Origin of the sequence: Arenivirga flava (genome assembly GCF_030161575.1) — a bacterium.
GTDB lineage: Bacteria > Actinomycetota > Actinomycetes > Actinomycetales > Microbacteriaceae > Arenivirga > Arenivirga flava.
On record NZ_BSUL01000001.1, the window covers coordinates 844,790 to 1,074,666 of the forward strand.

Below are 229,877 nucleotides of genomic sequence, written 5' to 3' on the forward strand. Positions count from 1 at the left end.
CGGCGAAGAGCAGCGAGTCGTCCGGCCCCGTCACCGTGGTCGGCCGGCCGATGGCGTCGAGGACGATGAAGCGCAGCATCCCCGCGCGGGCCTTCTTGTCGCGGCGCATGACCGCGAGCAGCCCCTGCCAGCGCCCGGTCGGGTAGCTCGTCGGCAGCGACAGCGACTCCAGGATCCGGCGGTGCCGGTCGACCGCGGCGTCATCGAGCCGGCCCATCAGCCGGGCGAGCTCGGCGGCGAACACCATGCCGATCGCGACGGCCGCGCCGTGACGCCACTGGTAGCGCTCCGCGTGCTCGATGGCGTGGCCGAGGGTGTGGCCGTAGTTGAGGATCTCGCGGAGCCCGCCCTCCCTGAAGTCCTCGCTCACGACCCGCGCCTTGAGGGCGATCGCCAGCTCGATCGCTCGACGGAACTCCGGTGCCGTGGGATCGGTGGCCTTCTCCACGTCCGCTTCGACGAGGTCGAGGATCTCGGTCTCGGCGATGAAGCCGGCCTTGATCACCTCCGCGTAGCCCGCGAGCAGCTCGTTGCGGGGCAGCGTGTCGAGGAAGGCGAGATCGACCAGCACGGCCTTCGGTGCGTAGAAGGCGCCGACGAGGTTCTTGCCCTCGGCGGTGTTGATGCCGGTCTTGCCCCCGACAGCCGCATCGACCATGCCGAGCACCGTGGTGGGGATCTGGAGCAGCGCCACGCCGCGAAGCCAGGTCGCGGCCACGAATCCGGCGAGGTCGGTCGTGGCGCCGCCGCCGAGGCCGATGACCGCGTCGGTCCTCGTGAAATCGGTCTGACCCATGACGCCCCAGCAGAACGCGGCGACCTCGACGCGTTTGGCGGCCTCCGCATCCGGCACCTCCGCCAGCAGCACCTCGTAGTGCTCGCCCAGCCGCTCGCGCAGCGCCTCGGCGCGCGCGCCGAGCGACGGCGCGTGCACGACGAGCACCTTCGCGACGCCGCTGCCGAGGACGGCGGGGATGCGGTCGAGGATGTCGCGGCCGACGGTGATGTCGTAGCCGTCGGCACCCGTGACGGGGATGGTGGTGACGTCGCTCACGCGAGGTGCTCCCTTGCTCGGACGCGGTCGGCGAGCTCCGCCGCGATGTGGTCGATGGGCCGGCGTGAGGTGTCGACGGTGTGGGTCGCCAGGGCCTCGTAGGTCGGCAGGCGCTGCTCGAGCAGCTCGATCCAGGCCTCGATGCCGCGCTCGGCGAGCAGCGGTCGTCTCCCGTCGCCGATGCGGCTCTCGACCGCCTCGGGGCTCGTGGTGAGCAGCACCACGTCGTGGCCGGCGAGCGCCTTCGCGACAGCGGGGGTCATGGGCGCGCCCCCGCCGAGCGAGACGACGGCCGGTTCCTCGAGCGCGGCGACGACGACCGCCGCCTCCAGCGCTCGGAAGTGCGGCTCGCCGTGCTCGACGAAGATCTCGGCCACCGGTCCGTGCTCGGCGACGATGACCTTGTCGGAGTCGATGAACGGCACCCCGAGCCGCTTCGCGACCCGCTTGCCGATGCGGGTTTTGCCCGCGGCCATCGGCCCGATGAAGACGACGAGCGCGCCCGCCATCAGTCCGTGTCGCTCGGCGTGTACGGCACCGACTCGGTGCCGGTCGCGAGCGAGGCGGGGATCGCGGCGAGGTACGCCTCGAGGTTGCGCCGCGTCTCGGCGACGGAGTCGCCGCCGAACTTCTCGAGCACGGCGTTCGCGAGCACGAGGGCGACCATGGCCTCGGCGACCACGCCGGAGGCGGGCACCGCGCAGACGTCGGAGCGCTGGTGGTGCGCCTTGGCCTGCTCGCCCGTGGCGACGTCGACGGTCGGCAGGGCTCGGGGCACGGTGGCGATCGGCTTCATGCCCGCACGCACGCGCAGCACGGTGCCGGTCGACATGCCGCCCTCGGTGCCGCCGGCGCGATCGGAGGCGCGCACGATCGTGCCGTCCTGCAGATGCAGCGGGTCGTGCGCCTGCGATCCGGGGCGGCGCGTGGTCTCGAAGCCATCGCCGATCTCGACGCCCTTGATGGCCTGGATGCCCATGATCGCCGCGGCGAGCTGCGCGTCGAGCCGGCGGTCCCAGTGCACGTGCGAGCCGAGGCCCGGGGGCAGACCGTAGACGAGCACCTCGACGACGCCGCCGAGGGTGTCGCCCTCCTTCTTGGCCCGGTCGATCCGCTCGACCATCGCCGCGCTCGTGGCGGCGTCGAAGCAGCGCACCGGGTCGGCGTCGAGCCGGTCCACGTCCTCGGGGCGCGGCAGCGCCGCATCCTCCGGGGAGCGGATGGTCTCGATCGCGAGGGTGTGGCTCACCAGGCGGATGCCGAGCTCGCCGAGGAAGGCGCGCGCCACCGCCCCGAGCCCCACCCGGGCGGCGGTCTCGCGGGCGCTCGCGCGCTCCAGGATCGGACGCGCCTCGTCGAAGCCGTACTTCTGCATGCCGACGAGATCCGCGTGACCCGGGCGCGGCCGGGTGAGCGGGGCGCCGCGACCGCGGGAGACCTCGGTGAGGTCGACGGGCTCGGCGCTCATCACCTCGGTCCACTTGGGCCACTCGGTGTTGCCGATGCGCAGCGCGATGGGGCCGCCGAGCGTGGAACCGTGGCGCACGCCGCCGGAGAAGTGCAGTTCGTCCTGCTCGAACTTCATCCGCGAGCCGCGACCGTGGCCGAGCTTGCGACGGGCCAGGTCCTCGCGGACCTGGTCGAGCGAGACGGGGACGCCCGCGGGCAGTCCCTCGAGGATGGCGATGAGTTCGGGGCCGTGCGACTCACCGGCGGTCAACCAACGGAGCATGGTGTTCGATCCTAGTCGAGCGGAGCGGACTGCCTCCGCGGGGCGTGAGGGGGTCAGGCCAGACCGACCGCAGCGCGCATCGCCGCGACGACCTCGGCCTCGCGATCCAGCCGCACCGCGGGGTCGCCGCCCACGAAGATGCGCGCCTGCTTGAGCGCCTGCTGCATGAGCATCTCGAGCCCGGGGATCACCCGACCGCCCGCGTCGAGCCACTGCGCGGCTCGCGCGGTGGGCCAGGGTGGTACGCGACGTCGAACAGCACCGCGTCGCGCTGCTGGTCCGGCGTGTAGCGCAGAGCGGTCTCGACGCCGTTGGGCAGCGTGCTGACCACCGCGTCGGGGGTCCGCGTCGGAGCCTCGTCGAGCCCGCGCAGCCGCATCGCGATGCCGAGCCGCTCCCCCATCGCGACGGCATCGGCCGCCCGGGCAGGGTTGCGCACCGCGATCTCGATGTCGCGTGCACCGAGCACGCCGGCGGCGGCGACCGCGGAGAGCGCGGTGGCACCCGCGCCCAGCACATCGACGGTCAGCAGCGAGCGCACATCGTGGTGCCGGAAGGCCTCCGTGATGCCGGCCACGTCGGTGTTCCATCCCCGTACGGTGCCGCCGTCGAGCCGCACCGTGTTCGCCGCGCCGGTCAGACCGACGAGGTCGGAGCGCGTGTCGAGCAGCGGCAGCACCTCCTGCTTCAGCGGCATCGTCAGCGAGAGGCCCCGCCAATCGCCGTCGAGGCCCTCGAGGAACCCGGGCAGCCCGCCCGTGCCGACCTCGGCGACGCCGTAGCTCCAGTCGAGGCCGAGCACGTCGTAGGCGGCGCTGTGCAGGGCCGGTGAGAGGGAGTGGCGGATGGGCGAGCCCAGCACCGCGAGGCGGGTCGCGGTCATCCGCACGCCTCGAAACCCGTCTCGGCGCACCAGTCGCGCAACTGCTGCACGGCGGCCTCGTGATCGGCGAGGTTCGAGGTGAACACCGTCTCGCCGGTCTCGAGGTTCACCGTGACGAAGTAGGTCCAGTCGCCGGCCGGCGGGTTCAGCACGGCGTCGATCGCCGTGTCTCCGGGCGCGGAGATCGGGCCGAGCGGGAGCCCCTCGATCTGATAGGTGTTCCACGGATTCCGGTCCTCGAGCTGCACCTCCGAGGACCACACGCTGCCCTCGTCGCCGGCGACGCCGAACTGGGCCGTCGAGTCCATCTGCAGCGGCATGCCCTGGGCGAGGCGGTTCTCGATAACGCGCGCGACGCGTCCGAAGTCCTCGGGCAGCCGGGCCTCGCGCTCGATGATCGAGGCGATGGTCAGCACGCGGTGGCGGTCCTCGGCGGCGACGCCGCGCTCGTCGAGGGCGGAGATCATCCGGTTCACCATCGCCGAGATCATGGTCGACGGCTCGGTGCCCGGGTCGAAGCTGTAGGTCGCCGGGAAGAGGTAGCCGTCGAGGCTCGTCAGGTCCGCCGGCAGGGCGTAGTCGGCCGGCACGGCGGCGGCCTGGATGTCGGCGAGCGGCACCCCGGTGTCCGCGGCGAGCTGCTCGAAGATCTGCTCCGCGGTGAGGCCCTCGCGGATGAGGACGCTGGCCGTCACCCGGTTGGCCTGATCGCTGAGCACATCGAGCGCGGCCTGCGCGCTCATCTCCCCTGCAGCGCGTAGCTGCCCGGGTAGAAGGTCGGCTGGGGGTCCTGCGCGAGCAGCAGGTCGTAGAACGCGTCGTAGCTCGCGACGATCCCCTGCTCGACCAGGTTGTTGGCGATGTCGCTGCCGAGCTCGCCCTCCGCGACGACGAAGTCGATCTCCTCGCCGTTGCCCGTGCCGGTGTAGTCCTCGGTGGTCGTCAGCCCGAGCTGCTCCATGATGCGATCGCCGTACTGGTTCATCGCCACGACGCCCGCGCCGACGAGCAACGCGAGCACGAGGGCGATCGAGCCGAGCACCCACGGCCAGCGGCGCCGGCGCCGACCGGGTCCGCTCTCATGGCCGCCGGGACGCTCGGGACGGCGCGGCGGGAGGCCGCTGGTCTCCTGCTCGCGCAGCTGGCGTCGCGTCAGCGGTGCGCCCTCGGCTCCTGGTCCGGACATCGACATCTCAGGCTCCTTCAGCCGGATCGAGCACGAGCCCGGGAGCGGCGCCGGAGGCGCGCTCCGCGTCGAGCGCGTGCTGCAGGATCACGACGGCCGCGGCCTGATCGATCACCGAACGGGACTGCTTGCTGCTGCGCCCGGAGGCGCGCAGCGCGGACTGGGCGCTCACCGTCGAGAGGCGTTCGTCGACGAGCCGCACGGGCACCCGGCCCGCGGCGAGCAGGGCTGCGAAGTCCTTCGCATCCTGCGTCGAGGGTGTCTCGGCGCCGGAGAGCGACAGCGGCAGGCCGACCACGAGCTCGAGCGCGTCGCGCTCGGCCGCCTCGGCGAGGATCTCCTGGACGTCGGCGACGCCTGCCGCGGCACCGCGGGCACGGCTCACGGTGCGCACCGGCGTCGCGAGCATCCCGTGCGGGTCGCTGCTGGCCAGGCCGATGCGGGCCCTGCCGACGTCGATCCCGAGACGCACGCCCGTCCGCATCCGCTCAGGCCTTCAGCGCTGCGAGCACGGCCTCGACCGCGGCGGGGATCGCGGAGGCGTCCGCGCCGCCGCCCTGGGCGAGGTCGTCCTTGCCGCCACCGCCGCCGCCGAGCGCTCCAGAGGCGATCTTGACCAGGGCGCCGGCCTTGGCCCCGACCTCGCGGGCGGCGGGGCTCGTGGCGACGACGACCGCGGGCTTGCCGTTCGCGGTGCCGAGCAGGGCCACGACCGTCGACGCGGTGCCGAGGCGCTCGCGCACGCTCGTCGCGAGGGTGCGCACGGCGTCGGCCGCGCCCACCTCGCCGAGGTCGGCGACGACGACGCGGTAGCGTCCGAGGTCGACGGCACTCTCGACGAGCGCCGGCACCCGGGACTGCAGCGCCTGCATCTCGAACTCCGCGATGCGCTTCTCGGCGGCCTTGAGGTTGGCCGAGAGCTCCTGGATGCGGGTGGTCAGCTGCTCCCGCGGCGCCTTCAGGTTGCTGCTGAGCTCGGCGACGATCGCACGCTCGGCGGCGAGATCGCGGAACGCCTCCGTGCCGACCAGCGCCTCGACGCGGCGGTTGCTCGAGCCGACCGAGCTCTCGCTCACCAGGTCGATGAGCCCGACCTGGCTCGAGCGCGCCACGTGCGTGCCGGCGCAGAGCTCGCGCGACCACGGACCGCCGATGTCGACCATGCGCACGCTGTTGCCGTACTTCTCGCCGAAGAGCGCCATCGCCCCGATCGACTTGGCCTCGTCCAGCGCCATCACGCGCGTGACGACCTCGAAGTCGTCGCGGATCGCGTTGTTGGCGACCTCCTCGATCTCGCTGCGGGTCTCGGGCGAGAGCGCCTGGTTCCAGTTGAAGTCGAGGCGCAGGTAGCCGCTCTTGTTGTACGAGCCGGCCTGGTGCGCCTCCGAGCCGAGCACCTGGCGCAGCGCCGCGTGCACGAGGTGCGTCGCCGAATGCGCCTGGGTCGCGCCGCGGCGCCACACGGGGTCCACGATGCTCGTGGCGGCGTCGCCCACGCCGACTTCACCCGTCGTGACGGTGACGCGGTGGCTGGTGAGCCCCTTCACGGGCCGCTGCACATCGACGATCTCCAGCTCGAAGCCGGCGCCGACGATGCTGCCCGCATCCGCTTCCTGACCGCCGGACTCCGCGTAGAGCGCGGTCTCCGAGAGGAACACCTCGGCCTCCTGGCCCGCGGTCGCGCGGTCGACGCTCACGCCGTCGACGATGAGGCCGACGACCGTCCCGGGCGCCTGCAGCTCGTCGTAGCCGAGGAACACGGTCTCGCCCTTGGCGCGGAACTCCCCGTAGACCGAGAGGTCGGCCAGCGCCTTCCTGTTCGCCTTGGCGTCGGCCTTCGCGCGGGCGCGCTGCTCGCTCATCAGGCGGTCGAAGGCGGCGCGGTCGACCGTGAGCCCGGCCTCCTCGGCGACCTCGAGGGTGAGGTCCACGGGGAAGCCGTAGGTGTCGTGCAGCAGGAAGGCGGTGTCGCCGGCGAGCTGGCCGCGGCCCTGGGCCTTCGTCGCCTCGAGGGCGGTGTCGAGGATCTCGGTGCCGCCGGAGAGGGTGCGCAGGAACGCCTCCTCCTCACCGTAGGCCAGGCGGGAGATGCGCGCGAAGTCGGCCTCGACCTCGGGGTACGACTCCTTCATCGCGTCGCGCGAGGCCGGGAACAGCGCCTCGAAGGTGGGGCCCTGTACGCCGAGCAGCCGCATCGCGCGGATGGAACGGCGCAGCAGGCGGCGCAGGATGTACCCGCGACCCTCGTTGGACGGCGCGACGCCGTCGCTCAGCAGCATCAGCGAGCTGCGGATGTGGTCGGCCACCACGCGCATCCGCACGTCATCCTCGTGGACCGCGCCGTACTCGCGTCCCGAGAGCCGCGCCGCGGCGTCGAGCACCGGGCGCACCTCGTCGATCTCGTACATGTTCTCGACGCCCTGCTTGAGGAAGGCGACGCGCTCGAGACCCATGCCGGTGTCGATGTTCTGCTTGGGCAGCGGGCCCACGATGTCGAAGTCGATCTTCGAGCGCACGTTGGTGATCTGGTACTGCATGAACACGAGGTTCCAGATCTCGACGTAGCGGTCGTCGTCCGTCGCCGGTCCCCCGTCGACGCCGTAGGCGGGCCCGCGGTCGAAGAAGATCTCCGAGCAGGGACCGGCCGGCCCGGGCTGGCCGGTGGACCAGTAGTTGGTGTCCTTGCCGAGGCCCTGGATGCGCTCGTCGGGCAGACCGGCCACGCGCCGCCAGATCTCGCGCGCCTCGTCGTCGTCCTCGTAGACGGTCACCCACAGGTCCTCGGGGCTGAAGCCGAGGCCGCCCTCCTCCTCCGAGCGGGTGAGCAGCGTCCACGCGTGCGTGATCGCGCCCTCCTTGAAGTAGTCGCCGAAGGAGAAGTTGCCGTTCATCTGGAAGAACGTGCCGTGACGGGGGTCTTGCCGACCTCCTCGATATCGTTGGTGCGGATGCACTTCTGCACGCTCGTGGCGCGCGGGTACGGCGCGGGCACCACGCCGGAGAGGTACGGGATGAACGGCACCATGCCGGCCACGGTGAAGAGGAGGGAGGGGTCGTCGCTCACGAGCGAGGCGGAGGGGACGACGGTGTGGCCGTTCTCCCCGAAGTAGGTGAGCCAGCGGCGGCGGATCTCTGCGGTCTTCATGGTGTCCAGGGTCGTTCTCGGAGGAGGACGGCACCGGACCCTGGCGGGTCCGTGCTGTCCGGGAGGGGGTTGCGGGCTACTTGGCGAGGTCGCCGAGGGCGTCCTCGGCGTCGGCGACGGCGGCGCGGATCTCGGCCTCGCGGGCCTTGTAGCCGTCGACGACGGCTTCGCCGAACTCGCGGGCCCGGCCGTCGACCTCGGCGAAGAAGCGAGCGCCCTGCTCGGTCTTGCTCAGCTGGTGGGCGGCGATGAAGCCGACGCCCGCGCCGATCGCGATCAGCAGGAGGTTCTTCATGGTCGAGGTCCCTTCAGACGACGAATGAGGCGGAGTCATCAGCCTATCGGGTACGACGAAGGGGGCCCGGCGGACCGGGCCCCCTTCGAGGCGTGCGACGCGATTACCGCGCGGCGTAGTACTCGACGACCAGCTGGACCTCGCAGGTCACGGGGATCTCGGCGCGCTTCGGCTCGCGCACGAGGCGGGCCTGCAGCTTGTCGAGCTCGACCTCGAGGTAGCCCGGGGTCTTCGGCAGGACCTCGGCGTGACCGCCGGCGGCCGCGACCTGGAACTGCTCGGTGCCCTCGGAACGGGCCTTGACGTGGATGAGCTGACCCGGCTTCACGCGGAACGACGGGCGGTCCACGATCTTGCCGTCGACCAGGATGTGGCGGTGCACCACGAACTGGCGGGCCTGGGCGGTGGTGCGGGCGAAGCCGGCACGCAGGACGAGGGCGTCGAGACGGGTCTCGAGGATCTCGACCAGGTTCTCACCGGTCAGGCCGGCGCTGCGGCGGGCCTCGGCGAACGCGATGCGCAGCTGCGCCTCGCGGATGCCGTACTGGGCGCGCAGACGCTGCTTCTCGCGCAGACGCACGGCGTAGTCGCTGTCGGCGCGGCGCTTGGTGCGGCCGTGCTGGCCGGGGCCGTACGGACGCTTCTCGAGGATGGCGGCCGCCTTCGGCGTCAGGGCGATGCCCAGGGCGCGCGAGAGGCGGGTCTTGCTACGGGTCCGGGAGTTCTGGGCCACGTGTTCCTGCTTTCGATTGAGTGAGACATCTGTCTTCGCGGGATCCGGGCGCGCCTGTCGGTCGCCCCGATCGGGGATGAAGAGGGATGCTGTCGATGGCGGCCCGGCTACAGGGCCCGCTCGCTCCGGCACCCGTCCGCGCAGCCGCACGCGTCAGGGAGGAGTCCGACCGAGCAATGCTAGCAGTCGCCCCGCCCCCGCGCCAGCACGCGACGCGCCGGATCAGCCGCGCCCGCGGATGATCTCGAGCAGCCGCTTCCAGCGCACGGCGATGTCGCGCTCGTGGCCGTTCTCGGTCGGGCGGTAGTAGCTCGCACCCTGGAGCTCGTCCGGCAGGTACTGCTGGGTGGCCACGCCGTGCTCGGCGTCGTGGGCGTAGACGTAGCCCTTGCCGTGGCCCAGCCGCTTGGCACCCGGGTAGTGAGCGTCGCGCAGGTGCTTCGGCACGCGGCCGAAGTTCCCGGCCTGCACGTCGGCGACGGCGGCGTTGATGCCATTGTAGGCGGCGTTCGACTTTGGCGCGGTCGCGAGGTACACCGTCGCCTCGGCGAGGGGGATGCGACCCTCGGGCATGCCGATCAGCTGCACCGCCTGCGCGGCGGCGACCGCCACCTGCAGCGCCTGCGGATCGGCCATGCCGATGTCCTCGCTCGCGCTGATGATGAGGCGGCGGCCGATGAAGCGCACGTCCTCGCCCGCCTCGAGCATGCGCGCGAGGTAGTGCAGCGCGGCGTCGGCGTCGCTGCCGCGCACGCTCTTGATGAAGGCGCTGATCACGTCGTAGTGCTCGTCGCCCTGGCGGTCGTAACGCAGCAGGGCCCGGTCAACGGCTGCGGCGACGATCTCCTGCGTGATCGTCGGAGGCTCCGGGTCGCCCCCGTCGAGATCGAGGGCGTCGGGGTCGACCTCCTCCGCGGCGGCGGCCGTCGCCGAGAGCGCGGAGGCCTCGAGGGCGGTGAGAGCGCGCCGCGCGTCGCCGGAGGCGAGCCGGATGATGGCGGCGCGCGCATCCGCTTCCAGCACGACCCTGCCGCGCAGCCCGCGATCGTCACCGACCGCCCGGTCGAGCAGCACGCCGAGGTCGTCGTCGCTCAGCTGCTCGAGCGTGAGCAGCAGCGATCGGCTGAGCAGCGGAGAGATGACCGAGAACGAGGGGTTCTCGGTGGTGGCGGCGACCAGGATCACCCAGCCGTTCTCGACGCCGGGCAGCAGCGCATCCTGCTGCGCCTTGGTGAAGCGGTGGATCTCGTCGAGGAACAGCACGGTCGAGACCCCGTAGAGGTCGCGCTGGGAGAGCGCCTCCTCCATGACCTGCCGCACGTCCTTCACTCCGGCGTTGACCGCGGAGAGCTCGACGAACTTGCGGCCGGAGCTGTGCGCGATCGTCTGCGCGAGCGTCGTCTTGCCGGTGCCCGGCGGGCCCCACAGGATCACGGAGACCGAGCCGGTCTCCCCCGTGCGGTCGTTCGCGAGGCTCACGAGGGGTGAGCCGGGACGCAGCAGGTGCTGCTGACCGGCGACCTCGTCGAGGCTGCGGGGGCGCATCCGCACCGCGAGGGGGTGCTGCCGGAGCGGAGACCGGGCTGGGCGGGCATGACGGCAACACTAGAGGTCGCCGCCGACACGACCCTCCGGCGGGGATCGAGCCGGAGGCGCCTTCGACCGCTCCCCTATGATGCTGCCCGGCGACCGGGAGCCCCGGCAGGGCCGCGACACCGAGGAGAGCAGTGGCTGCGAGCAGGAACCAGGACCGCGAGGCGCGCGACCGGCTGCGGCGGTACGCCGCCCGCCAGGAGGTGCACCGCCGCCAGGGTCGTCGCCGGCTGCGCGACAACGTCTGGGCCGTCGCCGGCGTGATCGTCGTGGCGGGCCTGGCGACCGCCACCCAGATCAGCTACTTCTCGGTCGGTCCCGGCGTACCGGAGCCGACGCCGAGCGCCTCCGCGAGCCCGGAGGCCGCGGCGGAGGCCGGGCAGAACGTCGGCGATGTGCCCTCCGCCGATCTCGCCGAGGACCGCACGTGGACCGGCTCGATCGCCCTCAGCGGTATCGACCTCGGCATCGAGTTCGACGGCGCCGCCGCGCCGCAGGGCGTCTCGTCGTTCGTCACGCTCGCGCAGAGCGGCTTCTACGACGGCCTCACCTGCCACCGCCTCACCACGGGAGAGAGCTTCAAGGTGCTGCAGTGCGGGGACCCCAACGGCGACGGCACGGGCGGCCCCGACTACAGCTACGGGCCCATCGAGAACGCGCCGAGCGACGACGTCTACCCGGCCGGCACCATCGCGATGGCCCGCGTCGGCGGTGACGCCTACAGCATGGGCAGCCAGTTCTTCATCGTCTACGGCGACACGACCATCCCCTCCGACGCCGCGGGCGGCTACACCGTGCTCGGCACGGTGACCTCCGGGCTCGATCAGGTCGCCTCGCAGATCGCCGCGGCCGGCACGGCCGATGGCGGCGAGGACGGCGCCCCCGCGGCCGAAGCCGTGATCGAAGGCGTCACCGTCGAGTAGCGGATGCAGGTCGCCGGGGTCGAAATGCCGTACCGCCTGCCCGTAGGCTGGAGCGCGGTTCGGGCGCGGTGCCCGAGCGGATGAACAAGGTGAGTGCGTTGGCAGAGAACGAGCAGAAGCCCTGGGGCCGCGTCGACGAGACGGGCGCCGTGTACGTGCGCGACGCCGAGGGCGCCGAGCGCCTCGTCGGCGAGTACCCGGACGGCACGCCCGAGGAGGCCCTGGCCTACTACGAGCGCAAGTACGCCGACCTCGCCGGGCAGGTCACGCTGCTCGAGCAGCGCGCCAAGGGCGGCGCCGCCGCCGGTGACGTCGCCAAGACGGTCGAGCGCCTGCTGCCCACGCTGGCGGACGCCAGCGCCGTCGGCGACCTCGGCTCCCTCGCCACCCGCCTGGAGGCGTTGCGCGGCACGGTCGGCGAGCTCACCGAGCAGCAGACCGCCGCCGCGAAGGAGGCCGTGCAGGCCGCGATCCTCGAGCGCACCGCGATCGTCGAGTCCGCGGAGGCCCTCGCCGCGCAGGACCCGGCCCGGGTGCAGTGGAAGCAGACCTCCGCGAAGCTCGACGAGCTCTTCGCGCTGTGGCAGCGCCACCAGCAGGACGGCCCGCGCCTGCCCAAGGGCGAGGCCAACGAGCTCTGGAAGCGCTTCCGCACCGCGCGCTCGACCGTGGAGCAGCACCGCCGCGCGTTCTTCGCCGAGCTCGACGGTGCGCACAAGGAGGCGCGCACGCGCAAGCAGGCGCTCGTCGCGCGCGCGCAGGAGCTCACCGGCCGCGGCGCCGACGGCATCCCGGCCTACCGCCAGCTCCTCGACGAGTGGAAGGCCGCCGGCCGCGCCGGCAAGAAGGTCGACGACCAGCTCTGGGCGCAGTTCAAGGAAGCCGGCGACATCCTCTACGCGGCCAAGAACGAGATCATCGCGGTCGAGAACGAGGAGTTCAGCGCGAACCTCGAGCAGAAGGAGGCCCTCCTCGCGGAGGCCGCCCCGCTGCTGCAGGAGACGGATCCGAAGAAGGCGAAGTCGGCCCTCCTCGCGGTGCAGCGCAAGTGGGATGCGATCGGCAAGGTCCCGCGCGACAGGGTGCGCTCGGTCGAGGACCGCATCCGCGCCATCGAGAGCCACGTCAAGGGCCTCGAGGAGGAGCACTGGAAGCGCAGCAACCCCGAGCGCAAGGCGCGCAGCGAGGGCTTCGCCGGGCAGCTGCACGACGCCATCGCACGTCTCGAGCGCGAGCTCGAGGACGCGAAGTCCCGTGGCGATCAGCGGCGGATCCGCGAGGCGGAGGCGGCGTTGGCGACCCAGCGGGGCTGGCTCGGCGCCATCCGCGACTGAGTCCCGCCCGCCGTCTCTCCACAGGCGGCGGGAGCCCACAGAACCGTGCGAGGACCGCTGCCGGAGCTCGGCACGGCGCACGCTGAGGGCATGACTCCCCTCCTCGGCTCCGTGCTCGACGCCTCGGAGCTGCCGCTGGCGGAGCTCCAGGCGGCGCGACTCGACGGCCAGCTGATCCCCTGCGCGGGACGGTATCTCACGATCGACGCGCCGGATGCGGCGGAGGTCCGTGCGGCCGTCGTGCACGGCGGGCGCAGCGACCGGGTGATCGTCGAGCTCCGCAGCGCAGCCTGGGTGCACGGCGTCGTGCTGCGCCCGCCGGCCGCGCCGCAGCTGTGCGTCTCGGTCTCCGCACGCACGCATCGGGGGCCGAGCGCGGGTCTGCGGGAGGTGCGCTTCGAGCAGGGTGATCTGACGAAGCTCGGCGGGGTCCTGGTGACGAGTCCGCTGCGCACCGCGCTCGATCTCGTCCGCACCGCGGATGACGGTGAGCACGACGAGGATCGCGACGCCGTGCGCGAGCTGCTGCGCCTCGCCGGCACGACGCCTGGTCGGGCTCTGGAGCTGCTCGACGCACGCCGCAAGCTGCCCGGCAAGGCCCACGCGCTCCGCCGCCTCGCCGCCCTCGACGTGGTCGGGACGCTCAGCCCGCGCTGACCCGGTACACGTCGTAGACGGCGTCGATGCGCCGCACCGCATTGAGCAGCCGATCGAGGTGGGTCGTGTCGCCCATCTCGAACACGAAGCGACTGATCGCGAGCCGGTCGGTCGACGTGGAGACGTTGGCCGAGAGGATGTTCACGTGGTGCTCGCTGAGCACGCGCGTCACATCCGAGAGCAGGCCGGAACGGTCCAGCGCTTCGATCTGCAGCTGCACCAGGAAGACGCTCTTCGACGACGGCGCCCACTCGACGTCGATCATCCGCTCGGGCTGATCGAGCAGCGCGGTCACGTTGTTGCACGCGCGCTGATGCACAGACACGCCCTGCCCGCGGGTGATGAAGCCGACGATCTCGTCGCCCGGCACCGGCGTGCAGCACTTCGCGAGCTTGACGAGGATGTCCGGCGCGCCGCGCACCAGCACGCCCGAGTCGCTGTTGCGCAGCGGCCGCGAGCGTCCCTTGGTCGGCAGGGTGAAGTCCGCCTCGTCCGACTCGGCGGCGGTCTCCGCGGTGGCGAGGGCGACGAGCTTCTCGATGACCGACTGGGTCGAGATGTGCCCCTCGCCGACGGCGGCGTACAGCGCGGAGGCGTCCTCGTAGCGCATGTTCGCGGCCAGCTCGGTGAGCGGCTCCTGCCCCATGAGCTTCTGCAGCGGCAGGTTCTGCTTGCGCATGGCGCGGGCGATCGCGTCCTTGCCGTGCTCGATCGCCTCGTCGCGGCGCTCCTTGGTGAACCACTGGCGGATCTTGTTGCGCGCGCGGGCGCTCTTGACAAAGCCGAGCCAGTCCTGGCTCGGACCCGCCTCCGGGTTCTTCGAGGTGAAGATCTCCACGACCTCGCCGGAGTTGAGCTCGCTCTCCAGCGGCACCAGCCGCCCGTTGACCTTCGCGCCCATGGTGCGGTGGCCGATCTCGGTGTGCACGGCGTACGCGAAGTCCACCGGGGTCGCTCCGGCGGGCAGGCCGACGACTTTGCCCTTCGGGGTGAAGACGTAGACCTCCTTCGCACCGATCTCGAAGCGCAGCGAGTCGAGGAACTCCCCGGGTCGGCCGTCTCCGACTGCCAGTCGCTGAGATGCGCGAGCCAGGCCATGTCGGTGTCGCCGCTCGCGGGCTGATCGCCGCGGCCGGTGGCCACGTTCTCCTTGTACTTCCAGTGCGCGGCGACGCCGTACTCGGCGCGCTGATGCATCTCCGTAGTGCGGATCTGGATCTCGACGGGGCGGCCCTGCGGACCGATGACGGACGTGTGCAGCGACTGGTAGAGGTTGAACTTCGGCGTTGCGATGTAGTCCTTGAAGCGGCCCGGGATCGGGTTCCACCGCGCGTGGATCGAACCCAGCACGGCGTAGCAGTCGCGCACCGTGGCGACGACCACGCGGATGCCGACCAGGTCGTGGATCTCGTCGAACTCCCGCCCGCGCACGATCATCTTCTGGTAGATCGAGTAGTACTGCTTGGGCCGCCCCACGACCTTGCCGCGGATGCGAGCCGAGCGGAGGTCGTCGGTCACGTCGGCGATGACGCGCTGCACGTACTGCTCGCGCTCGGGAGTGCGGTTGCGCACGAGGCTCTCGATCTCGACGTACAGCTTCGGGTAGAGCACCGCGAACGAGAGGTCCTCGAGCTCGAGCTTGATCGCCTGGATGCCGAGCCGGTTAGCCAGGGGCGCATAGATCTCGAGGGTCTCGCGCGCCTTCTTGGCGGACTTCTCCGGCGGGACGAATCCCCAGGTGCGGGCGTTGTGCAGCCGGTCGGCGAGCTTGATGACGAGCACGCGGATGTCCTTCGACATCGCGACGATCATCTTGCGCACGGTCTCCGCCTGCGCGCTGTCGCCGTACTTGACCTTGTCGAGCTTGGTGACGCCGTCGACGAGCATCGCGATCTCCTCGCCGAAGTCGGCGCGGAGCTGCTCGAGGGTGTAGTCGGTGTCCTCGACGGTGTCGTGCAGCAGCGATGCCGCGACCGTCATCGGACCGAGACCGAGCTCGGCGAGGATCTGCGCGACGGCGATCGGATGCGTGATGTACGGCTCGCCGCTCTTGCGCAGCTGGCCGCGGTGCGCCTTCTCGGCGGCGACGTAAGCCCGCTCGATGATCGCGAGCTCGGCGCGCGGGTGGTTCGTGCGCACCGTCCGCAGCAGCGCTTCGACCGCCCCCGCGGGCTGCGCCCGGGAGAACAGACGCGGCAGCCGCGCGCGCAACGTGGAGAGGCTCGAGGTCTGCAGATCGGTCACGGTCTCGCCTCCCGGCCTGAGGCGTCGGATGCGCCCCGTCTCCGAGACGCTAGCACCAGCCGGGTCCGCTCCCTCCCGCGTTCGCTCGGGGCGCGACCAGATGCTCATGCTGCGGCGATCCGATCAGGCTGCGGCAGCGCGCGACTCGAGGATGCGGGCGGTCTGCTTGACCACGTCCTCGTCCTTCTCGCGCAGCAGGGTGTACGTGGGCGCCGCGATGAAGATCGTCGAGTAGGTGCCGACCAGCGTGCCCACGAACAGCGACAGCGCGATGTCGATCAGCGTCTCCGCGCCGAGCACGAAGGCGCCGACGACGAGGATCGCCGCCACCGGGAGCGCACCGACCACGGCCGTGTTGATGGAGCGCACCAGGGTCTGGTTCACCGCGAGGTTCACCGACTCGGCGAACGTCCTGTTGCGCTGGTCGCCGTCGTCCTCGGTCGTGTTCTCCCTGATCTTGTCGAAGACGACGACGGTGTCGTACAGCGAGTAGCCGAGGATCGTGAGGAAGCCGATGACGGCCGCCGGGGTGATCTCGAAGCCCAGCACGCCGTACACGCCCACCGTGAGGATGAGGTCGTGCACGAGCGATGCCATCGCCGCGATCGACATCTTCCACGTGCGGAAGTAGATGGCCATGAACACCGTCGCGACGACGAGGAAGATGCCGAGGCCGCGCAGCGCGCTGAGCGTGATGTCCTGGCCCCAGCTCGCGCCGATGAACGAGGAGCTGACGCTGTCGCGCGGCACGTCGTAGGCCTCGGCGAGGGCGCCGCTCACCTGGGCGCTGACGTCGTCGGTCAGCTGCTCGGTCTGCACGCGCACCGCGCTGTCACCGAGCACGGCGACGCGGGGGCCGGCCTCGGGCGCGACCGAGAGCACCGCATCGGTCGCCACCGACTGGTCGATGCCGCCCTCGCCGGCGGTCACCTGCTCCACCGTGAACTGGCTGCCGCCGGTGAAGTCGATGCCGAGCACGAAGCCGCCGCGCAGCCACGGCACGGTGGCTGCGACGAGGATCGCGATCGCCGCGATCAGGTACCACAGCTTGCGCCGGGCGATCACCGGCACGCTGCGCTCGCCGGTGTAGAGCTTGTTGCCCCATTCGGTCAGGCCGGCCATCAGGACTCCTTCTCCCCGTCGCCGGCCTGCTCGGCCGCGCGACGCTCCGCGATGGTCTGGCGACGCTGCGCCTCGCCGGCGCTGCGGCTCTTCTTGCCCGCGGCCACCACGGGCGCCCGGAACTGCGCACGGCCGCGGTAGACGGCCCCCAGCGCCTTCGGGTCGAGACCGCTGAGGCGGTGCCCTCCCCGAAGAAGCGGGTGCGTGCGAGCAGCTGCATCACCGGGTGGGTGAACAGGCAGACGACGAGCACGTCGATGAGGGTCGTGAGGCCGAGCGTGAAGGCGAAGCCCTGCACGTTGCCGACCGCGACGACGAACAGCACCACGGCGGCGATCACGTTGATCGCATCGGAGGCGAGGATCGTGCGCAGCGCGCGCTTCCAGCCGGCCTCGACCGAGGACTCCAGGCCGCGTCCGTCGCGCAGCTCGTCGCGCACGCGTTCGAAGTAGACGATGAACGAGTCGGCGATGGTGCCGATCGAGATGATGAGGCCGGCGACGCCCGCGAGGGAGAGGCGGAAGCCCTGGCTCCAGCTGAGGATGTTCACCAGCAGGTAGGTCACGATCGAGGCGACGATGAGCGAGGCGACGGTGACGAGGCCGAGCGAGCGGTACTGGAACAGCGAGTAGCCGATCACCAGGATCGCGCCGACGAGACCGGCGATCAGGCCGCTGCGCAGCTGGTCCGAGCCGAGCGTCGCGGTGATCGTCTCCTGGCTCTGCACCTCGAAGCTCACCGGCAGCGCGCCGTACTTGAGCTGGTCGGCGAGGGCCTGCGCGGTCTCCTGCGTGAAGGAGCCGGAGATCTGCGGACGGCCGTCGGAGATGATCGCGTTGGTCGTGGGCGCGGAGATGACGGCGCCGTCGAGCACGATCGCGAACTGGTTCTGCGGGGTGCCCTGCTGGAAGGCGAAGAGCCGCTGGGTGACCGCGGCGAAGGCGTCGGTGCCGGCGCCGTTGAACTGGATGTTGACGGCCCACTGGCCGGTGCTCACGCCCTGCTGGTTCGAGACCATGCCGGCGCTGGCATCGCTGATCTGGTCGCCGGAGACCTCGACGGGGCCGAGGATGTAGCGCTGGGTGCCGTCGTCGGAGCAGGCGATGAGCGGCTCGTCGGCCGGCGCCGTGTTGAGCGAGTGCGCGTCGAGCGTGGCGCAGTCGGTGTTCGAGAAGCGGTCGAAGAGCGACTCGGTGATCCAGTTGAGGTCGCTGGCGTCGGTGGGCTCGACGCTCGGCGTCGTCGCCAGCGAGGGGTCGGGCTCATACGACGGGGACGCCGAGGCGCCCTCATCCGGCTCGCCGTCGCCGTCCTCGTCGGTCATCGAGCTGACCGGGGCGGCCTCCGTGTAGAGCACGGGGCGGAACGACAGCTGCGCGGACGCCTGCAGGCGCTCCATGGTCGCCGCATCGGGCTCGCCGGGGATCGAGACGACGACGTTGCGGCCACCCTGGGTCGTCACCTCGGACTCGTTGGTGCCGGAGGCGTCGACGCGGTCGCGGATGATGGAGACGGCCTGGTCGAGCTGCTCGCCCGAGATGCCCTCCCCGTCCTCGAGCTGCGGCGCGAGGATGATCTGCGTGCCGCCCTGGAGGTCGAGCGCGAGCTCGGGGTCCAGGTGCCCCGCTCGGTGGCGACGCCGTAGACGTTGAGGCCGACGAGACCGATGATGATGACGCCAAGCCACGCGAGCGAACGCCACGCCTTCTTGACCGAGGAGGTTCTAGCCACCTGCGAAACCCAGCTTTCTTCGAACGTCGCGGGGCGCAGGCCCCGCGGACGGGGTGCTTGCTACTCGGCGTCCTTGCGCTTGGTCTCCGCGTCGGGCTTCGCGTCGAGCTCGACCACGGGCTCGGCGGCGGCCGGCTGCTCCTCGACGATCGCGGCGTCCTCCTCGACGACCTCGTCCTCGGCGACCGTCGGCTCGACCACGCGGGCGAGCGTCTGACGGTAGACCTTGAGCTCGACGCCCGGCGCGACCTCGACGATCGCGGTGTGCGTCTCGTCGTCGACCGAGACGAGCGTGCCGAACACGCCGAAGCTCGTCATGATCTCGGCACCCGGCACCATCTTCTCCTGCAGCGACTCCGCCTCCCGCTTGCGCTTCCGGCTGCTGAAGAACATGAAGACGACGAGGATGGCGGCGAAGCCGAGGAGGATGAGTTCCATGAGGAGGGGTGAGGCCTTTCGAGAGCGCGGGCGAACCCGAGCAGTCTAGTGGTGGTGGGGTGCGGCGCCGCGACAACCGGGCTCGGCCCGCGGGCTCTACGGAGTATAGGTCACGGGCCGAACAGGGTCTCCTCGCTGCGGCGGGCGACGCCGAAGTGCGCGTAGGCGGCGTTGGTCGCCACCCGGCCGCGCGGTGTGCGCCCGAGCATGCCGATGCGCACCAGGAACGGCTCGACGACCGACTCGATCGTCTCCGCCTCCTCACCCACCGAGACGGCGAGCGTGCTGAGCCCGACCGGGCCGCCCTCGAAGCGGTGCAGGATGGTCTCGAGCACCGCGCGGTCCAGACGGTCGAGCCCGATCGGGTCGACGTCGTAGAGCTCCAGCGCGGCGCGCACGGCAGGCAGGTCGGCATCGGTGCCGTGCACGAGGGCGTAGTCGCGCACACGGCGCAGCAGGCGGTTCGCGATGCGGGGGTGCCACGGCTGCGGCTCGCGATCTCGGCGAGGGCGGAGGGAGCGACCTCGAGCCCGAGCAGCCGTGCTGCCCGCTCCAGGACGCGTTCGAGCTCGGCGCGCTCGTAGAACTCGAGATGGGCGGTGAACCCGAAGCGGTCCCGCAGCGGGTTCGGCAGCAGTCCCGATCGGGTCGTCGCGCCGACCAGCGTGAACGGCGCGAGGTCGAGCGGGATGCTGGTCGCGCCGGCGCCCTTGCCCACCATGATGTCGATGCGGAAGTCCTCCATCGCGAGGTACAGCATCTCCTCGGCGCTGCGCGCCATGCGGTGGATCTCGTCGATGAAGAGCACCTCGCCCGGCAGCAGGCTCGACAGCAGCGCGGCGAGATCGCCGGCGTGCTGGATGGCGGGTCCGCTCGACAGCCGCAGCGGCCGGCCGCCCTCCTCCGCGACGATCATGGCGAGCGTGGTCTTGCCCAGACCGGGAGGACCCGCGAAGAGGATGTGGTCCGGCGTGCGGTGCTGCAGCGTCGCCGCGCTGAGGAGCAGCTGCAGCTGACCGCGCACCTTCTGCTGCCCGACGAACTCCCCCAGGCTCTTGGGGCGCAGCGCGCCTTCGAAGGCGAGCTCGGCGTCGTTCTCGGGACGCGGGCTGATCGTCCCGTCGCTCATCGTCCGGCTCCGGCCGGGCCCAGCTGCGCCAGCGCGAGGCGCAGCAGGGCCGGCACCGTGGCGGTCTCCTCGGGAGCGCCCGCGGCGAGCAGCTCGTCCACCGTCTGCACCGCGATCTTCTCCGACCAGCCGAGGCCGATCAGGGCGTTGCGCACGCTGTCGCCGACCGCGGGGGCCGACACGGTCGCACGCGGGGCGGCGGGGGCGCGACGCGCAGCTTGCCGGCGAGCGACACGGTGATGAGCTTGGCGGTCTTGGGGCCGATGCCGCTCACCTTGCGGAACGCCGCATCGTCCTCGTCGGCGATCGCCTGCGCGATCTGCCCGGGGGTCAGGTGCCCGAGCACCCCGAGCGCAGACTTCGGTCCGACGCCGGTGACGCCGATGAGCAGCTCGAAGACCTGCAGCCCCTCCTCGTCCTCGAAGCCGAACAGGGCGAGGTCGTCCTCGCGCACGATGAGCTTGGTGCGCAGCGACGCCTCGTGCCCCGGCGCGAGCAGCAGGGCGTGCTGAGGCGTGACCGCGACCGAGTAGCCGATGCCGCCGACCTCCAGCACGACCGTGGAACCGCTCGAGGACAGCACGGTGCCGCGCAGGGAGGAGATCATGGGGCCAGCCTACGAGCGCCCGCCGACTTCTCCGCGGCCCGCCACGCGCGCTGCGCGGGAGTGCCGCCCTCCGCGGAGACGACCGACGCTCCCCCGCCGCCCCACGCGTTGCACAGCGCGATCGCGAGGGCGTCCGCCGCATCGGCCGGCCTGGGCGCCTCCGTCAGCCCGAGGATGCGGGCGACCATGGAGGCGACCTGCGCCTTGTCCGCCGAGCCGTACCCGGTGACCGCCGCCTTAACCTCGGACGGGGTGTGCAGCGCGACGGCGAGGCCGCGGCGCGCGGACTCGTGCATGGCGACCCCGCTGATCTGCGCCACGCCCATCACGGAGCGCACGTTGTGCTGGGCGAACACCCGCTCGAGGGCGACGCGGTCGGGCCGGTGCTCGTCGAGCAGCGCGGCGATGCCCTCGCCGATGGCGAGCAGCCGCCGCTCGATGGCGAGGTCCGGCGGGGTGCGCAGGACGTCGACGTGGACGAGCCGGCCGCGCCGTCGCGCATCCACGTCGACGATGCCGACGCCGCACCGGGTGAGCCCGGGGTCGATCCCGAGCACCCGGAGCGACACGGAGGTCTAGTCCTCGTCCTGGTCGAGCTCCGCCTGCACGTCGGCGGGGATCGAGAAGTTCGAGTACACGTTCTGCACGTCGTCCGAGTCCTCGAGCGCGTCGATCAGGCGGAACACCTTGCGGGCCGTCTCGGCATCGATGTCGATGTTGAGCCCCGGCACGAACTCGGCCTCGGCCGAGTCGTAGTCGATGCCGGCCTCCTGCAGCGCCGTGCGCGCCGCGACGAGGTCGGTGGGCTCGGTGACGACCTCGAAGCCGGCCCCGCGGTCGGTGACCTCCTCGGCGCCGGCCTCGAGCACGGCGAGCATGATGTCGTCCTCGCTCACCGCATCCGTCTTCTCGATGGAGATGACACCCTTGCGCGAGAAGTTGTAGGCCACGCTGCCGGGATCGGCCATGGTGCCGCCGTTGCGGGTCATGGCCGTGCGCACCTCCGCGGCGGCGCGGTTCTTGTTGTCGGTGAGGCACTCGATCAGCAGGGCGACGCCGTTCGGCCCGTAGCCCTCGTACATGATCGTCGTGTAGTCGATGACCTCGCCCGTGAGGCCCGCGCCGCGCTTGATGGCGCGGTCGATGTTGTCGTTCGGCACCGAGGTCTTCTTGGCCTTCTGCACGGCGTCCACGAGCGTGGGGTTGCCGGAGAGGTCGGCACCGCCGATCTTGGCGGCGACCTCGATGTTCTTGATGAGCTTGGCGAAGGACTTCGCACGGCGCTGGTCGATGACCGCCTTCTTGTGCTTGGTCGTCGCCCACTTGGAGTGACCGGACATGGCAGCCATCTTATCGGCGTCTCAGTACGACGGCCGTCGGCGCGCGGCCGTGCGCGCGGGTGCCATGCTGGACGGATGAAGGTGCTCTCGATCCAGTCGGCCGTCGCGTACGGCCACGTCGGCAACTCCGCCGCGGTGTTCCCGCTGCAGCGCATCGGCGTGGAGGTGCTGCCCGTCTACACGGTCAACTTCTCGAACCACACGGGCTACGGCGCGTGGCGCGGGCCGCTGATCAGCCCGGACGACGTGCGCGACGTGATCACAGGCATCGAGGAGCGCGGCGTGCTCGGCGACATCGATGTCGTGCTCTCCGGCTACCAGGGCGGCGAGGGCATCGCCGACGTCATCCTCGACGCCGTCGCGCGGGTGAAGGCGGCCAACCCCTCGGCGATCTACGCGTGCGACCCGGTGATGGGCAACGCGAGGTCGGGCTGCTTCGTCGCCCCGGCGATCCCCGCACTGCTGCGCGAGCGGGTCGTGCCCGCCGCCGACCTCATCACGCCGAACCAGTTCGAGCTGGGCGAGCTCACCGGCACGCGCCCGGACACGATCGAGTCGACCCTCGAGGCGGTCGCCCTGATCCGCGCGAAGGGGCCGAGCAGCGTGCTCGTCACGAGCGTCGAGCGGCCCGACCGCGACGAGGACACCATCGAGATGCTCGCCGTCACCGCGGAGGGCTCGTGGATCGTGCAGACGCCGCGGCTGCCCTTCAAGGCCAACGGCTCCGGCGACGTCACGGCCGCGCTCTTCACCGCGCACTACCGCCGCACGGGCGACGCGGCCGAGGCCCTCGCCCGCGCCACCTCGAGCGTGTACGACCTGCTCGAGCGCACCCACCGATCGGGCGAGCGCGAACTGCAGCTCGTCGAGTCGCAGGACGCCTACGCGAACCCGCGGATGCAGTTCCCCGTCACCGCGCTGTAGGCACCGCCGGAACGAGCGGATGCGGGCCGCGGCCCGCATCCGCTCGTCGCGTCGCACCGGCGGACGTCTAGGAGGGCCAGGCGTCCGCGAGGGACTGCCGCACCTCGCCGAGCAGCTGCGGCAGCGCCTTGGTCTTCGCGATGATCGGCAGGAAGTTCGAGTCCAACGACCACCGAGGGACGATGTGCTGGTGCAGGTGGTCGGGGATGCCGGCGCCCGCCAGGCGGCCCTGGTTCATGCCGATGTTGAAGCCGTCGACCCGCATGACCTCCGTGATGACCCGCATCGCCGTCTGGGTGAGCGTGCCGATCTCGAGGATCTCCTGCGACGTCGCGAGGTCGTAGGTGCCGATATGGCGGTACGGGCACACGAGCAGATGACCCGTGTTGTACGGGTAGAGGTTCATGAGCACGAAGGCGTGCTCGCCGCGCGCCACGATGAGCCCCTCGTCGTCGTTCATGCCCGGCTGGGCGCAGAACGGGCAGTGCGCCCGCTCGGGCTCCTGGCCCGACTCGATGTAGACCATCCGGTGCGGGGTCCACAGCCGCTGCATCCCGTCGGGGACGCCCCCGAAGTCGTCGGACGACTCGACGGGTCCGCCCTCGACGGGATCGCGGCGCGTCATCAGACCTGCGCCCGGGACTCGATGGCCTCGAGGATGCGCGTCACGGCCTCGTCGACCGGCACGCCGTTGTCCTGACGACCGTCGCGGAAGCGGAAGCTCACCGCCCCGGCCGCCTGGTCCTCCCCGCCCGCGATGAGCTGGAACGGCACCTTCGCCTTGGTGTGGTTGCGGATCTTCTTCTGCATCCGGTCGTCCGAGTCGTCGAGCTCGGCGCGCACGCCGTGGCGCCGCAGGCGGTCGACGATCTCGCCGAGGTACGGCGCGAAGTCGCCGGCGACCGGGATGCCCACGACCTGCACGGGCGCGAGCCAGGCCGGGAAGGCGCCGGCATGGTGCTCGAGCAGGATCGCGAAGAATCGCTCGATCGAGCCGAACAGCGCGCGATGGATCATGATCGGCCGCTGCTTGCTGCCGTCCGGGGCCGTGTACTCGAGCTCGAAGCGCTCGGGCAGGTTCGGATCGACCTGCACGGTCGACAGCTGCCAGGTTCGGCCGATCGCGTCACGGGTCTTGAGGTCGATCTTCGGGCCGTAGAAGGCGGCCTCGCCGGGCACCTCGGTGAGCTTGAGCCCGGTGGCCAGGGCGACGTTGCGCAGGGCGCCCGTCGCGTGCTCCCAGTACTCCTCGCTGCCGATCCACTTGTCCTTCTCGTCGTCGCGCATCGACAGCTCGAGCTCGAAGTCCGTGAGGCCGAAGTCGCGCAGCATCGAGACGATGAACTCGAGCACCTTCGTCACCTCCCCTCGAGCTGGTCGGGGGTGACGAAGAGGTGCGCGTCGTCCTGGGTGAAGCCGCGCACGCGGGTGAGGCCGTGCAGGGCGCCCGAGAGCTCGTTGCGGTAGACGGTGCCGTTCTCGCTCATCCGCAGGGGCAGGTCGCGATAGCTGCGCTGCCGCTCCTTGTAGATGAGGATGTGCATCGGGCAGTTCATGGGTTTGAGGTAGTAGTCGGCGCCCTGCTTGACGACGTTGCCCTCGTCGTCGGTCTCCTCGTCCATGCGGATGGGCGGCCAGATGCCGTCGGCGTAGGTCTGCAGGTGCCCGGAGATCGAGAAGAGGTCGGCCTTCGCCAGGTGCGGCGTGTAGACCACGTTGTAGCCCTCGGCGAGATGACGCGCCCGCGCGTGCGCCTCCATCTCGTGGCGGATGATGCCGCCCTTCGGGTGCCAGACCGAGAGGCCCGAGCCGATCTCCTCGGGGAAGGAGAAGAGATCCAGCTCCTTGCCGAGCTTGCGGTGGTCGCGCTTGGCGGCCTCCTCGAGGCGCTCCTGGTAGGCGCGCAGCTCGTCCTTGGTGGGCCAGGCGGTGCCGTAGACGCGCTGCAGCTGCGGGTTCTTCTCGCTGCCGCGCCAGTAGGCGGCGGCCACGCGCATGAGCGCGAAGCCGTTGCCGATGAGGCGGGTGCTGGGCAGGTGAGGGCCGCGGCAGAGATCCTTCCAGACCGCCTCGCCGGTGCGCGGGTCGAGGTTGTCGTAGATCGTCAGCTCGCCACCGCCGACCTCGACGCTCTCGCCGTCCTTCCCGGAGGCCGCCCCGCCCTTGAGCCCGATGAGCTCCAGCTTGTAGGGCTCGTCGGCGAGCTCCGCGCGCGCCTCGTCCTCCGTGACGACGCGGCGGCTGAAGCGCTGGCCCTGGCGGACGATGCGCTCGGCCTGCTTCGCGATGGCCTTGAGGTCCTCGGGGGTGAAGGGGGTCTCGACGTCGAAGTCGTAGTAGAAGCCGTCGGTGACGGGCGGGCCGATGCCCAGCTTCGCCTCCGGGTTGATCGTCTGCACGGCCTGCGCGACGACGTGGGCCGCGGAGTGGCGCAGGATCGAGAGCCCGTCGGGCGAGCCGATGGTCACGGGCTCGGCGAGCTCGCCGGCAGCGACGGCGGCGTGCAGGTCGCGCAGCTCGCCGTCGATGCGCACCGCGACGACCGACTTGTCCGAGAAGAGCGCGTCGCCCGTGGTGGTCTCCGTCGCCTCGACCGGGGTGAGCTCGGATGCGGGGCTGGCGGACGGCTCTGACACGGGGATTCGGCTCCTTGCGATGCGGGTTCCGGCCCGAGCGGACCGGCTTCCCACTGTAGTCCTGGAGTCCGCCTCCGCCGACGTCGGCGCGGGCCGGGCTCGGGTCCCCGAGCAGGAAGCCGCCCGCAACGACAGAACCCCCGCCGAAGCGGGGGTTCTCGATGGTGGGCGATACTGGGATCGAACCAGTGACCTCTTCCGTGTCAGGGAAGCGCGCTACCGCTGCGCCAATCGCCCATTCGACGTGCACCGAAACCGGTGTGCACCGATGGAGGTGGAGACGGGATTCGAACCCGCGTATACGGCTTTGCAGGCCGCTGCCTCGCCTCTCGGCCACTCCACCGCGTGGGTCCTTACCGTAAGCTGGCCCCTCCTGGGAGGGGCCGACTCGAGCGGATGACGAGATTCGAACTCGCGACCCTCACCTTGGCAAGGTGATGCGCTACCACTGCGCCACATCCGCGTTTCGCATCGCTGCGAACAAGAGAGACTCTATACGGATGTCTCAGCGCCGTGCAAATCGAGGTCGGCCCGGGCGTGGCGCGGAGGCGTCGGACAGGAGGACCGGGGGGCGACCCGCCCGCATGGTCAACGGAGCCCGTGGAGTTGTGGCAGGATGGTCTCATCACGGGCGATTGGCGCAGTTGGTAGCGCGCTTCGTTCACACCGAAGAGGTCATCAGTTCGAGTCTGGTATCGCCCACGTGAGAAACCCCGCTCCGGCGGGGGTTTCGTCGTTGAGGCGCTCGAATCGCAGTGGCGCCCCTCAGCCGGCGGTGTCGCGGAACCGGAAGCAGCAACGGGCAGCCACCCCGAGCGCCACGGCCCACCCCGCCATGACGATGCCTCCGGGCACGGGATCGAGCAGCCCGACCCCGGGGTAGGCCGTGAGCAGCTGCATCCCGGCGAGGTCCGGCAGGAATCGCAGGGCGGGGACGACCCCGAGCAGCGAGATGGAGAGGCCCAGTACCACCGGCACGAGCACGACGAGCGTCACGATGAGACTCCTGGCGATGATCGTGACCGAGGCGGCGATCAGGCCGATCAGCGCGTAGTTCACCGCCACGCCGAGCAGGTTCCAGCCCATCGCCGGCGTGAACTCGTCGATGCGTAGCGCGTGCTCCCCGAGGATCGAGTGCTTCAGGACGACTGCGGCCCCGGTGGAGACGAGGCCCACGAGCAGCGCGACGGCCGTGATTGCGAGGAGCTTCGCGGCGAGCACCCCGTCGCGTCTCGGCGTCGCGGCCAGCGTGGTGCGCAGCTGACCGTCGAGGTAGTCGGTGCCGGTGACGAGTGCGGCGACGAGGATGATGAGCGGCTGCCCGAAGCCGGCGGTCTCGAAGCCGTGCGATGCGACGGGGAACGAGCGTCCCGCGACACCGCCCCCATCGAAGGCCATCCCGGAGGCGACCGCGAGCAGGGGCGGGAGGAGGAGCGCTGCGACGATGGCGCCCGCGATGCTGCGGAGCGTGATCGCCTTCGTCCACTCGGCACGGAGCGTGCGCATGCTCACAGGTCCCGCCGCACGAAGGAGACCGCCGCGGCACCGAGCAGGAGGAGCGTCCAACCCGCCTGCACGAGACCGCCGGCGAGCGGGTCGAGGTGGGTGCCGGCCGCCGGGTCCGAGTACAGCGCGGCTCCCGCGGCGACCGGGAGCCACGCCGCCCCGCTCCAGAGTCCCGCCAGGAGATCGCCCACGCCGATCACGAGCGGCACGATGAGGATGAGCGGCAGGATCGCGGAGCGGGCGAGCACGCCGACCGCGAACGCGATGAGCGCGGTGAGCACCCACGCCAGCACCACCCCGCCGAGGTTCGCCCAGATGGCGGGCCGCAGCGCCCATGGGTCGACCCCCGTCGTGCCCGACGCGTGCGTGATCACCAGCGTGCCCCACATGGTGAGCACGCCGATCGCCCCGACCGAGGCCGCGAGGAGCAGCGCCTTGGCCGTGAAGACGCGCCATCGGCGCGGAGTGGCGAGCAGCGTCGTGCGTGCGGAGCTGCCGGCCGCCGCCGTACTCGCTGCCGGCGTGGAGCGCCGCCAGCACGATCACGAGCACGTAGCCCAGACCGGCCATCTCGAATCCCTGGAACTCGAGCGGGACGGGCTCGGAGGAGAACAGGCGCGGGTCGTCCGAGTCGAGCGCGACCGACGATGCGGCGTTGCTCCACGCCATCGGCCAGGTGCCGAGGATCGCCAGCAGCGCGAGGACCCACGTGGGACGAGCCGTGAAGAGCTTCGTCGACTCCGCTCTGCAGAGCGACGTCGCCGATCGGAGCCGGCACGTCACGGGGCCGTCCCGTCGCAGCCGGAGGCGCGGTACGCAGCCTGCCCATCCGTCAGTGCGAAGAACGCCTCCTCCAGCGTCGCGTGATCTCCGGTGACCGCCTCGGCGGTGCCCGACGCGAGGACTCCGGCCCGGGCGATCACGACCACGTCATCCGCGATGCCCTCCATCTCGCCCATCAGGTGGCTGGAGACCAGCACCGTCTTCCCCGCGTCCGCGAGCGAGCGCAGGAGACGTCTCGTCCAGCGGATGCCATCAGGGTCGAGGCCGTTCGTCGGCTCGTCCAGCACGAGCACGTCCGGGTCGCCGAGCAGCGCGGCGGCGATGCCGAGGCGCTGCCCCATGCCGAGTGAGAACCGGCCGATCCGCGTCCTCGCCGCCTCGCGCAGACCGGTGAGCTCGAGCACCTCGTCGACGCGCCGTGCCGCGATGGCGTTCGACTGCGCCACCCAGGTGAGATGCGCCCTGGCCGTGCGGCCCCTGTTCGCGCCCGGTCCGTCGAGCATCGCTCCCACCTCCAGCAGCGGGCGATCCAGCGATCGGTACGGGCGACCCCCGATCAGGGCCGTGCCGCTCGTCGCGCGGTCGAGCCCCAGCAGGATGCGCAGGGTGGAGCTCTTGCCCGCTCCGTTCGGTCCCAGGAGACCGGTGACCCGACCGGGATGGGCGGTGAAGGTGACGTCGTGCACCACGGCTCGCGAGCCGTGGCGTTTGACCAGGTGACTGACTTCGATCATGCCGTCGAGCCAACCGGGCCGCCTGCCGGCTGTCAGTCTGCGGGCGTCGACGATCGTCCGCCCCGGCTCAGTGCGCCGAGGGCGTCACCAGGCCGCTCTCGTAGGCGATCACGACGAGACCCGCCCGGTCCCGCGCCTGCAGCTTGGCCATGACGCGGCTCACGTAGGTGCGCGCCGTGGTCGCCGTGACGAACAGCGCTGCCGCGATCTCGGCGTTCGACCTGCCTCGTCCGATGAGCACCAGCGTCTCGCGCTCCCGCGCGGTGAGGTGCGCCAGCAGCTCGTGCTCGTGGCGGCCGGCGAACCGGCCGATGAGGCGCTTCGTCACCTCGGGTGCGAGCAGCGCGTTCCCCTCGTGCACCACCCGGATCGCGCGCAGCACCTCGGCCGGCGGACTGTTCTTCAGCACGAAGCCGGAGGCACCCGAGGCGAGGGCCCCGTAGACGTACTCGTCGAGGTCGAAGGTGGTGAGCACGATCACGCGCATCGCACCGCCCCGCGCCGTCAGCGCGCGCGTCGCGGCGATGCCGTCCATGCTCGGCATCCGGACGTCCATGAGGACGACATCGGGGTGCAACTCCCCCGCCAGCTCGATCGCCCCCCGCCCATCCTCGGCCTCCCCCACGACCTCCATCCCGGCCTCGCTGTCGACGAGCAGACGGAGGGAGGAGCGGATCGACGGTTCGTCGTCGGCGAGCAGCACCGCGATGTCGCTCATCGGCGTCCACCGCTGGCCGGCCCGGCGGAGCGCGGCAGCACGACCGACACCGTGAAGCCGGAGGGTGCGGAGGCGAACGACGCGGAGCCGCCGAGGAGCTCGGCCCGCTCGCGCAGCCCGATCAGCCCGTGCCCCGCCCGGATCGCGCCGGACACGCCGCGGCCGTCGTCGAGCACTCGGACGGCCACCGCGTCGGGCGTGGTGACGACCTGCACGCCGATGGACGACGCCGCCGCGTGGCGCAGCGCGTTCGTCACCGACTCCTGAACGGTGCGCAGCACCGTCGTCCCGACCCCTGCGGGCAGGTCGTCGAGGGCGGCGGGGTCGGCGTCGAGCTGCACCGCGACCCCCGTCCGCTCGGCCGCGCGGACGACGCTCGCGAGCGCCGCGGAGAGCGGGCTGGAGGCATCGGAGTCGGCGCGCACCCGCGCGATGAGATCCCGCAGCTCCGAGAGCGAGGATCGCGCGTCCTCCTCGATCCCCCGCAGCGTCTCGCGCAGCTGCTCCTCCCGGACCGTGGGGACGTGCGCAGCGACACCCGCGCGGACGCCGATCGCCCCCAGGGAGTGCGACAGCACGTCGTGCACGTCGCGGGCCAGGTGCAGACGCTCCTGCGCCCTCGATTGCTCCGCCGCCGCCGCCTCGGCCTCGCGTGAGCGGACTCCGAGCGCCCAGGCACCGGCGAGCACGACGGTGCTGAGCAGGACGGTGCGGAAGCGTTCCTCTGCACCATCGGCGCCGAGCAGCAGGGCGACCACCGCGACGACGAGCGCACCGAGGAGCAGCCACCAGGGGAAGCGCTGCCGCCCGCGGGCCTCCGCGAGGCGGAAGACCGCGAAACCCGTCAGCACGAACGGGTCGGCGGTGAGACCGGCCAGCCATGCCGCGGCGGTCGCAGCACCGCTCAGCGGGACGGCCGACGCCGACCACCGCGGGCTGGCGGCGGCCGCGGCCACGGCGATCGCACCGAGGGCGACCTGCGCCCAGCGGGCAATCGCCTCCTCCGAGGCCACGCTCAGCCAGAGGCCGATCAGGACCGCCGCCGCGAGCATCCACCGGACCGCTCGTCGGCGCAGGAGATCGCGGCGGACCCTGCCCGCAGGCGGCGCGGCGCGGTCGCGCGGCGCGTGCTCGGCGTCGATCCCCATGCTCCGATCGTAGGAGCAGGTCGGTCGGGCCGACGCGGCGGCCGACCTCCGGAGACGCCGGAGGGGCGCCGCCAGCTGGCGACGCCCCTCCGGCCGATGACGGATCGGGTCACACCTTCTCGGTGAAGACGTACCCCTCCTCGCCGTGCACGACCGTGTCGATGCCGGCGATCTCGTCCTCGTTCTTCACGCGGAAGCCGATCGTCTTCTCGATGGCGAGGCCGATGACGAACGCCCCGACGAACGAGTAGATCAGCACCGAGAAGGCCGCGATGGCCTGAACGAGCAGCTGCGTGGCGTCGCCGCCCATGAACAGGCCGGTGCCGTTGGCGAAGAAGCCGAGGTAGAGCGTTCCGATCAGACCGCCGATGAGGTGGATGCCCACCACGTCGAGCGAGTCGTCGAAGCCGAGCTTGAACTTGAGGTCGATCGCGAGAGCGCAGACCGCGCCGGCGATGAGGCCGAGCACGATGGCCCAGATGGGGTCGATCGAGGCGCAGGCCGGGGTGATCGCGACGAGACCCGTCACGGCGCCCGATGCGGCACCGACCGAGGTGGCCTTGCCGTCCTTGATCTTCTCGACCACGAGCCAGGCGAGCAGTGCGGCGGCCGGGGCGGCGATCGTGTTGATGAAGGCCAGCGCGGCGACACCGTCGGCGGCGAGCTCGGAGCCCGCGTTGAAGCCGAACCAGCCGAACCAGAGCAGACCGGCGCCGAGCAGCACGAACGGCGGGTTGTGCGGCACGTGCGCGCCCTTGGCGAAGCCCACGCGCTTGCCGAGGACCAGGGCCAGGGCCAGGGCGGCCGCACCCGCGTTGATGTGCACCGCGGTGCCGCCGGCGAAGTCGATCGCGCCGACGCCGAAGGTCTCCTGCATGCCGTGCGTGATCCAGCCGCCGTAGGCGAAGGAGCCGTCCTCGGCCAGGCCGAAGTTGAAGACCCAGCTGGCGACGGGGAAGTAGACGAGCGTGGACCAGACCGCGGCGAAGACCATCCAGGCACCGAACTTCGCGCGGTCGGCGATGGCTCCCGAGACGAGCGCGACGGTGAGGATCGCGAAGGTCGCCTGGAAGGCGGCGAAGGCGAGCGGCGGGTAGGCGGCGCCCTCGGGGACCTCGAGGAGGCTGTTCAGGTTGATCGCCGCCGTGTCGATGCCGAACAGGGGGCTCGTCCCCTCGGCGCTGTTGAAGGTCACGGCGTAGCCGTAGACGACCCAGAGCACGCCGATCAGGCCGATGGCGCCGAAGCTCATCATCATCATGCTGATCACGCTCTTCGCCTTGACCAGGCCGCCGTAGAAGAAGGCGAGGCCGGGAGTCATGAGCAGGACGAATGCAGCGGCGAACAGGAGGAAGGCAGTATTGCCCTGGTCCATTTCGAAACCTCTCTACGGGTGCAAGGGATCCCCGCGAGCACTCGGATCATGTTCGCGGTGACCCGAGTCTGGCGAGAGCAGGTTTCGACCGGAGTCACCCGGTGTTTCGGGAATGTAACGCCGATTCGCCCTTTGTAAACAGTGCGTTTCGGCAGTCTCCGCGGCTACCTGGAGGCTGCCGCGGAGGTCAGGGCGATCAGCCGCGAGATCGCACGGAGGTACTTCTTGCGGTAGCCGCCCGTGAGCATGCCGCCGGCGAACACCTCGTCGAGGGGCGCGCCCGTGGCGAGCACCGGCACCTGCGCGTCGTAGAGGCGGTCCACCAGCGCGACGAAGCGCAGTGCCTGCGCCTGGTCGTGCAGCGGCACCACGTCGCGCAGCACCACGCCGTCGAGCCCCGCGACGAGCGCGGAGTACTTCGAGGGGTGCACGCGGGCGAGATGCCGCACGACCGCCTCGAAGCCGTCGTCCGCGACCTGCGCGCCGAGGCTGCGCATCCGCTCGCCCAGCTCCGCCTCGGCGGTGACGACGGCACTGCCCTCGGCGTCGCGGCGGCGGTAGTCCAGGCCGTCGATGCGCAGGATCTCGAAGCGGTCGGCGAGCGCCTGGATCTCGCGCAGGAAGTCGGCCGCGGCGAAGCGCCCCTCCCCCAGGGCGTTCGGCGGCGTGTTCGACGTCGCGGCCACCCGGGTGCCGCCGGCGACGAGCTCGCCGAGCAGCCGGGACATGATCATGGTGTCGCCCGGGTCGTCGAGCTCGAACTCGTCGATGCACAGCAGCGCCGAGCCGCGCAGCGCCTCGACCGCACCCTGGTAGCCCAGTGCCCCCACGAGGGCCGTGTACTCGATGAAGGTGCCGAAGCGCTTGGGCCCGCGGTGCGCGTGCCAGAGGGCGGCGAGCAGGTGGGTCTTGCCGACGCCGAAGCCGCCGTCGAGGTAGAGGCCCGGCTTCACGGGCGCGGCCTTCCGCTTGCGGAAGAACCCGCCGCCGCCGCCCCCGGCCCCCGCGAGGAAGCGCTCGACGGCGTCGACGGCCTGCTGCTGCGTCGGATGCTCCGGGTCCGGCCGGTAGCCCTCCAGCGTCGCGTGAGCGAACTGCGGCGGCGGCACGAGGTGGCCCACCATCTCGGACGGCTCGACCGCCGGGTCGCGCAGCACCAGGCTCGGCGCGCTCAGGTCTCGGGTCTCGTGGGTCATCGTGCTCGCATCCGCAGTGATCGGCAGGTCGTCCGCGGGCGTCATCCCACCACCGCGTCAGCTGGCGGGGCGTAGATTCGGGAGTCGGCCCGGCGCGCACCACTCTAGGCGCGCCCTGCAGCGATCGGAGACCGCATGACCGTCGAGCACGACGACGACCCCCGCTTCTCGGACTACGCCCATCCGGAACGCCTCGTCGGCGCGCAGTGGCTGCAGGCCAACCTCGGTCGCGAGGGGCTGGTCGTGGTCGAGTCCGACGAGGACGTGCTGCTGTACGAGACGGGGCACATCCCCGGCGCCGTGAAGGTCGACTGGCACACCGAGCTCAACGACCCGGTGCAGCGCGACTACGTCGACGGGGCGGGCTTCGCGGACCTGCTGAGCCGCAAGGGCATCGCCCGTGACGACACGGTCGTCATCTACGGCGACAAGAACAACTGGTGGGCGGCCTACGCGCTCTGGGTCTTCACTCTCTTCGGCCACGACGACGTGCGCCTGCTCGACGGGGGCCGCGACCTCTGGGTCGCGTCCGGGCGGCCGCTCACCACCGAGCGCACCGAGCGCCCTGCGACCGACTACCCCGTCGTCGAGCGTCACGACGACGAGATCCGGGCCTACCGCGACGACGTGCTCGCCCACCTCGGCAGCCCGCTCGTCGACGTGCGCTCGCCCGAGGAGTACCGCGGCGAGCGGACCACCGCGCCCGCCTACCCGGAGGAGGGCGCCCTGCGCGCCGGCCACATCCCGACCGCGCGCAACGTCCCCTGGGCGCGTGCCGCCGCCGAGGACGGCACCTTCCGCTCCCGGGCCGAGCTCGACGCGATCTACCGCCAGGAGGCGGGTATCGGCGAAGCGGATGCGGTGATCGCCTACTGCCGCATCGGCGAGCGGTCGAGCCACACCTGGTTCGTGCTGCGCCACCTGCTCGGCCAACGCGACGTGCGCAACTATGACGGCTCGTGGACGGAGTGGGGCAGCGCGGTGCGGGTTCCGATCGCCACCGGCGCGGAGCCGGGAGAGGCTGCGGCGCGATGACCGAGCCGCTGCCCTCCCAGCTCGCGGAGATCCGCGACGACTTCCTCGCGCTCGAGCAGCCGGACCGGCTGCAGCTGCTGCTCGAGTTCTCGAACGAGCTGCCCGCGCTGCCGGATCGCTACGCGGAGCACCCCGACCTGCTCGAGCGCGTCGAGGAGTGCCAGTCGCCGGTGTTCCTCTTCGTCGAGGTCGACGACGACACCGTGCACGTCCACGCGACCGCGCCGCGCGAGGCGCCGACCACGCGCGGCTTCGCCTCCATCATCGTGCAGGGGCTGGACGGGCTCAGCGCGGACCAGGTGCTCGCGGTGCCTGCCGACTTCCCGAGCACCATCGGGCTCACCGCCGCCGTGAGCCCGCTGCGGATCCGCGGCATGACGGCGATGCTGGCGCGCGCCAAGCGTCAGGTCGTGGAACGCCGGACGGCGCGGGCGTGAGCAGCGCGCTGCGCCGGCTGCTGCCGGCCGGCCCGGATCTCGATCTGACGGCGGCGGATGCGGATGCGCACCTGCTCGAGGCCTACTCCCCCGCTCCCGGCCTGCGCCTCAACCTCGTCGCCGGCATCGGCGGCGCGGCGAGCGACGGCTCCGGACTCTCCGACGGCCTGAGCGACCCGGTGGACCGCCGCATCCTGGGCCTGCTGCGAACCCTCGCCGACGTCGTGCTGGTCGGAGCACGGTCGGTGCGCAGCGAGGGGTACCGCATGCCGCGCACGGCCGCTCTGGCGGTGCTCACCGCATCCGGCGATCTGGACGGCCACCGGCTGACCCGGGCGGAGCCCGGCAGGCTGCTCGTGCTGACCACCGCGACGGGCGCCGACTCCGCGCGTCGGCAGCTGCCCGACGCCGAGGTGGTCGTGCTGCCGGGCGAGGATGGGCGGGTGCCGTTGGAGCGCGCCCTCGCCGCCCTGCGCGAGCGCGGGTTCGCGCATGTGCTGTGCGAGGGTGGACCGGCCCTCGCCGGTGCGCTGCTCGAGCGCGACCTCGTCGACGAGCTCTGCCTCACCACGAGCCCGATGGCGGGCGGCGCGGCGCTGCCCGTGCTCGGCACGAGCGCGCCGCCGCGGTCGATGCGCCTGAACGGGCTGCTCAGCGACGAGCGCTCTGCGCTGTACGCGCGATGGCGTCGCGCTCGCTGAGCCACCGCCGCACCGCGCCCTCCCAGCGCTCGCGGTCGTAGTTCCACAGCTTCACGTGGCGGGCCGTGTCGAAGGCCTCGAGGCGCACGATGTCCGGGCGCGCGTCCGCGAGCGCCCGTGACGCGGTCGCGGGCACGAAGCCGTCGTCGTCGCTGTGCAGGATGAGGGTCGGCAGCACCAGCTCGAGGTGCCGGGTCACGAGGTCCATCGCCCGCAGGTCGATCGGCGCGCTCTGGCCGGTCACGAGGCGGCCCCAACGGCTGCTGATGGCCGAGAGGGCGCCGAGTCGCATCGCCCGCGGCACCCGCAACGTGGCCGCCTGGAACTCGAGCGTGGTGTACCAGTCGACGACCGGCGACTCGAGCACGATGCCGCGCAGCAGCTCCTGCCGCTGCGGCGCCATCCGCATCGCGGCCTGCAGCACCGAGGCGCCGCCCATGGACCAGCCCATGAGCACGATCTCCGTCGCGCCGCGCTCGACCGCGAACTCGACCGCGGCCTCGACGTCGCGCCATTCCGTGTCGCCCAGCCCGTAGCGCCCGTCCGGGCTGGGCGGGGCCTCCGGGTCGTTGCGGTAGGAGATGATCAGGCTGCTGTACCCGGCCTCCCGGAACACGGGCACGGCGCGGATCGTCTCGCCCCTGGCGGCCGCACGGCCGTGCACCTGCACCACCCAGCGCCCGGTCCCCTCCTCCGCCGGCACGAGCCACGCCGGGGCCGGCCCGCCCTCGGTGTCGACCACGACCTCCTCGACGGGCACGCCGAGCTCGCGGGGGTGCCGGTGGACCCAGCCGCTGATGCGGCCGCGGAGACCGGGCACGAGCACCCCGCTCTCGACGGAGAGCAGCTCGCGCACGACCCGCTCGCCGCTGCGCTCGAGGATGTCGCCCATGCGCGCGTAACCGCGATCGTCGTCGAACCACAGCCCGTACCGGCCCGGAACGACCGTGTCGGCCGTGGCCGAGATCGTGATCGTGTCGGGCTCGCCGCCCGCGGGGTCGCGGTCGACGGCGAGGATGCGGATGTCGGCGTCGCGTCGACGCGGCGGTGTGACGATGCGCCGGGCCACCATCGCGGTGAACCCCGCCGCACCGATCAGCGCGACCGCCGCGGTGCCGACGGCGACGGAGGCTGCGATGAGACCGGCCCGGCCGGACGTCCTCCCCGATGCGGTCCTGGGCGGCTGCGGCACGGCACTCCTCCTCCACTCGGAGCGCGATGCCATGCCGGTCGCGGCTCGGCGCGCCTCCGACTCGACGGTACCAACATCGCCGTAGTCTGCAGCCGTGCCCGACACCCGCGACGCCGAGCCCGTCCCCGAACCGTTCGCAGCCGCCGTGGCCGCGATCCGCGGCGTGGAACTGCGCGCGGCGCTCACCGTCACCGAGATCCCGGCGCCGACCGGCCTGGCGCCGTACGCCTACGCGCTCGCGGCCGACGTGCACGGCACTCCGCACGGGGCGGACTCGGCGCTCGGCACGGGGCGCTTCGTGCTGCTCTACGACCCGGCCGAGCCGGAGCCGTGGGGCGGACCGTTCCGGGTCGTCTGCTTCGCGCAGGCACCGCTCGAGACCGAGATCGGGGTGGACCCCTTCCTCGCCGACGTCGCCTGGTCGTGGCTCGTCGACGCCCTCGACGCGCTCGGTGCCCGCTACGCCGCCGCCTCCGGCACCGCGACCAAGGTGATCTCGACCGGATATGGTGAACTCGCCAGCCAGGGCGACGGCGCGCAGCTCGAGCTGCGGGCCTCGTGGAGCCCGCTCGACGCGGAGGCCTCGAGCCATGTCGAGGGCTGGGGCGAACTGCTGTGCATGCTCTCGGGCATGCCCCCGAATGGAGAAGGGGTGAGCCTCTTGTCGGCCCACCGGATCACGCGTGACTGAATCTATTGCGAACGGCGCAGCGAGCGCCGCTGAGGCGGAGCGAGCCCCGCTGCCCGTCATCGAGACCGTCCAGGGCTTCCGCGACGCCGTCGCGGCCATCCGCCTTGGCCACGGGCCCGTCGCCGTCGACGCCGAGCGCGCCTCCGGCTTCCGGTACTCGCAGCGCGCTTACCTCATCCAGGTCTTCCGGCGCGGCGCCGGCACGTTCCTCTTCGACCCGCCGGCGATCGGCGACCTCTCCGAGCTGGGTGACGCCATCCGCGACGAGGAGTGGGTGCTGCACGCGGCCAGCCAGGATCTCGCCTGCCTGCGCGAGGTCGGGCTCGACCCCACCCGCGTCTTCGACACCGAGCTCGCGGCACGCCTGCTCGGCCTGCCGCGGGTCGGTCTGGGCACGGTCGTCGAGGAGCTGCTGGGCATCCACCTCGCCAAGGAGCACTCCGCGGCCGACTGGTCCACGCGGCCGCTGCCGCAGGCGTGGCTCGTCTACGCTGCGCTCGACGTCGAGCTGCTGCCCGACCTGCGCGACGCCGTGCAGGGCCTGCTGGAGCGCGACGACAAGGTCGGCATCGCGCAGCAGGAGTTCGCCGCGCTCGTCGCCCGCGAGGAGAAGCCGCCCCGCGCGGAGCCGTGGCGACGTCTCTCCGGTCTGCACACGGTGCGCGGCGCTCGCGGTCTCGCCGTCGCCCGCGAGCTGTGGCAGGCGCGCGACGCCTACGCGCGCGAGGTCGACACCTCCCCCGGACGGCTGGTACCGGATGCGGCGCTCGTCGCGGCGGCGCGGTCGATGCCGGCCAGCAAACGCGACCTCGGCGCCCTCAAGGAGTTCAACGGGCGCGCCAGCCGCAGCCAGCTCGACCGCTGGTGGGAGGCGATCGAGCGCGGGCGCGCAACCCAGGACCTGCCCGTGCTGCGTCAGCAGAGCGACGCGCTGCCGCCGCCCCGCGCCTGGGCGGAGCGCAACCCCGAGGCGGACCGGCGGCTGAAGCTCGCCCGCGCGGAGCTGGTCGCCGTCGCGGAGCAGCGCGCACTGCCCATCGAGAACCTGCTCACGCCGGAGCTGCTCCGGCGGCTCGCCTGGAACCCGCCGGCTCCCGTCACCGAGCACGCGGTGGACGCCGCGCTCGCCGACGCGGGTGCTCGGGACTGGCAGCGGGAGGCCGTCGTGCCCGCCATCGTGCAGTCCTTCCTCCAAGCGGAGCAGCCTGGTGTTGTAGAGGACCCGCAAAAGCCCGCCACCGCGTCCGACGCCTGATCGTAGGTTCCGCCCTACCGCTTTCCGGCGGGCGCGGCGGCCTCCCTAGGATCGGGCGAACCGACTCGAACCGGGAGGCAAAGTGGCCACGAGTACTGACGTCGTCTTCGTCGATGGGGTGCGGACCCCGTTCGGCAGGGCCGGGGAGAAGGGGATGTACTGGCGCACCCGCGCCGACGACCTCGTCGTGAAGAGCATGGTGGGGCTGCTCGATCGCAATCCCTCGCTGCCGAAGGACCGCATCGACGACGTGGCGATCGCCGCGACGACACAGACCGGCGACCAGGGCCTGACGCTCGGTCGCACCACCGCGCTGCTGGCGGGGCTCCCCCGCAGCGTGCCCGGCTTCGCGATCGACCGGATGTGCGCCGGCGCGATGACCGCGGTCACCACGATGGCCGGTTCGATCGGCATCGGCGCCTACGACGTCGCCATCGCCGGCGGGGTGGAGCACATGGGCCGGCACCCGATGGGCTTCGACGCGGACCCGAACCCTCGCTTCGTGGCGGAGCGCCTGGTGAGCGAGGACGCGCTCAACATGGGCAGGACGGCGGAGCGCATCCACGACCGCTTCCCGCAGCTCACCAAGGAGCGCGCCGATCGCTACGCGATGCGCAGCCAGCACAAGCTCGCGGCGGCCTACGAGGCCGGCCGCATCCAGCCGGACCTCGTGCCGGTCGCCGTCCGTTCCGAGGTGGGCTGGGGGCTCGCGACCCGCGACGAGGCGCCTCGCCCCGAGACGACGATGGAGGGACTGGCCGCACTCAAGACGCCCTTCCGCCCGCACGGCCGGGTGACCGCCGGCAACTCCTCGGGCCTCAACGACGGCGCGACCGTGTCGCTGCTCGCCTCGAAGAGCGCCGCGAAGGAGCTCGGCCTCGGCGCCAAGATGAACCTCGTGAGCTTCGCCTTCGCGGGCGTGGAGCCGGAGATCATGGGGATCGGCCCGGTGCCGTCCACCGAGAAGGCGCTGCGCAAGGCCGGGCTGTCGATCGACGACATCGGCCTCTTCGAGCTCAACGAGGCCTTCGCGATCCAGGTGCTCTCCTTCACCGACCACTTCGGCATCGACGACGAGGACCCGCGCGTGAACCCCTGGGGCGGAGCGATCGCCGTCGGCCATCCGCTCGCCTCGTCCGGCGTGCGCCTCATGATCCAGCTCGCCCGGCAGTTCGAGGAGCGCCCGGACGTGCGCTACGGCCTCACCGCGATGTGCGTGGGACTCGGGCAGGGCGGCACCGTGATCTGGGAGAACCCGAACTACGACCGGAAGGCGGCGAAGCGATGAGCGCGATCGACCAGTACGCGGGCATCGACTTCTCGGGCCTCGAGGCGCTGAGCGAGGACGAGGTCGTGACGCACTCCTTCGTACGCGACGTGCCGCTGCCGAGCGGCGGACTGCTCGCGCTCGTGACCCTCGACAACGGACGCGACCACACCCGTCCCAGCACCTTCGGCCCGAAGGGGCTGCTCGAGTTCGCGGCGACGATGGATGCGCTGCGGGAGCGCGCGGGCCGCGGCGAGATCCGCGGCGTCGCCGTCACGGGCAAGCCGTTCATCCTCGCCGCCGGTGCCGACCTGTCGAAGGTCGGACAGATCCCGAGCCGCGAGCACGCCAGGAAGATGGCGCAGCTCGGCCACCTCGCTCTCGGCAAGCAGGCCGAGCTCGGCGTGCCGAGCTTCGTCTTCATCAACGGCCTCGCGCTGGGCGGCGGCGTGGAGATCGGTCTCAACGCCGACTACCGCACCGTCGACGCGTCGGCGGCCGCGATCGCCCTGCCCGAGGTGTTCCTGGGGATCATCCCGGGCTGGGGCGGGGCCACGCTGCTGCCGCGCCTGATCGGCATCGAGAACGCGCTCAAGGTCGTCATCGAGAACCCGCTCAAGCAGAACCGCACGCTGAAGCCGAAGGACGCGTTCGAGCTCGGCATCGTGGATGCGCTGTTCGAGCCGGCGAACTTCCTCGAGGACTCCATCCGCTGGGCGGACGGCGTGATCAGCGGCGCGACGCAGGTGAAGCGCCCGAACGCCCCGGGCAAGCTGGAGCGGCTGGCGAAGTGGGACATCGCCATCGGCATCGCCCGCAAGACGCTCGAGTCCCGCATCGGCACGGTCGCGACGTCGCCCTACGCCGCGCTCGAACTGCTCGCCGCGGCGAAGAGCGGCTCCGTCGCCGACGGCTTCGCCCGCGAGGACGAGGCGCTGGCCGATCTCATCGCGGGCGACCAGTTCCGGGCGAGCATCTACGCGTTCAACCTCGTGCAGAAGCGCGCGAAGAAGCCGGTCGGCGCGCCGCCGAAGGAGCTCGCCCGGCCCGTGACGAAGGTCGGCGTCGTCGGCGCCGGGCTCATGGCCTCGCAGTTCGCGCTGCTCTTCGTGCGCCGCCTGCAGGTGCCCGTCGTGATCACCGACCTCGACCAGGCGCGTGTCGACAAGGGTCTCGCCTTCATCCGCGACGAGCTCGACGGACTGCGCGAGAAGGGCCGCATCTCGCAGGACGAGGCGAACCGGCTGCGCGCACTCGTGAGCGGCACGACCGATCTCGCGGACTTCGCCGACTGCGACTGGGTGATCGAGGCCGTGTTCGAGGAGCTGGGGGTGAAGCAGCAGGTCTTCGCCGAGGTGGAGCGGCACGTCGGCCCCGAGACCGTGCTCGCCACGAACACCTCGTCGCTCTCCGTCGACCGCATCGCCGAGCGTCTCGAGCACCCCGAGCGGGTCGTCGGCTTCCACTTCTTCAACCCCGTGGCCGTCATGCCGCTGCTCGAGGTCGTGAACGCGACGCGCACGGACGAGACGACCCTGGCCACGGCGATGGCGACGGCCGCGAAGCTCAAGAAGAACGCCGTGATCACGGCGGATGCGCCCGGCTTCGTCGTCAATCGCATCCTCGCGAAGCTGCTCGGCGAGGCGATGCACGCCGTCGACACGGGCACGCCGTTCGAGACCGTGGACCGCGCCATCCGTCCCCTCGGACTGCCGATGACCGCCTTCGAGCTGCTCGAGCTCGTCGGACTGAAGGTCGGGGCCCATGTGCTCGACACGCACCATGCTGCGTTCCCGGACCGCTTCTTCGAGAGCGCCAACCTGCACCGGCTCGCCGACCACGGGCGCATCTTCGAGCGGGATGCGAAGGGCAAGGTCAAGGGCGTCGACAAGCGGGCGGCGGGGATCGTCGCCGGCGGCACCGCACCCATGTCGGAGGAGGAGATCCTGCGCCGGGTCGAGGACGGCCTGGCCGACGAGATCAAGCGGATGCTGGACGACGAGGTCGTCTCCGCGCCCGAGGACATCGATCTCTGCCTCGTGCTCGGCGCGGGCTGGCCGTTCCAGATGGGGGCGCGACGCCGTACCTGGACCGCGTCGGAGCGTCCGAGCGGGTGTTCGGGAGCACCTTCCACTCGCCGCCGATCCGCGGCACCCGCTGAACGCGGACGTCGGGCCCGGCATCCTCTCGGATGCCGGGCCCGACGCCGTTCACCAGACCGCGATGCTCGCGCCGACCGCGGCCGCCATGTCGACCCGGCATCGACGGAGAGGCCGACCGCCGCCCCGGCGGAACGGAGCCCGCGCTCCGGCGGCGCACCGACCGGCCAGGGTCGAGCCGCGCGCGACGCCCCGTGCGACCGCACGCCGGTCGGTACCGCGCATCCGTCAGTCACGACGGCCGGCGCAGTGAGGGGCTGAGCGCCTCGGGCACCAGCGCTCCCGGCACCGGACGCCACCCCGCCGCCGACGGAGCGAGCGGTCCTCGGCTCAGGCGTTCTCGCCCGACTCCTCGAACGCGGGCAGGGAGCGCAGGGTCGCCAACGTGCGCTCGCGTCCGCGTTCCACGTGGACGAGCGCCAGCGCGACAGCGAGGTCGACGGCCCCCGCGGCGATGGCCTCGGCCATCGCCGCATGCTCCCGGTGGCGGACCTCCGGCTCCGATCGCGCGTTGGCGAGATTCAACCGGCTGCTGCGGTCGTGCAGCGGCCCCATCGTCGTCAGGTACAGCTCGTTGCCGGCGATGGCCTCCACGGCTCCGTGGAAGCGGGAGCTCTCCCGGTGGAACGCGTCCAGCGCACCCTCCGCGAGGGCGGCGCCTGCCGCGGCGACGACATCGAGCAGGGGCTTCGCCGCATCGCCGTCGCGCACGGAAGCGGCGGCTCGGCCCGCGATGAACGGCTCCAACGCGGAGCGGAGGTCGTACAGCTCGTCGACATCACGACGGCGGACGGCCGTGACGACCGCGCTGCGATGAGGGCGCAGGACCACGAGACCCGACAGCTCCAGCCAGGGCAGCGCCTCGCGGACCGGCACCCGCGAGACCCCCAGCTCGTCGGCGAGCTCCCGTTCGCGCAGCGTCGTCCCCGGAGCGAGACGACCGTCGAGGATGCGCGCGCGCAGCTCCTCCCGGACCCGCCGGGAGAGCACCGCCGTCGCCTCAGCCACGATCGGTCCGGTCTACCCGCATGACAGCGATCGTAGCGAGCGCTCCGACCGCGCGGGAATTCACGCGGACGAAACATGCGGCGCAGTAGCTTCGGTATACCAATTGCGATACACCGCCGTCGAGAGAGAGCGCGAATCCATGACCACCACGAATGCAGCGCCCACGGGGGCGCAGACCCTCGGTCAGCAGATCGAGCGCGCCTATGCGCGCATCGGCGTCACCGGCGCCCACCTCGGCATCGTCGCGATGGTGCTGTTCGGTGTGTTCTTCGACGCCATCGAGCAGAACGCCGTCGGCATCGCCGGCCCGGTGCTCGCGGAGGACTGGGGCCTGGCGGGCACGCAGATCGGTCTGCTGAACACCGCGACGTTCACGGCGGTCGCGCTCGGCCGCATCCTCGCCGGTGCTGTCATGGACCGCCTCGGTCGCCGCAAGCTCCTGGGGCTCAACCTGCTGATCTTCGCGCTCGGCTCCCTGCTGTGCGCCTTCGCGCCGAACTACGGCGTGCTCGTGCTCGCGCGCTTCATCGTGGGACTCGGCCTCGGCGGTGAAATCGCCACGGCCGTGATCATGCTGTCGGAGTTCTTCTCCGCCAAACACCGTGGCACGGCCGTCGGGCTCATCAACGTCGCCGCCGCCGGGCTCGGCAACATGCTCGCGCCGCTGTTCGGCGTCATCGTCTTCGCCGTCTTCACCGGGGACGACCGCTGGCGCTGGCTCTTCGGGCTGCTCGTGCTGCCCGCCCTGGCGGTGGTGGTATACCGCCGCAGTCTTCCGGAGACGCCGAGGTTCCTCGCCGCCACCGGCCGCATCGCCGAGGCGAACACCGTCATCAACCGCCTCGCCGCGGGGCGGCTGCGCGGGCCGCTCGCCCACGAGGAGACCTATCTGACCGCGGATGCGACCCGCGAGGCGGCGAGGCCGCAGGCACGTTGGACCGAGCTCTTCGCACGACGCTTCCGCCGCACGACGATCGCGCTGGGCGTGGCGGTCTGCATGTCCTACGCCGCTCAGATCTCCATGCTCACCCTCATCCCGATCATCCTCACCGATCGAGGGCTGTCCATCACGAGCGCGCTCTGGTACACCCTCGTGATGCAGTCCGGCTCGTTGCTCGGTGCGCTCGCTGCGGCGCTGATCGCGCGGCGCCTCGCCCGCCGGCTGACCCTCACGGTGGCTGCCCTGATCGGCCTCGGTGCTGCACTCGGCTTCGGGTTCCTCGGCACCGGCATCGCGCTGGTGCTGCTCTTCGGAGCGCTGTTCAACTTCGCGGTGATCGTGCTGAACACCACCATCTGGCTGTTCGCGCCGGAGCAGTACCCGACCCGCATCCGCGGACTCGGCACCTCCGTGATCCTCGCGCTGGGCTCGCTCTCGGGCGGCCTCTTCCCGCTGGTCTCCGGCGCGGTGCTCGACACGGCCGGCGTGGGCGGCATGTTCGCGCTGCTGGCGTGCCTGTTCGCCGTGTGCGCGATCGCCGTGCGGTTCCCCGCCGAGACGGTCGGTCGGCCCATGGCGGAGGACGCATGAACGCCGTACCCCGCGTGCTCCTGGTGAACCCGAACAGCTCTCCTGCCACCACGGCGAGGTTGCGCGCGCTCGCCGAGGCGGCGCATCCCGAGCTGCGCTTCACGGCGATCGCCGATGCGGAGGCACCGAGGATCCTCACCGGTCCCGAGGCGCTGGACGCGGCGGCGGCGCGCATGGCACGGCTCGACCTCGACCAGCCCGAGTTCGACGACGTGGCCGCGGTGATCGTCTGCGCCTTCGGCGACCCGGGCGCGGACGCGCTGCGTGAGCGGATGCGCGTTCCCGTCGTCGGCATCGGCGCGGCGTCCGTGCGCGCCGCCTCCGGCCTCGGGCCGTGGGCGATCGCGACCACCACCCCCGCGCTGGCGCAGCGATTGTCGCAGCTCGCGCAGGATCACGGCGGTGCCGGCTTCCTCGGCTCGGTCTTCACGACGAGTGCCGCGGAGCACCTGGCGGGCGACGAGGCGCGCACGGTGCTCGAGCTGCGCGCCGCGGTCGCGGAGGCCGCCGCTCGGGGCGCCGTGGCGGTCGTCATCGGCGGAGGGCCCCTCGCCGACGCCGCCGCCGCGTTGCATGCCGAGTCGGCTGACGTCGCGATCGTGCAGCCGCTGCTGGCCGCGCTCGACGAGGTCGCCGCCGCGCTGCTCGCCGCGCCGGCGCACTGAACGACGAAGGGTCCGGATCTCCGAGGAGATCCGGACCCTCCGCGCTGCCGCGATCAGCTCAGAGGAGCGAGCGCAGCACGTACTGCAGGATGCCGCCGTTGCGGTAGTAGTCCGCCTCGCCGGGGGTGTCGATGCGGACGACCGCGTCGAACTCGACCGTCTGCTTGCCCGCGGGCGAGTGCTCGCTCGGCTCGGCGACGACGCGCACGGTCTTGGGGGTCGCGCCCTCGTTGAGCTGCTCGATGCCGGTGATCGACACGACCTCGGTGCCGTCCAGGCCCAGCGACTCCACCGTCTCGCCCGCCGGGAACTGCAGCGGCACGACGCCCATGCCGATCAGGTTGGAACGGTGGATGCGCTCGAAGCTCTCGGTGATGACGGCGCGGACGCCGAGCAGGGAGGTGCCCTTCGCGGCCCAGTCGCGGCTGGAGCCCGAGCCGTACTCCTTGCCGCCGAAGATGACGAGCGGCGTGCCCTGCTCCTGGTAGTGCTGCGAGGCGTCGTAGATGAACGACTGCGCACCGTCCGCCGTGGTGAAGTCGCGGGTGTAGCCGCCCTCCACGCCGTCGAGGAGCAGGTTCTTGAGGCGGATGTTCGCGAACGTGCCGCGGATCATGACCTCGTGGTTGCCGCGCCGCGATCCGTAGGAGTTGAAGTCCTTGCGCTCGACGCCGTGCTCGGTGAGGTACCGACCGGCCGGGCTGTCGGCCTTGATCGATCCGGCCGGCGAGATGTGGTCGGTCGTGACCGAGTCCCCGAGCTTCGCCAGGACGCGCGCTCCCGCGATGTCGGTGACGGGCGACGGCTCGAGCGCCATGCCCTCGAAGTACGGGGGCTTGCGCACGTAGGTCGACTCCGCGTCCCACTCGAAGGTCGAGCCGGTCGGGGTCGGCAGGTTGCGCCAGCGGTCGTCGCCCTCGAAGACCGACGCGTACTGGGTGTCGAACATGTCCGCGTCGATCGACTCGTCGATCGTCTTCTGCACCTCGGCCGCATCCGGCCAGATGTCCTTGAGGTACACCGGCTGTCCGTCGTCGCCCGTGCCCAGCGCATCCGCCTCGAAGTCGAAGTTCATCGAGCCCGCGAGCGCGTAGGCGATGACGAGCGGCGGCGACGCCAGGTAGTTCATCTTCACGTCGGGGTTGATGCGCCCCTCGAAGTTGCGGTTGCCGGAGAGCACCGCGGTCACGGCGAGGTCGCTGTCGTTGACCGCCTGCGAGATCTCGTCGAGCAGCGGGCCCGAGTTGCCGATGCAGGTCGTGCAGCCGTAGCCGACGGTGTGGAAGCCGAGCGCCTCGAGGTCGTCCGTCAGTCCGGCCTTCGCGTAGTAGTCGGTGACGACCTTCGAGCCGGGCGCGAGCGTCGTCTTGACCCACGGCTTCGACGTCAGGCCCTTCTGCACGGCGTTGCGCGCGAGCAGGCCGGCGGCCAGCATGACGCTCGGGTTCGACGTGTTGGTGCACGAGGTGATCGCCGCGATCGCGACGGCGCCGTGGTCGATCGTGAACTCGCGGCCGTCGGCGAGGGCGACCTCGGTCGGCTTGGAGACCGTCGGGGCGTGGCTGACGTGCCGGTGCTGCCGATGCGCCGTCTCCTCGTCCGCCGTATCCTCATCCTGTGGGGTGAAGCCCACGGGGTCGGAGGCAGGGAAGGTGTCCTCCACCGCGGCGTCGACCAGCGAGTGCTCCTGGCCGGCGTAGTTGCCGAGGTCGCGGCCGAACTGCTCCTTCGCCTCGCCGAGGATGATGCGGTCCTGCGGGCGCTTCGGGCCGGCGATCGAGGGCACGACGGTGGCGAGATCGAGCTCGAGGTACTCGCTGAAGACCGGCTCGACGCTCGGATCGTGCCACATGCCCTGCAGCCTGGCGTAGGCCTCGACGAGCGCGAGCTGCTGCTCGTCGCGCCCGGTGAGGCGCAGGTAGTCGATCGTCACGTCGTCGACGGGGAACATGGCGGCCGTGGACCCGAACTCCGGGCTCATGTTGCCGATCGTGGCGCGGTTCGCGAGCGGCACCTGTCCGACGCCCTCGCCGTAGAACTCGACGAACTTGCCGACCACGCCGTGCTGGCGCAGCATCTGCGTGATCGTGAGCACGACGTCGGTCGCGGTGACGCCGGTCGGGATCGCGCCGTTCAGCTTGAAGCCGACGACCTTGGGGATGAGCATGGAGACGGGCTGGCCGAGCATCGCCGCCTCGGCCTCGATGCCGCCGACGCCCCAGCCGAGCACGCCCAGGCCGTTGACCATCGTCGTGTGCGAGTCGGTGCCGACGCAGGTGTCCGGGTAGGCCCGCAGGACCTGCTCGCCGTCGCCGGCGTCGAAGGTCCGCGCGTAGGTGACCTTGGCGAGGTGCTCGATGTTCACCTGGTGCACGATGCCGGTGCCCGGCGGGACGACCTTGAAGTCGTCGAACGCGGTCTGGCCCCAGCGCAGGAACTGGTAGCGCTCGCCGTTGCGCTCGTACTCGAGCTCGACGTTGCGCTCGAGGGCGTTCTCGCTGCCGAAGAGGTCGGCGATCACGGAGTGGTCGATGACCATCTCGGCCGGCGAGAGCGGGTTGATGCGCTTCGGGTCGCCGCCGAGCTCGGCCACGGCCTCGCGCATGGTCGCGAGGTCGACGATGCACGGCACGCCGGTGAAGTCCTGCATGACCACGCGCGCGGGGGTGAACTGGATCTCGGTGTCCGGATCGGCCTGCGGCACCCAGGCGCCGAGCGCCTCGATTTGCGCCTTCGTGACGTTCGCGCCGTCCTCGGTGCGCAGCAGGTTCTCCAGCAGCACCTTGAGGCTGTACGGGAGCTTCTCGTACCCGGGGACCCGGTCGATCCGGTAGACCTCGTAGTCGGTGCCACCGACCGCCAGGGTGTCCTTCGCTCCGAAACTGTTCACCGTCGACACGTCGCCGTCTCCCTCGCTCAGCGAGCGGATCCGACCCGCCCTGTGCTTCATCCTCGCCCGGTCCCCGGCTCGGCGGCTAGCAAGGCGAGCCTTACCGGGAGGAGGGCGAAAGTATCTCGATATCGAGATACTCAGGATAGCGGATGCGCGGGTCGGCGCCGTTCAGACGCGCTCACGGTAGGCCGCGCGCACCACGAGCCAGGTCACCACGAGCAGCGGGGCGAACAGCGGCAGGCCCATCGCCAGCTTCACCGTGCCGAGCAGCGCGAGCTGCTCGCTGAAGTAGAGGGGCAGCTGCACGGCCAGGCGCGCCGCGAAGAGGGCCGCCCACATGACGGTGAGCCACTGCATGGCACGGAACCGCGCACGATCACGGCGCCACGCGACGCCGTCGTTCATGAGGAACCCCGCGGCGAGCCCGATGAGCGGCCAGGTGAGCAGCACGGAGAGCAGCATGCCGCCGCCGTAGGCCGCATTGATCACGATGCCGGGCAGGAAGTAGTCCTCGTCGCGGCCGCTGAGCATCGCGAGCGCCGCCGAGGCGACCACGGCCACGAGGCCGCCCACCGCCGGGGTGACGGTCGTCCTGGCGAGCGCCCGCGCCCCGATGAGCACGAGGGCGATGGCGATGGGCGCGACCGCCGCCGGCACGATGTCCTGCGTGATCGCGTAGACGACGACGAAGAGCAGACCGGGCAGCGTGGCCTCGACGATCCCGCGGACGCCGCCGATGGCGCTCAGGAGGCCGGCCGCGGTGACGCTGCCGTCCTCGGCGCCGGCGAGCCGCCCCAGGGCGGTTCCGCGAGCGGCGTCGCCGAGCTTCGCCGCGACCTCGGGCTGCTCCTCCCGCGGCGCGTCATCCGCCCCGGGCCGCTGCGTCACGTCAGTCGCCCGCCGCGCCGGCGGCGCCCTGCGGCACCTGCAGCGGGATCAGGTCGCGCGGCGGCATCGGCGATGCGCCGCGCACCACCACGATGCTGCGGAAGAGGTCCTCGACCTGCTCCGCCGCGTCCGGGTCCACGGCCCCCTTGCCGGCGATCACGCCGCGGAGGAACCAGCGCGGTCCGTCGACGCCGATGAACCGGGCGATGCGGGTATCTCCGCCCTGCTGGCCCTGCGCGGGGACCTCGGCGCGCAGCTCCGGCCCGAACGGGCCGTCCTGCTCCTCGATGCGTCCGCCCTGCCGCCGGATCTGCTCGGCGATCTGCGCGCGGATCTCGTGCCAGAGGCCGCTCGAGCGCGGGGCGGCGAACGGCTGCACCTGCAGGGTCGACTCGGCGTAGTCGAGCGCGACGGCCACGACGCGCTTGGTCGCCTCCTCGACCTCGAGACGCAGCTGCAGCCCCTCGCGGGGCAGCACCTTCACGCCCCCCAGGTCGACGTACGGGCGCACGGCGTTCGCCTCCCGCTCGTCGAGCGGACCGAGCTCGGCGCGGTCCTCCGGCGCCGACTTCTCGGTGAGCAGCTCCTCGAGCTCCTCGTCGATCCCGGTGTTCTCGTTCGACTCGGCCATCACTGTCCTTCCGGTCGGTTGCCGTACCCGCTCGAGCCGAAGCCGCCCTCGCCGCGGGCGGAGCCCGGCAGCGAGGCGACCGGCACGAAACTCGCGCGAGTGACGGGCATGACGATGAGCTGGGCGATGCGGTCGCCGGCGGCGATCGTGTACGCCTCGCGCGCATCCGTGTTCAGGAGCGTGACCTTGATCTCGCCGCGGTAGCCGGCGTCGACCGTGCCGGGGCTGTTCACCACGGTGATGCCGTGCTTGGCCGCCAGCCCGCTGCGCGGCACGACGAAGGCCGCGAAGCCGTCCGGCAGTGCGATCGACACGCCGGTGCCGACGAGCGCCCGCTCCCCCGGCTCCAGCACGAGCGATTCGGCGGAGACCAGATCGGCGCCCGCGTCGCCGGGGTGGGCGTAGTGCGGGGCGGTGTCGGCCACGATGAGCACGTCGACGTTCGGGATCACCCGACGAGGCTAGTGCCTCCGCCGGCCCGTCCCGCACGCCCGGCGGAAGTCTGGTCGAATGGACCCATGTCCATCTACCGTGAGCGGCTCTGGCCCACCCCCTGGATCTTCGTGGCCTCCGCCCTCGTCATCCCCGCGAGCCTGCTCGTCTTCCTGCCCATCGACACCACCGCCGGCGTGATCGTCGCGATCGTGCTCTACCTCGGCGTCGTCGGCCTGCTGCTCGGCGCCTCGCTGCCCGTTGAGGTGACCGACGGCCACCTGCGCGTCGGCTCGGCGCGGCTGCCCGTCGAGTTCGTCGGCGAGGCCGAGGCGTTCCGCGGCGCCGAGGCGTCGCTCGAGCGGGGTCAGCGAGCGGATGCGCGCGCCTGGATGGGCATCCGCGGATGGATCGGTCCCATCGTCAAGGTGCAGAACACCGACGCCGAGGACCCCGTCCCCTACTGGATCGTCTCCACCCGGCGTCCTGAGGCGCTGATCGAGGCGCTGCGCAGCGCCCGCGCCGCCGCGAATCCGCCCGCGTGACGCGGAACGGCCGAGGCGGCCGGGCTGGTGCCCGGCCGCCTCGGCCGTGGAAGCGGTGCTGCGCTCAGGCGCAGTCGCGGCAGATGCCGCCGAGCTTCTCCTCGTGGTCCAGCTGGGAGCGGTGCTTCACCAGGAAGCAGCTGACGCAGGTGAACTCGTCCGCCTGCGGCGGCAGGACGACCACATCGAGGTCGAGGTCGGAGAGGTCCGCCCCCGGCAGTTCGAAGCCACCGGGGTTGTCGGCGTCGTCGACGTCGATCGAGCCAGACGACTTGTCCGGGACCCGCTCCTTCAGCGCCTCGATCGACTCGGAGGTGTCGTCGTCGTTCTTGCGAGGGGCGTCGTAATCGGTGGCCATTCCCGTCCTATCTGGGTGTGCGATGCGGATTCAGCGCGCACAGTCTGCACCACTCCCCAGGGGAGCGCAAACCGCCTGCGCACGCCCTCCGAGCAACTTCCGCCGCGCCCGCGCTATTCCCCGGATCCGGCCGTGCGGCATGGCATCCTGACGGTCAACTGCGGTCCTCGGAAAGGCTTGGCCATGCGTGAATTGAGAGTCGTCGGCGTCGAGAACGGATTCATCGTGGTCGCCGATGACGACGGCCAGCGCGGCCGCGTGCCGCTCGAGCAGGTCATGCAGGCCGGCGCCCGCAGCCCCGTGCGCGAGCCCGGCTCCGATCGCCGCCTCTCGCCTCGCGAGATCCAGGGTCACATCCGCTCCGGCCTGGCGGCCGAGACGGTCTCCAGCATGACCGGCGTGCCGCTCGACTACATCCGCAAGTTCGAGGGCCCGGTGCTCGCCGAGCGCGAGTTCATCGTCGACTCCGCGCTCGCGGTGCCCGTGCACACCGCGAACGAGACATCGCCGATCGACGGCGAGAACAGCTTCGGCGCCATCATCGGCAAGCGGCTCGTCGGCATCGGCGCGGGCGAGGGCGCGTGGTCGAGCTGGAAGGAGCAGCAGGGCGACTGGATCGTCGCGGTGCGCTACCAGCAGGGCGACGCCGAGCACGAGGCGCGCTGGCGCTTCGACCCCCGCAAGCGCGCACTGGCCCCGATCGGCTCCGAGGCGGAGCGGCTCTCCCAGCAGGACCCGACCGCTCCGGCCCTCCTGCCCCGTCTGCGCGCGGTCACCGACGACGAGCACCGGCAGGAGGCTTCCCGCTTCGACAGCGGCGCCTTCGAGCCCGCGGCCGTCGCAGCGCCGCGGTCCGTCGAGGAACCCGGCGCCGCATCCGGTCGCCCCGCGAACCCCGCCCTGGACGCGGCGATCAGCCGCAACGAGCAGCCGGTCGCCGAGCCGAGCCACACCGCCGATCTGCTCGAGGCGCTGCGCCGGCGACGCGGTGAGCGCGAGGCCGCCGGCAGCGCCGCGCAGGCCGAGGCCGCCGAGCGCGCACGCCAGGCGCATCCCGCCACCGGCAGCATCCCGGTGCAGCCGGCCCTGAGCTCCGAGGCCCGGACCTCCGAGGCCCAGGGCTTCGAGACCCCCAGCGGCCGTCGCAGCGCCGCGAGCCCGGCCAGCGCCACCGCGGCGCCGAACTCGCCCGCACCCTCCGAGCAGCCGGAGGCCCCGGTCGCGGCCGCAAGCGCCGCGCGTCGATGCCCAGCTGGGACGAGATCGTCTTCGGCGCGCGTCCGGACGACGACTCCGCATCCTGACCGCGCGTACCCTGGTCGTCATGCACGCCGCGGTACCCCTCAGCCTCGAACTCCTCCGCCAGGAGGCCCGGGACGAGCTGGAGGTGGTCGTCCACGAGCTCTGCCTGCAGGGGCGGGACCCGTGGGAGTTCATGCAGACGCTGCCGAGCGTGGACGAGCAGGTGGTCGCCAACCTGTACGAGGAGGCGCTCGGCGATCCGGACGCGCTCGCCCGGTTGCGGCGCGACCCGCGCGCCACGGAGCACCGGCTCCTGGCGCAGATCGCTCTCGAGCACCCGCCGCTCGGACCGGCCGTCAGCGCGATCGCGCGGGCCCGCGAGGTCGGTTCCCGCTGAGCACGGCCGCCGTCCGAGGCTGAGCGGAGGCGGTCAGCGGCGGGCGAACGCCCCGAACCGCAGGAGCGGCACTCTGGTCTCCTCCGGCGTCCATGAGCCGTGCTGCCCGATCATGGCCCTGCCCTGCGCGGTGCTCGTACGGCCGTCGTAGTAGGCGACGAGGCCCCGGGCGGCGACCAGCACGTCGCCGATGCGGGGCAGGACGGCCGCATCGACCTCGCCGAACCAGCCGGCATCCAACGCCTCCTCCCGCGTCACGATCCAGGCCCGCTTGCCCTCCCGGCGGCGCCACGCCTCCACCAGCGCATCGCGGTCGGCGCCCGGCTCGAGGTGCAGCTGCAGGCAGCGCGGGTCCCCGGCGACGTGCCGCACCCCGGCGACGAGGTCATCGTGCGCGTCGATGAGCATGTGCGACGAGGCCGGCACGTCGAGCACGCCGTGGTCGGCCGTCACCAGCAGTCCCTCGTCCGGACCGAGGCCGGCGGCGAAGCGTCGCACCGCGGCGTCCAGGGTCTCCAGCTGGTCCGTCCAGCGCCCGGACTCCCATCCGCTCGCGTGCGCCGTCATGTCGAGCTCGGGCACGTACAGGTACACGACGCCGGGCCGCCCCTCATCGAGGATGCGACGGGTGGCGGCGAAGCGCTCGTCGAGCGACTTGGCCGCGTGGTAGTCGGCGCCGCGGAGCACCGCCGCCGTGAATCCGCTGCTCGCGTACTTCGGCGGTCCGACGATGCTCGCCCGCAGCCCGTCCGCGGCGACCCGCTCGAAGACGGTGGGCAGGCGCTGCCAGGTCGCGGGATCCAACCGCGCGTCCCATCCGCTCAGCTGGTTGACGACCCGGTCGTGCGACCCGTCGAGCACGGTGTAGCCGACGAGCCCGTGCCGCCCCGGAGCGGCGCCGGTGCACAGGCTCGCGAGCGCGGCCGCGGTCGTGGTCGGGAAACCGGAGTGGATGACGTCGCGCTTGCTCATCGCCCCGGCGAGCGTGCGCGCGTGTCCCGAGCGGATGCGCAGCGCTGCGGCGCCGAGCCCGTCGACCAGCAGCACCACGGCCTGACGCGCGGAAGGGAGCTCGAGAGCGTTCGGCTCCCCCGCGATCGCCGCACGACACGCCGGCAGCACGTCGGCCAGGGTGAGAGCCGCGTCGGGGGCCGTCGGTAGCATGGTGGGCATCCCATGAACCCTACCCAGAACCGCCCTGCCGGCCCTGTCGGCGACGAGGAGCGCATCCTCGACGTCGACGTCTCCGACGAGATGCAGGGCTCCTTCCTCGAGTACGCCTACTCCGTCATCTACTCGCGCGCGCTGCCCGACGCGCGCGACGGGCTCAAGCCGGTGCAGCGTCGCATCCTCTACCAGATGACCGAGATGGGACTGCGGCCCGATCGCGGGCACGTCAAGAGCGCCCGCGTCGTCGGCGAGGTCATGGGCAAGCTGCATCCGCACGGCGACACGGCGATCTACGACGCGCTCGTGCGCCTGGCGCAGAGCTTCGTCCAGCGCGTGCCGCTCGTCGACGGGCACGGCAACTTCGGTTCGCTCGACGACGGCCCGGCCGCCTCGCGGTACACCGAGGCGAGGCTCGCGGCCCCCGCGCTGGCGCTCACGGACGGGCTCGACGAGGACGTCGTCGACTTCGTGCCCAACTACGACAACCAGCTGCAGCAGCCTTCGGTGCTGCCGGCCGGGTATCCGAACCTGCTGGTCAACGGCACGACGGGCATCGCGGTGGGCATGGCCACCAACATGGCGCCGCACAACCTCGTCGAGGTCGTGGCCGCGGCCGTGCACCTGCTCGAGCACCCCGACGCCACGGTCGAGGAGCTCATGCGCTTCGTGCCCGCTCCGGATCTGCCCTCGGGCGGCACCATCGTGGGCCTCGACGGCATCAAGGATGCGTACACGACCGGGCGCGGCAGCTTCAAGACCCGCGCGCGCGTGTCCATCGGGCCGATCACGGCCCGCAAGACCGGCATCACCGTCACCGAGCTGCCGTACCTCGTCGGCCCGGAGAAGCTGATCGAGAAGATCAAGGACGGCGTGCAGTCGAAGAAGCTCTCGGGCATCTCGGACGTCAACGACCTGACCGACCGCAGGAACGGCCTCAAGCTCGTCATCGGCATCAAGACCGGGTTCAGCCCGGAGGCGGTGCTCGAGCAGCTCTACCGGTACACGCCGCTCGAGGACGGTTTCAGCATCAACAGCGTGGCGCTGGTCGACGGGCAGCCCCGCACGCTCGGGCTCAAGGAGCTGCTGCGCGTCTACCTCGACCACCGGCTCCAGGTCGTCACCCGGCGCAGCGAGTACCGCCTGGCCAGGCGCCGCGAGCGCCTCCACCTCGTCGAGGGCCTCCTCGTCGCGATCCTGGACATCGACGAGGTCATCCAGGTCATCCGCACCAGCGACGACGCCGAGGCCGCGCGCACCCGGCTCGAGGACGTGTTCGACCTGAGCCGGCTGCAGAGCGAGTACATCCTCGAGCTGCGGTTGCGGCGGCTCACCAAGTTCAGCCGCGTCGAGCTCGAGGCCGAGCGCGATCAGCTGCTCGCCGACATCGCGCAGCTCGAGGCGCTGCTCGCCTCACCCGCGCTGCTGCGTCGCTCGGTCGGCGATGAGCTCGAGAGCATGGCGGAGCGCTTCGGCACGCCGCGGCGCACCCTGCTCACCGAGGCACGACCGCAGCCGGCGGGCGCCTCCCGCCGGGCCGCCGCCGCGTCCCTGGAGATCGCCGACGCGCCGTGCCGCGTCCTGCTGAGCACGACCGGCCGGCTGCTGCGCGTCGATCTCGGCGACGAGCCCGGCGTGCCGACGCCGGCCAGGCGGAGCAAGCACGACGCCATCCGGTCCGAGATCGCCGGCACGACCCGCGGCGAGCTGGGCGCGGTCACGGACCGCGGCCGCCTCATCCGCTTCTCCCCCGTCGACCTGCCCGCGGCCCCCGTGCACTCGGTGCAGCTGGCCGCGGGCGTCAAGGTCGGCGACTACCTCACGCTCGAGAAGAACGAGCGCGTGATCGCCCTCGTCGACTTCCTCGCGGACGCGCCGATCGCCGCCGGCACGGCGCAGGGCATCGTGAAGCGAGTCGCCCCCGGCGCCTGGCCGAACCGGCCGGACTTCGAGCTCATCGCGCTGAAGAGCGGCGACGCGGTGGTCGGCGTCGGCCAGGGCCCCGACACCGACGAGCTGGTCTTCCTGACCTCCGACGCCCAGCTGCTGCACTTCCCCGCTGGGTCCGTGCGACCGCAGGGCGTGGCCGCGGGCGGCATGGCCGGCGTGAAGCTCGGCGCGAACGCACGGGTGCTCTTCTTCGGCACGGTCGATCCCGCCGCCTCGCCCGTCGTCGTCACGGTCAGCGCGAACGATGGAGCCCTGCCCGGCACCGATCCGGGCCGAGCCAAGGTGAGCGACTTCACCGAGTTCCCCGGCAAGGGCCGCGCGACCGGCGGCGTGCGCTCGCACGCGTTCCTGCGCGGCGAGGCGGGGCTCTCCCTCGCCTGGGTGGGCATCGCGGCCCGAGCGGTGGGCGCCGACGGCTCGCAGCGGATCCTGCCCGTCGGCGGATCGCGGCGCGACGCCTCCGGCACGCCGCTGCAGGGGGTCGTGCACTCGATCGGCACGGGCATCGGCGCGAACGCCCCGGTTGCCGACGGTTCGCCGGTCGACTGACGAACGCGGCGCTCCGGCCCGGCCGCAGTTCGCCGACTCTCGCGCGTCATCCGACGCCGCAACCGGGCGGAGGAGGAGGGGGTCAGGCGCTGGTGCCGCGTGGCTCAGACATCGATGCGCTCCCGGTCGAGGCCCTCGCCGGCGGTGATGAACTCCTTGCGCGGTGCCACGTCGTTGCCCATGAGCAGTTCGAAGACCCGGGCGGCGTTCTCGGCGTCACCGATGTTCACCCGGCGCAGCGTGCGGTGACGACGATCCATCGTCGTCTCCGCGAGCTGGTCCGCGTCCATCTCACCGAGGCCCTTGTAACGCTGGATCGGATCCTGGTAGCGCCGCTTCGAGCGGTCGAGCTGCTTGAGCACGCCCTGCAGCTCGGCCTCGGAGTAGGTGTAGACCGTCTCGTTCGGTTTGGAACCCGGATTTATGATGACGACCCGGTGCAGCGGCGGCACGGCCGCGAAGATGCGACCGGCCTCGACCATCGGACGCATGTAGCGGAAGAAGAGGGTGAGCAGCAGCGTGCGGATGTGCGCCCCGTCGACGTCGGCATCGCTCATCATGATGACCTTGCCGTAACGCGCCTGATCGACCTCGAAGCTGCGTCCCGACCCGGCACCGATCACCTGGATGATCGAGGCGCACTCGGTGTTCGAGAGCATGTCGCTGACGGACGCCTTCTGCACGTTGAGGATCTTGCCTCGGATCGGCAGCAGCGCCTGGTACTCGCTGTCGCGCGCGAGCTTGGCGGTGCCCAGCGCGCTGTCGCCCTCCACGATGAACAGCTCGCTGCCCTCGGTCTCCTTCGACCTGCAGTCGACGAGCTTTGCGGGCAGGCTGGAGTTCTCGAGCGCGTTCTTGCGCCGCTGCGTCTCCTTGTGCGCCCGGGCGGAGATGCGGGACTTCATCTCGGCGACGACCTTCTCGAGCACGAGCGCGCTCTGCGCCTTGTCGTCGCGCTTCGCACTGGTGAAGCGCTCCGCGAACTGCTTCGCCACCGTGTTGGCGACGATCGCGCGCACCGCGGGGGTGCCGAGCACCTCCTTGGTCTGGCCCTCGAACTGCGGCTCGGGCAGGCGCACGGTCAGCACGGCGGTCAGCCCCGCGAGCGCATCCTCTTTCTCCACCTTGTCGTTGCCGGCCTTGAGCTTGCGCGCGTTCTTCTCGACCTCGGCGCGCACGAACTTGAGCAGTCCCGCTTCGAAGCCGTTCTGGTGGGTGCCGCCCTTCGGGGTGGCGATGATGTTGACGAAGCTGCGGAACACGGTCTCGTAACCCTGGCCCCAGCGCAGTGCGAGGTCGACCTCGCACTCGCGCTCGACCTCGGTCGACACCATGTGCCCGTTCTCCTGCAGCACCGGCACCGTCTCCTTGTACGCACCGGTGCCCTGCATCCGCCAGGTGTCGGTGATCGCCGCATCGGGTGCGAGGAAGTCGACGAATTCGCTGATGCCCCCGTCGAAGCGGAACGACTCGCGGGCGTGCTCCTCACCGCGACGGTCGTCGATCTCGATGCCGAGGCCCGGCACGAGGAACGCCGTCTGGCGTGCACGGGCGATGAGGTCGTCGAAGCCGAAGGCCGCGCCCTTGGTGAAGATCTGCCGATCCGCCCAGTAGCGGATGCGCGTACCGGTCCTGGCCTTGGCCACCTTGCCCACGACCCGCAGCTCGCTGCCGGAGACGAAGGGCGTGAACGGCGCGTCGGGGTCGGTTCGCCGGCATCGGCGAAGATGCCGGGCTCACCGCGGTGGAAGCTCATCGCGTACGTCTTGCCGTCGCGGTCGACCTCGACGTCGAGCCGTTCGGAGAGGGCGTTGACCACCGATGCGCCGACGCCGTGCAGACCACCCGAGGCGGCGTAGGAGCCGGAGCCGAACTTGCCACCGGCGTGCAGCTTGGTGAAGACCACCTCGACGCCGGTCAGGCCGGTCTTCGGCTCGACGTCGACCGGGATGCCGCGGGCCCGGTCGCGCACCTCGACGCTGGAGTCGGGGTGCAGCACGACCTCGATGGAGTCGCCGTGCCCGGCGAGCGCCTCGTCGACCGAGTTGTCGATGATCTCCCAGAGGCAGTGCATGAGGCCGCGCGAGTCGGTCGAGCCGATGTACATGCCCGGACGCTTCCGCACCGCCTCGAGGCCCTCGAGCACCGAGAGATGGCGTGCGGAGTAGTCGGAGCTGGCCACGGGTGTCGTTCCTCCAGGGGTTCGGCGGTGCTGCCAGCCTACTGATCGCCACCGACACGGCCCGGCTCCGACACCCGAGCGCCCGCGGGCCTTTCTGCCCCCAGCGAAACGTCACGCAAACGACGCATCCCCGGGCCGGCGGCATGCTGTACTGGTCGCCAACGAGTTCCCGAACTCCCGAGTCGCGCGAAGGAGACCCTCCCATGTCCCAGATCACCACTGAGAACAGCGCCATCGACGAGGTCGTGGGCGGCTACCAGCTCTCCGCACTGGACCGCTGCGACAGCTGCGGCGCGCAGGCCTACGTGCGCGCCACCCTGGCGAGCGGGGAATTGCTCTTCTGCGCCCACCACGCCAAGGAGGTCCGCGCCAAGATCGAGCCGATCGCGCTCGAATGGCTGGACGAGTCCGCGCGCCTCCTCGAGGACGCCTGACCCGAACGCTCTCCGAGGGCCCGGACGCTGCGGCGGCCGGGCCCTCGGTCGTTCAGCTGGGGCGTCCTGCGCTCGATGGACGACTCATCCCGCCCCACGGACGAGCGACGAGCGCAGGGCCTCCTCGAGCGAGGTGTGCTGGAACGCGTATCCACCGGCGAGCAGCCGCTCGGGATGCACCCACCGGCTCTTGAGGATCAGCTCCGGCTCGGTGCGCAGCGCCCACATCGCCGGCTCGAGCATCCATCGGTGGGCCGGAAGGCCGAACGGTGCGCCGACGCTGCGCCGCAGGGCCGCCATCAGGGCGCGATTGTCGCTCGCCTCCGGCGCCGCGACGTTGACGACGCCGTCGAGCGATGCGTCGCGCATGCAGTGGCGCACGATCCCGACCATGTCGTCGACGTGCACCCAGCTGAAGCGCTGGCGCGCCCCGCCGGTGCGCCTGCGGTCGGCCGTGCCGTGCCGGCGCTCCCCCGAGGTCGTGATGCCGTCGAGCCGCCCGCCACCGGGCCACGGGCCGTGGAACTGCGGCCCGCCGAGGCCGAGGCGCGCGAGCCGGGCGAGCAGTCGCGTGGCCGGCCCGTCGCCGCCGAGCACGATGGACATCCGCAGGGCGACCTTGCGGGTGCGCGGCGTGTCGGCGGCCGCGAACGCCGCCTCCCAGTGCCGGGCCACGTCCACCGAGAAGCCGGAACCGAGCTCGCCGTCGACCTCGGTCATCGCGCGGTCGTGCGCATCGCGGTAGATCGTGCCCGTGCTCGCGTTGAGCCACACGGCGGGCGGCGCATCGACCGAGGCGATGGCCTCGCCGAGCTCCCGGGTGGTCTCGAGACGGGACCGCAGCACCTCGCGCCGGTTCGCCTCCGTGCAGCGGCAGTTCACGCTCTTCCCGGCGAGGTTGACCACGACGGCTGCGCCGTCCACGAGCGAGCGGATGCGGTCCGTCTCGCCCCAGCGCGCATCCGGTCCGCTGCGACCGATCCGGACGACCCGATGGCCGTCGGCCTCGAGCGCGGAGCCGAGATGGCGCCCGATGAATCCGCTCGCACCGGCGAGCACGGCCACGGGTCGTCCATCCCCCTGCATGCGGACGAGCCTAGCGCGGCGGGCTCAGGCGTCCGGACCGAGCCCGGTGCCCTGGAGCAGCGTGCGGCGCGTCTCGAGCGCGAGCAGGTCGACGCGCTCGTGCTCGGCCGTGCGGGAGTAGTGCAGTCCGGCCCGCTCGGCAGCCAGGCCGGCGAGGTGATCGGCGAGCAGCGGGTTCACCGCGAGCACCGGTCCGTGCAGGTAGGTGCCGATCACGTTGCCCTGATGCACGCCCTCGGCGCGCCCGATGCGGTTGCCGGAGCCGAGCACGATGGTGCCGAGCGGTGGCACGCCGGCACCGAGGTGCACGGTCGCGCCCTGGTTCTCCACGCCGACCAGGCGTCCGAGCGGGCTGTCGACCACGTAGCTCTTGCCGACGTGACGCTTCGCGCCCAGCTCGACGCGCAGGTCGACGAGACCGGCGCCCGGGAGCACGCCGCCGTCCTCGAGGCGCAGCTCCGAACCGAGCATCTGGTAGCCGCCGTTGACCGCGAGGAAGGGCACGCCGTCGGCGGCCCACGCCCGCAGGGTCGGGGCGATGCGTGCGAGGTCGGTGGCGATCGCGCGCTGAGCCGAGACCGGTCCGTGACCCAGCGTGACCAGGTCGGGAGCGTCGCTGGGCAGCTCCTCGCCGAGATCGTAGGTCACGACCTCGGCATCGATGCCGGCCCACCCGAGGCGGGTGCGCAGCACGAAGCCGTTGCCGGTGTCGCCGTTCACGTTGAGGTGCTGGGCGAAGAGCTCGAGGATCGTCAGGCTCATGCGGAGCCGGCCTCCAGATCGCGGTAGCCCAGGTGGCGGCGCGCAGCCATCATCTGGTCGTGGTCGAGGAAGAAGGTGCGCGTGCCGCTGGTCGGCCGAGGCGTCGCCAGCACGTGGTCGAGGGCCTTGCCGATGTCGGGCTCGACGAGCCCGACGGGGATGCCGAGGTAGCCGAGGCGCAGCGCCATGAACGAGGCCTTCGGTCCCGCCACGGCCTCCACGCGCTCGAGCTTCGAGAAGTCCGCCGAGTAGAGCCACGACGGGTCGTAGCTCGACTCGTCGTACGCGATCAGCACCGACTCGGGGGCCGCCTCGAGGAAGTCCATGTTGAGCTGCAGGCTCGCCAGGTTCTTGTTCATGAGGATCTCGATGTCCCCGTTCGCGTGCGGGATGACCTCGCCGCGGCCGTAGACCGGCGCGACCTCGTCGATGCCGCGCTTCGCCGCATCCGCTCGGAATCCGTCGCCGAGCGCCGCTCGGGCGAGCTCGATCGCCGCGGCCGCGTCGACCGCGTAGTGCAGTCCTCGAGAGGGCAGCCGGACGGATGCCTCGTCCGCACCGATGCGCAGGGTGGCCTCGGCGCCGCGCTGCGCGAGCACCTCCACACCGACCTCCGGGCGGGACCCGAGCGCCCTGCCGGAGCCCTCGGCGGCGAAGTCGCGGGCCGCGACCAGGCCGTGGGGCGCCGCGGCGTAGGCGACCTCGGAGGCGCCGAACCAGCTGATCGACAGGTCGTCGCGCCCGGCGGCCTCCTCGCCGAACCCGCGCACGAAGGCGTCGTCGGCGTTGAGCACCAACGGTCCCCCGACCTCCGCGATGATCGCGCGGAACATGTCGGCGACCCGGTCGGGCTCGTGGAAGCGGTAGATCTGATCGACGACGAGGTTGAGGATCAGCGATCCCTTCGGCTGCAGTTCCCGCGCGAGCACCGCGCCGTAGCCCTCGTCGACCTCGAGCACCGCGATGTCGGCGTCGACACGGCCGCCGAGCGAGGCGGCGCCGATCAGCGAGGACGCGATGCCCTGGGGCATGTTGGCACCCGAGTTGTTGGTGAACACCCGCAGACCGTGGGCGCGCAGCACGCTCGTGAGCATGTTGGTCGTCGTGGACTTGCCGTTCGAGCCCATGACGAAGAGCACGCCGTAGGGCAGCGATCCGGCCAGGCGGCGGTTGATGTCCGGGGTGATGCGCCGGGCGACGAAGCCCGGGAACGCCGAACCGCCGCCGCGCAGCCGGCTCGCGATCCGGGCGAGCTTGGCGACGGCGACGGTCAGCGCGGTGCGCGGATCACTCAAGGTAGTCGCGCAGCGACTGCGAGCGGGACGGGTGGCGCAGCTTCGCCATCGTCTTCGACTCGATCTGACGGATGCGCTCCCGGGTCACCCCGAACGTGTCGCCGATCTGGTCGAGGGTCTTCGGCATGCCGTCGCCGAGACCGAAGCGCATGCGGATCACGCCCGCCTCGCGCTCGCTCAACGAGTCGAGCAACGACTCCAACTGCTTCTGCAGCATCGTGAAGCCGACCGCGTCAGCCGGGACCACGGCCTCGGTGTCCTCGATGAGGTCGCCGAACTCGCTGTCGCCGTCCTCGCCGAGCGGGGTGTGCAGCGAGATGGGCTCGCGCCCGTACTTCTGCACCTCGATGACCTTCTCCGGGGTCATGTCGAGCTCGCGGCTCAGCTCCTCGGGCGTGGGCTCGCGGCCAAGGTCCTGCAGCATCTGGCGCTGCACGCGCGCCAGCTTGTTGATGACCTCGACCATGTGCACCGGGATGCGGATGGTACGGGCCTGATCGGCCATCGCGCGCGTGATCGCCTGGCGGATCCACCACGTCGCGTAGGTCGAGAACTTGAAGCCCTTGGTGTAGTCGAACTTCTCGACGGCGCGGATGAGGCCCAGGTTGCCTTCCTGGATCAGGTCCAGGAACTGCATGCCGCGGCCCGTGTAGCGCTTGGCGAGCGAGACCACGAGGCGCAGATTCGCACCCAGCAGGTGGCTCTTGGCGCGCTGACCGTCCTTCGCGACCCAGGAGAGCTCGCGCCCGAGGGTCGAGCGGATCTCGTCCTTGCCCATCGAGGAGAGCTTCTCCTCGGCGAAGAGGCCGGCCTCGATGCGCATCGCCAGCTCGACCTCCTCCGCGGCGTTGAGCAGCGCGACCTTGCCGATCTGCTTGAGGTAGTCCTTGACCGGGTCGGCCGTGGCGCCCGTGATGGCGGTCGAGTAGACCGGCACGTCGTCGTCCTCGTCATCGGCCTTGAGCACCAGGGCGCCCTTGGGCAGCACGATGTCCTTGACGGGCTCCTCGGAGTCCTTCTCGGCGCCCTCGTCGGCGACCTCGGGGGTCTCCGCAGCGTCGTCGGCCTCGACCTCGACGACGGGCTCCTCGCCGTCGTCGTCCTCCTCCTCGGCCTCGGGCGCGCTCGCCTTCGAGCGGGTGGACTTGCGGGGGCCTTCTCGGCGGACGCGCCCTTCACGGTCGTCGCCTTCGCCGCGGGTGCCTTCTTCGCCGGCGCCTTCGCGGCGGTCGTCTTCTTCGCAGCAGCCGCCTTCTTCGCAGCGGTCTGGCGCGCGGGGGCCTTGGCGGGCTCCGCGGCCTCGGTGGTCTCGTCCACCGTCGTCGTCGTGGTCCGGGCTGCCATGCGAACACCTCTTCCGTTCGTCGTCACGCCCGGAGGCCGACTCGGGTCGGCGCCGTTTCCGGGCAGTATGAGGACCCATGTCAAGTCCCCCTGCGAGCACCGATCCCGCCTGAGCGGTTCGGATGAGGAGGGCCCGAACGGGTCCTTCCTCTCATTGTCGCACAGTCCCCTCCTCCCGACGAATCCGCGAGCGCGTGTTCGCCCAGCGCGAGCACCGCCCCGATCAGCCCTCGGAGCGTCGTCGCCACGCCCGCGCGACGGCCCGCCAGAGCGGAGCGACCTCGATGCCCTCGCTCTCGCGCATCCGCTGCCGCGTGCGGCGCCGGGCCCGCAGCAGCATCACGACGCCGAAGCCGACGACGACGTACTGCACGAGGAAGGCGAGGCGGAACGAGTCCCAGGCGAACAGATCGGATGCGCCGCCGGCGGCGACGCGGGCGCGGTCGACGAGGTCGAGGACGAGGCCGATGGAGTACATCATCACGAAGCTCGCGAGGAAGCCGCCCACGTTGACCACACCGTTGGCGGAGCCGAGGCTGCGCAGCGGGTTGAAGGTGCGCGCGAAGTCGAAGCCGATGAACGAGCCCGGCCCGCCGACCCCGATGACCACGATGAGGACGACGAGCATCCACAGCGGCGGCTCCTCCGGCCAGGCGAGCGTCGCCGCCCACGCGAGTGCGAGCGCGACGACGATCCCCAGCACGAGGTTCGACCTGCGCATCGGGTAGCGCGCCGTCAGGATGCCGAGCAGCGGACCGCTGAGCACCCCGGAGACGACGAGCAGCGTGAGCATCGCCGCCGCCTCGCCGCGCGTGTAGCCGAGGCCGATCAGGAACGGGGTGCCCCAGAGGAGGGCGAAAACGGTGCCGGAGGACTGCGTCACGAAGTGCGACCAGAAGCCGAGCCGCGTGCCGGGACGGCGCATGGCCTCGACGACCGAGCGTCCCGCCTCGCGCAGCGTGGTCGCGCGGTCGATCTCCGGCGCATCCGGCGCCGCGTTGGCCACCACGAGCAGCACGACGAGGAGCGCGACGAGCGACAGCGCCCCAGCCACGGCGAAGGACCAGGTCCAACCGACGCCGTGCAGCGCCCAGGCGAACGGCAGGGCCGACAGCAGCTGGCCGAGCTGGCCGACGTTGCCGGTCCACTGCGAGAGCTGGGGCAGCACCCGTCCGGAAAACCAGTTGGTGAGCAGGCGGATGACGGAGATGAAGATCATCGCGTCGCCGACGCCGACGAGCACCCGGCCGATGACGGCCACCGGGAACTCGGTCGCCAGGCCGATGGTGATCTGCCCCGTGCCCAGCAGCGCGGACCCGGTCACGATCAGCGCCTTCGGGCCGACCCGGTCGAGCAGCACGCCGACGGGAACCTGCATGCCGGCGTACACCACGATCTGCAGGACGGCGAGCGTCGAGAGCGCGGATGCGGAGACCGCGAAGCGCTCGGTCGCATCGACGCCGGCCACGCCGAGCGATGAGCGCTGGAGCACGGCCAGGACGTAGGCCGCGACGGCGGCACCCCAGACGGACCAGGAGCGAGCGGAGTTCATGGAGCGGGATGCGCGGGGTTCACGCGAGCGGGGGCTCGCCGTCGTCGTCGCGCCGGCTCGCCAGGAAGCGCTCGAGCTCGGCGGCGATCTCGTCGGCGCTCGGCAGGGCCCCGTCCTCGTCGGTGAGCGGCGAGCGCAGCGGCGAGGCGTTCTGCATGTAGTCGTCGTGCCGCTCCTCGAGCGTGCCGACGAGCCGCGAGAGCTCGCTGTTGTCCTCCACCTGATCGTCGACCTTGGCGAGGTACTCGCGGTCCTCGTCGCGCAGCAGGTCCGTCGGGAAGACGAGCCCTGTCGCCGCGCTGACGGATTCGAGCGCCGCGACCGCCGCTCCGGGGTTCTCCGTCTCTGCGAGGTAGTGCGGTACGAGCAGCACGAGGCCCGCGGTGGGGTGCTGCAGCTCCTGCAGCCGGTACTCGACCAGCTGCAGCGCGTTGCCGGGCACCTGGCTGCGCGGACGCCAGACCGACAGCGCATCGGCGAGCTCGCGCCGGTTGCCGCTGACGGTGATGCCGATCGGCCGCGTGTGCGGCACCGGCATGGGGATGGCGTGCACCCAGGTGGTCGTCGACACGCGGTAGCGGTCCACGATGCCGACGATGGCGGCCGCGAAGCGCTCCCACTGGAAGTCCGGCTCGAAACCGGTCAGCAGCAGGAAGGGGTGCCCGAGCTCGTCGACCACCAGGTCGAGCGCGAGCCTGGCCGGCGCGTAATCGGTGAGGCGGTCGCCGTCGAACGTGAAGATCGGCCGGCGCGCCCGGTAGTCGAGCAGCGCGTCGTTGTCGAAGACGAGGACCTCGCTGTGCTCGAGGTGCTCGAGGAGGTGCTCGGAGATCTGACCGACGACGGAGCCGGCGTCGGTGAAGCCGGTCAGACCGGCGACGAGCGGCAGCCCTTCCGGCACTCCGTCGAGACCGTCGGCGAGGTCGTACAGACCTGAGGGATCGAGCATGCCGTCCAGCCTAGGGCGACGCGCTCGGCCTCGCGGCGCGGGTGCGAGCGCCGACAGCGAACAGGCGCGCGGCGCCCCGCCGGCCGCTCGATAGGGTTGCCGCATGAGCCTTCCCAGCCTCGAGATCAGCACGCAGCCCGCCATCGACATCCCCGGGCAGGTGCTCGTCCTCGGCGTGCGTTCGACCGCCGACGGCCCTGAGCTGCTGATCGAGGATGCGGCGCTGCAGGCCGCGCTCGGCGCGATCGGCGCGACCGGCTCCGCCGACCAGCTGCTGCGCCTGCCGGGCTCCGACGCCGCCGACTCGATCGCGCTCATCGGACTGGGCGCCGCGACGGATGCGGATGCGCTCCGCTACGCCGCCGGCAGCGCCCTGCGCCAGCTGCGGGGCGTCGACCGCGTCGTGCTCGCGCTGCCCGCAGACGACGCGGCGTCGCTGGCCGCGGTCGCGGAGGGCGCCGGCCTCGGCGCGTACCGCTTCGCCGGCTACAAGAGCGCGGGGAACGGCGAGGACCGCGGACCCGCATCCGCCGTCGTCATCCCGACCGCGGTGGAGGACGCCGCCGCGATCCTCGAGCGCGCCCGGGTGGTCGCCGAGGCCGTGCACCGCGTGCGGGACCTCGTGAACACCCCGGCCAACGACCTCTACCCGGGCAACCTCGCGGAGCGCGCCGCCGAGCTGGCGGCAGTCGCTGGGGTCGATGCCGCGATCCTCGACGAGGACGCGCTGGCCGCCGGAGGTTTTGGAGGCCTGCTCGGCGTCGGCAGCGGGTCGCCTCGCGGCCCGCGCATGGTGCGGCTCGACTGGAACCCCGCCGGTGCCGAGCGGCACCTCGCGCTCGTCGGCAAGGGCATCACCTTCGACACCGGGGGCTCTCGCTCAAGCCGGCCGCGTCGATGGTCGGCATGAAGTACGACATGACCGGTGCCGCCTCGGTGCTCGCCTCGGTCCTCGCGGTGGCGGCGCTGGAGCTGCCCGTGCGCGTGACCGGCTGGCTGTGCCTCGCCGAGAACATGCCCTCGGGCACGGCGACCCGCCCGGGGGACGTGCTCACGATCAAGGGCGGCACGACCGTGGAGGTGCTGAACACCGACGCCGAGGGGCGCCTCGTGCTGGCCGACGGACTCGTCGCCGCGGCGGAGGACGGGCCGGACGCGATCGTCGACATCGCGACCCTGACGGGGGCTGCGCGCGTGGCCCTCGGCGACCGCATCGTCGGCACCATGGGCGACCGCGATCTGGTCGCCCGGGTGCTCGAGACCGCCGAGTCGGTTGGCGAGGAGTTCTGGGCCATGCCGCTGCCGCCGTACCTGCGCCGCAAGCTCGACTCGGACATCGCTGACATCGCCAACGCCAAGATGGGCGACCCCGCGGGCGGCATGCTCTTGGCGGGGCTCTTCCTGCAGGAGTTCGTCGGCACCCGCCCGGACGGCACCCCGATCCCCTGGGCCCACCTCGACATCGCCGGCCCCGCGAACAACGGCGTGGGCGCCTACGGCTTCACCCCGAAGGGCTCCAGCGGCGTGGGGGTCCGCACCCTCATCAGCCTGGCGGAGCGCCTCAGCCGCGGGGTGTAGGGTCGGACCCGGCGCGACCTGCGCCTTCTCCGGTGCGCCGAACACCACCCGGCTCACCGACATCTCAACCTGTAGCACGAGGGAGTTGCTGGGTGTCGGAACAGAACTTTGACATCGTCGTTCTCGGCGGGGGAGCGGCGGCTACGCTGCCGCGCTGCGGGGCGTCCAGCTCGGCCTCTCCGTCGCGCTGATCGAGAAGGACAAGGTGGGCGGCACCTGCCTCCACCGCGGATGCATCCCGACGAAGGCGCTGCTGCACGCGGCCGAAATCGCGGACGGCGTCAAGGACAGCGAGAAGTACGGCGTCAAGGCCTCGTTCGACAGCATCGACATCGCCGGTGTGACCGCGTACCGCGAGGAGGTCGTCTCCTCGAAGTTCAAGGGCCTCCAGGGTCTGCTGAAGGCGCGCAAGATCACCACGATCGCCGGCGAGGGCAAGCTGGTCGGCCCGAACACGGTGCAGGTCGGCGACGACCGCATCACCGGCAAGCACGTCGTGGTGGCCACCGGGTCCTACTCGCGCAGCCTGCCCGGCCTCGAGATCGGGGGCCGTGTGATCACCTCCGAGGGCGCCCTCGCGCTCGACTTCGTGCCCAAGAAGGTGGCCGTGCTCGGCGGCGGCGTGATCGGCGTCGAGTTCGCCAGCGTCTGGAAGTCGTTCGGCGCGGACGTCACGATCATCGAAGGGCTCCCGCACCTCGTCCCCAACGAGGAGGAGTCGATCTCGAAGGCCCTCGAGCGGGCGTTCCGCAAGCGCGGCATCGACTACAAGCTCGGCGTGCGCTTCTCCGGCGTGACCCAGGACGACGACGGCGTCGTCGTCACCCTCGAGAACGGCGAGACCGTCGAGGCGGAGCTGCTGCTCGTCGCCGTCGGCCGCGGGCCCTCGACCGCCGGCCTCGGCTTCGAGGAGCAGGGCGTCACCGTGGACCGCGGCTTCGTCATCACCAACGAGCGCCTCCAGACGAGCGTCCCGTCGATCTACGCCGTCGGCGACATCGTGCCCGGCCTGCAGCTCGCGCACCGCGGCTTCCAGCAGGGCATCTTCGTGGCCGAGGAGATCGCGGGCCTGAAGCCCGTCGTGATCGAGGACGTCAACATCCCCAAGGTCACCTACTCCGAGCCCGAGGTCGCCTCGGTCGGCTACACCGAGGCGAAGGCGAAGGAGCAGTTCGGCGCCGACAAGGTCTCGAGCTACGAGTACAATCTCGCCGGCAACGGCAAGAGCCACATCATCGGCACGAGCGGATCGATCAAGGTCGTCCGCGTGCAGGATGGCCCGGTCGTCGGCGTGCACATGATCGGCGCCCGCGTCGGCGAGCTGATCGGCGAGGCTCAGCTCGCCGTGAACTGGGAGGCGTACCCCGAGGACGTCGCCCCCCTCATCCACGCGCACCCGACCCAGAACGAGGCGCTCGGCGAGGCCTTCCTCGCGCTCGCAGGCAAGCCCCTGCACGCCCTCTGAGCCACCACGACCCGCAACGACTGCAGAAATAAGGAGCAACGCTGATGAGCGAATCCGTCAACCTCCCGGCGCTCGGAGAGAGCGTCACCGAGGGAACGGTGACCCGCTGGCTGAAGAACGTGGGCGACCGCGTCGAGGTGGACGAGCCCCTGCTCGAGGTGTCGACCGACAAGGTCGACACCGAGATCCCCTCCCCGTCGCCGGCGTCATCGAGGAGATCCTCGTCCAGGAGGACGAGACCGTCGAGGTCGGCACCGCCCTGGTGCGCATCGGCGACGGCTCCTCGGCTCCGGCCGACGACGTCCCCGCCGAGGAGGCACCCGCGGAGGAGGCTCCTGCCGAGGAGGCACCCGCGGAGGAGGCTCCTGCCGAGGAGGCGCCCGCGGAGGAGGCTCCCGCCGAAGAGGCCCCCGCCGAGCAGCCGGCCGCCGAGGAGGCCCCGGCCGAGCAGTCCGCTGCGGAGCCTGAGAAGGCTCCGGCTCCGGCCGAGCAGGCCCCCGCCGAGCCCGCGAAGGCACCTGCCGCCGCTCCGGCCGCAGAGGCTCCTGCCGCGGACGCTTCCGCCGCCGGTTACGTCACCCCGCTCGTGCGCAAGCTCGCGAACGAGCAGGGCGTCGACCTGTCGACCGTCACCGGTTCCGGCGTGGGCGGACGCATCCGCAAGGAGGACGTGCTCGCCGCCGCCAAGTCGTCGGGCTCCGCTGCAGAGGCCCCCGCCGCCAAGGCGTCGACGAAGCTCCCCGTCTCGGACCTGCGCGGCACCACGGTCAAGATGACCCGTCTGCGCAAGGTCGTCGCCGAGCGCGCGGTCGCCTCGCTGCAGCAGACGGCACAACTGACCTCGGTCGTCGAGGTCGACGTCACGAAGCTCGCGACGCTGCGCGACAAGGTCAAGGGCGAGTTCCTCGAGAAGACCGGCAACAAGCTCTCGTTCCTGCCGTTCTTCACCCTGGCCGCCGCCGAGGCGCTCAAGGCCTACCCGATCATCAACTCGACGGTGGACGGCGACAGCATCGTCTACCCGGCGAGCGAGAACATCTCGATCGCGGTCGACACCGAGCGCGGCCTGCTCACGCCCGTCGTGCGCGACGCCGGCGAGCTCGACCTCGCGGGCTTCGCCGCCCAGATCGCCGATCTGGCCCAGCGCACCCGCGACAACCAGCTCAAGCCCGACGAGCTCTCCGGCGGCACCTTCACGGTGACCAACACCGGATCGCGCGGCGCGCTCTTCGACACCCCGGTGGTCTTCCTGCCGCAGTCGGCGATCCTCGGCACGGGCATCGTGACCAAGCGCCCCGGTGTGGTGAAGGTGGACGGCCAGGAGGCCATCGCCATCCGCTCGTACGTCTACCTCGCGCTCTCGTACGACCACCGCACGATCGACGGCGCGGACGCCTCCCGGTTCCTCGTCGCGATCAAGAACCGCCTCGAGGAGGCGGAGTTCACCGCGGATCTCGGCATCTGATCCGAGGCGGGAGACGCTCCTAGAGCAGATCGCGCAGACGCCAGCCGGCCTCGCTCCTCACGATGAGGAGCGAGGCCGCTGTCGTCTGCGGCGCCGCATCGGGGAAGGCAGCGGCCACGAGCACCGCTCCCCCGAGCTCCTGCACGATCCGGAGGTCGGCGGGCGCACCGAGCAGCTCCGCCGCGACGCCGTCCCGTTGCGTCGCGTCGACGCGGGCGCGGTCCTCGGCCAGCAGGGCCGAACCGGCCTGCAGCACGCCGTCGAGGCACGTGTGCTCGGCACGCCTCAGGCAGTCGTCGCGCGAGGCGAGCAGCGCGGAGGCCGCGGCCAACGCGTCGTCGCCCGTGATCGCGGCGTCGAGGGCGTCCGGCCCGGCCGCGCCGCGCGGCGCATCTCCATCCCGCACGCCCGCGGCGTCCCGAGCGGCGGCATCGGACGGCTCCGGACGCGGGTCGTGGCTCGACGTCGTCTCGGGCGGCGTGGCCGCAGCGGAATTCTCGCGCTGACCGTCGGCGCGCTGCAGCACGACGCCGCCGAGCGCGAGCAGGGTGACGACGGCGATGGCGCCGAGCACGCGGAACCGGGGACGGACCGAGGCGATCGAGCGTCGCAAGCGCCGTACGGGCGCCCACCGCTGCACCGCACCGACCTCCGCGTCGACGAGACGTTCGAGCCACTCCGGCAGCTGCGCGGCGGCGAGCCAGCCGACGGGTCCCGCTCCGCTCGGCTCGACGTCGCGCTCCCCCGGCGGGGGCGCGTCGAGCCGGGCCGGCATCGCGGCGCTCGGCCGCTCCGCGACACGGCGGCCCGCTCCGGGGAACCGCACCGCCGCGGCGGGCGCCGCCCCGAAGAGCACCTCGAGCAGCTCGAAGGAGCGTCGCTGCGGTTCGTCACCGACGGCGGCCGCGAACTCCTCGATGCGCCGCCGCAGACCGGCACCCGCACCGTCGAGGTGCTCTGCGACGATCGCCGCGAGGGCGGTCAGCGCCTGCGCGTCGCGAGCCACCTCCTGCGAGCCGCTGCGCACCGCCTCGGAGGCCGGCCCGTCGGCGAACCGACTGAGAGCTCCGAGGCCGCCGAGCACGGGGGCGCCGTCCACCGCGAGGTGCACGGCGCCGGGGACGAGCGCGCCGTGCGCGACACCGGCGGCGTGCATCCGCTCGACGGTCTCGGCGATCGGGGCCAGCAGCGTGACGGCTTCGCCCGCCGCGATCGTGCCGCGGCGCGCCAGCAGCGCCCCGAGCGTGAACGGCGACCAGCGCTCGAGCACGACGACCGGTTCGCCGTCGTCGCCCGTGGCGAGATCGAGCACCCTCGGCAGGTGCGGCGCGTCGATGCGCTCGATCGCATCCAGCTCGAGCAGCACCCGTCCCAGGGGGACGTGGGGCAGGAACCGCTTGAGAGCCACCGGGTCGCCTTCGCCCGCGGCGAGCAGCACCTCCGCCCGGTCGCCCCGCCCCAGACCGCGCAGCACGCGGTACCCGCCCGATGTCGTCTCATGCAGCATGCGGGCATCCTGCGCCAGCGCCCCCGACCGCCGTCGCGGGACGTCCGGATCGGTGGGTTCATCGACACCCCCACGGCGTGGGAGGGGCGGTTCCGGTGCCCTATCCTTGGCACTATGGCACGCAACAGCAGCACCCCCTCGACGCCGAAGGAACCCGGCCGCTTCAAGCAGATGTGGCAGGTCTTCCAGATGACCCGGCGGCACGACGCCACCGCGCTGCCGATCATGCTCGCGGGCTTCATCGTGCCCGTGCTGCTGGGCGTGCTGCTCGCCTTCGTGACCTCGGCCGGCAACATCCTCGGCTTCATCCTCTGGATCCTCGTCGGTCTGATGACCGGTCTGCTCGTCTTCCTGCTGCTGCTGGGCCGGCTCGCCGAGCGCGCGGCCTTCCAGCAGATCGAAGGCCAGCCCGGTGCCGTCGGCGCCGTGCTCAAGAACGCTCTGCGTCGCGGATGGCGTGCGAGCGAGATGCCCGTCGCCGTGAACGGCAAGACCCAGGACGCGCTCTACCGCGCGGTCGGCAAGGGCGGTGTCGTGCTGATCAGCGAAGGCTCGGAGGGACGCACGAAGCGGATGTTCGACGACGAGCGCCGCAAGGTCGCCCGCATCCTGCCGAACGTGCCGATCGCCCGCGTGCACGTCGGCCCCGAGGACGACGCCGTGCCGCTGCACAGGCTCGCCCGCACCATCGCCAAGCGCAAGAAGGCGCTGAACAAGGCCGAGATCCTCGCCGTGGGCAACCGGTTGAGCTCGCTCGGGCAGAACGGCCTGCCGATCCCGAAGGGCGTCGACCCGATGCGCGTGCGCGCGCAGCGACCGCGTTGACCCGTCGACGCTGAGACGATGAGGGCCGGTGGCGATCGCCACCGGCCCTCGTCGCGAGGGGGTCAGCGGCGCACGAGCACCGTGCCCGCGATGCGGTCGTGCAGGCCGCGCTGGTCCTGATCGAGCACGAGCGCCGGCACGACGAGCAGGATGAGCGCCGTGCGCACGAGCGGCCGCCACCACCCGATCCAGCCGCCGCGCAGCGGCACGACCCGCACGCCGACGATGTGCTGACCGAGGCTGCCGGCGAGCACGAGGATCACGAGCACGCGGTGCACGACGAAGACCGCGGCGATGATCGTCTGGTGCAGCATGATCCGCCCCGCGTCGTCCGGCGCCGGATTCGGGAACAGCACGCCGGCGATCAGCACGGCCGCCCACCAGTCGATGACCAGGGCGATGAGGCGTCGACCGAAGCGCGCCACCGAGCGCGGACCCTGCTCCGGGAGGCCGAGCCGCTGCCCCGGGAATTCGCTGCGGGCAGGCTCGTGCGCTGCGGAGGAGGGGGCATCCTGCAAGGATAGTCGGCAGGGGTGCTCGTAACATGCCGGAAACATGAGTGACACCCCGGTGAAACCCCCGTCAATAGCCTCGTAGCGGCGCTGCGCCCGGCAGCCCGCACGCGACCCCATTTGGAGAGCCATCACATGTTCAGTGATTCTTCCGAGGTTCTGAAGTTCATCAAGGACACGGACGTCAAGTTCCTCGACATCCGCTTCACCGATCTGCCCGGTGTCCAGCAGCACTTCAACATCCCGGCCGCCACCGTCGACGAGGAGTTCTTCACCGTCGGCCAGCTCTTCGATGGATCGTCGATCCGCGGCTTCGCGAACATCCACGAGTCGGACATGCAGCTCATCCCCGACGTGACGACGGCCTACCTGGACCCGTTCCGCGTCGAGCGCACGCTGATCATGGTCTTCGACATCTACAACCCCCGCAACGGCGAGATCTACGCGAAGGACCCGCGCCAGGTCGCCAAGAAGGCCGAGAAGTACCTCGCCTCGACCGGCATCGCCGACACTGCGTTCTTCGCCCCCGAGGCTGAGTTCTACATCTTCGACGACGTGCGCTACTCCGTCACCCAGAACTCGAGCTTCTACTTCGTGGACTCGGAGGAGGGCGCCTGGAACACCGGGCGCGTCGAGGAGGGCGGCAACCTCGCCAACAAGACCCCCTACAAGGGCGGCTACTTCCCCGTCTCCCCCGTGGACAAGCAGGCCGACCTGCGCGACGACATCAGCCTCAAGCTGATCGATGCCGGTCTCATCCTCGAGCGCGCCCACCACGAGGTCGGCACCGGTGGCCAGGCGGAGATCAACTACCGCTTCGACACCATGGTCCACGCCGCGGACGACATCCTGAAGTTCAAGTACATCGTCAAGAACACCGCCGAGCAGTGGGGCAAGACGGCGACCTTCATGCCGAAGCCGCTCATGGGCGACAACGGCTCGGGCATGCACACCCACCAGTCGCTCTGGAGCAACGGCGAGCCGCTGTTCTACGACGAGCAGGGCTACGGCGGCCTCAGCGACATCGCGCGCTGGTACATCGGCGGCATCCTGAAGCACGCCCCCGCGGTGCTCGCCTTCACGAACCCGACCATCAACTCGTACCGCCGCCTCATCCCCGGCTTCGAGGCCCCGGTCAACCTGGTCTACTCGGCGGGCAACCGCTCGGCTTCGATCCGCATCCCGATCACGGGCACCAACCCGAAGGCCAAGCGCATCGAGTTCCGCGCGCCCGACGCCTCCGGCAACCCGTACCTCGCCTTCGCGGCGCAGCTGATGGCGGGCCTCGACGGCATCAAGAACAAGATCGAGCCGATGGCCCCGGTCGACAAGGACCTCTACGAGCTGCCGCCCGAGGAGGCCAAGAACATCCCGCAGGTGCCGGCGTCGCTCGGCGAGGCCCTCGACGCGCTCGAGGCGGACCACGAGTTCCTGCTCGAGGGCAACGTGTTCACCAGGGAGCTCATCGAGACCTGGATCGACTACAAGCGCGAGAAGGAGATCCTGCCGATGGCGCAGCGTCCCCACCCGTTCGAGTACGAGCTCTACTTCTCGGTCTGACCTCCGGTCGCACCACGAGCAGGGGCCGCATCCGTCACGGATGCGGCCCCTGCCGCGTTCCCGGGCGGTGCGAGCGGATGCGGTCGGACGGGCACGAGCGGATGCGAGCTCCGGCCGCATCGCTCGGAGCCCGGCGCCGTCAGCGGGCGGTCGGACGGGGCTGCTCGTCGAGCCCGTAGAAGAGACGGTCGAACACGGCGCGGGCGCGGCGCGTGACGGCGAGGTAGAGCTCCTCGAGGTCGGAGGCGGAGCCGGGGGCGAACTCGAGCAGGCGGGCGATGCCCTCGAGCGCACGACGATCGGTCGGCAGTACGTCGGCCGTCTTCGCGGTCCACAGCGTCATCGCCGAGCGCACCCGCGACGCCAGCAGCCACGCGGCCCGCATCCGCGCCGCGTCCTCCCCGTCGAGCAGGCCGGCCTCGACCGCCGCATCGAGCGCGTCGAGGGTCGAGGTGGTGCGCAGCGCCGGCACCGCGCCGGCATGCTGCAGCTGCAGCAGCTGCACGAGCCACTCGACGTCGCTCAGCGAGCCGCGACCGAGCTTGAGGTGCCGTGACGGATCCGCTCCGCGGGGCAGCCGCTCGGATTCCACGCGGGCCTTGATGCGCTTGATCTCTCGTTCCGCCTCCGCGGGGAGCTCCTGCGGGTAGCGCAGCGACTCGGCGAGGCGCTCGAAGTCCTCGATGAGCCCGGCGTCGCCCGCGACGCCGCTCGCACGCAGCAGCGCCTGCGCCTCCCAGGTCTGCGACCAGCGCGCGTAGTAGCCGCGGTAGGACTCGAGCGAGCGCACGATCGACCCGTTGCGGCCCTCGGGACGCAGCTCCGCGTCGAGGTCCAACGGCAGGCGCACGTCCTCGGTGAGCCGGTTCAGGTCAGCCACGATCCGCTCGGCACGGCGCTGCGCGGTCTGCGCATCCAGCTCCCCGGAGGCGCGGTAGACGTACATGACGTCCGCATCCGAGCCGAAGCCCAGCTCCTCGCCGCCGTAGCGCCCCATCGCGATCACCGCGAACTCCAGGGGCAGCTCGTCGCCGCGCCGCGCCAGAGCGAGCGCGCCGCGGATGGTCGCCGAGGTGACGTCCGCGAGGCCCCGGCCGAGCTCCTCGATGGTGATGAGGCCGAGGATGCCGCCGAGCGCGAGGCGCAGCACCTCCCGGCGCCGGAGCGCCCGGATCGCCGAGGCCGCGGCGTCGATCGAACCGTGCCGGGCGACGACGGCGGCGACCTCCTCCTGCAGGCCCTTGGCCGCGCGCGGGCGCAGCTCGTCGCCGTCCTCGAGCCAGGCGGCCGCTTCGGGGATGCGCTCGACGAGGTTCACGACGTACCGGGAGCCGGCGAGCACGCGCGTGAGGCGTGCCGCGGCCGCGGTGGAGTCGCGCAGCATGCGCAGGTACCAGTGGGCGTCGCCCAGGTCGTCGCTGAGGCGCCGGAACGCGAGCAGGCCCTGGTCGGGGTCCGCTCCCTCCGAGAACCACTGCAGCATGATCGGCAGCAGGGCCCGCTGGATGCTGGCGCGACGCGAGACCCCGGCGGTCATCGCGGCGATGTGCGCGAGCGCGCCGCGCGGGTCGGCGAAGCCGATCGCGGCGAGCCGCGCCTCGGCCTGATCGCTCGACAGCCGAGCGCCGTCCTCCGGCAGGGCTGCCACGGCGGCGAGCAGCGGCCGGTAGAAGAGCTTCTCGTGCAGACCGCGCACGGCGAGGCGCACCGCCTCCCAGTGCTGCAGGAGCCCCTCGGCACCCGTCGCCAGCCCGGACGAGCGCGCGAGCACGCGCAGCGCCTCCGGGTCGCGGGGCATGAGGTGCGTCCGCCGCAGGTCGCGCAGCTGGATGCGGTGCTCGAGCAACCGCAGCTCGCGGTAGTCGCGCTCGAACTCCTCCGCCTCGACCCGGCCGATGTAGCCGCCGGCCTCCAGCGCCCGCAGCGCCGGGATCGTCCCGCGCCGGCGCACGGACTCGTCGGTGCGGCCGTGCACGAGCTGCAGCAGCTGGATCGTGAACTCGACGTCGCGCAGCCCCCGGGCCCGAGCTTCAGCTGCACGTCGACCTCGTCGGCGGGGATGTGCGCGGTGACCCGCTCGCGCATCCGCTGCACCGACTCGACGAAGCCCTCGCGCGCCGCGCTCGCCCAGACCTTCGGTGCGATCGCGGCGAGGTAGTCGGCGCCGAGCTCGGCGTCGCCGGCCATCGGGCGCGCCTTGAGCAGGGCCTGGAACTCCCAGCTGCTCGCCCAGCGGTCGTAGTACGCCACGTGGGATTCGAGCGACCGCACGAGCGCGCCGGACTTGCCCTCCGGGCGCAGGTTCGCATCGACCTCCCAGAGCGGCGGTTCGATCGACAGCTCCTGGATGCCGCGCATCGTCTCCATCGCGAGGCGCGTCGCGAGCTCGACGCCGCGTGCGGAGGACACGCGCTGCTCGTCGAGGCTGCCGCCGACGAAGATGACGTCGACATCGCTGATGACGTTGAGCTCGCGCGCCCCCGCCTTGCCCATGCCGATGATGGCGAGCTGGGTGAGCGGCAGCTCCTCCGCGAGGGCGCCGGTCGCGAGGGTGCGCCGCGCCACGGCCAGCGAGGCCTCGAGCGCGGCTGCGGCCAGATCGGCCAGCGCCGCCGCGACGAGGTCGAGCACGGCGGCGCCGTCCGGCTGCTCCAGGTCCCAGGCGGCCAACCGCACGAGCTCGGCGCGGTAGCGCACCCGCAGCGCGACGCGACCGTCCTCGCCGGCGAGCTCCGCCTCGGGGACCGGGGCGTCCGCATCCGCTCCGACCGCGTCCAGCAGGCGGCGTCGCAGCGCCGCGGCCGACGGCGGGACGGCGAGCGGATGCTCCAGCACCGCCAGGTGCTCCGGCCGGCGGTCGAGGAAGTCGGCGAGGCCCGCCGAGGCACCGAGCAGGCGCAGCACGCGCGAGGGCGCCGCCCGCAGCGCGGAGCGCAGCTGCTCCGGGTGCCGCTCGTCCAGGCGCGCGAGCTGGCGCAGCGCCAGGTCCGGGTCCGCGGTGCCGGCGAAGCGCGGCAGCAGGTCGTCCGAGCCGATCGCCGGATCGAGCTCGGCCAGGGCGGTCGACGCTCGGCCGAGCTCGGCGAACCCGAGCCGTGCGAGCTCGCTGAGCGTCGTACGGGTCCGGGTCATGGGATCGTGATGCGCGGCGGCGTCAGAGGATGCCGAGGTTGCTGCGCAGCTCGAACGGCGTCACCTGGGCGCGGTACTCGCGCCACTCCTGCCGCTTGTTGAGCAGCACGTATTCGAAGACGTGCTCCCCCAGCGTCTCGGCGACGAGCTCCGAGCGCTCCATGAGCTGCAGCGCGTGGTCGAGGCTGGCCGGCAGCGGCGTGTAGCCGAGCGCCCGGCGCTCCGCATCCGTCATCGACCAGACGTCGCCATCGGCCTCGGCCGGCAGCTCGTAGCCCTCCTCGATGCCCTTGAGACCCGCCGCGAGCAGCAGCGAGAAGGCGAGGTACGGGTTCGCGGCCGAGTCGATCGCGCGGTACTCGATGCGGGCGCTGGTGCCCTTGCCGGGCTTGTAGAGCGGCACGCGCACGAGCGCGGAGCGGTTGTTGTGGCCCCAGCTGACGTAGGCGGGCGCCTCGTCGCCGCTCCAGATGCGCTTGTAGGAGTTGACGAACTGGTTCGTCACCGCGGTGATCTCGGGGGCGTGCTTGAGGAGCCCCGCGACGAACTGCTTGCCGATGGTGGAGAGCTGGTACTCGGCGCCGGCCTCGTAGAAGGCGTTGGTGTCGCCCTCGAAGAGCGACAGGTGGGTGTGCATGCCCGATCCGGGGTGACCGGAGAGCGGCTTCGGCATGAAGGTCGCGTAGACGCCCTGCTCGATCGCCACCTCCTTGATGACCGTGCGGAAGGTCATGATGTTGTCCGCGGTCGTCAGCGCGTCGGCGTAGCGCAGGTCGATCTCGTTCTGGCCGGGACCCGCCTCGTGGTGGCTGAACTCCACCGAGATGCCGAGGTCCTCGAGCATGCGCACGCTGCGACGGCGGAAGTCGTGGGCGGTGCCGCCGGGCACGTTGTCGAAGTAGCCGGCGTTGTCCACCGGCGTCGGGCCCTCGGCGCCGAACTTCGACGACTCGAGCAGGTAGAACTCGACCTCGGGGTGCGTGTAGAAGGTGAAGCCCGCATCGGCGGCCTTCGCGAGCGTGCGCTTGAGCACGTTGCGGGGGTCGGCGACGGAGGGCTGGCCGTCCGGCGTGGTGATGTCGCAGAACATGCGGGCGGTGGGGTCGATCTCGCCGCGCCACGGCAGGATCTGGAACGTGGTCGGGTCCGGATGCGCGAGCACGTCGGCCTCGGAGGTGCGGGTCAGGCCCTCGATGGCGGAGCCGTCGAAGCCGAGCCCCTCGGCGAAGGCCCCCTCGACCTCGGCCGGGGCGAGCGCCACCGACTTGAGCGTGCCGATGACATCGGTGAACCACAGTCGGACGAACTTGACGCCGCGCTCCTCGATCGTCCGGAGCACGAAGTCACGCTGCTTGTCCATTGAACTCCATCCCGCGAGTGCGCCTGGGGTCGACGAAAGAGCACGTCGAGGCCAGCACTAGGCTAGTGGCTATGCCGCGTCTCCGCTTGGCCCTGGGCCAGACCAATCCCATCGTCGGCGACCTGGAGGGCAACGCGGCGCGCATCGTCGACGTCGCCCGGCGCGCGCACGATGCGGGCGCCGACCTGCTCGCCGTCGGCGAGATGGCGCTCAGCGGCTACCCCATCGAGGACCTCGCGGCTCGACCCAGCTTCCTGCGCGAGAGCGCCGAGGCCGTGGACGCGCTCGCCGCACGGCTGCACGAGGAGGGGCTCGGCGAGCTCGTCGTCGTGGTCGGCCACCCCGACGGCCCGTTCGAGCCGCGCCTGACCTCGTCGAACGCATCCCCCTCCGCGATCGCCCAGAACCGCGCGAGCGTCATCCACCGCGGCCGCGTGCTCGCCAAGTACTCGAAGCACCACCTGCCCAACTACTCGGTGTTCGACGAGTACCGCATCTTCATCCCCGGCGACGAGCTCATGGTGCTGCGGTTGCGCGGCGCGGACGTGGCGCTCATCATCTGCGAGGACCTGTGGCGCGACGGCGGCCCGGTCGCCCGCGTGCTCGAGTCGGACGCATCCGTGCTGCTGGTCATCAACGCCTCGCCCTACGAGCGCGACAAGGACGAGGTGCGCGTGCCCCTCGTCACGCGCCGAGCGCTCGAGAGCGACACGACCGTGGCCTACGTCAACATCGTCGGCGGCCAGGACGACCTCGTCTTCGACGGCGACAGCGTCGTGGTCGACGGCAAGGGCGAGATCCTCGCCCGCGCGCCGCAGTACGACGAGCACCTGCTGCTCGTCGACCTCGACCCGCCCGCGACCGCCGACCACCCGGTGCCCGACTACGTGCGCCGCGTGGTGATCGACCTCGGCGAGGCGCCCGAGCGCGAGCCGCTGCCCGCCGACATCGCCGAGCTGCCGGACGACCGCGCGCAGCTCTGGGGCGCCCTCGTGACCGGGCTGCGCGACTACGTCGAGAAGAACGGCTTCCGCTCGGTCGCCCTCGGGCTCTCCGGCGGGATCGACTCGGCGGTCTGCGCCGCCATCGCCGCCGACGCGATCGGCGCGGACCGCGTCTACGGCGTGTCCATGCCGAGCCGATGGTCGAGCGACCACTCGCGCAGCGACGCCGACGACCTGGCCGAGCGGATCGGGGTGCACTACCGCACCGAGGCCATCGCCGACCTCGTGCAGCCCGTCGAGGACCAGCTGCAGCTGACCGGCCTGGCCGCCGAGAACCTGCAGGCGCGCATCCGCGGCATCATCCTCATGGGCCTGTCGAACCTCGACGGGCACCTCGTGCTCACCACCGGCAACAAGACCGAGGTCGCGGTCGGCTACTCGACCATCTACGGCGACAGCGTCGGCGGCTACGCCCCGATCAAGGACGTGCCGAAGACCCTGGTCTGGGAGCTCGCGCGCTGGCGCAACGAGCACGCCGCCGCCCGCGGCGAGACGCCCCCGATCCCGGAGAACTCGATCAGCAAGCCCCCGTCGGCGGAGCTGCGTGAGGGCCAGACCGACCAGGACAGCCTGCCGGACTACGCGGTGCTCGACGAGATCGTCGAGGCCTACGTCACGCGCAAGCTCGGCCGCGAGGACCTGATCGCCGCGGGCTTCGACGCCGAGGTCGTGCACGACGTCGTCAAGCTCATCGACCGCTCGGAGTGGAAGCGCCGGCAGAGCGCGATCGGGCCGAAGGTGTCGGGCATGGCCTTCGGCCGCGACCGCCGCCTGCCGATCACGTACAAGGACTGATCGCCGAGCCGTCCTAGGATCGAGGGATGAGCGAGGCAGTCCCCCAGCAGGTCAAGCGCGTGCGCACCCGGTTCTTCGGCACCGCGAAGCAGCAGGGCACGCGGATCACCGCGCTCACCAGCTACGACGCGCTCACCGCGCAGATCTTCGACGAGGCGGGCATCGACTTCCTGCTCGTCGGCGACTCCGCCGGCAACGTCGTCTTCGGGCACGGCACCACCGTGCCGGTCACCCTCGACGAGCTGCTGCCCCTGTCGCGTGCGGTCGCCGGCGCCGTGCGGCGGGCGATGGTGGTCGCCGACCTGCCGTTCGGCAGCTACGAGGTCTCCCCCGAGCAGGCGGTCGGCAGCGCCGTGCGCCTCATGAAGGAGGGTGCCGCCCACGCCGTGAAGCTGGAGGGCGGCGTGCGCAGCGCGGCCTCCATCCGGCGCATCGTCGACGCGGGCGTGCCCGTGATGGGCCATGTCGGCTACACGCCGCAGAGCGAGCACGCGCTCGGCGGGCACGTCGTGCAGGGCCGGGGCGCGGCCGCGGAGCAGCTGCTCGCCGACGCGCTGGCCGTGCAGGAGGCCGGGGCGTTCGCCGTCGTGCTCGAGATGGTGCCCGCGGGCATCGCCCGCGAGGTGAGCGAGTCGCTCGCGATCCCCACCATCGGCATCGGCGCGGGCGCCGGCACCGACGGGCAGATCCTCGTCTGGCAGGACTTCGCCGGGCTCACCACGGGACGGGTGCCCCGCTTCGTCAAGGCCTACGCCGATCTGCGCGGGACGCTCACCGAGGCAGCGACCGCATACGCCGACGACGTGCGGACGGGCGCCTTCCCGGCGGAGGAGCACAGCTTCGGCGACCCCGCGCGCGACTGAGCGGAGACGGGGCGCGGCCGCGCGCATCCGCCGACGGCACGGGCCGTCCCGCTGCGATCAGTCGTCCTCGCGAGCATCCTCCTCGGCCCACTTGGCCGAGTTCGCGTGCAGGGTATCGAGCGCCTTCGACGCCGACTCGCGGTCGGGGAACGGTCCGACGCGGTCGCTGCCCAGTGACTTCGGGCCCTCCTCGACCTCGCCGGTGGTCATGTTGTACCAGTACTCGGACATAGGATCGAGGGTATGCCCCGCGACGCTGACGGACACCTCACCGCCGGCCGCATCTCCCCGACACGCAGCGTGCCCCCAGCGATCGCACGCCCCGAGTACGTCGGCAAGAGCGGCCCCGAGCGCTTCACCGGATCGGACGTGTACGCGCCGGAGGCCGTCGAGCGGATCCGCGCCGCGGGCCGCATCGCAGCCCAGGCCATCGCCGCGGTCGGCGAGGCCGTGCGGCCCGGCGTCACCACCGAGGAGCTCGACCGCATCGGCCACGAGTTCGTCGTCGCGCACGGCGCCTACCCGTCGACGCTCGGCTACAAGGGCTTCCCGAAGTCGATCTGCAGCTCGGTCAACGAGGTCGTCTGCCACGGCATCCCCGACGACACGGTGCTGCAGGACGGCGACATCGTGAACATCGACATCACCGCCTACAAGGACGGCGTGCACGGCGACAGCAACCGCACCTTCCTGGTGGGCTCGCCACGTCAGGAGGTCGTCGACCTCGTCGAGCGCACCGAGCTCGCCCTGCAGCGCGGCATCAAGGCCGTCGCCCCGGGCCGCCAGGTCAACGTCATCGGGCGCGCCATCGAGTCCTACGCCAAGCGCTTCGGCTACGGCGTGGTGCGCGACTTCACGGGCCACGGGGTGGGCGAGGCGTTCCACTCGGGCCTGATCATCCCCCACTACGACTCCGCCCCGGCGTACGACGACGTGATGGAGGTCGGTATGGTGTTCACGATCGAGCCGATGCTCACGCTGGGCGGCCACGCCTGGGACCTCTGGCCCGACGACTGGACCGTCACGACGCGCGACAAGAGCATCACCGCCCAGTTCGAGCACACCCTCGTGGTGACCGAGCGCGGCGCCGACGTGCTCACGCTCCCCTGACTCCGCACCACCCCGCAGCAACGCAGCAAGGAAGGCTTCATCAATGGCGACGACCGCACTCGGCGTGGACATCGGCGGCACCGGCATCAAGGCCGGCATCGTCGACCTCGAGACCGGCAAGCTGATCAGCGACCGCGAGAAGCTGCCCACGCCCGAGGGCGGTGAGCCCGAGGCGATCGTGGAGGTCGTCGCGCAGCTCGTCGAGCGCCTCGGCGGCGCCGACGCGCAGTCGGGCCTCGGCGTCTGCTTCCCCGCCGTCGTGCAGCACGGCATCACCCGCTCGGCGGCGAACGTGTCGAAGCGCTGGATCGACCTCGAGGCCGAGAAGCTCTTCGAGGAGGCGCTCGGACGCGACATCCACTTCGTCAACGACGCCGACGCCGCGGGTTACGCCGAGGTGCGCTACGGCGCCGCGAAGGACCGCGACGGTCTCGTGCTCATGACGACGCTCGGCACCGGCATCGGCGTGGCGATGATCTACAACGGCGTGCTCATCCCCAACAACGAGCTGGGCCACCTCGAGATCGACGGCGTCGACTGGGAGACCAAGGCCGCCGTGTCGGCCAAGGAGCGCGAGGACCTCTCCTGGAAGCACTGGGCCAAGCGCCTGCAGAAGTACTACGAGCGCCTCGAGGCGCTCATCGTGCCCGACCTCTTCATCGTCGGTGGCGGCGTCTCGAAGTCTCCGGAGAAGTTCCTGCCGCTGCTCGACCTGCGCACGCCGATCATCCCGGCCGCGCTCGGCAACAACGCCGGCATCTCGGGCGCCGCGGCGCTGGCCTCGCCCCTGCCCACGCAGGACATCTGAGCACAGGCATCCCGGACGGCGGCGACCCCTCGGGGCGCCGCCGTTCCGCGTTCACGGCGCAGCGCATCCGCTCGCGATCGGACCGACGAGCGGATGGATGAATGGGCCGGCCGATACGCCGGGTTCTGTCCCTCCGCACCGTGGTGCGGGCTTCGGACGGCCATCTCTCTCGGGGATGCATTGCTGCAGCCCTCCAGCGGTCTACCCGGGGACTCGGCGAGCCGCTTCATCGTCCCCTGTCTGACCTTGCTCCGGGCCAGGTTTACCCAGCGGGGCCGGTCACCCGACCCCCTGGTGGTCTCTTACACCACCGTTTCACCCTTACCGCCGGGACGGATCCCGACGGCGGTCTGCTCTCTGTTGCACTGTTCTCGCGGATTGCTCCGGGTGGGTGTTACCCACGACCCTGCTCTGCGGAGCCCGGACGTTCCTCGGCAGCCGCAGGGGCTGACGCGACCGTCTGGCCGACCCATTCGCCGATCAGTCTACCGGCAGCTCAGAGGCCCGACTCGTCGGTGCGCACGAGGATCGCCTGGCTCTCGGGGCACAGCAGCACCGCGTCGGGCGCCGCCGTGCGGATGCCCGCCAGATCGGACTCGGTGAGTGCGACGCCGGCCGCGGACGAGACCCGCGCGCGCAGCAGCGAGGCGCCGTAGCCGTAGCGGGCGCGCTGCTTCTCGTAGAGGGCCACGAGCTCCTCGGGCAGGCTCGCGGCGAGTCGCTCGCGCTCGCCCTCGACCTGCTCCTGCTCCGCGCGCAGCTCGGCGAGGGCCGCGTCGCGCGACTGCTCGGCGAGCCCGATGCGGCCCTGCAGGCTGGCGTGCTCGACCTGCGCGGCGTCGAGCTCGGCGCGCAGCCCCTCGGCCGCCTCCATGAGCTCGAGCTCGATGTCCTCGAGGTCGCTGCGGCGCTTGGCGAGGCTGACGAGCTCGGCCTCGAGCGCCTGCACGTCCTTGACGGAGGTGCTGGTCTGCAGCCGGTCGCGGTCGCGCTTCGCACGAGCCTCGACGACCTCGACGTCGGATTCGAGGCGGCGGATCTCGGTCTGGTTGTCCTCCCACGCGCCGGTCGCCGCGGACAGGCGCGAGCGCAGCGCCACGCCCTGGCCGGCGAGGGCGGTGATCTCGGCGTGCTCGGGCAGGGCGGTGGCCCTGTGCTCGATCTGGCGGACGCGGGTGTCGAGGCCCTGCAGGTCGAGCAGACGGGCCTGGTCCTGGGGGCTGGCGGTGAGGGCCACGGGGTCTCCAGTCGTTCGGGTGGTCGGCGGGCGCTACGGCAGCAGCGTGAAGTCCCAGGGGTCGGTGCGGAGCCGGCTCACCGTCACGGTGACGCCGGGCAGGTCGGTGCGCAGCTCCTCGGCCGCGGCCTCGAGCCAGAGCGACTCGCTGGCCCAGTGCGAGACGTCGATGAGCGCCGGGCCGGAGGCGATGCCCGCCAGCTCGCGCGCGTCGGACGCGGGGTGGTGGCGCAGATCGCTCGTGATGTAGGCGTCGGCCTCGCGCACGGCCGCCTCGCCGAGCAGCGAGTCGCCCGCTCCCCGCAGAGCGCGACGCGCTCGACGAGGCGCTCGGAGTCGCCCGCCACCCGGATGCCGCCGGCCGTCGCCGGCAGTACCTGCTGCAGCCGCTCGGCGAGCGCGCGGAGCGTGATGGGCTGAGCGAGGCGCCCGGTGCGTCCCAGGCCACGGCCCGGCGCTGGCGAGGGCACGATCGGCTCGGCGTCGACGAGCCCGAGGCGCTCCGCGAGCACGCCGGAGGTGCCCGTCTCGACGATGTCGGCGTTCGTGTGCGCGGCCAGCAGCGCGCATCCTCCGCGGATCAGGCGGGCGATGACGGCGCCCTTGGCGCCCGTCTCGGCAACGCTCGTCACGCCGCGCAGCAGCAGCGGGTGATGCACGAGCAGCAGCTCGGCGCCGTTCGCGACGGCCTCCTCGGCGACCGCGACGGTGGCGTCGACGGCGAGGTGGATGCGGGTCAGCTCGGCGGAGGGATCGCCGACCAGCAGTCCCGGCGCGTCCCAGGGCTCGGCGGTGCCCTGCGGCCAGCGTCGCTCGGCGGCCGAGAGGGCGTCGGCGACGGTGGTGGGCATCCGCTCAGTGTACCGAGGCGGCGTCTCAGGCATCGACCGCGGCGGCCTGCTGACGGCGGATGCGGGGACCCGCCGTGGCGAGGGACCAGGCGAGGCCGAGCAGGAGCGCGACGATGACGCCTCCGTCGGCGAACGCGTCGAGCACCGGCAGTCCGAGGGATCCCAGAGGCTGGGCCAGGTACCCCTGCCACGAGAGCGCACCGAGCTCGGAGCTGCGCAGGCCGTAACCGAGCGCCGTCAGCACCACGAGCGCCGCGAGATTGCCCCAGACGAACGCCGGGTAGCGCCCTCCGCTGCGCAGCAGGTCCTCCGTGTCGAGCGCGCGACCGCGCAGGAGCAGGTCGCCGGCGAAGATCCCCGCCCAGGCCGCGACCGGCACGGCGACGGTGCCGACGAGCTCGTCGATCGAGGTGCGCAGGTCGGGCACGGCCAGGATGAGTGCGACCGCCGAGATCGCGAGCAGCAGACCGACGATCACGACGGCCGACTGGCGCTGCACGTCCAGCCCGAGCGCCTGCACCGAGAACGCCGCCGAGTACAGCACGAGCACGACGCCCGCGAGCAGGCTGCCGACCAGTGCCAGCACGAGCGGCACCGCGTACCAGGACGGCAGCAGCTCGGCGAGAGCGGCGGCCGGGTTGCCGGCGAGGCCCCCGGCCAGCGCGGGGTCGGAGGCGGCGAGCAGCGCCCCGTAGCCGAGCAGTCCGACCGTGGGCAGCACGCTCGCGAGCCCGGTCGCCGCCACCGAGCCGGTGCCGGAGCCGCCCGGTCGCTGGTAACGGGCCACGTCGCCGCCGCTGAACGCCCAAGCGAGGCCGGTGAACGAGAGCACCAGGGCGGTGCCCGACACCACGGCGGCACCGGAGCCCTGCGGCTGCGCCAGTGCGGCCTGCAGGTCGACGAGAGGCCAGGTGAGCGCGACCATGCCGCCGAGCAGCAGCACCGAGAGCGTCGAGAGCACGAGATGCACGCCGTGCAGCAGACCGTAGCCGGCGAACGCGATGACCAGCGCGATCAGGAAGGCGAAGGCCACGGCGAGGATGGAGACCTGCTCGGCGCCCAGCGGACCCGCGAGTCCCTCGCCGACCAGCACGGAACTCGTGCCGAGACCCATGACCCAGAGCAGCACAGCGCCCCAGAGCAGACGGCTGATCAGCGCGAGCGCGGCCGGCAGCGCGTTGCCGAGCACACCGAAGACGGCCCGGGAGGCCACGATCGTCGGCTGGCCGGTGCGGATCGCGGCGAGCGTGCCGAGCGAGAGCGGCACGAGGCCGAGGAGGGAACCCGCGACGGCCGCGAGCAGCGCTTGCGGCAGGTCGAGGCCGCCGAGCAGCAGCAGCGCGCCCACCCCGAGTCCGAGCACGGAGGACTGCGGCGCGAACCAGAGCCAGAACAGGCGGATGGCGCGACCGGCGCGCTGATCCTGCGGCGTCGGCTGCATGCCGCTGGCTTCGAGGCCGAGCAGCGGCAGCGGGCGAGCGGGCTCGGGCTGCAGGAGCTCGTCGATGTCCTGGGCGGCCTGCACGGAGGAGATCGGTGCGGTGTCGAGGGCCGCCCCGGCGGAATCCATTGGGCGCGGCAGCGGCTCGCGGTCGTCGACCGCCTCCGCCTGGTCCTCGGGCTCGGGGTCGGCGGCGGCGGCGTCGATGTGCACGATGCCGATGGGCACCCGCATCGGGGCGACGGGATCGACGCGCTCCAGCTCGGCCGCGGGCTCGGACGCGAGCGGCTCGGAGGGCTCGATCTCACCCTCGACCGGCTCGGAGGGCACGATCTCGCCCTCGACCGTGATGGGCGACGGCCCGTCCTGCCAATCGAGCCGCTCGTGCAGGACGAGCGCCGGGGTGTCGTCGGGCGATGCGTCGGGCTCCACCGTCGGAGACTCGGGTCCAGCGGACGCTTCCTCGCCGGGCGGTTCCTCACCGGGCTGCGCGTCGGCCTCGGCCGGCGGCAGCACCGGCAGCGTGATCGCCGCCGTGGTCGGCGGAACGAGCCCGGCGAAACCGCCGCGCACGCGCTCGACCTCGTCGAAGGCCTCCGTCGTCCCCTCGGCGAGCACGTCCCGTTCCCAGGCGTTGAACTGCGCGGTGTCCTGCTCGCGCAGCCGCAGCTGCTCCTCGAAGCGCTCGATCGCGGCGAGCGTGCCGCCCTCGGCCGGAGATCCGACGGCGGCGGCGAGCTCGTCGTCGCGCAGCGAGCGGCGCGCCGGTGGCGGCACGAAGCTGCCGGTCGGGGTGAGCTCGACGTACGGAGCCGGGTCTTCGGCGTCGCCGACGATCTCGGCGTCCTCGGGCGCGGGATCGCTCGGCGTCGACGGGCCCGCCGCGGGCAGACCAGGGCTCGTGGCCCACGGTCGGTCAGGGTCGGCGGGGACCGCCTCGGCCTGCGGCTCGTCCCACGGGTACACCGGCACACCGGTCGTCGGCTCCGCCCACGGCGAGGCTCCGACGGAAGGGGCCTCCGGGCGCTCGGCGGCCGTCCGCTCGGCAGCGAGACGGGCGGTGAGGTCGCCGAGCTGCTCGCTCAGGCGCTCGGCTCCGGGCTCCGCGGCATCGCGAGGGGCGCTCTCGTCGTCCAGCGCGGCATCGCCCTCGCGCACGGCGTCGTCGGACGGGCCGGAGGCACGGCCGAACCAGCGGAATCCCCCGGCGGGCGGCGTGTAGTTGGAGCGCCGCGGCCCGACGGGCGCGTCGTCGCTCTGCTGCTCGTCTTCCCCGTGCGCCATGGACCTCACGATAGCCACGAGGCCCCGCGACACGGGGATGCAGCGCCGAGGGCGCGCGAACCGGCCGCTGCGCGCATCCGCTCGACGCCGCGCGACTGGCGCTGGTCGCGCCGCGACGGGCTCTGCGATGAGATCGAGCGGATGCGCCCCGCCATCAGCCGAGCAGCTCGCGCACGCGCGGGATGACCGTGCTGCCGTAGTGCTCGATGGTCTCGAGGTGGTGGGCGTGCTGCAGCGGGCCGGAGCTGTACTTCAGGTCGAACCGGCTGAGGCCGAGGGCGCCGACGGTCGACGCGATCTTGCGGGCCACCGTCTCGGGCGAGCCGACGTAGAGCGAGCCGTGCTCGACCTCCTGCTCGAACTGCTCGCGGGTCGTCTCGCCCCAGCCGCGCTCGCGCCCGATGCGCCCGTGCATGGCGCGGTAGCCCTCCCAGTACCGGTCGCGCGCGATGGCGTCGGTCTCGGCGATCAGGCCGGGCGAGTGCACGCCGACGGGCAGCGCGGGCTGCTCGAGCTGCTGCAGGGCACGGTGGTAGAGGTCGACGTAGGGGCGGAAGCGCTCCGGTGCGCCGCCGATGATCGCGAGCATGAGCGGCAGGCCGTAGCGCGCGGCGCGCACCACGGATTCTGGGCTGCCCCCGACGCCGATCCAGGCCGGCACCGCGCCGGCCTCGGTGGTCGGGTAGACGCGCTGCGCCTGCAGCGCCGGCCGCGTCGCACCGCTCCAGGTGATCGAGCCCTCCGACCGCAGCGCGTGGAAGAGGTCGAGCTTGTCCTCGAAGAGCTGCTCGTACTGCTGCAGCTCGAAGCCGAACAGCGGGAACGACTCGGTGAACGAGCCGCGGCCGAGGATGACCTCGGCGCGCCCCTGCGACACCGCGTCGAGCGTGGCGAAGCGCTGGTAGAGCCTGACGGGGTCGTCGCTGCTGAGCACGGTCACGGCGGTGCCGAGGCGGATGCGCGAGGTGCGGCCCGCGATGGCTGCGAGCACGATCTCGGGCGAGGAGACGGCGAAGTCGTCGCGATGGTGCTCCCCCACGCCGATGAAGTCGACGCCGAGCCGGTCGGCGAGCACGGCCTCGGCGACGACGTCGCGGATGACCTGCGGGTACGGAACGGAGCGCCCCTCGGCGTCGACGGTGACGTCGCCGAACGTGTCGAGGCCGAGCTCGACGGAACTGGTGCCGGCGATGCCTGCGGGCGTGGTGGCCATGGCGGTCCTCCTGTTTTCATGCGAACGTATCGACATCCGCAACCGGTCGGATCGAAGCGCTATTCCCGCGTCACGGCTGGTAGCGCTGCACGGACCACGGCGACGCCGCATCCGCTCGCTCGAAGCGGAGCCGATCGTGCAGCCGGGAGCTGCGCCCCTGCCAGAACTCGATGCTGCGCGGCACGACCCGCACGGCACCCCACGCCGACGGGCGCGGCACCGCGCCATCGGCGAAGCGCTCCTCGAGAGCCGCCACCCGACGCTCCAACTCCGCCCGCGACGCGATGGGACGGGACTGCTCGCTCGCCCAGGCCGAGATTTGCGAACCCCGGGGGCGATCAACCCAGTACGTGTCGGACTCCTCCGCGGTGATCGGATGCGCATCGCCGAGCACGATGACCTGGCGCCGCAACGCGTACCAGGGGAAGAGCAGGGACACCGCCGGTCGCGCCTGCAACTCGGTGCCCTTGCGCGAACTCAGGGTCGTCACGAACTCGAACCCGGAGGGCTCGGCCGCGCGCAGCAGCACGGTCCGCGACGAGGGCGCGCCGTCGGCGGCGACGGTACTCAGCACCATCGCATTCGGTTCGAACACCTCGGCCGACTCCGCATCGCGGAGCCACTCGAGGAACTGCTCGACGGGATCACGCGACAGGTCGGCCTCGTCGAGGCCGACCTGTCCGTAATCGCTGTGCCGCCGGAGCGACTCGCTCATGGGCTCGCTCAGCTCGCGGACTCGTAGGCCTCGCGGATGCGCTTGGGCAGCGGGCCCTTGGCCGGGACGTCCATCCCGCGGGTCTTCGCCCATTCGCGGATCTGCTGGTTCAGGGTCGGGAGACCCGAGTTCGCGGAACCCGAGGACTTGCGCGGCCCGCTGGCGCGACCGGTGCGACGCCCCTTCTCGATGTACGGCGCGAGCACCCCGCGCAGCTTCTCGATGTTCTCGGCGCCCAGATCGATCTCGTAGTTCACGCCTTCGAGGGCGAACGAGACGGTTCCGCCCTCGCCCTCCTCGATCGCGGAGTTGTCGAGATCATCGACCAGTTCGACGACGACTTTCTTGGCCATGGTGCAGCTCTTCTCTGTCGAGGGGTTTCGGCTTCGGATAACAGTACTCCAGAAGCGCCTGAGAGAAGCTCCCGCGCGCGGAATCCGCCATACCCGAGGCGTTCTCAACGCCAACTCGACGTGGCAGCGCCCGACGCCGGTCAACTCCTCGAGTTGCGAACGAGTTGTGCGACCGCTACCCGAAGGTCGTGCACCGGGTGGGAGCCGCTCCGTCGGCCCGGACCCTCCCCGCCGCGTAGGCTCGGAGGATGCCGCCCGTCGACCGCAACCGCATCGCCGCGCTCGTGCGCGAGCTGCTCGAGGCGATCGGCGAGCAGCCCGAGCGTCCGGGCCTGCGCGAGACGCCCACCCGTGTCGCGGACGCCTACGCGGAGTTCTTCGCGGGCCTCGACGCCGACCCCGCGGAGCCGCTCGCGCGCACCATCTCGGTGAGCGAGGGGCCCGCGCCCGACACGCTGCCGTCGGGTGCGGTGCTCCTGCGCGACGTCGCCTTCCGGTCCATCTGCGAGCACCACCTCCTGCCCTTCGAGGGTCGCGCCCACCTCGCCTACCTGCCGACGGGCAAGGTGGTCGGCCTGGGCGCGCTCGCGCGGGTGCTCGACGTGCTCGCCGCCCGCCCCCAGGTGCAGGAGCGCCTCGGCGAGCAGGTCGCCGAGACCATCGCCGACGCGCTCGATGCGCGCGGCTCGCTGGTGGTGCTCTCGGCGCGGCACCAGTGCGTCACCGCGCGCGGCGAGCGTCGGCCCCACGCCAGCACCGTCACCGTCGCGGCCCGCGGCGAGCTGGCCGATCCCGCCGCTCGGGCGGAGTTGCTGGCGCTCATCGCGGGGGCTCCCGCATGACCCTGCTCATGGGCATCGTCAACACGACGAGCGACTCGTTCAGCGACGGCGGGCGGTTCCTCGAGCCCGACGCCGCCATCGCGCACGCCCAGCGCCTGCTCGCCGACGGCGCCGACCTGATCGACGTCGGCGGGGAGTCGACGCGACCCGGGGCTCAGCGGGTCGATGCGGAGCTCGAGGCGGCGCGCGTGCTGCCGGTCGTGTCGGCACTGGCCGCGGGGGCGCCGTCGTGAGCATCGACACGATGCGTGCCGCCACCGCCACCGCAGCGGTCGCGGCCGGCGCGCACCTCGTCAACGACGTCTCCGGCGGCCTCGCCGACCCCGCCATGCTCGACGCGGTCGCCGCGACCGATGCGGACTTCGTGATCGGCCACTGGCGAGGGCACTCCGCGGACATGTACGCCGATGCGCGGTACGACCACCTCGGCCGCGAGGTGGCCGAGGAGCTGCTCGTGCGGGTCGATGCCGCGATCGCCGCGGGCATCGTGCGCGAGCGCATCGTGCTCGACCCCGGCATCGGCTTCGGCAAGCGCGCCGAGCAGAACTGGGCGGCGCTGCACGATCTGCCGCGCCTGGTCGCCTCCGGGCACCGGGTGCTCGTCGGCACGAGCCGCAAGGGCTTCCTCGCCGAGTCGCTCGGCGGCGAGGCCGACGAGGCGCGCCGCGACCTCGCCACGGCGGTGACCAGCGTGCTCGTCGGGCAGGCGGGCGCCTGGGCCGTGCGGGTGCACGACGTGCGGGCGAGCCGTGACGCGCTGCGCGTCGCCGCAGCGTGGACGGATGGAGGGAACGGATGAGAGGGCTCGACGAGATCGCCGTCACCGGCATCCGCGCGATCGGCTACCACGGCGTCTACCCGGAGGAGCGCCGCGACGGCCAGGAGTTCGTCGCCGATGTGCTCCTGCGCCTCGACACCCGCGCGGCCGCGGCGAGCGACGACGTGGCCGACACCGTCCATTACGGGGAGCTCGCCGAGCGCGTCGCGGCGATCTTGTCCGGCGAGCCGGTCGACCTGCTGGAACGGCTTGCCGCACGCGTCGCCGACGCCGTGCTCGAGCATCCGCTCGTCCAGTCGGTGCGGGTCGTGCTGCACAAGCCGGCGGCGCCCATCCCGGTGCCGTTCGACGACGTCACGGTGACCATCGAGCGGATGCGATGAGCCGCCCCGTGCCGCCCGCTGCGGCCGTCGTCGCGATCGGCGCGAATCTCGGCGACACCGCCAGGGCGATCGACGACGCCGTGCGCGCGCTCGCCGCGCTGCCGCTGACGGACCGCGTCCGCGCATCCGATGCCGTGGAGACGGTCGCCGTGCGCCTGGACGGGCCCGATCCCGAGGCGCCGCGCTACCGCAACGCCGTCGCAGTCCTGCAGACGCGGCTGGCGCCGAGCGTGCTGCTGGCGGAGCTGCATCGCATCGAGGCGGAGCACGGCCGCGTGCGTCGCGAACGCTGGGGCGACCGCACGCTCGACCTCGACCTCATCGCCTACGGTCGGGTGCGCAGCGCCGGCCCCGCGCTGCTGCTGCCGCATCCGCGCGCGCACGAGCGGCGGTTCGTGCTCGAGCCCTGGCAGCAGGTCGATCCCGACGCGGAGCTGCCGGGCGCCGGAGCGATCGCGAGCCTGCTCGCCGGGCTCGACGGATGAGGCTGCTCATCGCCGGCAGCCGGGACTGGGTCTCCGTCCGCCCGCTGCGGGAGCTGCTGTTCGAGGTGAACGACGCCCAGGGGCCCTTCGGCGACGTCACCCTCGTGCACGGCGGCGCGACCGGTGCCGAGGCGCTGGTGCGCGGCATCGGCGAGGAGCTGGGACTGCGCGAGGAGCGCCACGAGCCCGAGTGGGACGTGCACGACGAGCACTGCGCGCTGCGCGGCTGTTCCCCCGGCCGGGGCTCCTGCAAGCGCGCGCCGCTACGGCGCAGCCGGCGGATGGTCGGCCTGGGCGCGGATCTCTGCCTGGGCTTCCTGCGCGGCGATGCCCCGGAGGCGAGGACCACCCTGCGGCTCGCCGCCGATGCGGGCATCCCGATCGTCGCGCTCGTGGAGGGCATGCGGCAGGACGCCTTCGCGGCGGAGCTCGGCGGTCGTGTCGACGCGGACGGCCGGATCGTCGTCGGCGCGGGCACCGGGCCGCGGACCTGAACCCGCGGACGGCGATGCCGTCCGCTCGTGCGCGGCGACGGGCCATCCGCTCAGTCGATCGCGGCGATGCCCGACCGCAACGCGTGAAGGACGAGCTGCACGCGGTCGCGCGAGCCGGTCTTCGCCATGAGGTTGCCCACGTGGGTCTTCACCGTCGGCATCGAGAGCCAGAGGTGATCGCAGATCTCACGGTTGCTCATCCCCGACGCGATCAAGCGGATCACCTCCGACTCACGCCGCGTCAGAGCGCTCCGAGCATCGTCCCCGTCCGGGCGGGGCACGGTCGCCGGACGCTGCGCCGCCGCTCGGCGGTAGGTGGCGAACAGCTCGCGGGTGGGCCCCGGCGAGATCACGGCGTCACCGCGGTGGACCGTGCGGATCGCTGCGATGAGATCCGCCGGCGGGGTGTTCTTGAGCAGGAAGCCCGACGCTCCCCGCTCGATGGCACCGAGCACGTACTCGTTCGCAGCGAATGTCGTGAGCATCACGATGCGTGTCATCGCACCGGCGGCCACGAGCGACCGCACCGTCTCGAGCCCGTCGAGCACCGGCATCTGGATGTCGCAGAGCAGGACGTCCGGTGGCTGGCCGGCGTGCCGTCGGACGGCCTCGGCGCCGTCGCCCGCCTGCCACAGCACCCGCAGGTCGGGCTGCGCGTCGAGGATCATGGCGAGGCCGTCGGCGAAGAGCGGCTCGTCGTCGACGACGGCGACGGAGATCACGGCAGCCGCCAGGGGATCCGCGCGGTGACGCGCCAGGCGCCGTCCCGTCCGTGCGGGCCGACCTCGATCGTGCCGCCGAGCGCTCCGACGCGTTCCGCCATCCCGCTGAGTCCGCGCCCACGACCAGTCTCCGACCGGCGCGCAGCAGCCCCAGCGGGCACCTCATTCGCGATCGTCAGCTCAACGTGGTGCTCCGAGACCGTCAGCCGCACCTCCACCGACGCGCCCGGCGCGTGCTTCGAGGCGTTCGTGAGCGCCTCCTGCACGATCCGGTAGGCACTGCGTCCGACGTGGTCGGGCACGACCGAGAGATCGCCGTCGACGTGCCAGCGGATGCGATAGGCGGTCTCGCAGTGGTCGTCGACGAGACCGCCGAGGTCGGTCAGCGACGGAGCTGCGGGTGCGTCGGTCGGCGCAGCGTCGCGGAGCACGTCGATGAGCTCGCGCACCTCGTCGACCGCGTCCCGGCTCAGGCGCGCGATCTCGCCGAGCGCGGTGTCCGCTCCGCTCGGATCCGAGCGGAGCGCGTACCGCGCTGCCTCGGCTCGGATCGCGATGACGTTCATCGAGTGGCCGAGGATGTCGTGCATCTCGCGGGCGATCGCCGCCCGCTCCTCCACTGCCGCGAGGCGCGCCTCGGCCTGCTGCCGGGCATGGAGCATCTCCACACGCTCGACCCCGGCCCGATGACGCAGCAGCGCCTGGTGCCGGACCGTCGCGATCAGCGCGACGACGGCGAGCAGCGAGACCGCGGCGACGACGGTCAGCGAGCGGGTCCACCAGTCGACGCCGGACGAGCGGGTGGCGGCGAGCACACCGCACACCGAGCCCGCGACGGTGCCCGCCGTGAAGATCCACCGCTCCGGCGACCGCAGCTCGGACTGCGCGGTGTAGACGACGACGATGCACATCGCCAACGCGAACGGGCCCGGCGACGGGACGGCCACGAGGTGCAGGAGCAGCAGCAGGGTGATGGCGAGCAGCGCGACCCTCGGGCAGGAGCGTCGAACGGCGGCGGCGGCGCAGCAGCCCACCACGACCAGCGCGTAGGGCAGCTGCGCTGCGCTCGTGAACGACAGGGTGGGATGCCCGATCGCGCCGAGCGCCAGCAGCGCGAGGGCGAGCGCGACGTCGGCGACCCGGCCGGACCGGCGCCGCACCGTGCCGAGGTCGGGCGCGCGCGGTTCCATGATCTTCGACGCTAACAAGGCGCCGCGGCTGAGGGATCATGCCACGGCATGAGGTCGGACTCGATACCGGGGCATCCTCGCCTCGCCGTCGCGACCGTCCACGGTGGAGGGATGGACGGCATCGCGATCAGGACGAACGGTTTGACCAAAGCTTTCTCGGGGCGCACCGTCGTCGATAAGCTCGACCTGGTCGTGCCGCAGGGCCAGGTCTACGGTTTCCTCGGGCCGAACGGCTCGGGCAAGTCCACGACGATGAAGATGCTGCTGGGTCTGACGCAGCCCACGGCCGGTGACATCGTGCTGCTGGGTGAGCGGCTGACCCGTGTCACGCGTCCGAGGCTGCTGCCCTCGATCGGGTCGATGATCGAGGCGCCACCGGGCTACGGGCACCTGACCGGTCGGGAGAACCTGCGCATCGTGCAGCACATGCTCGACCTGCGCACCGCGCAGATCGACCACGCGCTGGCCATCGTGCGCCTCACCGAGCACCAGCACCGCCTCGTGCGGAACTACTCGCTCGGCATGAAGCAGCGGCTCGGCATCGCCATGGCGCTCGCCCGAGATCCGGCCCTCCTGATCCTCGACGAACCGACCAACGGCCTGGATCCGGCCGGGATCGAGGAGATGCGCACGCTGCTGCTCCGGCTCGCGCAGCAGGGCATCACCGTCATGGTCTCGAGCCATCTGCTCGACGAGATCGACCGGATGGCGTCGGTGCTGGGCATCCTCTCCACGGGGAGGATGATCTTCCAGGGCTCGCGAGACGACCTGTTCGCCCGATCCGCCCCGGACCTCGTGATCGAGACGCCCGATCCGGTCGCCGCGCTCGCAGCGGTGGCGGATGCGACGCCGACCGGGCCGGCGGACGAGGCCGTCGGCATCCGGCTGAGCGGGATCGGCAAGGACCAGACCGCCGCGGTGGTGCAGCGGCTCGTCCACGCCGAGGTGCCCGTCCATCAGGTGCGCCGCGTGCGCCGTTCGCTGGAGGAGGTCTTCATGGACCTGACCGGACGCGGGGGCCTGCTGTGATCCGCGACGTCCGGCTCGAGTTCCGCAAGATGCGCAGGCTGCGCACCCTGCCGATCCTCGCGGTGCTGGTCGTCGCCACCGCGGCGCTGTCGAGCGTCTCGCTGTTCGCGGGCAGCGCTCGTGCGTCGTTCGATGACGAGGATGCGCTGCCGTGGGCGGCGCTCATGCTGTCCTACACGCTGATGGCCGCGATGACCTCGCCGATCGTGATCGCAGTGCTCGCCAGCAGGCAGACCGACATCGAGCACTCCGGCGCCGGCTGGAATCTCGCCGGTTCCGTCGGCCGCTCCCCCGGTCAGCTCTGCCGCGCGAAGTTCGTCGCGCTCGGCCTCGTCCTGGCGCCGGCGGTGGTCCTGCAGACCCTGCTGGTCATCGGGCTGGGGGCCCTCGCGGGCATCGACGTCCCCATCCGAGTGGACGCGTGGGCCGGGTACACGGCGCTGCTGATCCTCGTGGATCTGGCGTTCCTGGGGGTGCATCTCTGGGTCTCCACGGTGGTGGAGAACCAGCTGGTCGGGGTCGGCATCGGTGTGCTGGGGGCGTTCCTCGCCGTGTTCAGCCTCCTGGTGCCCGGAACGATCAGCAGGTTCGTGCCCTGGGGGTACTACGCCGTGATCGCGCACGCCTCCCAGGAGAGCGGCGTCCTGTCCTTCGTGCACCCTCCCGTCGCGTGGGTGGTGGGGTTCCTGCTGCTGGCCGCCGTGCTCCTCACCATCGCGACCCGCCGACTCGACCGTCTGGAACGGTGAACCGCCATGCTGCGCTCCGAGCTGCTCAAACTGAAGAGATCGTCCATCTGGCTCATCGCGGTGGTCATGCCGCTGCTGGCCGTCATCACGGGAACGATCAACTTCGCATCGAACCCCGACCAGCTCGACGCGGGCTGGGCCTCGTTCACCTCGCAGGTCACCCTCTTCTACGGCCTGGTGTTCTCATCCGTCAGCATCGGGCTGCTGGCCGCCGTCGTCTGGCGTCCGGAGCATCGGGGCACGAACTGGAACCTCTTGGCGACCCACGCTCGCACTCCGGTGCGGCTGGTGCTGGCGAAGACCGCTGCGATCGCGCTCGCCGTGGCCGTGATGCAGGCCGTCCTCGTCACCGCCACGCTCATCGCCGGGGTCGTCGTCCTCGGGCTGCAGGATGCCGCGCCATGGCGGTTCGCCCTGGTCGGGGCGCTGGCCGTCGTGGCGGCCCTCCCGCTCATCGCAGCGCAGTCACTGCTCTCGATGCTGCTGCGGTCGTTCACTGCCCCGGTGGCGATCTGCCTCGTCGGGTGCGTCGCAGGCGTGGCGAGCGTCACGTCCGAGGCGCTGCGTCCGCTCGGCACCGTGCTGCCGCAGGCGCTGAACACCCGCGCGCTGAACCTCGGCGGCACGTCGCTCGCTGGCTCGGGCGACCTCTCCGCTGCCGACGCGCTGCCGATCGTGGTCGCAGCGATCGGCGTCGCGCTCGTCATCGTGGGGGCCTCGGTCGCCGCGATCCGCTGGATCAAGCTCCGGTGACCCGAGCACGTCGGGTCGGGGCGAGGACGCACGCTCGCGGGGAGACGAACCGGCTGCGGTGGGCCCTGAGGGACTCGAACCCCCGGCATCCACGGTGTAAACGTGGCGCTCTAACCAACTGAGCTAAGAGCCCGTGCCCCTCCGAGGGTAGCGGGTGGAGGGCTCACGCGGAGACCGGCAGCACGCCCTTCAGCGCCTCGCGGTAGGCCGCGAGCGGCCGCGCCTCGCCCGGCGCCGTGATGAAGCTGGCGCGGATGATGCCGTCGACGTCGATCACGAACGTGGCGCGCGTGGCGAAGCCCTTGTGCTCGAGGAAGACCCCGTACTCCTTCGCCACGTCGCCGTGCGGCCAGAAGTCGGCCAGCAGGGTGAAGGCGTAGCCCTCGTCGTCGGCGAAGGCGCGCAACGTCGCCTTGGAGTCGACGGAGATGCCGAGCAGCTCGATCCCGCCGTCCTGGAACAGCGCGAGATTGTCGCGCAGCTCGCAGAGCTCGCTCGTGCACGTGCTCGAGAACGCGAGCGGGAAGAAGACGAGCACGACCGGCTTGACGCCGCGGAAGTCGCTCAGCCTGACGTGCTCGCCGAACTGGTTGGGCAGGTCGAAGTCGGGAGCGAGGGTGTCGTTCTCCAGAGCCATGGTGCGGGTCCGTCCTTCCGCCTGTCCCCCGCAGGCCGGTTGGGCCCCGGGTCAGGCACGATCGGCCATGGTACGCCCGTGCGCGCGGGGCGCCAAGCGCGCCGCGTGGAGCGCTCGCTCATCCGACTGGTCCTAGAGTGGGGGACTCCCTCAGCGTCCCGTCGCGATCCGGCGCGGACACCGCTGGGTCGGTATGCCCCTACGAACAAGAAGAGGTCAAGGGTGACGGTCAACGATCAGGATCCGTACTCGGCAGGCTATGTGGACATGGACCCGGAGGAGACCGCCGAGTGGCGCGAATCCCTCGACGGGCTCGTCGAGACGCACGGCCGCGGCCGCGCCCGCGAGATCCTCCTGAGCCTGCTCGGCCGCTCGCGCGAGCTGCACCTGGGCGTGCCGATGGTGCCGACGACGGACTACGTCAACACCATCGCCCCCGAGAACGAGGCAGCCTTCCCCGGCGACGAGGACATCGAGCGCCGCTACCGGCGCTGGATCCGCTGGAACGCCGCGGTCACCGTGCACCGCGCGCAGCGCCCCGGCATCGGCGTCGGCGGCCATATCTCGACCTACGCGTCGAGCGCCGCCCTCTACGAGGTGGGCCACAACCACTTCTTCCGCGGCGCGGACCACGCCGGCGGCGGCGACCAGATCTTCTACCAGGGCCACGCCTCCCCGGCATGTACGCCCGTGCGTTCCTCGAGGGTCGCCTCACGACCGAGCAGCTCGACGGGTTCCGGCAGGAGAAGTCGCACCACACGGGCGGCGTCTCGTCCTACCCGCACCCCCGCCTCATGCCCGAGTTCTGGCAGTTCCCGACGGTGTCGATGGGCCTCGGCCCGATCAACGCGATCTACCAGGCGTCGCTCAACAAGTACCTCAGCAACCGTGGCATCAAGGACGCCTCCGACCAGCAAGTCTGGGCCTTCCTCGGCGACGGCGAGATGGACGAGGTCGAGAGCCGCGGTCAGCTGCAGGTGGCGGCGAACGAGGGCCTCGACAACCTCAACTTCGTCATCAACTGCAACCTGCAGCGCCTCGACGGACCGGTGCGCGGCAACGGCAAGATCATCCAGGAGCTCGAGAGCTTCTTCCGCGGCGCCGGCTGGAACGTCATCAAGGTCGTCTGGGGCCGCGAGTGGGACGACCTCCTCGCCCGCGACACCGACGGCGCCCTGCGCACCCTCATGAACACGGTGCCGGACGGCGACTTCCAGACCTACAAGGCCGAGAACGGCGCCTACGTGCGCGAGAACTTCTTCGGTCGCGACCCGCGCGCCCTCGAGCTCGTCAAGGACTACAGCGACGAGCAGGTCTGGAACCTCAAGCGCGGCGGCCACGACTACCGCAAGGTCTACGCCGCGTTCAAGGCGGCGACCGAGCACAAGGGCCAGCCGACGGTCATCCTCGCCCACACCATCAAGGGCTACGGCCTGGGTCCGGCCTTCGAGGGCCGCAACGCGACCCACCAGATGAAGAAGATGACGCTGGACAACCTCAAGACGTTCCGCGACTCGATGGACATCCCGATCACGGACGCCCAGCTCGAGGAGAACCCCTACCTGCCCCCGTACTACAACCCGGGCGAGCAGGACGAGGCGATCCAGTACCTGCACGAGCGCCGCCGCGAGCTCGGCGGCTACGTGCCGGAGCGCCGTTCCAAGTACACGCAGCTGAGCCTGCCGGAGGACGACGCCTACAAGAGCGCCAAGAAGGGCTCGGGCACGCAGGAGATCGCCACCACGATGGCGTTCGCCCGCATCCTCAAGGACCTGTTCCGTTCGAAGGACTTCGGCCACCGCATCGTGCCGATCATCCCCGACGAGGCCCGCACGTTCGGCATGGACTCGTACTTCCCGACGGCGAAGATCTACAACCCCAAGGGCCAGACCTACACCTCCGTCGACCGCGAGCTGCTCCTGGCGTACAAGGAGAGCCCGCAGGGCCAGATCGTGCACGTCGGCATCAACGAGGCGGGCGCCTTCGCGGCGTTCACCGCGATCGGCACCAGCTACGCCACCCAGGCGGAGCCGCTCATCCCGGTCTACGTCTTCTACTCGATGTTCGGCTTCCAGCGCACCGGCGACGCCATCTGGGCCGCCGGCGACCAGATGGCCCGCGGCTTCATCATCGGCGCGACCGCCGGTCGCACCACGCTGACGGGCGAGGGCCTGCAGCACGCCGACGGCCACTCGCTGCTGCTCGCCGCCACCAACCCGGCGGTGCTGAGCTACGACCCGGCCTACGGCTACGAGATCGCCCACATCGTGCGCTCCGGCCTCGAGCGGATGTACGGCGGCGACCACGCGGACCCGAACGTCATGTACTACCTCACGGTCTACAACGAGCCGATCGTGCAGCCCACGGAGCCCGAGGGCCTGGACGTGGAGGGCCTCGTCAAGGGCATCTACCCGCTGCGCCCCGGCCACGAGGGCGGCCTCAAGGCGCAGGTGCTCGCCTCCGGCGTCTCGGTGCCCTGGGCTCTCGAGGCCCAGCGCGTGCTGGCCGAGGACTGGGGCGTGTCGGCCGATGTCTGGTCGGTCACCTCGTGGAGCGAGCTGCGCCGCGACGGCCTGCGCGCCGAGGAGCACAACTTCCTCAACCCCGAGGCGGAGCCGCAGGTGCCGTTCCTCACGCAGCGTCTGCAGGGCGCCGAGGGCCCGGTCGTGGCCGTCAGCGACTTCATGCACGCGGTGCAGGACCAGATCCGGCAGTTCGTGCCCGGCGACTTCGCGACGCTCGGCGCCGACGGCTTCGGCTTCTCGGACACGCGCTCGGCCGCGCGGCGCTTCTTCAAGATCGACACCGAGTCGATCGTGGTGCGCACGCTGCAGTCGCTCGTGGAGCAGGGCAAGCTGGAGCGCTCCGTGCTGCAGCAGGCCATCGACAAGTACCGCCTGCACGACGTCAACGCGGGCGACACCGGCAACGCCGGCGGCGAGAGCTAGGCCGTCCGCGTGGCGGCTCCGGACAAGGAGCGCACGCTCGCCTGGCTGCGCACGCTGTCGGGCGAGCTCTCCACCCGCACGCTGCAGCGGCTCGACGAGACGCTGCCCTGGTACGGCGAGATGCCGCCGGGGCGGCGCTCGGCCGTCGGGCTCGTCGCCCAGGCGGGCATCGCGTCCTTCACCCGCTGGTTCGAGGACCCGTCGTCGACGCCCTGGATCGCCTCCGACGTCTTCGGGGCGGCACCGCGCGAGCTGCTGCGCTCGGTGAGCCTGCAGCAGACGCTGCAGCTCATCCGCGTCGTCGTCGAGGTCGTCGAGGAGCGGGTCAAGGATCGCGACGAGGCGCTGCGCGAGGCGATCCTGCTCTACTCGCGCGAGATCGCGTTCGCGGCCGCCGACGTCTACGCCCGCGCCGCCGAGGCGCGCGGACTCTGGGACGCGCGCCTCGAAGCGCTCGTCGTCGACTCGATCCTCTCCGGCGAGTACGACGACGAGCTGCCCAGCCGCATCGCGGCGCTGGGCTGGCACGGCCACGGCGAGGTGTCGGTGCTCGTCGGCACGTCCCCCGCGATGCTCGACGTCGACCTGCTGCGTCGAGCGGCGCGGCACCAGCGGGCGGACGTGCTCATCGGGGTGCAGGGCAGTCGACTCGTCGTGGTGATCGGCCGGGCCGAGGACCCCGACGTCGAGCCCGCAGAGGGCGAGACGACGGGCGTCGAGCCCGTGACGTTCCTCGACATCGCACGCGCGCTCGAACCGGCGTTCGGCGACGGCCATCTCGTGCTCGGCCACGCCGTGCCGAGCATCGTCGACGCCGCCAAGAGCGCCAAGGCCGCGCTCGCCGGCTTCGCGGTCGCGAGGTCGTGGAAGAAGGTCGGCCGGCCCGCGCTCGCCGACGACCTGCTGCCGGAGCGCGCGCTCGCCGGCGACCCGCTGGCCAGGGCGACCCTGATCGGGCGCATCTACCGGCCGCTGCAGGACCACTCGACAGAGCTGCTGGGCACGCTGCGCAGCTACCTGGAGAGCGGGCGCAGCCTGGAGGCGACGGCGCGGGAGCTCTTCGTGCATCCGAACACGGTGCGCTACCGGCTCAAGCGCATCACCGAGGTGATCGGATGGGATGCCACCGGCTCGCGCGAGGCCCTGATCCTGCAGGCGGCCCTCATCCTGGGCGCCATCGCGGAACCGGACGAGCGCAAGCGGCGCTGAGCGGTGGGGCCGCTGTGGGTTCCCGCCAACGATCCGCCGGAATCTTCGTGGCGGATGTCCCGGCCTGCGGCCGTCGAGACGGCAGGATAGGACGGTGATCATCATCGTCTGCCCCGGCCAGGGCTCCCAGACCCCGGATTCCTCGAGCCGTGGCTCGCGGACGCCGCCCTCCGCGACCGCCTCGGCGAGCTCTCGGAGGCCGCCGGCGTCGACCTCGTCACGCACGGCACGGTGTCGGATGCGGACGCCATCCGCGACACCGCCGTCGCGCAGCCGCTCATCGTCGCCGCCGGCATCCTCAGCCTCGGTGCGCTGCTCGGCGACGGCCTGCGCGAGCGGGTCGGCGGCATCGCGGGCCACTCGGTCGGCGAGATCACCGCGGCCTTCGGCGCCGGCGTTCTCGGCGACCGCGACGCCATGACGCTGGTCGGCGAGCGCGGTCGGGCCATGGCCGCCGCGGCCGCGCAGGTCGAGACCGGCATGAGCGCCGTGCTCGGCGCCGACGAGGTCGAGCTCGAGGCGCGGCTCGCCGAGCTCGAGCTCGAGCCCGCCAACTACAACGGCGGCGGCCAGATCGTGGTCGCGGGCGAGCTCGGCGGCCTCCAGTCGCTGGCCGAGCTGCCGCCGACGAAGGCGCGCGTCGTTCCGCTGCAGGTCGCCGGCGCATTCCACACCCGCTTCATGGCACCCGCCGTGGACCACCTCCGCTCGGTCGCCGACGGCCTCGCCGTGAACGACCCGACCCTGCCGTTGTGGACCAACAAGGACGGCTCGCGCGTCGACTCCGGCGCGGCGTTCATCGATCTGCTGGTCGGCCAGGTCTCCTCGCCCGTGCGCTGGGACCTCGACATGGCTGCGTTCGCCGAGGCCGGCGTCACCGGCATCATCGAGCTGAGCCCCGCGGGCGCCCTCACCGGCCTCGCCAAGCGCGGCCTCAAGGGCGTGCCCGCCGTCGCCGTCAAGACCCCGGACGACCTCGACGCCGCCCGACAGCTGCTGCAGGCCTGAGGGCCGGTACGAGAGGAACTGCAACCGCATGAGCAAGCCCGCCCTGCGCCAGGCCAACGGCCCGGCCCACACCCGCATCCTCGGCCTCGGCGCCGCGCGCGGTGAGAACGTCGTCACCAACTTCGACATCATCGAGCCGATCGACAGCTCGGACGAGTGGATCCGCCAGCGCACCGGCGTCGTCGAGCGCCGCCGCGCCGGTGCCGGCGTGCAGGCCGTCGACCTCGCCGAGGCCGCCGCGCGCGAGGCCCTCGCGGCCGCGGGCATCGACGCCTCGCAGCTCGGCGCCGTGCTCGTGTCGACCATCAGCAACGTGGTGCCCACCCCGTCGTTGGCGGCGCTGCTCGCCGACCGGATCGGCGCGACGCCGGCGCCGGCGTACGACATCTCGGCCGCATGCGCCGGGTACGCCTACGGCATCGCTCAGGCCGACGCCCTCATCCGCTCCGGTCTCGCCGAGTACGTGCTCGTGGTGGGCGCCGAGAAGATGAGCGACTACGCCAAGCCGACGGACCGCACGATCTCGTTCCTGCTCGCGGACGGCGCCGGCGCGGCGATCGTCGGCCCCGCCGACGAGCCGGGCATCGCGCCGACCATCTGGGGGTCGGACGGCTCCAAGTGGGGCACGATCCGGATGACCTCGACGTTCGCGGAGTACCGCGACGGCGCGGGCGAGGTCGAATGGCCGACCCTCGAGCAGGACGGCCAGACGGTCTTCCGCTGGGCCGTGTGGGAGATGGCGAAGGTGGCCAAGCAGGCGGTCGAGGCCGCCGGGATCACCCCCGACCAGCTCGACGCGTTCATCCCCCACCAGGCGAACATGCGCATCATCGACGAGTTCGCGAAGCAGCTCGGCCTGCCCGAGAGCGTCGTCATCGCCCGCGACATCGCGACGACGGGCAACACCTCGGCGGCCTCCGTGCCGCTCGCGACCCACCGCCTGCTGCAGGAGAACCCGCAGCTCAGCGGCGGCCTGGCGCTGCAGATCGGCTTCGGCGCCGGACTCGTCTACGGCGCGCAGGTCGTGCGCCTGCCCTGATCAGAGCCCCGTCGGCCCTAGACTGGCCGACGGTCACACGACACCCCCAAGGAGAACAACAATGGCACTGTCCACCGAAGAAGTCCTGGCCGGCCTGGCGGAGCTCATCAACGATGAGACCGGCATCGCGACCGACACCGTCGAGCTGGACAAGTCGTTCACCGACGACCTCGACATCGACTCCATCTCGATGATGACCATCGTGGTCAACGCCGAGGAGAAGTTCGACGTGAAGATCCCGGACGAAGAGGTCAAGAACCTCGTGACCGTCGGCGACGCGGTCACCTTCATCGTCAACGCTCAGTCCTGAGTGTGCGAGCGGATCGGTCCCCGGCGGGCCGATCCGCTCGACGACCGTGCCCGTCTCCCCTGTGACCAACCGAGGAACGTCAAGATGACCAAGATCGTCGTGACCGGGCTGGGAGCCTTCTCCCCGCTCGGCACCAACGCCACCGACTCCTGGAACGCCGTGCTCGACGGCGAGTCCGGCGCCCGCTCGCTCAAGTACGAATGGGTCGAGAAGTACCAGATCCCGGTGACCTTCGCCGCGACCGTGCCCGCCCCGACCAGCGATTTCCTGGAGCGCCAGGAGATCAAGCGCCTCGACCCGTCGAGCCAGTTCGCGCTCATCGCCGCTCGCGAGGCCTTCGCCGACGCCGGCAGCCCCGAGGTCGTCCCCGAGCGCCTCGGCGTCGACTGGGCGACCGGCATCGGCGGCGTGTGGACGCTGCTCGACGCCTGGGACACCCTGCGCGAGAAGGGCCCGCGCCGCGTGCTGCCCATGACCGTGCCGATGCTCATGCCGAACGGCCCCGCCGCGGCGATCGAGATGAGCCTCGGCGCCCGCGCCTTCGCGCGCACCGTCGTCTCGGCCTGCGCCTCCAGCACCGAGTCGATCGCGAACGCCTACGAGCACCTCACGAGCGGCCTCGCCGACATCGTGATCGCCGGAGGCTCCGAGGCTGCGGTGCACCCGCTGCCGATGGCCTCTTTCGCGGCCATGCAGGCGCTCTCGAAGCGCAACGACGACCCGGCCGCCGCCTCGCGCCCCTACGACTCGGGCCGCGACGGCTTCGTGCTCGGCGAGGGCGCCGCGGCGATCGTGCTCGAGACCGAGGAGCACGCGAAGGCCCGCGGCGCGAAGATCTACGCCTACCTCGTCGGCGGTGCCGTGACGAGCGACTCGTACCACATCACCGCGCCCGACCCCGAGGGGTCGGCCGCGGCGCGCGCCATGAAGGCGGCCGTCGAGAACGCCGGCTTCGCGCTGAGCGACGTGGCCCATGTCAACGCGCACGCGACCAGCACGCCCGTGGGCGACGTGGCCGAGGTCAAGGCGCTGCGCCGCATCTTCGGCGACCACCTGGACTCGATCCCCGTCACCGCCACCAAGTCGGCCACGGGCCACCTGCTCGGTGGCGCTGGCGCGATCGAGGCCATCTTCACGGTGAAGGCGCTGCAGGAGCGCGTGATCCCGCCGACGATCAACCTCGACGCGCAGGACCCGGAGGTCACCCTCGACGTGGTGACGGAGCCGCGGAAGCTGCCGGAGGGCGACCTGCTCGCCATCAGCAACTCGTTCGGCTTCGGAGGCCACAACGCCGTCGTGGCCTTCCAGTCCGCCTGATCGGATCAGCATGACGAAGGGCCCCGCGCACTGCGCGGGGCCCTTCGTCATGCTGCGGTCGGGCGCATCAACCGACCTTGTGCAGCCAGATGACCGGGTTGTCGTCGCTCGCGTGCCGGAACGGCTCGAGCTCGTCGTCCCAGGCCTGGCCGAGCACGAGCCGCAGCTCGCGGTGCAGCTCGAAGGCGTCCGATCCGGCGCTCACCATGGCGGCGCGGATGCGGTCCTCGGGCACGACGAGGTTGCCGTGCGCATCCGCCTGCGCGTGGAAGACGCCGAGCTCGGGCGTGTGCATCCAGCGGGCACCGTCGATGCCGGGCGCCGGGTCCTGGGTGACCTCGTAGCGCAGGTCCTCCCAGCCGCGCAGGGCGGAGGCGAGTCGGGCGCCCGCATCCGCGGAGCCCTCCCAGTAGTACTCGGTGCGCTGAGCGCCCGCGAGGGCGGGCTGGTCGGCCCAGCCGAAGTTGACGGCGCGGTCGAGCGCGCTCCCGGCCGCCCACTCGACGTGGGGGCAGAGCGCGCGCGGTGCGGAGTGCACGAACAGCACCCCGCGAGCGTGTGTTGCAGCCACGGTTCCTCCGATCATCAGGTGCGACTTCCCCATCGACCTGCATCGGATGCACGGACTGCGTTCTTCGATTGTGCGGGCTGAGCCCACCGGCATTATGACCCGGCTCGCCTGGGAGGACAAGGCGAACCTCGCCCCGCCGACTCAGATGCCGAGGATCGATCGGAACACCTCGTGCGGGATGTCCTCCCTGGTGAGGGCGCTGCCCTGCGACCGGGAGCGGCTGGCGCGCTGGCGTTCGGCGAGGCGCTTCTTCGCGGAGACGCTGCCCTCGAAGCCCTTGCCGAGGGCGCTCTTGCGGATCGGGGGCAGGTCGGCCCGTCCGATGACCTTGCCCTCGACGACGGCTTGCAGCGGGATCGGGTACAGCTGCCGCGGCAGGCCGTGCTTGAGCTCGGTGATGAGCTGCTTGCTGCGCTCGAAGGCGGCGCTGCGATGGGCGATGAACGCGAAGGCGTCGACCGGGGACGTGTCCACCAGGATCTCGACCTTGACGAGATCGCTGGGACGGTAGCCCTCCAGCTCGAAGTCGACCGTCGCGTACCCGGCGGTGAGCGCCTTCAGCTCGGAGAAGAACTCCACGGTGGTCTCGGCCAGCGGCATCGCGGAGACGAGGCGGGCGCGCTGCTCGTCGATCGCCAGATCGAGGAAGTCGCCGCGGCGGCGCTGGCAGAGCTCCATGAGCACACCGAGATGCTGCTGCGGAGCTTGGATCGTCGCGGTGACGTAGAGCTCCTCGAGCTCGAGCAGGCGGTGACGGGGCGGCATGAGCACGGGGTTGTCGACGATGACCGGGGTGCCGTTCTGCAGACGCACCCGGTACGGCACGGTCGGCGCGGTGGCGACGACCTCGACCTCGTACTCCCGTCGGAGCCGTTCCTGCACGACCTCCATGTGGAGCAGCCCCAGGAAGCCGCATCGGAAGCCGGCACCGAGCGCCGCGGAGACCTCGGCCTCGAACCGCAGCGCAGCGTCGTTCAGGGTGAGGCGTTCGAGCGCGCTGCGCAGCGTCGCGACGTCGCTCTCCCCGGTCGGGTAGATCCCGGAGAAGACCATCGGCTCGGACGGCCGGAGCTGCGCCGCCTCCCCGTGGGGTCCGCCTCCGGATCGACGAGGATCTCGCCCGGACGGACGAGGGTCGCGTCCTTCATGGCCGCGCTCACCCAGCCGACCTCGCCGGCGAGCAAGGCTCCGGTGACCTGCGCGGCGGGCGCGAAGACCCCGACCTCCGCGGGCACCAGGGAGGTGCCCGACGAGTGCGCGAGCATCCGCTGCCCGGCCAGCAGCGTGCCGTCGACCACCCGGACGTGCAGGACGACGCCGGCGAAGGGGTCGTAGTGCGAGTCGAAGACGATGGCGCGCAACGGCGCGGTGGCATCGCCGCTCGGCGGCGGCAGCTGGGCGATGATCTGCTCGATGAGCTCCGCCACGCCCTCGCCGGTGCGGGCGGAGACGAGCACCGCCGCCGCCGCGTCCACGCCGGGCAGCGCGTCGAGTCCGTCAAGGGCCGCGGCCACATCGGCCAGCGGGCTGTCGATCTTGTTGACGACCGGGAGCACCGCCAGACCGAGCTCGTTCGCCAGGCGGAGATTGGCCACGGTCTGGGCCTGCACCCCCTGGGTCGCGTCGACGAGCAGCAGCACGCCGTCCGCCGCGGCGAGGCTCCGCGTGACCTCGCCGGTGAAGTCGACGTGTCCGGGCGTGTCGATGAGATGCAGCTGGTGGACCTCGCCATCGGGGCCCTCGGCGAACATCCGCACGGTCTGCAGCTTGATGGTGATGCCGCGTTCGCGTTCGAGATCCATGCTGTCCAGCACCTGCTCGCGCATCCGTCGGGCCTCGACGGTGCCGGTGGCCTCGATGAGCCGGTCGGCGAGGGTCGACTTGCCGTGATCGACGTGGGCGATGATGGCGAAGTTGCGGATGCGGTGGGCGGGCAGGGACGACCGGAGGCGGTTCACGAGGGCTCGTTTCGATGACGGGCACCACTCGACGACGCCCGAGGCGTCGGAGTCGGTGCATCAGTTGTCTGGGATGGCCGCTGGGCGGGCCGGACCGGGCCGAAGCCCTCGAAACGATCGCCGCGGGTACTCTACCGCGCGGCACCGTGGCCGCCGCCGCGGGCGTCGGGCAGAATGACAGCACCGTCCGCCGCGATCGAGGAGCGCCCGCCGCATGCACGTCCGCAACGGCCTGCTCGCCGTGCTGCTGCTCGGTCCCGCCTACACGCAGCAGCTCGCCCGCGAGTACGCGCGGCGCAGCGGCGCGCCGATCAACTCGGGTCAGGTGTCCGGCACCCTCGAGCGGCTCGCCAGGGACGGCATGGTCGAGCCGGCGGGCACGGATGGCGCCGGGCGGCGGCGCCACGGCCTCAGCCTCGACGGGCGCAGCGCGGTGGAGGCCTGGGCCGAGTCCGGCGTCGACGAGGACTCCGGCGCCGTCCTGCCGCTGCTCGCCTCCGTGGACGGCGCGTTGGCCGTCGGCTACGCATCCGCTCGACTCGCCCTGCTGCGCACGGCGGTGGATGCGCCGACGGAGACCGGCTGGCCGGAGGCGCTGCAGCGCGAGCGCAGCCGGGCGCTCGCCGCGGCCGAGGCCCACTGGCTCGCGTCGGCGACGGCGGAGCTCGCCGACGACGAGACGCGCTACGAGCTGCCGCTCGCCGAGGAACCGCGGCGCGGGCGCCCGCAGCGCAGCGCCTGAGTCACTTCGCCTGCCCGTAGTCCTCGACGATCGCGGCGGTGACCGGCACGTCGAGCGGCTCGCCGGGGAAGAGCAGCCGGCCGGCCTCCAGCGCGCCCTCGCGCACGATCAGGGCGGCGTCCTCGGCCTGCTCCTCGGGCACATGCACGATGACCTCGTCGTGCAGGAAGTAGACCAGGTGCGCCTGCTCGCCGAAGGGACCCGGCGCGCGACCCGCCGCGGCGGCCTCCGGCAGCTGCCGGAGCCCGCGCCGCACCGCGGCCATCCAGGCCAGCGCCCACTCCGCCGCGGTGCCCTGCACCACGAAGTTGCGGGTGAAGCGGCCCCACGAGCGCGCCTCGGTGCGCGCGCGGCGCACCTCCGCATCCGCCGCATCGGGTTCCGCGGCCCGCGCCTGCAGCGCCCGCCATTCGAGCGACGGCGACGGCGAGCTGCGGCCGAGCAGCGTCGAGACGACGCGTCCCTGCTCCCCCTCGCGTGCCGCGTGCTCGACGAGCGCGAGCGCCCTCGGGAAGGCGCGAGCGAGCTGCGGCAGCAGCCGGGCGCTCTCCCCCGTCGTCCCGCCGTACATGGCGCCGAGCATGCCGAGCTTGGCGTGCTCGCGGGTGGCGACCACGCCGCGGTCGACCATGCCGCGGTAGAGGTCGCGGCCGCGCCCCGCCTCGCGCATCGCTCGGTCGCCGGCGAGGGCCGCGAGGATGCGCGGCTCGAGCTGGGCGGCGTCGGCGACCACGAGGCGCCATCCGGGATCGGCACGCGCGGCGCTGCGCAGCTGCGCGGGCAGCTGCAGCGCGCCGCCGCCGTTGGTGGCCCAGCGGCCGGTGACCACGCCGCCGGGTACGTAGTCCGGCCGGAACCGTCCGCCGCGCACCCAGGCGTCGAGCCAGTTCCATCCGTTCGCGGTCATGAGACGGGCACGCTTCTTGTACTCGAGCAGCGGAGCGATGGCCGGATGATCGATCTCCTGCAGCTCCCACTGGTTGGTGGAGCCGACCATCACGCCGATGCTGCGCAGCTGGGCGACGAGCACCGTCGGCGAGTCGGGGTTGAGCGCCCGCAGGCCGGTGATCGCGCGCAGCTCGTCGAGGATGCGCTCGAGCCCCCGCGGCCTGCGGCCCGGCGCGGGACGCGGCCCGAGCATCGACTCCAGCACGGCCTCGTGCCGCTCGCGATCCCAGGGCAGACCGGCGCGGCGCAGCTCCACGGCGATGAGCGCGCCCGCCGACTCCACCGCGAGCAGCGCGCCCAGGGCTCCGGGCGCCGTCGACGCGGCGATGGCAGCGCGCTGGCGGGCGTACTCGTCGAGGGCGTCGGCGGGCAGCTCGCCGAGCGCGTCCGCGCCCAGGTCGAACAGCGCCTCCCCCGCGTCGGGTGCGGCGGGAGGCAGGGGTTCACGATCCCATCCGTCCGGCGGCGACCCTGCGAGGGATGTCCCCGCGGTGCGGGCCGAGCGGCGCAGGATGGCGCGGCTGAGCCGCAGGTCGTGGCAGCGGGCCAGGCGCACACCGGCGGCGACGACGGCGGGGTACCGCAGGGCGGTGTCGTCCCACACCCAGCGCGGGCGCTCGGCGACCTCGATCGCCCGCATCCGCTCGGCCAGGCCTTCGGGAGCGACGGTCTCCGGCTCGGCGGACGGCGCGCCGTGCTCATCGAGACGGGTCAGCCGCGGCGCGGCGGCGGGACCGTCGAGGAGCACGTGCATGCCCCCAGTCTGCCGTCAGCCGCCGACCAAGGGCCGCGGGACGCGGGACGCTCAGGCGAGCAGGGTGAGCATGCCGACCACGGCCAGCAGCGCCGTGACGCCGGCGGCGGTCGCCGCGATGACGGCGAGGCGCCGGTCCTGCCGCATGCGGCGGGCGATCGCGCGCTCGAGCGCCTCGGGCTCGAGGCTCGCCTGCGCGGCGCTCTCGCTGTCGAATACCCCCACCACCGCGCCGACCTGGTCGGTCGCGATGTACCGGGTGCCGCGATGATCGACGAATCCCGCGTAGCTGCCGTCGCGCGTGCCGACGGACACCGTCGGATCGACCGTGCGCCAGAGGATCGGGGCCGCCCGCTCGGGCGCCGCTGCGATGCCGGTCATGGTGCCGCCTCCGATCCCGGGTGGAGCACGACCCCCGCCCCGGGGGCCATGGCGCCACCGTAGCGCTCCACGGCCCCCGAGTCGAGATGCTCGACGGGATCGCCTCAGGCGACCGTCACAGCGCGACGCGCTGCGTCGGGCAGCGCGGCGAACAGGCGGTCGAACACCGCGCCACGGTCGAACTGCAGCGCGTGCTCGCGGGCGCGCCGACGGCGGCCCTCCCGCTCCTCCGGCGCCAGCGCGACGGCCTCGTCGATGGCCACGGCGATGGCGTCGGGCGCGTCCACGGGCACGATGATGGCGGTGTCGCCGACCGCCTCGCCGACGCCGCCGGTGACGGTCGTGATCACGGGGCCGCCCCCGGCGAGCATCGACTCCGCGAGCGCGATGCCGAAGGTCTCCACGAACTCCGGCCGCGGCTTGGTCGGCAGCGCGTACGCGGCGCTGCCGGCCATCAGGTACGGCTTCTCGCCGTCGCCCACGTCGTCGAGGAAGCGGATGCGGTCGGCCGCCGGCGAGGCCGCCGCCTGCTCGCGCAGCTCCTGCGCCTCCGGGCCCCGCCCCGCGATCACGAGCGTGTGCGTGCTGGCCGCCGCGCTGCGCGCGAAGCCGTCGATGAGGTCGTCGACGCCCTTCGCCCGGGCGAGCCGCGAGAGGAAGAGCACGTAGCCGTCGCGCTCGAGTCCGCGGGCGGCGAGCGCGGCGTCGATGCGGGACTCGTCAAGGTCCACGTACACGCTCGTGTCGATCGCCGGGTAGGAGATCGCGACCTTCTCCCGCAGTCGCGGGGCGAAGTCCGTGCCGCGCTGCAGGTCGAGGCGCTCCGCCTCCTCGACGATCAGGTCGCGCGTGTACTCCGACACCGCCACGGCGTGATCCTGCGAGAGGTAGGCGCCGAGCAGGTGCGCCGCGGCCCCGAACTCCCCCGTTCGACGCAGGAGCGCACCACGTTCGTCACGTCGGAGCCGACGGCCTCCGCGATCGTGGTGACCTCCACCGGCAGGCCGGTCATGCGGGCGGCGGCCAGCGCATCGGTCACCGCGATCATGTGCGGGCTCAGGTAGAGCGACAGGCACACCGTCGGCACGCCGTCGGTGAAGAGCTCGACGAGCCTGCCCGTGATGCCGGCCACGTAGCGCCCGTCGGGCACCTTGTAGTCGCCGACCGGCTCGGGGCGCTCGACATGGATGCCCTCGCTGTACGGCAGCACGTCGTCGAGCGGCTTGAGCGGCAGTCCTGCCTGCTGCAGGCGCTCGATGGGCCAGGTGACGATGCGCACCTCGTCGAAGCCCCGCAGCAGCGCCGTCTCGGCGAGGTTGCGGGCCTCGACGGAGTGGCCGCAGATCACGGGATCCGCGCGCACGACGATGACGAGGCGGCGGTCGGGGACGTGGTTCACGGTGGTTCCTCTCACGGGGCGGCGGGTCAGTCGGTGGCGGAGGGTCGGGAGGGAGGCGAATGCTCGGCGCCCCATCCGCTCGCTTCCGGACCGAGCTCGAGGTGGAGGTGTCCACCCCCGTGGAGCTCGGCGGCGTGCAACCAGCTGCGGTCGAGACGACGGCCGTTGAAGCTCGCCGACCGCACGTACTGCGCAGGCCCGCCGGCGAACGGTTCGACGAACCCCGTCGTCTCGATGCGCAGCACGGCCTCGCCGAGCCGGACGGTCGTCTCGGCCACCGCCGGCGCGTTGACCAGGAACAGGGCCTGCCCGGCCACCGGGAAGAGACCGAGCGTCGCCCAGACGTACCAGGAGCTGAGGCCGCCGGAGTCGTCGTTGCCCGGAAGTCCGCCCCGGCCGGTGCCGAACTGCTGATGGACGATGTCGTGCACGATCTCGGCGGTGCGGTCCGGGCGGCCCACGTAGTGGTAGGCCCACGGCGCCTCCATGTCGGGTTCGTTGTTGAGCCCCTCGAAGCGGCCGAGCGCGAAGCCGTCGCGGATCTCCTCGGCGGCGGGGCGCACGCCGGGCTGCACGACCGGCTCCGCGCCGACGCCGAAGAAGCGGTCGAGCAGCGCCGTGAACGCCTCCGGCCCGCCGGCGAGCTCGATGCGCCCGGCCATGTCGTGCTGCAGGCGGAACGAGTAGTTCCACTTCGTGCCCTCGTAATAGGTCGAGTCGAGCAGCAGCCCGGTCTGCTCGTCATAGGCGCCCCGCCACTGCTCCGCGAGCGGCGCGAAGTCCTCGAGCAGCTGGCGGTCGCCGACCACGGCGGCGACCTTCGCCGTGCACCAGTAGCCGAAGGCCAGGTCGAGGGTGTGGGTGATCGGATGCACGGCGCCGTACTGCAGGAACTCCTCGCCGTAGGTGCGGCGCAGGTCGTTGTGCAGGTGCACGAGCGCCCACTCCCAGTCGATGCCCGGCAGGCCCAGCTGGCAGAGGTCGGCGAGGAAGGTGTGCGCGAGGGCGCTCGCCTGCCGGGAGAAGGCGTCGCTGCCGCGGGTCATCCGGTAGCCGATCGGGAAGTTGCCCTCCTGCTCGCAGATCGTGAGCAGCGCGTTGGCGAGCTCCACCGCCTTGTCCGGGCGCAGGGCCGTGATGAGCGGCAGCTGCGTGCGGTAGATGTCCCACATCGTGCTGAGGTCGTAGACGAAGGGACCGTCCGTCGGCCAGAACGGGCTCTCGTCGAGCGCGAGGCACGGCTTGATGAACGAGTGGTACAGCGCCGTGGCGAAGACCTGGCGGCGCTCCTCGGACGGCGTGACGATGTCGATCGACGCGAGCAGGTCGCGCCACGCGGCGCCGGTGCGCTCGCTGCGCTCCTCGAAGCCGTGCCGGCCGCCGTCCGTGTCGCGCTCGAGGTTGCGGCGCGCCTGCTCGACGCCGCGCAGCGAGAAGCCGAAGCGGATCTCGACGGTCTGCCCGGCGCTCGCCGGTCCCGCCCACATGATGCCGAACGGGCGCAGGGTGGTGGGCCGGATCGACCCGAAGTCGAGGCGGGTGCCGCCCGGCATCAGCCGTCGGTCGTACCAGAGCATCTGCCGCCACTGCTCGGCGTCGGTCTCGATGTGCACCGCGAGGGGTGCGCCCTCGACGACGATCTCCCCCTGCGCGACGCCCGGCGAGAGCGCCTCGAGGTGCGCGCGCAGCGGCACGGTCGACGAGTACGGGATCGCCAGCCCACCGAGCGAGAGGTCGATGACGACGCGGGCGTTCGGATGGTTGGGGAACGTGTAGCGGTGCACGGCGCTCTTCGGGCCGACGGTGATCTCGGCGCGGATGCCCGAGTCGAGCGTCGCCGCGTAGCGCCCCGGCTCGGCCTCCTCGTCGAGCAGGTCCCAGGTGCGGCCGAGGGCGTCGAGCGGCTCGACCATGGGCGTCACACGGAAGTAGTTGTAGTACTTGCGGATCGCGCCGGTGCCGGACTGCTGGAAGTGCGTGAAGCCGGAGGCGAGCTGACGGTCGTAGAGCTCGGGCGGTCGCCCGTCGGTGCTGATCGTGTGCCGACCGTAGCCGGTGGGGTACGCGCCGGAGTAGGCGCAGGCCGACACCATGCCCAGGGGGTACGTCGCACCGGGATGGGTGTTGCCGATCTGCGGCTTCGGCCACCACCACGTCGCCGCGAGCCCGGTCTGCGGCGGCAGCTCGGTGGGCTCGGTGCCGATGAAGGGGTCGACGGCGCTCATCTGCATCGGGATGCCCTCTCCCGCGGAGCAGGGGTGCGGCCGCGTGCTCCGACGCTAGGGAGCGCGTGTCTCGGGCGCGTTACGGCCGGGTGACGGTCAGACGACGGCACGGAGCCGGGTGGTGGGGCGGGCGGGACTTGAACCCGCGGATCGTCGTGTTATGAGCACGCTGCCTTGACCAGCTTGGCTACCGCCCCGAGCGGATGCGCGCCCCCGTGGGACCGCATCCGCCGGTCCGAGCGTACCGTGCGCTCAGTCCTCGGCGGTCGCGACGGGTTCGATGTCGGTGACCGGGTCCTCGACGCGCAGCCCGCGGTACAGCGCCTCGAAGGTGCTGAGGGTGCGGTCGATGTCGTGCGGCTGGATGAAGGCGAGGCTGTTGCGCTTCAGCGCCGTGAGCTTGCGCTCGCTGGCGGTCAGCACCTCGGTGAGGCGCGCGGCGAGCGCCGGCACGTCGCCGGGCTCGAAGAGGTAGCCGTTCTGGCCGTCGTGCACGAGGTGCGGCAGCGCCATCGCGTCGGCGGCGACGATCGGCAGTCCCGAGGCCATCGCCTCCATGGTCGCGATCGACTGCAGCTCGGCGGTCGACGGCATGGCGAACACCGTGGCGCGGGTGTACGCCTGCTTGAGCTCGTCGTCGGTCACGTAGCCCGTGAACACCGTGCGGTCGTCGATGCCCAGCTGCTTCGCCATGCGCTTGAGGTTCTCGAGCTGGTCGCCGCCGCCGACGATCTCGAGCCGGGCGTCGAGGGCCGGGTCCAGCTCCGCCACCGCGCTCAGCAGCTGGTCGATGTTCTTCTCACCGGTGACGCGCCCCACGAAGAGGATGCGATTGCCGGTGCGCTGCTCGAGATCGGGCGTGTAGTCGGAGGCTCGGATGCCGCAGCTCACGGCGTGCACGTCGGTGACGTCGGTCGCCGCCTCGAGGAACTCGGCGGCGCGGCGGGTGGGCGTGGTGATCGATTCGACGTGCTGGTAGGTCTTGGCGGCGTCGGCCCACGCCATCCGGACCGCGGTCGCCCGCAGGAACTGCGGCAGCAGCGTGTGCTCGAGCATGTTCTCGGGCATGAAGTGGTTGGTCGCCACGATGCGGATGCCGCGCTGCGCCGCCTGGCGGGCGAGCCCGCGGCCGATGACGATGTGCGACTGGATGTGCACCACGTCGGGCCGGAAGTCGTCGAGCACCTTCGCGGCGTTCTGCTGGCTGCGCCAGGGCAGCGCGAAGCGCAGCCAGTCGTGCGGGTACCAGCGCCACGAGTAGATGCGGTGCACCGTCATGGCGGCGCCGGCGTGCTCCTCGACGAAGACGCCCGGCCCGGGTCGGTTCGCGGGCGCCATGACGCGCACGTCGTGGCCGCGCCGGACGAGGCCGGCGGCCAGCTCCGCGGTGAAGCGGGCTGCGCCGTTCACGTCGGGGGCGAAGGTGTCCGCCGCGATCAGGATCTTGAGGGGGCGCTCGTTGTCAGGGCTCACCGGATGGGTCGTCCTCGTCGTCGTGTCGGCCGCACCGCGGTGCGTCGGGGGTTCTGCAGGTTCACGGCTCGCGCGCCTCCGCGCTCGCGACCTGCGGGTGGTGCTTGGCGAGCTGGAAGACGCCGTAGATGGCGATGGCGCCGGCTGCGGCGAACAGCACGCCGGCGATGGGCGGCGCCTGGCTGGCCTCGCCGAGCACGACGATGCCGATCACCACGGCCACGATGGGGTCGATCACCGTGAGGCCCGCGATGACGAGGTCGGGCGGGCCGGACGAGTAGGCGGTCTGCACGAAGTAGCCGCCCAGGGCCGCCGCGAGCAGCAGGCCGACGATGCAGAGCACGGTGAGCCATTCGAAGTCGCCCTGGGTGATCCGCCCGATGACCACCTTGGCGAGCGTGGCCACGAAGCCGTAGAGCACGCCCGCGGCGAGGATGTAGAACAGCGCGGCAACCCGGTGCCGCAGCGCGACCCAGGCGCCGCCGAGCAGCAGGCCGACGACCGCGAGCACGATGAGGATCGTGACGAGGTGCTCGTCCGTGACGCGGGGGTCGACGGCGGTGAGGGCGGCGACCGTGACGAACAGGGCCACGCCGCCGACGCAGAAGGCGATGGCGCGGATCGCCCCGCCGCCGAGCCGCACCTTCGAGATGCGGGCGTTGAGCACGGCGGTGATGACGAGCGCGACGGCGCCCAGCGGCTGCACCACCGTGAGCGGCGCGAGGTTCAGGCTCGTGAGCTGCAGCACGATGGCGAGACCGAGCAGCAGGGTGCCGATGACCCAGGAGGGGCGGGTGAACAGCGCGAGCAGGTGGCGCAGGTCGAGGCCGCTCTTCGAGGAGCGCCCGGAGGTCTGCTCGACCTTGCCGACGCCGCGCGACTGGTACTGGGTGCCGAAGGACAGGAAGACCGCGCCGAGCAGGGCGATCGGGATGCCGATCGCCTGCGTCGGATCGATCCGGATCTGCTCGGTGAGATCGCTCAGCTCGTTGAGCTGACTGAGGTCCATGGGCACCCGACGACTGTACCGGCCCGTGCGGCGGCTAGCCTGGAGGCATGGCCGTCCTCCCCATCCGAATCACCGGCGAACCGGTGCTGCACGCCCCCGCCGACCCCGTGACCGTCTTCGACGCCGAGCTGGAGCAGCTCGTCGCCGACATGTACGAGACCATGGACGCCGCCCCCGGGGTGGGCCTGGCCGGACCGCAGGTGGGCGTGGGGCTGCGGCTGTTCGTCTTCGGATGGACGGACGCCGAGGGGCGCGAATGGCGCGGCGAGGCGATCAACCCGGAGCTCTGGCTCTCCCCGCCCCCGTCGGCTGGGCCGACGAGGACGACGACGCCGAGGGCTGCCTGTCGGTGCCCGGCGAGCGCTTCGAGCTGCTGCGCTCGCAGCGGGCGGTCCTGCGCGCCGTCGATCTGCAGCAGCAGCCGTTCGAGATCGAGGCCGAGGGCTGGCTCGCCCGCATCTTCCAGCACGAGTACGACCACCTCGACGGCGTGCTCTACGTCGACCGCCTCGAGACCGGCCTGCGCAAGACGGCCGAGAAGGCGATCAAGAAGGCGCGCTGGGGCGTGCCCGGCCACAGCTGGATGCCCGGCGAGGACGACCTCGACGCCTGAGCGACGAGCGGATGCGGATGAGCGAGCAGCAGCCCCCGGACGACCCGGGTGGTCCCCTGCCCGGATCGGACGACCCCTCGCCCCGTCGCCAGCCCTCGCTGCAGCGCCCGAAGAGCACCGTGTGGCTGGTCATGACGCTGCTCTTCGGAGCGCTCTGCCTGCCGTTCCTCATCGGCCTCGGGCTGGGCGGCGAGCCGCAGCGCACCGGCGCGCTGATCGTGGCCGCGGTGATGGTCGCAGCCGTGCTCATCCACCGCAGGGTCGCTCCGGGTCCCGTGCGCATCCGGCTGCTGCTGACCACGACGCTGCTCGTGCCGGTGGCCTTCGCCGTCATCGTGGTGGCGGTCGCCGCCGAGCTCTGAGCGGCGCGGTGCCGCCCGGCCGCCCCGCCGCCAGCCTGCCCAGCCCCGCCCCGAGCGCCGCGCCCAGACCGTTCGCGAGCAGGTCGCGCGGATCGGGCACGCGCGTCGGCAGGAACTGCTGCGCGAACTCGATCGTGCAGGTCAGGACCAGTCCGACCAGCACGGCCAGCCACCAGCGGCGACGGCCGAGCAGGAGCGCGAACAGCAGCCCGATGGGCGCGAACAGGGCGATGTTCGCGGCGAACTCCACCGTCGGCACCTTGAGCCAGGCCAGCAGCGGGATGCCCGCCAGCGCGTCCACGATCCGGGCGACCAGCGCCTGGCCGTCGCCGTCGAGCGGCTGCGGTCCGAGCGTGATCCAGCCGACGAGCGCCAGGTAGGCGGCCGTGAGCGCGGCGAGCGGCGGCCGGTGACGGGTCATCCCAGCAGTCTGCCCGTCCGCGCATCCGCTCGGGCTGCACGGCACCGGAACGACGGATGCCCGCCCCGAGCGATCGGGGCGGGCATCCGGACTGCTGAGGATCAGGCCTCGGCCGGGGCCTCCTCGGAGGCCTCGTCGTCGGCGATCACCGGGGCGAGCGAGAGCTTGCCGCGTTCGTCGATCTTCGTGATCTCGACCTGGACCTTCTGGCCCACCGAGAGCACGTCGTCGACGTTCTCGACGCGCTTGCCGCCGGCGAGCTTGCGCACCTCGGAGATGTGCAGCAGGCCGTCCTTGCCGGGGCTGAGCGAGACGAAGGCACCGAAGGCGGCGATCTTGACGACCGTGCCCAGGAAGCGCTCGCCGACCTCGGGGTTCAGCGGGTTCGCGATGGCGTTGACCGCCGCGCGGGCCGCCTCGGCCGAGGGGCCGTCGACCGCGCCGATGAACACGGTGCCGTCGTCCTCGATGGAGATGTCGGCGCCGGTGTCGTCCTGGATCTGGTTGATCGTCTTGCCCTTCGGGCCGATCAGCTCGCCGATCTTGTCGACCGGGATCTGCACGCTGATGACGCGCGGCGCGGTGGGCGCCATCTCGTCGGGCGCGTCGATCGCCTGGTTCAGCACGTCGAGGATGGCGGTGCGCGCCTCCTTGGCCTGCTTCAGCGCGCCGTCGAGCACCGACGACGGGATGCCGTCGAGCTTGGTGTCGAGCTGGATCGCGGTGACGAACTCGCTGGTGCCGGCGACCTTGAAGTCCATGTCGCCGAGCGCGTCCTCGGCGCCCAGGATGTCGGTGAGCGCCGCGTAGCGGGTCTCGCCGTCGATCACGTCGGAGACGAGGCCCATGGCGATGCCGGCGACCGGGGCGCGCAGCGGCACACCGGCGTTGAGCAGCGACAGGGTCGAGGCGCAGACCGAGCCCATCGAGGTCGAGCCGTTCGAGCTCAGCGCCTCGGAGACCTGGCGGATCGCGTAGGGGAAGTCCTCGCGGCTCGGCAGGACGGGCACGAGGGCGCGCTCGGCCAGGAAGCCGTGGCCGATCTCGCGACGCTTCGGGCTGCCCACGCGGCCGGTCTCACCGGTCGAGTAGGGCGGGAAGTTGTAGTGGTGCAGGTACCGCTTCTTCGTGACGGGCGACAGCGAGTCGATCTGCTGCTCCATCTTGAGCATGTTCAGCGTGGTGACGCCCATGATCTGGGTCTCGCCGCGCTGGAACACCGCGGAGCCGTGCACGCGCGGGATGACCTGCACCTCGGCGTCGAGCGGGCGGATGTCCGCCAGGCCGCGACCGTCCATGCGGACGCCCTCGGTGAGGATGCGACCGCGGACGACCTTCTTGGTGGCCGACTTGTACGCCGCGCCGACCTGGGCGTTGGCCGCCTCGGGCAGCTCGCCCGCCTCGACCTTGGCCGCGATGGCCGCCTTGACGCGCGTCTTGAGCGCGTCGTCCGCGTCCTGGCGGGTCTGCTTGTCGGCGATCTGGTAGACGTCGACGAGCTCGGCGTGGGCCAGCTCGGAGACGGCCGCGAGCACCTCGTCGGTGTAGGGCAGGAACACCGGGTAGTCCGCGATCTCCTTGGCCGCCTGCGACGCGAGCGAGGCCTGCGCCTCGACGAGCTGCTTGATGAACGGCTTGGCGGCCTCCAGGCCCTCGGCCACGACGGCCTCGTTCGGCTTGGTGGCGCCGCCCTGGATGAGCTCCCAGGCGCCCTCGGTGGCCTCGGCCTCGACCATCATGATGGCGACGTCCTCGGAGCCGTCGGCGTTCTTGACGACGCGACCGGCGACGGTCAGGTCGAACACGGCGTCGGCGAGCTGCGAGTGCTTGGGGAAGACGACCCACTGGTCGCCGATGAGCGCGAGGCGCACGCCGGCGATCGGGCCGCTGAAGGGCAGGCCCGAGATCTGGGTCGAGGCGCTCGCGGCGTTGATCGCGAGGGCGTCGTAGAACTCGTCCGGAGCGATGCTCAGGACGGTGATGACGATCTGGACCTCGTTGCGCAGGCCGTCGACGAACGACGGGCGCAGGGGGCGGTCGATCAGGCGGCAGACGAGGATCGCCTCGGTCGAGGGGCGGCCCTCGCGGCGGAAGAACGAGCCGGGGATCTTGCCCGCGGCGTACGAGCGCTCCTCGACGTCGACGGTCAGGGGGAAGAAGTCGAAGTGGTCCTTCGGCTGCTTGCTGGCGCTCGTGGCGCTGAGGAGCATCGTCTCCTCGTCGAGGTACGCGGCGACCGCGCCCTGGGCCTGCTGCGCGAGTCGGCCCGTCTCGAAGCGGACGGTGCGCTTGCCGAACTTGCCGTTGTCGAGGACGGCTTCGGCGAACTTGATCTCGGGACCTTCCAAGGTCTCTCTCCTTCGCTGCCGGGCGCGTTGGAGCGCACGGCGTCGTGAACGGAGCAGGAGCGGGCAGGAAGGGACGCGGCACGAGGTCGCACCGGGTGTCTGCTCTGGCCAACAGTGAAAGCGCACCGTGCGAGACGGTAGACCACCACCGGTGACCAGCTTCGAGCCGGCCTGCTCCATGGAACGGTGTGAACTTGTCGGCGGCGGAGACCGCAGCCGTCGGCCAGCCTAGCAGTCGGCGGCTCCCGAGCCGCTGGGGGCCCCGGGCGGCGCGTCGAAGCGACTTGACACCTGTCGGTCGAGCCCGGATCGTAGAGGAAACACGATCCGGATGGTGAGCCATGACCCCGACCGCCCTCCGCGCGCTGCCCAGCCGGGCCGCCCTCTCCGACAGCGTCTCGGCGGCGCTCCGCGCCCGCATCGTGGACGGCAGCTACGGCCCCGGCGAGCCGGTGCGCATCGACGTCGTCGCCCGCGAGCTCGAGGTGTCGCAGACCCCGGTGCGCGAGGCGCTGGCGCGATTGGAGGCCACCGGCCTCGTCGTGCGCGAAGCGCTGCGCGGCTACCGCGTCGCTCCGCTGCAGAGCGACGAGCAGATCGACGACCTGATCGAGACCCGTCTGGCGATCGAACCGCTCGCCGCCGCGCGCACCGCCGCCGTCGCCGACCCGGCGGTGCTCGATCGGCTCGCCGAGACCATCCGCCAGCTCGACGATGTGCCCACCGACCGGGGCCGCGAGGCCACGGCCGCCTACTGGCAGTGGGACGAGCGCTTCCACGAGCTGCTCGCGGAGGGCTCCGGCAACGACTACCTGCTCGCCGCCTATCGCGCGCTGGGCGGGCACGTGCAGCGCTTCCGGCTGATGGGCGACTCCGGCGTGACGGATGCGGCGGATGCGGCGCGCGAGCACGCGGCGATCCTCGAGGCGGTCGTCTCCGGTGACGCCGAGCGCGCCGGGGCGGCGATGCGCGCGCACATCGAGGCCGTGCGCGACCGCTCGCACCGTGAGCGCGACGCCCGCAGCTGAGCCGCCTGGACGCGGGGCCGGTGGAGGCGGCCGCCCGCGGCGCGGCGCGGTAGCGTGCGCAGCGTGGACGGCATCCAGACCTTCGACGGGCGCATCGCGGGGCTCGGCACCGACTCGGGCACCCGCATCGTGCTCGGGCTGTGGCAGCGCAGCCCGCTCGGCCCATTCGCGGACGCGATGATCGAGCGGGCGGACGGCGAGCGCATCCTCGTCGCACCCGCACCCGAGATCGCCGAGCTCATCGCCGGGCTGTACGGCTTCGACCGCGTGCTCGTCGAGCCGCTGCGCGCGCGGGGCCGGGAGCGCACGCTGCAGGTGCGCTCCCCTCGCTGCGGCTGGACGTCGAGGTCGGGCGGGTGAGCCCGCTGGGCGTGCTGCTGCGCGGCGTGCCGCGGCCGGTGGCGCGGTCCTGGCGGTTCGCGGCGGCCGTGCATCCGCTCGCCCGTCTGCTCGTGCCCGGCGCGGGCACGGCGGGGTCGGCCGGAGGCGGTGCCCGCGAGTACTACGGGGTGTCGGATGCGCGCCGGATCGCGAGCGCCTCGGGCGCGTTCGAGGACCAGCCGCTCGGAGGGCTCGCGCGACTCGAACCGCCCGTGCGCTTCGGCTTCGCGCAGACCCCGGCCGCTCCGACGATGGTCGACGTGGTGACGACGGTGCGGCGCTCAGCCGACGTGCGGGACTGACCCAGGCGGCGCGGCGGCAGCGTGGAGGCGCCGTCGCGCTGCGATGCAGGCCGGACCCCGACGCCGTTCTTACCGTGGAGGCATCGCCGCTCCCCGCGGCGATCCGCGACGAAAGGACACGGACGATGACCTACGACATCACCGGCAAGGCGGTCGCCTTCCTCGCCACCGACGGCTTCGAGGACAGCGAGCTGCTCGCGCCCTGGCAGGCGGTGCTCGACGCCGGCGGCGCGCCGACGCTGGTCACGCCCGAGGCCAAGACCATCGAGGGCGAGAACGGCCACGTGCAGGAGGCCGACCTCGCGGTGACCGAGGCGGACGCCTCGGGTTTCGACGCGCTGGTGCTGCCCGGCGGCGTCGGCAACGCCGACCTGCTGCGACTCGACGAGCACGCCGTGGCCTTCGCGAAGCGCTTCTTCGAGGCCGGCAAGCCGGTCGGGGTCATCTGCCACGGCGCGTGGATCCTCACCGAGGCCGATCTGGTGCGCGGTCGCACGATGACGAGCTTCCCGTCGCTGCGCACCGACCTGCGCAACGCCGGCGCCGAGTGGGTCGACGAGGAGGTCGTCGTCGACCAGGGGCTCGTCTCCAGCCGCAACCCAGACGATCTGCCGGCCTTCAACGACAAGCTCATCGAGGAGATCGCCGAGGGCGTGCACGCGGGCCAGCACGCCTGAGACGCCGACGACGGAGGGCCCGGGGCGTCGCTCCGGGCCCTCCGTCACGCCGTCAGCCGTGCGAGGTGCCGCCGGCCAGCCCGCCCGGGCCGAGCAGCTCGCCGGCGTCGAGCGCGAACGGGTCCCAGGCCGGGCGGGTGCCGGCGTTGCGCTCCACGATGGCGGCGAACTCGGCGCCCGCGCGGTCGAGGCGATGCTGCAGACCGGTCGCGCCGCCCGCGGCCCAGTCCTCGCTCGCCGCGTACACGCCCGTCGGCGCCGTCTCGGCCTTCAGGTACGAGAACAGCGGCCGCAGCGCGTGCTCGAGCACGAGCGAGTGCCGTGCCGAGCCGCCGGTCGCGCCCATGAGCACCGGCAGTCGGGCGAAGCGCTCCGGCTCGATCACGTCCACGAAGCTCTTGAAGAGGCCGCTGAAGCTGGCGCTGAACGTCGGCGTCACGGCGATGAGGCCGTCGGCCCCGGTGACGTCGGCGATCGCGCGGTCGAGCGCGGGCGCCGGGAAGCCGGTGAGCAGGTTGTCCGTGATCTCCCGCGCGAGGTCGCGCAGCTCGATCGCGGTGACCTCGACCTCATGGCCGCGGTCGCGCAGCGCGCTCGCGGCGGCCTCGCCGAGCCGGTCGGCGAGCAACCGGCTGGAGCTGGGCTGGCTCAGGCCGCCGGAGAGGACGGTGAGGCGGATGGCGGCCATCAGCGCGCCTGCCGGCTGAAGCTCGCGCCTTGCGGCGCCTTCGGCTGCGCGGCGGCGTGACGCTCCGCATCCGCTTCGGCGATGCCGCGGGCGCGCTCGCGCGCCTCGGTGCGCCGCCCCGCGGTGGCCACCAGGGCCTCGTGCGTCGGCGCGTCGGGCACGTGCGCCGGGCGGTTCTTCGCGAACTCGGCGCGCAGCACCGGCACGACCTCCTCGCCAAGCAGGTCGAGCTGCTCGAGCACGGTCTTCAGGGGCAGGCCGGCGTGATCCATGAGGAACAGCTGGCGCTGGTAGTCGCCCACGTAGTCGCGGAAGCCGAGGGTCTTGTCGATGACCTCCTGCGGGCTGCCGACGGTGAGCGGGGTCTGGCTCGTGAAGTCCTCGAGGCTGGGGCCGTGACCGTAGACCGGGGCGTTGTCGAAGTAGGGGCGGAAGGCCCGCACCGCGTCCTGCGAGTTCTTGGCCATGAACACCTGGCCGCCGAGGCCGACGATCGCCTGGTCGGCGGCGCCGTGGCCGTAGTGCTCGAAGCGCTGGCGGTAGAGTCGCACCATCTGCGCGGTGTGGCTGGCGGGCCAGAAGATGTGGTTGGCGAAGAAGCCGTCGCCGTAGAACGCGGCCTGCTCGGCGATCTGCGGGCTGCGGATGCTGCCGTGCCAGACGAAGGGCGAGGCGCCGTCGAGCGGGCGCGGCGTGGACTGGAAGCCCTGCAGCGGCGTGCGGAAGCGGCCCTCCCAGTCGACGAACTCCTCGTCCCAGAGCCGGCGCAGCAGGGCGTAGTTCTCGAGCGCGAGCGGGATGCCCTCGCGGATGTCCTTGCCGAACCAGGGGTACACCGGACCGGTGTTGCCGCGGCCGAGGGTGAGGTCGACGCGGCCGTCGGCCACGTGCTGCAGCATCGCGTAGTCCTCGGCGATCTTCACCGGATCGTTGGTGGTGATGAGCGTCGTGGCGGTGCTGAGCTGCAGCCGCTGCGTCTTGGCGGCGATCCAGCCGAGCATCGTCGTCGGCGAGGAGGGCACGAAGGGCGGGTTGTGGTGCTCGCCGAGCGCGAAGACGTCGAGCCCGACCTCCTCGGCCTTCTGCGCGATCGCGAGGATGGCCTTGATGCGCTCGCCCTCGGTGGGAGCGGTGCCGGTGGTGGGGTCGACGGTGACGTCGCCGACGGAGAAGATGCCGAACTGCATGGGGTCCTCGCTCACTCGCCTGTTCATGCGTTTGCATGTACAGAGTAGGGCAACGGGAGCCCCTGGCCGAGTATTCCCGATCAGGCGGCGACCGGCGCGCTCAGGTTGTAGTGGCGCAGCCGGGCACCCGACGTGTCGACCTCGACAACCGTCAGGCTCGCCGCCGCGACCGGCGAGAGGTTCGCCGTGCGCAGCCCCACGAGGTGGTCGAGCGCCGCTCGGATCACGCCGCCGTGGGTCACCACGAGCACCGGACCGGGCAGCGCCGCGGCGTCGTCGAGCGCCGCGGCGACGCGCCCCGCGACCCGTTCTGGGCGCTCGCCGCCGGGCGGTACCAGCGTGCCGGCGCGCCACGCCGGGTAGTCGGCTCCGATCTCATCGGGCAGCCGCCCCTCCCACTCGCCCAGGCCGGCTTCGAGGAGGCGCTCGTCGGGGTCGGCGCGCAGGCCCCGCAGCGTGCCGGATCGGAGGAGGTCCGCGGTCTCGAGGGCCCGCGCGGCGGGCGAGACGAGCAGCGACGACGGCGACCAGCCCTCCACGAGCGTGCGCAGTCGCAGCGTCTCCTCCCGTCCCCGCTCGTCGAGGGCGATGTCCGTGCGGCCCTGCAGGCGGCGCTCGGCGGTCCAGGCGGTGCTGCCGTGCCGGACCAGGAGCAGGGCGGTCATGCCGACTCCCCCATCCGCTCGCCGTGGTCGTCGAAGAGCGCGTCGGGGCGTTCCGGCAGCTGCAGCACCGCATCGGTGCCGACCGGCCGGCGCGCATCGCCGACCACTGCGAACCGGCGGTCGCCGAGGCGCACCGTCGTGACCCAGCGTCCGGCGGCGGGGGTGCACTCCAGCACCTGGACGGTGATGCCCCGCCCGGTGGGGCTCAGCGTCGGCCGGTCGGGACGGTACATGGCCGATGCGCGGGCGCCGTCGGCGAGCTGCGGCACGGCGGCGAGCCGGACGCCCTCGCGTTCGAGGCACCCGCCGAGCACGCGGCCCTCGACGAGCACGGCAGCCGGGCTGCCGAGGAATTCGGCGACGAAGGCCGTCGCCGGGCGTTCGAGCAGATCGTCCGGCGTGCCGAACTGCTCGAGCCGGCCGTCCTTGAGCACGGCGATGTGCGTGGCCATCGCGAGCGCCTCGGTCTGATCGTGCGTGACGTAGACGCTCGTCGCTCCGCTCGCCCGGTGCACGGCGACCAGCTCGGCACGGGTGTCCACGCGCAGGCGCGCGTCGAGGTTCGACAGCGGCTCGTCGAAGAGCAGCACGCCCGGCCGCGGCGCGATGGTGCGGGCGATGGCGACGCGCTGCTGCTGCCCGCCGCTGAGCTCGCCCGGGTACCGGTCGGCGAGATGGTCGACGCCGAGCATGCCGAGCACCTCGTCGGCGCGGACGCGACGGTCACCGGCGCCCCACTTCGCCACGGTGAGCGGCCACTCGACGTTGCCGCGCACGGTCATGTGCGGCCAGAGCGCGTAGCTCTGGAACACCATGCCGATGCCGCGGCGCTCGGCCGGCACGAGGGCGCCCGTGGCGCCGTCGGCGATCACGCGGTCGCCGAAGCGGATGCGGCCGCCGGTCGGATCCTCGAGCCCCGCGATCATGCGCAACGTGGTCGTCTTGCCGCAGCCGGACGGGCCGAGCAGCACCAGGAAGGCGCCGGCGGGCAGGTCGATGCTGAGATCGTCGACGGCGGCGGGTCCGCTGCCGAAGCGCTTGGCGAGCCCGTGGAGGGCGATGGGGGCTGCGGTCATGATTCCGTCCAGGGTCGGCGCGCGCCCTGCAGGCGTCGCGCGAGCAGCGTCGCCGCGACCGACACGGCCGCGATGACGAGGGTGATGGCGTTGGCGTGCTGGGTGAAACCCTCGCTCGTGTACCGGAAGGTCTGCACCGCGAGCAGCGGCGTCGCCGGGGTGACCAGGAGCACGACGAGCGACAGGTCGCGCACCATGGTGACGAAGACGAGCATCGCGCCGCCGGTGACCCCGCGGGCCGACAGCGGCAGCAGGATGCGGCCGATCCGGCGGCCCGTGCCCGCCCCGGCGACAAGCGCTGCCTCCTCCAGCTCGTTCGAGACCTGGCCGAGGGCGCTGCGCGAGGTCTGGAAGGCGAACGGCAGGCTGGCCGCGGTGCCGGCGACGACGAGGATGGCGAACGTGCCGTAGAGCGACGGGAGCGGCCCGATCGGCGCGCCGAACTGAGCGATGAACGCCGCGCCCAGCGCGATGCCGGGGATGAGGAACGGCACGTAGGCGAGGAAGCCGATGCCCGCGCCCACGACGTTCGAGCGCACCCGGCGGACGACGTACGCGGCGACGAGTCCGAGCGCGCCGGCGCAGAGCGCGACGGATGCGCCGAGCGCGATGGTGCCCATGCCGGCCTGCAGGAGCACCGGGTCGCTCAGCACCCCGCGGAAGCCCTGCGCGATCGATGGATCGGAGGCGCCGATCCAGAAGTGCAGCGTGAATCCGCCGTCCAGATCGTTGGTGCGCCGCAGCAGCGTGCTGACCGCCAGGACGAGGCCGGGGATGATGGTGGTGGCCGTGACGAGCGCCAGGCTCGCCGCCAGCAGCGGCCAGCGCCATGGCCCGGTGCGCACGGTGCGGGCGCGGCTCGCCTTGCCGGTGATGACCGCGAAGGAGCGCCCGCGGGTGGCCCGGTTGCCGAGGTACAGCACGACGGCGGCGACGAGCACGAGCAGGATCGCGAGCACGTAGCCGCGCTCCGTGTCGCCCGTCGAGATCGCCCCGTAGAGCCGGGTGCTGAGGGTCTGGAAGCGCACGGGCAGACCGAGCAGCGCCGGCACCGCGAAGTTGCTGATGCCCTCGGCGAAGGCGAGCAGGAAGCCGGACAGCAGCGCGGGGGCGACCGCCGGGAGCGCGATGCGTGCGGCGACCCGCGCCCGCGAGGCGCCGGTGAGCTCGGCGGCCGCGATGAGGTCGCCGCCGATGCCCGCGAGCGCCGCCGCGACGACCACGAAGCTCAGCGAGTAGTAGTGCGCCACGAGCGTGAGGGTGACCGGCAGCGCACCCCAGGAGAGGGCGTCCGGCACCGCGACGCCCAGGGAGGCGAGCAGGCCCGGGTTGCCACCGAGGCGGTCGTTGCGGAACACGCTCTCCCAGGCCAGCGCGATCGCGAAGCTCGGCAGAGCGAAGGGGATCGTCGCGAGGACGCCGATGATCCTCCGCCCCGGAACGTCGCTCATCACGACCACCCAGGCGAGGAAGCCGCCGAGCAGGGTCGAGATCAGCCCGGTGCCGATCGCGACGAGTAGCGAATTGCCGAGCGGCTGCCAGAACAGGTTCTGGCTGAGCGAGCTCGCCAGCACGTCGGCCCAGGAGCCGCCACCGTCCTCGCGGACGGTGGCGGCGACCAGGCCGGCGAGCGGAGCGGCGACCAGCACCACGAGCACCGCCGCGACGAGCAGGGCGATCCACGTGATCGGCCTCGCGAAGATCGTGGAGAGGCGCCGCACGGCGATCACTGGATCGTCAGCAGGAAGTCGGCGACGTCGCCGCGCGCCTCGGCGGTGCGCTGCGGGTCGATGATCCACGCGCCGAGCTCGTCGAGGGAGACCGCGTCGGCGGGCGCTGCGATGTCGTCACGGGTCGGGTAGTCGCCCGCGACGTAGAACGGCTCGAACGCCGACCCTCCGGTCTCCGAGTCGTCGCCCATCATGAAGTCGATGAGCAGACGCGCGGCGGCGGGGTTCGCGGGCTCCGCCGTGAGGCCGAGCATGGCCGGGAACACGATGCCGGGGCTCGGCACGACGTCCGCGGCCACCTGCAGCGCCCATCCCTCGTCCTCGTTGTCGCGGCGGTCCGAGTAGGAGGTGAAGCCGACGGGCGGGTCCTCCTGGCCGGTGGCGCCCACGGCGGCATTGACGTTGTCGGTGTCGTCGGTGAGGATCGCGTCGTTCGCGTACAGGTCCTTCAGGAACTGCAGGCCCGCGTCCGGCACGCCGTCCTCGAGCTCGATGGCCTCGCCGAAGTGCGCCTCGTACGCCTCGGCCATCGCGTCGGCCTGCAGGGACAGCTCGGTGGCCAGGTCGAGGTAGTCGCCGCGCACGTTCGGGTCGACGAGCACGACCTCGCCGGCCCAGGCGGGCTCGGTGAGCTCCCAGAGGTTCTCGACCGGCGCGCCGTCGGGGTGGGCCTGCTCGTTGTACATGAGCACCTTCGTGGAGAGCCGGTTGGAGACCAGCGGCGTCCGGTACTCCTCGGCCAGCGAGCCGGTGACGCGCTCGGGCACGTACGGCAGCAGCACGCCCTCGTCGACGAGCTCGGTGATCACGACGGGCGCGTCGGAGACGTAGGCGACGTCGGCGGTGGCACTGCCGGCGGCGTGCTCGCTGGCGAGACGCTGGATCTGCTCGGTCGACGAGATGTCGGTCGCGACGACGTCGATGCCGGGGTACTCGGCCTCGAACGCCTCCTCCACCGTGGCGATACGGCTCGTGAAGGCGTAGACCGAGACCTCGCCCTCCTCGATGGCGAGCTCGATGAGCTCCTCGTGGCTCAGCGAGGCGAAGTCGATCGCCTCCTCGGACTCGGCCGGTGCTGCGCACGAGGCGAGCACGAGGGCCAGGGGCGCCGCGGCGACGGCGGCCCAGCGGATGCGGTGCTGCATGGTGTCCTGCTCTCTCTTCGAGTGATGTCGGGTACTGCAGGGTCGGATGGATGCGGTCAGGCCTCGAAGCGCTCGAGGAGCACGCCGAGCCGGTCGAGGGCGCCGAGCGCGCGCTCGGGCGCGCGGCGGGCGATCGTGAGCACGAGGGCGTTGCTGATCGCCATCGGCACGGTGAGCGAGAGGAAGGCGTCGCCGGCGCCCCGGGGCGCCGCGACGATGCGGTCGGGGCGCGGGGTCATCGCGAGCAGCGTGTCGGTCACGACGACGCTGTGCGCGCCCGCGGCCTCGGTGACGCGCAGCAGCGGCGCGAGCCCGCCGGGCATGCGCCGGAAGGCGAAGGCGATGAGCACGTCACCGTCGCCGACGGCCGCGGCGCGCTCGGCGAGGTCCCGGCGCGAGCCGGTGATGGGGTTGCCGACGATGCCGTAGCGCTGCAGGCGGCGGCCGAGCTGCTCGACGAGCACCGTCGCGTTGCCCTGGCCGAAGAGGTGCACCCGACGCGCCGCGAGCACACGCTCGGCGAGGTCGTCGAGGTCGGCCTGCGCGACGTGGCGGGGCAGCTCGGCGAGGGCGGCCAGCTCGCCCTGCACCAGCTCGTCGAGCACGTCGCCCTCGCCGATGAGACGCCCGCGCACGCGCTGGGATGGGCCGTCGCCGGCGAGGTAGTCCTGACGCAGCGCGTCGCGCAGCTCGGGGTAGCCGTCGAAGCCGAGCCGCTGGGCCAGCCGGGTCGCCGCGGACTGGTGCAGACCGAGCGGCTCGGTGAGCTCCTGCGCGCGCCAGAACGCCGCCTCGGCGGGCTGCATCTGCAGCACCGCGACGAGGCGGCGGTCGGTGTCGGTGAGCCTGTGGCCGGCGGCCTGGGCGATCTCGCTGATGAGCACGCGGCGACGCTATGAGCAATTCCGCTTGCGATGGGTGCAAGCGGTGCACGTTCACGTGCCGTTCATCGCCGGGGAACCGTAACGTCGTCGAACGGGGCTCGGGCCGCCCGTTCGGAGTGCGGACGAGCGGCCCGAGCGGCACCGACGAGACGGGTCAGCGCAGGACGGCGACCGATCGCGACGGCAGCGCGAGGGAACCTCCGTCGAGGCGGGTGCCGCCGAACTCGGCTAGCACCTCCCCCTCCGCCGGCAGCTGCGCGGCCGCATCGCCGAGGTTGATCGCGATCCGCACCGCGCCGCGGTGCAGCACGAGGGTGCGCGCCGACTCGTCGAGCTCGACGCGCGTGCGCCCGAGGCGGGGGTCCGTGACGTCCGGCAGGTCCCGCCGCAGGCGGGCGAGGGTGCGGTACCACTCCAGCATCCGCGCTCCGCGCTCCCCCTCCGTCTCGCTCCAGTCGAGCTTGGCGCCCGTGAACGACGCGGGGTCCTGCGGGTCCGCGATCTCGGACTCGTCCCAGCCCATCCGCTCGAACTCCTCGATGCGCCCCTTGCGAGTCGCCTCGCCGAGCTCCTCGTCGGGGTGCGACGTGAAGAACGGCCACGGCGTCGAAGCTGCGAACTCCTCGCCCATGAAGAGCATGGGCGTGAAGGGGCCGAGCAGCGTGAGCGCCGCGGCGATCGCGAGCGAGCCGTCGTCCAGGCTGGCCGTGAGGCGGTCGCCCGCGGCGCGGTTGCCGATCTGGTCGTGGTTCTGGTTCGCCACGACCAGGCGCCAGCCCGGCGTCGTGCTGCGGTCGATCGGCGCGCCGTGGTGGCGTCCCCGGAAGGTGGAGAGGGTGCCGTCGTGGAAGAAGCCGCGCTCGAGCACCTTGCCGAGCGCGCTCAGCGGCTCGAAATCGGCGTAGTAGCCCTGCGTCTCGCCGGTGAGCGCCACGTGCACGGCGTGGTGGAAGTCGTCGCTCCACTGCCCGTCCATGCCCAGGCCGCCGCGGTCGCGCGGCGTGATCATGCGCGGGTCGTTGAGATCCGACTCGGCGATCAGGCTCAGCGGCCGGCCGAGCTGCGCCTCGAGCACCGCCACTTCGTCGGCGATCTCGGCGAGGATGTGCACCGCACGGTGGTCGACCAGCGCGTGCACCGCATCGAGGCGCAGGCCGTCGACGTGGAAGTCGCGCAGCCACATGCGGATGTTGTCGAGCACGAGACGGCGCACCTCGTCGCTGCCGTCGCCGTCGAGGTTGAGCGAGTCGCCCCAGGTGTTCGAGCTCAGCGAGTGCAGGTAGGGCCCGTACTTCGGCATGTGGTTGCCGCTCGGGCCCAGGTGGTTGTAGACGACGTCCTGGATGACGCCGAGACCGGCCGCGTGGCAGGCGTCCACGAAGCGGCGGTAGGCCGCCGGCCCGCCGTAGCCCTCGTGCACCGTGAACCACAGCACGCCGTCGTAGCCCCAGTTGTGGGTGCCGTTGAAGCCGTTGACGGGCAGCAGCTCCACGAAGTCGACGCCGATCGAGCGCAGGTGCGGCAGCTTCGCGATGGCGGCATCGAGCGTGCCCTCGGGCGTGAACGTGCCGAGGTGCAGCTCGTAGACGACGCCGCCGGCGAGCGGACGGCCGTGCCAGTCGCCGTCGCGCCACTCGTGCGGCTCGCGGTCGAGCGCACTGAGCTCGTGCACGCCGCCGGGCTGACGCCGCGAGCGCGGGTCGGTGAACGGCCCCTCGCCGTCGAGCACGTAGCCGTAGGGCTCATCGCTCGGCGGCTCCTCGCTGCGCCACCAGCCGTCGGCGACGGCGGTCATCGCCAGCCGGCGGTCGCCGAGCTGCAGCTCGACCTCCCGCGCGTTCGGCGCCCAGACGGCGTAGGGGGTCTCGGTGAGACGGGGCTCGATCATGCATCCGCTCCTTCGGCGATGGTCAGCAGGGCCGCGGGGTAGCGCGCGAGCAGCTCGGCGACGGGTACGACGCCGCCGCTGAACTCGGTACCGGTGATCGCGTCGATCAGGCGCGTGCCGGGCAGCTCGACGACGGTGCCGCCCCAGCCCCCGGCCTGCTCGAGCGTGGCGGGCAGGCGGGTTGCGAGTGCGATCGCGCCGCCGCGGTCGAAGGCGACGAGGTGCTCCGCCCGCTCGCCGACGGCGCTCAGCGCCCGGTAGCGGTCGAAGCGCTCGGGGTGCTCGCGGCGCAGGCGCAGTGCGCGGCTGGTCACGAGCAGCTTGGCGGCGCCCTCGGCGTCGACCTCCGGCAGCCATCCGTCCTCGAGCCGGGTGAGCAGCTCGCGCCGCGTCGCGAAATCGACCGGCCTGCGGTTGTCCGGGTCGACGAGCGAGGTCTCCCACAGCTCGGCGCCCTGGTAGACGTCCGGGAAGCCCGGGCCGGCCAGCTGCAGCAGCTTGGCCGACAGCCCGTTCGCGCGGCCGGCGGGCTCGAGCGCGGCGACGGTGCGCTCGATCACGGCGCGCACGCGCTCGTCGTCGAAGGCGGCGTCGACGGCGGCGTGCATCCGCTGCTCGAAGGCCTCGTCGGGGGCGGTCCAGGTCGTGGAGGCCCCGGCCTCGCGCGAGGCCTTCTCGGCGTAGGCGTGCAGCCGCTCGCGGCTCGCCGGCCACGCCCCGACAACGGCCTGCCAGAGCAGGTTCTCGAAGGCGCCGTCGCCGATCGGGGCGAGGCGGTGCAGCTCGCCCACCGCGCTCGCCCAGAGCTCGGTGCGCTCCGCCAGCGCCGTGATGCGAGCGCGCACATCCTCGCCGCGCTTTGTGTCGTGGGTCGAGAGCGTGGTCATCGAGTGCGGCATGCTCGCCTGACGCTCGGCCTGCGCCGCGTGGAAGCGGTCCAGGCCGAAGGCGAACTCGCTCGGGTCGGCGCCCACCTCGTTGAGGCTGGTGAGGCGGTTGAAGCGGTAGAACGCGGTGTCCTCCACCCCCTTCGCCATGACCATGCCGCTCGTCTGCTGGAAGCGGCGGGCGGCCGGATGCGCGGGGTCGGCGAGCACTGCGGCGACCGAGGCGATCGGCTCGGCCAGGTCGGGCCGGAACAGCCGCGCGCTCGCGACGGCCTCATCGAGGTGGTGCTGGCCGTAGGGCAGGTAGGAACGGTAGACGGGGAAGCAGGCGAGCAGCTCCGCGAGCGCGTCGTCCGCCTGCGGCACCTCGGGGATCAGCCGCGCCAGGCGCAGCACCTCGCTGCGCAGGATGCCGTCCGCGATCATCCGCTTCGTGCCGTGGATCAGGCGCGGCCAGGTCTCACCGGGGGCTCCGGCGAGGTCCGCGTCGATCACGTCGAGGGCGTGCTCGGCCTGCGGGGCCACGAGCACCCGGTCGACGACGGCGAGGGCGTCGTAGCCGCTCGTGCCCTCGGTGGCCCAATGCGGCGGCAGCACCTCGCCGGGCTCGAGGATCTTCTCCACCCAGACCGGCGCGCCGCCGGTCAGGCGGGCGAGGTCGTCGAGGTAGCCGCCCGGATCGGCGAGACCGTCCGGGTGGTCGACGCGCAGGCCGTCGGCGAGCCCGTCGTCGAACCATCGCTTGATCTCGGTGTGGCTCTCGTCGAACACCGCCGGGTCCTCGACGCGCACGCCGGCGAGCGTGTTCACGGCGAAGAAGCGCCGGTAGTTCAGGTCGGCGTCCGCTCGCTGCCAGTGCACCAGCTCGTAGTGCTGGCGGTCGTGGACCTCGCGGCCGGTGCCCTCGCCGGTGCCCGGCGCGATCGGGAGGCGGTGGTCGTAGTAAACCAGCTCGTCGCCCTCGACGGTCAGCGCGTCGAGGTCGTCGGTCGAGCCGAGGACGGGGATGCGGATGCGCCCGCCGCCGGCGGCCCAGTCGACGTCGAAGGCGGCGGCGTACGGCGACGACCGGCCCTCGCGCAGCAGGCTCCACCACCAGGGGTTCTGCTGCGCCGTGGCGACGCCCTGGTGGTTGGGGACGATGTCGACGAGCACGCCGAGGCCGATGGCGTGGGCGGCCTCGGCCAGCCGGGTGAACGCCTCGGGACCGCCGCGGGACGCGTCGATGCGCGTCGGGTCGGTTACGTCGTAGCCGTGCCCCGACCCCTCCTCCGCCTGCAGGATCGGCGAGAGGTACACCCATCCGACACCGAGGTCGCGCAGGTAGGGCAGCAGCTCGCGTGCCGCATCGAGATCGAAGTCCGCCGTGATCTGCAGGCGGTAGGTCGAGCTGGGACGCTCCTCGATCACCGCTGCTCCTCGCCCTCGGCCTCGACGCCGGCGAGATCGATCGCGCCGGTCGGCACGGCCTCCACCGTGTAGGCGCCGTCCGGCACGGGCTCGTCGGTGTCGCTCAGCGAGACGCCGACCCACTTCGAGCGCAGCAGGGTGAAGGAGAGGTCGCGCACCAGCAGCGTGCTGACCGGGGCCGAGACGCGCTGCTCCGTGTCGGTCGACACCTCGAGCGTCCACTCCTCGCCGGGCGCGGGTGCCACGGTGAACTCCACCACGTTGCGGGCCGCGTTGAGCAGGATGGCGAACGAGTCGCAGCCGGTGTTGCCGACGTGGATCTGGATGGCGCGCACCTCGGGGTTCGCCCAGTCGCCGTCCTCGAACGGCTGGCCGTCCGCGCGGAGCAGCTGCACCGTCGCATCCGAATCCCGGTCCGGCGCCTGGCGGAACCAGTCGGGGCGCAGCGCGGGCTCCGCCTGCCGCAGCGCGATGAGGCGGGTGGTGAACGCGAGCAGGTCCTCGTCGACGTTGTCCCAGTCGAACCAGGAGATCTCGTTGTCCTGGCAGTAGGCGTTGTTGTTGCCCTGCTGCGTGCGGCCCAGCTCGTCGCCGCCGAGGATCATCGGGATGCCCGCCGAGAGCAGCAGCGTGCCGAGCATGTTGCGTCGCTGGCGCTCGCGCAGCTCGAGCACCTCGGCGTCGTCGGTCTCGCCCTCGACGCCGTAGTTGTTGCTCGTGTTGTGGCTCTCGCCGTCGCGGTTGTCCTCGCCGTTCGCGTCGTTGTGCTTCTCGGCGTAGGCCGTGAGGTCGTGCAGCGTGAAGCCGTCGTGCGCGGTGATGAAGTTGACGCTCGAGAGCGGCGAGCGGCGCGAGGCCTCGTAGACGTCGGGGCTGCCGAGGACGCGGTCGGTTACGGTGCCCAGCACGGTGCCCTCGCCGTTCCAGAACTCGCGCACGTCGTCGCGGAAGCGCCCGTTCCACTCCGACCACTCGGGCGGGAAGCCGCCCACCTGGTAACCGGCCACGTCCCACGGCTCCGCGATGAGCTTCACCTTCGACAGCACGGCGTCCTGGTGCACCAGCGTCAGGAAGGCGCTGTGCTTGTCGGGGTCGCCGTCCTGGCGGGTCAGGGTGGTCGCGAGGTCGAAGCGGAAGCCGTCGACGTGCATCTCGGTCACCCAGTAGCGCAGCGAGTCCATGATGAGGCGCAGCGCCGCGGGGTGGCCGACGTTGACACTGTTGCCGGTGCCGGTCGTGTCGAAGTAGTGGCCGCGATCGCCGTCGACCAGGCGGTAGTAGGCCGCGTTGTCGATGCCCTTGAAGGAGAGCGTCGGGCCGAGGTGGTTGCCCTCGGCGGTGTGGTTGTAGACGACGTCGAGGATGACCTCGAGGCCCGCCTCGTGCAGGGCCTTGACCATGGCCTTGAACTCGTCGACCTGGCCGCCCTCGTCGCCGGCGGCGGCGTAGTCGCCCTGCGGTGCGAAGAAGCCGATGGAGTTGTAGCCCCAGTAGTTGCGCAGGTCCTTCTCCTCGAGGTGGCTGTCCTGCACGAACTGGTGCACGGGGAGCAGCTCGACGGCGGTGACGCCGAGGTCCTTGAGGTGCTTGATCGCCTCGGGGTGCGCGAGGCCCGCGTAGGTGCCGCGCAGCTCCTCGGGGATGCGCGGGTGCCGCTTGGTGAAGCCCTTCACGTGCACCTCGTAGACGACGGTCTCGCTGGCCGGGGTGCGCGGGGCGTGGTCGTCGCCCCAGTCGAAAGAGGTGGGGTCGGTCACGACGGAGAGCGGCACCATGCCGGCGCTGTCCTCCTCGTTCATCGTCTCGGGCTCCTCGTGGAGGTGGCCGAAGACCGCGGGGCCCCAGGTGTACTCGCCGCTGATCGCGGTGGCGTGCGGGTCGAGCAGCACCTTGTTCGCGTTGTGGCGGAGTCCCTCCTCGGGCCTCCACGGCCCGTGCACGCGGAAGCCGTACTTGGTACCGGGCGTCAGCTGCGGCACCAGATCGTGGAAGACATAGCCGGTGCGGTAGCGCAGCGGGATCCGCTCCTCCCCCGCATCCGTGAAGACGCTGACCTCGACGGCCTCGGCGGTCTCGGTGTAGACCGCGACGTTGGCGGTTCCATCGCGGAGTGAGACTCCGAGCGGGTAGGGACGGGACGGCACGCTCATGCAGGGTTCCTCTCGGGCGGTGGCTCGATCCTGCCGCAGCGCCCTCCTCCGCTCGCGAATCGGTGGGCGCGCGTCCAGCTGGAGGTCCGGGAACGCGGAACGGGCCGCCTCCCCGAGGGGAGACGGCCCGTCCGTCAAGAAGTGCTGGTCGGTATCAGCGGCGCAGACCGAGGCGCTCGATGAGCGAACGGTAGCGGTTGATGTCGACGTCGGCGAGGTAGCCGAGCATGCGGCGGCGCTGACCCACGAGGAGCAGCAGGCCACGACGCGAGTGGTGGTCGTGCTTGTGCCCCTTGAGGTGCTCGGTGAGGTCGCGGATGCGCTGGGTCATCAGGGCGACCTGGACCTCGGGCGAACCGGTGTCTCCGGGCTGGGTAGCGTACTCGTCGATGATCGCCTTCTTGACGCTTGCTTCCAGTGCCATAGATGGGACCCCTTCCTCACTCGTTGCGCGGCGCCCATCGCCTGATGCGTGAGCTCTCTTCATCCGCGGCCGATCGAACGGCAACCTTGCAAGGGTAGCACCGATTCCGCGCGCGATCCGTCGCACCGTGCCACGCTGAGGCCATGGAGCGCACCGTCGACTACGCCGCCTTCGATGAGACCACCGACAGGGCCGCCGTGCGGGCCTTCCGGCGCGCGCAGGGCGGCGGTGTCGAGCTGCCGGCGATCGTCGGTGTGGTGCTCCTGGTCGCGGTGATCGCGTTCGTCACCGTCGTGGGCACCGTGGTGATCGGCGCGAACGCCGCCCTCGGCGGCGCCGGTCCGCTCGGCGGTCTGGGATTCGCCCTGCCCTTCGCCGCGGTGCTGGTCCTCGCCGTGGTCGCGGTGACGCGTCGCGGTGCCGCCGGCGGCACCAGCTGGGCCGACCGCTACCGCCTGGACCGCTTCGCGCGGGCGAACGGCTTCGTCTACGCGCACCGCTCCCCGCGCCGCGGTACCCGGGCATGATCTTCCAGACCGGTGTCAGCGGCAGAGCGTCGACCACCTCCGATCCGCCGACGGCCGCTTCGTCGACCTCGGCAACTACCGGTACACGACCGGCAGCGGCAAGAACCAGCGCACGCGCACCTGGGGCTTCCTGGCGGTCAGCCTGGATCGCGCGCTGCCGCACATGGTGCTCGACGCGAGGGCCAACGACCAGCTGCTCGGATCGAGCCTGCCGGTGAGCCTCGGCCGGCGGCAGCGCCTCTCGCTCGAGGGCGACTTCGACCGCCACTTCACGCTCTACTGCCCCGAGGAGTACGAGCGCGATGCGCTGTACGTCTTCACCCCGGACCTCATGGCCCTGCTCATCGACGAGGCAGGGGCGTTCGACGTCGAGATCGTCGACCGCTGGCTCTTCGTGTACTCCCCGACCCCGCTGCCGATGGGCCGCGCGGCGGTGGTGCAGCGGATGCTGCGCATCGTCGACACGGTCGGCGCGAAGGCGATCTCGCAGACGGACCGCTACCGCGACGAGCGGGTCGGCGACTTCGGCGCGAACGCCGTGGCACCGCAGGGCCGCCGGCTCCGTCGGGGCGTGCCGATGGCGGTCATCGGCATCGCGGCGGCCGTGATCGGATGGCAGGTGCTGGCGGCGGTCCTCTCGCGCTGAGGTGCGGGCGGTGCGACGTGATGCGGCGAGCCGCCCCAGATCGGCGCGATGCGGTCGCCTCCAGGCCGTCGAAGCGGTCGAACTCCACCGACCTGCGTCGGAGGAGCGAAGCATGGGTGCAGAGGGGTGTGATCCCTGGGTCCGGAGGGTCAGGCGCGCAATGCGTCGGCGACGAGCTCGAGGGTGCGCGCCCGCGCTCCCGCCGCGTCCATCGGCTCGGCCTCGCGGGCGCCCGCGACCGGCGACAGCATGACCTCGTCCACCCCGAAGCGGGCGGCGAGGGTGCGCAGCTGCTCGGCCGCCGCATCCGCCTCACCGATCACCCAGCGCTCGCGCATGCTCGCGATGAGGCTCTCGTGGTGCGGCTGCAGCGCGACGGCCTGCGCCTCCTCGACGGTCGGCATCGCGGTCATCGGCTCGCCGGAGCGCAGCCGGGCCATCTGCAGCAGCTGCGGCAGCGCGAGCGCGCGGGCCTCGGCATCCGTGTCGGCCACCACGGTGTTCACGGTGAGGAACGTGCGCGGGGCGTCGATCGCGCCGGGCCGGAACTCGCCGCGGTAGATGGCGAGCGCCTGCTCGGTGCCCTCGCCCGAGAAGTGGTGGGCGAACACGTACGGCAGGCCGAGCTTCGCCGCGAGGCGGGCCGAGTAATCGCTCGAGCCGAGCAGCCAGACGGTGGGCACGCTGCGGGCCCTGGGGGTGGCCCGGACGGTGTAGGTGCGGCCGCTCGTGAGCGAGAGCTCGGCGCCGTCGGCGCTGGCGAGCAGCGCGATGTCCTCGACGTAGCGCGGGAACTGCTCCACGTCGCTGCCACCGCCCGAGCTGCGCAGCAGCGCGGTGATGACCGGGTCGCTGCCGGGCGCACGGCCGAGGCCGAGATCGATGCGGCCCGGGGCGATGGCCTCGAGGGCGGCGAACTGCTCGGCGACGACGAGCGGGGCGTGATTCGGCAGCATCACGCCACCGGAGCCCAGCCGGATCCGCGAGGTGCGTGCGGCGGCCGCGGCGATGAGCACCGGCGGGGTGGTCGAGCCCACCGACAGCATGTTGTGGTGCTCGGCGTACCAGAAGCGCTCGTAGCCGAGCCGCTCGGCGGCGTCCACGAGCGCGAGGCTGGAGGCCACGGCCTGGGCGGAATCCTGCCCGGTGCGCACCGGCACCAGGTCGAGCACGGAGAGGGCGAGCTGCTGCTGAGTCATCGACAGGCCCAACCGAGCGGATGCGCGCCGCATTCCGCGCGCACGTCGCCGGCCGCGGAATGAGCGACGGCCCGCCGCTCCGGGAGGAGCGACGGGCCGTCGAGGAGCCTGCGTCAGGCGCCGAGCAGGTCGATCACGAAGATCAAGGTGCGGCCGGAGAGGCGGTGGCCGCTGCCGGCGGGGCCGTAGGCGAGCTCCGGCGGGCAGACGAGCTTGCGGCGTCCGCCGACCTTCATGCCGGGGATGCCCTGCTGCCAGCCCGCGATGAGGCTCGTGAGCGGGAACTCGATCGACTGGCCGCGGCCCCACGACGAGTCGAACTCCTCGCCGGTCTCGTAGTCGACGCCGAGGTAGTGCACCTCGACCTTGGCGCCGGGCTGCGCCTCGGCGCCGTCGCCGACGATGAGGTCGGTGATCTCGAGCGAGGTGGGCGCGGGGCCCTCGGGGGCGTCGAGCTCGGGCTTGGTGCGGGGGTCTCAGTCATGGCTCCATCCAACCGCTCGCGCCGACGGGCGTCAAAGCGGCGGCCGGCAGCCGGGGCCGGTTCCCAGTGGATGCGCTTACACGGCGCGTAGGATGCGCCGGTGAGCGCCCGCTACGGCGGCGGGCCCGCAGAGCAGCCGGTCCCGGTCCGGCCGTCCCGAGGAGGCAGCATGGCGCCGCCGAACGCCCCCACCGTCTACGACGTCGCCGAGCGGGCGGGCGTGTCGATCGCCACGGTCTCCCGCGTGCTGCGCACCCCGGAGGCGGTCAAGCAGAGCACCCGCGAGCGCGTGCTCGCGGTCGTGCAGGAGCTCGGCTACGTGCCCAGCGCCAGCGCGCGCGGCCTCGCAGGCCGACGCACCGGCGCACTCGGCCTGTTCATCCCGGGCCACGAGGCGATCGACGATCCCGTCGAGGCGCACGCGACGGGGACGGGCGTGCGCATCATCGACGACCGCACCGGCTCCGCCAGCCGGCACCGCGGGTTCCGCGCCGACTACTTCGACGAGCTGCTGCGCGGCGCCGAGCTGGAGGCCTGGCGCAGCGGCCACGCGCTCATGATCGGCGCGGGTCGCGGCGACGGCTCGATCGACGACCTGGCCGGACGGGTCGACGGGCTCGCCATCGTCGCGAGCACCGTCAGCGACGAGGCGGTCGAGCGCCTCGCGGCGCGACTGCCGGTCGTGCTGCTGGCCGGCGGCCGCAACGAGCTGCCCGTCGACCACCTCGCCGTCGACAACCGCGCCGGCATGCGCGCAGTCGCCGAGCACGCGCTGCGCGTCCGCGGTCCTGGCGCGGTGCTCGTGCTCGCGGGACCGATCGACTCCCCCGACGCCGAGGAGCGGCGCCAGGGCGTGCGCGACGCGCTCGCCGCGCACGGCGCCCGCCTCGACGCGCAGCATGACGACGGGCTCTTCACCCGGGATCGCGGGCGCGAGCGCACCGCGGAGGCACTGGCCGGCGGTCCGCTCGGCGCCGTCATCGCCGCCAACGACCAGCTGGCGCTCGGTGCGCTCGACGCGCTGCTCGATGCGGGTGCGGCCGTGCCCGAGCAGTGCGTCGTGACGGGCTTCGACGGCATCGAGGAGGCACGGCTCGCGCGCCCGCCGCTGACCACGGTGGCGCAGCCCATGGAGGCGCTGGGCCGCACCGCGATCCGCACCCTGCTGGCCCGCATCGCCGAGCCGCAGCGCGCGCGTTCGGACGAGCGGATGCCAGTGACGGTGGTGCTGCGGGAGTCCTGCCCGCCCGCCTGAGCGGGCGGCCGCATCCGCTCGCGCGTTCCTGGAGATCTGCCGGAAGCGGATGCGCGCACCCAATGTAAGCGCATACAGTCAGAGTGCGATCGGCGCACCCGAGCCGATCCGTCCGACACGACGAAGTGAGGACCGCACCCCGTGGCACCATCACGCATCCTCCGCAGGGCGGCCCTCGCCGCCGTCGCAGCGCTCGCGCTGAGCTCCTGCGCCATCCAGCTGCAGAGCCGCCCCGACCCGACCGTCGGCGACGACACCATGCTCATCGGCGCCGACACCGGCGCGCCGTTCTTCGAGGAGAACTTCAACCCCTACCTGGGCACCAAGCGCATCGGCGTCAACTACCTGTTCGAGCCGCTGCTGCTCGTCGACCCCATCAGCGGGCAGGAGCACGACTGGCTGGCGGAGTCGACCGAGGTGCCCGACCCCTCGACGATCGTCTTCGACCTGCGCGACGGCGTCACCTGGTCGGACGGCGAGCCGTTCACGGAGGACGACGTGGCCTTCACCTTCGACCTGCTGCAGCAGGTGCCCGCCTTCGACGGCACCGGTATCTGGAGCTACATCGACTCCTACGAGACCGGCGACGGCACCGTCACGGTGCACCTCAAGGAGCCCGACGTGCCGGCCCGCGTCATCATCGGCGGCGTCGTCATCGTGCCCGAGCACCAGTGGGCCGACGTGGAGAACCCCGACTCGTTCCGCAACACCGACCCCATCGGCACCGGCCCGTACACGCTCGGCAACTTCACCCCGCAGCAGTACTCGATGGACAAGAACCACGACTACTGGCAGGCCGACGAGGTCGCGGCGGAGCACCTCATCCTGCCGGCCGCGAACAGCGATCTCGACGTCGTGACCAAGGGCTACGACTGGGCCTTCAAGTACATGAGCAACGTGGAGGGCACCTGGCTCGCCGCCAGCGACACCAACAGCTACTTCTTCCCGCCGGGCGGCACGATCGCGCTCTTCCCGAACCACACCCGCGAGCCGTTCGACGACGTTCGCGTGCGTCAGGCGCTTTCGCTGGCCCTCGATCGGCGATCCATCGCCGACCTCGCGGCCGAGGGCTACATGGACCCGGCGAGCATGAGCGGACTGCTGCTGCCGAACCAGGAGGAGGACCTCGACCCGAGCCTGCCCGACCAGGGCTTCGTCGAGCAGGACCGGGACCGCGCCCTGGAGCTCCTCGCCGAAGCCGGATGGACGTTGCAGGGCGACCGCCTGGTCGACGAGTCCGGCCAGCAGCTCGCCTTCACCATCACCACCGCCAACGGCTACGCCGACTGGCTGCGCGCCGTGCAGGAAGTGGAGCGCCAGTTCGAGGCGATCGGCATCGACGTCTCGGTCGACCAGCCGCAGCCCGCCGGGCACACGCTCGCGCAGCGCAACGGCGACTTCGACCTCATCGTGTCGAGCTTCGGCGGCACGGGCACCGTGTACCAGGACTTCAACAACAACCTCTCCGGCGAGTTCTTCGTGCCCGAGGGCGAGGAGACCGGCAACAACTTCGGCCGTTACCGCAACGACGAGGTCGACGCGATCCTGCGCGAGTACCGCGTCACCACCGACGAGACGCGGCTGCGCGAGCTCGCCTGGGAGCTCGAGAACGTCTTCTACGACGACGTGCCGGTGATCGGCATGTACTACGGCGGCAGCTGGGGGCTCTTCAGCGACCGCAAGTTCACCGGCTGGCCGAGCGAGGAGGACCGCTACTCGCCGATCACCTACATGCCGTCGGCGCTGCTGGTGCTCACGAGCCTCGAGCGGGTCCGGCAGGAGGGCGACGACTGATGCTCTGCGCGCTGCGCAAGCTCGGGCTGTTCGCCCTCACCCTCTGGGCCGCCGTCACGATCAACTTCTTCCTGCCCCGCCTCATGCCCGGCGATCCCGCCGACGCCGCGCTCGCCAGGCTCGCCCAGAACGGTCCGGTGACGGATGCGACGCGCGCCGCCATCGAGGCCCAGCTCGGCCTGCCGACCGGCAACCTCTGGGACCAGTACGTCAGCTACCTGCAGCAGGTCGTGACGCTCGACTTCGGCGTCTCGTTCACCTATTACCCGCAGTCGGTGTCGGAGCTGGTGGCGGATGCGCTGCCGTACACCCTGATCCTCGTCGGCCTGGTCACGGTGATCGCCTTCATCGGCGGCACCCTGCTCGGCGTGCTCGCGGCCTGGAAGCGGGGCACCTGGCTCGACGCGCTGCCGACGATCGGCGGCAGCTTCGCGAGCGCGTTCCCGTACTTCTGGACGGCACTGCTGCTGCTGTTCTTCCTCGGCTACGTGCTGCGCTGGTTCCCCTCCTCCGGCGCCTACAGCGTGACCAGCGATCCGGGCCTGAACTGGCAGTTCATCGGCGACGCCGCATACCACGCGGCCCTGCCCGCGGTCACCATCCTCGTCACCTCGCTCGGCGGCTGGATCCTCGGCATGCGCAACACGATGATCTCCACGCTCGGCGACGACTACGTGACGTTCGCCGAGGCGAACGGCCTCCGCAAGCGCACGGTCGCGCTCCGCTACGCGGCGCGCAACGCGATCCTGCCGAACCTCACCTCCTTCGGGCTCGCGCTCGGCGGCGTGGTCGGCGGATCCCTGCTCGTCGAGCAGGTGTTCGGCTACCCCGGTGTCGGCTACCTGCTCTTCAACGCGGTGATCAACCAGGATTACCCGCTCATGCAGGCCATGTTCCTGATGATCACGGTCTCCGTGCTCGTCGCCAACTTCCTCGTCGACATCCTGTACGGCGTGCTGGACCCGAGGACCCGCCGATGACCACCACCCATTCCATCCGCACCGCCGACCGCGACGGCTCCGGCGGAGCCGGCCCCTGCGGGTCGTGCTCCGCTTCGCGGGCACGATCCTGTCGAACGGCAAGGCGCGCATCGGCGCGGCCATCCTGGGCCTGTTCCTGCTGATCGGCATCTTCGCGCCGCTACTGTCGCCGTACGACCCGAACGCGAACGACTTCGCCGGCGGCGAGGGCGCGAGCGCCGCGCACTGGCTCGGCACCACCGCGGCGGGCGAGGACGTGCTCAGCCAGCTGCTGCACGGCGCGCAGGTGAGCCTGCTCGTCGGGCTCGTCGCTGGCGGGCTCTCCACGGTGGTCGCCGTGCTCATCGGCCTGAGCTGGGGCTACCTGCGCGGCTTCACGGCCGAGGCGATCAACTTCGTGGTCAACCTCTTCCTGGTCATCCCCGGCCTGCCGCTCATGATCGTGCTCGCGGCCTACCTGCAGGGCGGTGGGCTCATCATGATCATCGCCGTCGTGGTCATCACCGGATGGGCGTGGGGCGCGCGCGTGCTGCGCAGCCAGACGCAGTCGCTGCGGTCGCGGGACTTCGTCACCGCCGCCGTGTTCAGCGGCGAGCGGCCGAGCCGCATCGTGTTCCGCGAGATCCTGCCGAACATGCTCTCGCTCATCGTGGGCAGCTTCTTCGGCGCCGCCACCGCGGCGATCCTCGCCGAGAGCGGCCTGTCGTACCTGGGCCTCGGCGACACGTCGACGATCAGCTGGGGCACGATGCTCTTCTGGGCGCAGAACTCGAACGCGCTGCTCACCGGGCAGTGGGCGCTGCTGTTCGCCCCCGGCCTCTGCATCGCCCTGCTCGCCACCAGCCTGACGCTCATCAACTTCGGTGTGGACGGCATCAGCAATCCGCGCCTGCGCGAGGGGAAGGACGCCCGATGAACGACGCCAAGCACTCCGACGACCCGCTGCTCAGGGTCGAGGCGCTCTCGGTCGGCTACCTCTCCCCGACCGCGCGCCCGTGCACGCCGTCGAGGACGTGAGCTTCACGCTGCGCCGGGGCGAGTTCGTGGGCCTGGTCGGCGAGTCCGGCTCGGGCAAGTCGACGCTGGGCTTCGCGATCACGCGCCTGTCGAAGCCGCCGGCGGCGATCACCGCGGGGCGCATCCTCTTCGACGGCACCGACGTGGCCTCCATCGAGGATGAGCCGCTGCGCCGGCAGCGCCAGGGCGGCTTCGCCATGGTGCTGCAGTCCGGCATGAACGCGCTCAACCCGGTGCGGCGCATCCGCGACCACTTCGGCGACATCTTCGCGGCGCACGGCCACGTGCCCGCGGACCGGCGGGACGAGCGGATGCGCGAGCTGGTCGGCAAGGTCAAGCTCGATCCCAGCGTGCTCGACCGGTACCCCGGCGAGCTCTCCGGCGGCATGCGGCAGCGCGTCTCGATCGCGCTCGCGCTCTCCCTCGAGCCCCAGCTCATGGTCTTCGACGAGCCGACCACGGCGCTCGACGTGCTCGTGCAGCACGCGGTGATGGAGACCATCCGCGAGCTGCAGCGCGACGTCGGCTTCACGGCCATCCTCATCAGCCACGACCTCGGCACCGTGCTGGAGTCCGCCGAACGGGTGCTGGTCATGCACGAGGGCCGCATCGTCGAGGACGGCCCGAGCCGGCGCGTGCTCGAGGCGCCGGAGGACGAGTACACCCGCATGCTGCTCTCGCACTACGCCGATCCGCGCGCCGAGGTCGTGTCGCTGCCAGGCATGGAGGAGGCTGCGGTGCGCCGCGCGCGGGGCACCACCCGCGCGCAGGACGCGGTGGCCGAGCCCACGGTCGGCACCCGGCAGCGCCGGGCCGAGCGTGCCGTGGTGGCCGAGGGGCTCACCATGACGTACCCGCCGCGGCGGCGCGGGGAAGAGCCGATCCGGGCCGTGCAGGACGTCTCGTTCACGCTCGAGCCCGGCGGCTCGCTCGCCCTGGTCGGCGCGAGCGGCAGCGGCAAGAGCACGATCGCGAAGATGCTCACCGGCGTCGAGCGGCCGACCAGCGGCACCGTGCGCTTCGGCGACCTCGACATCGGCCGGCTCAAGCGGCGCGAGCTGCGCACGCTGCACCGCGATGTGCAGATGGTGTTCCAGGACCCGTACGCCGCGCTGAACCCGCTGCACACCGTCGAGTACACGCTGACCCGACCCGTCGAGAACTTCACGGGGCTCACCGGCTCGGCGGTGCGGCGGCGCGTGCTCGAGCTGCTCGAGACCGTCGGGCTGAACCCTGTCGAGCAGTTCGCGGCCAAGCTGCCGCACCAGCTCTCGGGTGGCCAGCGCCAGCGCGTGGTGATCGCCCGCGCGCTCGCCAGCGATCCGCAGGTGATCATCGCCGACGAACCGGTCTCGATGCTCGACGTCTCGCTGCGCGCCGGCGTGCTGGCGCTGCTCGAGGACCTGCGCGAGCGCTGGGGCGTCTCGCTGCTCTACATCACGCACGACCTGCTGAGCGCCCGGCTCATCACCGACCGCATCCTGGTGCTCAATCAGGGCCGGGTCGTCGAGCGCGGCGCGACGGACGAGGTGCTGCGCGCTCCCGGCGACGAGTACACGGTGCGGCTGCTCGATGCCGTACCCGACCCGCGGCGGGCGGGGATGGTGTGAGCGCGTTCGCACCGCATCCGGTCTACGGGGACTTCGCGCTCGACCCGGGCCTCGACACCGTCGGCGTCGAACTGCCCGTCGGCACGCTCAGCGCCTTCCTGATCGAACCGCGGAGACCGGGGCGGGCGACCGCGCTGCTCGTGCCGGGGTACACGGGGTCGAAGGAGGACTTCCGGCTGCTGCTGCCCGAGCTCGCCGCCGCCGGCGTGCGCGCCCTCGCGATCACCCGTCGCGGGCAGGCGGACTCGGCCGCGCCGGACGACCCCGACGCGTACGCGCTCGACGAGGAGGCGGGCGACGTCGCCCAGGTCGCCGCGCTGCTGGCCGCCGCGAGCGACGACGCGGCCGTGCACCTGCTCGGCCACAGCCTCGGCGGCGTGATCGCCGCGCGGGCCGCCGCCCTCGCTCCGGAGCGCTTCGCGAGCCTCACCCTGCTCTGCTCCGGCCCGCACGGCTGGGCGTACCGCAAGCTGCGCGAGCGCGTGCTCGCCGGGACCGAGGGCAACCTCGCGGTCTGGCAGTCGGCGAACCCGCGCTGGCACGGCGTGCCCGAGGAGGCGATGGATGCGGATGCGCGCTTCGTGCGCCGGCGCATGCTCGACACGAGCGCGCGCAGCATCGTCGGCGGCGCGGTGATCCTGGAGGACGAGCACGACCTCACCGAGGAGGTCGGGGGCACGGGCCTACCGGTGCTCGTCGCGCACGGCGAGCACGACGACGCCTGGCCGACCCCCTGGCAGCGGGCCATGGCCGAGCAGCTGGGTGCCCGCTACGCCGTCATCGGCGACGCGTTCCACTCGCCCGGCATCGAGGCGCCGGCCGCCACCGCGGCGCTGCTCGCGGACTTCTGGACCGCCGCTCAGGCGTAGAGCGAGGGCCGATAGCGCACGAGGCCGTCGAGCAGGGCGGCCTCGTCTCGCCGCGCGGCCTCGACCCCGCGGTCCAGTGCGATGCGGTTGCGCGCGTAGGCGAGGCGCGTCGCATCGAGTTGGAAGCGCCGCATGAGGTCGCCGCGCCCGCGGGACCGCGCCCAGCGCAGGGCCTGCTGGCGACCCGGCCAGGAACCGAGCATGTCCACCTCGAAGGGCAGGAACCATCCGGCGCGCGCGTACTCGACCAGGCGCGCCCTCACCAGCGCCGCCTCCCGACGCCGCAGCCAGACGACGAGCACGATCGCGCCGACGAACAGCGGCAGCTGCACCACCGCGTAGTAGCCGATGAACGGGAGCAGCCCGCCGCCGAAGACGAAGCTGGCGCCGTTCCAGAGCGCGTGCAGGAGGATGGCCGGCACGAGTCCGACGGCGAACGCGACGAGGCCGCCGAACGCGCCGCTGCGGCGCGCGGCGATGCCGAGCGCCAGGCCGATGCACGCGGTGAACATGACGTGCGCGAACGGCGACATCACGGCGCGGACGAAGAAGATGAAGCCGACCGAGAAGGGATCGCCGCCCGAGAGCACGACCTCGTTGCCGAAGTAGAGGATGTTCTCGACGAAGGCGAAGCCGACCGCGACCATCGAGGAGAGGACGATGCCGTCGACCGGCCCGTCGAAGTGCCGGCCGCGCAGCGCCCAGAACAGGATCAGCACGCCCAGGCCCTTGCCGAACTCCTCGACGATCGGAGCCTGCACGACCGCGCCGAGGAACTCGCTGGTGCCGAAGCCGGTGAGGTAGCCGGCGATCTCGACCACGAGGCCGACGAGCAGCGCGATCGCCACCGAGAGGCCGGCGCCCCAGAGGAACGCGAACCAGAGCGCGCCGCGCGGCTCCGGCTCCCACCGATCGATCCAGCGGATGCCCCAGAGCACCGCACCGAGCGGCAGCAGCGCCAGCACCGCGCCGGTCGCGAAGGCGCCGACGCCGAGCCCGGTGACGAGGTAGCCCAGCACGCCGAGCAGCACCAAGGCGAGCAGCACGATGCCGATGGCGCCGAGGACGATCACCGCGGTGCTGGTGCGGCGTGCCGGCCGGGCGAGCTGCGCGGGAGCGGCGTACTGCGCCGGATGGGGGTTCGCTCCGGGCTGCCCGTGCGGGCTCGAGGGGTGGCTCACGGCATCACCCTATCCAGCGGGGCGAGCGCTGAGCCGACGCCCATCCGCTCTCCACACGGCGCCCAGCGGTCGTTCCTAGCGTCGACGGCATCGACGGAAGGAGCGGCCCATGCCGCAGGGACGCGGGGCGGACAGCCTCAAGGATCCGGAGCTGTACGAGGAGCTGCGCGAGCAGGGGAACTCGAAGGAGAAGGCGGCGCGCATCTCGAACGCGGCCGCGAAGCGGGGCCGGTCCGCGGTCGGTCGCAAGGGCGGCGAGTCCGGCGACTACGAGGACTGGACCGTCGCCGACCTGCGCGCCCGGGCGAAGGAGCTGGGCCTGACCGGCTACTCGGGCAAGCGGAAGAGCGAGCTGATCAGCGCGCTCCGGAACCACTAGGCGCGGAGCCGTCCGGCCGGATCACGGGGATCGCGGCGGTGACGACCTCGAGGCCGGAGAGCCGTTCCGGCGAGAGCACGCGGCGGACCTGCTCGGCCGACATCAGCCCCTCCTCCACGACGAGCCGGGCGACCGTCGCGCGCTCCGCCAGGGCGCGCTTGGCGAGCTTCGCCGAGGCCGCGTAGCCGATGTAGGGCGTGAGCGCCGTGACGACGCCCACGGAGCTGCCGACCTGGTCCTCGAGGTGCTCGACGTTCGCCGTGATGCCGTCGACGCAGTTGACCCGCAGGGTGCGGCACGCCTCCGTCATCCAGACCAGGCTCTGCATGATCGAGTGCACGATCACGGGCTCGAAGGCGTTGAGCTGCAGCTGGCCCGCCTCCGCGGCCATCGTGACCGTCACATCCGCCCCCGCCACCGAGAAGGCCACCTGGTTGACGACCTCGGGGATCACCGGATTGACCTTGCCCGGCATGATGCTCGATCCGGCCTGCCGCGGCGGCAGGTTGATCTCGCTGAGCCCGGCCTGCGGACCGGAGGAGAGCAGCCGCAGATCGTTGCAGATCTTCGAGAGCTTGATCGCGCTGCGCTTGAGCGCGCCCGAGACGGTCATGAAGACGCCGGCATCGCTGGTCGCCTCGATGAGGTCGGGGGCGGTCTGCAGGCGGAAGCCCGGCACGCTCTCCCCCACGATGGCGCTGAGCTCGGCGAGCACCGCGTCGCCGTAGTTCGGGTCGGCGGTGATGCCGGTGCCGATGGCGGTCGCGCCGAGGTTGATCTCGCCGAGCAGCGGCAGCGTCTCGCGCAAGCGCTGCAGGTCCTCGCCGAGGGTGTGCGCGAAGCCTCGGAACTCCTGCCCCAGCGTCATCGGCACCGCGTCCTGCAGCTGCGTGCGGCCGACCTTGAGCACGTTGTGGAACTCCTGGCCCTTGCGGCCGAAGGCCACGCGCAGGTCCTCGAGCTCGGCCAGCAGCCGGTTCAGCGTGAGCGCCATCGCCATCTTCACGGCGGTCGGGTACGTGTCGTTGGTCGATTGGCTGCGGTTGACGTCGTCGATCGGATGCAGGTGCGCGTAGTCGCCCGGCGCACGGCCGTCGAGGCCCAGCCCGACGTTCGCGATCACCTCGTTGGTGTTCATGTTCGTGCTCGTGCCCGCGCCGCCCTGGATCACGCCGACCACGAAGGCCTCGTGGTGCGCTCCGTCGAGCACCGCGGCGCACGCGCGGTCGATGAGCTCGGCCCTCTCGGGTTCGAGCACCCCGATGCGGGCGTTGGCCCGCGCCGCGGCCTGCTTGACCATGACGAGGGCCCGCACCAGGTCGGGGTAGACCGAGATCGGCCGCTTGCTGATCGGGAAGTTCTCGAGCGCCCGGGCGGTGTGGATGCCCCAGAGCGCATCGGCCGGCACCTCCAGGCTGCCCAGGGAATCGGTCTCGGTGCGGGTGGCCTGCTCCATCGTCCCAGTCTGGCCCGCACGCTCGGCTGAGGCCACCCGTACGCGGGGACGGTGCCGGATCGATGCCACCGCGGCATCCTGCGGGCGTTCGGGATGCCAGCACCGCGCATCCAGCCGCCGTTCATACGGTCAATGCCATGAGCACTCCCCGAGACGAGAACGACCAGCAGATCCTCGCCGACACCGGCGCCTCCGACGACCAGCGCGACTCGCTCGTCTCCGGCAACACCGACGCGTCGGATGAGCGGGACATCGTGGCTCCGGCACCCGGCAACGAGGACCCGGACGCCGAGCGCTCGCTCGCCGATGAGGCGCCGCTGGACGAGTCCGAGTTCCCCGAGCCGACGCTCGAGGAGGACGACGAGCCGAACGCGGCGCCGCTCGAGGAGGACCTGAGCGACCTGCTGCCCGAGCAGGGTCACGGCCCGGATGACGACGAGTCGGCGCTCGTCGAGTACGGCGAGGAGGAGGACGGCGAGCTCGCTCCGACCGACGCGGAATCGCGTCTCGACGACGAGGTCGTCCGCGTCACTGGCGACGACCCGGACGAGGACGCCGACCCCGCGGCCTTCGACCCGATCGACGCGGACCGCTGATCCGACCCGCTGCGTTCACCGACGCGCCACGCCCGGTACACCCCCGCACGCGGGGCGTGTGCTGGGCTTGACGCGGATCCAGGATGGAGCAACTCCGCTCCACCCCCGCAGCGATGGAGACCAGCATGAACCTCCGGCAGGCCGAGCACCCCCGGCCGAACCACTTCCTGCTCCACATCAGCGACACCCACCTGCTCGACGCCGACGCCGGGCTCTACGGCTCCGAGGTCGACAGCGCCGACACCCTGCGCCGGCTCGTCGCAGACGTCGACCGCTCCGAAGCTCGGCCCGATGCCGTCGTCATCACGGGCGACGTGGCCGACAAGGGCGAGGCCGGCGCCTACGTGAAGGTGCGCGAACTGCTCGAACCCGCCGCGGCACGCTGGGGCGCCGAGATCGTCTGGGTCATGGGCAACCACGACGAGCGCGGAGCATTCCGCGAGCACCTGCTCGGGCAGTTCTCCAGCGATCGGCCGGTCGACCGGGTGCACGACCTCGGCGGCCTCCGGCTCATCGTGCTCGACACGACGGTGCCTGGGCACCACCACGGCGAGGTGTCCGACGCGCAGCTCGACTGGCTGGCCGAGGAGCTCGCCACCGAGGCCCCGCACGGCACCATCCTGGCGCTGCACCACCCGCCCGTGCCCACGGTGCAGGACCTCGCCGTGCTCGTCGAGCTGCGCGATCAGCACAAGCTCGCCGAGGTGCTCGAGGGCAGCGACGTGCGCTCCATCCTGGGCGGCCACCTCCACTACTCGTCGACGGCGACCTTCGCCGGCATCCCCGTATCGGTCGCGAGCGCGACCTGCTACACCCAGGACCTCGCCGAGGCGGGCCGCGGTACCCGCGGGCGCGATGGCGCGCAGTCCTACAACCTCGTGCACGTCTACGAGCGCACGGTGCTGCACACGGTCGTGCCGATGGGCGAGTACGCCACGGTGGGACGCCCCGCGGATGCGGCCGAGACGGCCCGCCGCCTCGAGGCCGCGGGCGTCGTCATCGCGGACGCCCCCGAGCTGCCGGTGCCCGTGGAGGAGCCGCTGACGATGCCCATCCCCATGCTGCGGGCGGATCGCACGGCTTGAGACGGGCTTAGGCCTCGGGCCGCTCCCAGGGCGCAGCGATCGGGTAGTAGCGCTCCAGGAAGGCCGTCACCCGGCGCATCCGCTCCCCCGCCGAGACCTCCGGGAAGCTGCCGTCGTTGAGGCAGAAGAAGTCCCGATCGCGATCGCGGAGCATCCGCTCCATGCGGCGCAGCCCCGGCGCGCGGTGGTGTCGACGTAGAGCATCGTCGAGTGCTCGTTGGTCACAGCCCGGCCCGTCATCAGCGCGTAGTAGTGGTACAGCGAGTTGGTCACCGAGATGTTGTCGGCGGCGCGGAACGGGCTGCCCGCGGTGGCGCGGAACTCGGCCGGGAACTCCTGCTCGAGCTCGGCGATGACGCTGCGGCGCAGCGGCGCGGCCGTGTGCTCGAGGTGCCGGGTGGTGATCGCGCCGAAGCGCTCGCGCAGGAGGCGGCGGTTGACCCGGGCGGCGTTGTCGTGTCCGCTGCGCGACGGGTTCGTGTCGCCGAGGCCGATGCGGGTCGTCGCCTCGAAGAACTTCGAGATGCCCCCGGGCGAGAAGAAGTCGTCGGGACTGACCGGGCGGCCGAAGAACATGTCGTCGTTCGAGTAGAGGAAGTGCTCGCTGAGACCCTCGATGCGGTGCAGCTGCGCCTCGACGGCATGCGAGTTGTGCGTGGGCAGGTCCTCCTGCCGCTCGAAGAACTCCTCGCTGCGCACGAGGGTGACCTTCGGGTGCTCGGCCAGCCAGGCCGGGCGCGGCGAATCCGTGGCGATGAAGATGCGTCGCACCCAGGGCGCGAAGAGGTGCACGCTGCGCAGGGCGTAGCGCAGCTCGTCGATCTGCCGGAAGCGGGCCTCGTGGTCGTCGCCCTCGCCGATCACGTGACCCTGCATCCGCTCGGCACGTCGCTTCTGGAACTCGGGATCGTTTCCGTCGACCCACGAGAAGACCATGTCGATGGGGAACGACACGTCGCTCACGTGCGGCGCGAACATGTTCTGCAGCGTCGGCCAGACCACGCCGTGCAGCTCGATGCGCTCGTCGATCGCCTCGGTGCGCGGCAGCCGCCTGCGCATGAGCGCGTTCTCGAGCGGAGCCACGATCTCCTCGGCGCCGAAGTCCCACAGCTCGATCTGCACGCCGTTGGCGGCACCGTAGCGCAGCTGTCCGCTGGGGTCGATGCGCGGGCGCCACAGCCGCCACACGCGCGCCTTGCCGCGGGCGAAGCGACCGGCGGAGACGAGGGCGGCCGGCTCGTCGCGGTCGAGCGGCTTCGCGTAGAACGGCTCGTCGGGAGCGGATGCGGTGAACACCCGGTTGATGCGCTTGCGGTCCGCCCGGTCCAGCGCGATCACCAGGCGCCCCCGATCGCCGCGCACGAGCAGGTGCTCCAGGCCGCTGCGCTCGAGCGTCTTGCGGATGGAGAGCAGGTCGCGCACGTGCGCCTGCTCCGGCGTGAGGCGGTCGTTGATGAGGGTGTGGCGGCCCTTGCGCAGGGTCACGTCGGCGCGCTGCAGGAGTTCCGCGGGGGCGGGACCGACGATCGAGGAGGCGGTGTTGCTCATTCCGCTCAGTCTAGGGACGCGCGGGGGCGAGTCCTCGCGTCGCGGGACCCTCGATGAGCGCGCCGTCGGCCTCGAAGCGCGATCCGTGCAGCGGGCAGTCCCAGCTGCGCTCGGCCTCGTTCCAGCCCAGCACCCCGCCGAGGTGGGGGCAGACGGCGCTGACGGCGCAGGTGCGGCCCTCGACGGTCGAGATCGCGACCGGGCCGGAGCCGCTGCGCCGGATCGTGCCGCGGCCCTCGCGTGGCGCCGGTCCGGAGCGCGGCGCCCGCAGCGCCGCGGTCCAGCCCTTGAGCATCCACCAGCCGACGGCGGCGTTGACGCCGATGCCGCGGCCCATCGCTCGCGGGAGGGTCGGGCGGCGGTGCAGGGTGCGCGCCCACTCGGGCGTGCCGCCCTCGAGGTCGCCGGCCAGCGTGAGCGCTGCCGCCGCCGCGTTGGTCATGCCCCACTTCTCGTAGCCGGTCGCCACGTACAGGCGCCCGCGCCCGCGGGGCAGCCAGCCGACGAACGGCACGTGGTGCGGCGTCGAGTAGTCCTGGGCGCTCCAGGCGTGCAGGCGCTCTGCGCCCGGGAAGTGCTCCTCGGTCCAGGCGAGCAGCGCCTCCTGCGCCTCGTGCGTGCGTGCGCGCCGCCCGACGGGGTGCCCCTCGCCGCCGACGAGCAGCAGCTCGCGGTCGCCGTCCGGCGCGGTGCGCAGGGAGCGGCTCGGCGCGTCGACGGAGAGGTGCATCCCAGCGGGGATCCGGCCGGGCACCGAGAACGCCGCCGCGTAGGAGCGCATCGGCTCGAGCTTGGCGAAGTAGAGCCCGCGGTCGAGCACGGGCGCACCCGTGGCCAACACGGCGCGCTCGGCGCGGATCTCGCCGCGGTCGGTGCGCAGCACCGCGCCGGCGTCCTCCAAGCCGACCGAGCGCACCCGCACCTCCTGGTGGATGGCGCCGCCCACGGCGACGACGGCGCGCGCGAGCGCCGCGAGCAGCTCCATGGCGTCGAACTGCGCCTGGTCGCGCAGCACCACCGCGCCGGTCACGGGGAACGGCAGCTCGGGCACGGCGTCGACCAGCTGCGTCTCCAGACCTGCCTCCTGCGCCACCCGGTGCTCGGCCTCGACCGTGCGACGACCCTGCTCGGTGGTCGCGTAGCTCACCGCATCGCGCCGCTGCACCGCGACGCCGAGCTCCTCGGCGAGATCGAGCACCAGGCGCTGCCCCGCGCGGTTGGCGTCGACGTAGGCGCGCAGCACCGCGGCGATGTTCGACGAGCGGATGGACTGCAGCTGCGAGCCCTGCAGCAGGCTCAGCTTCGCGGTCGAGTTGCCGGTCGCGACCGAGCCGATCTCGCGCGCCTCGACGACGACGACGCGGCGTCCTCGACGCGCGAGCAGCAGCGCCGTCAGCAGGCCCGTGAGCCCGCCGCCGACCACCGCGTCGTCGTAGCGGTCCTCGACGAAGGCCGTCGACGGGATGTCGTGGGGGCGGGAGCGCCAGAGGGAAGTCGTGCGGTGGGAGGTCATGCGGCGACGCTAGGCCCGCATCCGCTCGTCCGCTCCCCCTCTGCGCCCCCGCACAGGCGGCCCTCCGCCGGTGCACGGACCGCCGCGGGTCGCGTGCGCCGAGCGGATGGGCGGCCTCAGCGGCGGTGCAGCGCCTGCTTCAGCAGGTGCACCAGCGCATCGACCTGCAGGCTCGTCGCGTCGACGATCTCGCTGTCGTCGCCGTCGAGCGCGCGGGCGGCGAGGCCGGCCTTGCTGTCGATGAGCTCGGCGATGCGCGAGTCGATCGTCTGCGCGGCGATGATGCGCCACGCGATGACCGGCTGCTCCTGACCGATGCGGTGCACGCGGTCGATCGCCTGGATCTGCTCGGCCGAGGTCCAGCTCAGCTCGGCGAGCACGACGTTCGAGGCCACCTGCAGGTTGAGGCCGACGCCTGCGGCGGTGAGCGAGCACACCGCGACGGCGACCTCGGGGTCGTTCACGAAGGCGTCGATCGCCGCCTGGCGCTGGGCCGGCGTCTGATCGCCGCGGATGCTGATCGAGCGCAGTCCCTCGCGCTCGAAGGTGGCCTCCGCGGTGTCCATCACGTCGATGTGCTTCGCGAAGAACACGACCTTGCCGGCGGAGCGGGCGAGCTGCGCGGTGTAGTCCGCGGCCAGGCCGGCCTTCGCCTTGCCGATGATGCGCAGCATCGTGAAGACGTTGTCGCCGTCGCCGGCCGACTTCGACTCCTCGAGCTCCCACTGCGCGACGAGGCGCATGAGCTCGTCGTCGCTGATCGGGGCGGCGTCGACCCGCGACTCCTGGCGCGCCTTCTTGGCGCGCCGGAAGCGGTCGAGCAGGCGCTGGCCGAGCTCGCGCTCCGCGGCCCGGATCGAGCGGCCGGCGCTGTCGTCGAGCTCGACGGGCAGATCGGCGATGCGGCGCGAGGGCAGGTCGCTCGCGACGTCCTCCTTGCGGCGGCGCACGATGCCCTGATCGATCACGGCCTGGCGCGCGGCGGCGAAGAAGCCCGGCTCCGCGGGGGTGAGACCGATGCCCTCGAGCTCGCGCATGAGCTGGGGCAGCGGCTTCTTGTCGTCGATCCAGCCGAGCATCTGCCAGATAGCCCGGAAGTCGTCGATGTCGTTGATGAGCGGCGTGCCGGTCAGCGCCATGAGGAGCGCGTTCGGCTTGCGCGCGCGGATGCTGCGGCTCAGCTCGAGCACGTGCTTCGAGCGCTGGGAGGACAGGTTCTTGATGAAGTGCGCCTCGTCGACCACCATGCCCTGGAAGCCGTGGTTCTTCAGCCAGCCCACGTGACGGTCGAGCACCTCGTAGTTGACGACGATCACGTCGGCGAAGGCGTCGAGGTCGTCGCCGTCGCCCTGCACCACCGTGGCGGAGCGGTTCGGGATCCAGCGCTGCACCTCGCGGGCCCAGTTCACCTTCACCACGTTCGGCACGACGACCAGCAGCGGGAAGGCCTTGGCCGCGTTCGCCGCGAGCAGCGACTGCGCGGTCTTGCCGAGACCCGGCTCGTCGGCGAGCAGGAAGGTGCGGTGCCCCTCGCGGGCGCTCTCCACCAGCTCGGCCTGGTGCGGCATGAGCTCCAAGCCGCCGCGCAGCGCGGTCGCCGCGCCGGGCTCGGGCAGCGCCATGCTCGCCGCGTTGCCGCCGGAGCCGTGCTCGAACGAGCGGAACAGCGGGCCGAGCAGCTCCCAGTTGCCAAGGCGTCCTCCCACGACCGGCTTCGGCGCGACCGCGTCGAAGTCCGGCGCGAGGAACGGGTTCGCCAGCGCGCGCTGGCGCACCGAGACGGGCACGACCTGGCGCTCGTTGACCTCGGCGACGGCGACGGCCGGCTTCTCCTCGGTGACGATCTGCTCGTCCAGGCTCAGCTCCATGCCCGCCTCGAGCAGCAGGTCGCGGCGCAGCTTCTGGGCGCTCGCCGGCAGGCTCTCGCTCTCGAGCAGGGCGATCAGCGACGTGTCGCGCGCGGCGGTCTGGGCGAGGATGCTCGCGATGCCGTCGAGCCGCTTCAGCTGCTCGGCGCGGTCGCCGTCGCTCACCTCGGTGTCGGCCTTGACCCGGGCGCGCTCCTCGCGCATCAGGATGGCGACGACGAGGAACCGGGTACGGCCGCTCGGCGAGACCTTGCCGCGCTGGGCGGCGGCCTCGACCTGGCGCACGGTGCGCGCGAGCACGGGGATGAGCCCCGAGTTGTCGACGTAGCGCTTGCGCGCGTTCGAACGGCTGCGGGTGGTGGCACCGGACCGGGCCATGGTCCTCCTCGGATCAGGGGTTGGCGCATCCGCTCGGATGCGTCGGTACGCCGTGCACCGGACGGGCCGTGATCGGGATGCGGGCGCTGCACCCCGGGACCCGGGTCGCAGCTGCGGCGAGCGGATGCGGAACCGGTCGGGCACGATAGCGGCGGGGCCCCGTCGTGACCGCGCCAGGATGTCGGCGCGTGACGGGGTGCGTCGTCGCTACGCGGACAGCCTACCGTGCGCGGCGGCCCGGATGCGCGCAGGCCCCGCCCGTAGAATCGGGGGCATGAGCCAGACCCCTCCCGCCGTCACCGTCGCGCAGATCGCCGGCATGATCGACCACGCCATCCTCAAGCCCGAGCTGACCCGCGCCGAGGTCGACGCGCAGCTCGACGTCGCCGCCGAGCACCGCATCTTCAGCGTGTGCGTGCGCCCCAGCGACATCGCGCACGCGGTCGAGCGCCTCACCGGCAGGGGGTGGCGGTCGGCACCGTGATCGGGTTCCCGCACGGCACCACCTCGACGGCGGGCAAGGTCGCCGAGGTGCGCCAGGCGCTCGCCGACGGCGCCGTCGAGCTCGACATGGTCGTGAACATCGGATGGGTGCGCTCGGGGCTGCTCGCCGAGGTCGAGCAGGACATCCGCTCGGTCGTCGAGGCCGCCGACGGCCACATCGTCAAGGTGATCCTCGAGACCGCGCTGCTCGACGACGAGCAGATCGCCGCCGCGTCGGCGGCCTCGGACCGCGCCGGCGCCCACTTCGTCAAGACCTCCACCGGGTTCGCCGGCGGCGGCGCGAACCTGCACGACCTGGCGATCATGAAGGCGAACGTCGGCGAGCGCGTCGAGCTGAAGGCCTCGGGCGGCGTGCGCAGCCTCGACACCGTGCTCGAGATGCTCGCCGAGGGCGTCACCCGCTTCGGCACGAGCGGCACCGCGACGATCCTCGGCGACCTCGCCGCCCGGATCTCCGGCTCCGCCGGCACGGGCGCGGTCGACGAGACCTCCTACTAATGGCCGCCCCGGCGGCGCGGCGTCCGCGGCCGGTCGTGCTCGTGGTGCTGGACCTCGCCGCCGGAGCGTTCGTGCTGCTGTTCACCGCCGTGCTCGGCCTCTCGGCCGGCAGCGTGGTGTCGGCGTTCCCGGACGCCTGGCTGCTCGCGCTCTGCGCGGCGCTGCTCATCGGAGCGTGGGCGGCGAGTCTGGCCCTCTACCTCATCCGCGCCGTTCAGCGCCGCTGGGCCTGGTACTGGCCCTCGCTCGGCGGCGTCGCCATCGTGCTCGTCCTGTGGGCCGGCACGCTGCTCCAGTCGGCGCTCCTCTGAGCCGACCGCTGCGCCGCCACCCCTGCGGCGCATCGCCGCGCCCGCCCCGACCCAGACCCCACGCCCCACGCCCCAGGCCCACGCCCCAGACCCCACGCCCCAGGCCCCAGGCCCCAGGCCCCAGGCCCCAGGCGTGCATGCGCGTCAGGAATGACGGAGCGACGCCCCCCTGCCGCGTCAAAATGAAGGAGATCTGCGGCGACACGCAGGACCTATCCGTCCTGAAACGGCGTGTCGTGGACCATCTCCTTCATTGTGGAACGGGCGGATGCGCGGACTCCTTCGTTCCTGACGAGCCTCCTGGCCGCAGCCCGCCTCGGGGACTCGGGCCCGAGCCGGTTCGACCACCGGAGGCGGGCCCGAGCTCGGCACGCAGGCTCGGGACGGCACGGGCGGGGCGGCGCGGGCGAGGCGGCGCGGCGCGGCAAGACGGCGCGGGCAGTGCGGCGCGCGGGCGGGGCGGCGCTGAGCGGCGCGGGCGGGGCGGGCAGCGCGGATGAGCGCGGGACGCCTCAGCGCCAGGCCGCGGGGTCGCCGCCCCAGGAGCGCGGCGGAGCGGGCCAGGACCGCCGCCCGAAAGCCGGCTGCGCCGTGGTGAGCCCGTGCAGGTGCACGAGCGATGGCTCGAAGGCGTCCGCGGCGGTGGCAGCGCCCGCATCCGCTCCCCGTGGCAGTGCGAGCAGCGCCGCGGCCGTCCTGGCGAGCGAGGCGCGGATTCGAGCCGAACCGCCCTCCGCGACGGCGCGCAGCACGGCGGCCACCAGCAGGTAGCCCGTCGCATGGTCCAGCGCCTGCGCGGGCAGAGCGCTCGGCGTATCCGTCGCGCCCTCAACCACGGCGATGCCGCTCGCAGCCTGCACGAGGCTGTCGAAGCCGCGGCGATCGGCCCACGGCCCTGACCACCCCCAGGCTGAGAGCTCCGCGACGACGAGAGCGGGATGCCGGCCCACGATCGCCTCGACATCGAGCGCACCGGGACGGTACCCGAGCAGCAGCACGTTAGCGCTCTCGAGCAGCCGCTCGAAGCGCGCGGAGCCGTCGACGCTCCGCACGTCGAGCAGCGCGCTGCGCTTGCCGTGCCCGGTGTCGAGGTGCTGCCAGCCGAGCTCGGGCAGCCGCGGCGGGTCGATGCGCAGCACGTCCGCACCGAGCAGCGCGAGCGTGCGCCCGGCGACCGGTCCCGCGATCACCCGCGTGAGGTCGAGCACGCGCAGTCCGGCGAGCGGCGCGCCGGCGGCGCGCGGCCCCTCGGCGACCGTCGGCGCGTCCGCGGTGCGCCGCGCGCCCGGGCTGCGCCGCGGCTCCGAGCCGCGCGCACCACGGCGCCAGCGCAGTCGCGCACCCGTCCGCTCGAACTGCACCAGCGGGCCCGCGGCGCCGGCACGGCCCTGCGGCGAAGCGCCCCACTCCCCCTCGGTGCGCACGGCGACGGCCAGCGCACCGTTCGCTGCGGCGGCGCGCTCGACCTCCGCCCCCGTCATCGAGCGGATGCGCGCATCCAGCGCCGCCGCATCCGCTGCGCCGGTCAGGCCCAGCGATCGCAGCAGCCGCTCGTGGTGGTGCGGGTAGTTCGCATGCGTGCGCACGAAGCCGTCGGCTGCGGGCCGGAACCCGGAGAGCGGATGCCACGCCCGAGGCGCCTCGCCGTGATGGCGGAACCACCGCTCGCTCGTCACGGCCGTCGCTGCGTGCACCGGATCGATGCGGATCGGGGCGGCGGAATCCTCGAGCTCCTGCGCCGCGAGCGCCGCGGCGGCGACGGCGTCGTGGACCAGCCGCGCGACCGGCAGCGCCGCCCGGAGCGGGGGCGGGGACGAGCCCTGGACGAGCACCAGCCGCATCGTGTCGCCGCCCACATCGCGCCAGACCTCGGCGAGCAGGCCGTCCTCGGAGCTCATGGCCACACGCTAACGCCGCCTCGGCCGCCGACGAGCCCGCGCACGACATCGCCCCAGCGTCACGAACGACGGAATCGAGCAGCACGCCCCGGCCACCCCCGCCGTCACGAACGACGGAACCGAGCAGCACGCCCCGGCCGAAACGACGGAGATCTGACAAGACACGCCGGATCGAGTAGCATCCAGCACGGCGTGTCACGCAAGATCTCCGTCGTTCGGGCAGCCCGGGTGCGGGACGGCCCCGTCATTGGGGCAGCGCGGGTGCGGGACGGCTCCGTCATTCCTGACAGGGGCCGAGGTACGGGCGCCGCGGCCGGAACCGACGAGCAGCCGCGCCTCGGACCCACTCGAGCCGCCTCGCCTCGGACCCGCTCGAGCCGCCGGACCTCAGACCCGCTGGGGCCGCGGTGCCGCCGCGAGGATCGCCCGGGTGCGCTCGACGTCGTCGGCCATCTGCTCGAGCAGGGGGTCGATGCCATCAAACTTGCGCATGCCGCGGACGAAGTCGACGAAGACCACCTCGACCGTCCTGTCGTAGAGGTCGAGGTCGGCGTCGAGCACGTAGGCCTCGACCTGCTGCTCGGGCACGCCGTCGAAGGTGGGGTTGTTGCCGACCGAGATGGCGGCGGGCAGCGGCTCGCCGTCGACCACGAGCCAGCCGGCGTAGACGCCGTCCGCGGGGATGCGGCCCTCGGAGCGCCTCGAGAGGTTCGCCGTCGGGTATCCGAGCTCGCGGCCGCGCTGCGCACCCCTGACGACGACGGCGCGCACCGAGGGGCTGCGCCCCAGCAGCTCGCCCGCGTGGGCGACCTCGCCGGCGGCGAGCAGCTCGCGCACCCAGGTCGACGAGGCCCGGCGCCCGCCCTCGGGCTGCACCTCCTCGATCACGCGCACCTCGACGCCCGCGGCGCCGAGCCGCTCGCGCAGCAGCGCGACGCCGCCGCGCCCGCCCGCGCCGTAGCGGAAGTCCTCGCCCACCAGCAGCAGCTTCGCGTCCAGCGCGCCGAGCAGCACGTGATCGATGAACGTCTCGGGCTCCTGGCTGGAGAACGCGCGATCGAAGGGCACCATCAGCAGGCCCTCCACGCCGAGCGACTCGATGAGCTCCCGCTTCTGCACGTTGCTGATCAGCGCGGGCGGGCAGACCGCGGGCCGCAGCAGGGCGAGCGGGTGGCGGTCGAAGGTGAGCACGGTGGAGCGCAGACCGGATGCGGCAGCCGCCTCGATGAGGTCGGCGACGATGGCCCGGTGTCCGGCGTGCACGCCGTCGAACTTGCCGATGGTCACCGCGCTGGGTCCCCAGTCGTCCGGGACCTCGTCGACCGAGCCGAAGAACCGCACGATCAGACCGCCGCGGCAGGGGTCGGCGCCGCGGCGCGGCGGCGGTTGAGCAGCCACCAGATGCCCAGGAACGGCAGCACCAGCGGGATGAAGAGGTAGCCCATGCCGAAGGTGGACCAGACCGACGGATGCGCGAACAGCTCGGGGTGCGTGAGGCTCAGGACACCGACGGTGAGCACGCCGACCAGCTCGAAGCTGACGGCGGCCCACGCCAGAGCCGCGCCGCGCCGGCCGAGGGCGAGGCCGATCGTCGCGACCACGTACACGAGCGCGGCCACGGCCGAGAGCGTGTAGGCGACGGGCGCCTCGTCGAACTTGCTGACGATCTGGTAGACGCTGCGGCCGGTCGCCGCGATCGCGAGGATCGCGTAGACGACGACGAGCACGCGGCCCACGCCGCCCGGGCGCGACGAGAGCTGTTCGGACATCGCCGACCAGCCTACCGCTCGGCTCAGGCGCCCTGGACCGTCCAGATCACGTGCATCCGGTAGACCATGATCGCGATCGAGATGCCGACGACGCCGAGGATCACGGTGGCCCACCGCCCCCGGTCGACGAGCCCCCAGATGACCGCGAACGGCGGCATGAGCACCGCGGTGACGAGGTAGATCCAGAACTCGAGCAGGTCGCCGGTGGGCTCGTTGCCCGCGAACGGCGCGATGATCGCCACCACGACCTGCACGATGAGACCGAGCTCGACGAGCGCGGTGCCGCCGAGCACGAGGTCGTTCGGCGCGACCTTGAGCAGGCCGGCGACGACGCCGATGAGGCCGACCAGGCCGGCGACGGCGACGAGGGTCCAGGTGAGTCCGACGATCACGGCGCGGCCACCTCGTCCGCGGGGAAGTTCACGAGCGTGCGCAGCCCGTCGCCGCGACGCGCGGCGAGCCCGAGCAGGTCGCCCGTCGGCGTGAGCACCGCGAGCGGTCCCGTCGCCTCCGGCAAACCGTCCGGGCGGATGCGCTTGCCCTGCGAGAGCGCGAGCGCGTCGTCCGCGTCGAGCCGCACCGTCGGGAACAGGGCGCCGGCGACGTCGGCCGGCCGCAGCATCCGCGCGCCCACGTCGAGATCGTCGGCCAGCTCGGGGGCGTGGGCCACGGCGAACGGCCCGACGCGGGTGCGCCGCAGCGCCGTGAGGTGCCCGCCGACGCCGAGCGCGGCGCCGAGGTCGCGGGCGAGTGCGCGGATGTAGGTGCCCGAGGTGCAGACGACCCGAACGTCGAGATCGAGGAAGCCGTCGACCCGCCGCGACGCGAGCACCTCGAAGGCGTCGATGCGCACGGGGCGGGCGCTGAGCTGCACGTCCTCGCCCTCCCGGGCGCGGGCGTAGGCGCGCTTGCCGTCGACCTTGATCGCGCTGACGGTGCTCGGCACCTGCTCGATGTCGCCGCGCAGCGGCGCGATGGCCGCCTCGACGGCCTCGTCGGCGAGGTGCGCCGTCTCCGCGGTGCCGGTGATCTCACCCTCGGCGTCGTCGGTCACGGTCGAGGCGCCGAGCCGGATGGTCGCGGTGTACTCCTTGTCGAGGCCCACGAGGTAGGTGAGCAGCCGCGTCGAGCTGTTCAGGCCGAGCACGAGCAAGCCCGTGGCCATGGGGTCGAGCGTGCCGGCGTGGCCGACCTTGCGGGTGCCCGCGAGCCGACGTGTGCGGGCGACGGCATCGTGGCTCGTGAGGCCCTGCGGCTTGTCGAGCAGCAGGATGCCGCTGCCGGCCCTCGGTCGCTGGTGCTGCTGCTGCGCGGGGCCCTCGTTCACCGGCACAGGCTACCAGCGAGCGGATGCGCGCCTCCGTCGGGCGGTCGCCGTAGGATCGACGGATGCGGATCGCGGTGCTCGGGGCTGGCGCCGTCGGCGGCACCCTGGCCGCCCTGCTGGACCGGGCCGGTCACGAGGTCGCCGTGACCGCGCGGGGCGCGCACCTCGCGGCCATCGCCGAGCGGGGGCTGAGCCTGCGCGGCGGATGGGGCGAGCACGTCGCCCGCATCCCCGCAGCCGAACGCCTCGACCGCTCCCCCGAGCTCGCGATCGTCGCCACGAAGGCGCAGGACGCCGGTGGCGCCATCGCGGCCGGCGCCGAGCTCCTGGCCGGGGTGCCGCTCGTGATCGTGCAGAACGGTCTCTCCGGCATCGACTCGGCCGCCGCATCCGCTCCGTCCTCGCCGCTGATCGGCGGGCTCGCCCTCTTCGCCGCCTCGCATCTCGAGCCCGGACTCGTCGAGGTGACGGCGCCGGGAGCGCTGCTGCTCGCCCCCGGAAGCCGCGGGGCGGGCGCCGCGCTCGCCCTCGCGGCTCGCGCGCTCGCACCGCTGCTGCCGGTGCAGCTCGGCGACGACCTGCGCGCGGCGCAGTGGAGCAAGCTGCTCGTCAACCAGGTGAACGCGCTCCCCGCCGTCACCGGGCTCAGCGTGCAGGCGACTGTCGCGCACACGGGTCTGCTGCGCGTGCTCACGCGCAGCATGCAGGAGGCAGCCCGGGTCGCCGCCGCATCCGGCGCCCGTTTCGCGCCGCTCGGGGTCGTCGACGAGCGCGCCGTGGCCGCGTTGCGGACCCTGCCGACGGCCCTGGCCGCCGCGCTGCCGCGACGCATGGCCCGGAGCATGGGCGACGTGCCGAACCCCGGCTCGACCCTGCAGTCGGTGCGCCGTGGGGTGCCCACCGAGATCGACCACCTCAACGGTGCGATCGTCGACGCGGCGCGCTCCGCCGGCCTCCAGGCCCCGGTGAACGCGGCGATCACCGCGATGGTGCACGAGGCCGCGGCGCGCGGCTTCCTGTCGCCCGACGAGGTCGTCGCGCGCATCGCCGCGATCGATGCGCCGCAGACCCGTCTGGGCGCGCTCGCCCGCCGCCTCGGCGGTGCGCGTGGCTGACGCCGCCGTGGTGCGGGCGCTCGGCGATCCGGCACTGGGCAGCGCGGTCGCCGACTGGTTCGCCGACGCCGCGCGCGATCTGCCCTGGCGGGCCGAGGGCTTCGGCGCGTGGGGCGTGCTCGTCAGCGAGATCATGCTGCAGCAGACCCAGGTCGATCGGGTGATCCCCCGGCTCGCCGCGTGGCTGGAGCGCTGGCCGACGCCCGCCGACCTGGCGGCCAGCCCGCCGAGCGAGGCGGTGCGGATGTGGGACCGGCTCGGCTACCCCCGCCGCGCGCTGCGGCTGCACGCCTGCGCCACCGCCATCGCCGAGGAGCACGGCAACGTGGTGCCGGACGACGTCGACGCCCTGCTCGCGCTGCCGGGCATCGGGGACTACACCGCGCGGGCCGTGGCCGTCTTCGCGTACCGCCAGCGGCATCCGGTCGTCGACACGAACACGCGGCGCGTGATCGCCCGCGCGGTGCTCGGGCACGCTGAGGCCGCGCCGCCCCACCGGCGCGATCTGGTCGACATGACCGCGCTGCTGCCGGAGGACGTCGCCGCCTCGACGGTCGTGAACGCGGGGGTGATGGAGCTCGGGGCGATCGTCTGCACGGCCCGGTCGCCGCGCTGCGACGCCTGCCCGATCGCGGCGCGGTGCGCCTGGCGCGCCGCGGGCTACCCCGCCTACGACGGACCGGTGCGGCAGCGGCAGGCGCGCTTCGAGGGCAGCGACCGCCAGGCGCGTGGCCGCATCCTCGCCGAGCTGCGCCGGTCCGAGGTGCCCGTGCCCGCTGCCGAGCTGCTGGCGCTCGCCCCCGATGCCGCGCAGCTCGAGCGGGCCCTCGACGGGCTGGTCGCCGACGGCCTCGCCACCGGCGACCCGGATTCCGGCTACGCGCTGCCCGGGTCCTGAGACGCTGCGACGTACGGCGTCACGGCGCGTCGCATCCCGGCAGGACGGATGCGGATGCGCCTACCGTGGAGGCAACGCGGTGATCCGGATGGTTCCGGGCCCCGGCTCATATCCGGGAGCGCAGCAGGTTCGACTCCTGCCGCCGCGTCGGGACGACGGAGGGCTGCGCGGCGGATCGCCGCGCAGCCCTCCGTCGTGCAGGGTCGGGTTCAGCCCTCGTAGGCGTCGTCGTCGCGCTCGCGCGGCTTGACGTACGGGTCTTCGTCGCCGGCGTACCGCCCGCCGGCGGCGAGGCGCTCGAGCTCGGCGTCGCGGGCCTTCGCCTGCGCGAGCAGGTCGGTGAGGTGCGAGGCGTTCTCGGGCAGGGCGTCGAGGATGAACTCGAGGCTCGGCGTCAGCCGGGCGGTGATGTTCTTGCCCACCTCGGTGCGCAGCATGCCGGTGGCGCTCTTCAGCGCCGCGGCGGTGTCCGCGCGCTCCTCATCGGAGCCATAGACCGTGTAGAAGATCGACGCATGCTGCAGATCGCCGGTCACCCGGACGTCCGTGATGGTCGCGAAGCCCATCCGCGGGTCCTTGATGCCCTTCTCCAGCCGCCGCGCGACGATCTCCTTGATGCGGTCGGCCATCTTCCTGGCGCGCTGCTCATCGGCCATGCGGGCCACCACCTTTCGTTGTGTTCGTACGGATGCGGGAAGGGCCCCGCGAGCCGGAGCTCACGGGACCCTTCTCACCGGGGATCAGCCTCGCGGCTTCTCCTTCATCTCGGTCGTCTCGATCTCGTCGCCGACCTGGATGTCGTTGAACTTGCCGAGGCCGATACCGGCCTCGAAGTCCGTGCGCACCTCGGTGACGTCGTCCTTGAAACGGCGCAGCGACTCGATGGCGAGGTTGTCGCCGACCACGACGCCGTCGCGGATGACCCGCGCCTTGGCGTTGCGGGTGATCGTGCCCGAGCGGACGATGACACCGGCGATGTTGCCGAACTTGGAGCTGCGGAACACCTCGCGGATCTCCGCGACGCCCGACTGCACCTCCTCGAACTCCGGCTTGAGCATGCCCTTCAGCGAGCCCTCGATCTCGTCGATCGCCGCGTAGATCACCGAGTAGAAGCGCACATCGACGCCCTCTCGCTGAGCCGCCTGGCGGGCCTTGAGGTCGGGACGGACGTTGAAGCCCACGATGATCGCGTTGTCGATCGTCGCGAGGTTGACGTCGCTCTCGGTGATCGCACCGACGGCGCGGTGGATGATGCGCAGCTGCACGCTGTCGTCGACCTCGATCTTGAGGAGCGACTCCTCCAGCGCCTCGACGGCACCGGAGACGTCGCCCTTGAGGATGAGGTTGAGGGTCTCGACCTTGCCGTCCTCGAGCGCCTTCGTGAAGTCCTCGAGGCTGATGCGCTTGCGGCCCTTGGCGAGCAGCGCGTTGCGCTGCACGGCCTCGCGCTTCTCGGCGATCTGACGGGCGGTGCGGTCGTCCTCGGTGACCATGAAGGTGTCACCGGCACGGGGCACCGACGAGAGGCCGAGCACCTGGACGGGACGCGAGGGGTCCGCCTCGGTGACCGGGTCGCCGTTCTCGTCGAACATCGCGCGGACCTTGCCGTACGCGGTGCCCGCGACGATCGCGTCGCCGACCTCGAGCGTGCCCGACTGGATGAGCACGGTCGCCACGGCGCCGCGGCCCTTGTCGAGGTTCGCCTCGATGGCGACGCCTCGGGCGTCCTTGTCGGGGTTCGCGCGCAGGTCCAGACCGGCGTCGGCGGTGAGGAGCACCGCGTCGAGCAGGTCGTGGATGCCCAGGCCCGAGAGCGCCGAGACGTCGACGAACATCGTGTCGCCGCCGTACTCCTCGGCCACGAGGCCGTACTCGGTGAGCTGCTGGCGCACCTTGGCGGGGTTGGCCCCCTCCTTGTCGACCTTGTTCACCGCGACGACGATCGGCACGCCGGCGGCCTGGGCGTGGTTCAGCGCCTCGACCGTCTGGGGCATGATGCCGTCGTCCGCCGCGACCACGAGGATCGCCAGGTCGGTCACCTGCGCACCGCGGGCGCGCATGGCGGTGAACGCCTCGTGACCCGGGGTGTCGATGAAGGTGATCGCGCGGTCGATCTCCTCGTGGTCCGTCCAGATCTGGTACGCACCGATGTGCTGCGTGATGCCGCCGGCCTCGCCCGCGATGACGTTCGACTTGCGGATCGCGTCCAGCAGTCGGGTCTTTCCGTGGTCGACGTGGCCCATGACGGTCACGATCGGCGGACGCGCCTGCAGCAGCTCGTCGTCCTCGTCGGCGAGCTCCTGCTCGAGGTCGACGCCGAAGCCCTCGAGGAGCTCCTTGTCCTCGTCCTCGGGCGAGACGATCTCGATCTTGTAGCCGAGCTCCTCGCCGAGGATGCCGAACGTGGCGTCGTCGAGCGACTCGGTGGCCGTGGCCATCTCGCCGAGCTGGAACAGCACGGTGACGAGGTTGCCGGGGGCGACCGAGACGCCGGTCACGGCCTCGATCTTGTCGGCGAAGTCCGAGATCGACGCGCCGCGGCGCATGCGCAGCGGGGTGCTGCCGTTGCCGCGCGGGACGTTGACGCCGCCCAGCGACGGCGCATCCCGCATCTCGAATTCCTGCCGCTTCGTGCGCTTCGACTTGCGGCTCTTGCTCTTGCCGCCGCCGCGGCCGAAGGCACCAGCGGTGCCACCACCGGGGCCGCGACCGCGACCGCCGCCGCCGCCCGCGGGACGGGGGCCGCTGAAGCCGCCGGGACCACCGCCGGGGCGCTGGAAGCCGCCGCCGGCACCGCCGGGACGACCGGGGCCGCCGGGACGGCCGCCGCCGGCACCCGCGGGACGCGGGGCGCCGATGCGGGGCGAACCGGGACGGGGCGCCATCGGACGCGGGCCGGCCGCGCCACCCGGGCGCGGACCAGCCGCGCCGCCGGGACGGGGCATGCCCTGGTTCGACGCGAAGGGGTTGTTGCCGGGGCGCGGGGCACCCGGACGGGCCATGCCCTGCTGCGAGGCGAAGGGGTTGTTGCCCGGACGCGGCTGGCCGCCGGGGCGGGGAGCGCCCGGACGAGGCGCGCCGGAGCCGCCCTCGGCGGGCTTCTCGGCGCTCTTCGGCGCCTGCTGCGACGCGGAGGGCGCCTGCGGCTCGGCCTTGGGGGCCGGACGCGGACCGGGTGCCGCGGGACGCGACGAGGCGGCGGGTGCCGCCGGCTGCTCGGCCGCGGGGGCCGGGGCCTTCGGGCCGGGGGTCGGCGCCTGGCGCTGCGGAGCGGGGCGGGGGCCGCCCGGCTTCGCGGCACCGGCGGCCGGGGCACCGGCGGCGGGCGCGGAGCCCTGACCGGCGAAGGCGGCGCGCAGCTTGCGCGCCACGGGGGCTCGACGCTCGACGACGGGCCCTTGACGAACTCGCCCAGCTCCTTGAGCTTCTCGAGGGCGACCTTGCTTTCGATGCCGAGCTCTGCTGCGATCTCGTGCACGCGTGGTTTAGCCACAGTTCTCCTGTCTACGGGCCTGCGCCCGGACAGGGGCAGACCTCAAATGGTGCGGACGGTGCTCATTCCGAGCCGTTCATGAGTTGTCCATGAGCCGTTCTGCCTGTTCTCTGAGGGTGTTCGACGCGGGATCCGCTGCGGTCCTCAGCGCCCGGCCCAGGGCCCGGCGGGAGATCGCACGCTCCCAGCAATCGCGTGAGGGATGCAGCCACGCGCCCCGCCCCGGCAGGACGGCGCGTTCATCGAGAACGAGCCCTTCTGCCCCGGCGACGATCCGCACCAGGGCGGACCGCTCGGCACGCGCGCGACAACCGACGCACGTTCGTACAGGACCCAGCGTAGCACTCGGCTCGTCGCCGGCCCGCGCGGCGCGCTCCTCCGACGGCGAACGGCGACGGCTCACGACTCCATGACGGAGTCGGGCTGGATGTCGATCTTGGCACCGGTGAGCTTGGCGGCCAGACGCGCGTTCTGGCCCTCCTTGCCGATGGCGAGCGACAGCTGGTAGTCGGGCACGAGGGCGCGCACCGCCTTGGTGGCCGCGTCGATGACGAACGCGCTCGAGACCTTGGCGGGCGACAGCGCGCTGGCGACGAAGGTCGGCAGGTCCTCGGAGTAGTCGACGATGTCGATCTTCTCCTGGTTCAGCTCGGCGGTGACGGAGCGCACGCGCTGGCCCATCTCGCCGATGCAGGCGCCCTTCGCGTTCACGCCGGCCTGGGTGGCGCGCACGGCGATCTTCGTGCGGTGCCCGGCCTCGCGGGCGAGCGAGGCGATCTCGACGATGCCGCTGGCGATCTCCGGCACCTCGAGGGCGAAGAGCTTGCGCACGAGACCGGGGTGGGTGCGCGAGACGGTGATCTGCGGTCCCTTGGGCCCCTTGCCGACGGCGGTGACGTAGACGCGGATGCGGCGGCCGTGCTGGTACTCCTCGCCCGGCACCTGCTCCTCGGGCGGCATGATCGCCTCGACGGTGCCGAGGTCGATGTGGATCATCCGCGGGTTCGGCCCCTGCTGGATGACGCCGGCGACGATGTCGCCCTCCTTGCCGCGGAACTCGCCGAGCACCTTGTCGTCGCCGATGTCGCGCAGGCGCTGGTTGATGACCTGCTTGGCGGCGAAGGCGGCGATGCGCCCGAAGTCCTCGGGGGTCTCCACGGCCTCGCCAACGACCTCTCCCTCCTCGTCGCGCTCGGGCACGAAGAGGGTCACGTGACCGGTCTTGCGGTCGAGCTGCACGCGGGCCTCGGCGTCGGCGGCGGCGCCCAGCTCGCCGGCGTTGCGCACGTAGGCGGTGAGGATCGCCTGCTCGATGATCCGCACGAGCTCCTCGAACGGGATCTCCCGCTCGCGCTCCAGCAGTCGCAGCACGGCCAGATCGATGTCCATGGGGTCTCCTCTATTCAGCTCTCAGCCCGCCGTTGCTCGCGCGGGCACCGGACGATGCTAGCTCATCGTCGTCCGGCGACCCACCGCCGTCGCTAGCCTGGACGGGTGAGCGACGCCATCCCCCTCCGCCCCCTCTCCCCCGCCGGCTGCGTGCCGCTCGCCGTGGTCGAACGGTCCGGTCTCATCGAGTCGCAGCACCTCGGAGCGGCCGTGCTGGTCGACCCCGACGGCGCGGTGCTCGAAGCGCACGGCGACGTCGAGGCGCACGTGTACCCGCGCTCGACCCTCAAGCCGTTCCAGGCCACCGCGGCGCTGCGCAGCGGGCTCGGCCTCGTCGGAGAGCAGCTGGTGCTGTCCACGGCGAGCCACGCCGGCACGGAGCGGCACCAGGCCGTGGTGCGGACGATCCTCGACGGCGCCGGTCTCGACGCGTCGGCGCTGCGGTGCCCTCCCGCCTGGCCGGGCGATCGCGCCGCCCGGGCAGCCGCATCCGCTCCCTCTCGGCTGGCGATGAACTGCTCCGGCAAGCACGCCACCTTCCTCGCGGCCTGCGTGCGCGAGGGCTGGACGCTCGAGGACTACCTGGCGCCGGAGCACCCGCTGCAGGCGCGCATCCGCTCGGTCGTGGCGGAGCTGACCGGCGCCGAGCCGGCGCACTGGGGCGTCGACGGATGCGGCGCCCCCGTCGCCGCGATGGGCCTGCTGCAGCTGGCCCGCGGCCTGGCGGCGCTCGAGCGCTCGGGATCGCCGCTGCCGGCGGCGATCCGCGAGCACCCCTGGGCGATCGACGGCGAGGGCCAGGCGAACACCGCGGTGATCGAGCGCACCGGCGTGGTGGCCAAGCTCGGCGCGGAGGGCGTGCTCGTGCTGCTCACGCCGGAGGGGGCGGCCGTCGCGCTGAAGAGCCTGGACGGCTCGCACCGGGCCACCACGATCGCGGGCCTCGGGCTGCTGGCCCGCAACGGTCTCGTCGATGCGGAGGCGGCGGCGGATGCAGCGGCCGCGACCGCGGAGGCCGTCACCGGCGGCGACGAGGTCGTCGGCGGGCTGCGGCTGGCGCTCTAGACCGGCGCTCCGAACCGCAGCGGCTCGACCGGCACGTCCAGGTTGCGCCCGCCGCGGTAGCGCGCCGCGATGTGGTGCTCGGGCAACCGCGCCCGGCCCGCGCCGAAGAGCTGCTCGCGCAGCGTGAGACCGTCTCCGTCGCGGAGGCGGCCGCGACGCCGCAGCTCGGGCACGACGAGGTCGGCGAAGTCCCGCGCCGTGTCGAAGGAGTGGTACTGGCGCAGGTTGATGCCGTCGATGCCGTCCTCGTCGAGCCAGCGCTCGATCTCGTCGGCGACCACGGTGGGCGTACCGACGACGAAGTAGCGGCCCTCGCGGCCGCCGACGAGCTTGTCGAGCACCTCGCCGACCGTCCCGCCCGGCGGCAGCTGGAAGCGGCCGGTGATGGCCGGCTCGCCCCGCAGCACGACATCGATGGGCGTCTCGCGCGGGTACGCGGTGAGGTCGACCGGCAGGCTCGCGTGGGCGAGGATGCCGTCGATGCTCGTGCGGCGCCGGTACTCGCGCCACCGGTCCTGCGCCTCCTCCTCGGTGCGACCGACGACGACGCCGGCCTGCACGATGCAGCGCAGGTCGTCACCGGAGCGACCGTGCCGCACCGCGGCCTCGCGCATGCCGCGGGCGTTTCGGCGGAAATCCTCGGCGGTCCGTCCGCCCGTGAACACCACCTCGGCGTGCCGGCCGGCGAACTCGATACCCGCCGGCGAGCCGGTCGCCTGGAACAGCACGGGCGTGCGCTGCCGGCTCGGCGAGGCGAGGTGCGGACCGGCGACGCGGAAGTGCTCGCCGACGTGGTCGATGTACCGCACGCCCTCCGGGTCGCTGTAGACGCCGCGCTCGCGGTCGACCACGACCGCGTCATCGTCCCAAGAGCCCTCCCAGAGCTTGTAGACCACGTCGAGGAACTCGTCCGCGATCTCGTAGCGGCGGTCGTGCGGGATCTGGTCGTCGAGACCGAAGTTGCGCGCGGCGTTCTTCAGGTAGCTGGTGACGATGTTCCAGCCGACGCGCCCGTTCGTCAGGTGGTCCAAGGTGGACATCCTGCGCGCGAAGGCGAAGGGCGGCTCGTAGCTCGTCGAGAACGTGGCGCCGAAGCCGATCCGCTCGGTGACCGCGGCCATCGCCGGGATGACGAGCAGCGGGTCGTTGGACGGGATCTGCAGCCCCTCGCGGATCGCCGTCTCCGGTCCGCCGCGGAAGGTGTCGTAGGCCCCGACCACGTCGGCGAGGAACACGCCGGTGAAGCCGCCGTGCTCGAGGATCTGCGCGAGCTCGGTCCAGTAGGAGAGCTCGTTGAAGCGGTGCCGTTGGTTGCCCTCGAGCGGCCAGAGCCCGTGGGTGATGTGGCTCACCGTGTTCATCTCGAAGAGGTTGAGGATGAGCGGCTTCGGCTCCCCGGTCATCGCCCGGCGCCCTCCGCCGCCGCGGCGGGAGCGCCCGGCGGCCGCCACCCCGGCAGCTCCCCCAGCAGCTCCCACTGCCCGAGCGCGCGTCGACGCTGCACGATCGGGTTGTGCGAGGCGATCGTGCGCGCGTTGCGCCAGTGCCGATCGAGGGCGACCCGGTTGCTCACCGCGCTGGCGCCGCCCACCTCGAAGAGCTGCTCCGCAGCGTCGAGCACGAGCGGAGGCACGATCTGCTGCAGGCGGAACACGGCGAGCATGGCGTCGCGGAGCCGCTCCTCAGGCTCCCCCGCGCGCACCGCGGCGAGCGCCGCGTCGAGCTCCTGAGCTCCGGAGCGCACCAGCCGGGCCGCGGCGTCCGCCGCGGCGGAGAGCGAGCCGACCACCGACTGGACGAGCGGATCCTCGCGCGGCGACTGATCGAGCCCGAACGTCCGCTCGCGAGGCTGCACGAACGCGACGGTGTCCTGCAGCGCGCGGCGAGCGATGCCCGCGAGCACGGCGAGCAGCACGAGCTGCCAGACGGCGGCGAGCAGCCAGCCCCTCGCGGTCCCGACATCGTCCTGCCGGTGCACGTCGAGCGGGTCCACGACGGCGCCGTCGAAGACGGTGGTGCCGCTGCCCGTGAGCGGCTGCCCGAAACCGTCCCAGTCGTCGACGGATCGCACGCCGGCGGCGACCTCGACGAGCACGCCGACCCGCTCGTCGCCGTCCAGGGCGGAGAGCTGGATCCAGTCGGCGTAGATGCTGCCGGTCGTGTAGTACTTGGTCCCCTCGAGGAGGAGGCGGTCGCCGTCGCGGCGCAGGCGCGTCGTGATCTCGGCACGGAGGCTGCGCTCGGACTGCGCGTTGCCGATCAGGGCGCCGTGGGCGATGCGCTCGGCCCAACGTCGCCGGTGCTGGTCGCCGGGGCCGTCGAGCCCCTCGAGCAGCAGGGTCTCGACGACGCCGATGTGCCCGCGGAAGAGGTGGGCGAGGTTGGGGTCGGCCGTCGCGACGTCGATGAGGAGGTCGATGGTCTCCGACAGGGCCAGGCCCGGACCGCCGTGCTCGGCGGGCAGGCGCAGCCGCCCGAATCCCAGGTCGAGCAGGGCCCGCACGTCGTCGTGCAGCAGTTCGCGCTCCTGCTCGCGGCGCACCGTGTCGGCGGCGACCCGTTCGAGCAGCGGGGCGAGGGTCCGGCGGAGACCCTTCGCGTCGAGGGTGGTCGGCTGCGGCGCTGCGATCGTCATGCCCGCGACGGTACTGCCGGCTCGGCCCCCGATCGGGTGAGGCTGCGCCCGGTGTCGTTCCGTGACGCCCGGTGACCGGGGCGCGAGCGCATCGCGCTCGGTCCCACCAGCATCGGGGCCACGGAGGGCGAGCGACGCGCTCCGCACGATCGACAGGAGCGACCATGCCCATCCAGCCCCGCCGCCTGGCCGCGCCCCTCGCGGCGCTCGCCGTGACCGGATTGCTGACCTCGTGCGCCGCATCCGCCTCACCGGCCGGCGCGAGCGGGGAGCGCGAGGGCGGCGAACTCGTCTACCTCGATGCCGAGCTCACCTCCAACACGCAGCTGCAGACGAGCGGCACCTGGCAGGACAGCGCCTACGTGACGAACATCACCGACCGCCTGGTGTTCAAGGACCCGGAGACGGGCGAGCTGCAGCCGCACGTGGCCGAGGACTGGACGGTGAGCGAGGACGGCCTCGTCTACGAGTTCGCGATCCGCGAGGGGATCACCTACAGCGACGGCACCGATCTGGATGCGGCGAACGTGGAGCGCAACCTCGAGTGGCAGTCGCAGGGCGATCCCGAGCAGGGCATCCCCGCCAACAACTGGCTGCCGCCCATCGCCGACATCAGCTCGGGCGACGGCACGGTCACCGTCAAGCTCGAGCAGCCCTACGCGCCGCTGCTCGACGTGCTCTCCTTCTGGCGCACCTCCCTCGTCGCCGACGCGACGATCGACTCGACGATCGAGGAGCAGTCGCAGATCACCGGCATCATCGGCAGCGGCCCCTTCACGGTCGAGAGCGAGGTGTACGGCGAGGAGATCGTCTTCGCCAAGCGCGAGGGCTACGACTGGGCCCCGTCGAGCTGGGAGCACCAGGGCGAGGCGTTCCTCGACCGGGTCACCGTCATCCCCGTGACCGAGGACAGCGTGCGGCAGGGATCGCTGCGCTCGGGCGAGGCGGACCTCATCCGCTACGTGCTGCCCAGCGAGGAGCAGGGGCTCATCGACGCGGGCATCGAGGTGGTCGGGGTGCAGGGCACCGGCAACGCCAACGTGTGGGACGTGCGCCAGTCGGCGCCCTTCGTGGACGACGTGCGGGTGCGGCAGGCGCTGCAGGTCGGCATCGACCGCGAGCAGATCGTCGACGACCTCTACAGCGGCAACTGGCAGGCCGCCACGAGCACCGTCTCGCCCGGCACCTTCGGCTACGTCGACCTCGCCGAGTCGCTGCGGTTCGACCCCGAGCGCGCCGAGGCGCTGCTGGACGAGGCGGGCTTCACCGAGCGGGATGCCGACGGGTACCGCACCCGAGACGGCGAGCGGCTCAGCCTCACCACCTACGTCGACGTCTACGACTCGACGGCCAAGCCGCTCTTCCAGCTCATCCAGTGGCAGCTGCAGCGCCTCGGCATCGAGCTCGTCATCGAGGAGACGGACTACGCCAACTACAGCGCGGTCATCGCCGACCCGTCGATCGCGGTGCGCCGCAACGGCTGGCCGGAGGCCGACGCCTGGGTGCGGCAGAGCGTAAACTACTCCGTGGACGGCAGCAACCTGCTGAATCTGCCGGAGGACGACCGCGTGCTCGCCGACCTCTACGCGCAGCAGGCGGTGACGACGGATGCGGCTGAGCGCGCGCGCATCGTCGGCGAGATCCAGCGGGTGTCGGTGGAGCAGGCCTACCTGCTGCCGATCCTCGACGACAGCCAGGTGTTCGGCATCCAGCCGACCGTGCACGACCTGCGCTGGACCGCCGAGGCGCGCCCGTGGTTCTACGACGCCTGGACCGAGCGGAAGTAGCCGGATGCGCCTCCGTCCCGCCGCCGTGCTGCGCCGCCTGGGCCAGTCCGCCCTCGTCGTCGCCCTCACCTACGTGCTCGTCTACGCGGTGCTGTTCCTGCTGCCGGGCGATCCCATCCGCAGCCGCATCGACAACCCCCAGAACCCGATCCCCGAGGAGCAGGCCGAGGCGATCATCAACTACTACCGGCTGGATCTGCCGCCGCTGGAGCAGTTCTGGTTGAGCGTCACGCGGCTGCTGCAGGGCGACCTCGGCTACTCGCTGACCAACGGGCGCCGGGTCTCGGACCTCGTCGCCCAGGGCTTCGGCGAGACGGCGACCCTCGCGGGCGTCGCGCTGCTCGTCTCCGCTGCGCTCGCGCTGCTCATCGCGCTCGGGGCCGTCTTCGCACCGTGGGCCCGGTTGCGCGGCCTGTTCCGCACCCTGCCCGCGGTCGCGCTCGCGACGCCCGGGTTCCTCATCGGCCTGGTGCTGCTGCAGGTCTTCGCGTACCAGCTCGGCTGGTTCTCGTCGATCCGCGACGAGGGGGCCAGGTCGCTCATCCTGCCCGCCCTCACCCTGGGCATCGGCGCGAGCGCGCCCATCGCGCAGGTGCTCATCGAGGGCCTCGAGAGCGCCTGGCGGGAACCGTTCGCAACCGTGCTGCGCGCGGGCGGCTTCCCGCGCCGCTCGATCATCGGGCGTCACGTGCTGAAGAACGGCGCCATCCCCGCGGTCACCCTCCTCGGGCTCACCGTGGGCGAGCTGCTCGCCGGCAGCGTCATCGCCGAGACGATCTTCTCCCGCACCGGGCTCGGCTTCGTCACGGAGCAGGCCGTGCGGGCGCAGGACGGCCCGACCGTGCTCGCGGTGGTGATGGTCGTCTCCGTCGTGTTCACGCTCGTGAACCTCGCGACCGACCTCGTCTACCCCCTGATCGACCCTCGGATCGGCGGACCCCGGTCCGCGCGCATCCGCCCGCACCGCGAGGAGATCGCCGCATGAGCGCCGTCCTGCACCGCATCCGCTCCGCACCCCGCACGCGCCCCCGCCTCGGCGTCGTCGACGTGCTGGCCCTCGGGGTGCTCGCGCTCGTCGCCCTCGCGATCGTCGCCCCGGGTGTGCTCGCACCCGCCGACCCGCTCGAGGCGGTGCCCGGCGGCACGCTGCAGCCGCCCGGCAGCGCAGGGCTGTTCGGCACCGACTACCTGGGCCGCGATGTGCTCTCGCGGATCGTGCACGGCACGGGCCGCACGGTGCTGGCCTCGTCCATCGCGGTGGCCATCGGCCTCGGCGCCGGCAGCGCGCTCGGCCTGATCGCCGCCTACTTCGGCGGATGGGCGGATGCGGTCGTCAGCCGCGTCGTCGACGTGCTGCTCTCGATCCCCGGCTTGCTGCTCTCGATGGTCGTCGTCGTGGCGCTGGGGTTCGGCTCCACGAACGCCGCCATCGCGGTCGGCGTGGCGAGCATCGCCGCCTTCGCGCGGCTGATGCGCTCGGAGGTGCTGCGGGTGCGCGAGCTGGGCTTCGTCGAGTCGGCGCGGCACCTCGGCGTGCGGCCCTGGGCGGTGCTGCTGCGGCACGTGCTGCCCAACTCGGCGGCTCCCGTGCTGTCGATGACCGCCCTGCAGTTCGGCAACGCGATCCTCTGGATCGCCGCGCTGAGCTTCCTCGGCTACGGCGCACCGCCGCCGCTGCCCGAATGGGGTCTGCTCGTGTCGGAGGGCCGCGGCTACCTGTCGTCGTCCCCCTGGCTGACCCTGCTGCCCGGCCTCGTGATCGTCGCGACCGTCGTCGCGATCAGCCGGGTATCCGCCCTCATCGCCGAGACCCGGAGGACCAGGCCATGACCATCGCCCTCGATCGACCGACCGCCGCCACCCGGACCGCCGTCCTCGAGACGACCGGACTGCGGATCGGCTACACCGGTCGCGACCGCACTCGGCGCACCGTCGTGCAGGGCGCGGACCTGCGGCTCGAGGCGGGGCGCACCCTCGCGCTCGTCGGGCAGTCGGGTTCGGGCAAGAGCACCATCGCGGCGGCGCTCGCGGGGCTGCTGCCCGCGAACGGCACCGTCGAGTCGGGTGCCATCCGGCTCGACGGCGTCGACGCCACGGCCCTCGACGAGCGCGGCTGGCGCGCCCTGCGGGGCGGCGTCGTCGGCACGGTGCCGCAGGACCCGCTGAGCTCGCTCGACCCGCTCGAGCGGATCGGCACCCGCCTCGTGCGCACGCTCGCGCTGCACGCCGGCCTCCCCCGCGCCGCGCGCAGGGTGCGGGCGGTGGAGCTGCTGCGCGCGGTCGGCATCCGCGACGCCGAGGAGAGGCTGCGAGCCTTCCCTCACGAGCTCTCGGGCGGCCAGCTGCAGCGCGTGCTCATCGCCCTGGCGATCGCGGGGCGGCCACGGCTGCTCATCGCGGACGAGCCTACGAGCGCCCTCGACGTGACCGTGCAGCGCACCATCCTCGATCTCATCCGGAGCCTGCAGGAGCAGCTCGGACTGGCCGTGCTGCTCATCACCCACGATCTGGCACTCGCCGCCGAGCGGGCGGACGAGGTCGCGGTGCTGCACGACGGTCGCATCGTCGATCAGGGCCCCGCCCGGAGGGTGCTCGAGCAGCCGGAGGACGCCTACACGAGCACCCTCTTCGCCACCGCACCGGCGCTCTCCCCGGACCGCTACGGCGACCGGGAGCGCGCCCGCTCCGCCGAGGACGTGGTCGTGGTGCGCGACCTGGTCAAGCGCTTCGGCCGCGGGGCGCCCGCCGTGGACCGGGTGTCGCTCACCGTCACCCGCGGCGAGGTGCACGCGCTCGTCGGCGAGTCCGGCTCCGGCAAGACCACGGTGGCCCGCGCGGTCGCCGGGCTCACGGCCTTCGAGGGCTCGATCGCGGTCGAGGGCACGGCGCTCGCCGCCGATCCGCCCCGCAGCAACCCGCATCCGCGGCTGCTGCAGCTCGTCTCGCAGAACCCGCTCGCCGCACTCGATCCGCGGTTCACCGTGCGGCGCGCCGTCGAGGAGCCGCTGCGGGTGCACGGCGGCGGCAACCGTGCGCAGCGACGCGAGCGGGCGGAGGCGGTGCTCGACGAGGTCGCACTGCCCGACTCCCTGCGCGAGCGGCGCCCGCACGAGCTCTCCGGCGGCCAGCGCCAGCGGGTCGCGATCGCCCGCGCCCTGGCACTCGCACCGCGGGTGCTGCTGCTCGACGAGCCGACGAGCGCCCTCGACGTGGTCGTGCAGGCGCAGATCATCGACCTGCTCATGGGCCTGCGCGAACGCGAGTGCCTCAGCTACCTCGTGATCACCCACGACCTGAGCCTGGTGCGGCAGATCGCCGACCGGGTCACGGTGCTCGAGCACGGCAGGGTCGTGGAGAGCGGACCGGTGCGCGGGCTCTTCGCGGCACCGGCCGAGGAGTACACCCGTCGGCTCATCGCGGCGATCCCGCGCGGGCTCGGCTGAGCGAGCGGGCGGCCCCGGTTCACGTCCGGAGGATCTTCTCCATCGCCTCGCCCTCGGCGAGCTCGTCGACCAGCTTGTCGAGGATGCGGATCTCGCGCATCGTGCCCGGTTCCAGCTCCTCCACGCGCGTGCGGCCCGTGCGATCCGCCTTCGTCACGGAGAGCGGATGCACGGCGGTCACCGCCGTCGTGACGATGCGGTGGCTCATCCGTGCTCCTCCGGTCTCAGAACGAGGCGAGCGCCTCATCGATCGTGACACTGGAGCGCTCGCCGGAGCGGCGGTCCCAGAGCTCGACGCGACCCTCGGCGGCGTCGCGGCCGACGATCACGATGCGCGGCACACCCAGCAGCTCGGCGTCGCCGAACTTGACGCCGGGGCTCACCTTGGGCCGGTCGTCGTAGAGCACCTCGAGGCGCTTGGCCTCGAGCTGCTCGGCGACGCCCTGGGCGACCTCGAAGATCGCCGCGTCGCGGCCGGTGGCGACGACCTGCACGTCGTAGGGCGCGACCTCCTCGGGCCAGATGAGGCCCTTCGCGTCGTGGTTGGCCTCGGCGATGGCGGCGAGGATGCGGGTGACGCCAATGCCGTAGGAGCCCATCGTGACGGTAACGAGCTTGCCGTTCTCGTCGAGCACCTTGAGGCCGAGCGCCTCGGCGTACTTGCGGCCGAGCTGGAAGACGTGGCCGATCTCCATGCCGCGGGCGAGCTCGACGGGCCCGGAGCCGTCCGGCGCGGGGTCGCCCTCGCGCACGGAGGCGATGTCGGCGACGCCATCGGCGACGAAGTCGCGGCCCGCGACGAGGTCGAGCACGTGCTGCTCGTCGACGTTCGCGCCGGTGACCCAGGCGGTGCCGTCGACGACGCGGGGGTCGACGAGGTAGCGGATGCCCGTGCTCGACTCCTCGCCGAGCACCGCGCCGCGGACCGACCAGGGGCCGATGTAGCCCTTGACCAGGCCGGGGTGCCTCGCGAAGTCGGCCTCGCTGGCCGCATCGACCTCCGCGGGGGCGAAGACGACCTCGGCGCGCTTCATGTCCGCGTCGCGATCGCCGGGGATGCCGACGACGACGAGCTCGCGGGTGCCGTCGAGGTGGGTGAGCGCCAGCACGACGTTCTTCAGCGTGTCGGCGGCGGTCCACGGCTCGGCCTTCGCGTGCCGCTCGTTGAGCAGCTCGACGAGGGTCGCGATCGTGGGGGTGCCAGGAGAGTCGACGACGGTCGCCGGGGCGAGGCCCTCGAGGCTGCGCGCCTCGGGCGCGGGCGTCGTGTACGCCTCGACGTTGGCCGCGTAGCCGCCGGCCGAGCGCACGAAGGTGTCCTCGCCGATGGGCGTGGGGTGCAGAAACTCCTCGCTGCGGGAGCCGCCCATCGCACCGGCGTCGGCCTGCACGATCACGTACTCCATGCCGAGGCGGGCGAAGATGCGCTCGTAGGCGTCGCGCTGCGCCTGGTAGCTCGCGGCGAGGCCCTCGTCCTTGACGTCGAAGGAGTACGCGTCCTTCATCGTGAACTCGCGGCCACGCAGCAGGCCCGCGCGGGGGCGCGCCTCGTCGCGGTACTTGTCCTGGATCTGGAAGATCGTGAGCGGCAGGTCCTTGTACGAGCCGTAGAGGTCCTTCACCAGCAGCGTGAAGACCTCCTCGTGCGTCGGCGCCAGCAGGTAGTCCGCGCCCTTGCGGTCCTGCAGGCGGAACAGCCCGTCGCCGTACTCGGTCCAGCGGTTCGTGACCTCGTAGGGCTCGCGGGGCAGCAGGGCCGGGAAGTGGACCTCCTGCGCATCCGCCGCCGCCATCTCCTCGCGGATGATCGTCTCGATGCGCGCCTTGACGCGCAGACCCAGCGGCAGCCAGGCGAAGACGCCCGGCGCCTGGCGGCGGATGTAGCCGGCGCGCACGAGCAGCTTGTGGCTGGCGACCTCGGCGTCCACCGGGTCCTCGCGGAGGGTGCGGACGAACAGCTTGGAGAGACGGGTGATCACCCGGCGATCCTACCGATGGTCAGGGCTGCACCGGTTCCGCGGCGACGAGCTCGACGGCGTTCAGCGAGGCCGCGGCGCCCTGCTCGACGCGCACGTCGATCCACAGCCGGCCCCGCGCATCCGGCACCAGGTCGCCGATGGCGGCCGTCTCGCGCCCGGCACCCGGCCCGCCGGTGCGCAGCTGCGCGGCGCCGCCGGATGCGCCGTGGACGACGAGCTCGGCCGTGCTGCCCGGTGCGCCCGGGCTCGCCCCGACGACGCGCAGCGCGTACCGGAGCTCGGGGTCGAGCCCCTCCAGTAGGAAGCCGCCGGGCAGGTCGTCGTCACCGCCCGGGCGGTCGTCCGCCGTCGCGATCCAGGCGTCGCGCGTCGCGCTGGGCACGGCGAGGTCGCCGAGCGCCGAGCCCGGCGCGGTCGGACCCGCCTCGGCGGCGGTGCTCGCCCGGAAGCCGCCGGTCACCGTCATCGCGACGCCGGTCATCCGGCCCCCGTCCGTGACGAGCGACCCGCGATGCTCCCCGGCGACGACGTCGCCGCCCGGCGCCGTCGGCCACCAGTCGTTCCACTGGCGGCCCTCGTCGTCGAGTCCGGTCGGCACGCCGACGACCCCGTCGTCGGCGCCGAGGTCGAGCAGCAACCGCTCCCCGGGGCGCAGGCCCTGCACCGTCGGACGGGCGGCCTCCGACGGTCCGACCGCGGAGTCCAGCACGGGGAGCAGCACCTCGAGCCAGGCCGCGTAGCCGGCCGGTGTCAGGTGGATGCCGTCGATCGAGAGCCGGTCGAAGGCGGCGCGATCCGTCGCCGCGAGCTGCTCGAACGGTGTCGCGATGTCGACGTAGTGGACGCCGGGATCGGCCGCCGCGTCGGCGGCCAGCAGCCGGTTGGCCTCGCGCCGCGCCCGTTCGACGCCGTCGCCGGCGTCGACCGTGGCCGGCGTCGGAGCGATCGCGAGCACGAGCACCTGCGCGTCGGGGCGGCCCGCGCGCACCAGGGCGACGAAGTCGCGCACGTCCGCGGCCAGCCGCTCGGGCGAGCCCCCGGCGCGCAGGTCGTTGAGCCCGGTCCGCAGCACGACGGCGCGCGGTGCGAGCGGGGCCACCAGCCACGGCGACTCGGCGAGGACCTGCCCCATGACGGAGCCGCCCCAGCCGCGCTGCACCACGTCGTAGTCGGGCAGATCGCGGGAGAGCGACTCCCAGCGGCGGATGCTGGAGCTGCCGATGAAGAGGACCGAGTCGGTACCCGGCGCATCCGCCCGGTCCTGCTCGACCCAGCGGCGCACCTCGCGGGTGCCGGAGCTCCCGGACGGGTAGGACGGTGCGGCGACGGGCTCCTCCGGCAGGGCCGGCACGGGGATGCTCGGTGCGGGCGCCGGCGGCTCGGGCGCACCGGCCATGGCCGCGCCGGCGCCGGCGCCGGCGAAGACGCCCGCCGCGAGCACGCATGCGAGCGCCGTCGTCCGACGTCGAGCGAGCACGGCGTTCCCCCATCGTCCGGGCGGCCCCCTGCCGCGCCGGAGGACGCCGACCGTACCGTGCGCGGGGCGAGCAGGCGGAGCGGCGTCGCGACGATGCTAACCCGCCGCCGCGCCGCGAGCGGCAGCGCCGCGCGCGGTCAGAGCCGCAGCGCGAGCGCGTTCGCGGTGAGGCCCGCCGCCGTGCCGCAGAGCAGCACCGTGCCGCCGGGGCCGATCCGACCCTCCTCGAGCGAGCGGATGAGGGTGTACGGCACCGAGGAGGAGACCATGTTGCCGTACTCCGCCACCCGGTCGACGAAGAGCGCCTTCGGGATGCCGATGCGCCGCATCGCGATCCCGAGCGCGCCGCTCGCCTGGTGCGGCACGACGAGGTCGAGGTCGTCGAGGCCGAGCCCCGCCCGCTCGAAGAAGCGGTCGAAGAACGCCGGCAGCACGGCCAGCATGCTCATCAGCGCCCGCCGGCCCTGCATGTCGAAGAGGTAGTCGCGCGGGTCGCCCTCGGCGTACGCCTGCGCCGGATGGAGCGAGAGCCCACCGCGCAGCTCGGTGTCGTGCGCGTGCTGCGGCCAGGTCCGCTGCAGGCTCGCGAGCACGCCCCGCGACCCGTCGCCGCGGGTGAGCACGACGGCGGCCCCCGCATCCGAGAACAGCTCGAAGCTCTCGCGCTGCTCCGGGTCGAGGAAGCGGCTGCCGACGTCGCCGCTGACGACGAGCACCCGCTCGTAGTCCCCGGCGTCGAGGTAGCGCGAGGCGACGTCGAGCGCCGTGATGAAGCTGGTGCAGGTCGAGTTGACGTCGAAGGCCGCCGCGGTGGCGTGCGGTGCGACCCGCTCCATGACGAGCGCCGCCGTGCACGGGATCGGCTGCACCCCGGCGGCGCAGGCGGCGATGACGCAGTCCACGTCGTCCGGGCGCAGGCCCGCGTGCGCGATCGCGCGCTCCGCCGCCTCCGCCAGCAGGTCGAGCTGGCCGCGGTCGTCCTCGATGCGGTGCCGCGTCTGACGCCCGAAGGCCACGATGCGGCCGGGCAGGCTGGTGCCGTAGCCGGCGATCTCAAGCCGACGCATCCGCATCCTCCTTCCACGCGCGCTCGACGCGCCGCAGCTTGCGGGTCGGATCGGGAGCGTACGCCCCGAAGCGCAGCTCGGGGGCGGGCGCGCCCTGCCGCCGCCAGAGCGCCTCCAGCCGCTCCCGCACGCCCGCCTCGCCGGCCGGGTCGTCGAGCAGCACCTCGACGCGCTCGGCGCCGGTCTGCACCACGCGCCACTGGCTGAAACCCTCGGCGTGGATCATCGCGCGAGCCACGAGGTCGGCGAAGACCCGTACGCCGCCCAGCAGCAGCGCATCGTCCTCGCGGCCCTCGATGCGCTCGAGCGCGGTCAGTACGCTGCCGCAATCGCAGGGCTCCGCGCGCTCGACGAGCAGGTCGTTCAGGCGGTACCGCACGATCGGCTGCGCGACGCGCGAGAAGTCGGTGACGATCGGCACGAAGCGGCGCCCCTCGACCGCCTCCCGCTCGAACAGCAGGAGCTCCTCGTTGAGGTGCAGCACGCCGCGATCGCAGGTGCGGGCGAGGAAGCCCTCGGTGCACTGGTACAGCTGGTGGAGGAACGGCTGCCCGAACGCGGCCTCCAGCCGGCGCGCATCCGCTCGCTCGAGCACCTCCGCGACCGCGTAGACGCGCTGCGGTCGCAGCTCGAGGCCGGCCTCGGCGATCGCGAGCAGCACCGACGGGGGCGCCACCAGGATGGTGGGCTCGTAGGCGGCGAGCGAGCGGATGCGCTCCCCGAGGTCGCCGTGCACGTCGAAGTACCGGAACTCCACGGCCCGCGAGCGCACGGTGTCGTAGAGCTCGTTGCCGGCGCGCAGGAACAGCGCGATGCGGTGGTCCAGGATGCGCCCGCGCGGCAGCGTGAGCGCCAGCACCGTGCCGGCCCAGGCATCGCGCTCGGCGGCGCTCACGACGAAGACGCCGCGATGACCGCTCGTACCGCTCGAGAGCCCGACGGAGACGCCGTCGAGGGTGCCGCCGAAGTCGCGGCGGCGCTCCGCGTCCGCGGCGAGCGCGACCGCGTCGTCGAGGGTGACCCCCACCGTGTTCATCGCGTCGAAGTTCGCCATCATCACGGCCTTGTCCATGCGCGGCAGCTCGTCGAGGCGTGCCGGCGCCGCGGCGAACCACGGCGAGCGCCGCCGCAGCAGGCGGAGGTGCCGGCGCACGCGTCGCCGCTGGTGGCGCTCGAGCTGCGCCCTGCTACGGAAGCGCCGCAGCCAGCGCGCGACGACGAAGGCCCGCACGATCCTCAGTCGGCCCACAGCAGGTCCACCCCCTCGGGGTGCGGATCGTGGGCGAAGCGCAGCCGCAGCCCGGCGGCCTCCGCGGCGAGCAGTCGCTGGGCCGTGCGGGCCTGGGCGGCGTGGTCGTGGCCGACGGCGCGGGGCAGGGCGCGCATCCGCTGCTCCTCGCCGAGCAGATCGCGGCTCCAGGCCGCGTCGCCGGCGAGCAGCACCCTCCCTGCACGAGTACGCCGACGTGCCCGCGGGCGTGCCCGGGCAGGTCGACGAGGCACAGGGAGCCGTCGCCGAAGAGGTCGTGCGTCGCGAGCCCGTGGTGCTCGTCGTCGAAGCGGTCGACGACGATGCGAGGAGCCGAGTCGAACCACGGCGGCAGGAGCCCGGGGAGCACGCCCTCCCTCAGCCTCGGCGCCCGGAGGGTCTCCACGAGCCCTGCGCTCAGCACGAACGTCGCGTGCGGGAGGTCGCGCACCCCGCCGAGGTGGTCGGGGTGCAGGTGGGTGAGCACCACGTGGGTGACCGTCGACGGGTCGACCTGCTCGGCGATGGTCTCGCCGGGGCGGACGCGGGGCGGGAGCAGGAGGCGGTACGCCCATCCGCTCGCTCCGGTGCCCCAGGAGCGGCCGGCGTACCCCGTGTCGACGAGCACGCGGCGCTCGCCGTCGTCGTAGCGGAACACGCCGGCGGGGAAGACCCTGCGTTCGCGGGGTGCGCCGCGCAGCAGGGCGCCGACGTCGTGGCTGGTCTCGCCGCAGCGGTGGTAGTGCAGCTCAGGCATAGCTGGCGAGCCCCTCGTCGAGGCTCACCAGGGGCTCGTAGCCGAGCACCCGCCGGGCGGCGCCGATGTCGAGCGTCTGCGAGAAGGCGATCGACGCGACCGTGTACCGGGTGAGCGGCGGCTCGGGGCGCCCGGGCAGGCGGGCGGCGACCGCCTCGAGCGCTCCGGCCGCGGCCAGGACGGGACGGATGGGCAGGTGCCGGTACCGGGGAGCGATGCCCATGCCGTCCAGCAGCTGGTCGAGCAGGTGCTTGAATGGGCGCGGGTCGCCGTTCGTGACGTTGAGCACCTCCCCGTCCGCGCCGGGCGCCTGGAGGGCGAGCCGTGCCGCGCTCGCGACGTTCTCGACCGCGGTGAGGTCGACGAGGTTGCCGCCGCCCCGGAAGAGCGGGATGCCGATCCGCTCGTGCACCGCGAGCAGGCGCGGCACCAGCGTGCGCTCGCCGCGGCCGATGAGGCCCCTCGGACGCAGGACCACGACCTCCGGCCGGGCGCGCTCGCCCAGCAGCAGCGCCTCCGCGGCGCGCTTCGAGCGGATGTACCCGTTCATCGCGCGGGCGGGCTGCGGATCGTGCTCGCGGATGCCGATGCGGTCGCGGGCCTCGGCGTGCACGCTCGGCGAGGAGATGTGCACGATGCGACGGGCGCCGCTGCGCCGGGCGAGTTCGAGCACGTGGCCCGTGCCCTGCACGTTCGTGCGCTCGAAGTCGCGCCATCGCCCCCACGGGGTGGAGAGCGCGGCGCAGTGCACGATGACGTCGGGGCGCAGGCCGGAGCCGGGCAGCGCGTGCAGGTCGCCGACGAGACGGGGCGCATCGGTGGGGAGCATCCGCTCGTCGCGGCCCGCTGCGGTGACCTCGTAGCCGTGCGCGAGCAGCTCCCGGACGACGTGACGACCCAGGAAGCCGCTCGCGCCGGTGACCAGCGCGTGTTCGCCCATGGACCGCATCCTAGGGCGGACCGCCCTCCCCTAGGCTCGCTGCCATGCGGATCGCCCTGGTGACGGACTACTGGCTGCCGACGCTCGGCGGCGTGCAGACGGCGGTCAAGGCGCACCGGGAGGCGCTTGAGGCCGCCGGGCACGAGGTGGTCGTCGTGGCGCCGCTGTTCGAGCGGAGCGCGGACCCCGGCGTCGAGGCGCTGCCGGTCTCGCCGGTGTTCCGCCCCGACGGCTTCCCGTTCGCCTGGCCGCCGCGGCGCATCCGCGCGCAGCTGCGGGCGTCCTTCGAGCGACGCGGCATCGACGTCGTGCACACCCACTCCGAGATGTTCGCCGCGCTCGGCGCCATCGGGGCGGCGCGCGATCTCGGCCTGCCCGTCGTGCACACCATGCACGGTCGCGTCGACGTCTACACCGCCAGCGTGCTGCCGCTGCCGTCGGTCACCACCCGGCTGCTCGCGGCGCTGCACGCCCGGCACGTGAGCCGCCGCGGCGTCGCGGTGCCCGGCCGCACGCCGTACACGGCCACGGCGACCGCGCGGCGGATGTGGCGGCTCATGGCCGCGCAGTCCCGGGCCAGCGCGCACGTGATCGTGCCCTCCGCCCACTTCGCCGCCAAGCTCGCCGCTCAGGGTGTGACGACCCCCACGACCGTGCTGTCGAACGGCCTCGAGGCCTCGGTGCTCCACCGGGTCGGCGTTCCCGTGGAGCGGAGCCTCGAGCCGGGCGAAGCCCTGCGACTGCTCTGGGTCGGCCGGCTCTCGCCCGAGAAGCGCCCCGCGGTGCTCGCCGAGGCCGCGCGGTCCTTCGGCCCCGATGTGACCGTCGACGTCTACGGCGAGGGCATGGCCCGCCGTGCCCTCGAGCGGATGCGCGCCCCCGTCGCCCTGCACGGCGCGGTGCCGCAGGGCGCCGTGCTGGAGGCCATGCGCGGCGCCCATGCCCTGGTCTCCAGCTCGCTCGACTTCGACAACCAGCCGATGGTGCTGCTGGAGGCCATCGCGTCCGGGCTGCCGGTGATCCACTGCGATCCGGACCTGGCCGAGATCGTGCCGGCCGGGGGCGGGTGGCTCGCGCCGACGCCGGACGCCGCGGGGCTGGCGGCGGCGGTCGCGCACCTGCGCAGCGACCCCGCGGCGATCGCCCGCGCGAGCCGCGCGATGCTCGGGGCGCGCGACGGCGTGGTCCAGCGAGTCGACGGGCTGCTGCGCGTCTACGAAGCGGCGGTCGCGGCCGGGCCGGCGGAGCGCATCCGCTGACCTGCGGAGCAGCGCGCCCGGCCGGTCAGGCCGTGACGACCTGCGCGGTGCCGGTCGGTGCGTCGGGGCCGAGCTCGTCGGCGATGCGCTGCGCCTCCTCGATGAGCGTGGCGACGATCTCGTGCTCGGGCACCGTCTTGATGACCTCGCCCTTCACGAAGATCTGGCCCTTGCCGTTGCCGCTCGCGACTCCGAGGTCCGCCTCGCGCGCCTCGCCGGGTCCGTTGACGATGCAGCCCATCACGGCGACCCGCAGGGGCACGGTCATGCCCTCGAGGCCGGCGGTCACCTGATCGGCGAGCGTGTAGACGTCGACCTGCGCGCGGCCGCAGCTGGGGCAGGAGACGATCTCGAGCTTGCGCTCACGCAGGTTCAGCGACTGCAGGATCTGCAGCCCGACCTTGATCTCCTCGACCGGCGGCGCCGAGAGGGAGACGCGGATGGTGTCGCCGATGCCCTCGCCGAGCAGGATGCCGAAGGCGGTCGCGCTCTTGATGGTGCCCTGGAAGGCGGGGCCGGCCTCGGTGACCCCGAGGTGCAGCGGCCAGTCGCCGCGGGCGGCGAGCTGCCGGTAGGCCTGCACCATCACGATGGGGTCGTTGTGCTTGACCGAGATCTTGAAATCGTGGAAGTCGTGCTCCTCGAACAGGCCCGCCTCCCAGACGGCGCTCTCGACGAGCGCCTCCGGCGTGGCCTTGCCGTGCTTCTGCAGCAGGCGGGCGTCGAGGCTGCCCGCGTTGACGCCGATGCGCAGGCTCACGCCCGCATCCTTCGCCGCCTTCGCGATCTCGCCGACCTTGTCGTCGAACTGGCGGATGTTGCCCGGATTCACGCGGACGGCCGCGCATCCGGCGTCGATCGCCTGGAAGACGTACTTCGGCTGGAAGTGGATGTCGGCGATGACCGGGATCTGGCTCTTGCGCGCGATGATCGGCAGCGCGTCCGCGTCGTCCTGGCTGGGCACGGCGACGCGCACGATGTCGCAGCCGGATGCGGTGAGCTCGGCGATCTGCTGCAGCGTCGCGTTGATGTCGGTGGTCGGCGTGGTGGTCATCGACTGCACGCTGACCGGGGCGTCGCCACCGACGAGCACGCTGCCGACCCTGATCTGCCGGCTGCGGCGGCGCGGGGCCAGCACGGGCGGGGGCGCGGCGGGCATTCCGAGGTTCACTGCGGGCACCCGGCCAGCCTAGGCGGCACGCGCTGGACGGCTGCGGGGCGCGCAGGGCTCGCACAGCACACGGTTGGAGGCATCGAGATCGACCTGCGCCTCGGGTTCCCGCCTTCCGTCCATCCGCTCGCGCCGCCCATCCGCTCGGCCCGTTCGTTCCGCTCGCGCCAGATCGTGTTGGGGCGCTTCGGCGACGCTGGGGCATGCGCCCGCGCGCCCCGATGTCGCCGACGCGCCCCGAAGCTTCTTCGCGACGGCGGGCGAGGCTACCGCGCGAGGACCCGTAGGCCGGGCGGTGTCAGGCCGAGCCGCCTCAGCCCGAGCCGCCGAACTCCTCGCGCCCACCGCACACGGAATTGCCGAACGACGGAGATCGGCGGACTCGCCGAGGCTGTTCCCCGCATTCACCGGGGTACCTGGGCGCCCGTGCCCGGCTCCGGGCCGGATCTCCGTCGTTCGGCGAAAGCGCCGACCTGGAACGCGAGGCGTGGGCGATGGGCAGCCGTGCGCTCAGAACAGGCTGATCGGGTTGACGATGTCGGCGTAGATGAGCAGGGCGCTCATGCCGCCGAGCAGGATGACCACGACGAAGGTCAGCGGGATCACCTTGGCGGTGTCCACGGGGCCCGGATCGGACCGGCCGAAGAGTTTCGCGAAGAAGCGGCGCACCGCCTCCCACACGGCGCCGGCCACGTGCCCGCCGTCGAGCGGCATGAGCGGCACGAGGTTGAAGACGAAGAGCATCACGTTGAGGCTGCCGAGGATGCCGAGCATCGCCGAGATCCGGTCCGCGACCGGCAGCGCGTCGTACGACGCGATCTCGCCCGCGAAGCGTCCGACGCCGACGACGCTCATCGGGCCGTTCGGATCGCGCTCACCCCCGCCGAACGCAGCTTGGGCCACGTCGACGAGCCGCTGCGGCAGGTTCAGGATGAGGTGCACGACCCGGCCGATGTTGTCGCCGACCGCGGCGGGCACCTCGGTGATCGACTGGTGCACGGTCTCGTACTGCGGACTGACGCCGACGAAGCCGACCTCGGCGGTCACCGGATCGCCGGCGTCGTCGAGCACGGGCCGCCCGTCGTCGTCGTAGACGGCGCGCTCGGTGAGCAGCGGGGTCACCTGCAGGCTGACGGGCTCGCCGTCGCGCAGCACCTCGAGGGTGAAGGTGCGGCCGGGCGCGTCGCGGATGATGCCGCTGACCTGATCCCAGTTCGCCGCATCCTGCCCGTCGATGCCCACGATCTCGTCGCCCGGCAGCACGCCGGCCTCGGCACCCGGCGCGATCGGGTCGCCGGCGGCGCACTCGGTCTGGGCGCTGCCGGCCGGCACCACGCACTCGCTGACGCTCGAGACGGTGAGCCCGGGCTGGGCGACGCCGAAGCCGGTGAGCACGATCGCCGTGAAGAGGAAGCCGAGCACGAGGTTCATCGCCGGGCCGCCGACCATGATGACGATGCGCTTCCAGACCGGCAGTTGGTAGAAGGTGCGGTGCTCCTCGCCCCGCACGATGGTCTCGGCGCTCGCCTCGCGGGCCTCCTCGATCATGGAGGCGATGCCGCCGGGCCGCCGTTCCGCCCGATCGTCGCCGGAGAGCGCCTGCAGGAATCCGGTGCTGGCCTCGCGGGGCGCGCCTCCGGGGCGCTTCGGCGGGTACATGCCCGACATCGCGATGTAGCCGCCGAGCGGAACCGCCTTGACGCCGTACTCCGTCTCACCGCGCTTGCGCGAGAAGATGGTTGGCCCGAATCCGATCATGTACTGCGTCACGCGCACGCCGAAGAGCTTCGCGGGCAGCAGGTGCCCGATCTCGTGCAGGCCGATCGACACGGCGAGGCCGACGACGATGACGAGCACGCCGAGCACGTAGAGCAGCACGGATTCCACGTGCACACGGTAGTGCCCCGGGGCTATGAACCCGCTGCGGGCACTGCTGCACCCTCTTCTGGGGGTCCGGCCCCGACCGGAGCACCGCTAGCGTCGGGCGAGGACTGCGGTCCGCACGCGACGACGGTGGGGGGACGATCGGATGCGACGTCTCATCGTCGGTGCCGGTGCGGTGGGCACCGAGCTCGCCCGCCTGCTGCTCTCGCGCGGCGAGATGGTCCGCCTCGCGAGCACGAGCGGTCGGGCGGTGCCGGGGACGGAGTCCCTCCGACTCGACGCCGTCGACGCGACCGCGCTCACGGCGGCCGCGGCGGGTTGCCGGACGATCTTCCTGCTCGTCAACCCTCCGTACACGACCTGGCCGGAGACGCTGCCGCCGGTCGTCGACGCCGCCATCGAGGCGGCCCGCCGCTCGGGCGCCGACCTGGTGATGGGCGGCAACCTCTACGCCTACGGGCCGGTCGACGGCGCCATGACGGAGCGCTCGCCGCTCGCCAGCACCGAGGGCAAGGGCATGCTGCGCGCCGAGCTGTGGCGCCGCGCGCAGGCGGCGACCCTGCGCGGCGACGTGCGCGCGGTGGAGGTGCGCTCGAGCGACTACTACGGCCCGACCGCCGGCGCGAACGCGCACCTGGGCACGAAGTTCTTCGGGCCGCTGGTCGCGTCGGAGACGGCCCGCGTCACCGGCGACCCGCTCATGCCGCACAGCTGGAGCTACATCCCCGACTTCGCGGCGACGCTCGCCGCGGCCGCCGACGACGAGCGCAGCTGGGGCCGCGCCTGGCACGTGCCGAGCGGCGAGCCGCGCACCATGCGCGACATCGCTGCGGAGACGAACATCGTCGCCGGCAGCACGGGCGACCTCGAAAGGGTCAATCCGACCCTCGTGGCGCTCGCGAAGCTGGTCTCGCCGTTTCTCCGCGAGGTCGACGCGGTGCGCTACGAGTTCGAACGGCCCTACGTGCTCGACGCGAGCGAGACCGAGCTCGCACTGCAGCTGCGTCCCACACCGTGGCGCGAGGCGCTCGAGGCCACCGTCGAGGCGAACCTGCGCGCTCGGCGCCGCGCGCTGCGCTGATCCCGCCGCCGGCAGCCGCCGCGCCACCAGCACCCGCCCCGCCACCAGCAGCCCTCCCCGCCACCAGCCACCAGCACCCCGCCCCGCCACCAGCAGCCGCGCCGCCAGCAGCCCGCCGACCACCGCCCCCGATCCCAAATGACGGACGCAGCGCCGTGAAGCGCCAGGGCAGCGCGCGCCGACACCTCCGATCCTGCCGATCTCCGTCATTCAGGATCGCCAAGGCGCCTGAGGGGAGCATTCTCCGCCGGGACACGTTCCGCGCGCCGGTGAGGGCGCGCTTCCCGATGGCGGACGTTTCGCACGCCGGTCCAGCGCACGGCACGGCGGAGGCAACCTCGCGCGCTCGGCGCCGGGCTCTTCGCCGACCCTGCCGCCCGCCCGACCCCGATCCGATTCCGCCGCGACCCCGGCCCCGGCCCCGAATGACGGACGCAGCGCCGTGAAGCGCCAGGGCAGCGCGCGCCGACACCTTCGATCCTGCCGATCTCCGTCATTCGGGATCACCGCGGTGCTCGAAGGGCGCGTTCTCTGCGGGAAGACATGACGCGCACCGGTGACGGGGCGCCTCCCGCCGGGAAAGCATCAGTACCTCGGTGACGGGGTGCCTCCCGCCGGGAAAGCATCAGTACCTCGGTGACGGGGCGCCTCCCGCCGGGAGACGTCCCGAACGCCGGGTCAGCGCGCGGCGATGCGCCGGTCGGCTTCGAACCGCGCCCAGCGCTCGGCCTCGAGCAGCTCGTCCAGGCCGGGGCGGGCGGATGCGGGGTCGAAGGCCTCGACCACGTCGCGCACGGTGTCCACGATGCCGGTGAACCCGATCCGTCCTGCGTGGAAGCCCGCGACGGCCTGCTCGTTCGCGGCGTTGTAGACGGCGGGATGCGCGCCTCCGGCAGCGCCGACCTCGCGTGCGAGGGCGACGGCCGGGAAGGCCGCGTCGTCGAGCGGCTCGAAGGTCCAGCTGCTGGCACGGGTCCAGTCGAGCGGCGCGCCCGCGCCGGGTACCCGCTCGGGCCAGCCGAGCGCGAGCGCGATGGGCAGCCGCATGTCGGGCGGCGACGCCTGCGCGAGGGTGGAGCCGTCGACGAACTCGACCATGGAGTGCACGATCGACTGCGGATGCACGACCACGTCGATCCGCTCGTAGCCGAGGCCGAACAGCAGGTGCGCCTCGATGACCTCGAGACCCTTGTTCACCAGCGTCGCGGAGTTGGTCGTGACCACGGGGCCCATGCTCCAGGTCGGGTGGGCCAGCGCCTGCGCGGGCGACACGTGCTCCAGCTCGGCACGGCTGCGGCCACGGAACGGACCGCCGGACGCGGTGAGCACGAGCCGCCGCACCTCGTCAGCCGTGCCGCCGCGGAGGGCTTGCGCGAGCGCGGAGTGCTCGGAGTCGACGGGCACGAGCTGGCCGGGTGCCGCTCTGCCGGTGACGAACTCGCCGCCCACGACCAGGCTCTCCTTGTTGGCCAGGGCGAGGGTGCGGCCGGCGTCGAGCGCCGCCAGCGTCGGCTCGAGCCCCACCGAGCCGGTGATGCCGTTGAGCACGACGTCGGCGGTGACGTCGCGGACGAGCTGCGCGGACTCCGCGGCCCCGAGCGCCGTGTGCTCGACGCCGAACTCGGCGGCCTGCGCCGCCAGTGCCGACCGGTCGGTGCCGGCCGAGAGGCCGACGACGCGGAATCGGTCCGGCGCGGCGCGGATGACGTCGAGCGCCTGCCGGCCGATCGATCCCGTCGATCCGAGGACGACGACGTCGCGCATCCGCTCCCCTCCCGCGGGCTCAGCGGATGCCGAGGATGTCGACGACGAAGACGATCGTGTCGCCGACCTCGATGCCGGCGTTCTCGTTGCCGGTGGCGTAGCCGAGCTCGGACGGGATGGAGATGATGACCTGCGAGCCGACCGTCTGGCCTGCGACGCCCTGCGTGAAGCCGGGGACGAGGCTGGACAGCGGGAAGGTGGAGGGCTCGCCGCGCGCCCAGCTCTCGTCGAAGACCTCGCCGGTGCGCCAGTTGACGCCCTGGTACTGGACCACGACGGTGTCGGACTCCTCGACGACCTCGCCGTCGCCCTTCTGCAGCACGCCGACGGTGAGCTCCGCGGGCGGGTCGCTGTCGGGGATGGTGACCGTCGGACGGCCGTCCTCGTCGAGCTCGACGGTCGGCAGGCCGGCGACGGGATCCTGCGGCTCGCCGTCGGCGCGGTCGGGCACCTCCGGCAGCTTCTCGACGATGTCGGCCAGCAGCACGACGTTCTCGGAGCCGTCGAGGCCGAGCTGGGTGTTGCCCTGGGTGCCGAAGAACTCCTCGGGCGGCAGGATCGAGAGCACCCGGGAGCCGACCGGCACGCCCTCGAAGCTCTTGTTGATGCCGGTCGGGAAGGTGCTGTCGATGCCGAACTGCTCGGGCGCGGCGCCGTCCCAGCCGTTGCTGAACAGCTCGTCGCCCGTGGTGCCGTTGACGAAGACGTAGGAGATCGTGAAGGCGTCCCCCTCGGCGAGCTCCTCGCCATCGCCCTCCTCGAGCACCTTCGTGGCGAAGGCGTCGGCCTCCAGCGGCGTCTCGAAGGTGAGCTCGGGCTTGACGTCGCCCTCGCCGGTGACCGTGATCTTGTCCAGCGGGGCCGCGCTCGAGATGGAGCAGGCGGTGAGGGTCGCGGCGAGGAGCACGGTGGCGGGCAATGCGAGGCGGCGGAGGCGCAAGAAGGAGTCCTTCATCGTTCGGCGGTGATCGGCCCGATCGGGCCCGCGCCAGTATGGCAGCCGGCTCTGAACGGAGGGTCCAGGCGCGTCGCCGCGCAGGGCGCGCTCAGGCGCGCACGCGGTGCCTCGGCTCGTGCCGCACCGCGAAGGCCACCGAGTTCGCGATGAAGCAGAGCTCGGCGGCCCTGCCGTGCAGTGCGGCCGCGGCCTCGACGTCGGCGCCCTCGGCCAGCTCGACGTCGGGCCGCAGCACCGCGCCGGTCATGCGCCCGCTGCCGTCGGACTCGACGACGAGGTTCGCCGAGGGTGCGTCCCGGTAGCCGACGACGCGGACCCCGGACAGGGCGGCGACGTGCAGGTAGGACATCATGTGGCACTCGGCCAGGGCCCCGAGCAGCAGCAGCTCCGGATTCCAGCGGTCCGCGTCGCCGCGGAAGATCCGGTCCGCGGACCCGGGGATCGGCGGACGTCCCTGCGCGCGCAGCTCGTGCTGACGGCCGTAGTCCCGCGGCCCGCTCGTGCCGCTGCCGCGGTCGCCCTGCCACTCGAGCTCGAGGCTGAACCGCTGTTCGAGGGGCATGCGCGTCACGCTACACGGCGGCGCGATGCTCGCGGGCGACGGCCTCGAGCGCGACGGCCCGGATGCCCTCCGGGCCGGCCAGCCACGCCTCCCCCGGCGCCACGGGCGGCGGCAGGACCGAGGGTCGCAGCAGCGAGCGGACGTCCGCCAGCGATCCCCCGGTGATCAGCACCGCTCCGTGCTGCGCGAGGCGCGCGAAGAGCCCCCATCGCGCGTTCCAGTCGTCCAGGTCGCCGACGAGCAGCGCCGTCGCATCGACGCCGATGCCGGCCGACTCGGGCGCATCGAGGGCGAGCGCGCGCAGGCCCGGGTCGGCGGCGCACCAGCGGTCCGCGATGCGACGGGCGTCCGCGCCGGCGATCGCGCGGATCGACCGCGGGTCCACGCACTCGGGCAGGCCCTCCTCATCGGCGCCGGGATCGTCGACGAGGGCGAGCTGCAGTCGGCGACCGCCGACGGTGCCCGCTCCCGGAGGCAGTGCCGGGTCGTGCAGCTGGGGCGCACCTCCCGCGAGCGCATGCTCCTGCCGGTCGTCGATGCGCAGCAGCACCCGGCTTCGGCAGAGCTGCACGAGCGCACCCAGGCCCGCCGGACGCTGCGCCGTCACGAGCACGTGGAGGCCGCGCGCGGGCGCCTCCCGCAGCAGGCGGGCGAGCCGGTCGAGGGCGTGCAGCCGGTGCTCCTCGCCGAGCCGGTCGAGGAGCAGGTCGAGATCGTCGAGCAGGAGCGCGGAGGCACCGACGGCGAGCTCGGCGCCCTCGATCGCCCGCCAGAGGTCGCGCGGCCCGCGACCGGGCCGTCGCACCGGCAGCCCGACCCGCTGCGCGGCCCGCTGCGCCGCGGCCACGGCACCCGTGCGACCGCTGCCCGCTCCGCCGAGGACGAGCACGGGACCCGAAGCGCCCAGGTCGAGCACGTCGCGGCGCTGCTCCTCGGGCACGTCGAGCAGGCCGAGCGCCAAGCCCTCCCCCGGCAGCAGCCGCGGATCGAGCCACGCCGACAGTGGCGGGAGCCAGGGGCGGAAGGGTTGGGCGGCGTCGGCCCAGCGCTCCCGCACGGCCTCGGCGTCCCTCGTCGACGGCAGCGCCATCTGCGCCTCGACGGTCTCCCCCTCGACCAGCACGATCGCGCGACCGGGCCGCGCCGCAGGCAGCGCCGCCGCCGCCGGCACGCCGACCACGGCGCTGCTGTCGGCCTCGCTCATCACCCGCAGCGCGATCCGCAGGGCCGCGTTCGCGAGCACGCCGTCGCGCACCGCGCCCGCCGGTCGCTGCGTGCAGAGCACGAGATGGATGCCGAGGGACCGCCCACGTGCCGCGAGATCGGCGATGAGCGGCTCGAGCTCGGGCAGCGCCTGCATCATCGCGGCGAACTCGTCGATGATCACGACGAGCCTGGCGAGGCGGCCCGGCTCGAGCTCCGCGATGGAGCGCGCGCGATGCTCGGCGAGCAGGCGTTCGCGCCGGCGCGTCTCGGCGCGCAGGCTCTCCAGTGCGCGCCGAGCGGCGGACGCGTCGAGGTCGGTGATCACCCCGACGACGTGCGGCAGCGCCTCGAGCGGCGCGAATGCGGCGCCGCCCTTGAAGTCGACGAGCAGCACGGCGAGCTCGTCTGGGGCGCGGGTGCCGGCCATCGCGAGCACCCAGGACACGAGCAGCTCGCTCTTGCCGCTGCCCGTCGTGCCGGCCACGAGCGCGTGCGGCCCGTGCCGCAGGAGGTCGATGGCCAACGGGCCGTGCGCCCCGACGCCGAGCACCGCGCGGAGTCCCTCGGGGGCCGGCTGCTCGATCCCGGCGAGAGCGACCCGCTCCGGTACGGTCGCCGCCGCGGCTCCCGAGCCGAGGCGAGCCGACTCCTCGAACAGCAGCGCCGCGCCGGCGGACGCGGCGGCGAGGCCGCAGAGCTCCGGTTCGAATGCGCCGATGGATGCGGCGTCGGAGTGGCGCAGCAGCCGCGCGCCGGCGCCGTCCACCACGACCACCACCTCGCAGCCGGGCGGCAGCTCGGCCTCCCGTTCGCGCAGCGCGAGCCATGCGGGCTCGCCCTGCTCGGTCCAGGCGACCTGCTCGGCCCATCCGTCGCCCGCCGCGGCCTCGTCGGCGGCGCGTCGACGAAGCGGATGCGGTGCACGCGCGAGCCAGGACCACTCGCCGCCCGCCGGCGCCTCGACCCGCATCGCGGAGGGCGACACGACGCACAGGCGGTGCAGCAGCAGCGCCCTGGCGATCGCGCGAGCGATGGTCGGCGACGCGACCACCCCGATGCGCCGGGCATCGGTGCCGATCGGCGCGCCCTCCAGCACCCGCACGCTCTCGATGAGCCGGTCGCGGCGCTCGGTCTCCTGCGCACGCTCCCCGTCGGCGACGTTGCGCTCCATCCTCAGCGAGCTGCGGCGAGCACCCGTGCCGATGCGCACGGAGGCGTCCGGACCCCAGCGCCGTCGCAGGCCGGCCTCGCCTCGCAGCTCCTCGCTCAGCGTCGGCAGCGTCGCGTCGAGCTCGCGCCGTTCCTGCTCGTGGCGCAGGATCACCGCCTCCTGTGCGGCCGCGCACTCCTCGTCGAAGCGGCGGCGCTCGCGGCGGAGTCGCCGCCGAGCACCGATCCTGCCGTCGGCGAGCGCGCCGACCGCCACGATCGGACCGAGCAGCGCGAAGAGGAGCGCGAAGGGCGAGCGGGTGACCGCCCAGATCAGCAGCGCGCCCACCAGCGGGGCGAGGCTCGCGACGAGCGGGAACGGCATCGGCTCCGTCCGGCTGGGGCCGCGCGGTCCGCGGAGGGGTTCGCTCGTCGCATCCGTCATGGCTCCAGCGAAGCGAGCAGAGCGCGGCGCCGGCCCCCGCTCGCTCGAAACCGTGGAGGCGGGACCCCTGTGGAGGGGCTGCGCCCCCGGATCAGTCGAGCAGGAAGAACTGCTCGCCGACCTCGACGCGGCTGCCGCGGGGCGCGCGGTACCGGCGCCCCGGCTCGCAGCGCACCGGCGACTCGCCCGGCGCCCAGAGCACGGTGCCGTTGCCGGAGTGGCGGTCGAGGATCCAGAACTCGCCGTCGTCGATGCCGAACTGCAGGTGGGTCTTCGACACCGAGCGTCCGGCATCCGGGACGCGGATGAGGTGGGTGGCGGTCGTGCCGGGGTCCGCCGCCGGGTGCCGCCCCAGCAATCCGCCGCCGCGGACCGCGTAGCTGTCGCCCGTGCTGAACTGCAGCAGGAATCTTTCGTTCGCGTCCATGACGCAGCACCTCCTCGGCCGTCGCGCGCATCCCGAGCACCCGTCGACCGGCCCCGAGGTTAGCAGCCGTCGCCCCATGCCGGCGGCGCTCAGGGTGCGAGCGCGGCGCAGACCGGCACGCTGTGCTCGCCCAGGCGGCCCTGGCGGCTCACCGCCACCGAGAGGCAGACGGTCGCGCCGGCCGCGGCGTCCACGCGCAGACGGGGCTCGTCGACGAGCGATGGCACGCCGCCGTCGACGCGCACCCGGTAGCGGTCGCCCGCCTCGAGGCCGGGGTCGCTCCAGTCGAACGTCACCGCGGCATCGTCGGCATCCGCCCGGAGGTCCTCCACGACGGGGATGCCCGGGCCGGAGCTGCGGGCCAGCGACGCGAACAGCGACGCACCGACCGCGATCGCGGCGACCGCGACGACGAGGAGGCCCCAGGAGACCAGCCGGGCACCGCGTCGCGGTGCGTGCACGGGGCGGTCCGCCTCGGCGAGGATCCGGGCGTCGAGCGGGCTGCGCCCGTCGAGCGCCACCTCGATCGGCGTGACGGCCAGACCGAGCTCCGCCTGCGCCTCGCGCAGCTCCAGCACGAGTTCGAGCGCCGAGGCGTGGCGCCGTGCCGGATCGCGCGACGTGGCCCGGTCGAGGACCCGCCGCACCGGGGCCGGTACCGCCTCCTCGCCGACCGTCTCCCGCAGCGTCGCGCCGAGGTCGTGCACATCCGCGGCCACCGTCAGCGGTCCGCCGGCGCGCACCTCCGGCGCGCTGAAGACGTCGTCCACCGACGGCACCGCGGCGATGTCGAACGCGGCGGCGTAGCCGCTGGCGGCGAGCACGATCGAGCCGAAGGGGGTGAGCAGCAGATGCACCGGTCGCACGCCGCCGTGCAGCACCGAGGAGCGGTGCAGGGTCTCGAGCGCGCTGCCGATGCGCACTCCCATCGTCAGTGCCTCCTCGAGCCCGAGCCGTCTGCCGCCCTCGGCGATGTGGCCGGTGCACACCTCGGTGACGACGTAGGGTCGGCCGTCGCTGGCGATGGACGCCTGCAGCACGGTCAGCACGGACGGATGCGCGCTCACGAGCGCCATCCGATCGGCGGCGGTGCGGAAGCGCTCCCGCGCGGCATCGGAGGCGACCGGTCGCTGCAGCACGGTGAGCAGCACGGGACGCCGCGGCGCGAGCTGCTGCGCGGTGTAGATGTCCACCAGCTCGCCGGAGCTGTGGAACCGCACATCGCCGAAGCCGGGCACGGCCAGGGGTCCGAGCGGCGAGGAGGTCACGATCGGTCAGGCCTCGTGCAGGTCGAGCACGATGAGCGTCACGTTGTCGCGGCCGCCGGCGTCGAGCGCCGCGTCGAGCAGGGCCTGCGCGGTGGCCTCCGCGGAGAAGCCGGCCGTCACGTGCATCCGGATCCAGTCGTCCCGGAGCTCCTTGGTCAGGCCGTCCGAGCAGATGAGGAGGCGGATGCCCGCGCGCAGCGGGATGAGCCAGACGTCCGGCTGCGGATCGTCCTCGAAGCCGATGGCGCGGGTGATGACGTTGCTGTCGGGGTGGTGCTCCGCTTCCGCCTCGCTGATCATGCCGGCGTCGACCATGGCCTGCACGACCGAGTGGTCGACCGTGACGCGGGCGAAGTCCGGGCCCTCGGCGGCGTAGACGCGGGAGTCACCGAGATTGAGGACGGCGAGGTAGGGGTGCCCTCCTCGGCGACGAGCGCGGCACCCGTCACGGTGGTGCCGCTGCCGCGGCCGCCGGCGATTTCGCCATCGTGGATATCGAGCGTGGCCCGCGCGAGCGCCGCGGTGATCTCGTCGATGGAGGTCAGGCCGTCGGAGGCGAGCTCCCCCAGACGGCGCACGACGGCCGCGCTGGCGACGTCGCCGGAGTCGTGGCCGCCCATGCCGTCCGCCACCGCGAAGACCGGCGCCATCGCGACCAGGCTGTCCTCGTTGAGCGAGCGCCGGTGGCCGACGTCGGTGAGCGCATGCCAGCTCAGCGCGAGCGCGGGACCGCCCTCGACGGGCACCGGCACGGTGCCCGAGGCCTCCCCGAGCTGCAGCACGGTCAGGACCGCCCGTCGGCGAAGATCGCGTCGATCTCGCGCAGATCGGCCTCGTCGGGCGTCCACGCGGTCGCCGCGGCGGCGTTCTGCACGAGCTGCTCGGGACGCGTCGCGCCCGCGATCACGCTCGCGAGCCCCGGCTGTGCGAGCAGCCAGCCGAAGGTGGCCTCGAGCATGGAGACGCCGCGCTGCTCGGCGAAGGCGCGGTAGCGCTCGATCGCCGGCCACGGCGCCGACTCGAGCAGCTGCGGCTTGGAGTGCGTGATCCGGCCGTCGCTCGGTGCGGCGTCGCTGCGGTACTTGCCGGTCAGCAGGCCGTTGGCGAGCGGGAAGTAGGGCAGGAAGCCCAGGCCGTAGGCCCGCACCGCCGGCAGCACCTCCGCCTCGGCGCCGCGGGCGAGCAGGCTGTACTCGTTCTGCGCGCTGACGAACGGCACGGCGCCGTCGCGGCGCGCCACGAACTCGGCCTCGGCGATCTGCCAGCCGGCGAGGTTCGAGTGGCCGAGGTAGCGCACCTTGCCCTCGCGCACGAGGTCGCCGAGCACGTCGAGGGTCTCCTCGATCGGGGTGATCGGATCGGGGGCGTGCAGCTGGTAGAGATCGATCCAGTCGGTGCGCAGGCGGCGCAGCGACGCCTCGACCGCGAGCCGGACGTATCGACGGGAGCCGCGCGCACCCCAGTCCGGGCCGTTCGCCCCCTCCATGTCCATGCCGAACTTCGTGGCGAGCACGAAGCGGTCGCGCCGTCCCTGCAGCGCACGCCCGAGGACCTCCTCGCTGAGGCCGCGGCGGGCGCCGTAGATGTCCGCCCCGTCGATGAGGTTGACTCCGGCGTCGAGCGCGGCGCCGATGACGGCGTCCGCGCCCTGCTGGGTCTCGGTGGCGGTGCCGGCCCGACCGAAGTTATTGCCGCCGAGGCCCACCGCCGAGACGACGAGTCCGGAGCGGCCGAGCGGGCGGAGGAACGGGGCTGGCATCCCCCCATCGTAGGCGCGCGACGGCTCCTCCCCCGACGCCGGACCGGATGCGCGTCCACCATCCGCGCCCGTCGACCGCTGCCTGCGCCCCGCCTCGCTAGCCTCGCCGCATGGATGATCTGAGGACGGGACCGGATGGCCTGCGGCGCTGCGGATGGGTGGGCGACGACGCCGAGTACCGCCGCTACCACGACGAGGAGTGGGGCGTGCCGCTGCACGGCGACCGTGCGCTCTTCGAGAAGCTCAGCCTCGAAGCGTTCCAGTCCGGGCTCTCCTGGATCACGATCCTCAAGCGGCGGCCCGGGTTCCGCGCCGCGTTCTCGGGCTTCGAGCCCGCGGTCGTCGCGGCCTACGACGGTGGAGACGTCGAGCGCCTGCTCGCCGATGCGGGCATCATCCGCAACCGGGCCAAGGTGCTCGCGACGATCGCCAACGCCCGCATAGTGGCCGCCTGGGAGCCGGGCGCACTGGACGCGCTGATCTGGTCGTTCGAGTCATCGCCGGGGCCCGCTCGGCGGACGCTGGCGGACGTGCCCGCCACGACCGAGGCGTCGGTGTCGCTGAGCGCCGAGCTGCGGAGCCGCGGGCTGCGCTTCGTCGGGCCGACGACCGGCTACGCGCTCATGCAGTCGGCCGGGCTCGTGCACGATCACCTCGCCGGGTGCCACCGGTTCGATCCCGCGCGGGTGGTGTGACCTCCGCGCCGCGAGACGGTGCTCAGCCGACGCCGCCGTCCCACCCGGCGTAGGGGTCCCATCCGCTCAGGTCCACCGGCGCGCCGTCGACGGTGAGCTCGTCACCGGGCACCGTGCGGCCGATGCGCGTGAAACCGTGCGGCAGCTCGGCGCCGTCGGGCAGCACCGCCAGCAGCGAGTGGTCCTCGCCACCGGCCAGGGCGAGCTCGAGGCCGTCGGCGACCTGCGGGGCCAGTGCTCGCACCGCGGCGGCGGCGAGGTCGATGCCCACCCCGCTCGCCCGGATGACGCGCCGCGCGTCGAGCGCGAGGCCGTCGGAGAGGTCGAGCATCGCGGTGGCACCGGCCAGCGCGGCCGCCCTGCCGGCCGCGATCGGCGGTTGCGGCGCGAGCTGCGCACCGACCCAGCTCGGGTGCCGTTCGCGCAGACGCGACGCGAGGGCGGCATCCGGCTCCCCCGAGCCGTCGACGCCCTCCGAGAAGAGCAGCCGCAGACCCAGGGCCGCGCGACCCAATGGACCCGCGACGGCGACGACCTGCCCCGGCGAGGCGCCGTCGCGGCGCACCGGGGCGCGTCCCTCCAGGTCGCCGAAGGCGGTCACGGCGAGGGTGAGCGAAGCGGATGCGGAGAGGTCGCCGCCGACCACGCCGCACCCCGGCGCGAGGGCCTCGCACGCATCGCGCAGTCCGTCGGCGATCGCCTCGAGCAGGGCGATCGGCGTCGACGTCGGGGCGGCGAGCCCGACGAGCAGTCCGGAGGGAACCGCGCCCATCGCGGCGACGTCGGCCAGGTTGGCGGCGGCGATCTTCCAACCCAGGTCGTGCCCGCTCGACCATGCGAGGCGAAAGTCCGGGCCGTGCACCATGAGGTCGGTCGTCGTGACGAAGCGGCCGTCCGGCGCGGCGACGACCGCGGCGTCGTCGCCCGGGCCGAGCAGGGCGCCCTGCGCGGCGGGCAGACGGCGGGTGATCCGTTCGAGCACCGCGAGCTCCCCGAGCCCGCCGAGCGTCCCGTCGTCGCCAGATCGCTCCATGCTCCTCACGGTAGCCTGTCGCACGATGCGCCCCTCACCACGCCGGCTCGCGGCGACCCTGCTGCCCGCTGCCCTCATCACCGGCGCGGTCGCCGGCTGCACCCCGATCGTCAACCTGGAGCCCGCCGCCGACGCCGGAGACCCCGGCTGCGCCGAGATCATCACCCGGCTCGACCTCATCCCCGACATGGAGGGCCTCGAGCTGCGCGAGACCAATGCGCAGGCCACGGCCGCCTGGTCGCAACCGGGGTCGGACCAGAGCGCCGTGCTGCTGCGCTGCGGCGTGGAGCCCCCGGACCCACGGCGGAGTTCACCTGCGTGACCATCGGCGACGTCGACTGGCTGCAGGACCCGAGCGAGGACCCGGTCTACCGGTTCATCACCTACGGCCGCACGCCCGCGACCGAGGTGATCGTCGACACGGAGCAGATGATCTCGGGCACGAACGTGCTCAACAACTTGCAGAACACCATCGACTACGCGCCCGCGGAGCGCGCGTGCGTCGCCGCGCAGGACGTCTTCGGCGGCGCCACCCCCGACGAGGAGGGCACCCTCGTCGACCCGGACGGGGCGCCCGCGCCCGAGGAGACCGCCCCCGCGGAGTGATCGTCAGCGGACGGTCTCGAGCCCGAGCTGGATGAGCTCGTCGATGAGGTCGCCGTAGGCCAGTCCACTGGCCTCCCAGAGCTTCGGGTACATCGAGATGGGCGTGAAGCCGGGCAGCGTGTTGAGCTCGTTCACCACGAAACCCTGCTCGGTGAGGAAGAAGTCCGCGCGCGCCAGGCCCGCGCCGCCGATCGCCTCGAAGGCGCGCGCCGCGAGGCGCTGCATCTCGGCGAGGTCGGCGGGGTCCATCTCGGTCGGGCAGCGCAGCTCGACGCCGTCGGCGCCCGAGTACTTCGCGTCGAAGTCGTAGAACTCGCGGCCCGTGACGATGATCTCGCCGGCCACCGAGACGCGGGGACCCGCGCCGTCGCGACCGCCGAGCACGGAGACCTCGACCTCGCGTCCGACGACCATGGGCTCGATGAGCACCTTCGAGTCCTCCGCTAGCGCGATCTCGACCGCAGCGGCGAGATCGGCGGGCGCCTTCACCTTGCTGACGCCCACCGACGAGCCGGCGCGGGCCGGCTTGACGAAGACGGGGTAGCCGAAGCCCTCCGCCGCCGCCTCGGCCTTCGAGCGGTCGCCCGCCCACTCGCGCGCGGTGACCGTGTACCAGGGGGCGATCGGCACGCCGGCCTGCTCGAGCACGCGCTTGAAGGCGTCCTTGTCGAAGCCGATGGCCGAGGCGAGGATGCCGTTGCCGACGTAGGGGATGTCGAGCAGCTCGAACCAGCCCTGGATCGCACCGTCCTCCACGGTCGGACCGAGCAGCGCCGGGAACACCACGTCGATCTCGCCGAGCGAGCGGCGCGTGCCGTCCTGCTCGGTCACGAACAGCTCGCGACTGCCGGGCGCCTCGGGGAAGTGCACGCGGGTGCCGTTGTCCTGCACGACCGCGTGGCGGTCCGGGCGCATCCGCCACAGCTCGGGGTCGCCGTCCTGCAGCGTGAGGACGCCGTCGAGGGTGATGCCGACGGGGATGACCTCGTACTTGTCGGTGTCGATCGCACCGAGCACGCCGCTCGCGGTGCCGGTGCCGACGATGTGCTCGCTGGTCCGGCCGCCGAAGAGGAGGGCGACGCGGGTCTTCTGCTGGGTCATCCGGGTCTGCTTTCTGGTCGTGCGCGGGAGGAACGGGACGAGCGGATGCGCGGAACCGGCGACCCCGACCGCTCCCCCGCCGGGGCTCGTCGCGATGAGGTGGTGCTGGTGCCCGGCGCGGACGGCGGTCAGCGCTGGTGCTCGTCCTGCGGCAGGTCGTCGCCGTCGGTCGTGAGGTGCGGGGCGATGTCCCGCGGCGACATGGTACCGGCGAGCACCTCCGCCACCTGGCGCACGATCGGCATGTCGACGCCGAGCCCGTCGGCGAGCTCGAGCACGGGGGCCACGGAGGAGAGCCCCTCCGCGGTCTGGTTCATGCGGCGGACCACATCCTCGAAGCTGTAGCCCTGCCCGAGCAGGCGCCCCGCTGTATTGTTGCGCGAGAGCGGGGAACCGCAGGTGGCGATGAGGTCGCCGAGCCCCGCGAGACCGGACATCGTTTCCGGTCGGGCTCCGGAGGCCACCGCGAACGAGGTGATCTCGGCGAGCCCGCGTGTGATGATCGAGGCCTTCGTGTTCTCGCCGTAGCCCACGCCGTCGACGATGCCGACGGCCACGGCGATGAGGTTCTTGAGCACGCCGCCGAACTCGGTGCCGATCACGTCGTTGTTCGTGAACGAGCGCAGGTACGGCGCGTGCGCTGCGACGGCGACCTGGCTGGCGGTCTGCGGATCGGAGGAGGAGACGACGATCGCGGTCGGCTGCTCCTTGGCGATCTCGAGCGCGAGGTTCGGCCCGCTCGCCACGGCGATGCGCCCGGGCTCGATGTCGAGCTCCTGCGCGATCACCTCGCTCATGCGGTAGCGGGTGCCCTTCTCGACGCCCTTCATGAGACTGACGACGGGCACGCCGGCGGGGATCATCTCGCGCACGGCGCGCAGGTTCTCGCGCAGCGACTGGCTGGGCACGGAGAGGAAGACCATCTCGCTCGTGTCGAGCACCTCGCGCAGGTGCGACGAGGCCCAGAGGTTGGGCGGCAGGTCGATGCCCGGCAGGTAGTCGCTGTTGCGTCGGCTCTCCGCGATCTCGCGCGCCAGCTCGGCGCGGCGCGCCCAGAGCGACACGTCGGCGCCGCCGTCCGCGAGCACCTTGGCGAAGGTGGTGCCCCAGCTGCCGGCGCCGAGCACCGCGACCCTCCGGGCTCCGGGGGTGATGATCCGCAGCGGGACGGTGTTGGTCGGTACGTTCCTCACGGGCGGCCCGCCTCCTTCTGATCGTGCTTCGCCGGGTCCCACAGCTCGGCCGGCGGCGTCTCGCCGCGCAGCTCGCCGAGCAGCCCGGCGATGGCGTGCATGACCCGGTCCGTACCGGCGTCGACGGCGGCGCGGTCGGCTCGGGTGCCGGGCTCCACGCCCAGGTCGACGGGGTCGCCGACCAGGATGTCCACCGGCTTGCGCCGCAGCAGCGTGATCCTGCGCCCGTAGCGCGCCATGAGCTGCTGACTGCCCCAGTGGGCCACGGGGATGATCGGGATGCCGTGCTCGAGGGCTGCGCGCACGGCCCCGGCACGTCCGCGCATCGGCCACAGGTCGGGTTCGCGGGTGAGCGTGCCCTCCGGGTAGACGATGACGGCGTGGCCCTTCGCGAGGAGGTGTCCTGCGGCGGCGAGCGGATCGGCTCCGCGCCCCGCACCGCGCTCCACCGGGATCTGCCCCGACGCGCGCAGGATGCCTCCGAGCACGGGCACCCGGAAGAGCGACGCCTTGGCCAGGAAGCGCGGCACGCGACCCATCTTCCACATGGCGATGCCCATCACGACCGGATCGATCTCGGTGAGGTGGTTGGGCGCGAGGATGAAGGCGCCCTGCTTCGGCAGCTTGTGCGCGTCGCGGATGCGCCAGCGCACCGACAGGTTCATGATCGGCAGCACGATGACGGCGAGCAGCCAGAAGAACGGACTGCGCAACCGCTCCGAACGCGGGCGCGGCGACGGGCCCGCCGATCCCGCGGCGGGCCGGTCGCTCGCGCTCATCGGTCCTGTGCCTCGAAGGTGAAGTCGGCGCCGAGCTGCTCGAGCTTGTCGATGATGTGCTCGTAGCCGCGGCTGATGATGCCCATGTTGCTCACCGTCGAGGTGCCCTCGGCCGCCAGCGCGGCGATGAGGTAGCTGAACCCGCCGCGCAGATCGGGCACGTGCACGTCGGCGGCCCGCAGCTCGGTCGGTCCCTCGATCACGGCGGCCTGCTCGAGGTCGCGCCTGGGCACGCGGCGGTAGTCGCCGTCGAGGCCGTGCTCGTGCACGACGATGTCGGCGCCCATCTCGACGAGCGCCTTGGTGAAGCCCAGGCGGTTCTCGTACACCGTCTCGTGCACGACCGAGCGGCCCTCGGCCTGCGTGAGCGCGACGATGAGCGGCTGCTGCCAGTCCGTCATGAAGCCCGGGTGCACATCCGTCTCGACGTTCACCGGCTTCAGCGGGGTGCCCGGGTGGTAGAAGCGGATGCCGTCGTCCTCGATGTCGAAGGCGCCCCCGGCCTTGCGGAACACGTTGAGGAAGGTCATGAGCTCGATCTGGTGCGCGCCCTCGACGAAGATGTCGCCGCGGGTCGCCAGCGCGGCCGAGGCCCAGCTGGCGGCCTCGTTGCGGTCGAAGAGCGCGGTGTGCAGGTAGCCGCCGAGCTCCTCGACACCCTCGATGAGGATGACGCGGTTCGGCTCGACCGAGATGATCGCGCCCATCTTCTGCAGGATCGCGATGAGGTCCATGATCTCGGGCTCGATCGCCGCGTTCTTCAGCTCGGTGGTGCCCTTCGCCAGCACCGCCGTGAGCAGCACCTGCTCGGTGGCGCCGACGCTCGGGTACGGGAACTCGATGTTCGCGCCCTTCAGGCCGTCGGGGGCCGTGAGGTGGATGCCCTCGTAGGACTTGTCGACGACCGCCCCGAAGGCGCGCAGCGCGTCGAGGTGGAAGTTGATCGGGCGGTTGCCGATGCGGCAGCCGCCGAGGTCGGGGATGAACGCCTCGCCGAGCTTGTGGAGCAGCGGGCCGCAGAACAGGATCGGGATGCGACTGGAGCCGGCGTGCGCGTCGATCTCGGCGAAGTGGGCCTGGAGCACGTTGCGCGGGTCCATCTCCAGCACACCGGGCGCGGTCTCAGTGACGATGACGCCGTGCACCTCGAGCAGATCGCGGACGACCTTGACGTCGCTGATGTTGGGCACGTCGCGCAGCGTGCTCGTCGAGCTGCCGAGCAGCGCCGCGACCATGGCCTTCGTCGCGAGGTTCTTCGCGCCTCGCACGCGGATCCGGCCCTGCAACGGCTTGCCGCCGTGGATGGTGATCGTGTCGGAGATCAGTCCGACGCGCTCACCGGCCTTCTTCGCATCCTTGACGAGGGAATTCACTCAGCACCTGCACTCTGACGGACGGGCAGCGTTCGCGGTCGCCAACGCTCGCGACGGGATTCGAACTCGCTGATCGCCTGCTCGTTGCGGAGCGTGAGGGCGATGTCGTCGAGGCCTTCCAGAAGCCGCCACCGAGTATAGGCATCGATGTCGAAGCCGATGCTGAGCGCGCCGACCGACACGGTCTGCGTCTCGAGATCCACGGTCATCTCCCGGCCGGGCTCCGCCTCGAGCTCCGCCCAGATGCGCTCGATGTCGGCCTCGGGCACCTGTCCGGCGAGCAGTCCCTGCTTGCCCGAGTTGCCCCGGAAGATGTCGGCGAAGCGCGGGCTCAGCACCACGTCGAAGCCGAAGTCGCGCAGCGCCCACACGGCGTGCTCGCGGCTCGAACCGGTGCCGAAGTCGGGGCCGGCGACCAGGATGCGGGCGCCCTGGTAGGCGGGCTGGTTGAGGATGAACTCCGGGTCCTGCCGCCAGCCGTGGAAGAGGGCGTCGTCGAAGCCGGTCTTGGTGACCCGCTTGAGGAAGACGGCGGGGATGATCTGGTCGGTGTCGACGTTGGAGCGCCGGAAGGGCACGCCGACTCCGGTGACGCTGCTGAACTTCTGCATCAGGCCTGGACCTCCTGGTTCCGCTGCTGGCCGGCGGGGGCGAACGCCGTGTCGATCGAGAGATCCCACGGGCTGGAGAGGGTGCCGCGGATGGCGGTGGCCGCGGCCACGAGCGGCGAGACCAGGTGCGTGCGACCGCCCTTGCCCTGACGGCCCTCGAAGTTGCGGTTGGAGGTGCTGGCGCAGCGCTCCCCCGGCGCGAGCTGGTCGGGGTTCATGCCGAGGCACATCGAGCAGCCGGCGAAGCGCCACTCGGCGCCGAAGTCCTTGATGACCTGATCGAGGCCCTCGGCCTCGGCCTCCAGGCGCACGCGAGCGGAGCCGGGGACCACCATGACGCGCACCCCGTCCGCCTTCTTCTGCCCCTGGATGATCGAGGCGAAGGCGCGCAGGTCCTCGATGCGGCTGTTGGTGCAGGAGCCCATGAAGACCGCGTCGACGCGGATGTCCTTCATCGGGGTGCCGGCCTCGAGGTCCATGTACTCGAGCGCGCGCTGGGCGGCGACCTTCTCGTGCGGGTCGTCGAAGTCGTCCGGCCCCGGAACGGCCTCGCTGAGCGACACGCCCTGACCGGGGTTGGTGCCCCAGGTGACGAAGGGCTCGAGCTCGTCCGCGTCGATGAAGATCTCCGCATCGAAGACGGCGCCCTCGTCGGTCGGCAACGTCTTCCAGTACGCGACCGCATCCTCCCAGTCCTGGCCGGTCGGCGCGTGATCGCGGCCCTCGACGTAGTCGAAGGTGGTCTGATCCGGGGCGACCATGCCGGCGCGGGCACCGGCCTCGATCGACATGTTGCAGATCGTCATGCGACCGTCCATCGAGAGCGAGCGGATGGCGCTGCCCCGGTACTCGAGCACGTAGCCCTGCCCGCCGCCGGTGCCGATCTTCGCGATGACGGCGAGGATGATGTCCTTGGCCGTCACGCCCGGGCGCAGCGTGCCCTCGACGTTGATGGCCATCGTCTTGAACGGCTTCAGCGGCAGCGTCTGGGTGGCCATGACGTGCTCGACCTCGCTCGTGCCGATGCCGAAGGCCATCGAGCCGAAGGCGCCGTGCGTGGAGGTGTGGCTGTCGCCGCAGACGACCGTGATGCCCGGCATGGTGAGCCCGAGCTGCGGGCCCACGACGTGGACGATGCCCTGCTCCTTGTCGCCCAGCGAGTGGATCCGCACGCCGAACTCCTCGGCGTTGCGGCGCAGGGTGTCGATCTGCAGGCGGCTCGTCGGGTCGGCGATGACCCGGTCGATGTTGAGCGTCGGGGTGTTGTGGTCCTCGGTCGCGATCGTCAGGTCGAGCCGGCGCAGCGGCCGGTCGTTGACGCGCAGGCCGTCGAAGGCCTGCGGGCTGGTGACCTCGTGCACGAGGTGCAGGTCGATGTAGATGAGGTCGGGTTCGCCGTTCTCGCCTTTGACGACCACGTGGTCGTCCCAGACCTTCTCAGCGAGAGTTCTGGCCTTCTCAGCGAGGGTGCGGGGCTTGGCTTCGGTGCTGTTCATATGACTCGTCGGTTCCTTCAGTCCGTTGCGTGCCGGCCCACGTCGAGACTCCGCGACGAGTCAGGCCGTGAATCGAGCCTCGTCGCGGCGGCGAAGGAGGAGCAGAGCCGTGCGCACCTCGTCAGGCTACCACCGGGCCGTGCGGGGCGGCGTCGTCCGCGCCGGGCTCGATGCGCAGCGGGCAGTGGCCCAGCTCGAGGTGCGCGGTCGCGGGCACCTCGCTGAACGCCGTCGAGGAGACCTCGTCGACCCGGCCGTCGGCGTGCACGATCCAGGTGCCGTTCGTCGACCCCAGGTCCCGCACCAGCACGCGACCGGCCTCGGCGCGCAGCAGCGCGTGGGTCTTGGAGACGGAGCGGGCGGCATCCGTCACGGGTACCGGCACGGCCTGCCCGAGGTCATCGCGTGCGACGGGCGCGCGCCCGAGCAGCAGGCCGCCCACGATGGGCAGGCGGCGGCCGTCCTGCAGCACCAGCACGGCGGGGCGTGCGGGCTCCGCCGCCAGCGGTCCGCCGAAGACCGCCCCCGGGGCGGGCGTCGCGAAGCCGCGGGCCGGCACGGGCGCCGTGCCCGTGTGGAGGGGCGCCGGTGCGTGGGCGGGCGGAGCGTCGGAGGGAGGCGCAGGCGGCAGCAGTCCCGGCGGCGGCGTGATCAGGTAGCGGTCGCCCTCGTCGGTCATCGGCGCTCCCCTTCCTCGCCCTCCCATCATCGCAGAGGTGCGGGGCGAGGTTCAGCGGCCGGGGGCCCAGAGCGAGAGCGGCACGTTCGCGAGATCGATCGCCCAGCCCAGGGGCACGGGCATCGTCTCGAACGGTGGGCACCGTGTCTCCATCCCGCCCTCGTCGACCAGATAGGTGCCGTTGGTCGAGCCGAGGTCCTCGATGGTGAGCATGCCGCCGAGCAGCGACAGGCGTGCGTGGGTGCGCGAGACGCCCGACTCCGGATCGGGCACGACCAGGCGCTGCGCCGTCTTCTCGGCGCGCGGGGAGCGCCCGAGCAGCACCGTGCCCTCGAGCGGATGCTCGGACCCGTCCGGCAGCCGCAGCACCCAGTTCGGCTCGTCCCACGCGCGCGCCGGCGCCGGGCGCGTCACGACATCGATCTCCGCGAGCGCCCGCACGGAGCCGACGACGGTCACGGGACGGGTCGGGGACTCCGGGCTGCGGCGGGTCTCCGTGGTCTCCGCGACGTCGGAGGGCAGCGCCGCGTCGTCGTGTTCGGGCGTCTGCGGGGTGGCGTGCACCGCTGGCAGGTTGCCACGGCCGAAGACGATCTCGTGGAAGTCCCATTCGGAGACGTCCGCCGGCTGATCGACCGGGACGCCGGCCGCCTCGTCGCGCTGCGTCATCCTCATCCCCCTTCTGCCCCGCTGCGGGGTTCCCCCGACACTATGGGCGACTCGTCCGGCCCGCGATGGGGAGCTGTGCCCACCCGTCGCGGTGCCGGAAGGCGCCGAGCGCTCCTCAGGACCGCCGCGGAGGCGTCGCCCGTGGCGGGCATGCCTCCCAGAGCTCCGTTCGGGCGGCGGAGCATCAGCTCCAGCGAGACCGGTTCTTCCTCTCCTTGCGATCCAGGCGGGCCAGCACGCGGCGGCCCGCGCCCGCCGGGTCCCGCCTGGTGTTGATGCGGAACTTCGCGAGCTCGCGGCGCAGCCGTGTGGTGGACCGACGAGCGACCTCGACGGCGGCCTGCGCCTCCGTCCAGATGGCGTCGGACTCCTCGACCGGAACCCCCTGCCGGAGAACACCGCGTCGTCCGCGCGGGCGGCGAGCGCGCCGAGCGGAGCTTCAGCCTTCGTCTCGAGCAGCTGCGCCGTCGCCGTACGGGTGCGTCCCACGGGCGCCGCGTAGCCGAGCTCGGCGAAGCGGTCGACGAGCTCCTCCCAAGCGCCCGCGGCCTGCCGGTCGCCGGTGCCCGAGCGCCGCCGGCGCTCGCGCAGGCGCTTGAACAGCAGCACGAGCAGCAGCGGGATCGTGTAGAGCAGCACCGGCACGGCGAGGATCGTGAGCAGCGTCGCGAGCCACGCCGGCAGCTGGAAGCCGTCGTCGCGGTCCTCGTCCTCGGTGTCGTCGATGTCGACCGGGGTGAGCAGGTCCTCGTTGGCGCTCTCGTCCGGCGGCGGCTGGCGCACCTGGGGCTGCGGCTCCGACTGCGGCTTCGGCTCCTGATCCTGGGGCACGTCGGTCTCGTCGGGCGTCGGGAAGAACGGCACCCAGCCGACGCCCTCGAACGGCACCTCGACCCATGCGGTCACGTCGTCGCCGGTGACCACCACCTCGCCGCCGCCCTCGGGCACCTCAGGCGCGAAGCCCATGACGACGCGCGCCGGGTAGCCGAGGTCGTCGGCGATGAGCGCCATCGCCGAGGCGTACTGCTCCTCGTCGCCGACCATGAACGACTGCTCGACGAGCAGGGTCATGCGGTCGGCGCCGTGACCCGCGCGGCTCGGCACCGCGTCGCTCGCGAGCCCGTGGCTGAGGAAGCCGTTGGTCTTGAAACCGGACTCGACCGCGCGCAGCTGGTCGATCGGATCGGAGGTGGACGCGGCCGCGGCGTACTCGCGGCCCCGGGCGACCAGCAGGTCGGCGGTGCCGTCGATCGACGACCGGGCGAAGCCCTCGACCGGCACCCCGGCGAGCTCCGTCGGCTCGGGGCTCTCCTGGATGCGGGTGTCGATGCGGTACGTCGTGCCCGCATCCGCTCCGCTCGTCAGCACGGCGGTGCCGGACTCGCTGTTGAAGCGCAGGGCGTCGCCCTCGGCGGCGCTCCGCTCGTCGAGCAGCTCGATGCCGCGCGCGTAGCCGACCTGCGGCAGCCAGACGTCGTCGTACTCGAGCACCTCGACGGTGACCGACTCGACGGAGGCCGGCGTGAGCAGGGTCGGGTCGGGGATGGTGCGCCCGACGAGCCGGAAGGTCCCCGCGGCTTCGGGCGTCTGCGGGCCCGGGCTGGAGACCTGCCAGAGCTTGCCGTTGTAGCTGTCCATGCTCGCGAGGCGCACGAGGTCGCCGGTCTGCAGCCCCTCGATGCGGAACAGCTCCGTCTCCGTGAGGTCCTTCGTGTACTTGCGGTACCCGGAGAGCGGGCTCGGGAAGCGCTGCGGGTCGAAGGGCGGCTGGATCTCCTCGCGCAGCACGAAGCGCTCCTCCTGCGGCGGGGTCACGAGGACCCCGCCGAGGCCGCCGAGCACGAGCGCCGCGACGATCACGATCGCGGAGCCCGCCAGTTTCTTGCGCACGAGCACGCGCTGCGCGTTGGCCGCCGTCGCCGTACCGCGCTGGCGCCAACCGAGCCAGAGCAGCGCGAGCGCGCCGAAGCCCGCGCCGCGCAGGATGGCGAAGTACGGCTCATCCGTGCCGATGAGCACGCTGGCGACGTAGAGCGCCAGCGGCGCGAGGAGCGCCAGCAGCAGCGTGCCCGCGTTGCGGTGGCCGCGGCCGATCCAGCGCAGCAGCATCGTGCCGCTCAGGATGGCGACGAACCAGGTGGCCGCGTAGGGCAGCACGTTGATGTAGTCGGGCGCACCGGCGGGCGCGGCCAGCGTCACGATATCGGCCCAGCCGAACACCGCGCCGATCGCGAGCCCGGAGATGGTCTGCAGGTTCGGGATCACGAGCGCGATGCCGAACTGCGGCATCGCGAAGGCGGTGCCGAGCAGGAAGTAGGCGACCACGCCGCCCAGCACGCTCGGCAGCAGCGGAAGGCGCAGCAGGAAGGCGCCGACGGCGGCGCCGAGACCGACGATCACACCGCCGATACCGGCGAGCAGGAAGCCGAGGTCCTCGTAGCTGGTCGCGAAACCCGCCAGCCCGAGCAGGACGAGCAGCGTCAGCACGACCAGGTCCGCCCAGGTCTGCTTCGAGATGCGCTCCGCGGGCATCAGATCACCCTCCGCAACGTCTTGGGCAGGTCGGTGAGCTCGCCGATGGTGATGATCTGCAGGCCGGCGACGCTCGACACGCGGGGCTGGGCCCCGAGCTCGACGCGGAAGGCGACGACGCGGGCGTCCTGACCGAACAGCGACTCGATCGCACGGAAGTCGGTCGGTCCCATCCGGCTGCCCGCGACGATCATGACCACGCTGGGCGGAGGGAGGCGCTTGGTGGTCTCGCGCGCGAAGTCGCGGGGTGTGGCGTAGCGGCGGCCGACGAGCTCGAGCCGGCACGAGTCGTCGAGCATGGCGGTGACCGAGTGGGTGCGCAGCTGGTGCGTGTCGGTGACCACACTCATCTGGGTGCCGTCGCGGATGACCTGCGCGCCCAACGAGGCGGTGACGGAGACGGCGAGCTCGAACTCCTCGGCCGTCTCGTAGTAGCTGTTCTGCACGGTCTGGATGATCGTGAGCTGACTGCGCCGCGTCTCCTCGAACTGGCGCACCATGAGCACGCCCGTGCGCGCGGAGGTGCGCCAGTGCACGTAGCGCCGGTCGTCGCCGGGCTCGTAGGGGCGCAGCGCGTGGAACGCCAGGTCGTTGTTGGTGATGGTCTTGGTGGTCTGGCCCTCGAGGTCCTTCACGAGACCCGCCGCCGTGGGATCGAGGCGGGCGGTGACCGGATGTACGAACAGCTCGGTGGGCTCCGTCCAGCGCACGACGCGCCGCAGCAGGCCGAGCTGGTCGCCGCGCACCGAGATCGCCGGGCCCGCCGTGATGACCGCGCGGCGGTTCGTGGGCACCGCGAAGAGCTCGTCGTGGCGACCGCGCGGCTCGATGGCCGGCAGGCTGAACTCGGCGAGGCCGCTGCCGACGGGCAGCTCCATGCGGCCCGGCGTCGACCTGCGGGTGCCGACGTTGACGACGACGAGCTCGCCGAGCGCCCGGTCCCCCACCGTCACGCGTCGAGGGTTGAGCCCGATCGTCACGTCGTAGCTGGCGCGTCCGAACAGGAACGCCGCGGCCACGAGCAGCGCGCCGAGCAGCGTCGCGGCGACGAAGGTCAGCTCCGCCCAGCCGAGCACGCGGCCGGCGACCATCGCGGCGATGCCGAGCAGCAGCACGATCCAGCCCACGGGGCTGACGGTGCCGAGCACCGGCCCGAGGTAGCGCCAGGCGACCCGGAACCACGGACCGACCGCGTCGCGCACCGTGAGCGCGACGACGGCGATGCGATGGCGGAGCCCGCCCAGCAGGCCGAGGTCCCGCGGTTGCTGGAGGTCCCGCGCAGGGGCGGCGGCGGTCATGCCGCGCGGTAGGTGGGCGCTGCGATGTCGAGCAGGATCCGCGAGACGACGTCCTCGGCCTTGACGCCGGCGAACTCGCTCTCGGGGTCGACGATCATGCGGTGCGCCAGCACGGGCACCGCGAGTTCGCTGACGTCGTCGGGGGTCACGTAGGTGCGGCCCTTCGACAGCGCCCAGGTCTTGATCGCGCGGGCGAGCGCGAGCGCTCCTCGCATGCTCACGCCGAGCTGCACGTCCTGGTGCGCGCGGGTCGCATCGACGATCGCGCTGAGGTACTGCATGACGCTCGGGTCGACGAAGACCTCGCTGGTCAGCTCCGTCATCTGCGGGATGGAGGTGGAGGAGATGATCGGCTGGATGCGCGCGGCGCGCTGGCGGTTCGACGCGTCGAGCAGCAGCTGCACGCTGGTCTCGGAATCGGGGTAGCCGAGGCTGGTCTTGATGAGGAAGCGGTCGAGCTGCGCCTCGGGCAGCTTGTAGGTGCCGGCCTGCTCGACCGGGTTCTGGGTCGCGATGACCATGAAGGGCTTGCCGACCGAGTGGCCGACGCCGTCGATCGTGACGGCGCCCTCCTCCATCACCTCGAGCAGCGCCGACTGCGTCTTCGGCGAGGCGCGGTTGATCTCATCCGCCAGCACGATCGACGCGAAGATCGGGCCCCTGTGGAACTCGAAGACGCCCTTCTGCTGGTCGTAGATCGTGACGCCGGTGACGTCGGAGGGCAGCAGGTCGGGGGTGAACTGGATGCGCGAGTGGGTGCCCTCGAGCGTGTTCGCCAGCGCCTTGGCCAGCACCGTCTTGCCGGTGCCCGGGTAGTCCTCGAGCAGCACGTGGCCGTCCGAGAGCAGGGCGGTCACGACGAGCCGGATGACGTTCTTCTTGCCGAGGATCGCCAGGTCGACGTTGCCGACCAGCTTCTCGAAGGCATCGGAGAACCAAGCGGCTTGCTCCTGGGAGACGGGCATTCTTCGGGCTCCTTCGTGCGGGGTGGGTGGTGCGGGTTCGGGGTGAGCGGATGTGGTCAGCAGCGACGGATGCCGCCGGGGGCGTTCACCGTGCCGCCCGCGACATCCCAGCTGCCGTCGTTGTAGCGCCCCTGGGGGCGCCGGAGACGATGCGATACCACACCGGGTACTGGGCGGTCGTGCGGTTGGTAATGCAGGCGACCGTCAGCGTCGTTCCGCGCGGGATGAACCCGTCACGGCAGGTGCGATTCGGGACGTTGAAGTTGCCCCAGTTGTCCGCTGCACCCTGTTCCGGACAGGTGTCCTGATGGACGGAGACCTGCCAGGTGGTGGGCGCGGGTGCTCCGGGCGTGCGACCTGTCGCCGTCGACCAAACGTCACTGAAGCGCCGTTCGCCCCCGGGGTAATCGATGTAGGCCCGGACCCGGAGCGTCAGGTCTTGATTTGGACCGCCCGCGAATCCGGGCGTGCTCGTACCATTTCCGGAGCCGCCGTTCCCGCCCAGCTCCCACTGGTAACCGCTAGCCCCGCTGACGGAGCTCCAAGAACCGCTGTACCCGTAGTTGCCAGCAGTTCCGCTTGTGATGACGGATGCGCCGTCGACGCGGCCGGGCGCAGGCCAATCGCGCAGGGTGATCTGGTTCGACGTGGAGACGAAGGCTTCCTGGCTCGGCGTTCCGTTCTTGCGGGTCTGCACCTGGAAAGAGATCTGCTCGCCCCGGCTTCCCGTTTGGTCGAACTGCCGCGCGGCGCTCCAGCCGCTCCAGGGGCCGCCGTTGATGCGGTAGCGGTAGTCGTCGGCGCCGCCGCTCGAGGCGGGGACCTCGTTCCAGGCGATGCGGTACCTCGCCTCGCCGGCGGAACCGGTCTCGGCGACGTTGAGCCCATTCGCCTGGGAGGGTGTCGCCGTCGCCTGCCCGCTGGTTTCCGACCACGCGCTCCACTGGTCAGCGGTGTTCTGGGCGCGGACCTCGAAGCTGTACGCGGTACCGATCTGCCCCTTCCAGGAGGCGGTCGTCGTCGAGCCGGAGTTCACGGTCCCCGACGCGGCACCCCCGTTGACTCGCCACTCGAATGCCCGAAGGTCACGGCCGCCGTTGTAGCCCGGTGCTGCCCAGCGCATGGTGATGGTCCCTTGGCCATCGTTTGAGGCGCTGATCTGTGTCCCGGTCGGCGTGCCCGGTTCCTCATAGGGCACGACAGGGTTGCTCGGCGTCGAAGCCTGGCTATTGCCGATCGCGTTGTGGGCGATGATCGTGAAGCGATAAGTGTCGGACGCTCGCAGCCCGGTGACGGTCTGGATGGTGCTGGTCGGAGAGTCGAGCTGACCAGGCCCCCAACTCCCTCGATGACCTCCATCGGACGAGTACTGGATCGTGTATCCGGTGATCGGCGAGTTGTTGCTGGACGGGGCGCGCCAAGAGACTGTGGCGGTCCTCAGGCCTCCACCGTCGACCTGCGGCTGCGTCGGCTGGTCCGGGGCGTCGCGCACGTCGACGAGCAGGCGCCCGTTGACGTTGCGGTCGGGATCGCCGGTCGGGTCCTCGACCGTGTAGACGATCTCGGCCGACTGCGCGTTGATGCCGGCGGCGGCGCTCACGCGCACCTGGCGATCGCCGACGACCTGCACGTCGACGTCGGCGCCGTTGTTCAGGCGCGCGTCCGTGACGCGCAGCGGCTCGTCGGCGGGGAAGCCGCTGACGTCGTTGGCGAGCACGTCGATCGTCTCGCTCGATCCGCGCTCGATGGTGTCGATGCGGTCGTCGACGGTGCGGGTCAGCGGGCGCTGCGAGGCGACGACCACGACCTCCACGCTGCCGGGCACCGTGAAGTCCTCGAACACGACGTCGAAGCTCACGGTGGTGGAGGTGCCCTTGCGCGTGTCCCGGGAGGCGGACATGGTGAGCTCGTTGCCGCTGAGCCCCACGTCGATCGCGCCGCCGGCGCCGCGCAGGTTGGTGTAGCGCAGCTCGTTCTGCAGCACGTCGGGGTTCTCGTGCCCCGAGGCGTCGCGGAGATCGAACACCCGGGGCGCCTCCCCCGCCTCGATCTCGAGGCGCTGGTCCGAGAACGTCGGCGGGGTGTCGCGGAAGTCCGGGTCGCCGACCAGGATCGGCACCGTGATGAAGGCGGTGCGGCCGGTGGCGTCGTTCACGTCCTCGCCGTCAGTGACCTCGAAGGCGATGCTCGCGGAGCCGCGGTAGTCGGTCCCCGGGCGGAAGATCAGCGTGTCCTCGTCGACGATCGGATTCGTGCCGTCCGAGTTGAGCGCCCGGGCCTCGCCGGCGTTGATGACGATGGCCTTCTGGCCGCTCGGCACCGTGAGGATGTCCTCGAGCTCGAGACGCAGCTCGCCGTTCATCTCGACGCGCTGCTCCCCGCCGCTGTAGAAGGGCGGCGGGAAGGTGTCTGCCGATGCGGATGCGGGCGGGACGATGATGAACGCGCTCGCCGACAGCTCGTCGACCTCGTTCGTCAGCGTGTAGGTGATCGCGACCCGGCGATCCCCCGGCGTGACGCGGACGGTGCGCCCGTCGTCGAGGATGCTCGCCTGATCGGCGTACGGACCGCTGAGACTCGCGACCAGGTCCCGGACCCGGCCACCCGGGTTCTGCGCGCCGTCGAGCAGATCGATCTCGACCGTGTCCGCGCCGACGACGTCCTCGGGCTCGATCACCTTGTCCAGCGCCGTCGGATAGAGGGCGCGTGCGTCAGGGGTCACGTTCACCTGCACGTAGGCGTCCGCGACGCCTCCCTTGCCGTTCGTGACCTCGTAGCGCAGCGAGTAGAAGCCGGGCGTCTCCGGTGCCTCGATGACCACGCGGGGGCCGTCGAACTCGGTCACCAGCGCCTCGTCCACCTCCAGCAGCGGGTCCTGCAGCCGCAGCTGGTAACCGTTGGGGTCGGAGTCGTTCGCCAGCACCGGCACGGACGCCGTGCGGCCGGGGGCCACCTCCACGTTATCGTCGCGGGCGATCGGGTTCGCGACCGTCTCGGGTCGCGGCACGACGCCGATGCTGATCTCGCCGATGCCCGTGAGACCCAGCGTGTCCTGCACGCGGTAGCGGAAGGTGTCGGTGCCGATGCTGTTCGCGAAGGCCTCGTAGACGAACCCGGTGCTGTCGCGCTCGGTGATGCGGCCGAGCGACGGAGCGCTGGTCTCCCCGAGCAGCACGACGGAGTCGCCGTCGGGGTCGATGCCGTCGAGCGGGACGTCGATGCGCACCGTGTTGCCGGCGAAGGTGCGCGAGGTGAGCGGCAGCGGCAGCGGGGCCCGGTTGGTGGACTCGTCGGCGGGACTCACGCGATACTCCACGCGCGCCATGGCCGTCTCGCCGAACTGGTCGGTCACACGGTAGCTGACGCTGAAGACTCCGGCTTGCAGGGGCGCCTGGTAGCGCACCTCGCCGTCGGTGATGAACGCCTCCCCGTCCCCGGCGGCCGAGATGTCGACGAGCTCCGGCTCGAGCTCGATCGGCACCCCGTCGGGGTGGTAGTCGTTGTCGAGCACGTCGACGGTCACGATGTCGCCGGCCCGCACGTTCACGATGTCGTCGACGGCGACCGGAGGCTGATGCCGCACCAGGGCCGGGATCGGCACGACCGAGATGGTCGCCGACGCCGTGTTCAGGCCATCCGAGATGGTGTAGAGGAGCTCGATGGGCTCGGTCAGCTGCGCGGTGGAGGTGAGGCGCACCTGGGAGAGCTCGAGGGTCTCGACGGCGACCTTGCCCAACGCGGCCTCGGACTGCACGGACTGCACGGCCAGGACGCGTCCGCTCGGAGAGATGTCGTTGGCGAGCACCGGGATCGTCACCGGCTCCTCGGCGCGCAGGTAGGCGATGTCCTTCACCGCGATCGGCGGCAGCTCGTTGTCCGGATCGGGCTTGACGTCGACGCGCACGATGCCGACGCTGCTCATCGCCCCCGCCCCGACCGAGTAGATGAGGTAGTACGTGCCCGCGCGAGCGGCCTCGGCGACGATCTGCGACCGATCGGTGTTGACCGTGACCTCGAGGCCCTCGTCGACCTGGTCGGTGCCGAGGAGCTGCAGCGGCGCGCCGGAGGGTGAGATGTCGTTGAGGAGCGGCTCGATGCGGACCGACTGACCGACGTAGGTCTCGGCGAAGTCAGGGGTGCCGATCGGGTTGAGCGTGCCGGCCTGCACGACCTCGATCGCGAGGGTGCCGGTCGCCTCGAGGCGGCCGTCGGAGACGACGTACTGCACCTCCTTGACCCCGATCTCGCCGGAGAGGTGCTGGAAGGTCACGTCCCCGTCGGAGGAGCTCTGCACCGCATCGCCGGAGGTGGGCGTGGCGGAGACGAGGTAGATCTCGTCGCCGTCCGGGTCGAGCCAGTCGGTGAGCACGTTGTAGGTGACCGATTGGCCCTGCTCGACCTGGATCTGCGAGTTGCGCAGCGACTCCGGCGCGCTGTTCTCCTCGGAGCCGCGGATGTTGACGGTCACGTTCGCCGTCGCGACGCCGCCGCGGCCGTCCTCCACCGTGTAGGTGAACCGCACCTGCCCGGTCAGACCCGGCGCCGGGGTGAACTGCAGCGTGCGACCGCCGTCGATGAAGTCGAGCACCCCCGAGGCCTCGCTGATCGGCGCCTCCGTGACGACGAGCACGTCGCCGTCTGGGTCGGTGTCGTTCTGCAGCACCGGCAGGATCGTCGTGCGCCCCGGGCGCGCGCCGAACACGTCGTCGCGGGCCACCGGAGGACGGTTCTCCTCCGTGCGGTCGGCGAGCGTGTCCTCGAAGGACTCCGTCGTCGTCTTCTCGTCGCCCTCCTCCTCTTGCTCGACCTCGGGCGGCGTGACCTCGTCCCAGTTGTCGACGAGGCGCATGTTCGCGTCGACCAGCCAGACGTCGCCTGAGGTGACGTTGTTGAGCGCGATGACGTCGCGGTTCACGCGGAAGACCAGCTCCGCTCCCGCGGTCGGCTCGGGGATCCGCTGGGTCGCCGGCGCCTCGTCGGTGCACACGGCCAGGTACTGCTGCGCGGCGGCCCAGGCACCGTGCGCGCATCCGTTCAGCCAGACCGGCTGGGTGACGTCGCGTTCGTCGTTCGCCGGGGCGTCGAGCTCGGCGTCGACCACTCGAACCTCGCCGCCGCTGAGCGGCGCGAGCAGCAGACCCGTCGCCGTCGCGAGCACGACGTCGCCGTTGGGCCCACCGACCTGCTGCAGGCGCAGCGCCGTCTCGGGCAGCTCGATCACGCGGTCCCGCACCAGCACGCGGTTGTCGTCCTCGTCGAGGATGACGGGCGTGTCCCCGACCGTCGTGAGCTGCACCGAACCCAGCTCGTCGATGCGCTCGACCTCGGGCTCCGAGGCCGGGTCGGTGATGGTCAGCAGCTCGCCCTCGCTCGGGTTCACGGCGAAGACCGTGCCGTCCTGGGCGGTGACGGCCACGCCGCCACGACCGAGCTCGGCGTGGGGTTCGGTGGTCGCGGGGTCGAAGTCGAGGTTCTCGCCCGCGGGGACGACCCAGAGGGAGCCCGACTCGGGGTCGACCACGCTGAGCACGTCGTTGCCGTAGGAGACCTCGGAGCCGATGGGCAGCTCCGCACGGCCGGCGAGGGTCGTCGTAGCGGGATCCACCTGCTCGATGGCGCCGGTGTCCTCGCCGTAGAGAAAGACGTCCTCGCCCTGCTGCACGACGTCGAAGACCGCGGAGGAGGCGAAGACGGCGCCGTTGAGCTCCTCGATCTGACGGTTCAGCCGCCCGGAGACGAGCTCGGACTGGTTGGTGACCCAGACGTCGCGCGCGTTGAGGTCGACCTCGGTGACCGGGAATCCGTCGTGTAGGGCCGCGACGCCGACGAGACCGCTGACCGTGACCGCGAGTGCAGCGGTTGACGCGATCGCCTTGCGGCGCAGCCGCCACCAGTCCCTCGCCCCCACGCTGCTGCCTCTCTCACGCCGTTCGCCGAGGACCCGACCGTCGGCGAAGCCACCATAACAGCGGGGCCGGACCATACTCCATGGGCAGCGGTCCCCATGGCTTCCCGGGTCCAGTCGACCGGACGGCGAGGCGGTGGACAGCCGGGTCTCGGCTGGTCCTCAGTCAATCGGCCCGGCGCGGGTCAGTCCGACGCGCCGGCATCCGCGGCTCGGTCGAGCAGGGGCAGATCGTCGGCGCTCACGAGCCGCGTGCCGACGGCGTACTCGACGAGGCGCGCGCGTCGGTTCGTCGCCAGTCTGCCCTTGCCGCCGCGCAGCCCCGCGACGCCGATCTTGTCGAGCTTGTCGCAGACGTTGTCGAGCTTGCGGTTGAACGTGGTCATGCTCCAGCCGAGGCGCTCGGCGGCCTGCGCGGAGGTGGGGATCTCACCCCGGCCCGGCACGTCCTGCTGCAGCACCCGCTCGGCGAGGGCGAGGATGAGCATCCGCTGCGTCGTCGTGAGCGTGACCGGCATGATCGTCGTCTGCCCCACCTCGTCGACGCGCAGCTGCGACGTCGTGAACACGTCGCTCTCCGCGTGCACGGTCAGGTCGTAGGTGGTCGACCCCGCGCTGAACATGATGTGCATGCGCTCGAAGACGATGGGCAGCCGCGCTCCGGGCGCCAGCCACGCCTGCACCTGACCGGTCGCATCGGTGACGGTGGCGGAGAGGAGGTTGCCGACGTTGCTGAGCCACCAGAGCCCGGCCTCGCTGTGGATGCAGAGGAACCGACGGTGCAGGTACGGGTTGTCGTCCACGACGAGATCGGCCTCGCGCCCGATGAAGAACTCCGTGCCCTCCTCGATCGGGTACCACTCGCCGACGAACTCGAGCTCGAGCCGGCTCATGGTGCGCAGACCTCCAGGGGGTTCGCGCTGGCGGCGCCGTCGCGGATGATCCAGACCTTCACGCAGACCGAGGACGCCCCCTCCGTGCCCTCCACGGTGAAGGAGGCCGCCTCCGTGGACCCGTCGATGAGGCGGGCGCCGCCCGCGATGGACTCGGGCACGTCGACGCGCTGCCAGCGGAAGCGGTCGCCGTCCTCGAACTCGGGGTTCGCGACCTCGAAGGACGCGCTGGGATCGCCGGCGGCGAAGGCGCTGGCGACCAGCTCAGGGGTGGGGGTCAGCGGTCCGACGGCGCTCTGCTCCTCCGGGTCGACGGGCGCGGAGCTGCTCGGCTCGGGGTTGGGCTGACCGCCGGTGAGGACCACCCCGGCGGCGACGGCGCCGCCGATCACCAGCACCGCCGCGCCGGCGACGATGCTCGCGATCAGGCCGCGCCGGGAGCGCTGCGGCTGCACGACCCGCTCCGGCTCCTCGGCGCCGCGCCGCTGGTCGGAGGCGGCCGAGCGGATGATGGTGCTCTCGTCGACCGGCGCAGGTTGCGCCACCTGCTGCACGCCGCGCACGGTCGTCGGCTGCTCGGCCGGCGACGGGGGTGCGGGCGGGGCCGCCGGCTGCGGTTGCGCCTCGACGGTGGCGACGGAGCGCACGCGCGTCTCGTCGTCGCCACCGGCAGGGCCGCGCTCCGGCTCGGGCACGAACAGGTTGGGAACGTCGATGGCCGTCGGCGCGTACCCGAGCTCGAGCTCGATGCGCTGCAGCGCCCGGGCGAAGTCCACGGCCGAGTCGAAACGCTGCGCCGGGTCGACCGACATGGCCTTCTGCAGCACCGCGACGAGCGAGCGGGGCAGGTCGGTGCGCTCGAACGGGGTGATCTGCCCGCGCTCGATGCGGCCCACCAGGTCGAGCGTGCCGTTCGAACGGCCGCGGAGCTCGAACGGGGTCCGCCCGGCGAGCAGCGTGTGCACCGTCGCGGCGAGCGAGAAGACGTCGCTGCGCACATCCGGCCGCGGGTCGTCCTCGAACATCTCGGCCGGCGACCACGGGATCGACATGCCCACCGACTGATTGCCGCCGGTGCCCGTGGCCTCGAGGTCGCCCGCGCCGGCGGTCGTCGTGTGCACGGGCAGCTCCTCGAGCTGCGAGGCGATGCCGAAGTCGGTGAGCGCCGGCCAGCCGAAGCTGTTCGTGAGCACGTTCGCCGGCTTGATGTCGCGGTGCAGGATGCCCGCCTGGTGCGCGGTCGCGACGGCGCTGGAGACGCGGATGGCCACGCGCAGCGCATCGACCACCGCGAACGGGCGCTGCTTGTACTGCTCGCCGAGGTTCGGGCCCGAGCAGTACTCCATGATGAGGTAGGGCCGCCCGTCGGGCGCGACGTCGGCGTGGTAGATCGAGACGATGTACGGATGCGCGCTGAGCTGCGCCATGAGGTTCGCCTCCGCCACGAAGGCGGCGCGGTTGGCCTCGGTGAGCTCCTCGGTCAGGAGCACCTTCACCGCGACCTGGCGGCGCGGGAGCTGCTGCTCGTAGAGGAAGACGTCGGCGAAGCCGCCCGAGCCGAGCAGGCGGACGAACTCGAAGCCCGGGATGTCGGGCGGTGTGGAGGGCGCGCGGCGCATCAGTCCTCGCTCACGGTGAAGGTCACCCCTCCCCCGAGGTCGACGACGGTGCCGACGATCACCGCGGTGGGCTCGCCCTGGCGCAGCTTCTGCGGGCTCTTCCCGGGCAGCACGATGAAGGTTCCGTTGCGGGAATGCAGGTCGGTGACGACGACCGTGCCGCCCTCTACCGTGAACTGCGCGTGATTGCGCGAGATGTCCTGGCCGAGCGAGCTGACCGTCACGAGGCGCGGCATCCGTCCAGCGGAGACCTGGCTGACGCTCGGCGCGCGCCCGACGAGCACCGGCTGATCGAGCGACTCGACGACACCGTCGTGCCGCAGCAGGTGCAGCGCTGGCGCGGGCGCGGGAGGGGGCACCGCGGCCCCGTGCTCGCGGCGACGGGCGCGCAGCTCGGCGAGATCGGCCGCCATGACCGTGTGCCCGTCGTGGTCGCCCTCGGCGGGCACGTCGAGGGCCCGCGTGACCGGGGTCGGCTCGGCACCCGGCTGCGGCGCCGGCTCCGAGTCCTCGGGCTCGTCCTCGCGCACCGCGGCGTCAGCCACGGTGCGCACGACGGTCGAGCCGAAGAGGGAGTCGTCGTCGTCCCCGCCCTCGGCGGCCCGCTCCGCGGGCGCCGCCTCGGGCCGCACGTCGGCCGGGGGCAGGATGGTCTGCTCGGGCACCACGGTGAGCTCGTGGACGGCCTCGGACTGCGCTGCGGGGCGGCGCCGCGGCAGGACCGTGGTGCGCTCGTCGATCTCGTCGTCCTCGTCGATCTCGTCGGTCTCGGGCTCGGCGGGTCGATCCGGTACGGCGGCCGCCTCGTCGGGCTCGATCGGCGTGGCGGCGGACTCGGAGGCGGCGGGCGCCGGGGCGGCTGCGGGCGCCGGAGCGGCAGCGGGCAGCGGGGCGACAGCGGGCGCCGGGTGGGCAGCCGGCACCGGAGCGGCAGCCGGCACCGGGTCGGCAGCCGAGAAGGGGGTATGGAGGACGCGGCGCCGACGGATGGTGCTGCGACCTCGGTGCGCTCGAGGTCCACGTCGAGCTCGGACGCGGCGACGACGCCGGACACGACCGGCAGCGGGGCCCCGCCCATCGGTGCACCGTCGTGACGGAGGCGGACGGCGGTGGCGGACGCATCCGCATCCTCCCGCCAGGTGGCGACGCCGGAGCCGGAGCGCTCGGTGGCGCCGCTCGCGGACGAGATCGTCGCGGCGACCGGGCCGCGGAGGATCGTGCGCAGGCCGCCCCGCGCATCCGCCTCGGCGAAGGCGAAGGTGGGCGCCGAGGAGAGCCCGGTCGCGGTGAGCCGGTCGAGCAGCGCGTCGGCGCCCTCGACGAGCGCGGGCCAGAGCTCGAGCGCCCGTTCGGCCGTCGCCTCGACGAGCAGGGCGCGGCCATCGTGCACGAGGGCGAACCAGCCGCCCCCGTCGGTGAGCCGGTAGTGCGTCGTGGTCATCTCATCCCCTCGCTTCGTCCCTGGGCTGCGTCTGCTCGAGGTGCTCGAGCACCTCCGCCGTGTCCATGGAGCGGTCCTCGTCGTCGCCCGTTCCGTGCAGGTGCGAGCGCACGGCGACGACCGTCACGTTGTCCGATCCGCCGGCCTCGACCGCCGCGGCCACCAGCAGCTCGGCGAGGCCGTCGAGGCCGTCGCCCGGTCGATCGCGCTCGAACTCGAGGATCGCCCTGGCGATGAGGTGGTCGTCGAGCTCCTTCGTGAGCCCGTCGGAGCAGATCAGGAAGCTCTGCACGCCGCCGGCCGGCAGCAGCCAGACGTCGGCATCGACCTCGGCGTCGACGCCCAGCGCACGGGTGATGATGTTGCGCTCGGGATGGTCGGCCATCTGGGCGCGGCTGATCGCGCCGATCTCGAACAGCTCCTGCACGGCCGAGTGGTCGACGGTGACCTGGTGCAGGCCCGTGTCGGACCACGAGTAGACGCGCGAATCGCCGATGTTGAAGGCCATCCAGAGGTGCCTGGTCGGCTCGCCCATGGCGACGAAGGCGAGACCTGCGAGGGTCGTGCCGGCGAGCGCCTGCTCGCCGCCGGGACCGCGGATGGCGTGGATCCGCTCGTTCGCCTCGCGGATCGCGGCGAGCACGGTGTCGGGGTCGGAGGGCCCGTCGGCAGCGATGCGCTCCTGGAAGACCTCGACGACGGCCCGGCTGGCGCGGTCCCCGAACGCGTGACCGCCCATGCCGTCGGCGACCAGCACCACCGGCGGCAGCACGAAGTGGCTGTCCTCGTTCACCCGGCGCACCGAACCCAGATCGGTGGCGGCGCTCAGCGAGAACGTCACGGAGCCGTTCGGCAGCGCGAACGACACCTCCGGTACAGCGACCAATGGCACCCCTCGACCCGACGGCGTCGCGCCGCCGAGCGGTTGCGGCGGCGCGGGAGCCGGGCATCACCCGGCGCGCGTCAATGCTAGCGGTCGTCCGCTCGTCGGGAAGGGGCAGGGGTGCCCATGGCGCGCCGCGCGCGCGGACCCCGTTCCCGGCGAGGGTGCACCGCTCCCCGGCCGCGGGCGGTAGACAGGAGCGATGAGCGCCAGCACCGGGATCGAGATCGAGCGGAAGTACGACGTGGAGGACGGTGCGGCCCTGCCGGACCTCGTCGGAGCCACCGCGGCGGTGGCCGCCGTGGAGGACGAGGGCGTGCGCGAGCTGGTGACCGTCTACCTGGACACCGCCGACCTCGCCCTCGCCCGCCGCGGGGTGGTCCTGCGGCGCCGCACCGGGGGGCCGGACGCCGGATGGCACGTCAAGACGAGCGGCGACGGCCGAGGCCGGGTGGAGCACCGCCTGCCCCTCGACGACGCCGCGGCCGCAGCGGACGCCGAGCTGGGCGCCCCGCCCGCCGAGCTGCTCGACCCGCTGCGCGGTCTCGTGCGAGGACGGCCCGTCGAGGCGATCGCGACGCTGGCCGTGCAGCGGCGTGCGCTGATCCTGCGCGACGCCGACGGACGCGCGCTGGCCGAGGTCGTCGACGACCACGTGACGGCGACCCCGCGCCGCGGCGAGCCGAGCTCGTGGCGCGAGTGGGAGGTGGAGCTCGCCCCCGGCTCC

188 protein-coding genes, 7 tRNA genes, 1 other RNA gene and 21 pseudogenes (2 of these 217 running past the window's edge) are annotated in these 229,877 nt (G+C 72.4%); 78 read left to right on the forward strand and 139 right to left on the reverse strand.

The window, feature by feature from the left end; translation table 11 throughout:
- From aroB to QQK26_RS04210, 12 genes and pseudogenes are all read right to left on the reverse strand, one after another.
- Nucleotides 1–1,054, reverse strand: partial view of a 3-dehydroquinate synthase gene (gene aroB, locus QQK26_RS04155; protein WP_284230339.1) — the 5' portion only. It extends 23 nt beyond the left edge of the window; only the first 1,054 of its 1,077 coding nucleotides appear in the window; its start codon is at nt 1,052–1,054; its stop codon lies beyond the left edge, outside the window.
- The gene (locus QQK26_RS04160) at nt 1,051–1,563 is read right to left on the reverse strand and encodes a shikimate kinase (protein ID WP_284230341.1); all 513 of its coding nucleotides are present in this window, start codon (nt 1,561–1,563) and stop codon (nt 1,051–1,053) included. The genes aroB and QQK26_RS04160 overlap by 4 nt, the downstream gene beginning before the upstream one ends.
- On the reverse strand, nt 1,563–2,786 hold the full coding sequence (gene aroC / locus QQK26_RS04165; RefSeq protein WP_284230343.1) for a chorismate synthase: 1,224 nt from the start codon (nt 2,784–2,786) through the stop codon (nt 1,563–1,565). The genes QQK26_RS04160 and aroC overlap by 1 nt, the downstream gene beginning before the upstream one ends.
- Before the next feature lie 53 nt (nt 2,787–2,839).
- Entirely contained in the window at nt 2,840–2,977 is a 138-nt protein-coding gene (locus tag QQK26_RS04170) for a hypothetical protein (RefSeq protein WP_284230345.1), read from the reverse strand.
- Nucleotides 2,974–3,669, reverse strand: coding sequence for a shikimate dehydrogenase family protein (locus tag QQK26_RS04175; protein ID WP_284230348.1), 696 nt, complete (start codon nt 3,667–3,669; stop codon nt 2,974–2,976). Before QQK26_RS04175 ends, QQK26_RS04170 begins: the two co-directional genes overlap by 4 nt.
- Nucleotides 3,666–4,412, reverse strand: a complete 747-nt coding sequence (gene mltG / locus QQK26_RS04180; RefSeq protein ID WP_284230350.1) for an endolytic transglycosylase MltG — start codon at nt 4,410–4,412, stop codon at nt 3,666–3,668. Before mltG ends, QQK26_RS04175 begins: the two co-directional genes overlap by 4 nt.
- Nucleotides 4,409–4,861, reverse strand: coding sequence for a hypothetical protein (locus tag QQK26_RS04185; protein ID WP_284230353.1), 453 nt, complete (start codon nt 4,859–4,861; stop codon nt 4,409–4,411). Before QQK26_RS04185 ends, mltG begins: the two co-directional genes overlap by 4 nt.
- 1 nt (nt 4,862) lies before the next feature.
- Nucleotides 4,863–5,339: a Holliday junction resolvase RuvX gene (gene ruvX, locus QQK26_RS04190; protein ID WP_284230355.1), complete on the reverse strand. Its 477-nt coding sequence runs from the start codon at nt 5,337–5,339 to the stop codon at nt 4,863–4,865.
- 4 nt (nt 5,340–5,343) lie between these two features.
- Nucleotides 5,344–8,000, reverse strand: a pseudogene (alaS, locus tag QQK26_RS04195) (alanine--tRNA ligase).
- Between the two features lie 76 nt (nt 8,001–8,076).
- On the reverse strand, nt 8,077–8,295 hold the full coding sequence (locus QQK26_RS04200) for a hypothetical protein (RefSeq protein ID WP_284230357.1): 219 nt from the start codon (nt 8,293–8,295) through the stop codon (nt 8,077–8,079).
- A 103-nt stretch (nt 8,296–8,398) separates the two neighbouring features.
- Nucleotides 8,399–9,028 carry a 30S ribosomal protein S4 gene (gene rpsD, locus QQK26_RS04205; protein WP_284230359.1) on the reverse strand — a complete coding sequence of 210 codons (630 nt, stop codon included), beginning with the start codon at nt 9,026–9,028 and terminating at the stop codon, nt 8,399–8,401.
- Nucleotides 9,029–9,250: 222 nt separating this feature from the next.
- Nucleotides 9,251–10,573: a replication-associated recombination protein A gene (locus tag QQK26_RS04210; protein ID WP_284230362.1), complete on the reverse strand. Its 1,323-nt coding sequence runs from the start codon at nt 10,571–10,573 to the stop codon at nt 9,251–9,253.
- A 182-nt stretch (nt 10,574–10,755) separates the two neighbouring features.
- Between QQK26_RS04210 and QQK26_RS04215 the strand changes: the two genes are divergently transcribed.
- From QQK26_RS04215 to QQK26_RS04225, 3 genes are all read left to right on the forward strand, one after another.
- Entirely contained in the window at nt 10,756–11,544 is a 789-nt protein-coding gene (locus QQK26_RS04215; protein WP_284230364.1) for a peptidylprolyl isomerase, read from the forward strand.
- A gap of 98 nt (nt 11,545–11,642) precedes the next feature.
- On the forward strand, nt 11,643–12,878 hold the full coding sequence (locus QQK26_RS04220) for a DUF349 domain-containing protein (protein WP_284230366.1): 1,236 nt from the start codon (nt 11,643–11,645) through the stop codon (nt 12,876–12,878).
- Between the two features lie 90 nt (nt 12,879–12,968).
- Nucleotides 12,969–13,535 carry a type IV toxin-antitoxin system AbiEi family antitoxin gene (locus QQK26_RS04225; protein ID WP_284230370.1) on the forward strand — a complete coding sequence of 189 codons (567 nt, stop codon included), beginning with the start codon at nt 12,969–12,971 and terminating at the stop codon, nt 13,533–13,535.
- On the opposite strand, the pseudogene QQK26_RS04230 reads toward QQK26_RS04225, so the two are convergent.
- The 8 genes and pseudogenes from QQK26_RS04230 to QQK26_RS04265 form a co-directional block, all read right to left on the reverse strand.
- Nucleotides 13,522–15,887 (reverse strand): annotated as a pseudogene (locus QQK26_RS04230) (RelA/SpoT family protein). The gene QQK26_RS04225 and the pseudogene QQK26_RS04230 sit on opposite strands and share 14 nt — an antisense overlap.
- A 15-nt stretch (nt 15,888–15,902) precedes the next feature.
- A complete protein-coding gene (gene secF, locus QQK26_RS04235; RefSeq protein ID WP_348519986.1) occupies nt 15,903–16,901 on the reverse strand; it encodes a protein translocase subunit SecF in 999 nt (332 codons plus the stop codon).
- Between the two features lie 154 nt (nt 16,902–17,055).
- A pseudogene (gene secD, locus QQK26_RS04240) lies at nt 17,056–18,603 on the reverse strand (protein translocase subunit SecD); the annotation flags it as partial.
- An 89-nt stretch (nt 18,604–18,692) separates the two neighbouring features.
- Complete coding sequence (locus tag QQK26_RS04245; RefSeq protein ID WP_284230373.1) at nt 18,693–19,070, reverse strand: preprotein translocase subunit YajC; 378 nt, start codon at nt 19,068–19,070, stop codon at nt 18,693–18,695.
- A gap of 110 nt (nt 19,071–19,180) precedes the next feature.
- Nucleotides 19,181–20,199, reverse strand: a pseudogene (gene ruvB, locus QQK26_RS04250) (Holliday junction branch migration DNA helicase RuvB).
- Nucleotides 20,196–20,806 (reverse strand): annotated as a pseudogene (gene ruvA / locus QQK26_RS04255) (Holliday junction branch migration protein RuvA). The pseudogenes ruvB and ruvA overlap by 4 nt, the downstream one beginning before the upstream one ends.
- Nucleotides 20,803–21,375 (reverse strand): crossover junction endodeoxyribonuclease RuvC, encoded by a 573-nt coding sequence (gene ruvC / locus QQK26_RS04260; protein ID WP_284230376.1) that lies wholly within the window; start codon nt 21,373–21,375, stop codon nt 20,803–20,805. The pseudogene ruvA and the gene ruvC overlap by 4 nt, the downstream one beginning before the upstream one ends.
- 6 nt (nt 21,376–21,381) lie before the next feature.
- Complete coding sequence (locus QQK26_RS04265; RefSeq protein WP_284230378.1) at nt 21,382–22,146, reverse strand: YebC/PmpR family DNA-binding transcriptional regulator; 765 nt, start codon at nt 22,144–22,146, stop codon at nt 21,382–21,384.
- Between the two features lie 75 nt (nt 22,147–22,221).
- On the opposite strand from QQK26_RS04265, the gene pdxY reads away from it, so the two are divergent.
- A complete protein-coding gene (gene pdxY / locus QQK26_RS04270; RefSeq protein ID WP_284230380.1) occupies nt 22,222–23,070 on the forward strand; it encodes a pyridoxal kinase PdxY in 849 nt (282 codons plus the stop codon).
- 67 nt (nt 23,071–23,137) lie between these two features.
- On the opposite strand, the gene QQK26_RS04275 is transcribed toward pdxY, so the two are convergent.
- The 5 genes and pseudogenes from QQK26_RS04275 to QQK26_RS04295 form a co-directional block, all read right to left on the reverse strand.
- Nucleotides 23,138–23,695 (reverse strand): HIT family protein, encoded by a 558-nt coding sequence (locus QQK26_RS04275; protein WP_284230382.1) that lies wholly within the window; start codon nt 23,693–23,695, stop codon nt 23,138–23,140.
- Nucleotides 23,695–25,706 (reverse strand): annotated as a pseudogene (gene thrS, locus QQK26_RS04280) (threonine--tRNA ligase). Before thrS ends, QQK26_RS04275 begins: the two are co-directional and overlap by 1 nt.
- Nucleotides 25,707–25,868: 162 nt before the next feature.
- Nucleotides 25,869–25,943 (reverse strand) — tRNA-Val (locus QQK26_RS04285).
- 32 nt (nt 25,944–25,975) lie between these two features.
- A tRNA-Cys gene (locus tag QQK26_RS04290) sits at nt 25,976–26,049 on the reverse strand.
- Between the two features lie 48 nt (nt 26,050–26,097).
- A tRNA-Gly gene (locus QQK26_RS04295) sits at nt 26,098–26,169 on the reverse strand.
- 166 nt (nt 26,170–26,335) lie between these two features.
- Between QQK26_RS04295 and QQK26_RS04300 the strand changes: the two genes are divergently transcribed.
- Nucleotides 26,336–26,408 (forward strand) — tRNA-Val (locus tag QQK26_RS04300).
- A 63-nt stretch (nt 26,409–26,471) separates the two neighbouring features.
- Here the strand turns inward: QQK26_RS04300 and QQK26_RS04305 are convergent.
- The 7 genes from QQK26_RS04305 to zapE all read right to left on the reverse strand — a co-directional run bounded on the left by QQK26_RS04305 (nt 26,472) and on the right by zapE (nt 33,166).
- Nucleotides 26,472–27,212, reverse strand: coding sequence for an ABC transporter permease (locus QQK26_RS04305; protein ID WP_284230385.1), 741 nt, complete (start codon nt 27,210–27,212; stop codon nt 26,472–26,474).
- Nucleotides 27,213–27,214: 2 nt separating this feature from the next.
- Nucleotides 27,215–27,610 (reverse strand): hypothetical protein, encoded by a 396-nt coding sequence (locus QQK26_RS04310; protein WP_284230387.1) that lies wholly within the window; start codon nt 27,608–27,610, stop codon nt 27,215–27,217.
- A gap of 381 nt (nt 27,611–27,991) precedes the next feature.
- Entirely contained in the window at nt 27,992–28,729 is a 738-nt protein-coding gene (locus QQK26_RS04315; protein WP_284230389.1) for an ABC transporter ATP-binding protein, read from the reverse strand.
- Between the two features lie 67 nt (nt 28,730–28,796).
- Nucleotides 28,797–29,447: a response regulator transcription factor gene (locus QQK26_RS04320; RefSeq protein ID WP_284230391.1), complete on the reverse strand. Its 651-nt coding sequence runs from the start codon at nt 29,445–29,447 to the stop codon at nt 28,797–28,799.
- Nucleotides 29,444–30,595 carry a sensor histidine kinase gene (locus tag QQK26_RS04325; protein ID WP_284230393.1) on the reverse strand — a complete coding sequence of 384 codons (1,152 nt, stop codon included), beginning with the start codon at nt 30,593–30,595 and terminating at the stop codon, nt 29,444–29,446. Before QQK26_RS04325 ends, QQK26_RS04320 begins: the two co-directional genes overlap by 4 nt.
- Before the next feature lie 109 nt (nt 30,596–30,704).
- The gene (locus tag QQK26_RS04330) at nt 30,705–31,970 is read right to left on the reverse strand and encodes an ammonium transporter (RefSeq protein ID WP_284230395.1); all 1,266 of its coding nucleotides are present in this window, start codon (nt 31,968–31,970) and stop codon (nt 30,705–30,707) included.
- A gap of 164 nt (nt 31,971–32,134) precedes the next feature.
- Nucleotides 32,135–33,166: a cell division protein ZapE gene (gene zapE, locus QQK26_RS04335; RefSeq protein ID WP_284234440.1), complete on the reverse strand. Its 1,032-nt coding sequence runs from the start codon at nt 33,164–33,166 to the stop codon at nt 32,135–32,137.
- Nucleotides 33,167–33,301: 135 nt separating this feature from the next.
- On the opposite strand from zapE, the gene QQK26_RS04340 reads away from it, so the two are divergent.
- Genes QQK26_RS04340 through QQK26_RS04350 form a run of 3 tightly spaced genes read left to right on the forward strand, consistent with a single transcriptional unit; the run spans nt 33,302 to nt 35,339 of the window.
- Entirely contained in the window at nt 33,302–34,201 is a 900-nt protein-coding gene (locus QQK26_RS04340; protein ID WP_284230397.1) for a sulfurtransferase, read from the forward strand.
- Nucleotides 34,198–34,638, forward strand: coding sequence for a SufE family protein (locus QQK26_RS04345; RefSeq protein ID WP_284230399.1), 441 nt, complete (start codon nt 34,198–34,200; stop codon nt 34,636–34,638). Before QQK26_RS04340 ends, QQK26_RS04345 begins: the two co-directional genes overlap by 4 nt.
- A complete protein-coding gene (locus QQK26_RS04350; RefSeq protein WP_284230402.1) occupies nt 34,635–35,339 on the forward strand; it encodes a dihydrofolate reductase family protein in 705 nt (234 codons plus the stop codon). Before QQK26_RS04345 ends, QQK26_RS04350 begins: the two co-directional genes overlap by 4 nt.
- On the opposite strand, the gene QQK26_RS04355 is transcribed toward QQK26_RS04350, so the two are convergent.
- On the reverse strand, nt 35,290–36,531 hold the full coding sequence (locus tag QQK26_RS04355; protein WP_284230404.1) for an alpha/beta hydrolase family protein: 1,242 nt from the start codon (nt 36,529–36,531) through the stop codon (nt 35,290–35,292). The two genes, QQK26_RS04350 and QQK26_RS04355, sit on opposite strands and share 50 nt — an antisense overlap.
- A gap of 94 nt (nt 36,532–36,625) precedes the next feature.
- Between QQK26_RS04355 and QQK26_RS04360 the strand changes: the two genes are divergently transcribed.
- The 4 genes and pseudogenes from QQK26_RS04360 to QQK26_RS04375 all read left to right on the forward strand — a co-directional run bounded on the left by QQK26_RS04360 (nt 36,626) and on the right by QQK26_RS04375 (nt 41,905).
- Nucleotides 36,626–37,222, forward strand: a complete 597-nt coding sequence (locus QQK26_RS04360; protein ID WP_284230406.1) for a DUF3000 domain-containing protein — start codon at nt 36,626–36,628, stop codon at nt 37,220–37,222.
- Nucleotides 37,215–38,477, forward strand: coding sequence for a ribonuclease D (locus tag QQK26_RS04365; protein ID WP_431307980.1), 1,263 nt, complete (start codon nt 37,215–37,217; stop codon nt 38,475–38,477). Before QQK26_RS04360 ends, QQK26_RS04365 begins: the two co-directional genes overlap by 8 nt.
- A gap of 82 nt (nt 38,478–38,559) precedes the next feature.
- On the forward strand, nt 38,560–39,765 hold the full coding sequence (locus tag QQK26_RS04370) for a thiolase family protein (protein WP_284230408.1): 1,206 nt from the start codon (nt 38,560–38,562) through the stop codon (nt 39,763–39,765).
- Nucleotides 39,762–41,905, forward strand: a pseudogene (locus QQK26_RS04375) (3-hydroxyacyl-CoA dehydrogenase NAD-binding domain-containing protein). Before QQK26_RS04370 ends, QQK26_RS04375 begins: the two are co-directional and overlap by 4 nt.
- A 328-nt stretch (nt 41,906–42,233) precedes the next feature.
- Here QQK26_RS04375 and QQK26_RS04380 read toward each other — a convergent pair.
- Nucleotides 42,234–42,911: a GntR family transcriptional regulator gene (locus QQK26_RS04380; protein ID WP_284230410.1), complete on the reverse strand. Its 678-nt coding sequence runs from the start codon at nt 42,909–42,911 to the stop codon at nt 42,234–42,236.
- Between the two features lie 139 nt (nt 42,912–43,050).
- Between QQK26_RS04380 and QQK26_RS04385 the strand changes: the two genes are divergently transcribed.
- Nucleotides 43,051–44,442, forward strand: coding sequence for an MFS transporter (locus tag QQK26_RS04385; RefSeq protein WP_284230412.1), 1,392 nt, complete (start codon nt 43,051–43,053; stop codon nt 44,440–44,442).
- Nucleotides 44,439–45,107 carry an aspartate/glutamate racemase family protein gene (locus tag QQK26_RS04390; protein WP_284230414.1) on the forward strand — a complete coding sequence of 223 codons (669 nt, stop codon included), beginning with the start codon at nt 44,439–44,441 and terminating at the stop codon, nt 45,105–45,107. The genes QQK26_RS04385 and QQK26_RS04390 overlap by 4 nt, the downstream gene beginning before the upstream one ends.
- Before the next feature lie 58 nt (nt 45,108–45,165).
- On the opposite strand, the gene QQK26_RS04395 is transcribed toward QQK26_RS04390, so the two are convergent.
- The 4 genes from QQK26_RS04395 to dut form a co-directional block, all read right to left on the reverse strand.
- Nucleotides 45,166–48,006 (reverse strand): aconitate hydratase, encoded by a 2,841-nt coding sequence (locus tag QQK26_RS04395; RefSeq protein WP_284230417.1) that lies wholly within the window; start codon nt 48,004–48,006, stop codon nt 45,166–45,168.
- Between the two features lie 162 nt (nt 48,007–48,168).
- Nucleotides 48,169–48,888: a DUF3159 domain-containing protein gene (locus tag QQK26_RS04400; protein ID WP_284230419.1), complete on the reverse strand. Its 720-nt coding sequence runs from the start codon at nt 48,886–48,888 to the stop codon at nt 48,169–48,171.
- 1 nt (nt 48,889) lies between these two features.
- Nucleotides 48,890–49,519: a DUF3710 domain-containing protein gene (locus tag QQK26_RS04405; protein ID WP_284230421.1), complete on the reverse strand. Its 630-nt coding sequence runs from the start codon at nt 49,517–49,519 to the stop codon at nt 48,890–48,892.
- A complete protein-coding gene (gene dut / locus QQK26_RS04410) occupies nt 49,519–49,971 on the reverse strand; it encodes a dUTP diphosphatase (protein WP_284230423.1) in 453 nt (150 codons plus the stop codon). Before dut ends, QQK26_RS04405 begins: the two co-directional genes overlap by 1 nt.
- A gap of 66 nt (nt 49,972–50,037) precedes the next feature.
- Here dut and QQK26_RS04415 point away from each other — a divergent pair, with 66 nt between their 5' ends.
- On the forward strand, nt 50,038–50,496 hold the full coding sequence (locus QQK26_RS04415) for a DUF3093 domain-containing protein (RefSeq protein ID WP_284230425.1): 459 nt from the start codon (nt 50,038–50,040) through the stop codon (nt 50,494–50,496).
- A 64-nt stretch (nt 50,497–50,560) separates the two neighbouring features.
- Here the strand turns inward: QQK26_RS04415 and QQK26_RS04420 are convergent, their stop codons facing one another.
- Entirely contained in the window at nt 50,561–50,854 is a 294-nt protein-coding gene (locus QQK26_RS04420; protein ID WP_284230427.1) for a DUF4193 domain-containing protein, read from the reverse strand.
- A gap of 183 nt (nt 50,855–51,037) precedes the next feature.
- On the opposite strand from QQK26_RS04420, the pseudogene sepH reads away from it, so the two are divergent.
- Nucleotides 51,038–52,093 (forward strand): annotated as a pseudogene (gene sepH, locus QQK26_RS16395) (septation protein SepH); the annotation flags it as partial.
- An 85-nt stretch (nt 52,094–52,178) separates the two neighbouring features.
- Nucleotides 52,179–52,493, forward strand: coding sequence for a hypothetical protein (locus QQK26_RS04430; RefSeq protein ID WP_284230431.1), 315 nt, complete (start codon nt 52,179–52,181; stop codon nt 52,491–52,493).
- Nucleotides 52,494–52,526: 33 nt separating this feature from the next.
- Here the strand turns inward: QQK26_RS04430 and QQK26_RS04435 are convergent, their stop codons facing one another.
- The gene (locus tag QQK26_RS04435; protein WP_284230433.1) at nt 52,527–53,666 is read right to left on the reverse strand and encodes an alkaline phosphatase family protein; all 1,140 of its coding nucleotides are present in this window, start codon (nt 53,664–53,666) and stop codon (nt 52,527–52,529) included.
- A gap of 3 nt (nt 53,667–53,669) precedes the next feature.
- Here QQK26_RS04435 and QQK26_RS04440 point away from each other — a divergent pair, with 3 nt between their 5' ends.
- Nucleotides 53,670–56,159: a DNA gyrase/topoisomerase IV subunit A gene (locus tag QQK26_RS04440; protein ID WP_284230435.1), complete on the forward strand. Its 2,490-nt coding sequence runs from the start codon at nt 53,670–53,672 to the stop codon at nt 56,157–56,159.
- Between the two features lie 104 nt (nt 56,160–56,263).
- On the opposite strand, the pseudogene QQK26_RS04445 reads toward QQK26_RS04440, so the two are convergent.
- Nucleotides 56,264–58,341, reverse strand: a pseudogene (locus tag QQK26_RS04445) (DNA gyrase/topoisomerase IV subunit B).
- 203 nt (nt 58,342–58,544) lie between these two features.
- Here QQK26_RS04445 and QQK26_RS04450 point away from each other — a divergent pair.
- Nucleotides 58,545–58,775, forward strand: coding sequence for a DUF7455 domain-containing protein (locus QQK26_RS04450; RefSeq protein ID WP_284230438.1), 231 nt, complete (start codon nt 58,545–58,547; stop codon nt 58,773–58,775).
- An 84-nt stretch (nt 58,776–58,859) separates the two neighbouring features.
- Here the strand turns inward: QQK26_RS04450 and QQK26_RS04455 are convergent, their stop codons facing one another.
- The 6 genes and pseudogenes from QQK26_RS04455 to QQK26_RS04480 form a co-directional block, all read right to left on the reverse strand.
- Nucleotides 58,860–59,861, reverse strand: coding sequence for an epimerase (locus QQK26_RS04455; RefSeq protein ID WP_284230440.1), 1,002 nt, complete (start codon nt 59,859–59,861; stop codon nt 58,860–58,862).
- Between the two features lie 24 nt (nt 59,862–59,885).
- Nucleotides 59,886–60,623, reverse strand: coding sequence for a type 1 glutamine amidotransferase (locus QQK26_RS04460; protein ID WP_284230441.1), 738 nt, complete (start codon nt 60,621–60,623; stop codon nt 59,886–59,888).
- Nucleotides 60,620–61,918: a Mur ligase family protein gene (locus tag QQK26_RS04465; protein ID WP_284230444.1), complete on the reverse strand. Its 1,299-nt coding sequence runs from the start codon at nt 61,916–61,918 to the stop codon at nt 60,620–60,622. The genes QQK26_RS04460 and QQK26_RS04465 overlap by 4 nt, the downstream gene beginning before the upstream one ends.
- Nucleotides 61,911–63,262: pseudogene (locus tag QQK26_RS04470) on the reverse strand (RNA polymerase sigma factor). Before QQK26_RS04470 ends, QQK26_RS04465 begins: the two are co-directional and overlap by 8 nt.
- Nucleotides 63,263–63,485: 223 nt before the next feature.
- A complete protein-coding gene (locus QQK26_RS04475) occupies nt 63,486–64,814 on the reverse strand; it encodes an MFS transporter (protein ID WP_284230448.1) in 1,329 nt (442 codons plus the stop codon).
- Between the two features lie 19 nt (nt 64,815–64,833).
- Nucleotides 64,834–65,763 (reverse strand): proteasome assembly chaperone family protein, encoded by a 930-nt coding sequence (locus QQK26_RS04480; RefSeq protein ID WP_284230450.1) that lies wholly within the window; start codon nt 65,761–65,763, stop codon nt 64,834–64,836.
- Nucleotides 65,764–65,866: 103 nt separating this feature from the next.
- Between QQK26_RS04480 and QQK26_RS04485 the strand changes: the two are divergent.
- From QQK26_RS04485 to sucB, 3 pseudogenes are all read left to right on the forward strand, one after another.
- Nucleotides 65,867–67,341, forward strand: a pseudogene (locus QQK26_RS04485) (leucyl aminopeptidase).
- A 92-nt stretch (nt 67,342–67,433) separates the two neighbouring features.
- Nucleotides 67,434–68,806: pseudogene (lpdA, locus tag QQK26_RS04490) on the forward strand (dihydrolipoyl dehydrogenase).
- 44 nt (nt 68,807–68,850) lie between these two features.
- Nucleotides 68,851–70,271, forward strand: a pseudogene (gene sucB, locus QQK26_RS04495) (2-oxoglutarate dehydrogenase, E2 component, dihydrolipoamide succinyltransferase).
- 19 nt (nt 70,272–70,290) lie between these two features.
- On the opposite strand, the gene QQK26_RS04500 reads toward sucB, so the two are convergent.
- Entirely contained in the window at nt 70,291–71,778 is a 1,488-nt protein-coding gene (locus tag QQK26_RS04500; protein ID WP_284230451.1) for a serine/threonine-protein kinase, read from the reverse strand.
- Between the two features lie 114 nt (nt 71,779–71,892).
- Between QQK26_RS04500 and QQK26_RS04505 the strand changes: the two genes are divergently transcribed.
- Nucleotides 71,893–72,603, forward strand: a complete 711-nt coding sequence (locus tag QQK26_RS04505; RefSeq protein WP_284230453.1) for a DUF4191 domain-containing protein — start codon at nt 71,893–71,895, stop codon at nt 72,601–72,603.
- A gap of 62 nt (nt 72,604–72,665) precedes the next feature.
- Here QQK26_RS04505 and QQK26_RS04510 read toward each other — a convergent pair whose 3' ends face one another.
- Nucleotides 72,666–73,028: an RDD family protein gene (locus QQK26_RS04510; RefSeq protein ID WP_348519987.1), complete on the reverse strand. Its 363-nt coding sequence runs from the start codon at nt 73,026–73,028 to the stop codon at nt 72,666–72,668.
- Between the two features lie 222 nt (nt 73,029–73,250).
- Between QQK26_RS04510 and glnA the strand changes: the two genes are divergently transcribed.
- Nucleotides 73,251–74,675, forward strand: a complete 1,425-nt coding sequence (glnA, locus tag QQK26_RS04515) for a type I glutamate--ammonia ligase (protein ID WP_284230457.1) — start codon at nt 73,251–73,253, stop codon at nt 74,673–74,675.
- A gap of 139 nt (nt 74,676–74,814) precedes the next feature.
- Here glnA and QQK26_RS04520 read toward each other — a convergent pair.
- Nucleotides 74,815–77,807, reverse strand: a pseudogene (locus tag QQK26_RS04520) (bifunctional [glutamine synthetase] adenylyltransferase/[glutamine synthetase]-adenylyl-L-tyrosine phosphorylase).
- 22 nt (nt 77,808–77,829) lie between these two features.
- Nucleotides 77,830–79,167, reverse strand: coding sequence for a glutamine synthetase family protein (locus tag QQK26_RS04525; RefSeq protein WP_284230458.1), 1,338 nt, complete (start codon nt 79,165–79,167; stop codon nt 77,830–77,832).
- A 71-nt stretch (nt 79,168–79,238) separates the two neighbouring features.
- Between QQK26_RS04525 and QQK26_RS04530 the strand changes: the two genes are divergently transcribed.
- Complete coding sequence (locus QQK26_RS04530) at nt 79,239–80,966, forward strand: NAD+ synthase (protein ID WP_284230459.1); 1,728 nt, start codon at nt 79,239–79,241, stop codon at nt 80,964–80,966.
- Between the two features lie 26 nt (nt 80,967–80,992).
- Entirely contained in the window at nt 80,993–81,829 is an 837-nt protein-coding gene (panB, locus tag QQK26_RS04535; protein WP_284230461.1) for a 3-methyl-2-oxobutanoate hydroxymethyltransferase, read from the forward strand.
- 57 nt (nt 81,830–81,886) lie between these two features.
- Here panB and QQK26_RS04540 read toward each other — a convergent pair whose 3' ends face one another.
- Nucleotides 81,887–82,060 carry an SPOR domain-containing protein gene (locus tag QQK26_RS04540; protein ID WP_284230462.1) on the reverse strand — a complete coding sequence of 58 codons (174 nt, stop codon included), beginning with the start codon at nt 82,058–82,060 and terminating at the stop codon, nt 81,887–81,889.
- A gap of 12 nt (nt 82,061–82,072) precedes the next feature.
- On the opposite strand from QQK26_RS04540, the gene map reads away from it, so the two are divergent.
- Nucleotides 82,073–82,939 (forward strand): type I methionyl aminopeptidase, encoded by an 867-nt coding sequence (gene map, locus QQK26_RS04545; RefSeq protein WP_284230464.1) that lies wholly within the window; start codon nt 82,073–82,075, stop codon nt 82,937–82,939.
- A gap of 43 nt (nt 82,940–82,982) precedes the next feature.
- Nucleotides 82,983–83,747, forward strand: coding sequence for a polyphosphate--glucose phosphotransferase (gene ppgK / locus QQK26_RS04550; RefSeq protein WP_284230466.1), 765 nt, complete (start codon nt 82,983–82,985; stop codon nt 83,745–83,747).
- Between the two features lie 98 nt (nt 83,748–83,845).
- Here the strand turns inward: ppgK and rnpB are convergent.
- The 7 genes and pseudogenes from rnpB to QQK26_RS04585 form a co-directional block, all read right to left on the reverse strand.
- Nucleotides 83,846–84,219, reverse strand: an RNA gene (rnpB, locus tag QQK26_RS04555) — RNase P RNA component class A.
- A 24-nt stretch (nt 84,220–84,243) separates the two neighbouring features.
- Nucleotides 84,244–84,984: a zinc ribbon domain-containing protein gene (locus tag QQK26_RS04560; protein WP_284230468.1), complete on the reverse strand. Its 741-nt coding sequence runs from the start codon at nt 84,982–84,984 to the stop codon at nt 84,244–84,246.
- 33 nt (nt 84,985–85,017) lie between these two features.
- A pseudogene (locus QQK26_RS04565) lies at nt 85,018–85,835 on the reverse strand (Nif3-like dinuclear metal center hexameric protein).
- Nucleotides 85,836–85,860: 25 nt separating this feature from the next.
- Nucleotides 85,861–88,560: a cytosine permease gene (locus tag QQK26_RS04570; RefSeq protein WP_284230470.1), complete on the reverse strand. Its 2,700-nt coding sequence runs from the start codon at nt 88,558–88,560 to the stop codon at nt 85,861–85,863.
- A gap of 154 nt (nt 88,561–88,714) precedes the next feature.
- Complete coding sequence (locus QQK26_RS04575) at nt 88,715–89,773, reverse strand: LLM class flavin-dependent oxidoreductase (protein WP_284230472.1); 1,059 nt, start codon at nt 89,771–89,773, stop codon at nt 88,715–88,717.
- 70 nt (nt 89,774–89,843) lie between these two features.
- Nucleotides 89,844–90,488 (reverse strand): pyridoxamine 5'-phosphate oxidase, encoded by a 645-nt coding sequence (pdxH, locus tag QQK26_RS04580; protein ID WP_284230473.1) that lies wholly within the window; start codon nt 90,486–90,488, stop codon nt 89,844–89,846.
- Nucleotides 90,489–90,496: 8 nt separating this feature from the next.
- Nucleotides 90,497–90,841, reverse strand: coding sequence for a histone-like nucleoid-structuring protein Lsr2 (locus QQK26_RS04585; protein ID WP_284230475.1), 345 nt, complete (start codon nt 90,839–90,841; stop codon nt 90,497–90,499).
- 248 nt (nt 90,842–91,089) lie between these two features.
- Between QQK26_RS04585 and folE the strand changes: the two genes are divergently transcribed.
- The 5 genes and pseudogenes from folE to QQK26_RS04610 all read left to right on the forward strand — a co-directional run bounded on the left by folE (nt 91,090) and on the right by QQK26_RS04610 (nt 93,823).
- Entirely contained in the window at nt 91,090–91,683 is a 594-nt protein-coding gene (folE, locus tag QQK26_RS04590) for a GTP cyclohydrolase I (protein WP_284230476.1), read from the forward strand.
- A pseudogene (folP, locus tag QQK26_RS04595) lies at nt 91,680–92,482 on the forward strand (dihydropteroate synthase). Before folE ends, folP begins: the two are co-directional and overlap by 4 nt.
- On the forward strand, nt 92,479–92,844 hold the full coding sequence (folB, locus tag QQK26_RS04600) for a dihydroneopterin aldolase (protein ID WP_284230478.1): 366 nt from the start codon (nt 92,479–92,481) through the stop codon (nt 92,842–92,844). The pseudogene folP and the gene folB overlap by 4 nt, the downstream one beginning before the upstream one ends.
- A complete protein-coding gene (gene folK, locus QQK26_RS04605) occupies nt 92,841–93,329 on the forward strand; it encodes a 2-amino-4-hydroxy-6-hydroxymethyldihydropteridine diphosphokinase (RefSeq protein ID WP_284230481.1) in 489 nt (162 codons plus the stop codon). The genes folB and folK overlap by 4 nt, the downstream gene beginning before the upstream one ends.
- Nucleotides 93,326–93,823, forward strand: coding sequence for an SLOG family protein (locus tag QQK26_RS04610; RefSeq protein WP_284230483.1), 498 nt, complete (start codon nt 93,326–93,328; stop codon nt 93,821–93,823). The genes folK and QQK26_RS04610 overlap by 4 nt, the downstream gene beginning before the upstream one ends.
- A 50-nt stretch (nt 93,824–93,873) precedes the next feature.
- Here the strand turns inward: QQK26_RS04610 and QQK26_RS04615 are convergent, their stop codons facing one another.
- Nucleotides 93,874–94,545: a response regulator gene (locus QQK26_RS04615; protein ID WP_284230489.1), complete on the reverse strand. Its 672-nt coding sequence runs from the start codon at nt 94,543–94,545 to the stop codon at nt 93,874–93,876.
- On the reverse strand, nt 94,542–95,735 hold the full coding sequence (locus tag QQK26_RS04620) for a sensor histidine kinase (protein WP_284230493.1): 1,194 nt from the start codon (nt 95,733–95,735) through the stop codon (nt 94,542–94,544). The genes QQK26_RS04615 and QQK26_RS04620 overlap by 4 nt, the downstream gene beginning before the upstream one ends.
- 111 nt (nt 95,736–95,846) lie before the next feature.
- Here QQK26_RS04620 and QQK26_RS04625 point away from each other — a divergent pair, with 111 nt between their 5' ends.
- Genes QQK26_RS04625 through QQK26_RS04635 form a run of 3 tightly spaced genes read left to right on the forward strand, consistent with a single transcriptional unit; the run spans nt 95,847 to nt 98,266 of the window.
- Nucleotides 95,847–96,764: an ABC transporter ATP-binding protein gene (locus tag QQK26_RS04625; protein WP_284230495.1), complete on the forward strand. Its 918-nt coding sequence runs from the start codon at nt 95,847–95,849 to the stop codon at nt 96,762–96,764.
- The gene (locus tag QQK26_RS04630; RefSeq protein WP_284230497.1) at nt 96,761–97,513 is read left to right on the forward strand and encodes an ABC transporter permease; all 753 of its coding nucleotides are present in this window, start codon (nt 96,761–96,763) and stop codon (nt 97,511–97,513) included. Before QQK26_RS04625 ends, QQK26_RS04630 begins: the two co-directional genes overlap by 4 nt.
- A 6-nt stretch (nt 97,514–97,519) precedes the next feature.
- Nucleotides 97,520–98,266 carry an ABC transporter permease gene (locus QQK26_RS04635; RefSeq protein ID WP_284230499.1) on the forward strand — a complete coding sequence of 249 codons (747 nt, stop codon included), beginning with the start codon at nt 97,520–97,522 and terminating at the stop codon, nt 98,264–98,266.
- A gap of 59 nt (nt 98,267–98,325) precedes the next feature.
- Here QQK26_RS04635 and QQK26_RS04640 read toward each other — a convergent pair.
- Together QQK26_RS04640 and QQK26_RS04645 are read right to left on the reverse strand one after the other, a co-directional pair.
- Nucleotides 98,326–98,399, reverse strand: a tRNA-Val gene (locus tag QQK26_RS04640).
- Between the two features lie 30 nt (nt 98,400–98,429).
- The gene (locus QQK26_RS04645) at nt 98,430–98,903 is read right to left on the reverse strand and encodes a peroxiredoxin (RefSeq protein ID WP_284230501.1); all 474 of its coding nucleotides are present in this window, start codon (nt 98,901–98,903) and stop codon (nt 98,430–98,432) included.
- Between the two features lie 222 nt (nt 98,904–99,125).
- Between QQK26_RS04645 and aceE the strand changes: the two are divergent.
- The 6 genes and pseudogenes from aceE to QQK26_RS04675 all read left to right on the forward strand — a co-directional run bounded on the left by aceE (nt 99,126) and on the right by QQK26_RS04675 (nt 106,734).
- Nucleotides 99,126–101,851, forward strand: a pseudogene (gene aceE, locus QQK26_RS04650) (pyruvate dehydrogenase (acetyl-transferring), homodimeric type).
- 9 nt (nt 101,852–101,860) lie between these two features.
- Nucleotides 101,861–103,060: a PucR family transcriptional regulator gene (locus tag QQK26_RS04655; protein WP_284230503.1), complete on the forward strand. Its 1,200-nt coding sequence runs from the start codon at nt 101,861–101,863 to the stop codon at nt 103,058–103,060.
- A 94-nt stretch (nt 103,061–103,154) separates the two neighbouring features.
- Nucleotides 103,155–104,068: pseudogene (locus tag QQK26_RS04660) on the forward strand (ACP S-malonyltransferase).
- A 28-nt stretch (nt 104,069–104,096) separates the two neighbouring features.
- Nucleotides 104,097–105,107, forward strand: a complete 1,011-nt coding sequence (locus QQK26_RS04665; protein ID WP_284230506.1) for a beta-ketoacyl-ACP synthase III — start codon at nt 104,097–104,099, stop codon at nt 105,105–105,107.
- A 61-nt stretch (nt 105,108–105,168) separates the two neighbouring features.
- Nucleotides 105,169–105,417, forward strand: coding sequence for an acyl carrier protein (locus tag QQK26_RS04670; protein ID WP_284230509.1), 249 nt, complete (start codon nt 105,169–105,171; stop codon nt 105,415–105,417).
- A gap of 84 nt (nt 105,418–105,501) precedes the next feature.
- Complete coding sequence (locus tag QQK26_RS04675) at nt 105,502–106,734, forward strand: beta-ketoacyl-[acyl-carrier-protein] synthase family protein (RefSeq protein ID WP_284230512.1); 1,233 nt, start codon at nt 105,502–105,504, stop codon at nt 106,732–106,734.
- 67 nt (nt 106,735–106,801) lie between these two features.
- On the opposite strand, the gene QQK26_RS04680 is transcribed toward QQK26_RS04675, so the two are convergent.
- The 3 genes from QQK26_RS04680 to QQK26_RS04690 form a co-directional block, all read right to left on the reverse strand.
- Complete coding sequence (locus QQK26_RS04680; protein WP_284230514.1) at nt 106,802–107,338, reverse strand: DUF3145 domain-containing protein; 537 nt, start codon at nt 107,336–107,338, stop codon at nt 106,802–106,804.
- A gap of 108 nt (nt 107,339–107,446) precedes the next feature.
- Nucleotides 107,447–108,358 (reverse strand): elongation factor 4 family protein, encoded by a 912-nt coding sequence (locus QQK26_RS04685; RefSeq protein WP_284230516.1) that lies wholly within the window; start codon nt 108,356–108,358, stop codon nt 107,447–107,449.
- Nucleotides 108,280–109,263: a GTP-binding protein gene (locus QQK26_RS04690; protein WP_284230518.1), complete on the reverse strand. Its 984-nt coding sequence runs from the start codon at nt 109,261–109,263 to the stop codon at nt 108,280–108,282. Before QQK26_RS04690 ends, QQK26_RS04685 begins: the two co-directional genes overlap by 79 nt.
- Nucleotides 109,264–109,477: 214 nt before the next feature.
- Between QQK26_RS04690 and QQK26_RS04695 the strand changes: the two genes are divergently transcribed.
- Nucleotides 109,478–110,005, forward strand: coding sequence for a PadR family transcriptional regulator (locus QQK26_RS04695; RefSeq protein WP_284230520.1), 528 nt, complete (start codon nt 109,478–109,480; stop codon nt 110,003–110,005).
- A 1-nt stretch (nt 110,006) separates the two neighbouring features.
- On the opposite strand, the gene QQK26_RS04700 is transcribed toward QQK26_RS04695, so the two are convergent.
- From QQK26_RS04700 to QQK26_RS04735, 8 genes are all read right to left on the reverse strand, one after another.
- A complete protein-coding gene (locus tag QQK26_RS04700; RefSeq protein WP_284230522.1) occupies nt 110,007–111,707 on the reverse strand; it encodes a bifunctional 3'-5' exonuclease/DNA polymerase in 1,701 nt (566 codons plus the stop codon).
- A gap of 51 nt (nt 111,708–111,758) precedes the next feature.
- Entirely contained in the window at nt 111,759–112,088 is a 330-nt protein-coding gene (locus QQK26_RS04705) for a hypothetical protein (protein ID WP_284230524.1), read from the reverse strand.
- Between the two features lie 104 nt (nt 112,089–112,192).
- Nucleotides 112,193–112,957: a glycosyltransferase gene (locus tag QQK26_RS04710; protein WP_284230526.1), complete on the reverse strand. Its 765-nt coding sequence runs from the start codon at nt 112,955–112,957 to the stop codon at nt 112,193–112,195.
- Nucleotides 112,927–113,487: a hypothetical protein gene (locus tag QQK26_RS04715; RefSeq protein ID WP_284230528.1), complete on the reverse strand. Its 561-nt coding sequence runs from the start codon at nt 113,485–113,487 to the stop codon at nt 112,927–112,929. Before QQK26_RS04715 ends, QQK26_RS04710 begins: the two co-directional genes overlap by 31 nt.
- A gap of 26 nt (nt 113,488–113,513) precedes the next feature.
- Complete coding sequence (locus QQK26_RS04720; protein ID WP_284230530.1) at nt 113,514–115,712, reverse strand: glycoside hydrolase domain-containing protein; 2,199 nt, start codon at nt 115,710–115,712, stop codon at nt 113,514–113,516.
- Between the two features lie 119 nt (nt 115,713–115,831).
- Nucleotides 115,832–115,909: transfer RNA gene (locus QQK26_RS04725), tRNA-Ile, on the reverse strand.
- 55 nt (nt 115,910–115,964) lie between these two features.
- Entirely contained in the window at nt 115,965–117,185 is a 1,221-nt protein-coding gene (locus QQK26_RS04730; protein WP_284230533.1) for a glycosyltransferase, read from the reverse strand.
- Between the two features lie 61 nt (nt 117,186–117,246).
- Nucleotides 117,247–118,194: a DMT family transporter gene (locus QQK26_RS04735; protein WP_284234445.1), complete on the reverse strand. Its 948-nt coding sequence runs from the start codon at nt 118,192–118,194 to the stop codon at nt 117,247–117,249.
- A gap of 47 nt (nt 118,195–118,241) precedes the next feature.
- On the opposite strand from QQK26_RS04735, the pseudogene def reads away from it, so the two are divergent.
- Nucleotides 118,242–118,807 (forward strand): annotated as a pseudogene (gene def, locus QQK26_RS04740) (peptide deformylase).
- Between the two features lie 17 nt (nt 118,808–118,824).
- Nucleotides 118,825–119,169: a hypothetical protein gene (locus tag QQK26_RS04745; protein ID WP_284230535.1), complete on the forward strand. Its 345-nt coding sequence runs from the start codon at nt 118,825–118,827 to the stop codon at nt 119,167–119,169.
- Here the strand turns inward: QQK26_RS04745 and QQK26_RS04750 are convergent.
- A complete protein-coding gene (locus QQK26_RS04750; RefSeq protein WP_284230537.1) occupies nt 119,138–119,590 on the reverse strand; it encodes a VanZ family protein in 453 nt (150 codons plus the stop codon). The two genes, QQK26_RS04745 and QQK26_RS04750, sit on opposite strands and share 32 nt — an antisense overlap.
- A 101-nt stretch (nt 119,591–119,691) precedes the next feature.
- Nucleotides 119,692–121,938: a polyribonucleotide nucleotidyltransferase gene (locus QQK26_RS04755; protein WP_284230540.1), complete on the reverse strand. Its 2,247-nt coding sequence runs from the start codon at nt 121,936–121,938 to the stop codon at nt 119,692–119,694.
- A gap of 341 nt (nt 121,939–122,279) precedes the next feature.
- Here QQK26_RS04755 and QQK26_RS04760 point away from each other — a divergent pair, with 341 nt between their 5' ends.
- The 4 genes from QQK26_RS04760 (at nt 122,280) to QQK26_RS04775 (ending at nt 124,326) form a co-directional block, all read left to right on the forward strand.
- Entirely contained in the window at nt 122,280–122,966 is a 687-nt protein-coding gene (locus QQK26_RS04760; RefSeq protein WP_284230541.1) for a GntR family transcriptional regulator, read from the forward strand.
- A gap of 63 nt (nt 122,967–123,029) precedes the next feature.
- On the forward strand, nt 123,030–123,326 hold the full coding sequence (locus tag QQK26_RS04765) for a hypothetical protein (RefSeq protein ID WP_284230544.1): 297 nt from the start codon (nt 123,030–123,032) through the stop codon (nt 123,324–123,326).
- On the forward strand, nt 123,323–123,649 hold the full coding sequence (locus QQK26_RS04770) for a hypothetical protein (protein ID WP_284230547.1): 327 nt from the start codon (nt 123,323–123,325) through the stop codon (nt 123,647–123,649). The genes QQK26_RS04765 and QQK26_RS04770 overlap by 4 nt, the downstream gene beginning before the upstream one ends.
- Before the next feature lie 125 nt (nt 123,650–123,774).
- Complete coding sequence (locus tag QQK26_RS04775) at nt 123,775–124,326, forward strand: type 1 glutamine amidotransferase domain-containing protein (protein WP_284230549.1); 552 nt, start codon at nt 123,775–123,777, stop codon at nt 124,324–124,326.
- 52 nt (nt 124,327–124,378) lie between these two features.
- On the opposite strand, the gene QQK26_RS04780 is transcribed toward QQK26_RS04775, so the two are convergent.
- The 11 genes from QQK26_RS04780 to rpsO form a co-directional block, all read right to left on the reverse strand.
- Nucleotides 124,379–125,014: an FMN reductase gene (locus QQK26_RS04780; RefSeq protein WP_284230551.1), complete on the reverse strand. Its 636-nt coding sequence runs from the start codon at nt 125,012–125,014 to the stop codon at nt 124,379–124,381.
- Nucleotides 125,014–126,201 carry an LLM class flavin-dependent oxidoreductase gene (locus QQK26_RS04785; RefSeq protein ID WP_284234447.1) on the reverse strand — a complete coding sequence of 396 codons (1,188 nt, stop codon included), beginning with the start codon at nt 126,199–126,201 and terminating at the stop codon, nt 125,014–125,016. Before QQK26_RS04785 ends, QQK26_RS04780 begins: the two co-directional genes overlap by 1 nt.
- A gap of 80 nt (nt 126,202–126,281) precedes the next feature.
- Complete coding sequence (locus QQK26_RS04790; RefSeq protein WP_284230553.1) at nt 126,282–126,866, reverse strand: histidine phosphatase family protein; 585 nt, start codon at nt 126,864–126,866, stop codon at nt 126,282–126,284.
- Entirely contained in the window at nt 126,863–127,942 is a 1,080-nt protein-coding gene (locus tag QQK26_RS04795) for an ABC transporter ATP-binding protein (RefSeq protein ID WP_284230555.1), read from the reverse strand. The genes QQK26_RS04790 and QQK26_RS04795 overlap by 4 nt, the downstream gene beginning before the upstream one ends.
- Complete coding sequence (locus QQK26_RS04800) at nt 127,939–129,663, reverse strand: ABC transporter permease (protein WP_284230557.1); 1,725 nt, start codon at nt 129,661–129,663, stop codon at nt 127,939–127,941. Before QQK26_RS04800 ends, QQK26_RS04795 begins: the two co-directional genes overlap by 4 nt.
- A 5-nt stretch (nt 129,664–129,668) precedes the next feature.
- Entirely contained in the window at nt 129,669–130,817 is a 1,149-nt protein-coding gene (locus QQK26_RS04805; protein ID WP_284230558.1) for an ABC transporter substrate-binding protein, read from the reverse strand.
- A gap of 56 nt (nt 130,818–130,873) precedes the next feature.
- Nucleotides 130,874–131,701, reverse strand: a complete 828-nt coding sequence (locus tag QQK26_RS04810) for a MurR/RpiR family transcriptional regulator (RefSeq protein WP_284230560.1) — start codon at nt 131,699–131,701, stop codon at nt 130,874–130,876.
- A gap of 154 nt (nt 131,702–131,855) precedes the next feature.
- The gene (gene treZ, locus QQK26_RS04815) at nt 131,856–133,589 is read right to left on the reverse strand and encodes a malto-oligosyltrehalose trehalohydrolase (RefSeq protein ID WP_284230562.1); all 1,734 of its coding nucleotides are present in this window, start codon (nt 133,587–133,589) and stop codon (nt 131,856–131,858) included.
- Nucleotides 133,586–135,886, reverse strand: coding sequence for a malto-oligosyltrehalose synthase (treY, locus tag QQK26_RS04820; RefSeq protein ID WP_284230564.1), 2,301 nt, complete (start codon nt 135,884–135,886; stop codon nt 133,586–133,588). The genes treZ and treY overlap by 4 nt, the downstream gene beginning before the upstream one ends.
- Nucleotides 135,883–138,036: a glycogen debranching protein GlgX gene (gene glgX / locus QQK26_RS04825; RefSeq protein ID WP_284230570.1), complete on the reverse strand. Its 2,154-nt coding sequence runs from the start codon at nt 138,034–138,036 to the stop codon at nt 135,883–135,885. Before glgX ends, treY begins: the two co-directional genes overlap by 4 nt.
- Nucleotides 138,037–138,190: 154 nt before the next feature.
- Nucleotides 138,191–138,460, reverse strand: coding sequence for a 30S ribosomal protein S15 (rpsO, locus tag QQK26_RS04830; protein ID WP_284230572.1), 270 nt, complete (start codon nt 138,458–138,460; stop codon nt 138,191–138,193).
- 143 nt (nt 138,461–138,603) lie between these two features.
- Between rpsO and QQK26_RS04835 the strand changes: the two genes are divergently transcribed.
- Both QQK26_RS04835 and QQK26_RS04840 read left to right on the forward strand, forming a co-directional pair.
- On the forward strand, nt 138,604–138,987 hold the full coding sequence (locus tag QQK26_RS04835; protein WP_284230574.1) for a hypothetical protein: 384 nt from the start codon (nt 138,604–138,606) through the stop codon (nt 138,985–138,987).
- A 163-nt stretch (nt 138,988–139,150) separates the two neighbouring features.
- The gene (locus tag QQK26_RS04840; RefSeq protein ID WP_284230576.1) at nt 139,151–139,633 is read left to right on the forward strand and encodes a hypothetical protein; all 483 of its coding nucleotides are present in this window, start codon (nt 139,151–139,153) and stop codon (nt 139,631–139,633) included.
- 149 nt (nt 139,634–139,782) lie between these two features.
- On the opposite strand, the gene QQK26_RS04845 is transcribed toward QQK26_RS04840, so the two are convergent.
- The gene (locus QQK26_RS04845; protein WP_284230578.1) at nt 139,783–140,832 is read right to left on the reverse strand and encodes an LLM class flavin-dependent oxidoreductase; all 1,050 of its coding nucleotides are present in this window, start codon (nt 140,830–140,832) and stop codon (nt 139,783–139,785) included.
- 113 nt (nt 140,833–140,945) lie between these two features.
- Nucleotides 140,946–141,248 (reverse strand): FKBP-type peptidyl-prolyl cis-trans isomerase, encoded by a 303-nt coding sequence (locus QQK26_RS04850; RefSeq protein ID WP_348520044.1) that lies wholly within the window; start codon nt 141,246–141,248, stop codon nt 140,946–140,948.
- Nucleotides 141,249–141,485: 237 nt separating this feature from the next.
- On the opposite strand from QQK26_RS04850, the gene QQK26_RS04855 reads away from it, so the two are divergent.
- From QQK26_RS04855 to QQK26_RS04880, 6 genes are all read left to right on the forward strand, one after another.
- Complete coding sequence (locus tag QQK26_RS04855) at nt 141,486–142,571, forward strand: LacI family DNA-binding transcriptional regulator (protein ID WP_284230580.1); 1,086 nt, start codon at nt 141,486–141,488, stop codon at nt 142,569–142,571.
- A gap of 141 nt (nt 142,572–142,712) precedes the next feature.
- Entirely contained in the window at nt 142,713–144,365 is a 1,653-nt protein-coding gene (locus QQK26_RS04860) for an ABC transporter substrate-binding protein (protein ID WP_284230582.1), read from the forward strand.
- Nucleotides 144,365–145,345 carry an ABC transporter permease gene (locus QQK26_RS04865; protein ID WP_284230584.1) on the forward strand — a complete coding sequence of 327 codons (981 nt, stop codon included), beginning with the start codon at nt 144,365–144,367 and terminating at the stop codon, nt 145,343–145,345. Before QQK26_RS04860 ends, QQK26_RS04865 begins: the two co-directional genes overlap by 1 nt.
- A gap of 64 nt (nt 145,346–145,409) precedes the next feature.
- Nucleotides 145,410–146,261, forward strand: a complete 852-nt coding sequence (locus QQK26_RS04870) for an ABC transporter permease (RefSeq protein ID WP_284230586.1) — start codon at nt 145,410–145,412, stop codon at nt 146,259–146,261.
- 79 nt (nt 146,262–146,340) lie between these two features.
- Entirely contained in the window at nt 146,341–147,972 is a 1,632-nt protein-coding gene (locus tag QQK26_RS04875; RefSeq protein ID WP_284230589.1) for an ABC transporter ATP-binding protein, read from the forward strand.
- Nucleotides 147,969–148,841, forward strand: coding sequence for an alpha/beta fold hydrolase (locus QQK26_RS04880; protein WP_284230591.1), 873 nt, complete (start codon nt 147,969–147,971; stop codon nt 148,839–148,841). Before QQK26_RS04875 ends, QQK26_RS04880 begins: the two co-directional genes overlap by 4 nt.
- Here the strand turns inward: QQK26_RS04880 and QQK26_RS04885 are convergent.
- Nucleotides 148,832–150,022 (reverse strand): PrsW family intramembrane metalloprotease, encoded by a 1,191-nt coding sequence (locus QQK26_RS04885; protein WP_284230593.1) that lies wholly within the window; start codon nt 150,020–150,022, stop codon nt 148,832–148,834. The genes QQK26_RS04880 and QQK26_RS04885 overlap by 10 nt on opposite strands.
- A gap of 109 nt (nt 150,023–150,131) precedes the next feature.
- On the opposite strand from QQK26_RS04885, the gene QQK26_RS04890 reads away from it, so the two are divergent.
- Nucleotides 150,132–150,401, forward strand: a complete 270-nt coding sequence (locus QQK26_RS04890) for a DUF7218 family protein (protein ID WP_284230596.1) — start codon at nt 150,132–150,134, stop codon at nt 150,399–150,401.
- Here the strand turns inward: QQK26_RS04890 and QQK26_RS04895 are convergent.
- Entirely contained in the window at nt 150,379–151,857 is a 1,479-nt protein-coding gene (locus QQK26_RS04895; RefSeq protein WP_284230598.1) for an aspartate ammonia-lyase, read from the reverse strand. The two genes, QQK26_RS04890 and QQK26_RS04895, sit on opposite strands and share 23 nt — an antisense overlap.
- 137 nt (nt 151,858–151,994) lie before the next feature.
- Here QQK26_RS04895 and QQK26_RS04900 point away from each other — a divergent pair, with 137 nt between their 5' ends.
- Together QQK26_RS04900 and QQK26_RS04905 are read left to right on the forward strand one after the other, a co-directional pair.
- On the forward strand, nt 151,995–152,453 hold the full coding sequence (locus QQK26_RS04900) for a hypothetical protein (protein WP_284230600.1): 459 nt from the start codon (nt 151,995–151,997) through the stop codon (nt 152,451–152,453).
- A gap of 125 nt (nt 152,454–152,578) precedes the next feature.
- Entirely contained in the window at nt 152,579–153,538 is a 960-nt protein-coding gene (locus QQK26_RS04905) for a phosphodiesterase (RefSeq protein WP_284230602.1), read from the forward strand.
- A gap of 7 nt (nt 153,539–153,545) precedes the next feature.
- On the opposite strand, the pseudogene QQK26_RS04910 reads toward QQK26_RS04905, so the two are convergent.
- The 3 genes and pseudogenes from QQK26_RS04910 to QQK26_RS04920 form a co-directional block, all read right to left on the reverse strand.
- Nucleotides 153,546–155,086: pseudogene (locus QQK26_RS04910) on the reverse strand (stealth family protein).
- A 10-nt stretch (nt 155,087–155,096) separates the two neighbouring features.
- Nucleotides 155,097–156,599 (reverse strand): FAD-dependent oxidoreductase, encoded by a 1,503-nt coding sequence (locus QQK26_RS04915; RefSeq protein ID WP_284230604.1) that lies wholly within the window; start codon nt 156,597–156,599, stop codon nt 155,097–155,099.
- Between the two features lie 116 nt (nt 156,600–156,715).
- Nucleotides 156,716–158,845, reverse strand: coding sequence for a DEAD/DEAH box helicase (locus QQK26_RS04920; RefSeq protein WP_284230606.1), 2,130 nt, complete (start codon nt 158,843–158,845; stop codon nt 156,716–156,718).
- A 274-nt stretch (nt 158,846–159,119) separates the two neighbouring features.
- Between QQK26_RS04920 and QQK26_RS04925 the strand changes: the two genes are divergently transcribed.
- The 3 genes from QQK26_RS04925 to QQK26_RS04935 are packed head-to-tail and all read left to right on the forward strand — an operon-like array spanning nt 159,120 to nt 160,158.
- Nucleotides 159,120–159,329, forward strand: a complete 210-nt coding sequence (locus QQK26_RS04925; protein WP_284230608.1) for a hypothetical protein — start codon at nt 159,120–159,122, stop codon at nt 159,327–159,329.
- Nucleotides 159,311–159,847 (forward strand): deoxyribose-phosphate aldolase, encoded by a 537-nt coding sequence (gene deoC, locus QQK26_RS04930; protein WP_284230610.1) that lies wholly within the window; start codon nt 159,311–159,313, stop codon nt 159,845–159,847. Before QQK26_RS04925 ends, deoC begins: the two co-directional genes overlap by 19 nt.
- Entirely contained in the window at nt 159,847–160,158 is a 312-nt protein-coding gene (locus QQK26_RS04935; protein WP_284230615.1) for a hypothetical protein, read from the forward strand. Before deoC ends, QQK26_RS04935 begins: the two co-directional genes overlap by 1 nt.
- 512 nt (nt 160,159–160,670) lie before the next feature.
- Here the strand turns inward: QQK26_RS04935 and QQK26_RS04940 are convergent.
- The 5 genes from QQK26_RS04940 to truB all read right to left on the reverse strand — a co-directional run bounded on the left by QQK26_RS04940 (nt 160,671) and on the right by truB (nt 165,152).
- The gene (locus QQK26_RS04940) at nt 160,671–162,056 is read right to left on the reverse strand and encodes a CoA transferase (RefSeq protein ID WP_284230619.1); all 1,386 of its coding nucleotides are present in this window, start codon (nt 162,054–162,056) and stop codon (nt 160,671–160,673) included.
- Between the two features lie 387 nt (nt 162,057–162,443).
- On the reverse strand, nt 162,444–163,397 hold the full coding sequence (locus QQK26_RS04945) for a bifunctional riboflavin kinase/FAD synthetase (RefSeq protein ID WP_284234449.1): 954 nt from the start codon (nt 163,395–163,397) through the stop codon (nt 162,444–162,446).
- A gap of 2 nt (nt 163,398–163,399) precedes the next feature.
- Entirely contained in the window at nt 163,400–163,825 is a 426-nt protein-coding gene (locus QQK26_RS04950) for a hypothetical protein (protein WP_284230622.1), read from the reverse strand.
- 23 nt (nt 163,826–163,848) lie between these two features.
- Nucleotides 163,849–164,217, reverse strand: a complete 369-nt coding sequence (locus QQK26_RS04955; RefSeq protein ID WP_284230623.1) for a hypothetical protein — start codon at nt 164,215–164,217, stop codon at nt 163,849–163,851.
- Complete coding sequence (truB, locus tag QQK26_RS04960) at nt 164,214–165,152, reverse strand: tRNA pseudouridine(55) synthase TruB (RefSeq protein WP_284230625.1); 939 nt, start codon at nt 165,150–165,152, stop codon at nt 164,214–164,216. The genes QQK26_RS04955 and truB overlap by 4 nt, the downstream gene beginning before the upstream one ends.
- A gap of 62 nt (nt 165,153–165,214) precedes the next feature.
- Between truB and QQK26_RS04965 the strand changes: the two genes are divergently transcribed.
- From QQK26_RS04965 to QQK26_RS04975, 3 genes are all read left to right on the forward strand, one after another.
- The gene (locus QQK26_RS04965) at nt 165,215–166,267 is read left to right on the forward strand and encodes a ketopantoate reductase family protein (RefSeq protein WP_284230627.1); all 1,053 of its coding nucleotides are present in this window, start codon (nt 165,215–165,217) and stop codon (nt 166,265–166,267) included.
- Entirely contained in the window at nt 166,260–167,165 is a 906-nt protein-coding gene (locus QQK26_RS04970; RefSeq protein WP_431307981.1) for an HhH-GPD family protein, read from the forward strand. The genes QQK26_RS04965 and QQK26_RS04970 overlap by 8 nt, the downstream gene beginning before the upstream one ends.
- A 75-nt stretch (nt 167,166–167,240) precedes the next feature.
- Nucleotides 167,241–167,313, forward strand: a tRNA-Met gene (locus QQK26_RS04975).
- Between the two features lie 61 nt (nt 167,314–167,374).
- Here QQK26_RS04975 and rbfA read toward each other — a convergent pair.
- The 4 genes and pseudogenes from rbfA to nusA form a co-directional block, all read right to left on the reverse strand.
- A complete protein-coding gene (gene rbfA / locus QQK26_RS04980; protein WP_284230629.1) occupies nt 167,375–167,821 on the reverse strand; it encodes a 30S ribosome-binding factor RbfA in 447 nt (148 codons plus the stop codon).
- Nucleotides 167,822–167,905: 84 nt separating this feature from the next.
- Nucleotides 167,906–170,658: pseudogene (gene infB / locus QQK26_RS04985) on the reverse strand (translation initiation factor IF-2).
- 76 nt (nt 170,659–170,734) lie between these two features.
- A complete protein-coding gene (locus QQK26_RS04990; protein ID WP_284230631.1) occupies nt 170,735–171,061 on the reverse strand; it encodes a YlxR family protein in 327 nt (108 codons plus the stop codon).
- Nucleotides 171,058–172,047: a transcription termination factor NusA gene (nusA, locus tag QQK26_RS04995; RefSeq protein ID WP_284230633.1), complete on the reverse strand. Its 990-nt coding sequence runs from the start codon at nt 172,045–172,047 to the stop codon at nt 171,058–171,060. Before nusA ends, QQK26_RS04990 begins: the two co-directional genes overlap by 4 nt.
- A 105-nt stretch (nt 172,048–172,152) precedes the next feature.
- Between nusA and QQK26_RS05000 the strand changes: the two genes are divergently transcribed.
- Nucleotides 172,153–173,112, forward strand: coding sequence for an asparaginase (locus QQK26_RS05000; RefSeq protein ID WP_284230635.1), 960 nt, complete (start codon nt 172,153–172,155; stop codon nt 173,110–173,112).
- Here QQK26_RS05000 and QQK26_RS05005 read toward each other — a convergent pair.
- Complete coding sequence (locus tag QQK26_RS05005) at nt 173,109–174,515, reverse strand: NtaA/DmoA family FMN-dependent monooxygenase (RefSeq protein WP_284230637.1); 1,407 nt, start codon at nt 174,513–174,515, stop codon at nt 173,109–173,111. The two genes, QQK26_RS05000 and QQK26_RS05005, sit on opposite strands and share 4 nt — an antisense overlap.
- Nucleotides 174,512–175,747, reverse strand: coding sequence for an acyl-CoA dehydrogenase family protein (locus QQK26_RS05010; RefSeq protein WP_284230638.1), 1,236 nt, complete (start codon nt 175,745–175,747; stop codon nt 174,512–174,514). The genes QQK26_RS05005 and QQK26_RS05010 overlap by 4 nt, the downstream gene beginning before the upstream one ends.
- A gap of 164 nt (nt 175,748–175,911) precedes the next feature.
- Here QQK26_RS05010 and QQK26_RS05015 point away from each other — a divergent pair, with 164 nt between their 5' ends.
- The 4 genes from QQK26_RS05015 to QQK26_RS05030 are packed head-to-tail and all read left to right on the forward strand — an operon-like array spanning nt 175,912 to nt 180,977.
- Entirely contained in the window at nt 175,912–177,534 is a 1,623-nt protein-coding gene (locus tag QQK26_RS05015; RefSeq protein ID WP_284230640.1) for an ABC transporter substrate-binding protein, read from the forward strand.
- A 4-nt stretch (nt 177,535–177,538) separates the two neighbouring features.
- The gene (locus QQK26_RS05020; RefSeq protein ID WP_284230642.1) at nt 177,539–178,519 is read left to right on the forward strand and encodes an ABC transporter permease; all 981 of its coding nucleotides are present in this window, start codon (nt 177,539–177,541) and stop codon (nt 178,517–178,519) included.
- Complete coding sequence (locus QQK26_RS05025) at nt 178,516–179,364, forward strand: ABC transporter permease (RefSeq protein ID WP_284230644.1); 849 nt, start codon at nt 178,516–178,518, stop codon at nt 179,362–179,364. The genes QQK26_RS05020 and QQK26_RS05025 overlap by 4 nt, the downstream gene beginning before the upstream one ends.
- On the forward strand, nt 179,361–180,977 hold the full coding sequence (locus QQK26_RS05030) for a dipeptide ABC transporter ATP-binding protein (protein WP_284230646.1): 1,617 nt from the start codon (nt 179,361–179,363) through the stop codon (nt 180,975–180,977). Before QQK26_RS05025 ends, QQK26_RS05030 begins: the two co-directional genes overlap by 4 nt.
- Before the next feature lie 19 nt (nt 180,978–180,996).
- On the opposite strand, the gene QQK26_RS05035 is transcribed toward QQK26_RS05030, so the two are convergent.
- From QQK26_RS05035 to QQK26_RS05065, 7 genes are all read right to left on the reverse strand, one after another.
- Nucleotides 180,997–181,185, reverse strand: a complete 189-nt coding sequence (locus QQK26_RS05035) for a DUF2200 family protein (RefSeq protein ID WP_284230648.1) — start codon at nt 181,183–181,185, stop codon at nt 180,997–180,999.
- 16 nt (nt 181,186–181,201) lie between these two features.
- Nucleotides 181,202–182,956: a proline--tRNA ligase gene (locus QQK26_RS05040; protein ID WP_284230649.1), complete on the reverse strand. Its 1,755-nt coding sequence runs from the start codon at nt 182,954–182,956 to the stop codon at nt 181,202–181,204.
- Nucleotides 182,957–182,975: 19 nt separating this feature from the next.
- A complete protein-coding gene (locus tag QQK26_RS05045; protein ID WP_284230651.1) occupies nt 182,976–184,397 on the reverse strand; it encodes a GDSL-type esterase/lipase family protein in 1,422 nt (473 codons plus the stop codon).
- Nucleotides 184,398–184,570: 173 nt separating this feature from the next.
- Nucleotides 184,571–185,500, reverse strand: a complete 930-nt coding sequence (locus QQK26_RS05050) for a 3-oxoacyl-[acyl-carrier-protein] synthase III C-terminal domain-containing protein (RefSeq protein ID WP_284230653.1) — start codon at nt 185,498–185,500, stop codon at nt 184,571–184,573.
- On the reverse strand, nt 185,487–186,731 hold the full coding sequence (locus QQK26_RS05055; RefSeq protein WP_284230655.1) for a F390 synthetase-related protein: 1,245 nt from the start codon (nt 186,729–186,731) through the stop codon (nt 185,487–185,489). Before QQK26_RS05055 ends, QQK26_RS05050 begins: the two co-directional genes overlap by 14 nt.
- Complete coding sequence (locus tag QQK26_RS05060) at nt 186,688–187,506, reverse strand: MBL fold metallo-hydrolase (RefSeq protein WP_284230658.1); 819 nt, start codon at nt 187,504–187,506, stop codon at nt 186,688–186,690. The genes QQK26_RS05055 and QQK26_RS05060 overlap by 44 nt, the downstream gene beginning before the upstream one ends.
- Nucleotides 187,499–188,446, reverse strand: coding sequence for an NAD-dependent epimerase/dehydratase family protein (locus QQK26_RS05065; RefSeq protein ID WP_284230660.1), 948 nt, complete (start codon nt 188,444–188,446; stop codon nt 187,499–187,501). Before QQK26_RS05065 ends, QQK26_RS05060 begins: the two co-directional genes overlap by 8 nt.
- A gap of 44 nt (nt 188,447–188,490) precedes the next feature.
- Between QQK26_RS05065 and QQK26_RS05070 the strand changes: the two genes are divergently transcribed.
- A complete protein-coding gene (locus QQK26_RS05070; RefSeq protein WP_284230661.1) occupies nt 188,491–189,705 on the forward strand; it encodes a glycosyltransferase in 1,215 nt (404 codons plus the stop codon).
- Between the two features lie 25 nt (nt 189,706–189,730).
- Here QQK26_RS05070 and ispG read toward each other — a convergent pair whose 3' ends face one another.
- Both ispG and QQK26_RS05080 read right to left on the reverse strand, forming a co-directional pair.
- Nucleotides 189,731–190,864, reverse strand: a complete 1,134-nt coding sequence (gene ispG / locus QQK26_RS05075) for a flavodoxin-dependent (E)-4-hydroxy-3-methylbut-2-enyl-diphosphate synthase (RefSeq protein WP_284234453.1) — start codon at nt 190,862–190,864, stop codon at nt 189,731–189,733.
- Nucleotides 190,865–191,386: 522 nt separating this feature from the next.
- On the reverse strand, nt 191,387–192,763 hold the full coding sequence (locus QQK26_RS05080) for a M50 family metallopeptidase (protein WP_284230664.1): 1,377 nt from the start codon (nt 192,761–192,763) through the stop codon (nt 191,387–191,389).
- 142 nt (nt 192,764–192,905) lie between these two features.
- Between QQK26_RS05080 and QQK26_RS05085 the strand changes: the two genes are divergently transcribed.
- Nucleotides 192,906–193,841, forward strand: coding sequence for an NAD-dependent epimerase/dehydratase family protein (locus QQK26_RS05085; protein ID WP_284230665.1), 936 nt, complete (start codon nt 192,906–192,908; stop codon nt 193,839–193,841).
- A gap of 678 nt (nt 193,842–194,519) precedes the next feature.
- Here QQK26_RS05085 and dxr read toward each other — a convergent pair.
- The 9 genes from dxr to QQK26_RS05130 all read right to left on the reverse strand — a co-directional run bounded on the left by dxr (nt 194,520) and on the right by QQK26_RS05130 (nt 203,379).
- Nucleotides 194,520–195,605 carry a 1-deoxy-D-xylulose-5-phosphate reductoisomerase gene (gene dxr, locus QQK26_RS05090; RefSeq protein ID WP_284230667.1) on the reverse strand — a complete coding sequence of 362 codons (1,086 nt, stop codon included), beginning with the start codon at nt 195,603–195,605 and terminating at the stop codon, nt 194,520–194,522.
- Between the two features lie 19 nt (nt 195,606–195,624).
- Nucleotides 195,625–196,560 carry an FKBP-type peptidyl-prolyl cis-trans isomerase gene (locus QQK26_RS05095; protein WP_284230669.1) on the reverse strand — a complete coding sequence of 312 codons (936 nt, stop codon included), beginning with the start codon at nt 196,558–196,560 and terminating at the stop codon, nt 195,625–195,627.
- Nucleotides 196,561–196,651: 91 nt separating this feature from the next.
- Nucleotides 196,652–197,125, reverse strand: a complete 474-nt coding sequence (locus QQK26_RS05100) for an OsmC family protein (protein ID WP_284230671.1) — start codon at nt 197,123–197,125, stop codon at nt 196,652–196,654.
- A 10-nt stretch (nt 197,126–197,135) separates the two neighbouring features.
- Nucleotides 197,136–199,865 (reverse strand): FtsK/SpoIIIE domain-containing protein, encoded by a 2,730-nt coding sequence (locus QQK26_RS05105; RefSeq protein WP_284230673.1) that lies wholly within the window; start codon nt 199,863–199,865, stop codon nt 197,136–197,138.
- A 151-nt stretch (nt 199,866–200,016) separates the two neighbouring features.
- Complete coding sequence (locus QQK26_RS05110; protein ID WP_284230681.1) at nt 200,017–200,352, reverse strand: FHA domain-containing protein; 336 nt, start codon at nt 200,350–200,352, stop codon at nt 200,017–200,019.
- 89 nt (nt 200,353–200,441) lie between these two features.
- Nucleotides 200,442–201,620 carry a protein kinase gene (locus QQK26_RS05115; protein WP_284230683.1) on the reverse strand — a complete coding sequence of 393 codons (1,179 nt, stop codon included), beginning with the start codon at nt 201,618–201,620 and terminating at the stop codon, nt 200,442–200,444.
- A gap of 6 nt (nt 201,621–201,626) precedes the next feature.
- Nucleotides 201,627–201,944 (reverse strand): PP2C family protein-serine/threonine phosphatase, encoded by a 318-nt coding sequence (locus QQK26_RS05120; protein WP_284230685.1) that lies wholly within the window; start codon nt 201,942–201,944, stop codon nt 201,627–201,629.
- Nucleotides 201,917–202,402 carry a PP2C family protein-serine/threonine phosphatase gene (locus tag QQK26_RS05125; protein ID WP_284230687.1) on the reverse strand — a complete coding sequence of 162 codons (486 nt, stop codon included), beginning with the start codon at nt 202,400–202,402 and terminating at the stop codon, nt 201,917–201,919. The genes QQK26_RS05120 and QQK26_RS05125 overlap by 28 nt, the downstream gene beginning before the upstream one ends.
- A gap of 2 nt (nt 202,403–202,404) precedes the next feature.
- Nucleotides 202,405–203,379 carry an aldo/keto reductase gene (locus QQK26_RS05130; RefSeq protein ID WP_284230689.1) on the reverse strand — a complete coding sequence of 325 codons (975 nt, stop codon included), beginning with the start codon at nt 203,377–203,379 and terminating at the stop codon, nt 202,405–202,407.
- A gap of 110 nt (nt 203,380–203,489) precedes the next feature.
- Here QQK26_RS05130 and QQK26_RS05135 point away from each other — a divergent pair, with 110 nt between their 5' ends.
- Complete coding sequence (locus QQK26_RS05135; protein WP_284230691.1) at nt 203,490–204,074, forward strand: DNA-3-methyladenine glycosylase I; 585 nt, start codon at nt 203,490–203,492, stop codon at nt 204,072–204,074.
- A 22-nt stretch (nt 204,075–204,096) separates the two neighbouring features.
- Here QQK26_RS05135 and thiL read toward each other — a convergent pair whose 3' ends face one another.
- A complete protein-coding gene (thiL, locus tag QQK26_RS05140; RefSeq protein ID WP_284230694.1) occupies nt 204,097–205,107 on the reverse strand; it encodes a thiamine-phosphate kinase in 1,011 nt (336 codons plus the stop codon).
- Between the two features lie 25 nt (nt 205,108–205,132).
- Between thiL and QQK26_RS05145 the strand changes: the two genes are divergently transcribed.
- Together QQK26_RS05145 and QQK26_RS05150 are read left to right on the forward strand one after the other, a co-directional pair.
- Nucleotides 205,133–205,429 carry a DUF3515 family protein gene (locus QQK26_RS05145; protein WP_284230696.1) on the forward strand — a complete coding sequence of 99 codons (297 nt, stop codon included), beginning with the start codon at nt 205,133–205,135 and terminating at the stop codon, nt 205,427–205,429.
- A complete protein-coding gene (locus tag QQK26_RS05150) occupies nt 205,426–205,713 on the forward strand; it encodes a hypothetical protein (protein WP_284230698.1) in 288 nt (95 codons plus the stop codon). Before QQK26_RS05145 ends, QQK26_RS05150 begins: the two co-directional genes overlap by 4 nt.
- A 3-nt stretch (nt 205,714–205,716) precedes the next feature.
- Here the strand turns inward: QQK26_RS05150 and QQK26_RS05155 are convergent, their stop codons facing one another.
- The 14 genes from QQK26_RS05155 to QQK26_RS05220 all read right to left on the reverse strand — a co-directional run bounded on the left by QQK26_RS05155 (nt 205,717) and on the right by QQK26_RS05220 (nt 227,767).
- Nucleotides 205,717–206,814, reverse strand: a complete 1,098-nt coding sequence (locus QQK26_RS05155; protein ID WP_284230700.1) for a D-alanine--D-alanine ligase family protein — start codon at nt 206,812–206,814, stop codon at nt 205,717–205,719.
- A gap of 128 nt (nt 206,815–206,942) precedes the next feature.
- Nucleotides 206,943–208,007, reverse strand: a complete 1,065-nt coding sequence (locus tag QQK26_RS05160) for an NAD(P)H-dependent glycerol-3-phosphate dehydrogenase (RefSeq protein ID WP_284230701.1) — start codon at nt 208,005–208,007, stop codon at nt 206,943–206,945.
- Nucleotides 208,004–208,786: a lysophospholipid acyltransferase family protein gene (locus tag QQK26_RS05165; RefSeq protein WP_284230703.1), complete on the reverse strand. Its 783-nt coding sequence runs from the start codon at nt 208,784–208,786 to the stop codon at nt 208,004–208,006. The genes QQK26_RS05160 and QQK26_RS05165 overlap by 4 nt, the downstream gene beginning before the upstream one ends.
- Nucleotides 208,783–210,159, reverse strand: coding sequence for a UDP-N-acetylglucosamine 1-carboxyvinyltransferase (gene murA / locus QQK26_RS05170; protein WP_284230705.1), 1,377 nt, complete (start codon nt 210,157–210,159; stop codon nt 208,783–208,785). Before murA ends, QQK26_RS05165 begins: the two co-directional genes overlap by 4 nt.
- The gene (gene leuD / locus QQK26_RS05175; RefSeq protein WP_284230707.1) at nt 210,156–210,770 is read right to left on the reverse strand and encodes a 3-isopropylmalate dehydratase small subunit; all 615 of its coding nucleotides are present in this window, start codon (nt 210,768–210,770) and stop codon (nt 210,156–210,158) included. The genes murA and leuD overlap by 4 nt, the downstream gene beginning before the upstream one ends.
- The gene (gene leuC / locus QQK26_RS05180) at nt 210,770–212,266 is read right to left on the reverse strand and encodes a 3-isopropylmalate dehydratase large subunit (protein WP_284230709.1); all 1,497 of its coding nucleotides are present in this window, start codon (nt 212,264–212,266) and stop codon (nt 210,770–210,772) included. Before leuC ends, leuD begins: the two co-directional genes overlap by 1 nt.
- Before the next feature lie 121 nt (nt 212,267–212,387).
- Complete coding sequence (locus QQK26_RS05185; protein ID WP_284230712.1) at nt 212,388–212,945, reverse strand: FHA domain-containing protein; 558 nt, start codon at nt 212,943–212,945, stop codon at nt 212,388–212,390.
- A gap of 51 nt (nt 212,946–212,996) precedes the next feature.
- Nucleotides 212,997–216,146: a transglutaminaseTgpA domain-containing protein gene (locus QQK26_RS05190; protein WP_284230713.1), complete on the reverse strand. Its 3,150-nt coding sequence runs from the start codon at nt 216,144–216,146 to the stop codon at nt 212,997–212,999.
- Nucleotides 216,146–217,444 (reverse strand): DUF58 domain-containing protein, encoded by a 1,299-nt coding sequence (locus tag QQK26_RS05195; protein WP_284230716.1) that lies wholly within the window; start codon nt 217,442–217,444, stop codon nt 216,146–216,148. Before QQK26_RS05195 ends, QQK26_RS05190 begins: the two co-directional genes overlap by 1 nt.
- A complete protein-coding gene (locus tag QQK26_RS05200; protein ID WP_284230718.1) occupies nt 217,441–218,409 on the reverse strand; it encodes an AAA family ATPase in 969 nt (322 codons plus the stop codon). Before QQK26_RS05200 ends, QQK26_RS05195 begins: the two co-directional genes overlap by 4 nt.
- An 85-nt stretch (nt 218,410–218,494) precedes the next feature.
- Nucleotides 218,495–224,317, reverse strand: coding sequence for an Ig-like domain-containing protein (locus tag QQK26_RS05205; protein ID WP_284230720.1), 5,823 nt, complete (start codon nt 224,315–224,317; stop codon nt 218,495–218,497).
- 182 nt (nt 224,318–224,499) lie between these two features.
- Nucleotides 224,500–225,207: a hypothetical protein gene (locus QQK26_RS05210; RefSeq protein WP_284230722.1), complete on the reverse strand. Its 708-nt coding sequence runs from the start codon at nt 225,205–225,207 to the stop codon at nt 224,500–224,502.
- Complete coding sequence (locus QQK26_RS05215; RefSeq protein WP_284230728.1) at nt 225,204–226,826, reverse strand: serine/threonine-protein kinase; 1,623 nt, start codon at nt 226,824–226,826, stop codon at nt 225,204–225,206. Before QQK26_RS05215 ends, QQK26_RS05210 begins: the two co-directional genes overlap by 4 nt.
- On the reverse strand, nt 226,826–227,767 hold the full coding sequence (locus QQK26_RS05220; protein WP_284230730.1) for an FHA domain-containing protein: 942 nt from the start codon (nt 227,765–227,767) through the stop codon (nt 226,826–226,828). The genes QQK26_RS05215 and QQK26_RS05220 overlap by 1 nt, the downstream gene beginning before the upstream one ends.
- Before the next feature lie 168 nt (nt 227,768–227,935).
- On the opposite strand from QQK26_RS05220, the gene QQK26_RS05225 reads away from it, so the two are divergent.
- Nucleotides 227,936–228,253 (forward strand): hypothetical protein, encoded by a 318-nt coding sequence (locus tag QQK26_RS05225; protein WP_284230732.1) that lies wholly within the window; start codon nt 227,936–227,938, stop codon nt 228,251–228,253.
- 15 nt (nt 228,254–228,268) lie between these two features.
- Here QQK26_RS05225 and QQK26_RS05230 read toward each other — a convergent pair whose 3' ends face one another.
- Entirely contained in the window at nt 228,269–229,159 is an 891-nt protein-coding gene (locus QQK26_RS05230; protein WP_284230734.1) for a PP2C family protein-serine/threonine phosphatase, read from the reverse strand.
- Nucleotides 229,160–229,352: 193 nt separating this feature from the next.
- Here QQK26_RS05230 and QQK26_RS05235 point away from each other — a divergent pair, with 193 nt between their 5' ends.
- Nucleotides 229,353–229,877: the 5' portion of a CYTH and CHAD domain-containing protein gene (locus QQK26_RS05235; RefSeq protein WP_284230736.1), read on the forward strand. Its footprint extends 996 nt past the window's final position; the window shows 525 of its 1,521 coding nt (coding positions 1–525); it begins with the start codon at nt 229,353–229,355; the stop codon falls past the right edge of the window.

Coding starts and splice junctions, on each gene's coding strand:
- QQK26_RS04635 (WP_284230499.1), top strand. CDS start 97,520: ATGCTGCGCTCCGAGCTGCTCAAACTGAAGAGATCGTCCATCTGGCTC.
- QQK26_RS04200 (WP_284230357.1), bottom strand. CDS start 8,295: ATGAAGAACCTCCTGCTGATCGCGATCGGCGCGGGCGTCGGCTTCATC.
- QQK26_RS04405 (WP_284230421.1), bottom strand. CDS start 49,519: ATGGCCGAGTCGAACGAGAACACCGGGATCGACGAGGAGCTCGAGGAG.
- QQK26_RS04735 (WP_284234445.1), bottom strand. CDS start 118,194: ATGGACCTCAGTCAGCTCAACGAGCTGAGCGATCTCACCGAGCAGATC.
- QQK26_RS04455 (WP_284230440.1), bottom strand. CDS start 59,861: ATGCAGGGGGATGGACGACCCGTGGCCGTGCTCGCCGGTGCGAGCGGA.
- QQK26_RS04610 (WP_284230483.1), top strand. CDS start 93,326: ATGAGGCTGCTCATCGCCGGCAGCCGGGACTGGGTCTCCGTCCGCCCG.
- QQK26_RS04685 (WP_284230516.1), bottom strand. CDS start 108,358: ATGGTCTTCTCCGGGATCTACCCGACCGGGGAGAGCGACGTCGCGACG.
- QQK26_RS05050 (WP_284230653.1), bottom strand. CDS start 185,500: ATGCGTCGGCTTGAGATCGCCGGCTACGGCACCAGCCTGCCCGGCCGC.
- QQK26_RS05015 (WP_284230640.1), top strand. CDS start 175,912: ATGCCCATCCAGCCCCGCCGCCTGGCCGCGCCCCTCGCGGCGCTCGCC.
- aroC (WP_284230343.1), bottom strand. CDS start 2,786: ATGCTCCGTTGGTTGACCGCCGGTGAGTCGCACGGCCCCGAACTCATC.
- QQK26_RS04785 (WP_284234447.1), bottom strand. CDS start 126,201: ATGCAGTTCGGCATCTTCTCCGTCGGCGACGTCACCGTCGACCCCACC.
- QQK26_RS04745 (WP_284230535.1), top strand. CDS start 118,825: ATGAGCGAGCAGCAGCCCCCGGACGACCCGGGTGGTCCCCTGCCCGGA.
- QQK26_RS05030 (WP_284230646.1), top strand. CDS start 179,361: ATGACCATCGCCCTCGATCGACCGACCGCCGCCACCCGGACCGCCGTC.
- QQK26_RS04330 (WP_284230395.1), bottom strand. CDS start 31,970: ATGGACCAGGGCAATACTGCCTTCCTCCTGTTCGCCGCTGCATTCGTC.
- QQK26_RS04780 (WP_284230551.1), bottom strand. CDS start 125,014: ATGGCCGCCATCCGCCTCACCGTCCTCTCCGGCGGCCTGAGCCAGCCC.
- leuD (WP_284230707.1), bottom strand. CDS start 210,770: ATGCAGAAGTTCAGCAGCGTCACCGGAGTCGGCGTGCCCTTCCGGCGC.
- dxr (WP_284230667.1), bottom strand. CDS start 195,605: ATGCGCGACGTCGTCGTCCTCGGATCGACGGGATCGATCGGCCGGCAG.
- QQK26_RS04700 (WP_284230522.1), bottom strand. CDS start 111,707: ATGCACGTGCTCCTCGACGGTCCCGCCGCCGCGCCGCGGCTGACCCGT.
- QQK26_RS05155 (WP_284230700.1), bottom strand. CDS start 206,814: ATGACCCAGCAGAAGACCCGCGTCGCCCTCCTCTTCGGCGGCCGGACC.
- QQK26_RS05005 (WP_284230637.1), bottom strand. CDS start 174,515: ATGACCGGGGAGCCGAAGCCGCTCATCCTCAACCTCTTCGAGATGAAC.
- QQK26_RS05185 (WP_284230712.1), bottom strand. CDS start 212,945: ATGACCGACGAGGGCGACCGCTACCTGATCACGCCGCCGCCGGGACTG.
- QQK26_RS04575 (WP_284230472.1), bottom strand. CDS start 89,773: ATGGCCACCACGCCCGCAGGCATCGCCGGCACCAGTTCCGTCGAGCTC.
- QQK26_RS04540 (WP_284230462.1), bottom strand. CDS start 82,060: ATGTCCGAGTACTGGTACAACATGACCACCGGCGAGGTCGAGGAGGGC.
- QQK26_RS04790 (WP_284230553.1), bottom strand. CDS start 126,866: ATGACCGCCCTGCTCCTGGTCCGGCACGGCAGCACCGCCTGGACCGCC.
- QQK26_RS04385 (WP_284230412.1), top strand. CDS start 43,051: ATGACCACCACGAATGCAGCGCCCACGGGGGCGCAGACCCTCGGTCAG.
- ppgK (WP_284230466.1), top strand. CDS start 82,983: ATGGCGACGACCGCACTCGGCGTGGACATCGGCGGCACCGGCATCAAG.
- QQK26_RS04760 (WP_284230541.1), top strand. CDS start 122,280: ATGACCCCGACCGCCCTCCGCGCGCTGCCCAGCCGGGCCGCCCTCTCC.
- ispG (WP_284234453.1), bottom strand. CDS start 190,864: ATGCCCGCCGCGCCCCCGCCCGTGCTGGCCCCGCGCCGCCGCAGCCGG.
- QQK26_RS04940 (WP_284230619.1), bottom strand. CDS start 162,056: ATGAGCTCCGAGGACGGCCTGCTCGCCGAGGTCTGGCGCGATGTGGGC.
- folK (WP_284230481.1), top strand. CDS start 92,841: ATGAGCCGCCCCGTGCCGCCCGCTGCGGCCGTCGTCGCGATCGGCGCG.
- QQK26_RS04720 (WP_284230530.1), bottom strand. CDS start 115,712: ATGAGCGCCGTCGACCCCTTCATCGGCACCGAGCCCACCGAGCTGCCG.
- QQK26_RS04905 (WP_284230602.1), top strand. CDS start 152,579: ATGAACCTCCGGCAGGCCGAGCACCCCCGGCCGAACCACTTCCTGCTC.
- QQK26_RS04645 (WP_284230501.1), bottom strand. CDS start 98,903: ATGGCTCTGGAGAACGACACCCTCGCTCCCGACTTCGACCTGCCCAAC.
- QQK26_RS04835 (WP_284230574.1), top strand. CDS start 138,604: ATGGAGCGCACCGTCGACTACGCCGCCTTCGATGAGACCACCGACAGG.
- ruvX (WP_284230355.1), bottom strand. CDS start 5,339: ATGCGGACGGGCGTGCGTCTCGGGATCGACGTCGGCAGGGCCCGCATC.
- QQK26_RS04925 (WP_284230608.1), top strand. CDS start 159,120: ATGAGCCAGACCCCTCCCGCCGTCACCGTCGCGCAGATCGCCGGCATG.
- QQK26_RS05070 (WP_284230661.1), top strand. CDS start 188,491: ATGCGGATCGCCCTGGTGACGGACTACTGGCTGCCGACGCTCGGCGGC.
- QQK26_RS05135 (WP_284230691.1), top strand. CDS start 203,490: ATGGATGATCTGAGGACGGGACCGGATGGCCTGCGGCGCTGCGGATGG.
- QQK26_RS04245 (WP_284230373.1), bottom strand. CDS start 19,070: ATGGAACTCATCCTCCTCGGCTTCGCCGCCATCCTCGTCGTCTTCATG.
- QQK26_RS04160 (WP_284230341.1), bottom strand. CDS start 1,563: ATGGCGGGCGCGCTCGTCGTCTTCATCGGGCCGATGGCCGCGGGCAAA.
- QQK26_RS04500 (WP_284230451.1), bottom strand. CDS start 71,778: ATGCTGCATGAGACGACATCGGGCGGGTACCGCGTGCTGCGCGGTCTG.
- QQK26_RS04570 (WP_284230470.1), bottom strand. CDS start 88,560: ATGGCGCACGGGGAAGACGAGCAGCAGAGCGACGACGCGCCCGTCGGG.
- QQK26_RS04430 (WP_284230431.1), top strand. CDS start 52,179: ATGCACGCCGCGGTACCCCTCAGCCTCGAACTCCTCCGCCAGGAGGCC.
- treZ (WP_284230562.1), bottom strand. CDS start 133,589: ATGATCGAGCCCCGTCTCACCGAGACCCCCTACGCCGTCTGGGCGCCG.
- QQK26_RS04625 (WP_284230495.1), top strand. CDS start 95,847: ATGGACGGCATCGCGATCAGGACGAACGGTTTGACCAAAGCTTTCTCG.
- QQK26_RS04480 (WP_284230450.1), bottom strand. CDS start 65,763: ATGCTCGATCCCTCAGGTCTGTACGACCTCGCCGACGGTCTCGACGGA.
- QQK26_RS04845 (WP_284230578.1), bottom strand. CDS start 140,832: ATGACTCAGCAGCAGCTCGCCCTCTCCGTGCTCGACCTGGTGCCGGTG.
- QQK26_RS05105 (WP_284230673.1), bottom strand. CDS start 199,865: ATGCCGTTCCCGCTCGTCGCGAGCCTCGCCCCGCTGGTGGGCGCGCTG.
- QQK26_RS04340 (WP_284230397.1), top strand. CDS start 33,302: ATGACCGTCGAGCACGACGACGACCCCCGCTTCTCGGACTACGCCCAT.
- pdxH (WP_284230473.1), bottom strand. CDS start 90,488: ATGAGCGAGTCGCTCCGGCGGCACAGCGATTACGGACAGGTCGGCCTC.
- QQK26_RS04460 (WP_284230441.1), bottom strand. CDS start 60,623: ATGAGCCTGACGATCCTCGAGCTCTTCGCCCAGCACCTCAACGTGAAC.
- QQK26_RS05025 (WP_284230644.1), top strand. CDS start 178,516: ATGAGCGCCGTCCTGCACCGCATCCGCTCCGCACCCCGCACGCGCCCC.
- QQK26_RS04435 (WP_284230433.1), bottom strand. CDS start 53,666: ATGCCCACCATGCTACCGACGGCCCCCGACGCGGCTCTCACCCTGGCC.
- leuC (WP_284230709.1), bottom strand. CDS start 212,266: ATGAACAGCACCGAAGCCAAGCCCCGCACCCTCGCTGAGAAGGCCAGA.
- mltG (WP_284230350.1), bottom strand. CDS start 4,412: ATGAGCGCGCAGGCCGCGCTCGATGTGCTCAGCGATCAGGCCAACCGG.
- QQK26_RS04890 (WP_284230596.1), top strand. CDS start 150,132: ATGCCGCAGGGACGCGGGGCGGACAGCCTCAAGGATCCGGAGCTGTAC.
- QQK26_RS05020 (WP_284230642.1), top strand. CDS start 177,539: ATGCGCCTCCGTCCCGCCGCCGTGCTGCGCCGCCTGGGCCAGTCCGCC.
- QQK26_RS04865 (WP_284230584.1), top strand. CDS start 144,365: ATGCTCTGCGCGCTGCGCAAGCTCGGGCTGTTCGCCCTCACCCTCTGG.
- QQK26_RS04620 (WP_284230493.1), bottom strand. CDS start 95,735: ATGGAACCGCGCGCGCCCGACCTCGGCACGGTGCGGCGCCGGTCCGGC.
- QQK26_RS04320 (WP_284230391.1), bottom strand. CDS start 29,447: ATGAGCGACATCGCGGTGCTGCTCGCCGACGACGAACCGTCGATCCGC.
- QQK26_RS04175 (WP_284230348.1), bottom strand. CDS start 3,669: ATGACCGCGACCCGCCTCGCGGTGCTGGGCTCGCCCATCCGCCACTCC.
- QQK26_RS04415 (WP_284230425.1), top strand. CDS start 50,038: ATGTCCATCTACCGTGAGCGGCTCTGGCCCACCCCCTGGATCTTCGTG.
- QQK26_RS05110 (WP_284230681.1), bottom strand. CDS start 200,352: ATGGACGCGAACGAAAGATTCCTGCTGCAGTTCAGCACGGGCGACAGC.
- secF (WP_348519986.1), bottom strand. CDS start 16,901: ATGGCCGGCCTGACCGAATGGGGCAACAAGCTCTACACCGGCGAGCGC.
- QQK26_RS04795 (WP_284230555.1), bottom strand. CDS start 127,942: ATGACCGCAGCCCCCATCGCCCTCCACGGGCTCGCCAAGCGCTTCGGC.
- QQK26_RS04420 (WP_284230427.1), bottom strand. CDS start 50,854: ATGGCCACCGATTACGACGCCCCTCGCAAGAACGACGACGACACCTCC.
- QQK26_RS04680 (WP_284230514.1), bottom strand. CDS start 107,338: ATGGGGAAGTCGCACCTGATGATCGGAGGAACCGTGGCTGCAACACAC.
- QQK26_RS05210 (WP_284230722.1), bottom strand. CDS start 225,207: ATGAGCCGGCTCGAGCTCGAGTTCGTCGGCGAGTGGTACCCGATCGAG.
- QQK26_RS04505 (WP_284230453.1), top strand. CDS start 71,893: ATGGCACGCAACAGCAGCACCCCCTCGACGCCGAAGGAACCCGGCCGC.
- QQK26_RS04475 (WP_284230448.1), bottom strand. CDS start 64,814: ATGAACTCCGCTCGCTCCTGGTCCGTCTGGGGTGCCGCCGTCGCGGCC.
- QQK26_RS04305 (WP_284230385.1), bottom strand. CDS start 27,212: ATGCGCACGCTCCGTGCCGAGTGGACGAAGGCGATCACGCTCCGCAGC.
- QQK26_RS04265 (WP_284230378.1), bottom strand. CDS start 22,146: ATGTCCGGTCACTCCAAGTGGGCGACGACCAAGCACAAGAAGGCGGTC.
- QQK26_RS05100 (WP_284230671.1), bottom strand. CDS start 197,125: ATGCCCCTCGAACAGCGGTTCAGCCTCGAGCTCGAGTGGCAGGGCGAC.
- QQK26_RS05195 (WP_284230716.1), bottom strand. CDS start 217,444: ATGACCGCCGCCGCCCCTGCGCGGGACCTCCAGCAACCGCGGGACCTC.
- QQK26_RS04275 (WP_284230382.1), bottom strand. CDS start 23,695: ATGACGCGCCGCGATCCCGTCGAGGGCGGACCCGTCGAGTCGTCCGAC.
- folE (WP_284230476.1), top strand. CDS start 91,090: ATGCCGCCCGTCGACCGCAACCGCATCGCCGCGCTCGTGCGCGAGCTG.
- QQK26_RS04705 (WP_284230524.1), bottom strand. CDS start 112,088: ATGACCGGCATCGCAGCGGCGCCCGAGCGGGCGGCCCCGATCCTCTGG.
- QQK26_RS04775 (WP_284230549.1), top strand. CDS start 123,775: ATGACCTACGACATCACCGGCAAGGCGGTCGCCTTCCTCGCCACCGAC.
- QQK26_RS04965 (WP_284230627.1), top strand. CDS start 165,215: ATGCGGATCGCGGTGCTCGGGGCTGGCGCCGTCGGCGGCACCCTGGCC.
- QQK26_RS04750 (WP_284230537.1), bottom strand. CDS start 119,590: ATGACCCGTCACCGGCCGCCGCTCGCCGCGCTCACGGCCGCCTACCTG.
- QQK26_RS05215 (WP_284230728.1), bottom strand. CDS start 226,826: ATGCGCCGCGCGCCCTCCACACCGCCCGACATCCCGGGCTTCGAGTTC.
- folB (WP_284230478.1), top strand. CDS start 92,479: ATGAGAGGGCTCGACGAGATCGCCGTCACCGGCATCCGCGCGATCGGC.
- QQK26_RS04210 (WP_284230362.1), bottom strand. CDS start 10,573: ATGCGCCCCCGCAGCCTCGACGAGGTCGCCGGTCAGCAGCACCTGCTG.
- QQK26_RS05035 (WP_284230648.1), bottom strand. CDS start 181,185: ATGAGCCACCGCATCGTCACGACGGCGGTGACCGCCGTGCATCCGCTC.
- map (WP_284230464.1), top strand. CDS start 82,073: ATGCCCCGCGACGCTGACGGACACCTCACCGCCGGCCGCATCTCCCCG.
- QQK26_RS05095 (WP_284230669.1), bottom strand. CDS start 196,560: ATGAAGGACTCCTTCTTGCGCCTCCGCCGCCTCGCATTGCCCGCCACC.
- QQK26_RS04525 (WP_284230458.1), bottom strand. CDS start 79,167: ATGGACAAGCAGCGTGACTTCGTGCTCCGGACGATCGAGGAGCGCGGC.
- QQK26_RS05165 (WP_284230703.1), bottom strand. CDS start 208,786: ATGAGCGCGAGCGACCGGCCCGCCGCGGGATCGGCGGGCCCGTCGCCG.
- nusA (WP_284230633.1), bottom strand. CDS start 172,047: ATGGACATCGATCTGGCCGTGCTGCGACTGCTGGAGCGCGAGCGGGAG.
- panB (WP_284230461.1), top strand. CDS start 80,993: ATGAGCGAGGCAGTCCCCCAGCAGGTCAAGCGCGTGCGCACCCGGTTC.
- zapE (WP_284234440.1), bottom strand. CDS start 33,166: ATGACCCACGAGACCCGAGACCTGAGCGCGCCGAGCCTGGTGCTGCGC.
- QQK26_RS04315 (WP_284230389.1), bottom strand. CDS start 28,729: ATGATCGAAGTCAGTCACCTGGTCAAACGCCACGGCTCGCGAGCCGTG.
- QQK26_RS04920 (WP_284230606.1), bottom strand. CDS start 158,845: ATGGCCCGGTCCGGTGCCACCACCCGCAGCCGTTCGAACGCGCGCAAG.
- QQK26_RS05200 (WP_284230718.1), bottom strand. CDS start 218,409: ATGCCCGTCTCCCAGGAGCAAGCCGCTTGGTTCTCCGATGCCTTCGAG.
- glgX (WP_284230570.1), bottom strand. CDS start 138,036: ATGAGCGTGCCGTCCCGTCCCTACCCGCTCGGAGTCTCACTCCGCGAT.
- QQK26_RS04185 (WP_284230353.1), bottom strand. CDS start 4,861: ATGTCGATGTCCGGACCAGGAGCCGAGGGCGCACCGCTGACGCGACGC.
- QQK26_RS05010 (WP_284230638.1), bottom strand. CDS start 175,747: ATGACGATCGCAGCGCCGCAGCCGACCACCCTCGACGCGAAGGGTCTC.
- QQK26_RS04915 (WP_284230604.1), bottom strand. CDS start 156,599: ATGACCTCCCACCGCACGACTTCCCTCTGGCGCTCCCGCCCCCACGAC.
- QQK26_RS04585 (WP_284230475.1), bottom strand. CDS start 90,841: ATGGCCAAGAAAGTCGTCGTCGAACTGGTCGATGATCTCGACAACTCC.
- QQK26_RS04670 (WP_284230509.1), top strand. CDS start 105,169: ATGGCACTGTCCACCGAAGAAGTCCTGGCCGGCCTGGCGGAGCTCATC.
- QQK26_RS04895 (WP_284230598.1), bottom strand. CDS start 151,857: ATGGAGCAGGCCACCCGCACCGAGACCGATTCCCTGGGCAGCCTGGAG.
- QQK26_RS05065 (WP_284230660.1), bottom strand. CDS start 188,446: ATGGGCGAACACGCGCTGGTCACCGGCGCGAGCGGCTTCCTGGGTCGT.
- pdxY (WP_284230380.1), top strand. CDS start 22,222: ATGAAGGTGCTCTCGATCCAGTCGGCCGTCGCGTACGGCCACGTCGGC.
- QQK26_RS04805 (WP_284230558.1), bottom strand. CDS start 130,817: ATGCAGCACCGCATCCGCTGGGCCGCCGTCGCCGCGGCGCCCCTGGCC.
- QQK26_RS05085 (WP_284230665.1), top strand. CDS start 192,906: ATGCGACGTCTCATCGTCGGTGCCGGTGCGGTGGGCACCGAGCTCGCC.
- QQK26_RS04675 (WP_284230512.1), top strand. CDS start 105,502: ATGACCAAGATCGTCGTGACCGGGCTGGGAGCCTTCTCCCCGCTCGGC.
- glnA (WP_284230457.1), top strand. CDS start 73,251: ATGTTCAGTGATTCTTCCGAGGTTCTGAAGTTCATCAAGGACACGGAC.
- QQK26_RS04225 (WP_284230370.1), top strand. CDS start 12,969: ATGACTCCCCTCCTCGGCTCCGTGCTCGACGCCTCGGAGCTGCCGCTG.
- QQK26_RS04450 (WP_284230438.1), top strand. CDS start 58,545: ATGTCCCAGATCACCACTGAGAACAGCGCCATCGACGAGGTCGTGGGC.
- QQK26_RS04900 (WP_284230600.1), top strand. CDS start 151,995: ATGAGCACTCCCCGAGACGAGAACGACCAGCAGATCCTCGCCGACACC.
- QQK26_RS05130 (WP_284230689.1), bottom strand. CDS start 203,379: ATGCCAGCCCCGTTCCTCCGCCCGCTCGGCCGCTCCGGACTCGTCGTC.
- QQK26_RS04840 (WP_284230576.1), top strand. CDS start 139,151: ATGGTGCTCGACGCGAGGGCCAACGACCAGCTGCTCGGATCGAGCCTG.
- QQK26_RS05190 (WP_284230713.1), bottom strand. CDS start 216,146: ATGCCCGCGGAGCGCATCTCGAAGCAGACCTGGGCGGACCTGGTCGTG.
- QQK26_RS04695 (WP_284230520.1), top strand. CDS start 109,478: ATGCACGTCCGCAACGGCCTGCTCGCCGTGCTGCTGCTCGGTCCCGCC.
- QQK26_RS05145 (WP_284230696.1), top strand. CDS start 205,133: ATGCGCCCCTCACCACGCCGGCTCGCGGCGACCCTGCTGCCCGCTGCC.
- QQK26_RS04345 (WP_284230399.1), top strand. CDS start 34,198: ATGACCGAGCCGCTGCCCTCCCAGCTCGCGGAGATCCGCGACGACTTC.
- QQK26_RS05060 (WP_284230658.1), bottom strand. CDS start 187,506: ATGCCTGAGCTGCACTACCACCGCTGCGGCGAGACCAGCCACGACGTC.
- rbfA (WP_284230629.1), bottom strand. CDS start 167,821: ATGGCCGATGAGCAGCGCGCCAGGAAGATGGCCGACCGCATCAAGGAG.
- QQK26_RS04440 (WP_284230435.1), top strand. CDS start 53,670: ATGAACCCTACCCAGAACCGCCCTGCCGGCCCTGTCGGCGACGAGGAG.
- QQK26_RS04665 (WP_284230506.1), top strand. CDS start 104,097: ATGAGCAAGCCCGCCCTGCGCCAGGCCAACGGCCCGGCCCACACCCGC.
- QQK26_RS04855 (WP_284230580.1), top strand. CDS start 141,486: ATGGCGCCGCCGAACGCCCCCACCGTCTACGACGTCGCCGAGCGGGCG.
- QQK26_RS04325 (WP_284230393.1), bottom strand. CDS start 30,595: ATGGGGATCGACGCCGAGCACGCGCCGCGCGACCGCGCCGCGCCGCCT.
- thiL (WP_284230694.1), bottom strand. CDS start 205,107: ATGGAGCGATCTGGCGACGACGGGACGCTCGGCGGGCTCGGGGAGCTC.
- QQK26_RS04935 (WP_284230615.1), top strand. CDS start 159,847: ATGGCCGCCCCGGCGGCGCGGCGTCCGCGGCCGGTCGTGCTCGTGGTG.
- QQK26_RS04530 (WP_284230459.1), top strand. CDS start 79,239: ATGCCGCGTCTCCGCTTGGCCCTGGGCCAGACCAATCCCATCGTCGGC.
- QQK26_RS04950 (WP_284230622.1), bottom strand. CDS start 163,825: ATGTCCGAACAGCTCTCGTCGCGCCCGGGCGGCGTGGGCCGCGTGCTC.
- QQK26_RS04390 (WP_284230414.1), top strand. CDS start 44,439: ATGAACGCCGTACCCCGCGTGCTCCTGGTGAACCCGAACAGCTCTCCT.
- rpsO (WP_284230572.1), bottom strand. CDS start 138,460: ATGGCACTGGAAGCAAGCGTCAAGAAGGCGATCATCGACGAGTACGCT.